The organism is Pseudoxanthomonas mexicana, from assembly GCF_046736355.1.
Taxonomy (GTDB): domain Bacteria; phylum Pseudomonadota; class Gammaproteobacteria; order Xanthomonadales; family Xanthomonadaceae; genus Pseudoxanthomonas_A; species Pseudoxanthomonas_A mexicana_B.
Genome location: NZ_CP157201.1, coordinates 2,731,132 through 2,952,303, shown reverse-complemented (window position 1 = coordinate 2,952,303; position 221,172 = coordinate 2,731,132). Strand labels below are relative to the sequence as shown.

The 221,172-nt window shown below is 69.6% G+C and carries 215 protein-coding genes, 6 tRNA genes, 1 other RNA gene and 2 pseudogenes (2 of these 224 cut by a window edge); 148 read left to right on the top strand and 76 right to left on the bottom strand.

Going from position 1 to position 221,172, the window contains the following annotated elements; all coding sequences use genetic code 11:
* Both murA and AAG688_RS13635 read left to right on the top strand, forming a co-directional pair.
* Positions 1-765, top strand: the 3' portion of a protein-coding gene (gene murA, locus AAG688_RS13640; protein WP_411832773.1) for a UDP-N-acetylglucosamine 1-carboxyvinyltransferase. 507 nt of this gene lie to the left of the window's left edge; the window shows 765 of its 1,272 coding nt (coding positions 508-1,272); the start codon falls outside the window, past its left edge; it ends in the stop codon at positions 763-765.
* A 1-nt stretch (position 766) separates the two neighbouring features.
* On the top strand, positions 767-1,075 hold the full coding sequence (locus AAG688_RS13635) for an EF-hand domain-containing protein (RefSeq protein ID WP_411832772.1): 309 nt from the start codon (positions 767-769) through the stop codon (positions 1,073-1,075).
* 58 nt (positions 1,076-1,133) lie between these two features.
* Here AAG688_RS13635 and AAG688_RS13630 read toward each other — a convergent pair whose 3' ends face one another.
* The 5 genes from AAG688_RS13630 to purM are packed head-to-tail and all read right to left on the bottom strand — an operon-like array spanning position 1,134 to position 4,857.
* Positions 1,134-1,805, bottom strand: coding sequence for a DUF3108 domain-containing protein (locus AAG688_RS13630; RefSeq protein WP_411835020.1), 672 nt, complete (start codon positions 1,803-1,805; stop codon positions 1,134-1,136).
* Between the two features lie 16 nt (positions 1,806-1,821).
* Positions 1,822-2,505 carry a DUF3108 domain-containing protein gene (locus tag AAG688_RS13625; protein ID WP_411835019.1) on the bottom strand — a complete coding sequence of 228 codons (684 nt, stop codon included), beginning with the start codon at positions 2,503-2,505 and terminating at the stop codon, positions 1,822-1,824.
* Positions 2,506-2,552: 47 nt separating this feature from the next.
* A complete protein-coding gene (gene purN / locus AAG688_RS13620; protein ID WP_411832771.1) occupies positions 2,553-3,215 on the bottom strand; it encodes a phosphoribosylglycinamide formyltransferase in 663 nt (220 codons plus the stop codon).
* Positions 3,212-3,829, bottom strand: a complete 618-nt coding sequence (locus tag AAG688_RS13615; RefSeq protein WP_411832770.1) for a DUF2238 domain-containing protein — start codon at positions 3,827-3,829, stop codon at positions 3,212-3,214. The genes purN and AAG688_RS13615 overlap by 4 nt, the downstream gene beginning before the upstream one ends.
* A 5-nt stretch (positions 3,830-3,834) precedes the next feature.
* Complete coding sequence (purM, locus tag AAG688_RS13610; RefSeq protein ID WP_411835018.1) at positions 3,835-4,857, bottom strand: phosphoribosylformylglycinamidine cyclo-ligase; 1,023 nt, start codon at positions 4,855-4,857, stop codon at positions 3,835-3,837.
* 237 nt (positions 4,858-5,094) lie between these two features.
* On the opposite strand from purM, the gene AAG688_RS13605 reads away from it, so the two are divergent.
* The 3 genes from AAG688_RS13605 to hda are packed head-to-tail and all read left to right on the top strand — an operon-like array spanning position 5,095 to position 8,099.
* Positions 5,095-6,183 carry a DUF2066 domain-containing protein gene (locus AAG688_RS13605; RefSeq protein WP_411832769.1) on the top strand — a complete coding sequence of 363 codons (1,089 nt, stop codon included), beginning with the start codon at positions 5,095-5,097 and terminating at the stop codon, positions 6,181-6,183.
* Positions 6,184-6,213: 30 nt separating this feature from the next.
* Positions 6,214-7,383 carry an AI-2E family transporter gene (locus AAG688_RS13600; protein WP_411832768.1) on the top strand — a complete coding sequence of 390 codons (1,170 nt, stop codon included), beginning with the start codon at positions 6,214-6,216 and terminating at the stop codon, positions 7,381-7,383.
* Positions 7,380-8,099, top strand: a complete 720-nt coding sequence (gene hda / locus AAG688_RS13595) for a DnaA regulatory inactivator Hda (protein ID WP_411832767.1) — start codon at positions 7,380-7,382, stop codon at positions 8,097-8,099. Before AAG688_RS13600 ends, hda begins: the two co-directional genes overlap by 4 nt.
* Positions 8,100-8,249: 150 nt before the next feature.
* Here hda and AAG688_RS13590 read toward each other — a convergent pair whose 3' ends face one another.
* Complete coding sequence (locus AAG688_RS13590; protein ID WP_411832766.1) at positions 8,250-8,984, bottom strand: 16S rRNA (uracil(1498)-N(3))-methyltransferase; 735 nt, start codon at positions 8,982-8,984, stop codon at positions 8,250-8,252.
* Positions 8,975-10,375, bottom strand: a complete 1,401-nt coding sequence (gene bioA, locus AAG688_RS13585; RefSeq protein ID WP_411832765.1) for an adenosylmethionine--8-amino-7-oxononanoate transaminase — start codon at positions 10,373-10,375, stop codon at positions 8,975-8,977. The genes AAG688_RS13590 and bioA overlap by 10 nt, the downstream gene beginning before the upstream one ends.
* A 62-nt stretch (positions 10,376-10,437) precedes the next feature.
* Here bioA and nudE point away from each other — a divergent pair, with 62 nt between their 5' ends.
* The 12 genes and pseudogenes from nudE (at position 10,438) to AAG688_RS13525 (ending at position 20,031) form a co-directional block, all read left to right on the top strand.
* Positions 10,438-10,983: an ADP compounds hydrolase NudE gene (nudE, locus tag AAG688_RS13580; protein WP_411832764.1), complete on the top strand. Its 546-nt coding sequence runs from the start codon at positions 10,438-10,440 to the stop codon at positions 10,981-10,983.
* The gene (gene cysQ, locus AAG688_RS13575; protein ID WP_411835017.1) at positions 10,980-11,801 is read left to right on the top strand and encodes a 3'(2'),5'-bisphosphate nucleotidase CysQ; all 822 of its coding nucleotides are present in this window, start codon (positions 10,980-10,982) and stop codon (positions 11,799-11,801) included. Before nudE ends, cysQ begins: the two co-directional genes overlap by 4 nt.
* Entirely contained in the window at positions 11,794-12,636 is an 843-nt protein-coding gene (mazG, locus tag AAG688_RS13570) for a nucleoside triphosphate pyrophosphohydrolase (protein ID WP_411832763.1), read from the top strand. Before cysQ ends, mazG begins: the two co-directional genes overlap by 8 nt.
* Positions 12,637-12,795: 159 nt before the next feature.
* Positions 12,796-13,119, top strand: coding sequence for a YnfA family protein (locus AAG688_RS13565; RefSeq protein ID WP_411832762.1), 324 nt, complete (start codon positions 12,796-12,798; stop codon positions 13,117-13,119).
* A 111-nt stretch (positions 13,120-13,230) separates the two neighbouring features.
* A complete protein-coding gene (locus AAG688_RS13560; protein ID WP_411832761.1) occupies positions 13,231-13,932 on the top strand; it encodes a response regulator transcription factor in 702 nt (233 codons plus the stop codon).
* Positions 13,933-13,974: 42 nt separating this feature from the next.
* Positions 13,975-15,246, top strand: coding sequence for a sensor histidine kinase (locus AAG688_RS13555; protein ID WP_411832760.1), 1,272 nt, complete (start codon positions 13,975-13,977; stop codon positions 15,244-15,246).
* A 91-nt stretch (positions 15,247-15,337) separates the two neighbouring features.
* Positions 15,338-16,876: an efflux RND transporter periplasmic adaptor subunit gene (locus AAG688_RS13550; protein ID WP_411832759.1), complete on the top strand. Its 1,539-nt coding sequence runs from the start codon at positions 15,338-15,340 to the stop codon at positions 16,874-16,876.
* Positions 16,873-17,610 (top strand): ABC transporter ATP-binding protein, encoded by a 738-nt coding sequence (locus tag AAG688_RS13545; protein ID WP_411832758.1) that lies wholly within the window; start codon positions 16,873-16,875, stop codon positions 17,608-17,610. The genes AAG688_RS13550 and AAG688_RS13545 overlap by 4 nt, the downstream gene beginning before the upstream one ends.
* Positions 17,611-17,714: 104 nt before the next feature.
* Entirely contained in the window at positions 17,715-18,950 is a 1,236-nt protein-coding gene (locus AAG688_RS13540; protein WP_411832757.1) for an ABC transporter permease, read from the top strand.
* Between the two features lie 19 nt (positions 18,951-18,969).
* A pseudogene (locus AAG688_RS13535) lies at positions 18,970-19,083 on the top strand (sigma factor); the annotation flags it as partial.
* 109 nt (positions 19,084-19,192) lie between these two features.
* Positions 19,193-19,624: a hypothetical protein gene (locus AAG688_RS13530; RefSeq protein WP_411835049.1), complete on the top strand. Its 432-nt coding sequence runs from the start codon at positions 19,193-19,195 to the stop codon at positions 19,622-19,624.
* Between the two features lie 29 nt (positions 19,625-19,653).
* The gene (locus AAG688_RS13525; RefSeq protein ID WP_411835016.1) at positions 19,654-20,031 is read left to right on the top strand and encodes a VOC family protein; all 378 of its coding nucleotides are present in this window, start codon (positions 19,654-19,656) and stop codon (positions 20,029-20,031) included.
* A gap of 18 nt (positions 20,032-20,049) precedes the next feature.
* Here the strand turns inward: AAG688_RS13525 and AAG688_RS13520 are convergent, their stop codons facing one another.
* On the bottom strand, positions 20,050-20,754 hold the full coding sequence (locus AAG688_RS13520; protein ID WP_411832755.1) for an SGNH/GDSL hydrolase family protein: 705 nt from the start codon (positions 20,752-20,754) through the stop codon (positions 20,050-20,052).
* Positions 20,755-21,033: 279 nt separating this feature from the next.
* Between AAG688_RS13520 and AAG688_RS13515 the strand changes: the two genes are divergently transcribed.
* The 5 genes from AAG688_RS13515 to AAG688_RS13495 all read left to right on the top strand — a co-directional run bounded on the left by AAG688_RS13515 (position 21,034) and on the right by AAG688_RS13495 (position 24,558).
* Entirely contained in the window at positions 21,034-21,414 is a 381-nt protein-coding gene (locus AAG688_RS13515) for a diacylglycerol kinase (protein ID WP_411832753.1), read from the top strand.
* A 21-nt stretch (positions 21,415-21,435) separates the two neighbouring features.
* The gene (locus tag AAG688_RS13510; RefSeq protein ID WP_411832752.1) at positions 21,436-22,170 is read left to right on the top strand and encodes a TerC family protein; all 735 of its coding nucleotides are present in this window, start codon (positions 21,436-21,438) and stop codon (positions 22,168-22,170) included.
* 113 nt (positions 22,171-22,283) lie between these two features.
* Positions 22,284-23,162, top strand: a complete 879-nt coding sequence (gene lgt, locus AAG688_RS13505; protein ID WP_411835015.1) for a prolipoprotein diacylglyceryl transferase — start codon at positions 22,284-22,286, stop codon at positions 23,160-23,162.
* The gene (locus AAG688_RS13500) at positions 23,159-23,953 is read left to right on the top strand and encodes a thymidylate synthase (protein ID WP_411832751.1); all 795 of its coding nucleotides are present in this window, start codon (positions 23,159-23,161) and stop codon (positions 23,951-23,953) included. The genes lgt and AAG688_RS13500 overlap by 4 nt, the downstream gene beginning before the upstream one ends.
* A 116-nt stretch (positions 23,954-24,069) precedes the next feature.
* Positions 24,070-24,558 carry a dihydrofolate reductase gene (locus tag AAG688_RS13495; protein ID WP_411835014.1) on the top strand — a complete coding sequence of 163 codons (489 nt, stop codon included), beginning with the start codon at positions 24,070-24,072 and terminating at the stop codon, positions 24,556-24,558.
* Positions 24,559-24,872: 314 nt separating this feature from the next.
* On the opposite strand, the pseudogene AAG688_RS13490 reads toward AAG688_RS13495, so the two are convergent.
* The 9 genes and pseudogenes from AAG688_RS13490 to AAG688_RS13450 form a co-directional block, all read right to left on the bottom strand.
* A pseudogene (locus tag AAG688_RS13490) lies at positions 24,873-25,721 on the bottom strand (symmetrical bis(5'-nucleosyl)-tetraphosphatase); the annotation flags it as partial.
* Positions 25,721-26,125, bottom strand: coding sequence for a Co2+/Mg2+ efflux protein ApaG (gene apaG / locus AAG688_RS13485; protein ID WP_411832750.1), 405 nt, complete (start codon positions 26,123-26,125; stop codon positions 25,721-25,723). The gene apaG and the pseudogene AAG688_RS13490, both read right to left, overlap by 1 nt.
* A gap of 12 nt (positions 26,126-26,137) precedes the next feature.
* Positions 26,138-26,923: a 16S rRNA (adenine(1518)-N(6)/adenine(1519)-N(6))-dimethyltransferase RsmA gene (rsmA, locus tag AAG688_RS13480; protein ID WP_411832749.1), complete on the bottom strand. Its 786-nt coding sequence runs from the start codon at positions 26,921-26,923 to the stop codon at positions 26,138-26,140.
* Positions 26,920-27,903 (bottom strand): 4-hydroxythreonine-4-phosphate dehydrogenase PdxA, encoded by a 984-nt coding sequence (gene pdxA / locus AAG688_RS13475; RefSeq protein WP_411835013.1) that lies wholly within the window; start codon positions 27,901-27,903, stop codon positions 26,920-26,922. The genes rsmA and pdxA overlap by 4 nt, the downstream gene beginning before the upstream one ends.
* Positions 27,900-29,228, bottom strand: a complete 1,329-nt coding sequence (locus AAG688_RS13470; RefSeq protein ID WP_411832748.1) for a peptidylprolyl isomerase — start codon at positions 29,226-29,228, stop codon at positions 27,900-27,902. Before AAG688_RS13470 ends, pdxA begins: the two co-directional genes overlap by 4 nt.
* A gap of 5 nt (positions 29,229-29,233) precedes the next feature.
* Positions 29,234-31,651 carry an LPS assembly protein LptD gene (gene lptD, locus AAG688_RS13465; RefSeq protein WP_411832747.1) on the bottom strand — a complete coding sequence of 806 codons (2,418 nt, stop codon included), beginning with the start codon at positions 31,649-31,651 and terminating at the stop codon, positions 29,234-29,236.
* Between the two features lie 268 nt (positions 31,652-31,919).
* Positions 31,920-32,828 carry a histone deacetylase family protein gene (locus AAG688_RS13460; RefSeq protein WP_411832746.1) on the bottom strand — a complete coding sequence of 303 codons (909 nt, stop codon included), beginning with the start codon at positions 32,826-32,828 and terminating at the stop codon, positions 31,920-31,922.
* A complete protein-coding gene (locus AAG688_RS13455; protein WP_411832745.1) occupies positions 32,825-33,382 on the bottom strand; it encodes a cob(I)yrinic acid a,c-diamide adenosyltransferase in 558 nt (185 codons plus the stop codon). The genes AAG688_RS13460 and AAG688_RS13455 overlap by 4 nt, the downstream gene beginning before the upstream one ends.
* Positions 33,383-33,392: 10 nt before the next feature.
* Entirely contained in the window at positions 33,393-33,986 is a 594-nt protein-coding gene (locus AAG688_RS13450) for a hypothetical protein (protein WP_411832744.1), read from the bottom strand.
* Between the two features lie 108 nt (positions 33,987-34,094).
* Here AAG688_RS13450 and ubiH point away from each other — a divergent pair, with 108 nt between their 5' ends.
* The gene (gene ubiH / locus AAG688_RS13445) at positions 34,095-35,303 is read left to right on the top strand and encodes a 2-octaprenyl-6-methoxyphenyl hydroxylase (protein ID WP_411832743.1); all 1,209 of its coding nucleotides are present in this window, start codon (positions 34,095-34,097) and stop codon (positions 35,301-35,303) included.
* Positions 35,300-36,478 carry a UbiH/UbiF family hydroxylase gene (locus tag AAG688_RS13440; RefSeq protein WP_411832742.1) on the top strand — a complete coding sequence of 393 codons (1,179 nt, stop codon included), beginning with the start codon at positions 35,300-35,302 and terminating at the stop codon, positions 36,476-36,478. The genes ubiH and AAG688_RS13440 overlap by 4 nt, the downstream gene beginning before the upstream one ends.
* Before the next feature lie 183 nt (positions 36,479-36,661).
* On the opposite strand, the gene AAG688_RS13435 is transcribed toward AAG688_RS13440, so the two are convergent.
* The gene (locus tag AAG688_RS13435) at positions 36,662-37,381 is read right to left on the bottom strand and encodes a hypothetical protein (protein ID WP_411832741.1); all 720 of its coding nucleotides are present in this window, start codon (positions 37,379-37,381) and stop codon (positions 36,662-36,664) included.
* Between the two features lie 135 nt (positions 37,382-37,516).
* Here AAG688_RS13435 and AAG688_RS13430 point away from each other — a divergent pair, with 135 nt between their 5' ends.
* The gene (locus tag AAG688_RS13430) at positions 37,517-38,293 is read left to right on the top strand and encodes an SGNH/GDSL hydrolase family protein (protein ID WP_411832740.1); all 777 of its coding nucleotides are present in this window, start codon (positions 37,517-37,519) and stop codon (positions 38,291-38,293) included.
* 13 nt (positions 38,294-38,306) lie between these two features.
* Here AAG688_RS13430 and AAG688_RS13425 read toward each other — a convergent pair whose 3' ends face one another.
* From AAG688_RS13425 to AAG688_RS13400, 6 genes are all read right to left on the bottom strand, one after another.
* Complete coding sequence (locus AAG688_RS13425) at positions 38,307-39,242, bottom strand: SMP-30/gluconolactonase/LRE family protein (protein WP_411832739.1); 936 nt, start codon at positions 39,240-39,242, stop codon at positions 38,307-38,309.
* Between the two features lie 231 nt (positions 39,243-39,473).
* The gene (locus AAG688_RS13420) at positions 39,474-40,241 is read right to left on the bottom strand and encodes a hypothetical protein (RefSeq protein ID WP_411832737.1); all 768 of its coding nucleotides are present in this window, start codon (positions 40,239-40,241) and stop codon (positions 39,474-39,476) included.
* 110 nt (positions 40,242-40,351) lie between these two features.
* Positions 40,352-41,395, bottom strand: a complete 1,044-nt coding sequence (gene rlmM / locus AAG688_RS13415; protein WP_411835012.1) for a 23S rRNA (cytidine(2498)-2'-O)-methyltransferase RlmM — start codon at positions 41,393-41,395, stop codon at positions 40,352-40,354.
* A gap of 213 nt (positions 41,396-41,608) precedes the next feature.
* Positions 41,609-42,169, bottom strand: a complete 561-nt coding sequence (locus AAG688_RS13410) for a nucleoside deaminase (protein WP_411832736.1) — start codon at positions 42,167-42,169, stop codon at positions 41,609-41,611.
* 80 nt (positions 42,170-42,249) lie between these two features.
* Positions 42,250-42,603 carry a hypothetical protein gene (locus AAG688_RS13405; RefSeq protein ID WP_411832735.1) on the bottom strand — a complete coding sequence of 118 codons (354 nt, stop codon included), beginning with the start codon at positions 42,601-42,603 and terminating at the stop codon, positions 42,250-42,252.
* 82 nt (positions 42,604-42,685) lie between these two features.
* Positions 42,686-44,434 (bottom strand): glutamine--tRNA ligase/YqeY domain fusion protein, encoded by a 1,749-nt coding sequence (locus AAG688_RS13400; RefSeq protein WP_411832733.1) that lies wholly within the window; start codon positions 44,432-44,434, stop codon positions 42,686-42,688.
* A 120-nt stretch (positions 44,435-44,554) separates the two neighbouring features.
* Between AAG688_RS13400 and AAG688_RS13395 the strand changes: the two genes are divergently transcribed.
* On the top strand, positions 44,555-44,824 hold the full coding sequence (locus AAG688_RS13395) for a DUF2007 domain-containing protein (RefSeq protein WP_411832732.1): 270 nt from the start codon (positions 44,555-44,557) through the stop codon (positions 44,822-44,824).
* A gap of 18 nt (positions 44,825-44,842) precedes the next feature.
* The gene (msrA, locus tag AAG688_RS13390) at positions 44,843-45,493 is read left to right on the top strand and encodes a peptide-methionine (S)-S-oxide reductase MsrA (RefSeq protein WP_411832731.1); all 651 of its coding nucleotides are present in this window, start codon (positions 44,843-44,845) and stop codon (positions 45,491-45,493) included.
* 90 nt (positions 45,494-45,583) lie between these two features.
* Here msrA and AAG688_RS13385 read toward each other — a convergent pair whose 3' ends face one another.
* The 5 genes from AAG688_RS13385 to ahpC all read right to left on the bottom strand — a co-directional run bounded on the left by AAG688_RS13385 (position 45,584) and on the right by ahpC (position 50,627).
* Positions 45,584-46,567: a transaldolase gene (locus AAG688_RS13385; protein ID WP_411832730.1), complete on the bottom strand. Its 984-nt coding sequence runs from the start codon at positions 46,565-46,567 to the stop codon at positions 45,584-45,586.
* Between the two features lie 59 nt (positions 46,568-46,626).
* Complete coding sequence (gene rnk, locus AAG688_RS13380) at positions 46,627-47,058, bottom strand: nucleoside diphosphate kinase regulator (RefSeq protein ID WP_411832729.1); 432 nt, start codon at positions 47,056-47,058, stop codon at positions 46,627-46,629.
* A 119-nt stretch (positions 47,059-47,177) separates the two neighbouring features.
* Complete coding sequence (locus AAG688_RS13375) at positions 47,178-48,140, bottom strand: LysR substrate-binding domain-containing protein (RefSeq protein WP_411832728.1); 963 nt, start codon at positions 48,138-48,140, stop codon at positions 47,178-47,180.
* 102 nt (positions 48,141-48,242) lie between these two features.
* A complete protein-coding gene (ahpF, locus tag AAG688_RS13370; RefSeq protein WP_411832727.1) occupies positions 48,243-49,832 on the bottom strand; it encodes an alkyl hydroperoxide reductase subunit F in 1,590 nt (529 codons plus the stop codon).
* Between the two features lie 231 nt (positions 49,833-50,063).
* Complete coding sequence (gene ahpC, locus AAG688_RS13365; RefSeq protein WP_411832726.1) at positions 50,064-50,627, bottom strand: alkyl hydroperoxide reductase subunit C; 564 nt, start codon at positions 50,625-50,627, stop codon at positions 50,064-50,066.
* 404 nt (positions 50,628-51,031) lie between these two features.
* Here ahpC and prmC point away from each other — a divergent pair, with 404 nt between their 5' ends.
* Together prmC and pip are read left to right on the top strand one after the other, a co-directional pair.
* A complete protein-coding gene (gene prmC, locus AAG688_RS13360; RefSeq protein WP_411832724.1) occupies positions 51,032-51,883 on the top strand; it encodes a peptide chain release factor N(5)-glutamine methyltransferase in 852 nt (283 codons plus the stop codon).
* A 65-nt stretch (positions 51,884-51,948) separates the two neighbouring features.
* Positions 51,949-52,890 carry a prolyl aminopeptidase gene (gene pip, locus AAG688_RS13355; RefSeq protein ID WP_411832723.1) on the top strand — a complete coding sequence of 314 codons (942 nt, stop codon included), beginning with the start codon at positions 51,949-51,951 and terminating at the stop codon, positions 52,888-52,890.
* 138 nt (positions 52,891-53,028) lie between these two features.
* On the opposite strand, the gene AAG688_RS13350 is transcribed toward pip, so the two are convergent.
* The 4 genes from AAG688_RS13350 to wrbA are packed head-to-tail and all read right to left on the bottom strand — an operon-like array spanning position 53,029 to position 55,201.
* Positions 53,029-53,514, bottom strand: a complete 486-nt coding sequence (locus tag AAG688_RS13350; RefSeq protein WP_411832722.1) for an asparaginase domain-containing protein — start codon at positions 53,512-53,514, stop codon at positions 53,029-53,031.
* A gap of 21 nt (positions 53,515-53,535) precedes the next feature.
* Positions 53,536-54,264, bottom strand: a complete 729-nt coding sequence (locus AAG688_RS13345) for a hypothetical protein (protein WP_411832721.1) — start codon at positions 54,262-54,264, stop codon at positions 53,536-53,538.
* A gap of 5 nt (positions 54,265-54,269) precedes the next feature.
* Positions 54,270-54,608 (bottom strand): DUF2069 domain-containing protein, encoded by a 339-nt coding sequence (locus tag AAG688_RS13340; RefSeq protein ID WP_411832720.1) that lies wholly within the window; start codon positions 54,606-54,608, stop codon positions 54,270-54,272.
* A complete protein-coding gene (wrbA, locus tag AAG688_RS13335; RefSeq protein ID WP_411832719.1) occupies positions 54,608-55,201 on the bottom strand; it encodes an NAD(P)H:quinone oxidoreductase in 594 nt (197 codons plus the stop codon). Before wrbA ends, AAG688_RS13340 begins: the two co-directional genes overlap by 1 nt.
* A 74-nt stretch (positions 55,202-55,275) precedes the next feature.
* Here wrbA and AAG688_RS13330 point away from each other — a divergent pair, with 74 nt between their 5' ends.
* From AAG688_RS13330 to AAG688_RS13320, 3 genes are read left to right on the top strand one after another with little or no spacing between them, the layout of a single operon-like run.
* Complete coding sequence (locus AAG688_RS13330) at positions 55,276-56,553, top strand: YihY family inner membrane protein (protein ID WP_411832718.1); 1,278 nt, start codon at positions 55,276-55,278, stop codon at positions 56,551-56,553.
* Positions 56,550-57,116, top strand: coding sequence for a TlpA family protein disulfide reductase (locus AAG688_RS13325; RefSeq protein ID WP_411832717.1), 567 nt, complete (start codon positions 56,550-56,552; stop codon positions 57,114-57,116). Before AAG688_RS13330 ends, AAG688_RS13325 begins: the two co-directional genes overlap by 4 nt.
* Positions 57,113-57,385, top strand: coding sequence for an acylphosphatase (locus AAG688_RS13320; RefSeq protein WP_411832716.1), 273 nt, complete (start codon positions 57,113-57,115; stop codon positions 57,383-57,385). The genes AAG688_RS13325 and AAG688_RS13320 overlap by 4 nt, the downstream gene beginning before the upstream one ends.
* A 53-nt stretch (positions 57,386-57,438) precedes the next feature.
* On the opposite strand, the gene moaB is transcribed toward AAG688_RS13320, so the two are convergent.
* From moaB to hemA, 4 genes are all read right to left on the bottom strand, one after another.
* Positions 57,439-57,954 (bottom strand): molybdenum cofactor biosynthesis protein B, encoded by a 516-nt coding sequence (moaB, locus tag AAG688_RS13315; RefSeq protein WP_411832715.1) that lies wholly within the window; start codon positions 57,952-57,954, stop codon positions 57,439-57,441.
* A gap of 164 nt (positions 57,955-58,118) precedes the next feature.
* Complete coding sequence (locus AAG688_RS13310) at positions 58,119-59,840, bottom strand: tetratricopeptide repeat protein (RefSeq protein ID WP_411832714.1); 1,722 nt, start codon at positions 59,838-59,840, stop codon at positions 58,119-58,121.
* Between the two features lie 170 nt (positions 59,841-60,010).
* Entirely contained in the window at positions 60,011-61,093 is a 1,083-nt protein-coding gene (prfA, locus tag AAG688_RS13305; RefSeq protein ID WP_411832713.1) for a peptide chain release factor 1, read from the bottom strand.
* Positions 61,071-62,351 carry a glutamyl-tRNA reductase gene (gene hemA, locus AAG688_RS13300; RefSeq protein ID WP_411832712.1) on the bottom strand — a complete coding sequence of 427 codons (1,281 nt, stop codon included), beginning with the start codon at positions 62,349-62,351 and terminating at the stop codon, positions 61,071-61,073. The genes prfA and hemA overlap by 23 nt, the downstream gene beginning before the upstream one ends.
* A 65-nt stretch (positions 62,352-62,416) precedes the next feature.
* On the opposite strand from hemA, the gene AAG688_RS13295 reads away from it, so the two are divergent.
* The 55 genes from AAG688_RS13295 to AAG688_RS13025 all read left to right on the top strand — a co-directional run bounded on the left by AAG688_RS13295 (position 62,417) and on the right by AAG688_RS13025 (position 105,805).
* Positions 62,417-64,099 (top strand): hypothetical protein, encoded by a 1,683-nt coding sequence (locus AAG688_RS13295; RefSeq protein WP_411832711.1) that lies wholly within the window; start codon positions 62,417-62,419, stop codon positions 64,097-64,099.
* Positions 64,096-64,743, top strand: coding sequence for a lipoprotein insertase outer membrane protein LolB (gene lolB, locus AAG688_RS13290; protein WP_411832710.1), 648 nt, complete (start codon positions 64,096-64,098; stop codon positions 64,741-64,743). The genes AAG688_RS13295 and lolB overlap by 4 nt, the downstream gene beginning before the upstream one ends.
* Entirely contained in the window at positions 64,740-65,642 is a 903-nt protein-coding gene (gene ispE / locus AAG688_RS13285; RefSeq protein ID WP_411832709.1) for a 4-(cytidine 5'-diphospho)-2-C-methyl-D-erythritol kinase, read from the top strand. The genes lolB and ispE overlap by 4 nt, the downstream gene beginning before the upstream one ends.
* Positions 65,621-65,696, top strand: a tRNA-Gln gene (locus AAG688_RS13280). The genes ispE and AAG688_RS13280 overlap by 22 nt, the downstream gene beginning before the upstream one ends.
* Before the next feature lie 65 nt (positions 65,697-65,761).
* The gene (locus tag AAG688_RS13275; protein ID WP_411832708.1) at positions 65,762-66,721 is read left to right on the top strand and encodes a ribose-phosphate diphosphokinase; all 960 of its coding nucleotides are present in this window, start codon (positions 65,762-65,764) and stop codon (positions 66,719-66,721) included.
* A 167-nt stretch (positions 66,722-66,888) separates the two neighbouring features.
* Positions 66,889-67,542, top strand: a complete 654-nt coding sequence (locus tag AAG688_RS13270; protein WP_411832707.1) for a 50S ribosomal protein L25/general stress protein Ctc — start codon at positions 66,889-66,891, stop codon at positions 67,540-67,542.
* A gap of 51 nt (positions 67,543-67,593) precedes the next feature.
* Positions 67,594-68,175 carry an aminoacyl-tRNA hydrolase gene (pth, locus tag AAG688_RS13265; protein WP_411832706.1) on the top strand — a complete coding sequence of 194 codons (582 nt, stop codon included), beginning with the start codon at positions 67,594-67,596 and terminating at the stop codon, positions 68,173-68,175.
* 88 nt (positions 68,176-68,263) lie between these two features.
* Positions 68,264-69,355: a redox-regulated ATPase YchF gene (gene ychF / locus AAG688_RS13260; RefSeq protein ID WP_411832705.1), complete on the top strand. Its 1,092-nt coding sequence runs from the start codon at positions 68,264-68,266 to the stop codon at positions 69,353-69,355.
* Positions 69,356-69,463: 108 nt separating this feature from the next.
* Positions 69,464-69,549, top strand: a tRNA-Tyr gene (locus AAG688_RS13255).
* Between the two features lie 39 nt (positions 69,550-69,588).
* Positions 69,589-69,723, top strand: a non-coding RNA gene (locus AAG688_RS13250) — RtT sRNA.
* Positions 69,724-69,761: 38 nt separating this feature from the next.
* Positions 69,762-69,835 (top strand) — tRNA-Gly (locus tag AAG688_RS13245).
* A 45-nt stretch (positions 69,836-69,880) separates the two neighbouring features.
* A tRNA-Thr gene (locus AAG688_RS13240) sits at positions 69,881-69,956 on the top strand.
* Between the two features lie 52 nt (positions 69,957-70,008).
* A complete protein-coding gene (tuf, locus tag AAG688_RS13235) occupies positions 70,009-71,199 on the top strand; it encodes an elongation factor Tu (RefSeq protein ID WP_411832692.1) in 1,191 nt (396 codons plus the stop codon).
* 161 nt (positions 71,200-71,360) lie between these two features.
* A tRNA-Trp gene (locus tag AAG688_RS13230) sits at positions 71,361-71,436 on the top strand.
* Positions 71,437-71,502: 66 nt separating this feature from the next.
* Positions 71,503-71,895: a preprotein translocase subunit SecE gene (gene secE / locus AAG688_RS13225; RefSeq protein WP_411832704.1), complete on the top strand. Its 393-nt coding sequence runs from the start codon at positions 71,503-71,505 to the stop codon at positions 71,893-71,895.
* Positions 71,896-71,908: 13 nt separating this feature from the next.
* The gene (gene nusG / locus AAG688_RS13220) at positions 71,909-72,466 is read left to right on the top strand and encodes a transcription termination/antitermination protein NusG (RefSeq protein ID WP_411832703.1); all 558 of its coding nucleotides are present in this window, start codon (positions 71,909-71,911) and stop codon (positions 72,464-72,466) included.
* Between the two features lie 200 nt (positions 72,467-72,666).
* On the top strand, positions 72,667-73,095 hold the full coding sequence (gene rplK, locus AAG688_RS13215; RefSeq protein ID WP_411832702.1) for a 50S ribosomal protein L11: 429 nt from the start codon (positions 72,667-72,669) through the stop codon (positions 73,093-73,095).
* Between the two features lie 3 nt (positions 73,096-73,098).
* Entirely contained in the window at positions 73,099-73,797 is a 699-nt protein-coding gene (rplA, locus tag AAG688_RS13210) for a 50S ribosomal protein L1 (RefSeq protein WP_411832701.1), read from the top strand.
* Between the two features lie 571 nt (positions 73,798-74,368).
* On the top strand, positions 74,369-74,899 hold the full coding sequence (rplJ, locus tag AAG688_RS13205; protein WP_411835011.1) for a 50S ribosomal protein L10: 531 nt from the start codon (positions 74,369-74,371) through the stop codon (positions 74,897-74,899).
* A gap of 59 nt (positions 74,900-74,958) precedes the next feature.
* Positions 74,959-75,330, top strand: coding sequence for a 50S ribosomal protein L7/L12 (gene rplL / locus AAG688_RS13200; RefSeq protein WP_411832700.1), 372 nt, complete (start codon positions 74,959-74,961; stop codon positions 75,328-75,330).
* 318 nt (positions 75,331-75,648) lie between these two features.
* Positions 75,649-79,800 (top strand): DNA-directed RNA polymerase subunit beta, encoded by a 4,152-nt coding sequence (gene rpoB, locus AAG688_RS13195; protein WP_411832699.1) that lies wholly within the window; start codon positions 75,649-75,651, stop codon positions 79,798-79,800.
* Between the two features lie 134 nt (positions 79,801-79,934).
* Positions 79,935-84,167 (top strand): DNA-directed RNA polymerase subunit beta', encoded by a 4,233-nt coding sequence (rpoC, locus tag AAG688_RS13190; RefSeq protein ID WP_411832698.1) that lies wholly within the window; start codon positions 79,935-79,937, stop codon positions 84,165-84,167.
* Between the two features lie 231 nt (positions 84,168-84,398).
* Positions 84,399-84,773 carry a 30S ribosomal protein S12 gene (gene rpsL, locus AAG688_RS13185; protein ID WP_411832697.1) on the top strand — a complete coding sequence of 125 codons (375 nt, stop codon included), beginning with the start codon at positions 84,399-84,401 and terminating at the stop codon, positions 84,771-84,773.
* Between the two features lie 11 nt (positions 84,774-84,784).
* The gene (gene rpsG / locus AAG688_RS13180; RefSeq protein ID WP_411832696.1) at positions 84,785-85,252 is read left to right on the top strand and encodes a 30S ribosomal protein S7; all 468 of its coding nucleotides are present in this window, start codon (positions 84,785-84,787) and stop codon (positions 85,250-85,252) included.
* Positions 85,253-85,446: 194 nt separating this feature from the next.
* On the top strand, positions 85,447-87,543 hold the full coding sequence (gene fusA / locus AAG688_RS13175) for an elongation factor G (RefSeq protein WP_411832694.1): 2,097 nt from the start codon (positions 85,447-85,449) through the stop codon (positions 87,541-87,543).
* Positions 87,544-87,639: 96 nt separating this feature from the next.
* Positions 87,640-88,830 carry an elongation factor Tu gene (gene tuf / locus AAG688_RS13170; RefSeq protein ID WP_411832692.1) on the top strand — a complete coding sequence of 397 codons (1,191 nt, stop codon included), beginning with the start codon at positions 87,640-87,642 and terminating at the stop codon, positions 88,828-88,830.
* A 583-nt stretch (positions 88,831-89,413) separates the two neighbouring features.
* A complete protein-coding gene (rpsJ, locus tag AAG688_RS13165) occupies positions 89,414-89,725 on the top strand; it encodes a 30S ribosomal protein S10 (protein WP_162109793.1) in 312 nt (103 codons plus the stop codon).
* Between the two features lie 10 nt (positions 89,726-89,735).
* Positions 89,736-90,389, top strand: a complete 654-nt coding sequence (gene rplC, locus AAG688_RS13160; RefSeq protein ID WP_411832691.1) for a 50S ribosomal protein L3 — start codon at positions 89,736-89,738, stop codon at positions 90,387-90,389.
* An 11-nt stretch (positions 90,390-90,400) separates the two neighbouring features.
* Positions 90,401-91,006 (top strand): 50S ribosomal protein L4, encoded by a 606-nt coding sequence (gene rplD, locus AAG688_RS13155; RefSeq protein ID WP_411832690.1) that lies wholly within the window; start codon positions 90,401-90,403, stop codon positions 91,004-91,006.
* The gene (gene rplW / locus AAG688_RS13150) at positions 91,003-91,299 is read left to right on the top strand and encodes a 50S ribosomal protein L23 (protein ID WP_411832689.1); all 297 of its coding nucleotides are present in this window, start codon (positions 91,003-91,005) and stop codon (positions 91,297-91,299) included. The genes rplD and rplW overlap by 4 nt, the downstream gene beginning before the upstream one ends.
* Positions 91,300-91,310: 11 nt before the next feature.
* Positions 91,311-92,138 (top strand): 50S ribosomal protein L2, encoded by an 828-nt coding sequence (gene rplB / locus AAG688_RS13145; RefSeq protein ID WP_411832688.1) that lies wholly within the window; start codon positions 91,311-91,313, stop codon positions 92,136-92,138.
* A 6-nt stretch (positions 92,139-92,144) separates the two neighbouring features.
* Positions 92,145-92,420: a 30S ribosomal protein S19 gene (gene rpsS / locus AAG688_RS13140; RefSeq protein WP_093296350.1), complete on the top strand. Its 276-nt coding sequence runs from the start codon at positions 92,145-92,147 to the stop codon at positions 92,418-92,420.
* A gap of 12 nt (positions 92,421-92,432) precedes the next feature.
* Positions 92,433-92,768, top strand: coding sequence for a 50S ribosomal protein L22 (gene rplV / locus AAG688_RS13135; protein ID WP_232143824.1), 336 nt, complete (start codon positions 92,433-92,435; stop codon positions 92,766-92,768).
* The gene (gene rpsC / locus AAG688_RS13130; RefSeq protein ID WP_411832687.1) at positions 92,769-93,488 is read left to right on the top strand and encodes a 30S ribosomal protein S3; all 720 of its coding nucleotides are present in this window, start codon (positions 92,769-92,771) and stop codon (positions 93,486-93,488) included. It abuts the gene before it with no gap.
* A 6-nt stretch (positions 93,489-93,494) separates the two neighbouring features.
* Entirely contained in the window at positions 93,495-93,908 is a 414-nt protein-coding gene (gene rplP / locus AAG688_RS13125) for a 50S ribosomal protein L16 (RefSeq protein WP_097121890.1), read from the top strand.
* Complete coding sequence (gene rpmC / locus AAG688_RS13120; RefSeq protein WP_097121889.1) at positions 93,908-94,093, top strand: 50S ribosomal protein L29; 186 nt, start codon at positions 93,908-93,910, stop codon at positions 94,091-94,093. Before rplP ends, rpmC begins: the two co-directional genes overlap by 1 nt.
* A 12-nt stretch (positions 94,094-94,105) precedes the next feature.
* A complete protein-coding gene (rpsQ, locus tag AAG688_RS13115; protein WP_411832686.1) occupies positions 94,106-94,372 on the top strand; it encodes a 30S ribosomal protein S17 in 267 nt (88 codons plus the stop codon).
* A 14-nt stretch (positions 94,373-94,386) separates the two neighbouring features.
* Positions 94,387-94,755: a 50S ribosomal protein L14 gene (gene rplN / locus AAG688_RS13110; RefSeq protein ID WP_042614221.1), complete on the top strand. Its 369-nt coding sequence runs from the start codon at positions 94,387-94,389 to the stop codon at positions 94,753-94,755.
* A gap of 15 nt (positions 94,756-94,770) precedes the next feature.
* Positions 94,771-95,088, top strand: coding sequence for a 50S ribosomal protein L24 (gene rplX / locus AAG688_RS13105; RefSeq protein WP_411832685.1), 318 nt, complete (start codon positions 94,771-94,773; stop codon positions 95,086-95,088).
* An 11-nt stretch (positions 95,089-95,099) separates the two neighbouring features.
* On the top strand, positions 95,100-95,642 hold the full coding sequence (gene rplE / locus AAG688_RS13100) for a 50S ribosomal protein L5 (protein ID WP_411832684.1): 543 nt from the start codon (positions 95,100-95,102) through the stop codon (positions 95,640-95,642).
* Between the two features lie 94 nt (positions 95,643-95,736).
* Complete coding sequence (gene rpsN / locus AAG688_RS13095) at positions 95,737-96,042, top strand: 30S ribosomal protein S14 (protein ID WP_411832683.1); 306 nt, start codon at positions 95,737-95,739, stop codon at positions 96,040-96,042.
* A gap of 198 nt (positions 96,043-96,240) precedes the next feature.
* Positions 96,241-96,639 (top strand): 30S ribosomal protein S8, encoded by a 399-nt coding sequence (gene rpsH / locus AAG688_RS13090; protein WP_411832682.1) that lies wholly within the window; start codon positions 96,241-96,243, stop codon positions 96,637-96,639.
* A gap of 12 nt (positions 96,640-96,651) precedes the next feature.
* On the top strand, positions 96,652-97,179 hold the full coding sequence (gene rplF, locus AAG688_RS13085; protein ID WP_411832681.1) for a 50S ribosomal protein L6: 528 nt from the start codon (positions 96,652-96,654) through the stop codon (positions 97,177-97,179).
* Positions 97,180-97,208: 29 nt separating this feature from the next.
* Complete coding sequence (gene rplR / locus AAG688_RS13080; protein WP_411832680.1) at positions 97,209-97,565, top strand: 50S ribosomal protein L18; 357 nt, start codon at positions 97,209-97,211, stop codon at positions 97,563-97,565.
* A gap of 158 nt (positions 97,566-97,723) precedes the next feature.
* On the top strand, positions 97,724-98,269 hold the full coding sequence (rpsE, locus tag AAG688_RS13075; RefSeq protein WP_411832679.1) for a 30S ribosomal protein S5: 546 nt from the start codon (positions 97,724-97,726) through the stop codon (positions 98,267-98,269).
* A complete protein-coding gene (rpmD, locus tag AAG688_RS13070; RefSeq protein ID WP_055941302.1) occupies positions 98,262-98,453 on the top strand; it encodes a 50S ribosomal protein L30 in 192 nt (63 codons plus the stop codon). Before rpsE ends, rpmD begins: the two co-directional genes overlap by 8 nt.
* Positions 98,453-98,896 (top strand): 50S ribosomal protein L15, encoded by a 444-nt coding sequence (rplO, locus tag AAG688_RS13065; protein WP_411835010.1) that lies wholly within the window; start codon positions 98,453-98,455, stop codon positions 98,894-98,896. The genes rpmD and rplO overlap by 1 nt, the downstream gene beginning before the upstream one ends.
* 7 nt (positions 98,897-98,903) lie before the next feature.
* A complete protein-coding gene (secY, locus tag AAG688_RS13060) occupies positions 98,904-100,259 on the top strand; it encodes a preprotein translocase subunit SecY (protein WP_411832678.1) in 1,356 nt (451 codons plus the stop codon).
* A 352-nt stretch (positions 100,260-100,611) separates the two neighbouring features.
* Positions 100,612-100,968, top strand: a complete 357-nt coding sequence (gene rpsM / locus AAG688_RS13055; RefSeq protein WP_411832677.1) for a 30S ribosomal protein S13 — start codon at positions 100,612-100,614, stop codon at positions 100,966-100,968.
* Between the two features lie 12 nt (positions 100,969-100,980).
* Positions 100,981-101,373: a 30S ribosomal protein S11 gene (rpsK, locus tag AAG688_RS13050; RefSeq protein WP_055941307.1), complete on the top strand. Its 393-nt coding sequence runs from the start codon at positions 100,981-100,983 to the stop codon at positions 101,371-101,373.
* Between the two features lie 15 nt (positions 101,374-101,388).
* Complete coding sequence (gene rpsD, locus AAG688_RS13045) at positions 101,389-102,015, top strand: 30S ribosomal protein S4 (protein ID WP_411832676.1); 627 nt, start codon at positions 101,389-101,391, stop codon at positions 102,013-102,015.
* A gap of 56 nt (positions 102,016-102,071) precedes the next feature.
* Positions 102,072-103,070 carry a DNA-directed RNA polymerase subunit alpha gene (locus AAG688_RS13040; RefSeq protein WP_411832675.1) on the top strand — a complete coding sequence of 333 codons (999 nt, stop codon included), beginning with the start codon at positions 102,072-102,074 and terminating at the stop codon, positions 103,068-103,070.
* A gap of 269 nt (positions 103,071-103,339) precedes the next feature.
* Positions 103,340-103,717: a 50S ribosomal protein L17 gene (gene rplQ, locus AAG688_RS13035; RefSeq protein ID WP_411832674.1), complete on the top strand. Its 378-nt coding sequence runs from the start codon at positions 103,340-103,342 to the stop codon at positions 103,715-103,717.
* Between the two features lie 104 nt (positions 103,718-103,821).
* Positions 103,822-104,337 (top strand): disulfide bond formation protein B, encoded by a 516-nt coding sequence (locus AAG688_RS13030; protein WP_411832673.1) that lies wholly within the window; start codon positions 103,822-103,824, stop codon positions 104,335-104,337.
* Between the two features lie 79 nt (positions 104,338-104,416).
* The gene (locus AAG688_RS13025; RefSeq protein WP_411832672.1) at positions 104,417-105,805 is read left to right on the top strand and encodes a class II 3-deoxy-7-phosphoheptulonate synthase; all 1,389 of its coding nucleotides are present in this window, start codon (positions 104,417-104,419) and stop codon (positions 105,803-105,805) included.
* Positions 105,806-105,939: 134 nt separating this feature from the next.
* On the opposite strand, the gene AAG688_RS13020 is transcribed toward AAG688_RS13025, so the two are convergent.
* From AAG688_RS13020 to typA, 4 genes are all read right to left on the bottom strand, one after another.
* Complete coding sequence (locus tag AAG688_RS13020; protein ID WP_411832671.1) at positions 105,940-109,476, bottom strand: EAL domain-containing protein; 3,537 nt, start codon at positions 109,474-109,476, stop codon at positions 105,940-105,942.
* A gap of 100 nt (positions 109,477-109,576) precedes the next feature.
* Positions 109,577-111,187: an amidase gene (locus AAG688_RS13015; protein ID WP_411832670.1), complete on the bottom strand. Its 1,611-nt coding sequence runs from the start codon at positions 111,185-111,187 to the stop codon at positions 109,577-109,579.
* A 53-nt stretch (positions 111,188-111,240) separates the two neighbouring features.
* Positions 111,241-111,702, bottom strand: a complete 462-nt coding sequence (locus AAG688_RS13010) for a DUF2127 domain-containing protein (protein ID WP_411835008.1) — start codon at positions 111,700-111,702, stop codon at positions 111,241-111,243.
* 19 nt (positions 111,703-111,721) lie between these two features.
* Complete coding sequence (gene typA / locus AAG688_RS13005) at positions 111,722-113,551, bottom strand: translational GTPase TypA (RefSeq protein WP_411832668.1); 1,830 nt, start codon at positions 113,549-113,551, stop codon at positions 111,722-111,724.
* Positions 113,552-113,678: 127 nt separating this feature from the next.
* Between typA and AAG688_RS13000 the strand changes: the two genes are divergently transcribed.
* The 4 genes from AAG688_RS13000 to prpE all read left to right on the top strand — a co-directional run bounded on the left by AAG688_RS13000 (position 113,679) and on the right by prpE (position 117,839).
* Positions 113,679-114,173 carry a peptidylprolyl isomerase gene (locus tag AAG688_RS13000; RefSeq protein WP_411832667.1) on the top strand — a complete coding sequence of 165 codons (495 nt, stop codon included), beginning with the start codon at positions 113,679-113,681 and terminating at the stop codon, positions 114,171-114,173.
* A 126-nt stretch (positions 114,174-114,299) separates the two neighbouring features.
* Complete coding sequence (locus AAG688_RS12995; protein WP_411832666.1) at positions 114,300-114,659, top strand: glutaredoxin family protein; 360 nt, start codon at positions 114,300-114,302, stop codon at positions 114,657-114,659.
* Between the two features lie 30 nt (positions 114,660-114,689).
* Positions 114,690-115,676, top strand: a complete 987-nt coding sequence (locus AAG688_RS12990; RefSeq protein WP_411832665.1) for a malate dehydrogenase — start codon at positions 114,690-114,692, stop codon at positions 115,674-115,676.
* Between the two features lie 270 nt (positions 115,677-115,946).
* Complete coding sequence (gene prpE / locus AAG688_RS12985; RefSeq protein WP_411832663.1) at positions 115,947-117,839, top strand: propionate--CoA ligase; 1,893 nt, start codon at positions 115,947-115,949, stop codon at positions 117,837-117,839.
* Between the two features lie 180 nt (positions 117,840-118,019).
* On the opposite strand, the gene AAG688_RS12980 is transcribed toward prpE, so the two are convergent.
* Positions 118,020-119,246 carry a citrate synthase family protein gene (locus AAG688_RS12980; RefSeq protein ID WP_411832662.1) on the bottom strand — a complete coding sequence of 409 codons (1,227 nt, stop codon included), beginning with the start codon at positions 119,244-119,246 and terminating at the stop codon, positions 118,020-118,022.
* 137 nt (positions 119,247-119,383) lie between these two features.
* On the opposite strand from AAG688_RS12980, the gene prpB reads away from it, so the two are divergent.
* The 3 genes from prpB (at position 119,384) to AAG688_RS12965 (ending at position 122,109) form a co-directional block, all read left to right on the top strand.
* Positions 119,384-120,286 (top strand): methylisocitrate lyase, encoded by a 903-nt coding sequence (prpB, locus tag AAG688_RS12975; protein ID WP_411832661.1) that lies wholly within the window; start codon positions 119,384-119,386, stop codon positions 120,284-120,286.
* Between the two features lie 38 nt (positions 120,287-120,324).
* Positions 120,325-121,482 (top strand): 2-methylcitrate synthase, encoded by a 1,158-nt coding sequence (gene prpC / locus AAG688_RS12970; protein ID WP_411832660.1) that lies wholly within the window; start codon positions 120,325-120,327, stop codon positions 121,480-121,482.
* A gap of 174 nt (positions 121,483-121,656) precedes the next feature.
* On the top strand, positions 121,657-122,109 hold the full coding sequence (locus AAG688_RS12965; RefSeq protein ID WP_411832659.1) for a hypothetical protein: 453 nt from the start codon (positions 121,657-121,659) through the stop codon (positions 122,107-122,109).
* Between the two features lie 73 nt (positions 122,110-122,182).
* On the opposite strand, the gene AAG688_RS12960 is transcribed toward AAG688_RS12965, so the two are convergent.
* The 3 genes from AAG688_RS12960 to AAG688_RS12950 form a co-directional block, all read right to left on the bottom strand.
* A complete protein-coding gene (locus AAG688_RS12960) occupies positions 122,183-122,794 on the bottom strand; it encodes a glutathione S-transferase N-terminal domain-containing protein (RefSeq protein WP_411832658.1) in 612 nt (203 codons plus the stop codon).
* A 93-nt stretch (positions 122,795-122,887) separates the two neighbouring features.
* Complete coding sequence (locus AAG688_RS12955; RefSeq protein ID WP_411832657.1) at positions 122,888-123,343, bottom strand: cell wall hydrolase; 456 nt, start codon at positions 123,341-123,343, stop codon at positions 122,888-122,890.
* 286 nt (positions 123,344-123,629) lie between these two features.
* Positions 123,630-125,699 carry an FAD-dependent oxidoreductase gene (locus AAG688_RS12950; protein WP_411832656.1) on the bottom strand — a complete coding sequence of 690 codons (2,070 nt, stop codon included), beginning with the start codon at positions 125,697-125,699 and terminating at the stop codon, positions 123,630-123,632.
* Between the two features lie 341 nt (positions 125,700-126,040).
* Here AAG688_RS12950 and AAG688_RS12945 point away from each other — a divergent pair, with 341 nt between their 5' ends.
* The 3 genes from AAG688_RS12945 (at position 126,041) to AAG688_RS12935 (ending at position 128,412) form a co-directional block, all read left to right on the top strand.
* A complete protein-coding gene (locus tag AAG688_RS12945) occupies positions 126,041-127,129 on the top strand; it encodes an OmpA family protein (RefSeq protein ID WP_411832655.1) in 1,089 nt (362 codons plus the stop codon).
* 199 nt (positions 127,130-127,328) lie between these two features.
* Complete coding sequence (locus AAG688_RS12940) at positions 127,329-127,823, top strand: hypothetical protein (RefSeq protein WP_411832654.1); 495 nt, start codon at positions 127,329-127,331, stop codon at positions 127,821-127,823.
* Between the two features lie 271 nt (positions 127,824-128,094).
* Positions 128,095-128,412, top strand: coding sequence for a hypothetical protein (locus AAG688_RS12935; protein ID WP_411832653.1), 318 nt, complete (start codon positions 128,095-128,097; stop codon positions 128,410-128,412).
* 31 nt (positions 128,413-128,443) lie between these two features.
* On the opposite strand, the gene kbl is transcribed toward AAG688_RS12935, so the two are convergent.
* Positions 128,444-129,658, bottom strand: coding sequence for a glycine C-acetyltransferase (kbl, locus tag AAG688_RS12930; RefSeq protein ID WP_411832652.1), 1,215 nt, complete (start codon positions 129,656-129,658; stop codon positions 128,444-128,446).
* A gap of 199 nt (positions 129,659-129,857) precedes the next feature.
* Between kbl and AAG688_RS12925 the strand changes: the two genes are divergently transcribed.
* The 8 genes from AAG688_RS12925 (at position 129,858) to AAG688_RS12890 (ending at position 138,043) form a co-directional block, all read left to right on the top strand.
* Positions 129,858-131,324 carry an OprO/OprP family phosphate-selective porin gene (locus AAG688_RS12925; RefSeq protein ID WP_411832651.1) on the top strand — a complete coding sequence of 489 codons (1,467 nt, stop codon included), beginning with the start codon at positions 129,858-129,860 and terminating at the stop codon, positions 131,322-131,324.
* A gap of 14 nt (positions 131,325-131,338) precedes the next feature.
* Positions 131,339-132,361 (top strand): sulfate ABC transporter substrate-binding protein, encoded by a 1,023-nt coding sequence (locus AAG688_RS12920; protein WP_411832650.1) that lies wholly within the window; start codon positions 131,339-131,341, stop codon positions 132,359-132,361.
* 84 nt (positions 132,362-132,445) lie between these two features.
* A complete protein-coding gene (gene cysT / locus AAG688_RS12915; protein ID WP_411832649.1) occupies positions 132,446-133,345 on the top strand; it encodes a sulfate ABC transporter permease subunit CysT in 900 nt (299 codons plus the stop codon).
* On the top strand, positions 133,342-134,295 hold the full coding sequence (gene cysW / locus AAG688_RS12910) for a sulfate ABC transporter permease subunit CysW (RefSeq protein ID WP_411832648.1): 954 nt from the start codon (positions 133,342-133,344) through the stop codon (positions 134,293-134,295). The genes cysT and cysW overlap by 4 nt, the downstream gene beginning before the upstream one ends.
* An 11-nt stretch (positions 134,296-134,306) precedes the next feature.
* The gene (locus tag AAG688_RS12905; RefSeq protein ID WP_411832647.1) at positions 134,307-135,371 is read left to right on the top strand and encodes a sulfate/molybdate ABC transporter ATP-binding protein; all 1,065 of its coding nucleotides are present in this window, start codon (positions 134,307-134,309) and stop codon (positions 135,369-135,371) included.
* Positions 135,372-135,475: 104 nt separating this feature from the next.
* Complete coding sequence (locus AAG688_RS12900; protein ID WP_411832646.1) at positions 135,476-136,186, top strand: TorF family putative porin; 711 nt, start codon at positions 135,476-135,478, stop codon at positions 136,184-136,186.
* 268 nt (positions 136,187-136,454) lie between these two features.
* On the top strand, positions 136,455-136,925 hold the full coding sequence (locus AAG688_RS12895; RefSeq protein ID WP_411835007.1) for a cupin domain-containing protein: 471 nt from the start codon (positions 136,455-136,457) through the stop codon (positions 136,923-136,925).
* Positions 136,926-137,011: 86 nt separating this feature from the next.
* On the top strand, positions 137,012-138,043 hold the full coding sequence (locus AAG688_RS12890) for a TraB/GumN family protein (protein ID WP_411832645.1): 1,032 nt from the start codon (positions 137,012-137,014) through the stop codon (positions 138,041-138,043).
* Positions 138,044-138,091: 48 nt separating this feature from the next.
* Here the strand turns inward: AAG688_RS12890 and dxs are convergent, their stop codons facing one another.
* The 5 genes from dxs to AAG688_RS12865 form a co-directional block, all read right to left on the bottom strand.
* A complete protein-coding gene (gene dxs, locus AAG688_RS12885; protein WP_411835006.1) occupies positions 138,092-139,999 on the bottom strand; it encodes a 1-deoxy-D-xylulose-5-phosphate synthase in 1,908 nt (635 codons plus the stop codon).
* Between the two features lie 129 nt (positions 140,000-140,128).
* On the bottom strand, positions 140,129-140,809 hold the full coding sequence (locus AAG688_RS12880) for an HNH endonuclease (protein WP_411832644.1): 681 nt from the start codon (positions 140,807-140,809) through the stop codon (positions 140,129-140,131).
* A 192-nt stretch (positions 140,810-141,001) separates the two neighbouring features.
* Positions 141,002-142,798: an acyl-CoA dehydrogenase C-terminal domain-containing protein gene (locus tag AAG688_RS12875; RefSeq protein ID WP_411832643.1), complete on the bottom strand. Its 1,797-nt coding sequence runs from the start codon at positions 142,796-142,798 to the stop codon at positions 141,002-141,004.
* A gap of 42 nt (positions 142,799-142,840) precedes the next feature.
* Complete coding sequence (locus AAG688_RS12870; protein WP_411832641.1) at positions 142,841-143,317, bottom strand: LEA type 2 family protein; 477 nt, start codon at positions 143,315-143,317, stop codon at positions 142,841-142,843.
* An 82-nt stretch (positions 143,318-143,399) separates the two neighbouring features.
* The gene (locus tag AAG688_RS12865; RefSeq protein ID WP_411832640.1) at positions 143,400-144,869 is read right to left on the bottom strand and encodes a glycoside hydrolase family 30 protein; all 1,470 of its coding nucleotides are present in this window, start codon (positions 144,867-144,869) and stop codon (positions 143,400-143,402) included.
* A 224-nt stretch (positions 144,870-145,093) separates the two neighbouring features.
* Between AAG688_RS12865 and AAG688_RS12860 the strand changes: the two genes are divergently transcribed.
* The 3 genes from AAG688_RS12860 (at position 145,094) to AAG688_RS12850 (ending at position 152,161) form a co-directional block, all read left to right on the top strand.
* On the top strand, positions 145,094-147,889 hold the full coding sequence (locus AAG688_RS12860) for a TonB-dependent receptor (RefSeq protein WP_411832639.1): 2,796 nt from the start codon (positions 145,094-145,096) through the stop codon (positions 147,887-147,889).
* Positions 147,890-148,029: 140 nt separating this feature from the next.
* Positions 148,030-150,570: a glycoside hydrolase family 3 N-terminal domain-containing protein gene (locus tag AAG688_RS12855; protein ID WP_411832638.1), complete on the top strand. Its 2,541-nt coding sequence runs from the start codon at positions 148,030-148,032 to the stop codon at positions 150,568-150,570.
* 127 nt (positions 150,571-150,697) lie between these two features.
* Positions 150,698-152,161, top strand: a complete 1,464-nt coding sequence (locus AAG688_RS12850) for an MFS transporter (protein WP_411832637.1) — start codon at positions 150,698-150,700, stop codon at positions 152,159-152,161.
* A gap of 226 nt (positions 152,162-152,387) precedes the next feature.
* Here the strand turns inward: AAG688_RS12850 and AAG688_RS12845 are convergent, their stop codons facing one another.
* Both AAG688_RS12845 and AAG688_RS12840 read right to left on the bottom strand, forming a co-directional pair.
* Positions 152,388-153,398 (bottom strand): LacI family DNA-binding transcriptional regulator, encoded by a 1,011-nt coding sequence (locus AAG688_RS12845; protein ID WP_411832636.1) that lies wholly within the window; start codon positions 153,396-153,398, stop codon positions 152,388-152,390.
* Complete coding sequence (locus AAG688_RS12840) at positions 153,383-153,757, bottom strand: hypothetical protein (protein WP_411832635.1); 375 nt, start codon at positions 153,755-153,757, stop codon at positions 153,383-153,385. The genes AAG688_RS12845 and AAG688_RS12840 overlap by 16 nt, the downstream gene beginning before the upstream one ends.
* Here AAG688_RS12840 and AAG688_RS12835 point away from each other — a divergent pair.
* The gene (locus AAG688_RS12835; RefSeq protein WP_411832634.1) at positions 153,756-154,070 is read left to right on the top strand and encodes a hypothetical protein; all 315 of its coding nucleotides are present in this window, start codon (positions 153,756-153,758) and stop codon (positions 154,068-154,070) included. The genes AAG688_RS12840 and AAG688_RS12835 overlap by 2 nt on opposite strands.
* Before the next feature lie 54 nt (positions 154,071-154,124).
* On the opposite strand, the gene AAG688_RS12830 is transcribed toward AAG688_RS12835, so the two are convergent.
* Positions 154,125-154,200 (bottom strand) — tRNA-Phe (locus AAG688_RS12830).
* A gap of 177 nt (positions 154,201-154,377) precedes the next feature.
* Between AAG688_RS12830 and AAG688_RS12825 the strand changes: the two genes are divergently transcribed.
* Positions 154,378-154,833 (top strand): DUF6491 family protein, encoded by a 456-nt coding sequence (locus AAG688_RS12825; protein ID WP_411832633.1) that lies wholly within the window; start codon positions 154,378-154,380, stop codon positions 154,831-154,833.
* A gap of 46 nt (positions 154,834-154,879) precedes the next feature.
* On the opposite strand, the gene AAG688_RS12820 is transcribed toward AAG688_RS12825, so the two are convergent.
* The 3 genes from AAG688_RS12820 to ftsY all read right to left on the bottom strand — a co-directional run bounded on the left by AAG688_RS12820 (position 154,880) and on the right by ftsY (position 157,572).
* On the bottom strand, positions 154,880-155,149 hold the full coding sequence (locus tag AAG688_RS12820) for an oxidative damage protection protein (protein WP_411832632.1): 270 nt from the start codon (positions 155,147-155,149) through the stop codon (positions 154,880-154,882).
* A 33-nt stretch (positions 155,150-155,182) separates the two neighbouring features.
* Positions 155,183-156,241, bottom strand: a complete 1,059-nt coding sequence (gene mutY, locus AAG688_RS12815; RefSeq protein WP_411832631.1) for an A/G-specific adenine glycosylase — start codon at positions 156,239-156,241, stop codon at positions 155,183-155,185.
* Between the two features lie 113 nt (positions 156,242-156,354).
* Positions 156,355-157,572 (bottom strand): signal recognition particle-docking protein FtsY, encoded by a 1,218-nt coding sequence (ftsY, locus tag AAG688_RS12810; RefSeq protein WP_411832630.1) that lies wholly within the window; start codon positions 157,570-157,572, stop codon positions 156,355-156,357.
* Between the two features lie 125 nt (positions 157,573-157,697).
* On the opposite strand from ftsY, the gene AAG688_RS12805 reads away from it, so the two are divergent.
* Positions 157,698-157,997: a hypothetical protein gene (locus AAG688_RS12805; RefSeq protein ID WP_411832628.1), complete on the top strand. Its 300-nt coding sequence runs from the start codon at positions 157,698-157,700 to the stop codon at positions 157,995-157,997.
* 376 nt (positions 157,998-158,373) lie between these two features.
* On the opposite strand, the gene htpG is transcribed toward AAG688_RS12805, so the two are convergent.
* Positions 158,374-160,278 carry a molecular chaperone HtpG gene (gene htpG / locus AAG688_RS12800; protein WP_411832627.1) on the bottom strand — a complete coding sequence of 635 codons (1,905 nt, stop codon included), beginning with the start codon at positions 160,276-160,278 and terminating at the stop codon, positions 158,374-158,376.
* A 181-nt stretch (positions 160,279-160,459) separates the two neighbouring features.
* Here htpG and rsmD point away from each other — a divergent pair, with 181 nt between their 5' ends.
* The 7 genes from rsmD (at position 160,460) to AAG688_RS12765 (ending at position 165,944) form a co-directional block, all read left to right on the top strand.
* Positions 160,460-161,101 (top strand): 16S rRNA (guanine(966)-N(2))-methyltransferase RsmD, encoded by a 642-nt coding sequence (gene rsmD, locus AAG688_RS12795; protein WP_411832626.1) that lies wholly within the window; start codon positions 160,460-160,462, stop codon positions 161,099-161,101.
* A complete protein-coding gene (coaD, locus tag AAG688_RS12790) occupies positions 161,098-161,616 on the top strand; it encodes a pantetheine-phosphate adenylyltransferase (RefSeq protein ID WP_411832625.1) in 519 nt (172 codons plus the stop codon). The genes rsmD and coaD overlap by 4 nt, the downstream gene beginning before the upstream one ends.
* Positions 161,617-161,670: 54 nt before the next feature.
* Positions 161,671-162,156, top strand: a complete 486-nt coding sequence (locus tag AAG688_RS12785) for a hypothetical protein (protein WP_411832624.1) — start codon at positions 161,671-161,673, stop codon at positions 162,154-162,156.
* Positions 162,157-162,266: 110 nt separating this feature from the next.
* The gene (locus AAG688_RS12780) at positions 162,267-162,515 is read left to right on the top strand and encodes a YfhL family 4Fe-4S dicluster ferredoxin (protein WP_411832623.1); all 249 of its coding nucleotides are present in this window, start codon (positions 162,267-162,269) and stop codon (positions 162,513-162,515) included.
* A 91-nt stretch (positions 162,516-162,606) separates the two neighbouring features.
* Entirely contained in the window at positions 162,607-164,286 is a 1,680-nt protein-coding gene (gene ggt, locus AAG688_RS12775; protein ID WP_411835005.1) for a gamma-glutamyltransferase, read from the top strand.
* A gap of 76 nt (positions 164,287-164,362) precedes the next feature.
* Positions 164,363-165,253 (top strand): MBL fold metallo-hydrolase, encoded by an 891-nt coding sequence (locus AAG688_RS12770; protein WP_411832622.1) that lies wholly within the window; start codon positions 164,363-164,365, stop codon positions 165,251-165,253.
* Between the two features lie 226 nt (positions 165,254-165,479).
* A complete protein-coding gene (locus AAG688_RS12765; RefSeq protein WP_411832621.1) occupies positions 165,480-165,944 on the top strand; it encodes an REP-associated tyrosine transposase in 465 nt (154 codons plus the stop codon).
* 492 nt (positions 165,945-166,436) lie between these two features.
* Here AAG688_RS12765 and AAG688_RS12760 read toward each other — a convergent pair whose 3' ends face one another.
* The 3 genes from AAG688_RS12760 to AAG688_RS12750 form a co-directional block, all read right to left on the bottom strand.
* Positions 166,437-167,684, bottom strand: coding sequence for a hypothetical protein (locus tag AAG688_RS12760; protein ID WP_411832620.1), 1,248 nt, complete (start codon positions 167,682-167,684; stop codon positions 166,437-166,439).
* A 54-nt stretch (positions 167,685-167,738) separates the two neighbouring features.
* Complete coding sequence (upp, locus tag AAG688_RS12755; RefSeq protein WP_411832619.1) at positions 167,739-168,371, bottom strand: uracil phosphoribosyltransferase; 633 nt, start codon at positions 168,369-168,371, stop codon at positions 167,739-167,741.
* Positions 168,372-168,523: 152 nt separating this feature from the next.
* Positions 168,524-170,020, bottom strand: a complete 1,497-nt coding sequence (locus AAG688_RS12750) for an aminotransferase class III-fold pyridoxal phosphate-dependent enzyme (protein ID WP_411832618.1) — start codon at positions 170,018-170,020, stop codon at positions 168,524-168,526.
* A gap of 114 nt (positions 170,021-170,134) precedes the next feature.
* Between AAG688_RS12750 and AAG688_RS12745 the strand changes: the two genes are divergently transcribed.
* The 9 genes from AAG688_RS12745 to secF all read left to right on the top strand — a co-directional run bounded on the left by AAG688_RS12745 (position 170,135) and on the right by secF (position 180,821).
* A complete protein-coding gene (locus AAG688_RS12745; RefSeq protein WP_411832617.1) occupies positions 170,135-170,566 on the top strand; it encodes an Lrp/AsnC family transcriptional regulator in 432 nt (143 codons plus the stop codon).
* 37 nt (positions 170,567-170,603) lie between these two features.
* On the top strand, positions 170,604-171,635 hold the full coding sequence (gene queA, locus AAG688_RS12740) for a tRNA preQ1(34) S-adenosylmethionine ribosyltransferase-isomerase QueA (RefSeq protein ID WP_411832616.1): 1,032 nt from the start codon (positions 170,604-170,606) through the stop codon (positions 171,633-171,635).
* 642 nt (positions 171,636-172,277) lie between these two features.
* The gene (locus AAG688_RS12735) at positions 172,278-173,378 is read left to right on the top strand and encodes a Fe(3+) ABC transporter substrate-binding protein (protein WP_411832615.1); all 1,101 of its coding nucleotides are present in this window, start codon (positions 172,278-172,280) and stop codon (positions 173,376-173,378) included.
* Positions 173,379-173,391: 13 nt separating this feature from the next.
* Positions 173,392-175,068: an ABC transporter permease gene (locus AAG688_RS12730; protein WP_411832614.1), complete on the top strand. Its 1,677-nt coding sequence runs from the start codon at positions 173,392-173,394 to the stop codon at positions 175,066-175,068.
* The gene (locus AAG688_RS12725) at positions 175,065-176,063 is read left to right on the top strand and encodes an ABC transporter ATP-binding protein (protein ID WP_411832613.1); all 999 of its coding nucleotides are present in this window, start codon (positions 175,065-175,067) and stop codon (positions 176,061-176,063) included. The genes AAG688_RS12730 and AAG688_RS12725 overlap by 4 nt, the downstream gene beginning before the upstream one ends.
* Positions 176,064-176,260: 197 nt before the next feature.
* A complete protein-coding gene (gene tgt / locus AAG688_RS12720; RefSeq protein WP_411832612.1) occupies positions 176,261-177,400 on the top strand; it encodes a tRNA guanosine(34) transglycosylase Tgt in 1,140 nt (379 codons plus the stop codon).
* Positions 177,401-177,591: 191 nt separating this feature from the next.
* On the top strand, positions 177,592-177,924 hold the full coding sequence (gene yajC, locus AAG688_RS12715) for a preprotein translocase subunit YajC (RefSeq protein WP_411832611.1): 333 nt from the start codon (positions 177,592-177,594) through the stop codon (positions 177,922-177,924).
* Between the two features lie 58 nt (positions 177,925-177,982).
* On the top strand, positions 177,983-179,836 hold the full coding sequence (gene secD / locus AAG688_RS12710; protein ID WP_411832610.1) for a protein translocase subunit SecD: 1,854 nt from the start codon (positions 177,983-177,985) through the stop codon (positions 179,834-179,836).
* A 19-nt stretch (positions 179,837-179,855) separates the two neighbouring features.
* Positions 179,856-180,821, top strand: a complete 966-nt coding sequence (gene secF / locus AAG688_RS12705) for a protein translocase subunit SecF (protein WP_411832609.1) — start codon at positions 179,856-179,858, stop codon at positions 180,819-180,821.
* Positions 180,822-181,041: 220 nt separating this feature from the next.
* Here secF and AAG688_RS12700 read toward each other — a convergent pair whose 3' ends face one another.
* Positions 181,042-181,863 carry an inositol monophosphatase family protein gene (locus AAG688_RS12700; RefSeq protein ID WP_411832608.1) on the bottom strand — a complete coding sequence of 274 codons (822 nt, stop codon included), beginning with the start codon at positions 181,861-181,863 and terminating at the stop codon, positions 181,042-181,044.
* A 95-nt stretch (positions 181,864-181,958) separates the two neighbouring features.
* On the opposite strand from AAG688_RS12700, the gene AAG688_RS12695 reads away from it, so the two are divergent.
* From AAG688_RS12695 to AAG688_RS12685, 3 genes are all read left to right on the top strand, one after another.
* Positions 181,959-182,747 (top strand): RNA methyltransferase, encoded by a 789-nt coding sequence (locus AAG688_RS12695; protein WP_411832607.1) that lies wholly within the window; start codon positions 181,959-181,961, stop codon positions 182,745-182,747.
* Positions 182,748-182,870: 123 nt separating this feature from the next.
* Entirely contained in the window at positions 182,871-183,752 is an 882-nt protein-coding gene (locus tag AAG688_RS12690; protein WP_411835004.1) for a phosphate/phosphite/phosphonate ABC transporter substrate-binding protein, read from the top strand.
* Entirely contained in the window at positions 183,749-185,869 is a 2,121-nt protein-coding gene (locus tag AAG688_RS12685) for a putative bifunctional diguanylate cyclase/phosphodiesterase (RefSeq protein WP_411832606.1), read from the top strand. Before AAG688_RS12690 ends, AAG688_RS12685 begins: the two co-directional genes overlap by 4 nt.
* Before the next feature lie 121 nt (positions 185,870-185,990).
* Here AAG688_RS12685 and AAG688_RS12680 read toward each other — a convergent pair whose 3' ends face one another.
* Together AAG688_RS12680 and AAG688_RS12675 are read right to left on the bottom strand one after the other, a co-directional pair.
* Positions 185,991-186,635 carry an exopolysaccharide biosynthesis protein gene (locus AAG688_RS12680; RefSeq protein ID WP_411832605.1) on the bottom strand — a complete coding sequence of 215 codons (645 nt, stop codon included), beginning with the start codon at positions 186,633-186,635 and terminating at the stop codon, positions 185,991-185,993.
* Positions 186,619-187,926, bottom strand: a complete 1,308-nt coding sequence (locus tag AAG688_RS12675; protein ID WP_411832604.1) for a hemolysin family protein — start codon at positions 187,924-187,926, stop codon at positions 186,619-186,621. The genes AAG688_RS12680 and AAG688_RS12675 overlap by 17 nt, the downstream gene beginning before the upstream one ends.
* Before the next feature lie 258 nt (positions 187,927-188,184).
* Between AAG688_RS12675 and AAG688_RS12670 the strand changes: the two genes are divergently transcribed.
* Both AAG688_RS12670 and AAG688_RS12665 read left to right on the top strand, forming a co-directional pair.
* Positions 188,185-188,811: a DUF47 domain-containing protein gene (locus AAG688_RS12670; RefSeq protein ID WP_411832603.1), complete on the top strand. Its 627-nt coding sequence runs from the start codon at positions 188,185-188,187 to the stop codon at positions 188,809-188,811.
* Positions 188,812-188,821: 10 nt separating this feature from the next.
* On the top strand, positions 188,822-189,940 hold the full coding sequence (locus AAG688_RS12665) for an anion permease (RefSeq protein ID WP_411832602.1): 1,119 nt from the start codon (positions 188,822-188,824) through the stop codon (positions 189,938-189,940).
* A gap of 251 nt (positions 189,941-190,191) precedes the next feature.
* On the opposite strand, the gene AAG688_RS12660 is transcribed toward AAG688_RS12665, so the two are convergent.
* Complete coding sequence (locus tag AAG688_RS12660) at positions 190,192-190,602, bottom strand: hypothetical protein (protein WP_411832601.1); 411 nt, start codon at positions 190,600-190,602, stop codon at positions 190,192-190,194.
* A gap of 44 nt (positions 190,603-190,646) precedes the next feature.
* On the opposite strand from AAG688_RS12660, the gene AAG688_RS12655 reads away from it, so the two are divergent.
* Complete coding sequence (locus tag AAG688_RS12655) at positions 190,647-190,979, top strand: MGMT family protein (protein WP_411832600.1); 333 nt, start codon at positions 190,647-190,649, stop codon at positions 190,977-190,979.
* Positions 190,980-191,178: 199 nt separating this feature from the next.
* A complete protein-coding gene (locus AAG688_RS12650) occupies positions 191,179-191,841 on the top strand; it encodes a rhomboid family intramembrane serine protease (protein WP_411835002.1) in 663 nt (220 codons plus the stop codon).
* Between the two features lie 115 nt (positions 191,842-191,956).
* Here the strand turns inward: AAG688_RS12650 and AAG688_RS12645 are convergent, their stop codons facing one another.
* From AAG688_RS12645 to AAG688_RS12635, 3 genes are all read right to left on the bottom strand, one after another.
* Positions 191,957-193,972 carry a M13 family metallopeptidase gene (locus AAG688_RS12645; protein ID WP_411835001.1) on the bottom strand — a complete coding sequence of 672 codons (2,016 nt, stop codon included), beginning with the start codon at positions 193,970-193,972 and terminating at the stop codon, positions 191,957-191,959.
* A 160-nt stretch (positions 193,973-194,132) separates the two neighbouring features.
* Positions 194,133-196,208: a M13 family metallopeptidase gene (locus tag AAG688_RS12640; protein ID WP_411835000.1), complete on the bottom strand. Its 2,076-nt coding sequence runs from the start codon at positions 196,206-196,208 to the stop codon at positions 194,133-194,135.
* A 142-nt stretch (positions 196,209-196,350) separates the two neighbouring features.
* Positions 196,351-198,012 carry a CHASE2 domain-containing protein gene (locus AAG688_RS12635; protein ID WP_411832599.1) on the bottom strand — a complete coding sequence of 554 codons (1,662 nt, stop codon included), beginning with the start codon at positions 198,010-198,012 and terminating at the stop codon, positions 196,351-196,353.
* A 326-nt stretch (positions 198,013-198,338) separates the two neighbouring features.
* Here AAG688_RS12635 and AAG688_RS12630 point away from each other — a divergent pair, with 326 nt between their 5' ends.
* Positions 198,339-199,937 (top strand): phytoene desaturase family protein, encoded by a 1,599-nt coding sequence (locus tag AAG688_RS12630; protein ID WP_411832598.1) that lies wholly within the window; start codon positions 198,339-198,341, stop codon positions 199,935-199,937.
* A 291-nt stretch (positions 199,938-200,228) separates the two neighbouring features.
* Here the strand turns inward: AAG688_RS12630 and AAG688_RS12625 are convergent, their stop codons facing one another.
* From AAG688_RS12625 to AAG688_RS12615, 3 genes are all read right to left on the bottom strand, one after another.
* Entirely contained in the window at positions 200,229-201,251 is a 1,023-nt protein-coding gene (locus AAG688_RS12625; RefSeq protein WP_411834999.1) for a serine hydrolase domain-containing protein, read from the bottom strand.
* A gap of 171 nt (positions 201,252-201,422) precedes the next feature.
* Complete coding sequence (locus AAG688_RS12620; protein WP_411832597.1) at positions 201,423-203,237, bottom strand: DUF885 domain-containing protein; 1,815 nt, start codon at positions 203,235-203,237, stop codon at positions 201,423-201,425.
* A gap of 159 nt (positions 203,238-203,396) precedes the next feature.
* Positions 203,397-204,068 (bottom strand): DUF502 domain-containing protein, encoded by a 672-nt coding sequence (locus tag AAG688_RS12615; protein WP_411832595.1) that lies wholly within the window; start codon positions 204,066-204,068, stop codon positions 203,397-203,399.
* A gap of 73 nt (positions 204,069-204,141) precedes the next feature.
* On the opposite strand from AAG688_RS12615, the gene AAG688_RS12610 reads away from it, so the two are divergent.
* Positions 204,142-205,488, top strand: coding sequence for a hypothetical protein (locus tag AAG688_RS12610; RefSeq protein ID WP_411832593.1), 1,347 nt, complete (start codon positions 204,142-204,144; stop codon positions 205,486-205,488).
* Positions 205,489-205,604: 116 nt separating this feature from the next.
* Here the strand turns inward: AAG688_RS12610 and AAG688_RS12605 are convergent, their stop codons facing one another.
* On the bottom strand, positions 205,605-206,057 hold the full coding sequence (locus AAG688_RS12605) for a DUF4442 domain-containing protein (protein WP_411832592.1): 453 nt from the start codon (positions 206,055-206,057) through the stop codon (positions 205,605-205,607).
* Positions 206,058-206,130: 73 nt separating this feature from the next.
* Positions 206,131-206,985: a thioredoxin gene (gene trxA / locus AAG688_RS12600; RefSeq protein WP_411832590.1), complete on the bottom strand. Its 855-nt coding sequence runs from the start codon at positions 206,983-206,985 to the stop codon at positions 206,131-206,133.
* Positions 206,986-207,229: 244 nt separating this feature from the next.
* Between trxA and AAG688_RS12595 the strand changes: the two genes are divergently transcribed.
* From AAG688_RS12595 to AAG688_RS12585, 3 genes are read left to right on the top strand one after another with little or no spacing between them, the layout of a single operon-like run.
* Positions 207,230-207,688, top strand: coding sequence for a hypothetical protein (locus AAG688_RS12595; protein ID WP_411832589.1), 459 nt, complete (start codon positions 207,230-207,232; stop codon positions 207,686-207,688).
* Complete coding sequence (locus AAG688_RS12590; RefSeq protein WP_411832588.1) at positions 207,685-207,897, top strand: helix-turn-helix transcriptional regulator; 213 nt, start codon at positions 207,685-207,687, stop codon at positions 207,895-207,897. The genes AAG688_RS12595 and AAG688_RS12590 overlap by 4 nt, the downstream gene beginning before the upstream one ends.
* A 2-nt stretch (positions 207,898-207,899) precedes the next feature.
* Positions 207,900-208,496: a DUF998 domain-containing protein gene (locus AAG688_RS12585; RefSeq protein WP_411832587.1), complete on the top strand. Its 597-nt coding sequence runs from the start codon at positions 207,900-207,902 to the stop codon at positions 208,494-208,496.
* Here the strand turns inward: AAG688_RS12585 and AAG688_RS12580 are convergent.
* The gene (locus AAG688_RS12580) at positions 208,483-209,763 is read right to left on the bottom strand and encodes an amidohydrolase family protein (RefSeq protein WP_411832586.1); all 1,281 of its coding nucleotides are present in this window, start codon (positions 209,761-209,763) and stop codon (positions 208,483-208,485) included. The genes AAG688_RS12585 and AAG688_RS12580 overlap by 14 nt on opposite strands.
* A 131-nt stretch (positions 209,764-209,894) precedes the next feature.
* Between AAG688_RS12580 and leuS the strand changes: the two genes are divergently transcribed.
* From leuS to rlmH, 6 genes are all read left to right on the top strand, one after another.
* Positions 209,895-212,555, top strand: coding sequence for a leucine--tRNA ligase (gene leuS / locus AAG688_RS12575; RefSeq protein ID WP_411832585.1), 2,661 nt, complete (start codon positions 209,895-209,897; stop codon positions 212,553-212,555).
* Positions 212,556-212,681: 126 nt separating this feature from the next.
* Positions 212,682-213,215: an LPS assembly lipoprotein LptE gene (lptE, locus tag AAG688_RS12570; protein WP_411832584.1), complete on the top strand. Its 534-nt coding sequence runs from the start codon at positions 212,682-212,684 to the stop codon at positions 213,213-213,215.
* Complete coding sequence (gene holA, locus AAG688_RS12565) at positions 213,215-214,246, top strand: DNA polymerase III subunit delta (protein ID WP_411832583.1); 1,032 nt, start codon at positions 213,215-213,217, stop codon at positions 214,244-214,246. Before lptE ends, holA begins: the two co-directional genes overlap by 1 nt.
* Positions 214,246-214,959: a nicotinate-nucleotide adenylyltransferase gene (gene nadD, locus AAG688_RS12560; protein ID WP_411832582.1), complete on the top strand. Its 714-nt coding sequence runs from the start codon at positions 214,246-214,248 to the stop codon at positions 214,957-214,959. The genes holA and nadD overlap by 1 nt, the downstream gene beginning before the upstream one ends.
* A 30-nt stretch (positions 214,960-214,989) precedes the next feature.
* Entirely contained in the window at positions 214,990-215,385 is a 396-nt protein-coding gene (gene rsfS, locus AAG688_RS12555; protein WP_411832581.1) for a ribosome silencing factor, read from the top strand.
* Between the two features lie 73 nt (positions 215,386-215,458).
* On the top strand, positions 215,459-215,929 hold the full coding sequence (gene rlmH, locus AAG688_RS12550) for a 23S rRNA (pseudouridine(1915)-N(3))-methyltransferase RlmH (protein ID WP_411832580.1): 471 nt from the start codon (positions 215,459-215,461) through the stop codon (positions 215,927-215,929).
* A 258-nt stretch (positions 215,930-216,187) separates the two neighbouring features.
* On the opposite strand, the gene AAG688_RS12545 is transcribed toward rlmH, so the two are convergent.
* A complete protein-coding gene (locus AAG688_RS12545; protein WP_411832579.1) occupies positions 216,188-216,856 on the bottom strand; it encodes an energy transducer TonB in 669 nt (222 codons plus the stop codon).
* A gap of 244 nt (positions 216,857-217,100) precedes the next feature.
* A complete protein-coding gene (locus AAG688_RS12540) occupies positions 217,101-217,847 on the bottom strand; it encodes an SIMPL domain-containing protein (protein ID WP_411832578.1) in 747 nt (248 codons plus the stop codon).
* A 129-nt stretch (positions 217,848-217,976) separates the two neighbouring features.
* Here AAG688_RS12540 and AAG688_RS12535 point away from each other — a divergent pair, with 129 nt between their 5' ends.
* The 3 genes from AAG688_RS12535 to AAG688_RS12525 all read left to right on the top strand — a co-directional run.
* Positions 217,977-218,546, top strand: coding sequence for a Maf family protein (locus AAG688_RS12535; protein WP_411832577.1), 570 nt, complete (start codon positions 217,977-217,979; stop codon positions 218,544-218,546).
* A gap of 127 nt (positions 218,547-218,673) precedes the next feature.
* Positions 218,674-220,161, top strand: coding sequence for a ribonuclease G (gene rng, locus AAG688_RS12530; RefSeq protein WP_411832576.1), 1,488 nt, complete (start codon positions 218,674-218,676; stop codon positions 220,159-220,161).
* Between the two features lie 99 nt (positions 220,162-220,260).
* On the top strand, positions 220,261-221,172 hold the start of the coding sequence (locus AAG688_RS12525; protein ID WP_411832575.1) for a YhdP family protein. The gene runs 2,964 nt beyond the window's last position; only the first 912 of its 3,876 coding nucleotides appear in the window; the start codon lies at positions 220,261-220,263; the stop codon falls past the right edge of the window.

Here is a 221,172-nt window from a genome sequence, read left to right as displayed (position 1 = left end):
ACCGGCACCGAGAACGTGATGGCCGCCGCCACGCTGGCGCAGGGCACCACCGTGCTGGAGAACGCGGCGATGGAGCCGGAGGTCACCGACCTGGCCGACTGCCTCAACGCGCTCGGCGCGCGCATCGAGGGCGCGGGCACCTCGCGCATCACCATCCACGGCGTCGAGCGGCTGTCCGGCGGGCGCCACGTGGTGCTGCCGGATCGCATCGAGACCGGCACCTTCCTGGTCGCCGCGGCGATGACCGGCGGCCGCGTCACCGCGCGGCGCGCGCGTCCCGGCACGCTGGACGCGGTGCTGGACAAGCTGAAGGAGGCCGGCGCCGAGCTGGACTGCACCGACGACAGCATCACCCTGGACATGCACGGCCGCCGCCCGCGCGCGGTCAGCCTGACCACCGCGCCGTACCCGGCGTTCCCGACCGACATGCAGGCGCAGTTCATGGCGCTCAACTGCATCGCCGAAGGCGTGGCGGTGATCAACGAGACGATCTTCGAGAACCGCTTCATGCACGTCAACGAACTGCTGCGGCTGGGCGCGGACATCCGCGTGGAAGGGCACACCGCGATCGTGCGCGGCGTGGAGCGGCTGTCCGGCGCGCCGGTGATGGCCACCGACCTGCGCGCGTCGGCCTCGCTGATCCTGGCCGGCCTGGTCGCCGGCGGCGAGACCGTCATCGACCGCATCTACCACCTGGATCGCGGCTACGAGAACATCGAGGAGAAGCTCGGTGCGCTCGGCGCGAAGATCCGCCGGGTCGCCTGACATGGCCACCATCACCCGCCGCTTCACCCTGCGCCGCAAGCTGCTGCTGGCCGCCGTGGCGCTGCTGCTGGCGCTGGTGGGCTGGCTGCACGCGACCGGCGCGGCCGGCACCCGCGGCCTGGCCAGCGAGGACATGGACTGGAACGCCGACGGCACCGTGACCGGTGCCGAAATCCTGCAGGCCTTCACCTCGGTGACGGTCAGGCAGAGCCGCGAAGGCGCGCGCGAGTGCAGCGCCTATGCCTGGCGCGGCAACGGCCAGCCGATCCGGGTCGATTGCCGGACCAGCTTCCGCGAGGAAGGCGAGTAAGGGAGCCGCTTGTGCTCGTCATTCCCGCCTGCGCGGGAATGACGATGCTTCCGTGCGTTCAGTGCCAGCCGGTCAGCTTGAGGTCGATGGCGTCGCTGCCGTTCTCGCGCTGCAGGATGCGCGCCGGCACCGGGATGTCGTTGACCACCCAGACGATGGTCTGGCGGTCGCCGTCGGTGCGCTGGACCCTGGTCGCGTCGTGGGTGCGGCCGCCGACGGTGACCTTCTCCCTGCCGGCGACCTGGTAGGTCATCGGCTTGGCGCGGCCGTTCTCGACCATGCGGTAGGTCAGCGGCTTGCCGGCGGCGACGTCGCGCACGATCGCCAGGTTGACCAGCAGCGCGTCCATGTCGCCCTTCTGCAGCGGCACCGGGCCGGCGCGGTCGGGCTTGACGTCGCCGGACCAGGTGGCCTGCGCCTTGCCCCAGTCGTAGGTCGTGTTGACCGCCTTCTTCTTGATCAGGAAACGCGAGTTGTCGCTGCTGGACAGCGGGCGCAACTGGCCTGCGTGCTCGTCGAACACGGTCTGCTGCGACAGATCGACCGCCTGGTTTTTCACCGTCAGGCTGTACTGCCAGCGGTTGCCCTGCGGGGCCAGCACCATCCTGCCTTCGCCCTGCATGCCGAGCGCGTTGGCCTGGTAGGTGGCGGTGAAGGCCTCCACCGCCAGCGCGGGCGCGCAGGCGCCGGCCAGCAGCAGGGCGGCCAGCGGACGGCGGAGCGTGGTCATACGGAGGTTCTTCATGTCATGGCACTCCTTGGTAATCGACCAGGCGCAGGTCTATCGCGTCCTGGCCCTTTTCCCGCTGCAGGATGCGCACGGGAGTGGGTACGCCTGCGGCCACCCAGAAAATCTGCTCGTCGTCGCCACCGTTGGTGCGGACCACGCGCATCGCATCGTAGCTCAGGCCCTCGACCTCGATGATCTCGGTCTGCGCCGCCACCGCGTACTCGTAGCGGCGCACGCGGCCGTTGTCGACCACCCGGTAGTCCAGCCGCCGATCCGGCGCGGCGTCGCGGATCACCGCCAGGTTCATCAGCAGCGCGCTCATGTCGCCGTCTTGCAGCGGCAGCGGCGCGCGCCGCTCCTTTTTGATGTCGCCCTGCCACTGCGCGCTGCCCGCCTGCCAGTCGTACAGGCCGACCATGCGCTTGCCGCCGAACAGCGCGCTTTGCACGGTGGCCTGGGTCGCCGGCCGGTAGCGATCGCCGTCGGCGACGTCGAACACCGTGCTCTGCTCGATGTTCAGCCGCGCCAGCCGGGCGAACCCGCGCGTGCCGCGCACGCCGAGATCGATCTGCCAGCGATCGCCGTCCAGGCGGGCGACCTTCATCGTCGCGCTGCCGGCCAGCTTGCCGTCCCGGTACGCCTGGTAACTGGCCACGAACGGCTCCAGCGCCAGCGCGGGCGCGGCGGCCAGGGCCAGCATGCCGCTCAGCAGGACACGCAGGGGCAGTCGGGGCATCTTTTTCGTCGTCAGTCGTCGGGGCGGGTCAGGTCGCCCGTGGAATCTAAGGACAGCGGGCTAAATAGCGGCTGATCATCCAGATGCGCCTTGCCGTCCCGTTCAGCCAGGCGTCCGGCGGTGGCCAGCCGCAGCGTGGCGACCAGCAGCGCATGCTCGCGCGGCAGCAGGCGGGCGGCCAGCGCCGCGGCGTCGTCGCCGGCCAGCACCGGGATGCGCGCCTGCGCGATCACGGTGCCGGCGTCCAGCTCCGGCACGACGAAGTGCACGCTGGCGCCGTGTTCGGCGTCGCCGGCGTCGAGCGCGCGCTGGTGGGTGTGCAGGCCGCGGTATTTCGGCAGCAGCGAGGGATGGATGTTCAGCAGCCGGCCTTCGAAACGGGCGATGAACGCCTCGCCGAGGATGCGCATGTAGCCGGCGCAGACGATCCAGTCCGGCCGCGCCGCCGCCACCGCGTCGGCCAGCGCGGCGTCGAACGCGGCGCGGTCGGGCCAGGCGCGCGGGCTGGCGCTCCAGCGCAGGGCCTCGGGCACCTTGTCCAGCGCGGCCGCGTCGGCGCGATCGGAGAACACGCCGACGATTTCGGCATCCAGCGCGCCGGCGGCGATCGCCTCCAGGATCGCCTGCAGGTTGCTGCCGCGCCCGGAGGCCAGCACCGCGATGCGCCGGCTCATGGCCGCGCTCCCGCCATCGCGCGCCGGCGCCACGGCCAGGCCGACACGCAGCCCAGCGTGGCCAGCAGCATGTCGGCGTGCGCGTCCCAGATGTCGCCCTGCTGGCCGTTGTAGGACTCGGCCGCCTCCGGCGACATCGCCAGCGCGATGCCCCATTCCATCCATTCGTAGACCAGGCTGCTGGCCATCACCAGCAGCACCGCGATGGCGAACGCCTGCCACGGCGTCGCCCGCGCGTGGCGTTCCAGGTGGAAGCGCACCGGCGGGGCGAAGCACAGCCCGTACAGCAGGTGGACGAAGCGGTCGAAGTGGTTGCGCTGCCAGCCGAACGCCTGCTGCGGCGACCAGCCGGCCAGCGCCTGCGCCCATTCGTCGTAGGGCACGTTGGAATACAGCCAGCGCGCGCCGATGCAGTGGACGACGACGAACAGGCAGACGAAGGCGTAGTGCGGGGTCTTCAGCGGCCAGCGCCGGTCCAGCCAGACCAGCGCGGCCAGCCCGGCCACGGTCAGGCTGCTGTGCAGCGCCTGTTCCAGCGGCCACGGCGGCGCTATCCAGCTCAGCGCGAACACCGCCAGCGTCGCCGCCAGCGCCCAGCGCTTGCCGTGGGCCATGCGGATCAGCCGATGCGCACGCGTTCGCCGCCGGACGCGGCGACCACCTGGCCGATGCGCCAGTGCGCCAGGCCGTGCGCGTCCAGCGCCGCCTCCAGCGCGCCGGCCTGCGCCGGATCGGCGATCAGCACGAAGCCGATGCCGCAGTTGAAGGTGCGCCACATCTCGGCGTCCTCGACCGCGCCCTCGCGCTGCAGCCATTCGAACACCGGCGGCAGCGTCCACGCGCCGGCGTCGATGTCCAGGCCCAGCCCGTCGGGGACGACGCGGATGATGTTCTCGGTCAGGCCGCCGCCGGTGACGTGGGCCATCGCGTGGATGGCCTCGCCGTGCGACTTCAGCAGCGCCAGCACCGGCTTGACGTACAGCGTGGTCGGCGCCATCAGCGCGTCGGCCAGGGCGACGCCGCCGACCTGCGCGTCGGCCGGGCGGCCGGCACGGTCGTAGATCCGGCGGATCAGCGAATAGCCGTTGGAATGCGGGCCGGACGAGGCGATGCCGATCAGCACGTCGCCCTGGCGCACCTTGCCGCCGTCGAGCAGTTGCGATTTTTCGACCGCGCCGACGGTGAAGCCGGCCAGGTCGTATTCGCCGGGAGCGTACATGTCGGGCATCTCGGCGGTCTCGCCGCCGATCAGCGCGCAGCCGGCCAGTTCGCAGCCCCGGGCGATGCCGCCGACCACCGCCACGGTGGTCTCCACGTCGAGCTTGCCGGTGGCGAAGTAGTCGAGGAAGAACAGCGGCTCGGCGCCTTGCACCAGCACGTCGTTGACGCACATGCCGACCAGGTCGATGCCGATCGTGTCGTGGCGCCCCAGTTGCTGGGCCAGCTTGAGCTTGGTGCCGACGCCGTCGGTGCCCGAGACCAGCACCGGCTCGCGGTACTTGCCGGACAGGTCGAACAGCGCGCCGAAGCCGCCCAGCCCGCCCATCACCTCGGGGCGGAAGCTGCGCCTGACCAGCGGCTTGATGCGTTCCACCACCGCGTTGCCGGCGTCGATGTCGACCCCCGCGTCGCGGTAGGTCATCGGGGTGGGGGGCGGGGATGCGGTCACGGCGCGCTCGTCGGCTTCAAGGCAAGGACCGGCAATTTTAGAGCGTGTCATGTGCTTTGGGGTGCTTTGCCGCGTGGGGAAGTGCTCCGGGTGCATGGCGTGCGCTGCCGGAAACCGGCCGCCGCGCGCGCCGGATGAACGGCCCGGATTGGCGCTGGCCGGCCATTCGGGCAACAATTCCCTCCGATTCGTCGAACCCAAGGACGCTCGATGCGCCGGATTTCCGCCTTCGCCCTCACGGCCCTCCTGTCCCTGGCGGCCGCGCCGTGGGTCGCGCCGGCGGCGTGGGCGCAGTCCGAGCCGCGCCTCGAGGGCGAGGCGGTCAGCGCGCGCGGCCTGTACGAAGCCGAGGTGCCGGTCAACAGCCAGGCCGAGGCCGACCGCCGCGGCGGTTTCACCCGTGCGCTGGGCGCGGTGCTGGCCAAGCTGACCGGCGACCGCGGCGTGACCGCCAAGCCCGGCGTGGCGGCCGAGCTGCGCAACGCCGCCGACTACGTCGAGCACTACGACTACCGCCAGGACCAGGGCACCTCGCCGTCCGGCGCGCCGACCTTCCGCACCCTGCTGGTGGTGCGCTTCCGCGAGGCCGACGTCGACGCGATCGCCGGCGTGCTGGGCCTGCCGATCTGGCCGCAGCCGCGGCCTAAGCCGGTGATCTGGCTGGCCATCAACGACGGCAGCGGCCCGCGCCTGGTCGGCCTGCCGCAGACCAACGCGGCGCGGCCTTTGCTCAACCGCGCCGTCGAGCGCGGCTTCAGCCTGGGCCTGCCCGCCGGCAGTACGGCCGAACAGGCATTGGTCGGCGCGATCTGGCGCCAGGACACGGCCGCCATCGCGCGCGCCTCCTCCCGCTACAGCCCGCCGATGCAGTTGATCGGCAAGCTCTACCGCGACGGCGGTAGCGGCTGGAAGGCCGACTGGGTGTTCGTCGATGCCGGCAAGGTGCTGTCGAGCTGGTCCACCCGCGACGCCGACGCGCGCCGGGCGATGGCCGGCGGCGCCGATGGCGCGGCCGAGGCGTTGATGAAGCGCTACGCGCGCCGGGTCGCCATCGGCCAGGCCGGCAGCTACCGGGTGGTGTTCGCCGGGCTGCACGGCAGCGACGATTACGTGCGCCTGATGGGCCGGCTGCAGAAGATGTCGGTGGTCCGCCGCATCACCCCGGTGCGCGCCGGCGGCGATCGCCTGGAACTGGATCTGGAACTGCTGTCGGGTCTGCCCGGGTTCCAGCGCATGCTGGGCGAGGACGCGCTCATTTCCGCGGAAGAAGGCCAGCCGCCGGTCTACCGCATCCCCTGATTCCCAGGCCCACCGGAACGGAACCTCCGCATGTCGCTGACCCAGACTCCCCCCGTCAATCCGATCGCGCGGCGCTGGCAATGGCTGATCATCGCGCTCATCGCCGGCTGGCTGATCTGGCTGCTGGCGCCGGTGCTGACGCCGTTCGTGCTGGCCGCGCTGCTGGGCTGGCTGGGCGATCCGTGGGTGGACCGGCTGCAGCGCCGGGGGCGCTCGCGCACCACCGCGGTGGTGCTGGTGTTCACCCTGATGCTGCTGCTGCTGGCGCTGGCGCTGCTGATCCTGGTGCCGATGATCGAGCGCCAGGTCATCGAGCTGATGCAGTCGCTGCCGACCTACCGCGACTGGTTCCTGCTGACCGCGCTGCCGTGGGTCGAGCAGCGCACCGGCCTGGAACTGACCGCCTGGCTCAACGCCGAGCGCATCACCGAGTGGATCCGCGGCCACTGGCAGCAGGCCGGCGGCGTGGCGGCGACGTTCTTCGGCACGCTGTCGCGCTCGGGCTTCGCGGTCATCGCCTGGGTGGTCAACCTGGTGCTGCTGCCGATCCTGACGTTCTACTTCCTGCGCGACTGGGACAAGCTGGTCGAGCGCATCGCCGCGCTGGTGCCGCGCGATCACGTCGGCACCGTCGGCCGGCTGGCGCGCGAATCCAGCGACGTGCTCGGCGCGTTCCTGCGCGGGCAGTTCCTGGTGATGCTGGCGCTGGGCGCGATCTACGCCATCGGCCTGTCGATCATCGGCCTCAAGCTGGGCCTGCTGATCGGCATCATCGCCGGCTTCATCAGCTTCATCCCCTACCTGGGCGCGGCGGCCGGCGTGGTGATGGCGGTGGTGGCGGCGCTGGTGCAGGCGCAGGGCTTCGATCTCAAGCTGATGGGCGGCATGGCAGTGGTGTTCACCATCGGCCAGCTGCTGGAGAGCTACGTGCTGACCCCGCGCATCGTCGGCGACAAGATCGGCCTGCACCCGGTGGCGGTGATCTTCGCGGTGATGGCCGGCGGGCAGCTGTTCGGCTTCCTCGGCATGCTGCTGGCGCTGCCGGTGGCGGCGATCGCCAACGTGCTGCTGCGCTACGCGCACGAGCAGTACACCAACAGCCCGCTGTACGCCGGCGATCGCCCGGCGATCCTGCTCGATTCCCATCTCGACATGGGCATGCCGGGCGAGGCCGCGCCGCGCGACAGCGACGACCGGTGAACACGGCGGCCGGCCCTTCCGGCGGCACGCCGCAGTTGCCGCTGGCGCTGCGGCCGCCGCCCGACCAGCGTTTCGAGAGCTATGTCGGCGCGCCCGATGGCGCACTGGCGCAGTTGCGCGCGCTGGCCACGCGGCCGGCGGCCGACTGGATCTACCTGGCCGGCGCCGCGCGCACCGGCAAGACCCACCTGGCGCTGGCGCTGTGCGCGGCGGCCGGGCAGGCCGGTCGCCGCGCGGCCTACCTGCCGGCGGCGGCCGGCGCCGGGCGCATGCGCGAGGCGCTGGAGGCGCTGGACGGCCACGACGTGATCGCGGTGGACGGGCTGGAGGCGGTGGCCGACGCGCGCGACGACGAGGTCGCGCTGTTCGACTTCCACAACCGCGCGCGCGCGGCCGGCATCGGCGTGCTCTACACCGCCGCCGCGCTGCCCGACGAACTCGGGCTGGTCCTGCCGGACCTGCGCTCGCGGCTGTCGCAGTGCGCGCGCATCGTCCTGCCGGCGCTGGACGACGAGGGCCGGCGCGAGGTGCTGCGCGATCGCGCGCGCCGGCGCGGGCTGGTGCTGGAGGAGGCCGCGCTGGACTGGCTGCTGACCCGCAGCGGGCGCGACCTGGGCAACCTGATCGCCGTGCTGGAGAAACTGGATCGCGAATCACTGGCCGCGCAGCGGCGCGTCACCGTGCCGTTCCTGCGCCGGGTGCTGGAGGCGCGCTGAGCGACAAGGCCCCGGAGAAGGGGAAGCATTCGAATCAAGAATGCATGGACGGCATCGTTTCTGGCTGATGCAGGAGCCGGGCAAGCTCGGCTCTACAAACCCGCTGCCTGTAGAGCGGAGCTTGCTCCGCTGCCCGCCTGGCGTGGCTTTCTACAGATCGCCGAAGCGCGATTGCAGCACCGCGATCGCCGCCAGCCCCGCGGTCTCGGTGCGCAGGATGCGCGGGCCCAGGCGCAATCCGGCGAAGCCCGCCTGCGCCAGCAGTTCGCGATCGCGCGGCGACCAGCCGCCCTCCGGGCCGATGGCCAGCGTGATGCCGCCGCCATCGCGATGCTCCAGTTCCGACAGCGCGCGTTCGCCGCGCGGATCCAGCGTCAGCCGCATGTCCCCCGGCGCAAGCTGCGTGGCCAGTTGCGCCAGCGCCACCGGCGCGGCCACTTCCGGCACCACCGCGCGACCGCTCTGCTCGCAGGCCGCGACCACGACGCTGCGCCAGTGCACCAGCCGCTTGGCCATCCTGTCGGCGTCCAGCTTGACCTCGGTGCGCTCGGCGTTGACCGGGACGATCGCGGCCACGCCCAACTCGGTGGCCTTCTGCAGGATCAGGTCCATCTTCTCGCCGCGCGCGATGCCTTGCACCAGGGTGATCCGCAGCGGCGACTCGTTGTCCACCGGGGTGGCGGACAGCACCTCCGCCTCGGCGCCGCGCTTGTCCACCGCGGTGAGCCGCGCCGGGTAGTCGTGCCCGTCGCCGTTGAACAGCACGCAGGCGTCGCCCTCGCGCAGCCGCAGCACGCGGGTCAGGTGGCTGGCGGCGTCCCCGGGCAGGCGCAGGCCGCGGCCCGGGACCAGCGGCAGGTCGACGTGGCAGCGGGTCAGGCGCATGCGGTGGCTTCCTCGATGGCGGTGGCGGTGGCGGCCGCCAGCCGTTGCAGCTGTTCCTCGTCGATGCAGTACGGCGGCATCCAGTACAGCACCTCGCCCAGCGGCCGCAGCAGCACGCCGCGATCCAGCGCGGCGCGGTAGGCGCGCAGGCCGATGCGTTCGGAGGCGTCGAACGGCGCGTCGCGCCTTCCGTCGCGCGCCAGTTCGAAGGCCACGATCATGCCGGCCTGCCGCACCTGCGCGACGTGGCGGTGCTGCGCCAGCGGCGCGGCCAGCTCGGCCATCCTCGCCGCGGTGGCGCGGTTGCGCGCGATGACGTCGTCCTGCACGAAGATGTCCAGCGTCGCCAGCGCCGCCGCGCAGGCCAGCGGGTTGCCGGTGTAGCTGTGCGAATGCAGGAAGGCGCGCTCGCGCGAATCGTCGAGGAAGGCGTCGTAGAGGTCCTGGGTGGCCAGCACCGCCGCCAGCGGCAGGAAGCCGCCGGTCAGGCCCTTGGACAGGCACAGCAGGTCGGGCGCGACCCCCGCCTGCTCGCAGGCGAACATCGTGCCGGTGCGGCCGAAGCCGGTGGCGATCTCGTCGGCGATCAGGAAGACGCCGTGCGCGTCGCACAGTTCGCGCGCGCGCCGCAGGTAGTCCGGATGGTGCATGCGCATGCCGCCGGCGCACTGCACGCGCGGTTCCAGGATCAGCGCGCAGATTTCGCCGGGATGGCGCTCGAACAGGTCCGCCAGCGTATCGGCGGCACGATGGGCGGCCTGCGCCTCGCTCTCGCCGTCGCGCGCGGCGTAGGCGTCGGGCGAGGGCGCGAACAGCGCCTCGGCCAGCAGCGGCGCATAGACGCGGCGGTACAGCGGGATGTCGCCGACCGCCAGCGCGCCGAGGGTCTCGCCGTGGTAGCCGTTCTCCAGCGCAACGAAGCGCGTGCGCCGGGTTTCGCCGCGGTTGCGGAAGCAGTGGAAGGCCATCTTCAGCGCCACCTCCACGCCGGCCGAGCCGTTGTCGGCATAGAACACCTTGGCCAGCGGCGCGCGCCCCTGCTGGCGCGGCGCGATCGCCAGCAGGCGCTCGGCCAGCTCGACCGCCGGCGGATGGCTGAAGCCGGCCAGGATGACCTGCTCCAGCCGCCCGGCCTGCGCGGCGATGGCCGCGCCGATGCGCGGTTCGGCGTGGCCGAACAGGTTGGTCCACCAGCTGCTGACCGCGTCGAGGTAGCGGCGCCCGTCCTGGCCGATCAGCCAGGCGCCTTCGCCGCGCGCGATCGGCACCAGCGGCAAGGTGTGCGGATGCTCGCGCATCTGCGTGCACGGATGCCACAGCACCGCCAGGTCGCGGCTACGCCAGCGGTCGGCCTCTGCTAGCATTCGTATTTCATGATCCGTCTCGTGCATCTCCCCATGATATCGGCCGCACCGTGCCGTCGTCCGCAGGCCGGCCGCGGTCCGGGGCGCGCATGAGCCGTCCGCTGCCCGTGATCCACGGCGTCACCGAGCGCATCGGCGGCGAGCGGGTGGAGGAACTGGATCTGGAATTCAGCAACGGCGAGCGCCGCCGTTTCCACCGCATCCGCCCGCAGGGGCATGGCGCGGTGGTGGTGGTGCCGATGCTCGACGCCGATACCGTGCTGCTGGTGCGCGAGTATGCCGCCGGCATGCACCGTTACGAGCTGGGCCTGGTCAAGGGCCGCATCGACGCCGGCGAGACGCCGGAGCAGGCGGCCGACCGCGAGCTGAAGGAAGAAGCCGGCTACGGTTCGCGCCGCATCGACGTGCTGCGCAGCCTGACCCTGGCGCCCATCTACATGGCCCACCAGTCCTGGCTGGTCGTGGCCCGCGATCTCTATCCCGAGCGACTGCCGGGAGACGAACCGGAGGAACTGGAAGTAGTGCCGTGGAAACTCGACGACCTCGACGCGCTGATGCTGCGCGAGGATTTTTCTGAAGGCCGTTCGCTGGCGGCCCTGTTCATCGCCCGCGAATGGCTGCGTGGCGCCCGATGACGCGGATGAGCGCGGATCTGCACGAAGCCGTCCTGGTCATCGCCCGCGAAGCCGGCGATGCGATCCTCGGCATCTACGACAACGCCTTCGACGTGCAGCACAAAAGCGACGACAGCCCGCTGACCGCCGCCGACCTGGCCGCCCACCGGGTCATCAGCGAGGGCCTGCAGCGGCTCACGCCCGGCATCCCGATCCTGTCGGAAGAGGGCGCCCACATCCCCTGGTCCACGCGCAGCGGCTGGAGCACCTACTGGCTGGTGGATCCGCTCGACGGCACCCGCGAGTTCGTCAAGCGCAATGGCGAGTTCACCGTCAACATCGCGCTGGTGACCCAGCACGTGCCGGTGTTCGGCGTCGTGCACGCACCGGTGGGCGGGCACACCTGGCATGCCGAGCAGGGCCGCAACGCCTACCGCCGCAGCGGCCAGGTCGACGTGCTGCTGCGCACCGCCCGCCCGGCCGCGCGGCCGCTGCGGGTGGCCGCCAGCCGCTCGCACCGCGACGCGCGCACCGAGGCGGTGCTGGCCGGCATGGGCGAGATCGAGACGATCGGGCTGGGTTCGTCGCTGAAGTTCTGCCGCATCGCCGAGGGCGGGCTGGACGTCTACCCGCGTTTCGGCCCCACTTCCGAATGGGACACCGCCGCGGCCCAGTGCGTGCTGGAGGCCGCCGGCGGCGCGCTGCTGGCGCCGGACGGCCGCGCGTTCCGCTACAACCGCCGCGAGACGCTGCTCAACGGCGACTTCATCGCCCTGGGCGATCCGGCGCTGCCGTGGCGGGCGTGGCTGGCCGCCGCCGAAGCGCAGCAGCATGGCTGAAGCGCACGGCATCGACGGCCTGCTGGCGATCATGGCGCGCCTGCGCGATCCGCAGGGCGGCTGCCCGTGGGACTTGGAGCAGGACTTCGCCAGCATCGCCCCGTACACGATCGAGGAGGCCTACGAGGTCGCCGACGCCATCGATCGCGGCGACCTGCACGCGCTGAAGGACGAACTGGGCGATCTGCTGCTGCAGGTGGTGTTCCATGCGCGGATGGCGCAGGAGCAGGGCGCGTTCGCCTTCGCCGACGTGGTCGCGGCGATCAGCGACAAGATGCTGCGCCGGCATCCGCACGTGTTCGGTGCTTCGACAGGCGCGGGGCAGGCTGTCTCGTTCGATGACGCGCAGGCGCAGACGCTGAACTGGGAAGCGATCAAGCGCGCCGAGCGCGAGGCCGCCGGCGAGCGCGACGACTCGGCCCTGGCCGGCGTCTCGCGCGGGCTGCCGGAATGGCAGCGCGCGTTGAAGCTGCAGTCGCGCGCGGCGCGGGTGGGCTTCGACTGGCCGGGCCCGGCGCCGGTCATCGACAAGCTGCACGAGGAAATCGCCGAGGTGCAGGCCGAGTTCGCGCGTGGCCCCGTGGACGGCAACCGCGAGCGGCTGGAGGAGGAGATCGGCGATCTGCTGTTCGTCGCCGCCAACCTGGCGCGGCACGCGCAGGTCGACGTCGGCGGCGCGCTGCGCCGCGCCAACCACAAGTTCGAGCGTCGCTTCCGCGCGATGGAGGCGCTCGCGCGCGCCGACGGCACGCCGCTGGCGCAGCTGTCGCTGGCGCAGCAGGAAGCCTGCTGGGAAAGGGTCAAGCAGCAGGAGCGGGGCGATCCGGCTGCCTAGCGGGTTTTCCCTGCGACCGCTCCCGTAGAGCGGAGCTTGCTCCGCTGCTTTCCGCGCTCTTGACCGCCGCATGGCGGCTCAAGCGCGGACCGGCGACTTCAAGCCGTTCCCGCGCGCGTACCGCTACCGCCACGCCGCCCGCCATCCGATACTCCCCCGATGAAGACCTTGCTGCTGTTCATCGTCACCGCGGTGGCCGAGATCGTCGGCTGCTATCTGCCCTGGCTGTGGCTGCGCAAGGGCGGCAGCGCATGGCTGCTGCTGCCGGCGGCCGCCAGCCTGGCCCTGTTCGCCTGGCTGCTGACCCTGCACCCGGCCGCCTCCGGACGGATCTACGCGGCCTATGGCGGCGTCTACGTAGCCACCGCGCTGGTCTGGCTGTGGGCGATGGACGGGATCCGCCCGGATCGCTGGGACCTGCTCGGCGTGGCGCTGTGCCTGGCCGGCATGGCGGTGATCATGTTCGCGCCACGGGCCGCCTGAAGCCCGCCGCTGCCAGGTTCGATTGCGTGCGGAGCCTGTTCATCTGAATCTTCACATGGCCTGCACTCGCGGCTGGGTAGGTTCACAAACCTGAAGATCACAGGAGACGTTATGCGCCACGCTCAGGAAACGGCCGGACTGGTGTTGGTGGTGGAAGACAACCGCAACATCTCGGAGATGATCGGGGAGTACCTGGAAGGCAGGGGCTTCGAGGTGGACTACGCCAGCGACGGCCTGGACGGCTACCGGCTGGCGGCCGAGAACAGCTACGACGTGCTGGTGCTGGACCTGATGCTGCCGCGCCTGGACGGCATGGAAGTGTGCAAGAAGCTGCGCACCGAGGCGCGCAAGTCCACGCCGGTGCTGATGCTGACCGCGCGCGACACGCTCGACGACAAGCTCACCGGCCTGAGCTCGGGTGCCGACGACTACCTGACCAAGCCGTTCGCCATCCAGGAACTGGAGGCAAGGCTGCGCGCACTGATCCGGCGCGAGCGCCGCCAGGTCGGCTCGGAGGTGCTGAAGGTGGCCGACCTGGTGCTGGATCCGGTCAGCATGCGCGCCACCCGCGGTGGCATCGAGCTGATGCTTTCGCCGATCGGCCTGCGCCTGCTGACCATCCTGATGCGCGAGTCGCCGCGCGTGGTCACCCGCCAGGAGATCGAGCGCGAGATCTGGGGCAACGGCCTGCCCGACTCGGACACCCTGCGCAGCCACCTCTACAACCTGCGCAAGATCATCGACAAGCCGTTCGACAAGCCGCTGCTGCACACCGTGCAGAGCGCGGGCTACCGCATCGCCGACATCGGCTGAAGGGGCGGGCCGCGCCGCTTTTCGTACAAGACGGACACGCAGATGCCCCACGGCCTGCCGCGCAAGCTGCGCATCGCCTTCATCCTGCAGGCGGTGATGGTGAGCGTGGCCATCGTGGTCGGCGTGTACCTGATCTCGGCGGTGATCAAGCACAGCCTGATGAACACCGCCCTGAAGGAAGAAGCCGCGCACTTCTGGCAGCTCTACAGCGCCTCCACCGCGCAGCCGCCGCCCAACACCTACAACATCCGCGGCTACCTGGTGCCCAGGGGCCACTCGCCGATGGTGCTGCCGGAGAACCTGCGCGAGCTGCGCCCGGGCTTCCACGAGCTCGAGCAGGACCGGTTGCTGGTGCTGGTGGACGAACAGGCGCCGGGCCGGCTGTACCTGGTGTTCCTGCAGTCGCAGGCCGAACGGATGGCGTTCTACTTCGGCACCCTGCCGATCATCCTGACCCTGATCGCCATCTACGTGGTGTCCTGGCTGACCTACCGCGCCTCCAAGCGGTTGGTCTCGCCGGTGAGCTGGCTGGCGCGGCAGGTGGCGGCCTGGGATCCGCGCCACCCGGAAGTGGCCGTGCTGGCCCCCGACAGGCTGCCGGCCGACGTGCAGGGCGAGACCCGCCAGCTCGCCGCCGCGCTGCACGGCCTGGGCCGGCGGGTCAGCGCGCACGTGGCGCGCGAGCGCGACTTCACCCGCGACGCCAGCCACGAGCTGCGCACCCCGCTGACCGTCATCCGCGTGGCCACCGACATGGCGATGGCCGAAGACTCGCCACCGCGGGTGGCGCGCGCGCTGCAGCGCATCCAGCGCGCCGGCCGCGACATGGAGGCGGTGATCGACGCCTTCCTGATCCTGGCGCGCGAGGCCGAGGTCGAGCCGCAGAGCGAGGAATTCGACGTCGCCGACATCGTGCTGGACGAGGCCGAGAACGCGCGCGCGCTGCTGATCGGCAAGCCGGTGGACCTGGAAGTCACGCTCAACGCGCGCCCGCGCCTGCACGCGCCGCCGCGGGTGTTCCAGGTGGTGATCAGCAACCTGCTGCGCAACGCCTGCATCTACACCGAGCGCGGCCGCATCGACGTGATCCTCGAACAGGACCAGCTGATCGTGCGCGACACCGGCGTGGGCATGACCGCCGAGGCGATCGTGCGCGTGTTCGAACCGTTCTACCGGGTCGACCCCGACCGGCCGCAGGGCATCGGCCTGGGCCTGTCCATCGTCAGCCGGTTGTGCGACCGCTTCGGCTGGAAGGTCGAGCTGGACAGCGTGCCGGGGCAGGGGACCTGCGCGACCGTTCGCTTCCAGGGCTGACAGCCGCCGGTTCAAGTCAGCTTTCGTCACTGTCAACGGCGCGGCCTTCCGTGCGTTAATCCCCCACTTTCCCTCCCCAGCCGACTCACCGATGAGCCAGCCCCGTCGTCCTGCCCCGCGTCCCCGTCCCCTTCTTCCCCGCATCGCGCTCGGCACCCTGGGCCTGGTCCTGATCGCCGGCGGCATCTGGTACTTCACCCAGCGCGGCGAGCGCGACAGCGAGGGCGCGTACCGCACCGCGCAGGTCGAGCGCGGCGACATCCGCGTGGCCATCTCCTCCACCGGCACGCTCAGCGCCACCTCCACCGTCGTGGTCGGCAGCCAGATCTCCGGCCAGGTCACCGACGTGCTGGTGGACTTCAACAGCCGGGTGAAGAAGGGCGACGTGCTGGCGCGCATCGATCCGAGCACCTACGAGGCGCAGATCGCGCAGGGCAACGCGCAGATCGCCAGCGCCCAGGCCTCGCTGCGGCAGGCGCAGGCGACCCTGGCCAACGCCGAGGCCGACTACCGCCGCAAGGCCGACCTGGGCGGGCAGCGGCTGGTCGCGCAGAGCGACGTCGACCTGGCGCGCGCGGCGCTGGACCAGGCGCGTGCGCAGGTCAACTCCGCGCAGGCGCAGATCCGCCAGCAGACCGCCGCCACCCAGACCACCCGGGTCAACCTGGACCGCACGGTGATCCGCTCGCCGGTGGACGGCGTGGTGCTGACCCGCACCATCGAACCGGGCCAGACCGTGGCCGCCAGCCTGCAGGCGCCGGAGCTGTTCAAGCTCGCCGAGGACCTGGCCAAGATGAAGATCGAACTGGCCGTGGACGAGGCCGACATCGGCCAGGTCGAGGTCGGGCAGAACGTCACCTTCACCGTCGATGCCTTCCCCGACCGCCAGTTCCGCGGCAAGGTCGAGCAGGTCCGGCTGGCCGCCACCACCACCAGCAACGTGGTCACCTATCCGGTGGTGGTGTCGGTGGACAACAGCGACCAGACCCTGCTGCCGGGGCTGACCGTCAATGCCGAGATCGAGGTCAGCCGTCGCGACGGCGTGCTCAAGGTCGGCAACGCCGCGCTGCGCTACAAGCCCACCGGCGCGGACGCCAGCGCGCCCGCCGCCGCTGCCGCCGCGCCCGGGCAGGGCCCGCAGCGCGCCGGCGGCGGCATCGGCAACGACCTGGCCGAGGCCGCGGCCGGGCTGGAACTGACCGATGCCCAGCAGGCCGCCTTCGACGCGGCGTTGAACGCGATGCGCGAGCGCCAGGCCGCGCGCATGGCGCAGGCGCAGCAACAGGCCGGCGGCATGTTCGGCGGTGGTCCCGGTGGCGGACCGCGCGTGGTCGTGGCCGGTGCGGGCGACGGCAACATGCAGGGGCAGATGCGCCAGCGCATGATCGAGCGCATGCAGCAGGATTTCGCCGCCTTCCGCGCCACCCTGGACGAGCGCCAGGCCACGCGCTGGGACAGCGCGCTGAAGGCGCTGATCGGCGCGCGCCGCGCGCCGATCTACAAGCTGGTCGACGGCAAGCCGCAGGCGGTGCAGGTGCGCATCGGCGCCAGCGACGGTTCCAGCACGGAGGTCTCCGGCGACATCAAGGAAGGTGATGTCGTGGTGATCGGCGAACGGGCCAGGCAATGAGCCCGGCCGCCTACCCTGACGCCGGCACCGCGACGGCGGTGCCGGTCATCGAGACGCACGGGCTGGGCAAGGTGTATTCGCCCGGCACCGAGGCCGAGGTCGTCGCGCTCAAGGGCGTGGACGTGAGCATCGCGCGCGGCGATTTCGTCGCCATCATGGGGCCGTCCGGCTCGGGCAAGTCCACGCTGATGAACCTGATCGGCTGCCTGGACACGCCCACGCACGGCAGCTACCTGTGCGACGGCATCGACGTGGCGACGCTGGATCCGGAGGAACTGGCGGTCCTGCGCCGCGACAAGATCGGCTTCGTCTTCCAGGGCTTCAACCTGCTGCCGCGGATGAGCGCGCTGGAGAACGTGGCGATGCCGCTGGGCTACGCGCAGGTGCCGGTGGCCGAGCGCGCCGAGCGCGCGCGGCAGGCGCTGGCGGCGGTCGGCCTGGCCGAGCGCGCCGGCCACCGCCCCAGCGAACTGTCCGGCGGCCAGCAGCAGCGCGTGGCGATCGCCCGCGCGCTGATCAACCGCCCGGCCATCCTGCTGGCCGACGAGCCGACCGGCGCGCTGGACAGCAAGACCGGCGAGGAGATCCTGGCGCTGTTCAAGCGCCTGCGCGACGACAACCACACCGTCGTGCTGATCACCCACGACGCCGAGGTCGCCGCGCACGCGGATCGGATCCTGGTGATGCGGGATGGGGAGTTGCACGAAGAGCCGGGAATGGGGAATCGGGAGTAGGGAATGGTGAAAAGTCCTGACTCCTGCATTTCGTTCGCCTGTGCCGGGTGGAACTGCCGCTTCCAGCCATTCCCTATTCCCCACTCCCCATTCCCGTCCAAGCCATGAACTTCACCGACATCCTCCGCACCGCCATCTTCGCCCTGCGCGGCAACTGGATGCGCAGCGCGCTGACCTCGCTGGGCGTCATCATCGGCATCGCCGCGGTGATCGTGATGGTGTCGGTCGGGCAGGGCACGCAGGCCGAGATCGACAAGCTGGTCTCCGGGCTGGGCTCGCAGCGGCTGGACATATCGCCGGGCGCCGGGCGCGGCGGCGGCGGCGTGCGCATGAGCGCCGGCAGCTTCTTCACCCTGCGCGAGGGCGATGCCGAGGCCATCCGCACCGAGATCCCCGAGGTGCAATACGTCGCCGGTTCGCTGCGCGGCAACACCCAGATCGTGTTCGCCGAGAACAACGCCTCGACCAGCTGGCAGGGCGTGCAGCCGGACTTCTTCGCCATCAACAGCTGGACCCTGGCCAACGGCGAGGGCTTCAGCGCGCAGGACTATTCCGGCGCGGCCAAGGTGGTGATCCTGGGCGAGACGGTGCGCCGCACGCTGTTCGGCGAGGACAGCGGCGTCGGCCAGACCGTGCGGCTGGGGCGGGTGCCGTTCACCGTGGTCGGCACGCTGGCGCCGAAGGGCCAGGGCGGCTTCGGCCAGGACCAGGACGACGTGATGATGGTGCCGCTGGAGACCGCGCGGCGCCGGCTGATGGGCGCGATGGGGCTGCCGCCGGGGGCGGTGATGCAGATCGCGCTGACCGTGGCCGACGCCAAGGACCTGTCCTACGTACAGGGCGAGGTCGAGGCGCTGCTGCGCCAGCGCCACCGCATCGCGCCGGGCGCCGAGGACGACTTCAACGTGCGCAACATCTCCGAGATCGTCGCCACCCGCACTGCCACCACCCGGCTGATGTCGCTGCTGCTCGGCGCGGTGGCGACCATTTCGCTCATCGTCGGCGGCATCGGCATCATGAACATCATGCTGGTGTCGGTGACCGAGCGCATCCGCGAGATCGGCCTGCGCATGGCGGTCGGCGCCGGGCCGTCGGACGTGCGCCGGCAGTTCCTCGCCGAGGCGATGCTGATCTCGCTGATCGGCGGCGTGCTGGGCATCGCCATCGGCATCGTCGGCGCGCTGCTGGTCGGCAAGTTCAGCGACCTGCCGGTGGCGCTCAACGGCCAGGTGATCGGGATGGCGGCCGGCTTCTCGGTGGCCACCGGCCTGTTCTTCGGCTACTACCCTGCGCGCAAGGCCTCGCAGCTGGATCCCATCGAGGCGCTGCGCTCGCAATAGCGCCCCTAGACGGCGGACGATGCACAATCGGCCGATGGACATCGCCGCCTACCGCCGACTGCTCGCCCAGGCGCGGCGCCTGACCCGCCGCGCCGACGAGGCCGAGGACCTGGTGCAGGACACGCTGCTGGCCGCGCTCGAAGCCGGCCTGGCACGACCCGGCCTGGCTTTCGGGCGTGCTGCGCAACTTGGCGGCGATGTCCGGGCGGACGGCGGCACGGCGGCGGCGCAGGGAGGCCGCCGTGGCCGACGCGATGCCGGGCGAAGCAGCGCCATCCGATGCCGCGGCGGGCAACGATTGCGAATCCGCCGCCCGGGCCTGGCTGCTGGAAAGGCTGCCGCCGTCGGCGCGCCGCGTCGCGGTGCTGGCGTTGCATGGGCTGTCGGCCGACGAGATCCGCTGGATCCTCGGCATCGAGGCGACCGCCTTCCGCCAGCGCCTGACCCGCATCCGGCGCGCGCTGGCCGAGTTGCCGGCCGACCGCCGCGCCGAAGTCGCCGCGCTGGCGCAACTGCGCGATCCGGCGCGTTCGGCGGACCTGCCGTTCGGCCGCATCCGCCGCGTGCTGAAGACGGCGCTGCGCGATGCCGATGGCATCGGCGCGCACGACGGCGACGGCCACCTGCTGGTCCTGCGCCCGCGCGCTCACGTTCGCAGCGCCGGCGGCAACTGATCCCTACATCCCAACGGAAGAGGAATCCCATGCTCGCCGAATGCAAACTGGATACCGTCGTTTTCTTCGTCGCCAGCCTCGAACGCAGCGTCTCCTTCTACCGCGACACGCTGGGCCTGTCGGTGGAGCGCATGGACGGGCACGACGGCCCCTTTGCCACCGCGCAGGCCGGACCCGTGTCTATGGTGTTCATCGAGCGCCCGGCCAGGGCGGGCGAGAGTCCGGTCGTGGTGTTCAGCATGGATGCCGGCATCGACGACTGCGCCGAGGCGCTGGCCGCGCAGGGCGTGGAGATCGTCGTGCCGGTCAGCGAGGCGCCGGATGGCGGGCTGAGCCTGGACTTCATCGATCCGGACGGCTGCGTGCTCAGCCTCTATCAGCCGCCGGGCGCCGCGCGTCGTCGCTGAGGCGGCGAGCCATCGGGATCAGCGCAGGTACGGCGCGATCAGCTCGCGCCACAGTTCGTAGCCCTGCCGGTTCAAATGCAGCCGGTCCTCGATGAACAAATCCTCGCGCGGCTGCCCGGCCGCGTCCAGCATCGGCGTGAACACGTCGATGAACTCCACGCCGCGCCGCCTTGCGGCCTCGTCGCGGATCAGCGCGTTGGCGCGGCGCTGCGCATCGAGCAAGTGCGCGCGCGAGGGACTGGGCTTGCTGGCGATGTAGGCGATGCGCACGCCGGGCAGATCCTTGCGCACCCGCTCGACGAAGGCGACGAAGTCGCGGTGCAACTGCTCCGGCGCGCGCCCGCTGTTGAGGTCGTTGTCGCCGGCGTAGAGCACGATCAGCCGCGGCCGGTAGGGCACGACGATGCGATCGGCGTACCAGGTGCTGTCGCGGATCTCCGATCCGCCGAAGCCGCGGTTGATGACCTCCGTGGCGGGGAAATCCTCGGCCAGCGTGTCCCATAGGCGGATCGACGAACTGCCGATGAACAGCACCGCGCCCCGTGGCGGCGGCGTGCGCGCGTCCTCGGCGGCGAAGCGCCGCATGTCCTGTTCCCAGTCGGGGCTGGAGACCTGGCGGGGAATCTCCGGCGGCGCGGACGCGGGAGGCGGGGCGATGCCGGCGCAGGCGGCCAGGCCCAGCAGCAGCAACAGCGGCGACAGCCGGCGCGTGAGCAACGTCATGGGGGAATCTCCGGTGAAAGCGGCACCTTATCCGAGATTCCCGGTGGTTGCCCGCCACCGCCAAGGCGTGAGAGCCACCGCACGGGGCGGGAACCGGCACGGGTCGATGCGGCGGGCTTGTGGCAAAATTACCCCCTTTGGTCCCGCCCGCCCCGCATGCCCGCGTCCGCCCTCCGTTTCCCGCCGCCGCCTTCCATCGGTCCTTCCGTAGCGCAGGCTGGCCCGCCGCCGGCGCGTCGTGCGCTGCTGCCGTCGCGCGGACGCGGCTGAGGCCCGCCCGTGGCCGATGAAACCGGGCACCTGCCGCGCGGCCCGGCGCGCATGCTGAAGGCGACCGTCTGGTCGTTGCAGGGGCTGCGCGCAGCCTGGCTGCACGAGTCCTCGTTCCGGCTGGAGGTCTACCTGCTGGCGGTGATGGGACCGCTGGCGCTGTGGCTGGGCCAGGACGGCATCGAGCGCGCGCTGCTGCTGGGCAGCTGCCTGCTGGTGCTGGCCGCCGAGCTGCTCAATTCGGCCATCGAGGCGGTGATCGAGCGTTACGGCGCCGAATTCCATGAACTGGCCGGCCGCGCCAAGGACATGGGGTCGGCCGCCGTGTTCGTGCTGATGCTGAACGTGCTGCTGTGCTGGGGCCTGGTGCTGGGCCCGCGTTTTTTCTGATTTCGTCGAGGATGTAGAAAGATGATGGAGATGCTGACCGATCCGCAGGTGTGGATCACGCTGGTGACGCTGAGCGCGATCGAGATCGTGCTGGGCATCGACAACCTGGTGTTCATCTCCATCGCGGTCAGCAAGCTGCCGCCGCACCAGCGCGAGGTCGCGCGCAAGTTCGGCATCGCGGTGGCGTGCATCAGCCGCATCGCCCTGCTGCTGACCCTGGCCTGGCTGGCCGGCCTGACCGACGACCTGTTCACGCTGTTCGGCATCGGCATCTCGGTGCGCGACCTGGTGCTGATCCTCGGCGGCCTGTTCCTGCTCTACAAGGGCATCAAGGAGATCATCGAACTGGTCAAGGGCGTGCCGGAGGCGGAGGACGTGCACACCCGCCCGGCGGCCTCGTTCGCCGGCGTGATCGCCCAGATCGCGGTGATCGACATCGTGTTCTCGCTGGACTCGGTGATCGCCGCGGTCGGCATGGCCAACCATACCCCGGTGATGGTCGCGGCGATCCTGCTGGCGGTGGCGGTGATGCTGCTGGCCGCGCGCCCGCTGGGCCAGTTCATCGACAACAATCCCACCATCAAGATGCTGGCGCTGGCCTTCATCGTGCTGGTCGGCGCCTACCTGACGGTGGACGGCTTCGGCCTGCACATCCCGAAGGGCTACCTGTACGCGGCGATGGGCTTCTCGGCCGCGGTCGAGTGCCTGAACCTGTGGGCCAAGCGCAGCGCGCGCCTGCGCCAGCTGCCGGACTGAAAGCGCGGCGGGCCCGCACGCGCCGGCGCTTGCCGGCGCGGCGTCGCGCGTTGTGGATTGATCCGGGGCGGAAGGTCAGAATGGCGCTTCCGCTTCCCGAGGGCCGCACCGGCATGACCTATCTCCACCAGATCGATCCCGTCGCCCTGTCGCTCGGCCCGCTGAAGCTGCACTGGTACGGCCTGATGTACCTGCTCGGCTTCGTCGCGGCGTGGTGGCTGGGGCGCCAGCGCGTGCGTGCCGGGCGCCTGCCGGGCGTGGACGCCAACGCGTTCTCCGACCTGCTGTTCTACGGCATGCTCGGCGTGGTGCTGGGCGGGCGCATCGGCTACGTGCTGTTCTACGGGTTTTCCGGGTTCCTTGAAAATCCGCTGTCGATCTTCAAGGTCTGGGAAGGCGGCATGAGCTTCCACGGCGGCCTGCTCGGGGTGATGCTGGCGGCGTGGTGGTGGACGCGCCGGCAGCGCCTGCACTATTTCGACACGATGGACTTCGTCGCCCCGCTGGTGCCGCTGGGGCTGGGCTTCGGCCGCCTCGGCAATTTCATCGGCGCCGAGCTGTGGGGCAAGTACACCCAGGCCGGCTGGGGCGTGATCTTCCCGACCGATCCGGCGCTGTCGGCGCTGTCGGCCGTCGAGCTGAAGGCGCAGCATGCGGCCGGCATGCTGGATCAGTTCGCCCGCCATCCTTCGCAGCTGTACCAGGCGGCGCTGGAGGGACTGGTGATGTTCGCCGTGCTGTGGACGTTCTCGCGCAGGCCGCGCCCGCGCTACGCGGTGTCGGGGATGTTCGCGCTGCTGTACGGCGCGTTCCGCTTCGCCGTGGAGTTCGTGCGCGTGCCGGACGAAGGCCGCTACGTGGCCTGGGACTGGCTGACCAAGGGCCAGATCCTCAGCGTCCCGCTGATCCTGCTGGGGCTGTACCTGCTTTGGCTCTCGCACCGCGCCCCGACCCTGCAGCCGGCATCGCCGGCCGGCGCGAAGAGCGCATGAAGGCCTACCTGGACCTGCTGCGCCACGTGCTGGAGCACGGCGCGGAGAAGTCCGATCGCACCGGCACCGGCACGCGCAGCGTGTTCGGCTGGCAGATGCGCTTCGATCTGGAAGAAGGCTTCCCGCTGGTCACCACCAAGAAGCTGCACCTGCGCTCGATCGTCCACGAACTGCTGTGGTTCCTGAAGGGCGACACCAACATCGGCTACCTGCAGGACAACAAGGTCAGCATCTGGGACGAGTGGGCCGACGAGCATGGCGAGCTCGGCCCGGTCTACGGCCGGCAGTGGCGGCATTGGACCGGCCCGGACGGGCGCGGGATCGACCAGATGCAGTGGCTGGTCGATGAGATCAAGCGCAATCCCGATTCGCGCCGGCTGGTGATCAGCGCCTGGAACGTGGCCGACCTGCCGCGGATGGCGCTGATGCCGTGCCATGCGCTGTTCCAGTTCTACGTGGTCGACGGAAAGCTCAGCTGCCAGCTCTACCAGCGCAGCGGCGACATCTTCCTCGGCGTGCCGTTCAACATCGCCAGCTACGCGCTGCTGACCCACATGGTGGCGCAGGCGACCGGGCTGGGCGTGGGCGATTTCGTGCACACGCTGGGCGACGCGCACCTGTACTGCAACCATTTCGAGCAGGCGCGCGAGCAGTTGTCGCGCGAGCCGCGCCCGTTGCCGAAGCTGCGGCTCAATCCGCGGGTGAAGGATTTGTTCGCCTTCGCCTACGACGACATCACCATCGAAGACTACGACCCGCATCCGGCGATCAAGGCGCCGGTGGCGGTATGAAGAGCCGGGAATCGGGAATGGGGAATGGGGAATCGCCAGCGGCCGCATCCGGCGGCGAGGCCGTCAGCCGGGCGGAGCAACGCTCCCATTCCCCATTCCCCATTCCCCATTCCCGCATCGTCCTGATTGCAGCGCTGGGCCGCGATCGCGCCATCGGCCGTGGCAACGACCTGCCGTGGCGGCTGCCGGACGATCTGAAGCGCTTCAAGGCACTGACGCTGGGCAAGCCGGTGCTGATGGGGCGCAAGACTGCCGAGTCGCTGGGGCGGGCGCTGCCGGGGCGGACCAACCTGGTGCTGACCCGCGGCGGGCGCGTGCCGTTCGAGGGCATGCGGGCGGTCGCGTCGGTGGAGCAGGCGCTGCGCATCGCCTCGGAGCCGGGCGCCCGCGAGCTGTGCGTCATCGGCGGCGCCGAGATCTACGCGCTGACCCTGCCGCTGGCCGCTGCGCTGCACCTGACCCATGTCGATACCGTGGTCGCCGACGGCGATGCGTTCTTTCCCGAATTCGACGCGGCCCGCTGGCGCGTCACCGCCCGCGAGGCGCATCCGGCCGATGCGAAGCATGCCTTCGCCTTCGAGTTCGTCGATTACATGCGCTGCTGACCGTCAGCGCCAGCGCTGACTGCCCTTGTGGGAGCGACGTCAGTCGCGACGAGGCCAGTTTCCGGTCGCGACTGACGTCGCTCCCACGGGAGGCGGTGGCATCCATCGAGTGGGCAGGTGCGAAGCACGCCTTCGCCTTCGAGTTCGTCGATTACATGCGCTGCTGACCGTCAGCGCCAGCGCTGACTGCCCTTGTGGGAGCGACGTCAGTCGCGACGAGGCCAGTTTCCGGTCGCGACTGACGCCGCTCCCACAGGAGGCGACGGGCATCCCGGCCGACAGCGTAGCAACAACACAGGACGAACGGTTCAGTCCTTCGGCAATTGCCCCTTGGGCGGCGGTGCCACGTCGCGCCCGGGCACCTGCACGATGCGCAGTTCGTCGGTGTCCAGCTGCAGCGCGGTCAGCTTGCCGCCCCAGACCGCGCCGGTGTCGATGGCGTGCACGCCGTGGCCGATCATCAGGCCCAGCGTGGACCAGTGGCCGCAGACGATTTTCAGATCGCGCTCGGCGCGGCCGGGAACCTCGTACCAGGGATACAGCCCCTGCGCCTGGGTGCCGGGCGCGCCCTTCTCCTCGACCACCATGCGCCCGCGCGGCGTGCAGTAGCGCATCCGCGTGAGCAGGTTGATGATCGCGCGCGCGCGGTCGAGGCCGGCCAGCCCCGGCGACCACGGCGGGCGGTCGCCGTACATGTTGCGCAGCAGCTTGCGGTAGCCGCCGCCGTGCAGCTGCTGCTCGACCTCGCGCGCGTGCTTCTCGGCCAGTTGCGTGGTCCACTTCGGCGCCAGCCCGGCGTGGATCATCATCCAGCCCAGCTTGCGGTCGGCGTGCAGCAGCTTCTGCATGCGCAGCCAGTCCAGCAGTTCGCGCGCGTCGTCGGCCAGCACCACGCGCTGCAGGTCGATGTTGACCTTGCGCTGCTCGTCGCGGCTGCGCTCGCCGATCGCCAGCAGCGACAGATCGTGGTTGCCCAGCACCACCACGCTGTGCTCGCGCAGCGAATGCACCAGCCGCAGCGTCTCCAGCGACTGCCCGCCGCGGTTGACCAGGTCGCCGCAGAACCACAGCCGGTCGCGCGCCGGATCGAAGGCGATGCGCTCCAGCAGCCGCGCGGTGGCGTCGTAGCAGCCCTGCAGGTCGCCGATTGCCCAGACCGCCATCAGTGCAGCGTCCGCGGGATGGACAGGGTGAACTGCGGGATCGGCGCGTCGAAGCGGGTGCCGTCGTCGGCCAGCATCCGGTAGCTGCCGCGCATCGTGCCCAGCGGCGTCTCCAGCACCGCGCCGGAGGTGTAGCGGAAGTCCTCGCCGGGCCGCAGGTGCGGCTGCTCGCCGACCACGCCCTCGCCGGTCACTTCCTGCACCTTGCCGTTGGCGTCGGTGATGATCCAGTGCCGGCCGAGCAGTTGCGCCGGCACCTGGCCGCGGTTGCGGATGCGGATGGTGTAGGCGAACACGTAGCGGCCGTCCTCGGGCGCGGACTGATCCTCGAGGAAGCGGGTGGCGACGTCGACGTCGATGGCGTGGTCGGGTTTGTGCATGCCCGACAGTTTATGCAAAGCCATGTGAGGGTTCGACTATGCCGCAGGCGGCAGGTTGGCCAGGCGGATGAAGCCGTCCACCTCGACCTGTTCGGCGCGCAGTTCCGGGCGCAGCCCCGCCGCGACGATCTGCGCCTCGTCGCAGACGCCGGACAGCGCGTTGCGCAGCGTCTTGCGGCGCTGGCCGAACGCGGCGCGGACGATGTCGGCGAAGCGGCGCGCGTCGGCCACCCGCACGCGCCCGGCCGGCAGCGGCACCATCCGCACCACCGCCGAGTCCACCTTCGGCGGCGGCCGGAACGCGCCCGGCGGCACTACGAACAGCGGCGTCACCTCGCAGTAGGCCTGCAGCATCACGCTGAGCCGCCCGTAGACCTTGCTCCCCGGGCCGGCGGCCATGCGATCGACGACTTCCTTCTGCAGCATGAACACCATGTCGCCGATCGCCTGCGCATGTTCCAGCGCATGGAACAGGATCGGCGAGGACAGGTTGTAGGGCAGGTTGCCGAGCAGGCGGATTTTCCCTTCGCCGGCGAGCTTGCCGAAGTCCACCTGCAGCACGTCCTTGTGGACGATGGTCAGCCGGCCGACGCCTTCGGACGCCTCCATCAGCGGCGTGATCAGGTCGCGGTCGAACTCGATGGCGGTCAGCTCGCCGTGCTTCCTCAGCAACGGCAGCGTGATCGCGCCCTGGCCCGGGCCGATCTCGACCAGGCGATCGCCCGGCCGCGGATCGACCGCCAGCACGATGCGATCGATGTAGTGGCGATCGGTCAGGAAGTGCTGGCCGAGCGATTTCTTCGGAGGCGCCTTGAACGTCATCGCGCCAGTTTACGTCGCGCGGCGATGGCCGCGCAGGTCGCGGTCGCGGCGAACAGGCTGGAAGGATCGGCGACGCCGCGCCCGGCCAGCTCCAGCGCGGTGCCGTGATCGACCGCCACGCGCGGATAGGGCAGGCCGAGGGTGAGGTTGACCGCCTGCTCGAAGCCGCTGTACTTGAGCACCGGCAGGCCCTGGTCGTGGTACATCGCCAGCACCGCGTCGAAACCGGCCAGCTTCTGCGGCAGGAACGCGGTGTCGGCCGGCAGCGGCCCGATCAGCTGCAGACCCTCGGCGCGCAGCGCGTCCAGTACCGGGATGATGACGGCGATCTCCTCGCCGCCCAGGTGGCCGGATTCGCCCGCATGCGGGTTGAGGCCGAGCACGGCGATGCGCGGCGATGCGATGCCGAAGTCGCGCAGCAAGGCCTGGTGGAGGATGCGCAGCGTGCGCGCCAGCCCCTCGCCGGTGATCGCGTCGGCGACCTCGCGCAGCGGCAGGTGGGTGGTCGCCAGGGCGACGCGGACGATGTCGTTGGCCAGCATCATCACCACCTCGCAGCCGGCGCGTTCGGCCAGCAGTTCGGTGGTGCCGGTGTAGGCGATGCCGCCTTCGTTGATCGCCGCCTTGTGCACCGGGCCGGTCACCAGCCCGTCCAGCGCGCCGGACAGGCAGGCGTCGGCGGCCGTGGCCAGGGCGGCGATGACGGCGGGCGCATTGCGCGGATCGGTGTGGCCGAAGCGGCCGTCGGCCGCCTGCGGGACGGCGTGCAGCGGCAGGTCGCCGGGGCGCTGCCAGTCCTCGCCGGGTTCGCGCAGGCGCAGCGGCAGGGCCAGCGCCTGCGCGGCGGCGCGCAGCGGGCGCGGATCGGAGAAGGCCAGCAGCGTGCAGTCCTCACGCGCCCGCTGGACGAGCCGCACGCAAAGTTCCGGCCCGATGCCGGCCGGCTCGCCGGGCACCAGGGCGAGCCGGGGTTTCATCAGCCGCCGCTGGCGTTCTCGCCGCGATCGCCGCTGCGGAAGTTGACGTAGGCCTCGCCGCGCAGTTCCTGCAGGAAGCGGTTGTACTCGTCCTCCAGCTTGCGGCGGCCGATGGTCTCGCGCATCTGCGCGCGCTGGTTGGCGCTGCCCATGTCGGTCTGGCGGGTGGCCACGCGCTGGACGATGTGCCAGCCGGCATCGGTGCGGAACGGCGCGGTCACGCCGCCGTCCTCGACCGAGGCGAGCTGCTGGCCGAAGCCGGGGCCGAAGGCGTCGGCGGGGAACCAGCCCAGGTCGCCGCCCTCGCCGCGGCTGTTGGCGTCCTCGGACGACTCGCGCGCGACCTCGACGAAGTCGGCGCCGCCGGCGATGCGCGCGCGCAGCGTGTCGATCCTGGCCTTGGCGGCCGCCGCGTCCTGCACCTCGGTCACCCGGACCAGGATGTGGCGGGCGTGGTATTCGGTCATCATCTGGCTGCCGGCCTGCGCGGCGTCGCGGGTCTCGACCAGCTTGAGCAGCTGGAAGCCGCTGGGGCCGCGGATCGGGCCGACCATCTGCCCCGGCTGCATGCCGCGCAGCAGGTTGACGAAGGCGCTCGGGATCTCGTCCAGGCTGCGCCAGCCCAGGTCGCCGCCCTCCAGCGCGTTGGGACTGTCGGAATAGCGCACCGCGGCGGCCGCGAACTCCATCTCGCCGCGCTCGATCAGGCCCTTGACGCCCTCGGCCTTCTGCTGGCCGACGCCGATCTGCTCGGCGCTGGCGCCTTCCGGCAGCGCGACCAGGATGTGCGCCAGGTGGTACTGCACGCTGCCGCCGGCCTGCGCGGCCAGCGCCGCGTCCACCTCGCCCTCGCTGACCTGCACGCGGCTCTGGGCGAAGCTCTGGCGCAGCCGCTGCACGCTCATCTCCTCGCGCAGCGAGGCGCGGAAGTCGTCGAACGACATGCCATCGGCCTGCAGGCGCTGGCGCAGCGCGTCCAGGCTCATGCCGTTCTGCTGGGCGACGGCGGCGACGGCGCTGTTGAGTTCCTGGTCGCTGACGCGGATGCCGCTCTCGGCGGCGCGCGCGACCTGCAGCTTGACCAGCACCAGGCGCTCGAGCACCTGCCGCTCCAGCACCGCGCGCGGCGGCAGCTGGCCGGGCTGGTTGGCGTACTGGCTGACGACGTTCTGCACGGCGCGCTCGAGCTCGCTTTGCAGGATGACGTCCTCGTTGACGACGGCGGCGATGCGGTCGAGGGGCTGTAGCGTCTGGGCGTGGGAGACGCCGATGGCGGCGGCCAGCAGCACGGCCAGCAGGACGCGGTTGAACAGGGCGCGATTGGGCATGGTCTTCATGGGATTGGGTCCGGAGCCTGGGCTTTGCCGGCCGGAGTAGAGACGGTGTTGCCTGGCGGGACCAGATAGAGGTCGTCGCGGTAGTACCCGAGGATAGCACGGCGCAAGGTGCGCTCGGTGTCCTGGCCGGCCGAGCCCAGTCCCTTGAGGACGAACTCGACCTGGAAGGCGGTGTTCATGTCGCCCTCCCGGCTGCGCACGTAGCGACGCACCAGCGCGCGCACCGCCAGGCAGCAGCTGTCCCACTGCACGCCGGCGATGCCTTCGAGCATCTGGTCGTCCTCGAAGGAGTGGTAGTAGCGGCCGACCACGCTCCACGCCGGGGTGACCGGGTAGAGGAAGGAGAAGTCGGCCTGTTCCAGCAGGTCGCGGCGGTGGCGGTAGGTCAGGTTGACCACGCCGTCCTCGCCGAACAGGTAGCGCGCGCGCACGCTGGCCAGGTCCTCGCGGCGGAACTTGGGATCCCACTGGTAGGACGCGCCGATGGTCCAGCGATCGGTCGGCGCGTAGTTGGCGTCGGCGACCCAGGCCGACTTGCCCTGCGACACCGGTATCTCGCCCGGCGCGGTGACCCGGTTGTCGTCGAAATAGCGGATCTGGCCGATGCTGGCCGACAGCCGCTCGAAGCCGTCGGACTGGCGCAGGAAGCGCGTGCTCAGCGCCAGGGTCAGCTGGTTGGCGTCGGTCTGCCGGTCCGGGCCGGTGTAGCGGTTGTCGCGGAACATCTGCCCCCAGCTGAAGGAGAACGGCCGGGTGTCGAAGATCGGCAGGCCGTCCTGCTCGCGGTAGGGCGCGTTGAGGTAGAACAGGCGCGGTTCCAGCGTGTGCAGGAAGCGGCTGCCCTTGATCTCGGTCTCGCGGTCGAAATACAGGCCGGCGTCGAGCGAGGCGATCGGCAGGCTGCGCTGCGGCGCGTCGTCGCGGTAGGGCGCGGCCTGCGCCGGCGTGACCTGATCCGGCGCGATGCCCAGGGCTGCGGCGGCCTGCTGCGCGGCCAGGCGATCGGCCAGGCCGTCCTCCAGCCGGTAGGCGGTATGCCGCCAGGCCAGGGTGGGGATGACGAACCAGGCGGCGCCCTGCAGCGGCATCGACACGAACGGCTTGATGTCCACGCGGCTGCCGCCGGGATGCTGGTCGTGCTGGAAGCGCACCGCCTCGGCATGCATGCCGGCGGTCAGCCAGCGGCCGAACGGCTGCTCCCAGTTGGCGTACAGGCGCGGCAGCCGGTTGTAGGGCAGCGACAGCTCGCTGATGGTGTAGTCCGACAACTGCCAGTGGTCGGCCATCAGGCCGCCGCTCCAGTGGCGGCCCAGGCCGAAGATGCCGGCGCTGCTGACCACGGAGGTCATCGCCTGGCCGTACAGCGAGTTGCTGAAGTCCTCGGTGTAGCGCGAATCGCTGATCCAGGTCAGGTTGGCGCGCGCCTGCCAGATGCGGTTGAGGTTGTGGTTGCCGGCGAAGGCGAACATGCCGCGGGCGTCGTCCGGATCCGGGTTGCGCAACGGGTCGAAGCCGGGCTCGCGCGCGCGGTCGCGCAGCAGCTCGTCGCTGGGCATCCAGCTGCCCTCCAGCACGCCCTGGCCCTTCGGGTACAGGTAGCGGAACTCGGCCCCCAGCAGCGCGCCGCGATCGCTCATGTAGCGCGGGTACAGGGTGGCGTCGTAGTTGGGCGCGAGGTTGAAGTAGACCGGCTGCTCATAGTCGAAGCCGTTGCGGCCGGACATGCTGATCGACGGATACAGCAGGCCGGTATGGCGGCGGTCGTCGATCGGGAACTTCAGGTAGGGCACGTACAGCACGGGAAATTTGCCGAGCCGGATGGTCGCCCCGCGCGCCACGCCCCAGCCGGCGTCGGTGTCCACGTCGATGCGCCGCGAACGCAGCTCCCAGCGGCGATCGGAGGGATCGCAGGTGGAATAGGTCGAGTGGCGCATGATGCCGGTCGAGCCCTTCATCTCGATGCGGTCGGCGCCGCCGTTGCCGCGCCGCGACACCAGCTGGTAGCGGATGTTGTCGATCTGGTGGGTGTCGTCCTCCTGGTTGCCGCGCGCGCGCTCGGCGACCAGGCGGATGCCGGCGTCCTGGTAGCGCACGTGGCCGTCGGCGACGTAGGTGTCGTTTTCCTGGTCGTACTTGAGGTTGTCGGCGCCTAGGAACTGGTCGCCGCGGGTCAGCGCGACGTTGCCCTGGTATTCCAGGTTGGCCTCGGTGCCGCCGAGTTCATCGCCCTCGATCGAGGTCGGCAGTCCGGTGCGATCGCCGCGTGGCTGGCCGGCCGGCGCGCCCGCGAAGCTGGGGATCACGTCCTGCACTGGGCACAGCGCCCAGCTCACGGGCTTGTCGTCGTCGGCCATCGCCGGCAGGCAGAGGGCGATGCTTAGCGGCAGCGGCAGCAGGCGGAAGGCAGGGCGCACGCGGTGCAGGGCTCCATGAGCGGGAGGCGAAAGCGGCCGCTAGCTTGCCGGATAAGGCGCATGCGGGCAATGAAGGCCCCACGGCGGTTTCGGGCGGGGTTCATGCTGTGCCCCGGTCGCGCGGGCAGGGGCAGTGGAGCATGATCGGCCCTGCGCCATCCCGTAGAGCCGAGCCTGCTCGGCTGCTGCGGCTTCGCGCGGGGCAGGGCAGTGGAGCAAGCTCCGCGCTACGCCATCTTGCGGGGCCGGGCTGGTTCGGCTGCCCTGGCTAGCGCAGCTCGTCGCAGTGGGCGACGCTGCATTCGCGCAGCGCCTCCAGGTCGTAGCCGCCCTCCAGCATCGACACCACGCGGCCGCCGGCATGGCGGCGGGCCAGCGCGCGCAACTGCCGGGTCAGCCAGGCGAAGTCGCTGGTCTCCAGCATCAGGTCGGCCAGCGGATCGCGCACATGCGCGTCGAAGCCGGCCGAGATCAGCAACAGCTGCGGCTGCAGGGTTTCCAGCGCCGGCAGCAGCTCGTCCTCCCAGACGTTCTGGAAGCGGAAGCCGCCGCTGCCCGGCGGCAGCAGCACGTTGAACACGTTGCCGACCCCGCGTTCGTACGGCGCGCCGCTGTTGGGATACAGCCCGGACTCGTGGCTGCTGAAGTAGGCCACGCGGGGATCGTTGAAGAAGATGTCCTGGGTGCCGTTGCCGTGGTGGACGTCGAAATCGACGATCGCCACCCGTTCCAGCCCATGCGCGTCGCAGGCGTGGGCGGCGGCGATGGCGATGTTGTTGAACAGGCAGAAGCCCATCGCGGTGCTGCCGGTGGCGTGGTGGCCGGGCGGGCGCACCGCGCAGAAGACGGTGTCGGCGTCGCCGCGCATCACCGCGTCCACCGCCGCCACGCCGGCGCCGGCGGCGTGCAGCGCGGCCTGGCGCGAACCGGGCGACATCGCCGTGTCCGGATCCAGTTGCAGGTAGTCGTCCGGCCCGGTGTCCAGCACCTGCCGGATCAGTTCCTCGGCGTGCACGCGCTGCAGGTCGCCGCGCTTGACCATCGGCGCCTCGCGCCAGTCGGCATCGCCGTGGGCCTGCCGCAGGGCTTCCAGCACCACCTGCAGCCGCGCCGGTCTTTCCGGATGCTCGGGACCGGGATCGTGCTGCAGGCAGGCCGGGTGCGTGTAGATGATCACGCGTGCCGGCGCTGGTGGTTCCAGATCACTTCGCCCTGGCCGTCGTGGCGCGCCAGCACGCGCGCCAGCACGAACAGCAGGTCGGACAGGCGGTTGAGGTAGCCGATGGCCTCCGGCCGCACCGCCTCGTGGCGGGCCAGGGCGACGGTCTCGCGCTCGGCGCGGCGCACGATGGTGCGGGCCAGGTGGCAGCGCGCGGCGGCCTCGCCGCCGGCCGGCAGGATGAAGTCCTTCAATGCCGGCAGCGGTGCGTTGTAGTGGTCCAGCCGCTGCTCCAGCGCGGCGACGTCGGCGGCGGTGATCGCCGCGTGGCCGGGGATGCACAGCTCGCCGCCGAGATCGAACAGCTGGTGCTGGAGGGTGGTGAGCAGTTCGCGCACGTCCTGCGGCAGCGCCGGCACCGCCAGCAGCACGCCGAGCGCCGAGTTGGCCTCGTCGACGGTGCCGTAGGCGTTAACCCGCGCCGAGTCCTTGCCGACGCGGGTGCCGTCGCCCAGACCGGTGCTGCCGTCGTCGCCGGTGCGGGTGTAGATGCGGGAGAGGCGGTTGCCCATCGGCGCGCCGTCAGCCGGCGCGGCGGCCGTGCGGGCGCGCCAGCCGGACCGCCTGGGCGATGCCGACGTGGACGATGACCGCCAGGCCGACGTAGATGGCGGTGGTGCGCAGGTACGGCAGCAGCCAGTCGGTGTAGTTCTTCCACCAGCCGGCCAGGCTCGGCTCGGCGACGCTGTCGCTGAACCAGTAGAAGCCGCCCTGGCTGAACAACTGGCAGGCCACCACCGCGCCGATCAGGCTGGCGACCAGCAGGGCGAGCGCCTTGCCGTCGGCCTTGCGGTACTGGCGGCGCACCAGGCTGCCGCCCATCCACAGCGCGAAGTAGGCCGGCACCAGGAACCAGTAGCCCGGCGACATGCAGTAATGGGCGAAGAAATCCATGCCCTGGCGGGTGATCGCCACGTAGTCCACCAGCACCGCCAGCGCCATCAGCGCGGGGAACGCCCACCTGCCCCAGCCGCGCAGGTAGAAGCCGGCGATGAAGAACACCGCCCACGACGCGTCCGGCACCGGCGCGAAGTGGTACAGCAGGTGGCTGCGGGTGGCGATCATCAGCGCAGCGAGCAGGGCCAGGATCACGGCCTTCTGGGTTTGGGTGTTCATGCGGTGCGGTTCCCGGGACTCAAGCCGCCATTCTAGCCGAGCCGGCGGCCCCGGCCCAACGCGACGATGGGCCAAGGGCGCGCAGGCCGGAGCCGGTATCATGGCGCGATGACGACACGGCACGATGTGGTGATTGTGGGCGGCGGACTGGTCGGCGCGAGCCTGGCCATCGCGCTGGAGCGGACCGGGCTGGACGTGGCGATGGTCGAGGCCACGCCGGCGGCGGCGATGCCGGCGGTGTTCGACCAGCGCAACCTCAGCTTCGCCGCCGCCACCGTCAACGCGCTGACCGCGCTGGGGGTGATGCAGAAGCTGCGTGCGCCGGCCGGCGCCATCCAGCGCATCCACGTCAGCCGGCAGGGCGATTTCGGCCGGGTCCGGCTGGAGGCGGCCGACTACGGCCGCGACAGCTTCGGCCAGGTGGTGGTGGCGCGCGACTTCGGCGAGGCGCTGGAGGCGCGGCTGGCCGAACTGCCGCGGCTGGCGCGCTACCGCCCGGCGCGCTTCGTCGCGCTGGGCGAGGAAACCGAGGGTGTGCGCGAGCTTCGCATCGACACGGAGGCGGGTGGGCAATCGTTGCATGCGCGGCTGGTGATCGCCGCCGACGGCACCGCCAGCGCGGTGCGCGCGGCGCTGGGCATCGATACCGACGAGCACGACTACGCGCAGACCCTGTTCGTGGCCCGCGTGCGCGCCGAGCGCGCGCCCGACGGCACCGCCTACGAGCGCCTGACCGCGCACGGACCGACCGCGCTGCTGCCGCGCGGCGATCGCCATTACGGCGTGGTGCATGGCGTGGGCACGGGCGAGACCGAGGCGGTGGCCGCGCTGGACGAGGCCGGCTGGCTGGCGCGCGTGCAGGCCGCGTTCGGCTGGCGGGTCGGGCGGCTGCTGGCTTCCGGCGAGCGCAGCGCCTATCCGATCCGGCGGGTGGTCGCGCAGCGGCTGCAGGCGCCGCGCGCGCTGCTGCTGGGCAACGCCGCGCAGACCATCCACCCGATCGGCGCGCAGGGCTTCAACCTCGGCCTGCGCGACGCGCTGACCCTGGCCGAACTGCTGCAGGGCGAGGCCGATCCCGGCGCCGCCGCGCTGCTGGACGAATACGCCGCGCGCCGCGCGGAGGATCGCAGCCGCACCCTGGCCTTCTCCGACGGACTGGCGCGGCTGACCTGCAGCGACGCGCCGCTGGCCGGCGCGCTGCGCAGCCTCGGCATGCTGGTCGCCGGCAACACTGCGCCGGTGCAGTCCTGGCTGGTCGGCGGGGCGATGGGCTTCCGCGGGCAGGTGCCGGCGCTGTGCCGGGAGGCCGGGCGATGAGCCGGCGCGGCAGGCTCGATGCAGTGGTGGTCGGCGCCGGCGTGGTCGGCGCGGCGGGCGCGCTGGCGCTGGCGAAGCAGGGGCTGGAGGTGGCGCTGGTCGAGGCGCGCGAGCCGGCGGCCTGGTCGCAGGACGATCCCGACCTGCGCGTGTTCGCCTTCGCCGCCGACAACGCGCGGTTGCTGGACGAACTGGGCGTGTGGGACGGCATCGCCGCCGCGCGCGCGCAGCCGTATCGGCGCATGCGCGTGTGGGACGCGGCCGGCGGCGGCGAGCTGGCGTTCGACGCCGATCGGCTGGGCCAGCCGCAACTGGGCTGGATCGTCGAGAACAGGCTGCTGGTCGAACGGTTGTGGCAGGCGCTGCCGCAGGCCGGCGTGCGCGTGCTGTGCCCGGCGCGCGTGCAGACGCTGGAGCAGGACGCAAGCGGCGTGCGGCTGCGGCTGGAGGATGGTGGCCGGCTGGAGGCACGAGTGGCGATCGCCGCCGACGGCGCCGAGTCGGCCCTGCGCGCGCTGGCCGGGGTGGACGTGGATCGCCACGACTACGGCCAGCGCGGCGTGGTCGCCTATATCCGGACCGATGCGCCGCACGAGGACACCGCGTGGCAGCGCTTCCTGCCGACTGGTCCGCTGGCGGTGCTGCCGTTCGCGCAGGGGCTGGCCTCGATCGTGTGGACGCTGCCGGACGCGGAGGCGCAGCGGGTGCTGGCGCTGCCGTCCGACGACTTCGGCCGCGAGCTGTCGCGCGCCTTCGGCGGGTGGCTGGGCGAAATGCGGCTGGCCTCGGAGCGCGCTGCATTCCCGCTGCGCCGGCAACTGGCGGCGGCCGAGGTCAGCGGGCGGGTGCTGCTGCTCGGCGACGCCGCCCACGTCGTGCATCCGCTGGCCGGGCAGGGCGTCAACCTGGGCCTGCGCGACGTCGCCGCGCTGCGCGCGATGGTGGCCGACGCGCAGGCGCGCCGTACCGACTGGGACAGCGCGCACCGCCTGCGCCGCTGGGCGCGCGGACGCCGCAGCGAGAACGCGGTCGCCGCCCATGCCTTCGACGGCATCAACCGGCTGTTCTCCAACGACGAGATGCACCTGACCCTGCTGCGCGGCCCGTTGCTGGGCCTGGCCGGGCGGGTGCCAGGCATCGCCGCGGCGCTGTGGCGCAGGGCGGCGGGGGCATAGAGCGTTTTGCCCGTCATTCCGAGCGTGGATATTTGAACGACGTGCCGTCGATGCTCTGGATATTGAACGGCGCGTCATCGATGCGTTTGTAGAGCCGAGCTTGCTCGGCTCTGCCGGCTCCGGAGCCTAGAGCAGCGGAGCAAGCTCCGCTCTACATCCATCCGGAAGGGGGGATGACGGGGCCTACGGCAGGAACGGAAACGCCAGCTTCAGCAGCGCCTTCAGCGCGCCCTCGGCGGTGCCGGCCACGGCCCTGGCGCCGAGGCTGTTGAGCGCGTTGCGCACGTCCTGCCAGCGGAGTTTGGACACGTCCTTCCTGAGCAGCTCCGCCACTTCCTCCGATGCCGGCGCCATCTGCTGCAATGCGCGGGTGACCGCTTCCGGGTCCGGACGCAGGTAGCCCCAGCGCTCGGCCATCGCCAGCAGCGCGTCGAAGCGCACCGCCATCACCTCGCGGTTGCGCTCGTAGACCGGCAGCGCGCCCACGTCCAGCAGCGCCTGCTCGAACTGCTGCGCGTCGTCCGGGTGCTCGATGCGGATGGCGAGGAAGCCGTCCTTGCGGCTGCGCTCGCTGACGTGCTTGGCGCCGGCGCGCAGGTTGGCCTCGGTCAGCACGGTGGCGACGATGCGCTGCAGCGCGGCGTCGCGTTCCTCCGGCACCAGCGCGCGCCAGCGCGCGTAGCCGTCGCGGCGCAGCGCCTTGACCTTGGCCGGCGTCACCCGCAGCTTGCCGGCGACGGTGAAGTTGGACTCGCTGCGCTCGATGGCGCCGTCGCGCTCGAGCAGCACGAAGATCAGCAGTTCCAGGTCGCGCTTGGTCAGCGACTGGAAGCCCTGCAGCAGGGTCAGGCGCAGGAACTCGCTGCCGAACGCGGCCGGATCCTTGAGGGGGAGGGTATTCATGATGCTCCTTCGCTGGAGGACCAGTGTGCCCTGGCCGGATTGCACGGCCTGAGACTACCCGATCCCGCCGTCGCGCCACGTGCCCGCGGCCACCGGATCGCGTAGGGTGATCGCACGACTGGAGGAAGAACGCGGATGAAGACTTGGCTGGCGGTGGCGTTGATGGCGGGCGGGTTGGGCATGGCGACGATGGCGCAGGCGGACGGGCAGGCGCTAGCGGTGGAACCGGACTACCTGGCGCCGCCAGCGTCGCTGGCGCCCGGGCGCGTGCAGGCCATGCAGCAGCGCCTGCTGGACTGGCCCGGCCTGGCCCGTTACCGCGAGGACAACGCACGGCTGCCGCCCCGCGAACCGGGGCGCGTGGTTTTCTACGGCGATTCCATCACCGACGGCTGGGGTCGCATACCGGGCACGACGTTCTTCCCCGGCCTGCCTTACGTGAACCGCGGCATCTCCGGCCAGACCACCGCGCAGATGCTGGTGCGCTTCCGCCAGGACGTCATCGCATTGCATCCCGAGGTGGTGGTCATCCTCGCCGGCACCAATGACATCGCCGGCAACACCGGGCCGGCCACGCTCGAGATGATCGGGGACAACCTGCGCTCGATGACGCAGCTGGCGCAGGCCAACGGCATCCGCGTGGTGCTGGCGTCGGTGCTGCCGGCCAGCGCATACCCGTGGCGCCCGGGCCATCAGCCGGCCACGAAGATCCGCGCGCTGAACGCATGGATCGCGCAATACGCGCGCGAATCCGGCGCGGTGTACCTGGACTACCACGGTGCCCTGGCGAACGCCGAGGGCGGACTGGATGAGAAATGGGCGGCGGACGGCGTGCATCCCACGCCGGCGGGTTATGCGGTGATGGCGCCGCTGGCCCGGCAGGCCATCGATCTGGCGCTGGAAGCGGAATAGGAATACCGGCGCGTCAGCGGCCGGCCTCGCGCCCCGGCGTGTCCACCCGGAACGCCTCGATCGCGCCGCGATCCTGCAAGGTGACGTAGACGGTGCGGCCGTCCGCGCCGCCGAAGGCGACATTGGTCGGCTTGCGGCCCTTCAGCGGTATTTCCCGAAGCAGCACGCCATCGGGCGACACGACCGCCACCCCACCGGCATCGTAGCGGGCGATGTAGAGGTTGCCCGCCGCGTCGGTGCGCATGCCGTCCAGGCCGTGATCGTCGAAGCGGATCAGCAGCCGCTTGCCGGCGACGCCGCCATCGGGCGACAGGTCGTATCGCCAGACGTTGCGCTGCACGCTCTCGTTGACGTACAGGGTCCTGCCGTCCGGCGAGACCTCCACGCCGTTGGTCGTGCCCATGCCGGTCTCCAGCAGGTGCGCGCGGCCGTCGCGGTCGATGCGCCACAACTGCCCGTCGCCGTGGCTCCAGCGCGGATCGCTGGCGTACAGCGTGCCGTCCGGGGCGATGGCCAGGTCGTTGGGCTGGTGCATGCGCGGCTCGTGCGCGAACACCGCCACCGCGCGCGTGCGCGGATCGATGCGCAGCACGTTGTGGCCGCGGTAGTCGGCCACGTACATCAGGCCCTGCCGATCGAAGCGGATGCCGTTGCCGGTGCTGCCCTCGGGCAGTTCGACGAACAGCGCGGCATCGCCGCTGCCGTCCGCCTGCGCGACGACGCGGCCGATGGTGCCCTCGCGGGCGAAGTTGGCCGCGTACAGCGCGCCGTCCGGCCCGACCGCCGGCCCCTCGATGCCTTCGGTGAACACGCCGTCGCCGACGTAATCGCGCGCCAGCCAGAGCGGTTCCGTCTCCGCCACGGGAGCGGGCGAGATCGCCGCGTGCCGGCAGGCCGCGAGCGCGCACAGCAGCGCGACGATGGCGACGGGCATCAGGCGACGCTGCATCCGGTCATTCCTGCGGAAACGGACGGCGAGTATAGCCAGCGCTTTCCGCCTTCGATGCGGGAGTTGCGCAGGTTGTACCGGACATGTTCGGGAGAACGCCATGACGGCAGCCGCGGGTCATCCGTGAGTCACGGCGTGTCCCGGCAAGCGCGCATCATGGTCGCGGAATGGCCGCTACTGCGGTCGTCGCGATTGCGACTCAGCTTGCGCGGATCCGGGCGACCATTTGCTTCAGCGCGTCCCCGGCGCGGCCTGCGCCTGGATTTCTCGGATCAAGGCATCGAGCCCGGGACGCGTGTCGATGCCCAGCGGAGGCAGGCCCGCGCGTGCACGGGCCAGTTGCATGTCCCGGATGATCTGGTGCGCCATCAATGTGGCGTACATCCGTTGCTGAGGGGTGAGTTCGATCATCCCCTGCATCGCCCCGGCCGGCCAGTTGCCGCGCAGTTCCGATGCCTTCAAGTAGGCGGCTGCGCGAACCGGGTCGGGCGATCCGCCGCCCTGGTAGCTGCGGGAGAGCGCCTCGAGCGCGTAGATGGAGCCCATCCGGGCGGATTCGGACAGGAATTCCAACGCCTCCTGGCGCCGTTCTGGCTCAAGAAGCGCGAGCTGCTCCGCATCGAGAATGGTGGAGGGATCCAGCGCACGAGATCGATCCAGTCGAACGCCGATTCCGCGCTGCGATGCTGCTTGCTGCGCCGCCTCGTTCGAGGGATAGCCATTGCGACGCAACCATGCCAGCTCGGCGTCCGTCCTTGCCCCTGACAGCGGATCGCCGATGCGCGGCGATGAATCCCGCGGGCTTGAAGCCCGCATTGCGGCGGTTTGTACCGGGTCGATTGCATCGTGTCGTCTTGCCGTGTCTTCCGCATTCATCGCGGTCATTTCCACGGGTGATGACGGCGGGGCCTTGCCTGCTTCGTTTCTGGAAAGGAAAAGCAATGCCGCCGCGGCGGCGAGCAGGACGACAAATCCCAGTACGGGCTTCCCTGGTCTCACGCCATGCTCCTGTTTTCCCCGGATGGGCCGCCGGAAAATTCAAGCCTGCCGGCAGGCGCAAGTCAACGCTCCATGCAGCGAACGGATTGGCGAGGCACCCATGAAGCCAATCATCGCGGCGTCGCGAACACCGTGATCTCCTCGCGGTCGTGGTAGAGCTGGCGCGCGCGCACGGTCAGCGGCTTGCCCGCCTGCGCGGCGAACAGGTCCAGGCACAGCCGGGTCTCGTCCCAGCGCTTCTTCATCGGCAGCTTGAGGTTGAAGATCGCGTGCCGGCACCAGCCTTCGCGGATCCAGGTGGCCATGCGCTCGGCCACGCGGCGCGGCTGTTCGACCATGTCGCAGACCATCCAGTCCAGCGGCTGGGTCGGCTTCCAGTGGAAGCCGTCGGCTCGCAGGTGCTCGACCAGGTCACTGTCGAGCACGTGCTGGCGCAGCGGGCCGTTGTCGATCGCGCTCACGCGCAGGTGGTGGCGGATCAGCACCCAGGTCCAGCCGCCGGGCGCGGCGCCGAGATCGGCGGCGGTCATGCCGGCGCGCAGCAGGCGTGCGCGCTCGTCCTCGTCGAGCAGCGACAGCAGCGCCTCCTCCAGCTTCAGCGCCGACCGCGACGGTGCGTCCGGCAGCAGCTTCAGCCGCGGGATGCCGAGCGGCCACGGCGCGCCGTCGCGCGGGTCGGCGCTGGAGGCGAAGGCGTGATCGCCGCGCACGAAGGTCACGTGCAGGCGCGGCAGGCGCGCGTCGGCGGCGGCGGTCAGCACGCCGGCCTTGCGCAGCGCCGGCCGCAGCGCGTTGCCGAAGCTGCGCGCCAGCCCGGCCAGCGGCTTGCCTTCGTCCGAATCGGGATGCTCGATCCACATCTCGCCGAAGCGGCCGGCGCCTTCGAGCGCGGCCAGCAGCGGGGTGATGCGATCGCGCGGGTCCAGCCCGCGCAGTTCGGCCAGCAGGCGCAGCTTCTGCCGCGCGAAGATCAGATCGCGCCACGGCAGCGCGCGCTGCATCGCCGCGCCGTCCTCGCCCAGCAGCAGCGCGTAGCCGTCGTTGCGGTTGGCGCGCGCATAGGCGGCGATGCCGGCCTGCGCGGCGCGCTCGGTCAGTTCGGCGGCCAGTTCCGGCTCGAAGCCCTGGCGGCAATAGCACAGCAGCCCGTTCATGGCCGTCATCGCGGCGAAGCGGCCCCTTCCCCCGCTTGCGGGGGAAGGCCGGGATGGGGGCGGGACGAAGCCGCGAAAGCGGGTGTCCGATGCGGATTGCGATGGGCGAACCGTGCCGTCGCGCGGGCGTCCAGCGGATGGGCAAGGACGAGGGCGCCGGCCGGCCCCCACCCCAACCCTCCCCCGCAGGCGGGGGAGGAGGCGGTCATGGTCTTAATAGCGATCGCCACCGGATTCCCCATAAGCGCGCAGCACCTCGCGCGCGGCGTCGCGTTGCAGATCGCGCACGACCTCGATGCCGCGCCGGTTCAGCTCGCCGATCCAGTCGGCCGGCAGCGGGCCTTCGTCGAACTCGGTCAGTTCCATCACGTCCTCGGCGCGCGCGCCGATCAGCAGGCGGTCGATGCCGGCCCACACGGTGGCGCCGTAGCACTGGCAGCAGGGCTGCGACGAGCTGGCCAGCGTGATCGGGGCCATCCGCTCGTTCAACCGCGGGGTCTGCAGGCGCTGCTGGGCCAGCATGTAGGCCATGTTCTCCGCGTGCGCCAGCGAGCACGCATGCGGCATCACCCGGTTGACGCCGACGGCGATGACGCGGTGATCCGGGCCGAACACCACCGCGCCGAACGGCCCGCCGCTGGCGGCGTCGACGTTGCGGCGCGACAGATCGATCGCCAGCGCGACCTTGGCCGCGTCGTCGTCGAAGGTCGCGGCGGTGTCGACGGCCTCGTGCACCCAGGCCGGCAGGGTGAGGTGGACCTGCGCGTACAGCATTCGGTTCGTTCCTTGCGATGTTGCCTACGCCCGCATGATGCGGGCGGAAGAAGGGAAGGAGGCGCGCAGGCCGCGCGGCGTCAGTCGACCGCCTCGCAGCGGCTGTTGACGCATTGGCAGGCCTTGATCTCGCGGAAGCCGCAGATGCCGGCCATGCCGCTCCTGGCGCACTGCGCCTGCACCGCCTGCGGATCGGTCGGGCTGTCCTTGTTGACGCAGGCCGGCATCGCGCCGCAGCAGTTGCCGACGTCCTTGACCGCGCAGTCGGCATTGCTGCGGCAGCTGAAGTCGAGCTGCACCGGGGTCGTTGCCGCGCGCGGCGGCGTGGGCGAGGACATCGGCGGCGCGTCGGCGCTCGGCGAGGTCGAGGAAGGCGCCGCGCAGGCCGCCAGGACCAGCGCCGTCGCGACGGCGATGAGGAACGATCGCAGCATGTCCGTGCTCCACGGGTCGAGGGTGGCGGCAGCTTCAGCCGGCCGGCGCGGGCGCGGCGTGAACCGCGCCGGCGACGCGCCCTCAGCCCTTGTCGGCCCAGGTGTCGCGCAGCGTCACGCTGCGGTTGAACACCGGTCGCGCGGGCGCGTGGTCGCGGCGATCGGCGACGAAGTAGCCCAGCCGCTCGAACTGGAACGACTGCTCCGGCGCGGCCTGCGCGGCGGCGGGCTCGACATGGCCAGTCACGGTGCGGCGCGAGTCGGGGTTGAGATGGTCGCGGTAGCTCTTGCCTCCGGACTCGTCGTCCGGGTCGGCGACGGTGAACAGGCGGTCGTACAGGCGGATTTCCGCTTCCACCGCGTGCCGCGCGCTGACCCAGTGGATGGTGCCCTTGACCTTGCGGTTGGCGCCCTCCATGCCGGGGCGCGATTCGGGATCCAGCCAGCCGCGCAGTTCGACGATCTCGCCGGCGTCGTTCTTGACCACCTCGTCCACGCGGGCGATGCCGGCCCCGCGCAGGCGCACTTCGCCGCCGGGCACCAGCCGCTTCCAGCCCTTCGGCGGCACTTCGGCGAAGTCCTCGCGCTCGATCCACAGCTCGCGCGAGAACGGCACCTGGCGCTGGCCGAACGACTCGTCCTTGGGATGGTTGGAGAAGGTCAGCGACTCCTCGTGATCCTCCGGCAGGTTGGCCAGCACCAGCTTCAGCGGATCGATCACCGCCATGCGGCGCGGCGCATGCGCGTCCAGGTCCTCGCGCAGGCAGCCCTCCAGCACCGAGAAGTCGATCACCGAGTTCTGCTTGCTGATGCCGACGCGATCGACCAGCAGCCGCAGCGCGGCCGGCGTGTAGCCGCGGCGGCGCAGGCCCTGCAAGGTGTACATGCGCGGATCGTCCCAGCCGTCGACCAGTCCTTCGCCCACCAGCGTGGTCAGCTTGCGCTTGCTCATCACCGTGTAGTTGATGTTCAGGCGCGAGAACTCGATCTGGCGCGGTTTGCCCGCCTCCTTCGGCAGGCCCCTGGCGAGCAGTGGCTCCAGCAGTTCCGGATGGCCGGCCAGGTCGACGTTGTCCACGCACCAGTCGTACAGCGGGCGGTGATCCTCGAATTCCAGCGTGCACAGCGAGTGGGTGATGCCCTCGACGGCGTCGCCCAGCGCGTGGGCGAAGTCGTACATCGGGTAGATCGGCCAGGCGTCGCCGGTGTTCTGGTGCTCGACGTGCTTGATCCGGTACAGCGCCGGGTCGCGCAGGTTGATGTTGCCGCTGGCCATGTCGATCTTCGCGCGCAGCGTGCGCGCGCCATCGGGGAACTCGCCGGCGCGCATGCGCGCGAACAGGTCCAGGTTCTCCTCGACGCCGCGCTCGCGGTACGGCGAATCGCGGCCCGGCTCGGTCAGGCTGCCGCGGTACTGGCGCACTTCCTCGGCGCTGAGATCGCAGACGAAGGCCTTGCCGTCACGGATCAGCTTCTGCGCGGCCAGGTAGTAGACGTCGAAGTAGTCCGAGGCGTGGCGCAGCTCGGCCCACTGGAAGCCCAGCCAGCGCACGTCGTCCTGGATGGCGGCGACGAACTCCGGATCCTCCTTGGCGGGGTTGGTGTCGTCGAAGCGCAGGTTGCAGCGCCCACCGAACTCGGCGGCGATGCCGAAGTCCAGGCAGATCGCCTTGGCGTGGCCGATGTGCAGGTAGCCGTTGGGCTCGGGCGGGAAGCGCGTGCGGATGGCGGTGTGCTTTCCGCCGGCCAGGTCCTCGCGGACGATCTGGCGGATGAAATCGCGCTTTTCCGGGGTTTCGCCGGCAGCGGTGGAGGCGGGGGAATCGGACATTGCGGGCAGGAGGGCGCGGAAAACCGCAAGTTTAGCCGGTCCGGTCGCCGGCCGGGCCGCGCCGTGGCGGGCATGCGACGTTCACCGCGCCGGCGCGTATGCTGCGCGCAGGAGGCCCGCATGCAGATCGTCTACCGCGCCAATCACCTGTTCGATGCCCACCTGGTCCGGCACGCGCTGGAAGAGGCGGGCTTGCCGGCCTTCGTGCTCGGCGAATCGCTGCTCGGCGGCATGGGCGAGCTGCCGGTGTTCGGCATGCTGCGGGTCTGCGTGCCGGATGCGGCGGCCGGACAGGCGCAGGACATCATCGCCGCGCTCGACCTGGGGGCCGCGCCCGAAGACCCTGCCTGGGACGAGGATGCCGGCGAGCCCGGCATCCTGCCCGCCTGAACCCGCGAGGAAACCGCCATGCCGGGAATCGGAGCCTGGAAGCAACGCCTGCCGCGTGAAGGAGAAGCACTGCCCGGCCGCGACCGGCCGCTGCCGCTGCACAACGTCCACCACGTCAACGGCGCGCCGTTGCGCGACGCCTTTGTCGGCATGCAGCAGGCGCAGTTCGGCATGGGCTGCTTCTGGGGCGCCGAGCGCCGCTTCTGGCAGCAGCCCGGCGTGGTCAGCACCGCGGCCGGCTATGCGGGCGGGCCGACGCCCAACCCCACCTACGAGGAAGTCTGTTCCGGCATGACCGGGCACGCGGAGGTGGTGCTGGTTACCTGGGATCCGGCGCTGATCACGTTCGAGGCGCTGCTGCGCGTGTTCTGGGAAAGCCATGACCCGACCCAGGGCATGCGCCAGGGCAACGATCTCGGCACCCAGTACCGTTCGGTCATCCATTGCACCACGCAGGCGCAATACGATGCCGCGCTGGCCAGCCGCGCGGCGTACCAGCGGCTTCTGCACGCGGCCGGGCATGGCGACATCACCACCGGGATCGTCTTCCCGGCGCCGCCGTTCCATTACGCCGAGGACGCGCACCAGCAGTACCTGTCCAAGCATCCCGGCGGCTATTGCGGGCTGCGCGGCACCGGGGTGGTTTGCGCGGTGGGGCCGGATGCCTGATGCCTTCCGTCCTGCTGCGGCGGAACCTCACGTAGAGTCGAACTTGCCCGGCTCCCGGGCAACCCGGAAAGCAGCGGAGCAAGCTCCGCTCTACGCCGTGGCGGCCTGGCCCAGCCGCTGGCGGATGGTCTGCCGTAGCGCTTCCAGATCGGCGGCGAAGGCGGCGATGCCGTCGCGCAGCTTCTCGCGGGCCATCGCATCGGCGGCCAGGTCGGTGGCGAAGCGCGCCGCATCGACTGCCGTGGTGGCGACTGCGTCGGCGGCGTCGGGGGAGAGCCTGCGCGGCAGTTCGCCGGGGTCGGCGGCCAGCTTCTCCAGCAGATCCGGCGAGATGGTCAGGCGATCGCAGCCGGCCAGCGCCTCGATCTGCGCGGTGGAGCGGAACGAGGCGCCCATCACCACGGTCGGCGAGCCGCGCTTCTTGAATTCGGCGTAGACGCCGCGCACGAACTTCACTCCCGGATCGTCGTCGATGCTGGCCGGTGGCTGGCCGTTGGCGACGTACCAGTCGAGGATGCGGCCGACGAAGGGCGAAATCAGGAACGCCCCGGCCTCGGCGCAGGCGATGGCCTGGGTCGGGTTGAAGATCAGGGTCAGGTTGCAGTCGATGCCCTCGGCCTGCAGCTGGCGCGCGGCCTCCACGCCTTCCCAGGTGGCGGCGATCTTGATCAGCACCTTCTCGCGCGGGATGCCGCGCTCGGCGTACATGGCGACGAACTTGCGCGCCTTGGCCACGGTGGCCGCGGTGTCGTGGGCCTGGTCGGCATCGACCTCGGTGGATACCCGGCCGGGCACCAGCCCGGCCAGCATCGCGCCGACGCCGACGGTCAGGCGATCGGCGATCTCCCCGACCAGCGCATCGTGGTCTTCGCCGCGGCCGCGCGCCCAGGCCAGCTCGCGCTCGATCAGGCCGGCGTAGACCGGCAGGTCCAGCGCCTTCTTCACCAGGGTGGGGTTGGTGGTGCAGTCCACCGGCTTCAGGCGCTTGATCGCGTCGTAATCGCCGGTGTCGGCGACCACGACGGAGAGTTGGCGCAATTGATCGAGCTTGGACGGGGCGGGGGCGGCGGTCATCGGGTGATCCGTGGGGGAAAACAGGCCGGGCAGTATGCCTCGGGGGAGCGTGCGCCGCCTCAGCGGAAGAAGTCGCCGCTGGCCTCGGGTTGGTAGGTGATGGCGGTCACGCGCAGGCGCAGCATCCGCCCGCTGGCGGTCTGCCAGTCGATGCTCTGGCCGGTGGACAGGCCCAGCAGCGCGGTGCCCACCGGCGCCAGCACCGAGACGCGGCCGCGCTCGACTTCGGCCTCGTGCGGATAGACCAGGGTCAGGCGGTGGCTTTCGCCGGTCAGCTCGTCGATGCATTCGACCGTCGAGTGCATCGTCACCACGTTGTCGGGCATGGCCTCGACGGTGCGCACGTCGGCGCGGTTGAGCTCTTCCATCAGCGCCAGCGCGGCCGGCAGGCGGCGCAGGGCGGGCGAGTCGAGCAGTTGTTCGAGCCGGTTGAAGTCGCGCTCGGAGACGATGATCGAGGGCGGCAGGCCGCTGCTGGGTTGGGTTTCCATCGGGGTTTCCTTGATTGGGGGTGGGGCCTTCGGAAAAGCAGATGGGCGCCGCGTCGCCACGGCGCCCATCGAACCTGTTTTTCCGGTTGCCGCTACCGTAGCGGCTGTCCGCGCGGGGTTCAAGCCGCGCTGCGGCGGGGGCGGGGCGCGGCGGCGGGGAGCGGCGGCGGGGCCACCGCGGCGTCGATGCTGAAAAGGTCCGCCGGCAGCTGCTGGAACACCTTGGCCAGCTCGGCCAGGAAGCCGCCCATCGCCGAACTGCGCCGCCACACCATCGCGATGCGACGGCTGGGCGCGCTGTCGCTGAAGGGCAGCAGGCGGATGTTGCGCGGGCGCGCCACTGGCGGCTTGACCGCCAGCGACGGCAGCAGGGTGATGCCGACGTCGGCGGCGACCATCTGCCGCAGGGTCTCCAGGCTGGTGGCGCGGAACTCGGATTCGCTGGCGCCGGCGATGCGGCACACGTCCAGCGCCTGCTCGCGCAGGCAGTGGCCGTCCTCCAGCAGCAGCAACTGCTGGTCGTTCAGTTCCTCCAGCGTGAGCGCCTCGCGCCGCGCCAGCGGATGCGACTCGGGCACCGCCAGCACGAACGGTTCCTCGAACAGGAATTCGGCATGCAACTGGTCGTCGTGCACCGGCAGCGCCAGCAGGCCGGCGTCCAGCTTGCCCTCGCGCAGGCGCGACAGCAGCACGTCGCTCTTTTCCTCGACCAGCAGCAGCTCCAGCTTGGGGAAGCGCTCGCGGATGTGCGGGATGACGTGCGGCAGCAGGTACGGCGCCAGCGTGGGGAAGATGCCCAGCCGCACCGTGCCGGCCTCGGGGTCGCGGCTGCGGCGCGCGGCCTCCTTCATCTGGTCGACCTCGGCGACGATGCGGCGCGCGCGGTCGGCGGCGTCGCGCCCGGCCGGGGTCAGCATGACCTTGCGCGGCGCGCGCTCGACCAGCGACACGCCCAGCTCGTCCTCGAGCTTGCGGATCTGGGTCGACAGGGTCGGCTGGCTGACGAAGCACGCCGCCGCGGCGTGGCCGAAATGCTTGTGGTCGGCCAGGGCCACCAGGTACTTCAGGTCCCGCAGGTTCATCTGTTCTCTCCCCAGGTACTGCCGCGGCTCGCCGCCGCGGCTTCCCGCTACCCCAATGTACGCCGCGGCCCGGCCGGATTGCCGGGCCGGCCACGCCGCCGGTCAGGCCGCGATCGTCTCCGGCGCCGGCGTCGGTGCGCTGGCGCGGATCAGGTGGTCGAACGCGCCCAGCGCGGCCTTGGAACCCTCGCCCATCGCGATGACGATCTGCTTGTACGGCACCGTGGTGCAGTCGCCGGCGGCGAACACGCCGGCCACGTTGGTCTGGCCGCGCTCGTCGACGAGGATCTCGCCGCGCGCGGACAGATCCACCACGCCCTTGAGCCACTCGGTGTTGGGCAGCAGGCCGATCTGCACGAACACGCCTTCCAGCTCGACCCGGTGCGAATCGCCGCCCTCGCGGTCGCGGTAGACCAGGCCGGTGACCTTGCCGCCGTCGCCCAGCACCTCGGTGGTCTGCGCGCCGGTGACGATGCGCACGTTGGGCAGGCTGCGCAGCTTGCGCTGCAGCACCTCGTCGGCGCGCAGCCTGGCGTCGAACTCGATCAGGGTGACGTGGGCGACGATGCCGGCCAGGTCGATGGCCGCCTCCACGCCGGAATTGCCGCCGCCGATCACCGCCACGCGCTTGCCCTTGAACAGCGGGCCGTCGCAGTGCGGGCAGTAGGCCACGCCCTTGTTGCGGTATTCGTTCTCGCCGGGCACGTTCATCTGCCGCCAGCGCGCGCCGGTGGACAGGATCACCGTCTTCGACTTCAGCGAGGCGCCGTTGGCCAGCTTCACTTCGATCAGCCCGTCGGCGCCTGCCGGCAGCAGCGCCTCGGCGCGCTGCAGGTTCATCACGTCGACGTCGTATCCGCGCACGTGCTGCTCCAGCGCCGCGGCCAGCTTCGGGCCTTCGGTATGCGGCACCGAGATGAAGTTCTCGATGGACAGGGTGTCCAGCACCTGGCCGCCGAAGCGCTCGGCCGCCACGCCGGTGCGGATGCCCTTGCGCGCGGCGTAGACGGCCGCCGCCGCGCCGGCCGGGCCGCCGCCGACCACCAGCACGTCGAACGGCGCCTTGGTCTTGATCTTTTCGGCCTCGCGCGCGGCGGCGTTGGTGTCGAGCCTGGCGACGATTTCCTCCACGCCCATGCGGCCGGCGCCGAACACCTCGCCGTTGAGGAAGACCATCGGGACCGACATCACCTCGCGCTTCTCCACCTCGGCCTGGAACAGCGCGCCGTCGATGGCGACGTGGCGGATGCGCGGGTTGAGCACGGCCATCAGGTTCAGCGCCTGCACCACGTCCGGGCAGTTCTGGCACGACAGCGAGAAATAGGTTTCGAAGCGGTAGTCGCCATCGAGCGCCTTGATCTGCTCGATCACGTCCTGCGCCACCTTGGACGGGTGCCCGCCCACCTGCAGCAGCGCCAGCACCAGCGAGGTGAACTCGTGGCCCATCGGCAGGCCGGCGAAGCGCAGGTGGATGTCGTGGCCCGGGCTGGTCAGCGCGAACGAGGGCGTGCGCTCGTCGCCGCCGCGCTGCTCGCTGACGGTGATCCGGTCCGACACCTCGACCAGGTCGCGCAGCAGCGACTGCAGTTCGGTCGAGCCGTCGCTGTCGTCCAGCCAGGCGGTGATGTGGATCGGGCGCACGGCCTTTTCCATGTAGGCCTTCAACTGGGTCTTGAGGTTGGCGTCCAGCATGGGGGATGGCTCCGGGGATGGCGGAAAGGGGGAAGGGCAGGGCACTTGCAGCAGCGGCCCGCGCCGGTACGCATCCGGCGGGAGAGGGAACCAGGCGAGCGGCACAGGCCGCTGCTGCAAGCGTCCGTTTCGGGCCGGCCTCCGGGCGCGTGGCCCGGAGACGGCGGTTTGCGGTACCGCGCCGTGCCCGCGGTCTGGCCGGCGGGGCACGGCGGATGCCGGGGTGGAGCCTTAGATCTTGCCGACCAGGTCCAGCGAGGGGGCGATGGTCTGCGCGCCTTCCTTCCACTTGGCCGGGCAGACCTGGCCCGGGTTGGCGGCGACGAACTGGGCGGCCTTGAGCTTGCGCAGGGTCTCGCTGACGTCGCGAGCGATGGCGTTGTCGTGGACTTCCAGGGTCTTGATCACGCCTTCCGGGTTGATGATGAAGGTGCCGCGCAGGGCCAGGCCCTCTTCGTCGATGTGCACGCCGAAGGCGCGGGTCAGCTGGTGGGTCGGGTCGCCGACCAGCGGGAACTGCGCCTTGCCCACGGCCGGCGAGGTCTCGTGCCACACCTTGTGCGAGAAGTGGGTGTCGGTGGTGACGATGTAGACCTCGGCGCCGGCCTTCTGGAACTCGGCGTAGTTGTTGGCGGCGTCCTCGACCTCGGTCGGGCAATTGAAGGTGAAGGCGGCCGGCATGAAGATGAGGACGGACCACTTGCCCTTCAGGCTGGCGTCGGTGACCTCGATGAACTCGCCGTTCTGGTAGGCGGTGGCCTTGAAGGGTTGGACCTGGGTGTTGATCAGGGACATGGAGCAATCCTCTTGGTGGGGTGAAGGGGTGGAGAAAACAGGGAACATGTTAGGCAGAGCCTATTGATTCCTCAAATTGATTGATGATATCGAATCGATAGTGTTTGACTATCAGTGGCGTTCAATGCCTGTTCATCCTGGGAGCAAGCCGCTCCATGCCCGCCGCAAGGCGGCAGGAAAAAAACCGGGGCGACAACCCGCAACCTTCTGTTTTCCTTTGCATTACCGCCTGGAATGCTCACTGCCAACGGGAGGCCGGTGGCGGCCGGGACGCCTCCGCGCGGATTTCCGCCACGGTCCAGTCCGCGTCCTGCCATGCTTGCCGGCGCGTTCCCACCGATAGGACACGGCGATGGTGCGGTGCATTGCCGGGGCGCGGGCCGGGCGTCGGCTACCATGCGCGGGTGACGACTCCCGCCTTGCCCCGCCCCGACGCCCTGTTGCGCGAGGCGGTCGCCCGCCTGCCGGCGCCCGACGCCCGCCATGACGCCGAGCGCCTGCTGCTGCACGCGCTCGGTCGCGATCGCGCCTGGCTGTTCGCGCACGGCACCGAGCCGGTGCCCGAGGCGGTGCGGGAAACCTTCCTGGCGCTGCTGGCGCGGCGGCTGGCCGGCGAGCCGCTGGCCTACATCCTCGGCCGGCGCGGGTTCTGGACGCTGGACCTGGAGGTCACCCCGCAAACGCTGATCCCGCGCCCGGAAACCGAACTGCTGGTGGAACTGGCGCTGGCCCGGCTGCTTGCGGACAGGCCGGCGCGGGTGGCCGACCTGGGCACCGGCAGCGGCGCCATCGCGCTGGCGATCGCCAGCGAGCGCCCGCTGGCGGCGGTGGTCGCCACCGACGTCGACAAGGCCACGCTGGCGGTGGCGGTGCGCAACGCGCAGGCGCACGCGCTGGACAACGTCTGGTTCCGCCGCGGCGACTGGTGCCAGGCGCTGGGCGGCGAGCGCTTCGACCTGCTCGCCAGCAATCCGCCCTACATCGCCGAGGGCGATCCGCACCTGGCGCAGGGCGATCTGCCGCACGAGCCGGCGCGGGCGCTGTCGTCGGGCGCGGACGGGCTGGATGCGATCCGCGCGATCGCCGCGGCGGCGCCGCGCCACCTGGTGCCCGGCGGCTGGCTGCTGCTGGAGCACGGCCGGGACCAGGGCGCGGCCGTGCGCGCGCTGCTGGCGGCGGCCGGGCTGGTCAAGGTGGAGACGGCGCGCGATCTGGAGCAGCGCGATCGCGTCAGTCTCGGGCGCATGCCGGGGTAGGACGCGGGCGGCCGTCAACGGACGCCTGCGCTAGAATCCTCCGCTTCATCGCAGCGAGTCTGGGCATGCGCACGCTCTATCCCGAGATCGAACCGTTCGACACCGGCACCCTCGCGGTCGACGACCGCCATACGCTGTACTACGAGCAGTGCGGCAATCCCGACGGCAAGCCGGTGGTGCTGCTGCACGGCGGGCCGGGCGGCGGCATCAGCGCCAAGATGCGGCGCTTCCACGACCCGGCCCGGTACCGCATCGTGCTGTTCGACCAGCGCGGCTCCGGCCGTTCGACCCCGCATGCGGATCTGGTCGACAACACCACCTGGCACCTGGTCGCCGACATCGAGAAGCTGCGCCAGAAGCTGTGCATCGAGCGCTGGCAGGTGTTCGGCGGCAGCTGGGGCTCGACGCTGGCGCTGGCCTACGCGCAGGCGCACCCGCAGCGGGTGACCGAGCTGGTGCTGCGCGGCATCTTCATGCTGCGCCGCTGGGAGCTGGAATGGTTCTACCAGGAAGGCGCCAGCCGGCTGTTCCCGGATGCGTGGGAGCACTACGTCGCGGCGATCCCGCCGGTCGAGCGCCATGACCTGATCTCCGCCTTCCACCGCCGGCTGACCAGTGACGACGAGGCGACCCGGCTGGCCGCCGCGCGCGCCTGGAGCGTGTGGGAAGGCGCGACCAGCTTCCTGCACGTGGATACCGACTTCGTCGACAGCCACGAGGATCCGAAGTTCGCGCTGGCGTTCGCGCGCATCGAGAACCACTACTTCGTCAACGGCGGCTTCTTCGAGGTCGAGGACCAGCTGCTGCGCGACGTCCACCGCATCGCCGACATCCCCGGGGTGATCGTGCACGGCCGCTACGACGTGGTCTGCCCGCTGGGCAACGCCTGGGACCTGCACAAGGCCTGGCCGAAGGCGAAGCTGGAAATCACCCCGGCCTCGGGCCATTCCGCCTTCGAGGCCGAGAACACCGATGCGCTGGTGCGCGCGACCGACGGCTTCGCCTGACCGCAGCGCGGACGGGGCCGACGACATCCCGGTGGCCTGAGCCGCGCAGCCTGTAGGACCGAGCTTGCTCGGCTGCTTCGGTTTCCAAACCCCGTGCAGCCGAGCAAGCTCGGCCCTACAGGGTTCACGCGGTGTGCATCAGATCGCCTCGAAGCGGTTGGCCGCCACGTTCTTGCGCACCCGCGCCGGATCCCAGATGCGGCCGTTCATCGCGATGTAGACGCCGGGCGGCAGCGACTGCACCGCGCCGACCGCGCAGCCGATGTTGAACTCGGCGTCCGAGCCGCGGAAGCGCGCCGGGTTCAGCGCGCCGGTCAGCACGATGGTCTTGCCTTCGATCGACGCCAGCACGCGCGCGGTCTCGACCATGCTGTCGGTGCCGTGGGTGATCAGCACGTGCCGGGCCGACTGCGCGGCGACGGTGGCGCGGACCAGTTCGCGATCGGCGTCGCTGATGTGCAGCGAATCCTTGCGGATGATCGGGATCACGCTGAAGCGGAACGCCACACCCAGCTCCTGCAGGATGCGGCCGATCTGCGGCTCGCCGACCTGGAAGTCGGACTTGTCGTCGAAATAGATCTTGTCGATCGTGCCACCGGTGGTGACGATCAGCAGTTCTTCCATCTTCATCACTCCTGCCGGCACTCAGGGATCGTCCGGCGCAGTATCTGGGGGTGTCAGCGTGTACGGCTCGCCATAGTGCTCGCAGATGCCTTCCAGTGCCTGGGAGGGCGGGGCCACGACGCGCCAATTATCGCCGCTTGGCCGCAGGAAGGTGCAATCCGCGGCTTCGACGCCACCGTCGCCGTCGCCGTGCGCTCCGACCCGCACCATCAAATCCATGTTGTCGTACCGAAGCGGGAGTTCATGCGGACGCGACAAGTCCCAGGCATGGAACTCCCAGGCGCAGCAACTGGCGCGGCCGGCCTCGACCAGCCAGCCTTCGCGCACGGACAGCTCGGCATAACCGCCGCTGAAGAAATGCAGCAGCTTGCGGCGGTGCGGATCGATCCGGTAGACGTCGCCCTCGCAGTTGGGGCCGGCGCCGCACATGCCGCGGACCTCGGCCTCGTGCATGCCATCGCCTTCCAGGTCCAGCAACGCCACATGGCCGGTCGATGCTTGCTCGCTGGGCTGGTCGACATGCAGGCGATCGCAGCGCTGGCCGTCGGCGCAGTACAGCGTCAAGCGGTGGCGCCGGGTGCCCGGGAGCGGACAGGTGGTGGCCACGCCGAGGTGACTGCCGTCGCGGTTGCGCACGCGCTGTTCTGGCTGCGGCTGGCAGTACTCGCCGGCAAGCGGGTTGGCCATCGCGTCCGCCGCTGCAGCCAGCATCGGCAGCGCGGCCAGCGTCGCCAGCAGGGCCGGTGCCATGAACCTCATCTGCGGCGACCGAAGCGCGCGCGCAGGCCGGGCCAGCTGGAGGTTGCAATCACGCCCAGGGCAAGCAGGATTTCGGCCCAGGCGAACAGGCGCTGCCGGGGATCCGTCCATGCGGCCATCACCCCGTGGCTGAACCAGAACAGCGCCAGCACCCCGGCCCAGAAGGCGGCGCGCCGGCCGCCCCGCCAGGCCGGAAGCGCCAGCAGCAGCGGTGGCAGGACGAACACCAGCAGCGCGGCGATGAAGTTGCGGCCGTCGTGGAACCAGGCCAGGTACAGCGCGGCCAGCGCAAGCAGGGCGGCACCGAGCAGGCGCCGGGACGCGAGCGCCGCCATCAGCGTTGCAGCCTGCGCGCGACCTCGGCCACGCGGCGGCCCAGCGCGCGCGCCAGCGCGGCTTCCTCCTCGCTGGGCTGCGGATCGTCGTCGCCGCCGGCGACGTGGCTGGCGCCATACGGCGTGCCGCCGCTGCGGGTGGTGCTCAGCAGCGGCTCGGTGAAGGGGATGCCGACGATCACGCAGCCGTGGTGCAGCAGCGGGATCTGCATCGACAGCAGCGTCGCCTCCTGGCCGCCGTGCATCGTCGCGGTCGAGGTGAACACCGCCGCCGGCTTGTCCACCAGCGTGCCGCTGGCCCACTCGGCGCCGAGCCCGTCGATGAAGTGCTTCAGCGGCGCGGCCATCGCGCCGAAGCGGGTCGGGCTGCCCAGCACCAGCCCGGCGCATTCGGCCAGGTCGCGCGGCTGCACGTAGGGCGCGCCGTCCTCCGGCACCGGCGGCAGCGCGGCCTGGGTGGCGGCGACCACCGGCGGCACGGTGCGCAGGCGCGCGTTCATGCCGTCGATCTCGCCGACGCCGCGGGCGATGTGCCGGGCCAGGCGCGCGACCGAGCCGCCGCGGCTGTAGTAGAGCACCAGGATGTCGGGCATCGCGCACCGCTCGCAGGAAGGGCCGCACAGTATCGGCGATGTCGGCCGCGCGGCGCATCGGTTAACCTGCGCCGATGGAGCCGCTGGACTCGATCAACCGCTGGAGCGAACGCCTGCGCGACCGTGCCCGCGCCGGCGCCTTCGCGCGGTTCCTGGCCCGGCGCTTCCTCGACGACCGGCTGTTCCAGGCCTCGGCGTCGCTGGCCTACACGACCCTGTTCGCGCTGGTGCCGCTGGCGATGGTGGTGTTCGGCGTGCTGTCGGCGTTCCCCCAGTTCGGCGACTGGAGCGACCAGCTCAGCCACTACGTGTTCTCCAACTTCGTGCCCAACGCGGCGCGCTCGGCCGAGGCCTACCTCAAGCGCTTCCTCGACAGCGCCGGCCAGCTCACCGCGGTCGGCGTGATCGTGCTGGTGATCTCGCTGCTGATCACGCTCAACAGCATCGAATCCACCTTCAACCACATCTGGCGGGTGTCCTCGGCGCGGCCGCGGCTGAGCCGCTTCCTGGTGTACTGGACGGTGCTGACGCTGGGCGCGCTGGTGGCGGCGGCCTCGCTGGCGATGTCGGCGCGCTTCTTCGCGCTGCCGCTGTTCGCCACCTCGCAGGGCCGGGTGGTGCAGACGCTGGCGCTGACGCTGACGCCGGTGCTGATCGAGTTCGCCGCCATCGCCGCCATCTACCGGGTGGTGCCGCACCGCACGGTGCAGCTGCGCCACGCCTTGGCCGGCGCGCTGCTGGCCACGGTGCTGCTGGAGCTGATGAAGTGGGCGCTGGGCTTCTACTTCGCCACCTTCAACACCTACCAGAAGCTGTACGGCGCGGTCGCCTCGGTGCCGATCCTGCTGATGTGGATCTACCTGTGCTGGGTGTCGATCCTGCTCGGCGCGTCGCTGGCCTCGGGCATGGCGGCGTTCCGCTACCAGCCGGCGGCGATGCGCCTGCCGCTGGGCTACGAGATCTACGGGCTGCTGCGCATGCTCGGCCGCTTCCAGCAGGCGCGCGCGGAAGGGCGCGGCCTGCACAGTGAGCAGATCCTGGCGCTGGAGCCGATCCTGACCGACTCGCTGATCCAGCAGATGCTCGGCCAGCTCGCCGGCATCAACCTGCTGCGCCGCGCCGAGGACGGCGAATGGCTGCTGTCGCGCGACCTGGACGGGATGACCCTGGCCGAACTGTACGAAGCCTGCCACCTGCGCATCCCCATCGCCGAGGCGCACCTGCCGCTGCACGACGACGCACTGGGCTGCGACGTGCGCATGGCGCTGGACGACCTGCGCGTGCCGCTGCGCGACCTGCTCAAGCGCAGGGTCAGCGATCTCTACCGTCCCCCTTCAGGAACCCCCGCATGACCCGATACGCATTGCCGCTGCTGGTGGCCCTGGCGCTTGGCGCCTGCCAAGGCGGCGCCAGCGATCCGCAACCGGCGCAGGCCCCCGCCGCGCAGGCGACGCCGCCCGCCGCCGACAAGGAACGCGACGCCGACGGCACCGCCACGGTGCCCGAACTGGTCGTGCAGACCGTGGACGGCCAGCGCTACGACCTGGCCGAGCGGCGCGGCCGCTGGGTTGTGGTGAACTTCTGGGCGACCTGGTGCGCACCGTGCCTGAAGGAGATGCCGGAACTGTCCGCGCTCGACGCGATGCGCGAGCACGTCGAGGTGATCGGCCTGGCCTACGAGGAAATCGAGCCGGAGACGATGCAGGCGTTCCTGCGCGAGCGTCCGGTCGTCTATCCGGTGGCCATCGTCGACGTCTACGACCCGCCGGCCGACTTCGCCACCCCGCGCGGCCTGCCGATGACCTACCTGATCGCACCCGACGGCCGCGTGGTCAAGCGCTACGCCGGGCCGGTGACCGCCGAGGATCTGGAGAAGGCGATCGCCGCGGCCGGCGGGCCGGCGCACGGCGCATGAGCGCAGCGGCCGCGCGCTTCGTCGTGTCCGGGCGCGTGCAGGGCGTGTTCTACCGCGCCGCCACCCGCGAACGGGCGCAGGCATTGGGCCTGCGCGGCAGCGCGATCAACCTGCCGGACGGCCGCGTCGAGGTGATCGTCGCCGGCGACGCCGGCGCCATCGAGCAACTGGCGCGCTGGCTCTGGCAGGGCCCGCCGCAGGCCAAGGTGGACGGTGTCGAAAGAGGCGAACACGCCGCGCCGGTGGGCGAGGGCTTCGTCACCGGCTGAAGGCGCGGTCCGCGGCGAGAGACGGATGGATTGCAAAGGAAGCGGGCAACGCGCTATTCGCGCAGCCGCGGCCGCAGCGCGGCCAGGTTGCACGGGCGCGTGCGCAGGTCCAATTGCGCGCGGATCAGCTTCTCCCAGGCGGTGCGGCAGGCCGAAGTGGAGCCGGGCAGGCAGAACACGAAGGTGCCGTTGGCCAACCCGGCGAAGGCGCGCGACTGCATCGACGAGCCGCCGATCTCCTCGAAGCTGATCGCGCGGAACAGCTCGCCGAAGCCGGGCATCTGCTTGTCCAGCAGCGGCGCCAGCGCCTCGGGCGTGCTGTCGCGCCCGGTGAAGCCGGTGCCGCCGGTGACCAGGATGCCGTCCACCTGCGCCTCGGCGATCCAGCGCGAGACGATCGCGCGCATCTGGTAGACGTCGTCGCGGACCAGGGCGCGCTCGGCGAGGCGGTGGCCGGCTTGCTGCGCGGCCTGCGCCAGGTAGTCGCCGGAGGCGTCGTCGTCGAGCGTGCGTGTGTCCGACACGGTCAGCACGCACAGATCAAGCGGTATGAAGCGGTCGTATCCCATGCCCGTAGCCTAGATCATTTCCGTCGCCGAGCGGTGACGGAGGGTGCATGCCCTGCATCGGACGTACCCGCCTCCTCATCCTGTGGGAGCGACGCGAGTCGCGATGGGCCGTATCGACAATCCGTCGCGACTCACGTCGCTCCCACGGATCCGATGCAATGGAATCAGGCGAACGCCGCCGGCGCCAGGCCGGCACGGTGGCGCTGCGCCATCGCCCGCGCGACGGCGGCGAAATCGCCGGCGAAGCCCGCCATGTCGAACAACCCGGCCTGTGCGCGGCGTTCGGCCAGCCGCGCCTTCAGCGCCGCCAGCGCGTCCGCGTCGTTGCCCAGCGCGACGGCGCGGGCGACGAAGGCCGCATCGTCGGCGACGTTCATCGCTTCCATGCCGAGGTGGTGGTTGAGGCTGCCGGCCACGCGCGCGGCGAAGGTCTCGCCGGGGCAGGTCAGCAGCGGGCAGCCAGCCCACAGCGCGTCGGAGGCGGTGGTGTGCGCGTTGTACGGATGGGTGTCGAGGAACAGGTCGGCGTGGCGGTAGCGCGCCAGGTACTGCGCATGCGGCAGCTTGCGCATGAACACCAGCCGCGCCGGATCGACGCCGCCGCGCCGGGCCTGCTCGCGCAGCCGCGCGTCGGCCTGGCCCGGTCCAGACAGCAGCCACAGCACGCTGCCGGGCACCCGCGCCAGTATCGCCAGCATCCGCGAGAAGCTGCGCGGATTGATCTTGTAGCTGTTGTTGAAGCAGGCGAACACCACGCCCTGCGCGGGCAGTCCGCATTCCTCGCGCGGGGGCGGGGCCTCGACGGTGCGCGCGGTGTCGGAAGGCTGGAAGCAGCGCGGCAGCCACGCCACCGCCTCGGAGTGGTGCGCGCGGCGCGCCTCCGGCAGCACGAAGCGATCGGCCAGCACGTAGTCGATCCACGGCGCGCCCGAGGTGCCGGGATAGGCCAGCCAGTTGACCTGCACCAGCGCCGGCCGCATCGCCAGCACCTCCGGCGCGCCGCCGCCGCCCCAGCCGCGCAGGTCGAACAGCACCTCGACGGCGGCCTGGCGGATCGCGCCGGCGATGTGTGCGTGCGACTGCCCGGCCACCTCGTGCAGGCCATGCGCGGCGGCGTGCAGGCGCTGGCGGATCGGGCTGCCGTCGTCGCCGTTGAGCGCGAACAGGTGGATCTCGACCTCGTCGCGCCGACGCAGTTCCTCGAACAGCCGCACGGTCAACAGCCCGGTCGGATGGTTGCCGAAGCCGTTGGACAGGAAACCCAGCCGCACCGGTCCGCCGGCCAGGGGCGCGGCCGGCGGCAGCGGCCGCACCTGCGCGGCGATCTCCCTGGCGCGCAGCCTTGCGCAGGCCAGCTGCTCGGCGGGCGCGGCGTCCTCGCTGAGGAAGGCGAACGGCTCGATCGCACCCTGTCCCTGCGCCACCGCGCGCCGTACCTGCGCCGACAGCGCGTCGAGGTCGCGCCAGTCGCACAGCCGGCGTCGCCAGTTGAGCAAGTGCGCGGCGATCATCGGCTGCTGCGGCAGCAGCCGGTAGGCCTGTTCATAGGCGCGCGCGGCGTCCTCGGCGCGGCCGGCGTCCTCCAGCGCATGGCCCAGCCACAGTGCGATGCCCGGGTGCTGCGGCGCCTGCGCCGCCGCGCGCTCCAGGCACTGCACGGCTTCCGCATGGCGCTTGCGCATCCAGTACGCGCGTCCCAGCCGGGCGAGCGCCTCCGGATGCTCCGGACGCAGCGCCAGCGCGCGCTGCGCGGCGGCGATGCCGGCGGCGCTGTCGCCGTGATCCAGCTCGGCCTCGGCCAGCATCACCCAGGCGATGAAGTCCTGCGGCTGGCGCGCGACTTCGGCGCGCAGGCGCGACAGTGCGGTCGGGATGGCGCCGGTCATTGCAGGGAAGAGCGCAGCGCGCCGGCGCGGTGGTGGGCGATGCTCATGCGCTCCCGTCCTCCCATGCCCGGACGACGCTTCGGAGGAATGCGCCCTCTCCCCGGCAAGACCGGGGGAGCGGGCGGGGGCGAGGGGGACTGTTCCTTCCAGAAGCGCGCATCGGCCAGGCCTCACCCTTCCGACAACCGCGCCAGCTCCTCGGCCTGGTGCTCGCGCGCGAGCCGATCCAGCAGCTCGTCCATCGCCCCCTCGATCACGTTGGGCAGGTCGTACAGCGTCAGCCCCTCGACCCGGTGATCGGTGATGCGCCCCTGCGGGAAGTTGTAGGTGCGGATGCGCTGGCTGCGATCGCCGCTGCCGACCTGCAGCTTGCGCGACTGCGCCTGCGCGGCCTGCTGGCGGCTGCGCTCGGCGTCGAGCAGCTGCGCCTTCAGCCGCTTCATCGCCTTGTCGCGGTTGGCGTGCTGGCTGCGTTCGGTCTGCGACTCGACCACCACGCCGGTCGGCAGGTGGGTGATGCGGATGGCCGAGTCGGTCTTGTTGACGTGCTGGCCGCCGGCGCCGGAGGAGCGGAACGTGTCCACCTTCAGGTCGGCCGGGTTGATCACGACGTCGTCGATCGCCTCGTCCTCGGGGATGATCGCCACCGTCGCCGCCGAGGTGTGGATGCGGCCCTGCGACTCGGTCGCCGGCACCCGCTGCACGCGGTGGGTGCCCGACTCGAACTTCAGCCGCGAGAACGCGCCGCGGCCGCTGACGCGGGCGACGATCTCCTTGTAGCCGCCGTGCTCGCCCGGGCTGTCCGACTCGACCTCGACCTTCCAGCCCTGCCGCTCGGCGTAGCGCGCGTACATGCGGAACAGGTCGCCGGCGAAGATCGCCGCCTCGTCGCCGCCGGTGCCGGCGCGCACTTCCAGGAACAGGTTGGCGTCGTCGCGCGGGTCCTTGGGGATCAGCAGCAGCGACAACTCGTCCTCCAACTGCGCCAGCCGCGCCTGTGCGGCGGCGATCTCCTCCTCGGCCAGTTCGCGCAGTTCGGGGTCCTCGCGCATCGCCTGGGCGGCGGCCAGGTCCTGCCGGGCGCGGGTCTCGGCGGCCAGCGTGGCCACCAGCGGCTCCAACTGGGCGAACTCGCGTGAATGGCTGCGGAAGCGTTCGTTGTCGGCCAGCACCGCCGGGTCGGCGAGCAGGCGTTCAAGTTCCTCGCGGCGCTCGGCCAGCGCTTCCAGCTTACGGCGCAGGGTCGGCGTCATCAGGCTTCTTGGAGTGGGAGTAGGGCGCCTGCGCCGGGAACAGCCGCTCGGCCGCGCGGGTCAGCTCGCCGTCGCCGCGCAGGGCGGCGTCGCGCAGGGCGGCGGTCGGCGGGTGCAGCAGGCGGTTGGTCAGGGTGTGGGCGAGGAAGTCCAGCACCTCCTCGGCCGGCTTGCCGTTGGCTAGTTGCTGGCGGGCGCGCGCCAGCACGTCCTCGCGGGCGGATTCGCCCAGCGCGCGCAGGCGCTTGAGCGGTTCCTGGCGGGTGCTGGCCTGCAGGGTCTCGACGTAGCGGGTGACCTGCAGGTCGATGATCGCCTCGGCCGCCTCGGCGGCCTCGCGGCGGCTGCGGCGGTTGTCCTCGACCGCGCGCTCCAGATCGTCGACGGTGTACAGGTAGGCGTCGGCCAGTTCGGCCACGTCGGCGGCGATGTCGCGCGGCACCGCCAGGTCGAACAGCAGCATCGGCTTGTGCCGGCGCGTCGCCAGCGCCTGCCGCACCTGGGCGTGGGTGATGACCGGATCCCGGCTGGCGGTGGCCGAGAACACGATGTCGGCCTCGGCCAGGTGGCGGTCCAGCTCGCTCAGCGGCAGCGCGTAGCCGCCGTGGCGCAGCGCCAGTTCCTGCGCGTGGGCCAGGGTGCGGTTGGCGATCAGCAGCCGGCGCACGCGGCCCTCGCTCAGGTGCTTGGCGGCCAGCGCGATGGTCTCGCCGGCGCCGATCAGCAGCACGCTCGAATCGCTGAGCCGGGCGAACGAGTTCTCCGCCAGCCGCACCGCCGCCGAGGCCACCGACACCGGGTTGGCGCCGACGCGGGTGTCGGTGCGCGCGCGCTTGGCCACCGAGAAGGTCTGCTGGAACAGCCGGTCCAGCCGGTTGCCCAGCGCGCCGTGCTCGCGCGCGTTGACCCAGGCGTCCTTCACCTGGCCCAGGATCTGCGGCTCGCCCAGCACCATCGAGTCCAGCCCGGTGGCCACCCGGAACAGGTGGCGCACGGCCTCGGCGTCGCGGTGGCGGTACAGGTAGGCGTCCAGGCCCTCGGCATGGGTGGCCAGCCAGCTCGCCAGCACGTCGCCGTCCTCGGCCACGGCATACAGCTCGGTGCGGTTGCAGGTCGACAGCAGCGCGGCTTCCTCCACCCGCGGCAGCGCGCGCAGCGACGCCAGCGCCTGCGGCAGCGAGCCGCCGTCGAAGGCGACGCGCTCGCGCAGTTCGACCGGCGCGGTCTGGTGGTTGAGGCCGAGAACCCACAACGTCATGGTTCAGGTGCTTGCGATAAGCTGCTGGCTGACAAGGCCGCTATTTTACGGTCCCGCCGCCGCTTATGCCCGCAATGATTCGCATCACCCTCGCCGCCGCCCTGCTGGCGCTGCCGATGTCGCTCCCCGCCGCTCCGCCCGCCGCCCCCGCCGAGGACCCGCTGGTCGCGGTGATGGCCGGCGAGTACGCACTGCAGGCCGGCCAGTTGCCGGAGGCGTCGCGCTGGTACCTGCTGGCCGCCCGCCGCGAGGACGACGCCGGCCTGGCCGAGCGCGCCACCCGCATCGCGCTGCTGGCCAACGAGGATCGCCACGCCGCCGAGGCGCTGAAGCTGTGGCGCCGCCACGCGCCCGAGTCGCTGGCCATGCGCGGCGCCGAGGCCACCCTGGCGCTGCGCCAGGGCAAGGTGCGGCAGGCGCGGCGCGAACTGGGCGCGCTGATGCGCGAGGACGATCCGCTCGGCTGGCGCCATGCACTGGTCGCGCTCGGCAGCGGCGGCAAGGATCCCACCCTGTCGGCACGGCTGCTGGGCGAACTGGTCGACGACGGCGCCGTGCCGGCCCGGCTGGAGGCGTGGCTGGCCTTCGCCGGCCTGGCCCAGCAGCTCGAACAGCCGGCGCTGTCCGGGCGCATCGTTGCCGAGGTGGTGCGGCGCTTCCCCGAGGAGCCGCGGGTGGCGCTGCTGCATGCGCGCCAGCTGATCGGCGGCGACCGTAAGGAGGAGGCGCGCAAGTTGCTGGACGGGCTGATGCCGGCCGCCGCCACCGACCAGGCCATACGCCTGGGCCTGGCCGAGGAATACGACCGCCTCGGCGACCCGGTCGCGGCCTCGGCCGCGCTCGCGCAGGGACCGCAGGACACCCTGACCTACGGCCTGCGCGCCTCGCTGCTGGCCAAGGGCGAGGACGATGCCGCGCTGGCCGCGCTTTACGACGAACTGCGCGGCCAGGCCGAGGGGAACGATGACCCGACCGTCCAGTCCGGCCCGGAACGCCTGCTCCTGCTCGGCCAGATCGCCGAGTTCCTGAAGCGCCCGCAGGAGGCGCTGGACTGGTACCGCAGCGTGCCCGGCGGCGAGCAGCGCGCCGAGGCCCAACTGCGCGCGGTCAACACGCTGCACCAGCTCGACCGCAAGGCCGAGGCCTACGCCGAGGTGCGCCGCCTGCAGGCCGATGCCGAAGGCGACGACGACGCCCGCCGCAACGCCTACCTGCTGGAGGCCGAACTGCGCCAGAAGGACGGCGAGGACGCCGCCGAGCTGGACGTGTTCGCGCGCGCGCTGGCCGCCTATCCGGACGATCTGGCGCTGCTGTACTCGCGCGGGCTGGCCTGGGAGCGCCGCGACGACATCGAGCGCGCCGAGGCCGATTTCCGCCGCATCCTGGTGGTCGATCCGGAGAACGTGGCCGCCCTCAACGCGCTCGGCTACACCCTGGCCGACCGCACCACCCGCTACCAGGAGGCGCTGGAGCTGATCGACCGCGCCCGCGTCGCCGCGCCCGAGGACGCGGCCATCATCGACAGCTACGGCTGGGTGCTGTACCGGCTGGGCCGCCACGCCGAGGCGCTGGTCGAGCTGCGCCGCGCCTTCACCCTGCGCAAGGACGCCGAGATCGCCGCCCACGTCGCCGAGGTGCTGTGGGTGATGGGGCAGAAGGAGCAGGCCCGCCACTACTTCGAGGAGGCGCGCCGGCTGGATCCGGAAAACCGCGCCCTGCAGCGCGCGCTGGAGAAGACCGGCGCATGAACCTCGCCAGGAACCTGCTGCTGGCCGTGCTCGCGGCCGGTCTGGCCGCCTGCGCCAGCCACCCCGTGCGCACCGACGGCCCCGCGCTGCTGCGCGATCCCGAGGCGCTGGCCGCCGCGCAGGCGCGCCAGGCCAACCGCGAGGCCTGGCTGCGCAGCCGGCCCGGCTGGTCGTTCTCCGGGCGGGTCGCGGTCAGCCAGGCCGGCAAGGGCGGCAGCGGCCGGCTCGACTGGCGGCAGGACGGCGAGGGCTACGTCATCTCGCTGGCCGCGCCGGTGACCCGGCAGAGCTGGCGGCTCAGCGGCGATGCCGCCGGCGCGCGGCTGGAGGGCCTGGAGGGCGGCACCCGCGAAGGCGCCGACGCCGACGAACTGCTGCGCCAGGCCACCGGCTGGGACGTCCCCATCCGCCACCTGGCCGACTGGGCGCGCGCGCTGGCGGCGCCCGGCGACGGGCCGGCCGAACCCGCTTTCGACCTGGACGGCCGGATCGTCCTGCTGGCGCAGTCCGGCTGGCGCATTGCCTATTCCGACTGGCAGCCACCCGAGGGCGACGCCCCGGCCATGCCGCGGCGGCTGGAGGCCGAGCGCGGCGTGGCGCGGGTGCGGCTGGTCGTCGACCAATGGCAGTTCGACCCGCCATGAGCGCGGTTGCCGACAGCGGTTGGTCGTCCTGGCCGGCGCTGGCCAAGCTCAACCTGTTCCTGCGCATCACCGGCCGCCGCGCCGACGGCTACCATGAGCTGCAGACCGTGTTCCGGCTGCTCGACTGGGGCGACACGGTCGAACTGCGGCCACGCGCCGACGGCCGCGTCCACCGCCTCGGCGATTCGGCGGCCGGGGTCGCCGAGCAGGACGATCTGATGGTGCGCGCGGCCAATTTGCTGAAATCTTCGGCCAATGTCGTCCAAGGCGTTGACATTCGTGTCGAAAAGCGCATTCCCAGCGGCGGTGGTTTCGGCGGTGGCTCGTCCGATGCGGCCACCGTGCTGGTCGCCCTGGACCGGCTCTGGGGGACCGGCCTGTCCACCGCGACGCTTGCCGGCCTCGGCCTGCGGCTGGGCGCGGACGTGCCGGTCTTCGTCCACGGCCACAACGCCTGGGCCGAGGGCGTGGGCGAGCGGCTGACCCCGCTGGCGCTGCCGCCGGCGACCTACCTGCTGGTCGACGCCGGCGTCCACGCGCCGACCGCCGCGCTTTTCCAGGCCCCCGATTTGACGCGCGATGCGCCAGCCGCGAAAATATCCGACTTCGTTTCGGGAAGCCTGCTCGACAATGCGTTCGAGCTGGTGCTGCGCCGGCGCGAACCCGTCATCGACCGCGTGCTGACCGCGCTTTCCCGCGTGGGTCGCGCGCGTCTGACCGGTTCGGGCGGGGGCTGCTTCGTCGAGTTCGGCGACCGCGCCTCGGCCGAGGCCGCGCTGGCCAGGCTGGACGGGCTGCCGCCCGGCGCGCGCGCCTGGCTGGCTGCGGGCGCTGCGCGCTCGCCGCTGCTGGAAGCATCCGGAACGGAAAACAATCCAGGGGCGTCGCCAAGTGGTTAAGGCACCGGGTTTTGATCCCGGCATGCGTAGGTTCGAATCCTTCCGCCCCTGCCAGACCCAAAGCCCATGATCCGCCGTCCGCGGCGGATCCACCGCCACGCCTTCGCCGGGACGACGCCATGCAAGACGACCGCAACCTGCTTGTGTTCTCCGGCAACGCCAACAAGCCGCTGGCGCAGAGCATTTGCAAGGAACTGGGCGTGCGCCCGGGCAAGGCGCTGGTGTCCACCTTCTCCGACGGCGAAGTGCAGGTGGAGATCGAGGAGAACGTCCGCCGCCAGGAAGTCTTCGTCGTCCAGCCGACCTGCGCGCCGGCCGCCGAGCACCTGATGGAGCTGCTGGTGCTGATCGACGCGCTCAAGCGCGCCAGCGCCGCCTCCGTCACCGCGGTGGTGCCGTACTTCGGCTACTCGCGCCAGGATCGCCGCCTGCGCTCCTCGCGCGTGCCGATCACCGCCAAGGTGGCGGCCAAGATGTTCACCGCGGTCGGCACCGACCGGGTGCTGACGGTGGACCTGCACGCCGACCAGATCCAGGGCTTCTTCGACATCCCGGTCGACAACGTGTACGCCTCGCCGCTGCTGCTGGCCGACATCTGGCGCGCCTACGGCACCGACAACCTGATCGTGGTCTCGCCGGACGTCGGCGGCGTGGTGCGCGCCCGCGCGGTCGCCAAGCGCCTGGACGACGCCGACCTGGCCATCATCGACAAGCGCCGCCCGCGCGCCAACGTGTCCACGGTGATGAACATCATCGGCGACGTCGAGGGCAAGGACTGCGTGCTGGTCGACGACATCGTCGACACCGCCGGCACCCTGTGCGCGGCCGCCGCGGCGCTGAAGGCGCGCGGCGCCAACAAGGTGGCCGCGTACTGCACCCACCCGGTGCTGTCCGGCCCGGCGGTGGACAACCTCAACAACTCGGTGCTCGACGAGCTGGTGGTGACCGATACCATCCCGCTCTCGCCCGAGGCCCGGGCCTGCGGACGCATCCGCCAGCTCAGCGTCGCCGAACTGCTGGCCGAGACGGTGCGCCGCATCGCCTTCGGCGAGTCGGTCAGTTCGTTGTACGTGGATTGAGGACGGGAGTGGGGAGTCGGGAATAGGGAATGGCAAGAGCGGCGCCCCGCTTCTTCCATTCTCCATTCCCGATTCCCCATTCCCAGCTTTACAACGGCTCTTCTGGTCGCGGAAGAGTCACCCCAGGCCGCCGCGAGGCGGTTCATTCAACCGAAGGTAGTAAGCAAATGGCAACGACACACGAAATCAAGGTGCAGCGCCGCGAGGACGAGGGTAAGGGTGCGAGCCGCCGCCTGCGTCACGCCGGCCAGGTGCCCGCCATCGTCTACGGTGGCGATCTCAGCCCGGTCAGCATCCAGCTGAACCACAACGAGGTCTGGCTGGCCAGCCAGAACGACTGGTTCTACTCGTCCATCCTGGACCTGAGCCTCAACGGCGACGTGCAGAAGGTGCTGCTGCGCGACATCCAGCGCCACCCGTACAAGCAGCAGATCATGCACCTGGACTTCCAGCGCATCACCGGCAACGAAGTGCTGCGTGCGACCGTCCCGTTGCACTTCGTCAACGAGGACAAGTCGCCGGCCGGCAAGTCCGCCGACGTCGTGGTGACCCACGAACTGAAGGAAGTCCACGTCGCCTGCCTGCCGAAGGACCTGCCGGAGTCGATCGAAGTCGACCTGTCGGATCTGAAGGTCGGCGACATCGTGTACCTGTCGGATCTGAAGCTGCCCGGCGGCGTCGAACTGCCGCAGCTGAAGCTGGGCAAGGAACACGACGACGCGGTGGTCACCGCCAAGCATGGCAAGGAAGAGGCCGCGGCCGATGCGGACGCCGACAGCGCCGAAGTGCCGGCCACCAAGGCCAAGAAGGACGACAAGTAATCCCGCCCGGGAGCCGGCCCCGCGGCCGGTTCCCGTCGCGGCATCGTTGCGATGACAGGCTTGCGTCTCATCGTCGGACTGGGCAATCCCGGGGCCGAACACGCGAAAACCCGCCACAACGCGGGTTTTCGTTTTGTCGATACCCTCGCCGCGCGCGAGGGCGTCCGCTTCGGGCTGGAGTCCAGGTTGTTCGGCGAGACCGCCAAGGTGGTCATCGCCGGCCAGCCGATCTGGCTGCTGCGGCCGTCCACCTACATGAACCTGTCCGGCAAGTCGGTCGCCGCCGCGCTGCGCTACTGGAAGATCGAACCGGAGCAGGCGCTGCTGGCGCACGACGAGCTGGACCTGGCGCCGGGCACGGCGCGGCTCAAGTTCGACGGCGGCCACGGCGGCCAGAACGGCCTGCGCGACACCATCGCGCACCTGGGCCACGGCCGGTTCCACCGCCTGCGCATCGGCATCGGCCATCCCGGGCACAAGGACCGCGTGACCGGCTGGGTGCTCGGCAAGCCCGGCAAGGACGACGAGATCCTCATCGGCCGCGCCATCGACGACGCGCTGGACGTGCTGCCGCTGGCGGTGCAGGGTGATTTCATGGAGGCGATGAAGCGGTTGCACACGGCGAGGGAATAGGGAATGGGGAATGGGGAATCGTGAGAGCAGCAATCCGCCTGCTTTTCACCATTCCCCATTCCCGATTCTCCATTCCCGGATTCAAATCATGGGCATCAAATGCGGCATCGTCGGCCTGCCCAACGTCGGCAAGTCGACCCTCTTCAACGCGCTGACCAAGGCGGGCATCGCCGCGGCCAACTTCCCGTTCTGCACCATCGAGCCGAACGTCGGCGTGGTGCCGGTGCCGGATCCGCGCCTGAACCAGCTGGCCGAGATCATCAAGCCGCAGAAGGTCGTCCCGACCGCGGTCGAGTTCGTCGACATCGCCGGCCTGGTCGCCGGCGCGGCCAGCGGCGAGGGGCTGGGCAACAAGTTCCTGGCGCACATCCGCGAGGTGGACGCGATCACCCACGTGGTGCGCTGCTTCGAGCACGGCGACATCATCCACGTCGCCGGCAAGGTCGATCCGCTCTCGGACATCGACACCATCGACACCGAGCTGGCGCTGGCCGACCTGGACAGCGTCGAGAAGGCGCTGAACCGCGCCGAGCGCTCGGCCAAGGCCGGCGAGAAGGACGCCATCGCCCGCAAGCCGGTGCTGCAGAAGCTGCAGGCCGGCCTCAACGACGGCAAGCCCGGCCGCGCGCTGGGCCTGGACGCCGAGGAACTGGCGCTGGTGCGCGATCTGTTCCTGCTGACCCTCAAGCCGGTCATGTACGTGGCCAACGTGCTCGAGGACGGCTTCGAGAACAACCCGCACCTGGACGCCGTGCGCGCCCGCGCCGCCGAGGAGGGGGCCGAGGTGGTGCCGGTGTCGGCGGCCATCGAGGAAGAGCTTTCGCAGCTGGACGACGCCGACCGCGACGCCTTCCTGGCCGACCTTGGCCTGGACGAGCCGGGCCTGAACCGGGTCATCCGCGCCGCCTACAGGTTGCTGGGCCTGCAGACCTACTTCACCGCCGGGGTCAAGGAAGTGCGCGCCTGGACGGTCAAGGCCGGCTCGACCGCGCCGCAGGCCGCGGCGGTCATCCATACCGACTTCGAGAAGGGCTTCATCCGCGCCGAGACCATCGCCTTCGACGACTTCATCAAGTACAGGGGCGAGGCCGGCGCCCGCGACGCCGGCCGGCTGCGGCTGGAGGGCAAGGAATACCGGGTCCAGGAAGGCGACGTGCTGCACTTCCGCTTCAACGTCTGAAAAATGCGCCACGGCACGTTGACAGACCCGAAGGTTCAGGCCAAAATCTCGTGCTCTTTCACCCAGGCATGATTTTGACCGCGAAGGTCGGCTCATTCCGGTGAATCCGGAGGGATACCCAAGCGGCCAACGGGGGCAGACTGTAAATCTGCTGGCTTACGCCTTCGGTGGTTCGAATCCACCTCCCTCCACCAGTTATCCGGAGCAGGCGCCAACAGGGGCTTGCGCCGAAGCAGCAAGGACCGTGGAGGTGGGTGAGAACCGCCGCCGTGGTTCGACAGAAGCGCCGGAGGGCGCTTCTGAACGTGCCGAAGGCACGGCCCGGAGGGCGAGGCGCGCAGCGCCGAGTCATCCACCTCCCTCCACCGGTTTCACCTGTTGTCTGGTTGTTGTGCGGTCTCCCGGCGCGGGAGTAGTTCAATGGTAGAACTGTAGCCTTCCAAGCTACTAGTGCGGGTTCGATTCCCGTCTCCCGCTCCATTCGGACGTCCAGCACCAACCAGGCGGCAAGCAAAAAGGTTTCACGCTCACGTAGCTCAGTCGGTAGAGCACCTCCTTGGTAAGGAGGAGGTCGATGGTTCGATTCCATTCGTGAGCACCATCCACGCGGTATCCAAGCAGCATCCATTCAACTGATCTGAGAACAGGCAGCCATGGCAAAGGGTAAATTCGAACGCACCAAGCCGCACGTGAACGTGGGCACGATTGGTCACGTTGACCACGGCAAGACGACGCTGACGGCGGCGCTGACGAAGGTGGGCGCGGAGCGCTTTGGCGGCGAGTTCAAGGCCTATGACGCGATTGACGCGGCGCCGGAAGAGAAGGCGCGCGGCATCACGATTTCGACGGCGCACGTGGAATACGAGAGCCCGACGCGCCACTACGCGCACGTGGACTGCCCGGGCCACGCCGACTACGTGAAGAACATGATTACCGGCGCTGCGCAGATGGACGGCGCGATTCTGGTGTGCTCGGCGGCGGACGGCCCGATGCCGCAGACGCGCGAGCACATCCTGCTGTCGCGCCAGGTGGGCGTGCCGTACATCGTGGTGTTCCTGAACAAGGCGGACATGGTGGACGACGCCGAGCTGCTGGAACTGGTGGAGATGGAGGTTCGCGAACTTCTGTCGAAGTACGAGTTCCCGGGCGACGACACCCCCATCATCGCCGGTTCGGCGCGCCTGGCGCTGGAAGGCGACCAGTCGGAGATTGGCGTGCCGGCCATCCTGAAGCTGGTGGACGCGCTGGACAGCTGGATTCCGGAGCCGCAGCGTGACGTGGACAAGCCGTTCCTGATGCCGGTGGAAGACGTGTTCTCCATCTCCGGCCGCGGCACGGTGGTCACGGGCCGCATCGAGCGCGGCATCATCAAGGTGGGCGACGAAATCGAAATCGTCGGCATCCGCCCGACCCAGAAGACCACGGTCACCGGCGTTGAGATGTTCCGCAAGCTGCTGGACCAGGGCCAGGCGGGCGACAACGCGGGCCTGCTGCTGCGCGGCACCAAGCGCGACGACGTGGAGCGCGGCCAGGTGCTGTGCAAGCCGGGCAGCATCACCCCGCACACCGAGTTCGAGGCGGAGGTGTACGTGCTGTCGAAGGACGAGGGCGGCCGTCATACGCCGTTCTTCAAGGGCTACCGTCCGCAGTTCTACTTCCGCACCACCGACATCACCGGCGCGGTGACGCTGCCGGAGGGCGTGGAGATGGTGATGCCGGGCGACAACATCAAGATGGTGGTGAGCCTCATCAACCCGGTGGCGATGGACGAGGGCCTGCGCTTCGCCATCCGCGAGGGCGGCCGCACCGTCGGCGCCGGCGTGGTGGCCAAGATCATCAAGTAACGATTTGACCCCTGCGCGCGCAAGTGCGCAGGGCTTCGTCGAATCGTCGTCCCCGCGCAGGCGGGGATCCAGCGACTTGATGAAGCTCAGCAGGGCGGGCCGGGAACCTCGGTCCGCCTTCGCCGTCTAAGGGAAGCCTTCGGGCAACCGGTTGAAAACGTACGCCAGTAGCTCAATTGGCAGAGCAGCGGTCTCCAAAACCGCAGGTTGGGGGTTCGAGTCCCTCCTGGCGTGCCACTTCCGCGGGTGCTCCCACCAGATCCCGGCCTTCATCGACCGGACTTAACGAAGAGCGACAGCGACTTGAACAGCAAGGTCGAACATTCCAAGACCGCCGCGACGCCCGCGGCCGACATCGCCCGGTACGTCCTGGCCGGGGCCCTGGTCCTGGCGGGCCTGGTGGCGTGGTGGTGGTTCAACGGCCAATGGGCCACGCCGCTGCGTTCGCTGGCGGTGGTCGCCGGCCTGGTGCTGGGCGGCCTGGTGTTCCTGACCACGGGCAAGGGCCGCGACACCCGCGAGTTCCTGTCCGAATCCCGCTTCGAAATGCGCAAGGTCGTCTGGCCGACGCGTCAGGAAGCCACGCGCACCACCTGGGTGGTGATCGTGGTGGTGATCATCCTGAGCCTGATCCTGGCGGGCTTCGATTTCGCCATCAAGGCGCTGATCGAGCTGTTCCTGAACTTTGGCCGCTGAGGAGAGTGCCGCAGTGAAGCGTTGGTATGTCGTTCACGCCTATTCGGGCTTCGAGAAGTCGGTGGCGCAGGCGCTGCGCGACCGCATCGTCCGCGACGGCATGCAGGACCGCTTCGGCGAGGTGCTGGTCCCGACCGAGGAAGTGGTCGAGATGCGCTCCGGCCAGAAGCGCCGTTCCGAGCGCAAGTTCTTCCCGGGCTACGTGCTGGTGCAGATCGAGACGCACGACGAGGCCGGCATCCCGCGCATGGACAACGAGAGCTGGCACCTGGTGAAGGACACCTCCAAGGTGCTCGGCTTCATCGGCGGCACCGCCGACCGTCCGCTGCCGATCCGCGACGAGGAGGCCGACGTCATCCTCCAGCGCGTGCAGGACGGCGTCGAGAAGCCGCGCCCCAAGGTGCTGTTCGAGCCGGGCGAGATGGTCCGCGTCACCGACGGCCCGTTCAACGACTTCAACGGCGTGGTCGAGGAAGTCAACTACGAGAAGAGCCGCCTGCGCGTGGCGGTGCTGATCTTCGGCCGCTCCACCCCGGTGGAACTGGAATTCGGCCAGGTCGAGAAGGCCTGAGCCAGGTCCGGCGCCGGTTACCCTGGCCGGGCGGAAACCTGCTATAGTACGCGGCTCCCTGTCCGGTCCCCGGGCAGCGGAACCAGCCACGGCCGCCTCGCGCGGCCGTCGGCGCGACTTCGATACGCGATGCCGGGACGCGTGATTTTCCCGGTCCGATGGGGAGCCTTCACAGGCGCTAGCACCCGGAGAGCACTCAAATGGCAAAGAAGGTTGTCGGTTACATCAAGCTGCAGGTGAAGGCCGGTCAGGCCAACCCCTCGCCGCCGGTCGGCCCCGCGCTGGGCCAGCGCGGCCTCAACATCATGGAATTCTGCAAGGCGTTCAACGCCGCCACGCAGAAGCTGGAACCGGGCCTGCCGGTGCCGGTGATCATCACGGCCTATTCGGACCGTACCTTCACCTTCATCACCAAGAGCACCCCGGCCACCGTGCTGCTCAAGAAGGCCGCCGGCGTGACCTCGGGCTCCAAGCGCCCGAACACCGAGAAGGTGGGCAAGGTCACCCGCAAGCAGCTGGAAGAGATCGCCAAGGCGAAGGAACCGGACCTGACCGCGGCCGACCTGGACGCGGCGGTACGCACGATTGCGGGTTCGGCCCGCTCCATGGGCCTGACGGTGGAGGGTTAAGAGATGGCACAGACCAAGCGACAGAAGGCCATCCTGGCCGCAGTGACCCCCGGCAAGGCCTACGCCATCGACGAGGCGCTGAAGATCGTCAAGGGCGCGACCAAGGCCAAGTTCGTCGAGTCCGTCGACGTGGCCGTGCGCCTCGGCGTGGACGCCAAGAAGTCCGACCAGCAGGTGCGCGGCTCGACCGTACTGCCGGCCGGTACCGGCAAGTCGGTGCGCGTGGCGGTGTTCGCCCCGGCCGGCGCCAAGGCTGACGAGGCCGCCGCCGCCGGCGCCGAAGCCGTCGGCATGGACGACCTGGCCGAGAAGATGCTGGCCGGCGACCTCAACTACGACGTGGTCATCGCCACGCCGGACGCGATGCGCGTGGTCGGCAAGCTGGGTACCGTGCTGGGCCCGCGCGGCCTGATGCCGAACCCGAAGGTCGGCACCGTGTCGGCGAACCCGGCCGAGGCGGTCAAGAACGCCAAGTCGGGCCAGGTGCGCTACCGCACCGACAAGGCCGGCATCATCCACTGCACGATCGGCAAGGCCAGCTTCGACGACGAAGCGCTGAAGAACAACCTGCAGGCCCTGCTGGCCGACCTGGTCAAGGCCAAGCCGGCCACCGCCAAGGGCCAGTACCTGCAGAAGATCTCGGTCAGCTCGACGATGGGCCCCGGCGTCACCGTCGACCAGTCCTCGCTGAGCTTGAAGTGACGAACTGACCCGCGCGCGCAGCGCGCGGCTTTGTCAGTTCGTCATCCCCGCGAAGGCGGGGATCCAGCGCCTTGAAGCCTTCGCTCCAAGGCGCCGGAAAGCAACAAAGTCGCTGGGTTCCCGCCTTCGCGGGAATGACAGTGAGAATTTTGAGGGCAGTCGCCCAGGGCCATCCACCAGCCGCAAGCGACAGCCGTCAAAGACCGCAGGTGCGGTCAGCGCGTATCGGCGACGGGCAGGGAGGCTCGCACTGGCAGGGAATCGCCGCCGATGCAAGCGGGATCGCTTAATCCGTCCCCGCGAGGGGGCGCGCCTGCGCAGATGGTGCCGCCTTCTGGAAGTTTTCTGGTCGTCCTTGCGGATCCGCCAGATCGGAAAGGCCACCACGGGATGCACGGCATCCCCGGCGCTCAGGGAAGGGTGCCGCCCTGGACCGCAAGCGGCAGGAGCCGCGAGCGGAATTGAAAGGCTGGGACCGGGCAGGGACCGGGAATTCGTCAGGCCGCGCAACGCCGCTTTCACGAATCCCCAATCCTCAATCCCGAATCCCCGCTTGAAACGTGAGGAGTGTATGGCTCTCAATCTGACCCAGAAGCAAGAAGTCGTCGCCGAACTGGCCGACGTCGCCGCCAAGGCACACTCCCTGATCGCCGCCGAGTACGCTGGCACCACGGTCTCCCAGATGACCGCGATGCGCAAGAAGGCTCGTGAGAACGGCGTGTACTTGAAAGTCGTCAAGAACACGCTGGCCGCACGCGCCGTCGAAGGTACCGAATACGAGTGCGCCAAGGATGCGCTCGTCGGTCCGCTGCTGTACGCGTTCTCGACCGGGGAGCCCGGCGCCGCCGGTCGCCTGATCAAGGAATTCGCCAAGGGCAACGACAAGCTGCAGCCCAAGCTCGTCGCCGTCGGCGGCCAGCTGTACCCGGCCAGCCATGTCGAAGTGCTGGCGTCGCTGCCGACCCGCGACCAGGCCCTGGCCATGCTGGCCCGCGTCCTGGCCGAGCCGGTCACCATGTTCGCCCGCGCGGTCAAGGCCGTCGGCGAGCAGCAGGGTGGCGGCGCGGAAGCGGCTGTCGAAGCCGCCGCCGAGACGGCCTGAGTTCTCAACGACGGTTCACCACTGAACCCAAACCCAGACAACTTTCAAAGGTAAACACAATGTCCCTTTCCAACGAGCAGATCGTCGAAGCCATCGCCGGCAAGACCCTGATGGAAGTGATGGAGCTGGTCAAGGCCATCGAAGAGAAGTTCGGCGTCTCCGCCGCCGCCCCGGTCGTCGCCGCTGCCGGTCCGGCCGCCGCCGCCGCCCCGGTCGAGGAGCAGACCGAGTTCACCGTCACCCTGAAGTCGGCCGGCGAGAAGAAGGTCGACGTCATCAAGGCCGTGCGCGCCATCACCGGCCTGGGTCTGAAGGAAGCCAAGGACCTCACCGAGGCCGGCGGCGTCCTGAAGGAAGCCGTGTCGAAGGAAGACGCCGAGAAGTTCAAGAAGGACCTCGAGGCCGCTGGCGCGACCGTCGAAGTGAAGTAAGCGATATCCGTCGCCACGCTGCACCGGCGACACACCGAGGCCGGGGGCGCAAGCCCCTGGCCTTCGGTCGTTCCAGCGGGAGTGGGGAATAGGGAATAGGGAATCGTAAAGCGCAGGCCGCATGCAGAGCCTGGACACGATTCCCCATTCCCTATTCCCGATTCCCGCGAAAGCAATGAGTTTGTAGTTGGAAGTAGCGGCAGAGGGCGTGCTGGTGCCGGCAATACCAGCGACTTCCAACTGAAAATTCCCACCATTCGAAAGAATGTCCCCCGGGTCCGCTGACGAGCGGCTCCCCAGATGCGAAGGCACAGCCACATGACGACATATTCGTTCACCGAGAAGAAGCGCATCCGCAAGGATTTCGGCAAGCAGCGCTCGATCCTGGAAGTCCCGTTCCTGCTCGCCATCCAGGTCGATTCCTACCGTGAATTCCTCCAGGAGCATGTCGATCCCGCCAGGCGCGAGGACAAGGGCCTGCACGCCGCGCTGAAATCGGTGTTCCCGATTTCCAGCTACAGCGGCAATGCGGCGCTGGAGTATGTCGGCTACAAGCTGGGCGAGCCGGGCTTCGACGAGCGCGAGTGCCGCAACCGCGGCCTGAGCTACGGCGCCCCGCTGCGGGTGACCGTGCGCCTGGTGATCTACGACCGCGAGTCGTCGACCAAGGCCATCAAGTACGTGAAGGAGCAGGAGGTCTACCTCGGCGAAATCCCGCTGATGACCGACAACGGCACCTTCATCGTCAACGGCACCGAGCGCGTCATCGTCTCGCAGCTGCACCGCAGCCCTGGCGTGTTCTTCGACCACGACCGCGGCAAGACCCACAGCTCGGGCAAGCTGCTGTACAGCGCCCGCATCATTCCCTACCGCGGCTCCTGGCTGGACTTCGAGTTCGACCCGAAGGACGCGCTGTTCACCCGCATCGACCGCCGCCGCAAGCTGCCGGTCTCGATCCTGCTGCGCGCGTTGGGCTACTCCAACGAGGAGATGCTCAACGAGTTCTTCGACGTCAACACCTTCCACATCCTGCCGGAAGGCGTGCAGCTGGAGCTGGTCGCCGAGCGCCTGCGCGGCGAGACGCTGAACTTCGACCTGGCCGACGGCGACAAGGTCATCGTCGAAGCCGGCAAGCGCATCACCGCGCGCCACGTCAAGCAGCTGGAGCAGTCGGGCATCGCCGCGCTGGCCGTGCCGGACGAGTACCTGGTCGGCCGCATCCTGTCGCACGACGTCATCGACGCGTCGACCGGCGAGCTGCTGGCCGTGGCCAACGACGAAATCACCGAGGACCAGCTGGCCAAGTTCCGCAAGGCCGGCGTGGACGCGGTCGGCACGCTGTGGGTCAACGACCTGGATCGCGGCCCGTACCTGTCCAACACCCTGCGCATCGATCCGACCAAGACGCAGCTGGAAGCGCTGGTCGAGATCTACCGCATGATGCGCCCCGGCGAGCCGCCGACCAAGGACGCCGCGCAGAACCTGTTCCACAACCTGTTCTTCACCTTCGAGCGCTACGACCTGTCCAGCGTCGGCCGGATGAAGTTCAACCGCCGCGTCGGCCGCAAGGAAGTCACCGGCGAGGCCGTGCTTTACGACAAGAAGTACTTCGGCGCGCGCAACGACGAGGAGTCCAGGCGCCTGGTCGCCTCGCTGGGCGAGAGCTCGGACATCCTCGACGTCATCAAGGTGCTGACCGAGATCCGCAACGGACGCGGCACCGTCGACGACATCGATCACCTCGGCAACCGTCGCGTGCGTTCGGTCGGCGAGATGGCCGAGAACGTGTTCCGCGTCGGCCTGGTCCGCGTCGAGCGCGCGGTCAAGGAGCGCCTGTCGATGGCCGAGTCGGAAGGCCTGACCCCGCAGGAGCTGATCAACGCCAAGCCGGTGGCCGCCGCGATCAAGGAGTTCTTCGGCTCCTCGCAGCTGTCGCAGTTCATGGACCAGAACAACCCGCTGTCGGAAGTGACCCACAAGCGTCGCGTCTCGGCGCTGGGCCCGGGCGGCCTGACCCGCGAGCGCGCCGGCTTCGAAGTGCGCGACGTGCACCCGACCCACTACGGCCGCGTCTGCACCATCGAGACCCCGGAAGGCCCGAACATCGGCCTGATCAACTCGCTGGCCGTGTACGCGCGCACCAATGGCTACGGCTTCCTCGAGACCCCGTACCGCAAGGTCGTCGATGGCGTCGTCAGCGACGAGATCGAATACCTGTCGGCGATCGAGGAGAACGAGTACGTCATCGCCCAGGCCAACGCGCTGCACGACGCCAAGGGCAAGCTGACCGAGCAGTTCGTGCCGTGCCGCCAGCAGGGCGAATCGCTGCTGAAGCCGCCGGGCGAGGTCGACTTCATGGACGTCTCGCCGATGCAGACGGTGTCCATCGCCGCCGCGCTGGTGCCGTTCCTGGAGCACGACGACGCCAACCGCGCGCTGATGGGCGCCAACATGCAGCGCCAGGCCGTGCCGACGCTGCGCGCGCAGAAGCCGCTGGTCGGCACCGGCATCGAGCGCGCGGTGGCGCGCGACTCGGGCGTGACCGTCAACGCGCTGCGCGGCGGCGTGGTCGAGCAGGTCGATGCCGGCCGCATCGTGGTCAAGGCCAACGAGAGCGAGATCTCCGGCGAGCACGATGCCGGCGTCGACATCTACACGCTGATCAAGTACACCCGCTCCAACCAGAACACCTGCATCAACCAGCGCCCGCTGGTCAATGTCGGTGACGTGGTGGCGCGCGGCGACGTGCTGGCCGACGGCCCGTCGACCGACATCGGCGAACTGGCGCTGGGCCAGAACATGCTGATCGCGTTCATGCCGTGGAACGGCTACAACTTCGAGGACTCCATCCTGCTCTCCGAGCGCGTGGTGGAAGAGGATCGCTACACCACGATCCACATCGAGGAGCTGACCTGCGTCGCCCGTGACACCAAGCTGGGCCCGGAGGAAATCTCGGCCGACATCCCCAACGTCTCCGAGCAGGCGCTGAACCGCCTCGACGAGAGCGGCGTGGTCTACATCGGTGCCGAGGTGCGCGCCGGCGACATCCTGGTCGGCAAGGTCACGCCCAAGGGCGAGAGCCAGCTGACCCCGGAAGAGAAGCTGCTGCGCGCGATCTTCGGCGAGAAGGCCTCCGACGTTAAGGACAGCTCGCTGCGCGTGCCGCCGGGCATGGACGGCACCGTCATCGACGTGCAGGTCTTCACCCGCGACGGCATCGAGAAGGACAAGCGCGCGCGCCAGATCGAGGAATACGAGATCAAGCGCGTCAAGAAGGACTTCGACGACCAGTTCCGCATCCTGGAAAGCGCCATCTACGCGCGCCTGCGCTCGCAGCTGCTCGGCAAAGTGGTCAACGGCGGCGCCGGCCTGAAGAAGGGCGACAGCCTGACCGACGCGGTCCTGGACGGCCTGAAGAAGGCCGACTGGTTCACCCTGCGCATGAAGGACGACGATGCCGCCGAGGCGATCGAGCGCGCACAGAAGCAGATCCAGGCGCACGAGAAGGAGTTCGAGCGTCGCTTCGCCGACAAGCGCGGCAAGATCACCGCCGGCGACGATCTGGCCCCGGGCGTGCTGAAGATGGTCAAGGTCTACCTGGCCGTGAAGCGCCGCATCCAGCCGGGCGACAAGATGGCCGGCCGCCACGGCAACAAGGGCGTGGTGTCGACCATCGTGCCGGTCGAGGACATGCCGTACATGGCCAACGGCGAGACCGTGGACATCGTGCTGAACCCGCTGGGCGTGCCGTCGCGCATGAACATCGGCCAGGTGCTGGAAGTCCACCTGGGCTGGGCCGCCAAGGGCCTGGGTCGCAAGATCCAGAACATGCTCGAGGCGCAGGCCAAGGTCGCCGATCTGCGCAAGTTCCTCGACCAGATCTACAACCACGACACCTCGCTGGGCGAGCAGCGCGTCGACCTGGGCCAGTTCAGCGACCAGGAACTGATCGCGCTGGCGCAGAACCTGACCGACGGCGTGCCGATGGCCACCCCGGTGTTCGACGGCGCGGCCGAGTCCGAGATCAAGCACATGCTCGAACTGGCCGACCTGCCGATCAGCGGCCAGACCCAGCTGTACGACGGCCGCACCGGCGAGGCGTTCGATCGCCACACCACGGTCGGCTACATGCACATGCTGAAGCTGAACCACCTGGTCGACGACAAGATGCACGCGCGCTCCACCGGCCCGTACTCGCTGGTCACCCAGCAGCCGCTGGGCGGCAAGGCGCAGTTCGGCGGCCAGCGCTTCGGCGAGATGGAAGTCTGGGCGCTGGAAGCCTACGGCGCGGCGCACACCCTGCAGGAAATGCTGACGGTCAAGTCGGACGACGTGCAGGGCCGCAACCAGATGTACAAGAACATCGTCGACGGCGAGCACGAGATGGTCGCGGGCATGCCGGAATCCTTCAACGTCCTGGTGAAGGAAATCCGCTCGCTGGCCATCAACATGGAGCTGGAAGACAACTGAGGAGCCGGGAATGGGGAATCGGGAGTAGGGAATCGTTGAAGCCGATGCGAAAGCACCGCCGACGATTCCCCAGCCATCCGATTCCCCGCTTCTGACGATTCCCGATTCTCAATTCCCGATTCCCGGAGAAGAACATGAAAGACCTGCTCAACCTCTTCAACCAGCAGCGCCAGACGCTCGACTTCGACGCGATCAAGATCGCGCTGGCCTCGCCGGACCTGATCCGCTCGTGGTCCTTCGGCGAAGTGAAGAAGCCGGAAACCATCAACTACCGCACCTTCAAGCCCGAGCGCGACGGCCTGTTCTGCGCGGCCATCTTCGGCCCGATCAAGGACTACGAGTGCCTGTGCGGCAAGTACAAGCGCATGAAGCACCGCGGCGTGGTCTGCGAGAAGTGCGGCACCGAGGTGACACTGGCCAAGGTGCGCCGCGAGCGCATGGGCCACATCGACCTGGCCTCGCCGGTCGCGCACATCTGGTTCCTGAAGTCGCTGCCGTCGCGCATCGGCCTGATGCTGGACATGACCCTGCGCGACATCGAGCGCGTGCTGTACTTCGAAGCCTACGTGGTCACCGAGCCCGGCCTGACCACGCTGGAACGCCGCCAGCTGCTGACCGAAGAGCAGTACATGCAGGCGCGCCAGGAGCACGGCGACGACTTCGACGCCGCGATGGGCGCCGAGGCGGTCTACGACCTGCTGCGCACCATCGACCTGCAGTCGGAAATGGTGACCCTGCGCGAGGAAATCGCCAGCACCGGCTCGGAGACCAAGCTCAAGCGCCTGACCAAGCGCATCAAGCTGGTCGAGGCGTTCCTGGAGTCCGGCAACCGTCCCGAGTGGATGGTGATGACCGTGCTGCCGGTGCTGCCGCCGGACCTGCGCCCGCTGGTGCCGCTGGACGGCGGCCGCTTCGCGACCTCCGATCTCAATGATCTGTACCGCCGCGTCATCAACCGCAACAACCGCCTGCGCCGCCTGCTCGAGCTCAACGCGCCCGACATCATCGTGCGCAACGAGAAGCGCATGCTGCAGGAATCGGTCGACGCCCTGATGGACAACGGCCGCCGCGGCCGCGCCATCACCGGCACCAACAAGCGCCCGCTGAAGTCGCTGGCCGACATGATCAAGGGCAAGCAGGGCCGCTTCCGCCAGAACCTGCTCGGCAAGCGCGTCGACTACTCCGGCCGTTCGGTCATCGTGGTCGGCCCGACCCTGCGCCTGCACGAGTGCGGCCTGCCGAAGAAGATGGCGCTGGAGCTGTTCAAGCCGTTCGTGTTCGCCAAGCTGCAGCGTCGCGGCCTGGCCACCACCATCAAGGCCGCCAAGAAGCTGGTCGAGCGTGAAGAGGCCGAGGTCTGGGACATCCTGGAAGAGGTCATCCGCGAACACCCGGTGCTGCTGAACCGTGCGCCGACCCTGCACCGCCTGGGCATCCAGGCGTTCGAGCCGGTGCTGATCGAAGGCAAGGCGATCCAGCTGCACCCGCTGGTCTGCACCGCGTTCAACGCCGACTTCGACGGCGACCAGATGGCCGTGCACGTGCCGCTGTCGCTGGAAGCGCAGCTGGAAGCGCGCGCGCTGATGATGTCGTCCAACAACATCCTGTCGCCGGCCAACGGCGAGCCGATCATCGTGCCGTCGCAGGACGTCGTGCTCGGCCTGTACTACATGACCCGCGCGCTGGAGAACAAGAAGGGCGAGGGCATGGCGTTCGCCAACATCGCCGAGGTCAAGCGCGCCTACGACAACCGCGCGGTCGAGCTGCACGCCAAGGTCAAGGTCCGCATCAGCGAGACCGTGGCCGACGAGAACGGCGGCAAGCAGAAGAAGAGCTCGATCGTCGAGACCACGGTCGGCCGCGCGCTGCTGGCCGAGATCCTGCCGGAGGGCCTGCCGTTCGCGCTGGCCAACACCGAGTTGAACAAGAAGGCCATCAGCCGCCTGATCAACTCCAGCTACCGCATGCTGGGCCTGAAGGACACGGTCGTGTTCGCCGACAAGCTGATGTACACCGGCTTCGCCTACGCCACCCGTGCCGGCGTCTCCATCGGCATCGACGACATGCTGATCCCCAACGAGAAGAAGGGCATCCTGGGCGAGGCCGAGCAGGAAGTGCTGGAAATCCAGGAACAGTACCAGTCCGGCCTGGTCACCGCCGGCGAGCGCTACAACAAGGTCGTGGACATCTGGTCGCGCACCAACGAGCGCATCGCCAAGGCGATGATGGACACCATCGGCACCGACAAGGTGGTCAACGCCAAGGGCGAGACCATCGACCAGAAGTCGATGAACTCGCTGTACATCATGGCCGACTCCGGCGCGCGCGGCAGCCAGGCGCAGATCCGCCAGCTGGCCGGCATGCGCGGCCTGATGGCCCGCCCGGACGGCTCGATCATCGAGACGCCCATCAAGGCCAACTTCCGCGAAGGCCTGAACGTGCAGGAGTACTTCAACTCCACCCACGGCGCGCGCAAGGGCCTGGCCGACACCGCGCTGAAGACCGCCAACTCCGGTTACCTGACCCGCCGCCTGGTCGACGTGGCGCAGGACGTGGTGATCACCGAGGTCGACTGCGGCACCGTCGAAGGCCTGACCATGACCCCGATCGTGGAAGGCGGCGACGTGGTCGAGCCGCTGCGCGAGCGCGTGCTCGGCCGCATCGTGGCCGAGGACGTGTTCCTGCCGGGCAACGACGAGGATCCGATCGTCACCCGCAACACGCTGCTGGACGAGGGCTGGGTGCAGAAGCTGGAGGACGCCGGCGTGCAGGCGCTGAAGGTGCGCTCCACCATCACCTGCGAGTCCGACTTCGGCGTGTGCGCGCACTGCTACGGCCGCGACCTGGCCCGCGGCCACATCGTCAACATCGGCGAAGCGGTCGGCGTCATCGCCGCGCAGTCGATCGGCGAGCCCGGCACCCAGCTGACGATGCGTACCTTCCACATCGGTGGCGCGGCCTCGCGTGCGGCGGCGGTGGACAACATCACCGTCAAGACCACCGGCTCGATCAAGTTCAACAACCTCAAGTTCGTCGAGCACGCCAACGGCAGCCTGGTCGCGGTGTCGCGCTCGGGCGAGCTGTCGGTGCTGGACGGCCACGGCCGCGAGCGCGAGCGCTACAAGCTGCCGTACGGCGCCACCATCAACGCCAAGGACGGTGACGCGGTCACCGCCGGCCAGATCGTGGCGAACTGGGATCCGCACAACCACCCGATCGTGTCGGAAGTGGCCGGTTTCGTGCGCTTCGTCGACTTCGTCGACGGCGTGACCGTGATCGAGAAGACCGACGACCTGACCGGCCTGGCCTCGCGCGAGATCACCGATCCCAAGCGCCGCGGCTCGCAGGGCAAGGACCTGCGCCCGATCATCCGCATCGTCGACAAGGACGGCAAGGACCTCAACATCCCGGGCACCGACCTGCCGGCGCAGTACCTGCTGCCGCCGCGCTCGATCGTCAACCTGCAGGACGGCGCGCCGATCGGCGTGGGCGAGGTGGTCACCAAGGTGCCGCAGGAAGCCTCCAAGACCCGCGACATCACCGGCGGCCTGCCGCGCGTGGCCGACCTGTTCGAGGCGCGCAAGCCGAAGGATCCGGCGATCCTGGCCGAGCGCTCGGGCGTCATCAGCTTCGGCAAGGACACCAAGGGCAAGCAGCGCCTGATCATCAAGGACACCGACGGGTCCGAGCACGAGGAGCTGATTCCCAAGTTCCGCCAGATCATCGTGTTCGAAGGCGAGCACGTGGCCAAGGGCGAGACCATCGTCGACGGCGAGCCGAGCCCGCAGGACATCCTGCGCCTGCTCGGCGTCGAGCCGCTGGCCGCCTACCTGGTCAAGGAAATCCAGGACGTCTACCGCCTGCAGGGCGTGAAGATCAACGACAAGCACATCGAGGTCATCACCCGCCAGATGCTGCGCAAGGTCGAGATCACCGACGCCGGCAACACCCGCTTCCTGGCCGGCGAGCAGGCCGAGAAGCAGCGTGTGATCGAGGAGAACGCCAAGGCGCTGGCTCGCAGCGAACTGCCGGCCAAGTACGACCCGGTCCTGCTGGGCATCACCAAGGCCTCGCTGGCGACCGAGTCGTTCATCTCGGCAGCCTCGTTCCAGGAGACCACCCGCGTGCTGACCGAGGCGGCCGTCCGCGGCACCAAGGACAACCTGCGCGGTCTGAAGGAAAACGTCATCGTCGGCCGCCTGATCCCGGCCGGCACCGGCCTGGCCTATCACAACCAGCGCCGCCGCAACGCTTCCGGCCTGACCGAGGCCGAGGTCGAGGCCCTGGGCGCCGTCGGCGTGGCCGAGGCCGCCCCGGCCGCGGCCGAACCGAACGCCGCGGCGGGCGAGGAGTCCAGCGCCAGCTAAAGCAGCAGCATCGGCGGCCCAGCGGCCGCCCCAGACCACGAAATGAGGCGCAGGGAGCGCCTCGTTTTCGGCCCAGGAAGGGCGGGATCGCAGTCAGTACCCCGGGACCGGCCGCCGCGTTTGACGCTGCAGCCGGATTCCGGCTATACTCTTCCGTCTTGGCGGGCCGGTTTCGGCCTGCCTTCGTTTTCACGCAACTAGGCCGCAGCGCCTCCATCGAAGAAACCATACATGGCAACCATCAACCAGCTGGTCCGCAAGCCGCGCCAGGCCGCGACCTACAAGAGCGCCTCGCCGGCGCTGGAAAAGTGCCCGCAGCGCCGCGGCGTCTGCACGCGCGTCTACACCACCACCCCGAAGAAGCCGAACTCGGCGCTGCGCAAGGTGGCCAAGGTGCGCCTGACCAACCAGGAAGAAGTCATCAGCTACATCGGTGGCGAAGGCCACAACCTGCAGGAGCACTCGGTGGTGCTGGTGCGCGGCGGCCGCGTCAAGGATCTCCCCGGCGTGCGCTACCACACCGTGCGCGGTGCGCTGGACGCCTCGGGCGTGGCCAAGCGTCGCCAGGGTCGTTCGAAGTACGGCGCCAAGCGCCCGAAGGCATAAGGGAATAGAACATGTCTCGTAAAGGCTCAACCCCCCAGCGCGAAGTCCTGCCGGATCCCAAGCACGGCAGCCAGACCATCGCCCGCTTCATCAACATGGTCATGCTCAGCGGCAAGAAGTCGGTCGCCGAGAAGATCGTCTACGGCGCAATGGACGTCATCGGCGAGAAGAACCCCAACGCCCTGGAACTGGTCGAGAAGGCGCTGGACAACGTCGCCCCGACCGTCGAGGTCAAGTCCCGCCGCGTCGGCGGCGCGACCTACCAGGTGCCGGTGGAAGTGCGCTCGACCCGCCGCCTGGCCCTGGCCATGCGCTGGCTGATCGAATCGGCGCGCAAGCGCGGCGAGAACTCGATGCCGCGCAAGCTGGCGGCCGAGCTGCTGGACGCCTCGGAGAACCGCGGCGGCGCCATCAAGAAGCGTGAAGAAACCCACCGCATGGCGGAAGCGAACAAGGCGTTCGCGCACTACCGCTGGTAACAGCGTTGCAACGGCCTGCCCCCGGCTTTTCCGGGGGCTTCGGCGTCCTCCCGGGGACGCCCTTGCGGCCCAATCGCCGCATGTCCACGTCGAAGGCCGCCCGAGGGCGGCGTTCGACCATGTGAAAACCGCGAATTCCTTCGCAACAGCCGTGCCCGTACCGGCTGCCCAAACCGAATCAAAGAGAGACTGTCGTGGCTCGCACCACTCCCATCGAGCGTTACCGCAACTTCGGCATCATGGCCCACATCGACGCCGGCAAGACCACCACGTCCGAGCGCATCCTGTTCTACACCGGCAAGAGCCACAAGATTGGTGAAGTGCACGACGGCGCCGCGACCATGGACTGGATGGAGCAGGAGCAGGAGCGTGGCATCACGATCCAGTCCGCCGCCACGACCGCGTTCTGGAAGGGCATGGACAAGTCGCTGCCGGAACACCGCTTCAACATCATCGACACCCCCGGGCACGTCGACTTCACCATCGAGGTCGAGCGTTCGCTGCGCGTGCTCGACGGTGCGGTGTTCGTGCTGTGCGCCGTGGGCGGCGTGCAGCCGCAGTCGGAGACGGTGTGGCGCCAGGCCAACAAGTACCAGGTGCCGCGCATCGCGTTCGTCAACAAGATGGATCGCACCGGCGCCAACTTCGCCAAGGTCCGTGACCAGCTGAAGGCGCGCCTGGGCGCCGCGCCGGTGCCGATGCAGGTGCCGATCGGCGCCGAGGACGGCTTCGAGGGCGTGGTCGACCTGCTGAAGATGAAGGCGATCCACTGGGATACCGCCTCGCAGGGCCTGAGCTTCGAATACCGCGACATCCCCGCCGATCTGGTCGAGCAGGCCAACGAGGCGCGCGCGTTCATGGTCGAGTCCGCCGCCGAGGCCAGCGAAGAGCTGATGGACAAGTACCTGAACGAGGGCGAGCTGAGCGAGGCCGAGATCATCGGCGGCCTGCGCGCGCGCACCCTGAAGACCGAGATCGTGCCGATGTTCTGCGGCACCGCGTTCAAGAACAAGGGCGTGCAGGCCATGCTCGACGGCGTGGTCAACCTGCTGCCGTCGCCGGTCGACGTGCCGGCGGTGCGCGGCGTGGACGTCGACGACGAGAGCAAGGAGCTGACCCGCGAGTCCAGCGACAAGGCGCCGTTCTCGGCGCTGGCGTTCAAGATCATGACCGACCCGTTCGTCGGCTCGCTGACCTTCTTCCGCGTCTACTCGGGCACCCTGAACGCCGGCGATGCCGTGCTGAACTCGGTCAAGGGCAAGAAGGAGCGCATCGGCCGCCTGCTGCAGATGCACTCCAACAACCGCGACGAGATCAAGGAAGTGCTGGCCGGCGACATCGCCGCCGCGGTGGGCCTGAAGGACGTCACCACCGGCGACACGCTGTGCGCGCAGGACGCGCCGATCGTGCTGGAGCGCATGAGCTTCCCCGAGCCGGTGATCTCGATGGCGGTCGAGCCGAAGACCAAGTCGGACCAGGAAAAGATGGGCCTGGCGCTGGGCCGCCTGGCGCAGGAAGACCCCTCGTTCCGCGTCAAGACCGACGAGGAGTCCGGCCAGACCATCATCTCCGGCATGGGCGAGCTGCACCTGGACATCATCGTCGACCGCATGAAGCGCGAGTTCAACGTCGAGGCCAACGTCGGCAAGCCGCAGGTCGCCTACCGCGAGACCATCCGCAAGGCGGTCAAGCAGGAAGGCAAGTTCGTGCGCCAGTCGGGCGGTCGCGGCCAGTACGGCCACATCGTCATCGAGATGGCGCCGGCCGAGCGCGGCGCGGGCTTCAGCTACGAGAGCGCGATCGTCGGCGGCGTGGTGCCGAAGGAATACGTCACCGCGGCGGGCAAGGGCATCGAGGAAGCGATGAAGAACGGCGTCATCGCCGGCTTCCCGGTGGTCGACGTGGCCATCAAGGCCGTGGACGGCTCGTTCCATGACGTCGACTCCAACGAAATGGCGTTCAAGGTCGCCGGCTCGATGGCGTTCAAGGAGGCCTTCAGCAAGGCCAGCCCGGTCCTGCTGGAGCCGATCATGAAGGTCGAGATCGTCACCCCCGAGGAATACCTCGGCGACGTGATGGGCGACGTCAGCCGCCGCCGCGGCATCCTGCAGGGCCAGGACGACAGCCCGTCCGGCAAGATCATCAACGCGATGGTGCCGCTGGGCGAGATGTTCGGCTACGCCACCACGCTGCGTTCGATGTCGCAGGGTCGCGCCACCTTCACGATGGAGTTCGACCACTACGCTGAAGCGCCGGCCAACATCGCCGAAGCGGTCGTCAAGAAGAATTAAGAGCAGTGATTCGGGACAGGGGATTCGGGATTCGCAAGAGCGAATCCCGCTTCTCCCAATCCCCAATCCCTAATCCCCAATCTCGGAGTTAGAAAAATGGCAAAGGGTAAATTCGAACGCACCAAGCCGCACGTGAACGTGGGCACGATTGGTCACGTTGACCACGGCAAGACGACGCTGACGGCGGCGCTGACGAAGGTGGGCGCGGAGCGCTTTGGCGGCGAGTTCAAGGCCTATGACGCGATTGACGCGGCGCCGGAAGAGAAGGCGCGCGGCATCACGATTTCGACGGCGCACGTGGAATACGAGAGCCCGACGCGCCACTACGCGCACGTGGACTGCCCGGGCCACGCCGACTACGTGAAGAACATGATTACCGGCGCTGCGCAGATGGACGGCGCGATTCTGGTGTGCTCGGCGGCGGACGGCCCGATGCCGCAGACGCGCGAGCACATCCTGCTGTCGCGCCAGGTGGGCGTGCCGTACATCGTGGTGTTCCTGAACAAGGCGGACATGGTGGACGACGCCGAGCTGCTGGAACTGGTGGAGATGGAGGTTCGCGAACTTCTGTCGAAGTACGAGTTCCCGGGCGACGACACCCCCATCATCGCCGGTTCGGCGCGCCTGGCGCTGGAAGGCGACCAGTCGGAGATTGGCGTGCCGGCCATCCTGAAGCTGGTGGACGCGCTGGACAGCTGGATTCCGGAGCCGCAGCGTGACGTGGACAAGCCGTTCCTGATGCCGGTGGAAGACGTGTTCTCCATCTCCGGCCGCGGCACGGTGGTCACGGGCCGCATCGAGCGCGGCATCATCAAGGTGGGCGACGAAATCGAAATCGTCGGCATCCGCCCGACCCAGAAGACCACGGTCACCGGCGTTGAGATGTTCCGCAAGCTGCTGGACCAGGGCCAGGCGGGCGACAACGCGGGCCTGCTGCTGCGCGGCACCAAGCGCGACGACGTGGAGCGCGGCCAGGTGCTGTGCAAGCCGGGCAGCATCACCCCGCACACCGAGTTCGAGGCGGAGGTGTACGTGCTGTCGAAGGACGAGGGCGGCCGTCACACGCCGTTCTTCAAGGGCTACCGTCCGCAGTTCTACTTCCGCACCACCGACATCACCGGCGCGGTGACGCTGCCGGAGGGCGTGGAGATGGTGATGCCGGGCGACAACATCAAGATGGTGGTGAGCCTCATCAACCCGGTGGCGATGGACGAGGGCCTGCGCTTCGCCATCCGCGAGGGCGGCCGTACCGTCGGCGCCGGCGTGGTGGCGAAAATCATCAAGTAACGATTTGACCCCTGCGCGCGCAAGTGCGCAGGGCTTCGTCGAATCGTCGTCCCCGCGCAGGCGGGAAGTGCTTCACAACGACCGAATGGCCGGTCATCCAGCGACTTTGCAAGGCAAGGCAGCTTAAAAAGCAGCCTTGGCGTGCATCCCGCCCGCAACGCTGCTAGAATGCCGGCCCCGCTCGCCGGGACAGCTTCACCCGGCCCGCAAGGGCCAGAAGACCGCAGTACCCCGCCGACGCTTCCTGGGAAGCGCCGGCCTACCGCGAAAAGAGGTGCAGGATGCACCTCGTGTTCGCCAGACAAGGGATGTCGCGTGCCCGTGCCGGCGTCTCCCGCAAGGGAATCGCCGGATTTCCGTCTTGTTGTTGACGGAACCCGGCATGCGTCCTATACTTTTCTGTCTGGGCGGGCCGGTTTCCACCGGCCTGCCCAGTTTTTCAGGATGAACCCCAGGCCGTTCAGGCTCATCCGGCGTCCGCCACCTCGCGGGACCGAATACGGGGCTTAAACGACTGGACCCAACCGGGGCAAGGCATCCCAGAGGCCGCGCCCGTCGCTCTTTAACGAAGGAAACTTCCGTCATGGCGGACCAAAAGATCCGAATCCGGCTCAAAGCGTACGATCATCGCCTGATCGACCGCTCGGCCAGCGAGATCGTCGAGACGGCCAAGCGGACCGGCGCGCAGGTGCGCGGCCCGATCCCGCTGCCGACCAAGATCGAGCGCTTCACCATCCTCGTCTCCCCGCACGTCGACAAGGACGCGCGCGACCAGTACGAGACCCGCACGCACAAGCGCGTGCTCGACATCGTCGACCCCAACGACAAGACCGTGGACGCGCTGATGAAGCTCGAACTGGCTGCCGGCGTCGACGTCCAGATCAAGCTGACCTGAGGCACCGACCATGACCGCGAAGAAATATTCGTTGGGTCTCGTTGGCCGCAAGGCCGGCATGACCCGGGTGTTCACCGAAGACGGCAAGTCCATCCCGGTGACGCTGATTGAAGCCACCCCGAACCGCATCACCCAGATCAAGACCCCGGAAACCGACGGCTACAGCGCCGTGCAGGTCGCCGTGGGCACCCGCCGCGCCGCGCTGATCAACAAGCCGATCGCCGGCCACCTGGCCAAGGCCAAGGTCGAGGCCGGCCGTGGCCTGTGGGAGCTGCGCGTGGAAGCCGACAAGCTCGGCGACTTCAGCGTCGGCGGCGAGATCAAGGCCGACATCTTCGAAGTCGGCCAGAAGGTCGACGTCCAGGGCGTGACCAAGGGCAAGGGCTTCCAGGGCACCATCAAGCGCTGGAACTTCCGCATGGGCGACGCCACCCACGGCAACTCGCTGTCGCATCGCGCGCCGGGTTCGCTGGGCCAGCGCCAGACCCCGGGTCGCGTGTTCCCGGGCAAGAAGATGTCCGGTCACATGGGCGCGGTGCAGCAGAGCACGCAGAACCTGGAAGTGGTTCGCGTCGATGCCGAGCGCGGCCTGATCGCCGTTCGCGGCGCCGTCCCGGGTGCCCCGGGTGGCGACGTGATCGTGCGTCCGGCAAGCAAGGCTTAAGGAGAACGACGATGGAACTCGCCATCACAGGTAGCGCCAACAAGCTGTCGGTCTCCGACGCCGTGTTCGGTCGCGAATTCAGCCAGGACCTGGTCCACCAGGTCGTCGTTGCCTACCGCAACGCCGGTCGCGCCGGTACCAAGGCGCAGAAGACCCGTTCGGAAGTCAACGGCACCACCAAGAAGTCGAAGAAGCAGAAGGGCGGCGGCGCGCGTCATGGCGCATTGACGGCCCCGATCTTCGTCGGCGGCGGCGTGACCTTCGCGGCCAAGCCGCGCAGCTTCGAGCAGAAGGTCAACCGCAAGATGTACCGCGCCGCCATCTGCGCGATCCTGTCCGAGCTCAACCGCCAGGATCGCCTGAAGGTCGTCGAGTCCTTCGACGTCGAGGCGAGCAAGACCAAGACGCTGCTCGAGAAGCTCAAGGCCCTGGACGTCGGCCAGCGCCCGCTGATCGTCACCGAGGAAGCCTCCGAGCACCTGTACCTGTCGGCCCGCAACCTTCCCTACGTGGAAGTGCGCGACGTGCAGGGCCTGGACCCGGCTTCGCTGGTCGGCGCCGACACCGTCGTCGTCACCGCCGATGCGGTCAAGAAGATCGAGGAGTGGCTGGCATGAGCAACGAGAAGATTTTTGCCGTGCTGCGTGCGCCGCGCGTGTCCGAGAAGACCGCGCGCCTGCAGGAAGTTTCCAATCAATACGTCTTTGAAGTCTCGAACGACGCCACCAAGGCCGATGTGAAGGCCGCCGTGGAAAAGCTGTTCGACGTCAAGGTCGAGGCGGTCAACGTGGTCAACGTGAAGGGCAAGAACAAGTCCTTCCGCAACCGCAACGGCCGTCGCGGCGACTGGCGCAAGGCGTACGTGCGTCTGGCCGATGGCCAGGCGATCGACGTGTCGGCCAAGGCCTGAGGTAGACCCACATGCCACTGATGAAATTCAAACCCACTTCGCCCGGCCGCCGCTCCGCGGTCCGCGTGGTGACGCCCGATCTGCACAAGGGTGCCCCGCACGCCGCGCTGGTGGAAAAGCAGAGCAAGACCGGCGGCCGCAACCACCACGGCCGCATCACCACCCGCCACATCGGCGGTGGCCACAAGCAGCACTACCGCATCGTCGACTTCAAGCGCGACAAGGAAGGCATCGCCGCCCGCGTCGAGCGGATCGAATACGATCCCAACCGCACCGCGCACATCGCGCTGCTGTGCTACGTCGATGGCGAGCGCCGCTACATCATCGCCCCGAAGGGCCTGAAGGCCGGTGACCAGGTGATCGCCGGTTCCGACGCCCCGATCAAGGCCGGCAACACGCTGCCGCTGCGCAACATCCCGGTCGGCACGACCGTGCACGGCATCGAGCTGAAGCCGGGCAAGGGCGCCCAGATCGCCCGCGCCGCCGGCGCCTCGGTGCAGCTGGTCGCGCGCGAGCAGGGCTTCGCCACGCTGCGCCTGCGCTCCGGCGAAATGCGCAAGGTGCCGGTCGAGTGCCGCGCCACCATCGGCGAGGTCGGCAACGACGAGCACAGCCTGACCAAGCTCGGCAAGGCCGGCGCCAAGCGCTGGCGCGGCATCAAGCCGACCGTCCGCGGTGCGGCCATGAACCCGGTCGACCACCCGCACGGTGGTGGCGAGGCCAAGGCCGGCCAGGGCAACCCGCACCCGGTCACCCCGTGGGGCGTGCCGACCAAGGGCTACAAGACGCGCAAGAACAAGCGCACCCAGCAATTCATCGTCCGCGATCGTAGGGGCTAATCGACCATGGCACGTTCACTCAAGAAGGGCCCGTTCGTCGATCACCACCTCGTCAAGAAGGTGGAGGCCGCCGGCGGCAGCAAGAAGCCGATCAAGACCTGGTCGCGTCGCTCGATGATCCTGCCGGAGATGGTGGGCTTCACCATCGCCGTCCACAACGGCAAGAACCACGTTCCGGTGCTGGTCAACGAGAACATGGTCGGCCACAAGCTCGGCGAGTTTGCCGTCACCCGGACCTTCAAGGGTCACGGTGGCGACAAGAAAGCCGGCGGCAAGAAGTAAGGAGAGATGATCATGGAAGCGAAAGCCATCCTGCGCACCGCGCGCATCTCCCCGCAGAAGGCCCGCCTGGTCGCCGACCAGGTGCGCGGCCTGCCGGCCGAGCGCGCCGTCAACCTGCTGAAGTTCTCGGACAAGAAGGCCGCCCACCTGATCAAGAAGGTCGTGGAGTCCGCCATCGCCAACGCCGAGAACAACCAGGGCGCCGACGTCGACGAGTTGAAGGTCAAGACCATCATGGTCGACGAAGGTCCGACGCTGAAGCGTTTCATGGCCCGCGCCAAGGGCCGCGGCACGCGCATTCTCAAGCGCACCAGCCACATCACCGTGGTCGTGGGCGAGGGCAAATAAATGGGTCACAAAGTACATCCGACCGGAATCCGCCTGGGCATCGCCAAGGACTGGAACTCCAAGTGGTTCGCCAACAAGCGTGATTACGCCGATTACCTGGCGGCCGACCTGAAGGTGCGCGAAATGCTGCGCAAGAAGCTGGCGCAGGCCGGCATCTCCAAGATCCTGATCGAGCGTCCGGCCAAGACCGCCCGCGTGACCATCCACACCGCCCGCCCGGGCGTGGTGATCGGCAAGCGCGGCGAGGACATCGAGAAGCTGCGCAAGGAAGTGTCCGAGCTGATGGGCGTCCCGGCGCACATCAACGTCACCGAAGTGCGCAAGCCCGAGCTCGACGCGCAGCTGGTGGCCGAGTCGATCGCCCAGCAGCTGGAGCGCCGCATCATGTTCCGCCGCGCGATGAAGCGCGCCGTCGGCAACGCTATTCGCCTCGGCGCCCTGGGCATCAAGGTCAACGTGGCCGGTCGCCTGAACGGCGCCGAGATCGCCCGCTCCGAGTGGTACCGCGAAGGCCGCGTGCCGCTGCACACGCTGCGTGCCGACATCGACTACGGCTTCGCCGAAGCCAAGACGACCTACGGCATCATCGGCATCAAGGTGTGGGTCTACAAGGGCGAAATCTTCGATTTCAGCCAGGTGGGTCAGGAGAAGCAGGACGACGCGCGCCCCGAGCGCAGCGAACGTCCGTCGCGCCCGTCCCGTGACCGCGACGCGAGGTAATCAGTCATGTTGCAACCCAAGCGAACCAAATACCGCAAGATGCACAAGGGCCGCAACGAGGGCCTGAGCTGGAGCGGCAACCTCGTCAGCTTCGGCGAGTACGGCCTGAAGGCCACCGCGCACGGCCAGCTGACCGCGCGCCAGATCGAGGCCGCGCGCCGTTCCATCAGCCGCTACGTCAAGCGCGGCGGCAAGATGTGGATCCGCGTGTTCCCCGACAAGCCGATCACCAAGAAGCCAATCGAAGTCCGCATGGGCTCCGGCAAGGGCAACGTGGAGTACTGGGTCGCCCAGATCCAGCCCGGCCGGATGATCTATGAAATCGAAGGCGTCAGCGAGGAAATCGCGCGCGAGGCGTTCCGCCTGGCCGCGGCCAAGCTGTCCGTCACCACCACTTTCGTGACCCGGACGGTGCGCTAATGGAACTCAAGCAACTCCGCGAGAAGTCGGCCGACGAACTGAAGGCCCACCTGACCGACCTGCGCAAGGAGCAGTTCTCGCTGCGCATGCAGCAGGTCACCGGCCAGCTGCCGAAGACCCACGAAACCCGCCGGGTGCGCCGCGAGATCGCTCGCGTCAAGACCCTGCTCGGCAGCCAGAAGTAAGGAGCACCCGAGATGAGCGATAACAAAGACAAAGCGCAACGCACCATCGAGGGCCGCGTCGTCAGCAACAAGATGGACAAGACCGTCACCGTCCTGGTCGAGCGCCAGGTCAAGCACGCGCTGTACGGCAAGTACATCCGCCGCTCGACCAAGCTGCACGCCCACGACGCCGACAACAGCTGCAAGGAAGGCGACGTCGTCCGCGTGGTCGAGATCGCCCCCCTGTCCAAGACCAAGAACTGGCGCGTGGTGGAAATCGTCACCCGCGCGGCTGAATAAGAGGAGTCTGAATCATGATCCAGATGCAGAGCTACCTTGACGCGGCCGACAACTCCGGCGCCAAGGAACTGATGTGCATCAAGGTGCTGGGCGGTTCCAAGCGCCGCTACGCCCACATCGGCGACATCATCAAGGTGACCGTCAAGGACGCCATTCCGCGCGGCAAGGTCAAGAAGGGCGAAGTCTACGACGCCGTGGTCGTGCGCACCCGCAAGGGCGTTCGCCGCCCGGACGGCTCGCTGATCCGCTTCGACGGCAACGCCGCCGTGCTGCTCAACAACAAGCAGGAGCCGATCGGCACCCGCATCTTCGGGCCCGTGACCCGCGAGCTGCGTTCCGAGAAGTTCATGAAGATCGTTTCGCTCGCGCCCGAAGTGCTCTGAGCGGAGGACATAGAAATGGCAAACCGTATCAAGAAGGGTGACCAGGTAATCGTCACCACCGGCAAGGACAAGGGCAAGACGGGCGACGTCGTGCGCGTGGACGGCGACCGCGTGGTCGTCTCCAACGTCAACATCGTCAAGCGCCATACCAAGCCGAACCCGCAGGCGGGCATCGCCGGCGGCGTGGTCGAGCGCGAAGCCTCGATCCATATCTCCAACGTGGCGATCCTGAACCCGGCGACGGGCAAGGGCGAGCGCGTTGGCTTCAAGGTGCTGGAGGATGGACGCAAACTGCGTGTGTTCCGCTCCAGCGGTGAGGCGCTCGACGCCTGAGGAATGAGGTCATGACCACCCGTCTCGAAAAAATCTACAAGGAAGAAGTGGCGCCGGCTCTGATGAAGAAGTTCGGCTACACCAATCCGATGGAAGTGCCGAAGATCACCAAGATCACCATCAACATGGGTGTCGGTGAAGCGGCCACCAACAAGAAAATCCTGGAAAACGCCGTGGCCGACCTGGCCAAGATCAGCGGCCAGAAGCCGATCACGACCAAGTCCCGCGTGTCGGTGGCTTCGTTCAAGATCCGCGACGGCTGGCCGATCGGCTGCAAGGTCACGCTGCGCCGGGCCAAGATGTACGAGTTCCTGGATCGCCTGATCAGCGTCTCGCTGCCGCGCGTGCGCGACTTCCGCGGCGTGTCCGGCCGTTCCTTCGACGGCCGCGGCAACTACAACATGGGCGTGAAGGAGCAGATCATCTTCCCGGAAATCGACTTCGACGCCGTCGACGCGATCCGCGGCATGGACATCGCCATCACCACCACCGCCAAGACCGACGCCGAAGCCAAGGCGCTGCTCGAGGCGTTCAAGTTCCCGTTCCGCAATTAAGCGCCGGGATTGGTGGTTCGGGATTCGGGCTTCGCAAGGGCCCGCTTCCACGAATCCCGAATCCCAAATGCCGAATCCCAAGGATTTAGAGTTTATGGCAAAGACCTCGATGGTGAACCGCGACATCAAGCGGGCCAAGCTGGCGAAGAAGTACGCCGCCAAGCGCGAAGCGCTGAAGAAGACCATCTCCAGCACCACCGCCTCGTACGACGAGAAGATGGAAGCGGTCACCAAGCTGCAGAAGCTGCCGCGCGACTCCTCGCCGAGCCGCGAGCGCAACCGCTGCGAGCTGTCCGGCCGTTCGCGCGGCGTGTACCGCAAGTTCGGCCTGGGCCGCAACATGCTGCGCAAGGCGACGATGAACGGCGACGTGCCGGGCCTGCGCAAGGCCAGCTGGTAACCCGGCGGCGGTAACGCCGGTCCGGCCCCGCGCCGGGCCGCCAGGACGAGTCCGGCACAAGCCGGACTCGTTGTTGTACAATGCCCGGCTCCCCGCGCGGATTTCCGCCGGTGGCCGGCAACAGACCCCCGGGCATCCCCCGGTCAACCCCGGATTTTCGCGAAAGCGGATATCGGTGCTACTCATAAGGCAAACATCATGAGCATGACTGATCCCATCGCCGACATGCTGGTCCGCATCAGGAATGCGGCCGCGGTCGGCAAGCCGACGGTGAAGATGCCGTCCTCCAAGATCAAGGCGTCCATCGCCGACGTCCTGAAGGCCGAGGGCTACATCGCCGACGCGCGCGTCACCAAGATCGAGAACAACAAGGCCGAGCTGGAAATCGTCCTGAAGTACTTCGAAGGCAAGCCGGTCATCGAGAAGCTGAGCCGCGTGTCCCGCTCGGGCCTGCGCCAGTACCGCGGCAAGGCCGAGCTGCCCAAGGTCCTCGGTGGCCTGGGCGTCGCCATCATTTCCACCTCCAAGGGCATCATGACCGATGCGCAGGCGCGCCAGCAGGGCGTCGGCGGCGAAGTCCTGTGCTTTGTGGCCTAACGGAGTAAACCCATGTCCCGTGTAGCCAAGAAGCCGATCAGCCTGCCCAAGGGCACCGAACTGAACATCCAGGCCGACAGCCTGACCGTCAAGGGCGCCAAGGGCACCCTGTCGATCGCCCGTCCGGCCGGCGTGGAAGTCAACAACGACAACGGCACCATCACCCTGTCGCCGAGCGCTCCCGAGCACGACGCCATCACCGGCACCATCCGCGCGATCCTGGCCAACATGGTCAAGGGCGTGTCGGAAGGCTTCGAGCGCAAGCTCGAGCTGGTCGGCGTGGGTTACCGCGCCTCGATGCAGGGCCAGGACCTGAACCTGTCGCTGGGTTTCTCCCACCCGGTGCTGTTCAAGGCCCCGGAAGGCATCACCATCGCCACCCCGACCCAGACCGAAATCCTGGTGCAGGGCGCCGACAAGCAGCGCGTGGGTGAAGTGGCCGCCAAGATCCGCGGTTTCCGTCCGCCGGAGCCCTACAAGGGCAAGGGCGTGAAGTACTCCGACGAAACCATCATCCGCAAGGAAGCGAAGAAGGCGTAAGCACGCCTTCGGCTTCGAGGAATTCCATCATGAGCATCAAGAACACCGCCCGCCTGCGCCGCGCCAAGTCCACCCGCGCGCACATCCGCGTCCTCGGCGTGCCGCGCCTGTCGGTGCTGCGCACCGGCCAGCACATCTACGCCCAGCTGTTCACCGCCGACGGCGCCAAGGTCATCGCGTCGGCCAACACCCTGCAGGCCGACGTCAAGGAAGGCCTGAAGAACGGCAAGAACAGCGACGCCGCGGCCCGGGTCGGCAAGATCATCGCCGAGCGCGCCAAGGCCGCGGGCATCGAGAAGATCGCCTTCGATCGCTCGGGCTACCGCTACCACGGCCGCATCAAGGCGCTGGCCGACGCCGCGCGCGAAGGCGGCCTGCAGTTCTGATCATTGAAGGGCATGGGGCTCGTCCCCATGCCCGTACCCGTCGGCGCGGGATGGCGCCGGACGCCGCGTCTCTTCTGCAGGCGCGCGCGGTCCACCGCGGCACACCACAACCATAAGCGGCCCAGCCGTACATACCCAATCAACCAAGGAATCCAGAAATGGCAGAAGAACAACGTGGACCGCGGGGTCGCGATCGCGACCGCAACCGCGAGGAGAAGGTCGACGACGGCATGATCGAGAAGCTGGTCGCGGTCAACCGCGTCAGCAAGACGGTCAAGGGCGGTCGCCAGTTCACCTTCACCGCGCTGACGGTGGTCGGCGACGGCAACGGCAAGATCGGCTTCGGCTACGGCAAGGCCCGCGAAGTCCCGGTCGCCATCCAGAAGTCGATGGAGTACGCCCGCAAGGGCATGCTGAACATCGACCTGAACAACGGCACCCTGTGGCACCCGGTCAAGGCCGGCCACGGCGCGGCGCGCGTGTTCATGCAGCCGGCCTCCGAAGGTACCGGCGTGATCGCCGGCGGCGCCATGCGCGCCGTGCTGGAAGCGGTCGGCGTGAAGAACGTGCTGGCCAAGGCGGTCGGCTCGCGCAACCCGATCAACCTGGTGCGCGCCACGCTGAAGGGCCTGAGCGACATGCAGTCGCCCTCCCGCATCGCGGCCAAGCGCGGCAAGAAGGTGGAGGAACTCCTCAATGGCTAACGAGTCCAACAAGACCGTCAAGGTCCGCCTGGTGCGTGGCCTGCGTGGTTCCCAGTCGCGTCACCGCCTGTCGGTGAAGGCGCTGGGCCTGAACAAGCTCAACGACGTGCGTGAACTGAAGGACAGCCCGCAGGTGCGCGGCCTGATCGCCAAGGTCCACTACCTCGTCAAGGTCGAGGAGTAATCATCATGCGTCTCAACACTCTCACCCACGCCGACGGCGCCCGCACCGAGCGCAAGCGCGTCGGCCGCGGCATCGGTTCGGGCCTGGGCAAGACCGCGGGCCGCGGCCACAAGGGTTCGTTCGCGCGCTCGGGCAAGGGCAAGATCAAGGCCAAGTTCGAGGGCGGCCAGATGCCGCTGATCAAGCGCCTGCCCAAGGTCGGCTTCCGCTCCAAGCTCAAGCTGGACTGCGCCGAAGTGCTGTCCTACCAGCTCGACAGGCTGGAAGCCGGCGAGATCGACTTCGCCGCGCTGCGCGCCGCCAAGCTGGTGCCCAGCACCGCCAAGCGCGCCAAGATCGTCAAGAAGGGCGAACTGAGCAAGGCGTTCGTGCTGAAGGGCGTGCTGGCCACCGCCGGCGCCAAGGCCGCCATTGAGGCTGCCGGCGGCAGCGTGCAGGAGTAACCGACGCATGGCGCAGGGCAATGCCGCCAGTGCACTGGCAGGCGCGGGCAAGTTCACCGAACTTCGCCAGCGCCTGCTGTTCGTCCTCGGGGCGCTGGTCGTCTATCGCATCGGCTGCTTCGTGCCGGTGCCGGGCGTCAATCCCGACGCCATGCTGGCGATGATGCAGGCCCAGGGCGGCGGCATCGTCGACATGTTCAACATGTTCTCCGGCGGCGCCCTGCACCGTTTCAGCATCTTCGCGCTGAACGTGATGCCGTACATCTCCGCGTCGATCGTGATGCAGCTGGCCGTGCACATCTTCCCGTCGCTGAAGGCGATGCAGAAGGAAGGCGAGTCCGGCCGCCGCAAGATCACCCAGTACTCGCGCATCGGCGCGGTGCTGCTGGCGGTGGTGCAGGGCGGCAGCATCGCCACCGCGCTGCAGAACCAGGTCGCGCCGGGCGGCATGCCGGTGGTGTACGCGCCGGGCATGGGCTTCGTGCTGACCGCGGTGGTCGCGCTGACCGCCGGCACCATCTTCCTGATGTGGCTGGGCGAGCAGGTGACCGAGCGCGGCATCGGCAACGGCGTGTCGCTGATCATCTTCGCCGGCATCGTCGCCGGGCTGCCGGGCGCGGTCATCCAGACCGTCGGCGCCTTCCGCGACGGCTCGATGAGCTTCATCTCGCTGCTGCTGATCGTCCTGCTGGTGCTGGCCTTCACGTTCTTCGTCGTGTTCGTCGAGCGCGGGCAGCGTCGCATCACGGTCAACTACGCGCGCCGCCAGGGTGGCCGCAACGCATACATGAACCAGACCTCGTTCCTGCCGCTCAAGCTCAACATGGCAGGCGTGATCCCGCCGATCTTCGCGTCCAGCATCCTGGCCTTCCCGGCCACGCTGGCGCAGTGGTCCGGCCAGGCGACCTCGGCCACCTGGCTGCAGCGCATTTCCAACGCGCTGGCGCCGGGCGAGCCGCTGCACATGATCGTGTTCGCGGCGATGATCATCGGCTTCGCGTTCTTCTACACGGCGCTGGTGTTCAACTCGCAGGAAACCGCCGAGAACCTGAAGAAGTCGGGCGCGCTGATCCCGGGCATCCGCCCCGGCAAGGCCACCGCCGATTACATCGACGGCGTGCTGACCCGGCTGACCGCGATCGGCTCGATGTACCTGGTCATCGTCTGCCTGCTGCCGGAAGTGATGCGCACGCAGCTGAACACCTCGTTCTACTTCGGCGGCACCTCGCTGCTGATCGTGGTGGTGGTGGTGATGGACTTCATCGCGCAGATCCAAGCGCACCTGATGTCGCACCAGTACGAGAGCCTGCTGAAGAAGGCCAACCTGAAGGGCGGCTCGCGCGGCGGTCTGGCGCGCGGCTGACGGCATACACCCCGCGGGGAGCGTCCTCCCCGCATCGCCCGGCCTGCGGCCGGACGACTTAGATGGGCGGCCCGCGCGGCGATCCTGCGCGCGGGTGAGAACCGGCCAGTCCCTGCGCCAGAGTAGCGCGGGCGGAGCGGGCAGGGGGCAACCCCGGCTCGCGCCAGGCGGGTTCCGGCGCCGGAGCATGGGCACACTCCCCATGCCGGGCTTGGGTCGACTCTCGGGTCGGCCCGGGCTTCCATGTAACCCGGGATCAGGCTAGAATTTCCAGTTCACTCTGCCAGCTTGCGGCTTTCCCGAAGGGGACGGGCCGCATTCGGGCCATCAAACAACAGTTGGAGATCGCGTCATGGCGCGTATTGCAGGTGTCAACCTGCCTGCCCAGAAGCATGTCTGGGTGGGGCTGCAAAGCATCTACGGCATCGGCCGTACCCGTTCGAAGAAGGTCTGCGAAGCCGCAGGCGTGGCTTCGACCACCAAGATCCGTGACCTGTCCGAGCCGGAAGTCGAGCGCCTGCGCGCCGAAGTCGGCAAGTACATCGTCGAAGGCGACCTGCGTCGCGAAGTGGGTATCGCGATCAAGCGCCTGATGGACCTGGGTTGCTACCGCGGCCTGCGCCACCGCCGCGGCCTGCCGCTGCGCGGCCAGCGCACCCGCACCAATGCCCGTACCCGCAAGGGTCCGCGCAAAGCCATCAAGAAGTAAGGGGCGCCCATCATGGCCAAGCCAGCTGCTGCCAAAGTCAAGAAGAAGATCAAGCGCGTCATCACCGACGGCGTCGCCCACGTCCACGCTTCTTTCAACAACACCATCGTGACCATCACCGACCGCCAGGGCAACGCGCTGTCGTGGGCGACCTCGGGCGGCGCGGGTTTCCGCGGTTCGCGCAAGTCGACCCCGTTCGCCGCGCAGGTCGCCGCCGAGAAGGCCGGCCGCGCCGCGCTGGACTACGGCGTGAAGTCGCTGGAAGTCCGCATCAAGGGTCCGGGTCCGGGCCGCGAGTCGGCCGTACGTTCGCTCAACAACGTCGGCTACAAGATCACCAACATCATCGACGTGACGCCGATCCCGCACAACGGGTGCCGTCCGCCGAAAAAGCGCCGCGTCTAAAGGGGGCGACAAGAAATGGCTCGTTATATTGGTCCCACCTGTAAGCTCGCGCGCCGCGAAGGCGCCGATCTGTCCCTCAAGAGCCCGGCCCGCGCGCTGGACTCCAAGTGCAAGCTGGAGCAGAAGCCCGGCCAGCACGGCGCCGCCCGCAAGGGCAAGCTGTCCGACTACGCCACCCAGCTGCGCGAGAAGCAGAAGGTCAAGCGCATCTACGGCCTGCTGGAGCGCCAGTTCCGCAACTACTACAAGAAGGCCTCGACCAAGAAGGGCAACACCGGCGAGAACCTGCTGCAGTTGCTGGAAACCCGCCTGGACAACGTCATCTACCGCATGGGCTTCGCGGTGACCCGGCCGGCCGCGCGCCAGCTGGTCTCGCACCGCGGCGTGCTGGTCAACGGCAAGTCGGTCAACCTGCCTTCCTACCAGGTCAAGGCCGGCGACGCGATCGCGCTGTCCGAGCGCGCGCAGAAGCAGCTGCGCGTGCAGGAATCGCTGACCGTGGCCGAGCAGCTCGACCTGAGCCCGTCGTGGGTCGAGGTCGACTCGAAGAAGTTCAGCGGCGTGTTCAAGTCGGTGCCGGAGCGTTCCGACCTGCCGGCCGACATCAACGAAGCGCTGATCGTCGAGTTGTACTCGAAGTAATTCATTCACGCACCCCCGATGCCCCCACATCGGGGGTTTGCAGGAGACAAAGCAACATGACGGGTATCACTCAGCAAGTGCTGCGCCCCCGCGGCCCGCAGATCGAGCGCCTGACCGACAACCGCGCCAAGGTGGTCATCGAACCGCTGGAGCGCGGCTACGGCCACACGCTCGGCAATGCGCTGCGCCGCGTGCTGCTGTCGTCCATTCCGGGCTTCGCCATCACCGAAGTCGAAATCGACGGCGTGCTGCACGAATACAGCACCATCGAAGGCCTGCAGGAAGACGTGCTCGAAGTCCTGCTGAACCTGAAGGACGTGGCGATCCGCATCCACACCGGCGACAGCTCCACCCTGAGCCTGTCCAGGCAGGGCCCGGGCGTGGTGACCGCCGCCGACATCAAGACCGATCACAACGTCGAGATCCTCAATCCGGACCTGGTCATCTGCACGCTGACCAAGGACACGGCGATCAACATGCGCCTGAAGATCGAGCGCGGCTTCGGCTACCAGCCGGCCGCCGCGCGCCGCCGCCCGGACGAGGAGACCCGCACCATCGGTCGCCTGGTGCTGGACGCCTCGTTCTCGCCGGTGCGCCGCGTCGCCTACGCGGTGGAAGCCGCGCGCGTGGAGCAGCGCACCGACCTGGACAAGCTGGTGCTGGACATCGAGACCAACGGCACCATCGACGCCGAGGAAGCCGTGCGCACCGCCGCCGACATCCTCAGCGACCAGCTGTCGGTGTTCGGCGACTTCACCCATCGCGATCGCGGCGCGCCGAAGCAGGCCGCCAGCGGCGTGGACCCGGTGCTGCTGCGCCCGATCGACGACCTGGAGCTGACCGTGCGTTCGGCCAACTGCCTGAAGGCCGAGAGCATCTACTACATCGGCGACCTGATCCAGAAGACCGAGGTCGAGCTGCTCAAGACCCCGAACCTGGGCAAGAAGTCGCTCACCGAGATCAAGGAAGTCCTGGCCCAGCGCGGCCTGTCCCTGGGCATGAAGCTGGAGAACTGGCCGCCGGCCGGCGTCGCCCAGCACGGCATGCTTGGGTGAGGTAGCGCGTTTGCGAGCCATTGGCTCGCGCGCTGCCGAACGCCCGGCCACGGATGGCCGGGCAGGGCGTTCCGAAGCCCGCGCAGTTTCGCCATGGACGGCAAGCATGATTTTTTTCAGTAAATAGGCAAGCCCCCACGCCGACGGACCCGAAGGTCCGCGGCATTCCGGTCAGGGACGGCCGGTTCGGACCATCCGCAGTCCATGCTTCAACGCCACGATGGCGACAGCGAACTCCAACGTTTCGACATTCAACAGGAACCCGACCCATGCGCCACCAGAAATCCGGCCGCAAGTTTAGCCGCACCAGCGCCCACCGCGAGGCGATGTTCAGTAACATGGCCGCGTCGCTGATCAAGCACGGCCTCATCCGTACCACCCTGCCCAAGGCCAAGGAACTGCGCCGCGTCGCCGAGCCGCTGATCACCCTGGCCAAGGTCGATGGCGTGGCCAACCGCCGCCTGGCCTTCTCGCGCCTGCGCGACAAGGAAGCCGTCGGCACGCTGTTCACCACCCTCGGCCCGCGCTACCAGTCGCGTCCCGGCGGCTACCTGCGCATCCTCAAGTGCGGCTTCCGCGCCGGCGACAACGCGCCGATGGCCTACGTCGAGCTGGTGGATCGTCCGGAAGCGCCGAGCGCCGAGTAAGCGCCCCGCCGCCACGATTGCCATGACGAACCCCGGCCCGCGCCGGGGTTCGTTTTTTGCGCCGGGCATGTCCATAATGCGGGCTGGATTTTCGCGGCCCCGACATGAATCCGTTCACCTGGTCCTTTCGCGCGCAGTTCCTGCTGGGTTTCGTCGCCTGCGCGGCATTGCTCTCCTATGCCCTGTACACGCAGCACTACGGCGGCCTGCTGCCGTGCCCGCTGTGCACGTTCCAGCGCGGCGCGTTCGTGCTGCTGGGCGGGGTGTTCCTGATCGGCGCGCTGCACGCGCCCCGCGGCAAGGCCGGCCGGGCGGCGTATGCGCTGCTGGCGCTGCTGGCGGCCGCGATCGGCACGGCCATCGCCGGCCGCCACGTCTGGCTGCAGGGCCTGCCGCCGGACCAGGTGCCGGCTTGCGGCCCGGACCTGTCCTACATGATGGAAGCCTTCCCGCTGCTGGACGTGCTGCGCAAGGTATTCACCGGCTCGGGCGAGTGCGCCGAGGTCGACTGGACCTTCCTGGGCCTGGCGATGCCGGCCTGGAGCCTGATCTGGTTCGTGGCGCTGGGCCTGTGGGCGCTGTATGCAGGCTACCGCAGCCGGAAATCTATTTTCCGCTGATGTGGCCCCGGCGCTGCGCGGGCGGGGTTTGACGCGGCGCATCAATCTGGCAGGATGACGATTCCCCCGAGGAATCGCCATGAATTCGTCCGAACGCAATCTGCGCGCCGTCAACCTGCCTGCCGACTGGGCGCCGGACAGTTGGCGCGCCCGGCCGGCCCTGCAGATGCCGACCTATCCGGACCCGGCCGGGCTGGAGCAGGCGCTGGCCGAACTGCGCCGGTTGCCGCCGCTGGTGACTTCCTGGGAAATCTTCTCGCTGAAGAAACAACTGGCCGAGGCGCAGGAAGGCAAGCGCTTCCTGCTGCAGGGCGGCGACTGCGCGGAGAGCTTCAGCGACTGCGAGTCGGGCCTGATCTCCAACCGGCTCAAGGTGCTGCTGCAGATGAGCCTGGTGCTGGTGCACGGCATGCACCTGCCGGTGGTGCGCGTGGGCCGCTTCGCCGGCCAGTACGCCAAGCCGCGCTCGGCCGACAGCGAGACCCGCGACGGCATCACCCTGCCGAGCTATCGCGGCGACCTGGTCAACCAGCCCGAGTTCACCGAAGCCGCGCGCGTGCCGGATCCGCGCCGGATGATCAAGGCGCACGCGCGCTCGGCGATGACGATGAACTTCGTGCGCGCGCTGATCGACGGCGGTTTCGCCGACTTGCACCATCCCGAGTACTGGAACCTGAGCTGGGTCGGCTATTCGCCGCTGGCCAACGAGTACCAGCAGATGGTGTCCTCGCTGGGCGACGCGGTGCGCTTCATGGAGACGCTGGCCGGCTCGGAGGTGCACAACCGCATCGACTTCTACACCTCGCACGAGGCGCTGCTGCTGCCGTACGAGGAGGCGCTGACGCGCGAGGTGCCGCGCCACTGGGGCTGGTTCAACCTGAGCACGCACTACCCGTGGATCGGCATGCGCACGGCCGCGGTCGATGGCGCGCACGTGGAATACCTGCGCGGCGTGCGCAACCCGATCGCGATCAAGGTCGGCCCGTCGGTCCACCCGGACCAGCTGCTGCGCCTGATCGACGTGCTGAACCCGGACGACGAGCCGGGCCGGCTGACCTTCATCCACCGCATGGGTGCGGCGCAGATCGCCGACAGGCTGCCGCCGCTGCTGGAGGCGGTGCGCCGCGACGGCCGCCGGGTGCTGTGGGTCTGCGACCCGATGCACGGCAATACCGAGAGCACAAGCAACGGCTACAAGACGCGCCGCTTCGACAACGTGCGCAGCGAGGTCGAGCAGTCCTTCGATCTGCATGCCTCGGTCGGCACGCGCCTGGGCGGCGTGCACCTGGAGCTGACCGGCGAGGACGTCACCGAATGCACCGGCGGCGCGCGCGAGCTGACCGACGTGGACCTGGAGCGCGCCTACCGTTCGACCGTCGATCCGCGGCTGAACTACGAGCAGTCGCTGGAAATCGCCATGTGCATCGTGCGCAAGCAGAACCAGCTGGCGGTGCCGACGCTGCGCTGAGCGGCGTCGTCGGCACCGGGTTGACCGGCCTGGCGGCTGTTGAAGAGCGCCTGCGCCTGCGCGGAAATGATGGGTAAAGGGGGACTTGCTCGATTCCCCCCGCGGAGCGGTCTTGCGCGACGCCGCGGGCCGGCTCAGGACCAGTGCGCGACCGCGCTGCTGGCCGGGCGCGGGATGTCCCAGGTGATGTTGCGCGCCAGCAGCCTGGCCAGTTCGCCGGCCGGCAGGGCTGGACTGAACAGGTGGCCCTGCATCTCGTCGCAGCCGTGGCGTGCCAGCCATTCGGCCTGTTCCGGCGTTTCCACGCCTTCGGCGATGGTGCGGCAATGCAGCTGGTTGGCCAGGCCGATGATCGCGCGGGTGATCGCGCCCTGGCTGGGCTCGGTCACGTCGCGCACGAACGACTGGTCGATCTTGAGGATGTTGAAGCCGTAGTTGCCGAGGTAGCTCAGGCTGGAGAAGCCGGTGCCGAAATCGTCGATGGCGATGCGCACGCCCATCGCCTTGAGCGCGCGCAGGGTGCGGCCGGTGCGCTGCACGTCGCGCATCAGCGTGGTCTCGGTGACTTCCAGTTCGAGGAATTCCGGCGCCAGGCCGCTGTCGCCCAGCGCCGCGGCGACGGTGTCGAGCAGGCGGTCGGTATCGAAGTTGGCGGCGGCCACGTTGACCGAGATGCGCACCGGCGGCAGGCCGGCCTGCTGCCAGATGCGGTTCTGCCGGCACGCGGCGTGGATGGCCCATTGGTCGATGTCGACGATGAGGTTGGTTTCCTCGGCGATCGGCAGGAACTCGCCCGGCAGCGCCAGGCGATCCCCGCGCTGCCAGCGCGCCAGTCCCTCGATGCCGACGATGCGTCCGGTATGGCGATCGATCTGCGGCTGGTAGTGCAGGACGAGGTCGCCGTTGCGCAGGCCGCGGCGCAGGCTGTTTTCCAGCTCGATGCGCGCATCGACGCTGGCGGCCAGCTCGCGGGTGTAGAAGCGGGTGGCGTTGCGGCCGCTGCGCTTGGCCAGGTACATCGCCGCGTCGGCGCGCATCATCAGCGTGGCCGCGTCGTAGCCGTCCTCGGGGAACAGGCTGATGCCGATGCTGAAGGCCTGGTGCAGCTCGTGCGAGGCGACGGTGTAGGGCGTGCCGCCGATGGCCAGCAGGCGGTCGGCGAGCTGCAGCACGTCCTCGCGGGTGATGACGTTGTCCATCAGCACGACGAACTCGTCGCCGCCGGTGCGATAGACGCCGCCGAGATTGCCGACGTTGTGCTGGATGCGCCGGGAGACCTGTTGCAGCAACTGGTCGCCGACGTGGTGGCCGAGCGCGTCGTTGACGTGCTTGAACAGGTCCAGGTCGAGGAAAAGCACCGCCACGCCATTGCCGCGGTTGGTGGCGGCGCTGATCAGGTGGCCCAGCGTCTCGTTGAGCTGCAGCCGGTTGGGCAGCCCGGTCAGCGAGTCGTGGTGGGCCAGGTAGGCCATGCGCGCGCCCAGCGCGCGCGACTCGGTGATGTCGCGCAGCACCAGCACCGAGCCGATGCGCGCGTCGTCGCGCCCGTGCAGCGGGGTCAGCGTGCGCTCGACCAGCATGCGGCGGCCGTCGCGGCGCAGTAGTTCGGTGTCGCCGGGCATCGCCGCCGGCAGATGTTGATCGCCGCCGTCCGCATCGCCGACCTGGGCCAGCGCAAGCACCTGCCCGATGGGCTGCTGCAGCGCCTCCTGCAAGGTCCAGCCGCTGAGGCTCTCGGCGGCGGGATTCATGTAGGTGATGCGCTGGTCCACGTCGGTGGTGACCACCGCCTCGCTGATCGCGCTCAGGGTGACCTGGGCGCGTTCGTTGGCGTTGTAGAGCGCGGTTTCCAGCCGCGCCTTGTCGGTGATGTCGATCAGCATCGCGAAGAAGCCCTGCACCCGGCCGTTGGCGCCGGCGTCGGGGGTGAAATAGCAGCGCATCCGCCGCAGGTTGCCGTCGCTGCCGGGGAAACTGGCCTCGAAATCGACGTCGCGTCCCGACAGCACCGCGTCGACATGGGGCTTGCGGCGGGCGTAGTGACCGCTGCCCAGCAGTTCCTGCAGCGATACCCGCGGCCGGTACGGAGCGGCCCAGGCGATCGTTTCCAGCGCCGCGCGGTTGCAGAACAGCAGGCATTCGTCGCGGTCGTACTGCGAGATCAACGCGGGCAGCTTGTCGGTGATGCGTTGCAGGTGATCGCGCGCCAGCGCGGTTTCGCGGTGGGCGCGCCGCTGCTCGCTGATGTCGTTGACCATCAGGTACCAGCCGGCGATGTGCCGGTCCTTCTCGACATCGGGCACCAGCGAAACCTGCACCGCGCGCGTCGGCTCGCCTATCTCGGTCTCCCAGGACGCGCCGCCTTCGGTGGCGCCGCCGGCCATCGTCTGGCGGATGGCGCGGCAGAATGGCGAGGCCGGTCCGTGCACGTCCTCGATCGTGCGCCCGCTCCAGCCGGTCGGATCGCCGCCGAACCAGTCGCGCGTGGCGCGGTTGGCGAAGCCGTACTGGCCGTTGCGATCGATGTAGGCGATCAGGGCCGGCAGGTGGTCGGCCATCGCGTCGAGCAGCGCGCGGCTGCGGCGCTCGGCGCGCGCCAGGTTGCGCAGCAATGCGAACAACAGCAGGCCGAGCAACACGCCGCCACCGCTCAGCAGCAGGATGGGCAGCAGTTTCGGGACGGCCTCCCACAGCGGCGGCGACTCGGCGCGCAGCCGCCAGTCCTGGCCGAAGATCCGCGCGCTGGCGTCATGGCGGAAGGCCGGCGCCCCGTCCGCACCGTGGCGCTGGCGCAGCGGATGGCGCCGGTAGACCGCCTCGGCGTCGCTTCCCGGCAGGAACAGCGCCAGATCCATGCCGTCGGCGCCGGTTTCCTGCAACGACTCGTCGATGATCTGCTGCCAGCCGAAGCCCGCCGTGACCAGGCCGCGCAATTGATCGCGCCGCTGGCCGGCATCGGCGTCCGCGGCCAGCGCGGTGGCGTAGACCGGGGCATACAGCAGGAACCCCGGTACCTTGGCGCGGTCGCGCGTACCGTCACCGAACTGGATGTGGATGGCCTGGCTCAGCTCGCCGGAGACGATGGCCTTGTCGATGGCGGCGCGCCGCGCCGGGTCGGACATCAGGTCGCGGCCCAGCAGGACCTGCGTGCCGGCGACGTCGGGGTAGAGCAGCTCCAGCACGATGTATTCGTCGCGCCGCCCGGCGGGGCGGATGTCGAAGCCGGGACCGTGGACGGCGCGTTGCCGTTCGAGGTAGGCCATGCGCTCGTCGTCGCGCAGGTGGCGGGCGAAACCCAGGCCATGCACGCCCTGCTGGCGCTGCGGGATCCGCAGCTTCTGCACCAGGGCGGTGAAGCTGGCGCGATCGATCCGTTCACGCGCCTCCAGCACGCCGGCCGCGGCGCGCACGGTGTCCTCGTAAGTGAGCATCCGGGTGGTGATGGCGGTGGCGGCGGCATCGGCGCGGGCGGCGAAGCTGGTGCGCGCGCTGTGCCTGGCCTGCTGCCAGGCGGCATGGCCCAGCCACAGCGACAGCAGCGTGGTCACGGCGAGGACGATCCAGGCCAGCGCGTACAGGCGCCTGCGGCGCCGTGCGGACTGCTGGCGCGAGGTACCCAGCAGCCTCGGTTCCGAAGCACGATCCGGCCTGGTGTCCGTGCGGCTGGTCATCTTCCCCCTGCGCCCGTCGTGATCGAATCCCTCGCCGGCATCCTACCCCGCGGTCCGGCCGGCACAAGCGGCCGGGCCGGGCGGCGGCAGGGATGCCCGCTCACTGCCTTAGCGGCGGCGTTTGCGGTATCTGCAGGGTCGGCAGGTATACGGGCGGCTTGCGCGCGCGGGTCATCTGCTCGTAGGCGTAGCCGAGCGCCAGCAGTCGGCCCTCGCTCCAGGCCGGCCCCATGAAGGTCAGGCCCAGCGGCAGGCCGTGGCTGTGCCCCATCGGCACGGTCAGGCTGGGATAGCCGGCCACCGCGGCGGCGCCGTAGCCGGCGCCGGGGAACCGATCCCCCTGCGCGTAGTCGGTGGGCCAGGCCGGCCCGGTGGTCGGCGCGATCAGGGCATCGAGCCGCTGCGCCTTCAGCGCCGCGTCGATGCCCTCGGGGCCGGCGAGCTGGCGCGCCAGGCTGCGCGCGGCGATGTAGGTCGGATCCGCCAGGCTGCCCCGGGTGTTGGCCATCTCGAACAGTTCCTGGCCGAAGTGCGGCATCTCCTCGCTGCGGAACTGCTGGTTGAAGCCGATCAACTGGGTCAGCGAGGTCAGCGGCGCGTCGTGCCCGCGCAGGTAGCGCTCGACGCCGGCCTTGAACTCGAACAGCAGCACTTCCAGTTCGGCCTCGCTCCATTGCCCTTCGGTGGGGATCTCGGCATCGACCAGGACGGCGCCGGCCTCGCGCATCACCTCGAGCGCGGCCTCCAGCGCCGCCGCCGCGTCGGGGTGGATGGCGGACTTGCTGCGCAGCACGCCGATGCGCGCGCCCTTGAGCGCGTCGGGCCGCAGCCGTTCCCGGTAGTCCGGGGTCATGTTCCAGGCCGCCTGCTGGGTGGCCACGTCGGCGCTGTCGCGGCCGGCCATCACGCCCAGCAGCACGGCGGCGTCGGCGACGCTGCGGGTCATCGGGCCTGCGGTGTCCTGGCTGTGCGCGATCGGCAGGATGCCGCCGCGGCTGATCAGGCCGACCGTCGGCTTGAGCCCGACCAGTCCGTTGACCGCGGCCGGGCAGAGGATGCTGCCGTCGGTCTCGGTGCCGACGGCGACGGCGGCGAGGTTGGCCGATACCGCCACCGCGCTGCCGGAACTGGAGCCGCACGGGTTGCGATCCAGCACGTAGGGATTGCGGGTCTGCCCGCCGCGCGCGCTCCAGCCGGAGGTGGAGCGGGTGGAGCGGAAGTTGGCCCATTCGCTCAGGTTGGTCTTGCCGAGGACGACCGCGCCGGCCTCGCGCAGGCGGCGCACCAGGAAGGCGTCGCCGGCCGGGCGCAGGTCCTTCAGCGCCAGCGAGCCGGCCGAGGTCGCCATCGGCACCGCGTCGATGTTGTCCTTCAGCAGCACCGGGATGCCATGCAGCGGCCCGCGCACCGACTGGCTCTTGCGCTCGACGTCGCGCAGCGCGGCTTCCTTCATCGCGTCGGGATTGATCTCGATGACCGCGCCCAGCCGCGGGCCGGCCTGGTCGATGGCGGCGATGCGGTCGAGATAGGCGCGGGTCAGGGTGCGGCTGTCCAGTTCGCCGCTGCGCATCAGCGCCTGCAACTGCGCGATGTCCATTTCCGCGTACAGGAAATCGCTGGGCGCCTGCGCGCCGGCGGCGGGCGGCGGAGCCGGCTGCCGGCAGCCGGCCGACAACGCCAGGAACAGCACCAGCAATGCGATGCGTCGCATGTTTCTTCCTCGGATCCCCAGCGTCGCAGGCTACGCAGCGGCGGCCGGGCGCGTCAATTCCTGCGGCGGCGGATGTCGCGCGCCAGCACGGCGACGATGACCACGTTGACGATCAGCAGCGCCCAGGTGTGCCAGCCGGGATGGCGGAGCAGCGCGTAGACGTCCAGCGGCAGGTACAGCGCCGAGCCGATGCAGCCCAGCCACGAGGCCCAGGCGCGGGTGCGCCACAGTCCCCAGGCCTCGACGAAGCGCATCGCCGCGTACAGCGCCAGGATGGCCGCCGCCCAGTGCACCGAGCGGTCGCTGATGGCGTCCAGCAGGCCCTGCGAGGCGCCTTGCTGGACGTCGATGCGCAGGCGCGCGGCGAGCTCGCGCGCCATCTGCCGCAGCGGCTGCGGGCCCAGCAGTTCCAGGCCGGCCGCCGCCGCGACCGCCAGCGCGCCCTTGGCGCCCTCGAACAGCGCGATGGCGTGCAGGCCCGCGGTCGGCGTGGCGGGTTCCGGCGGGACGGTCACCTGGACCACGCCGGATGCCTCACGCGGCGCGGGAAGCGCGCTTGCGGTCGCTCTCGGTCAGCAGCTTCTTGCGCAGGCGGATTTCCTTCGGGGTGACCTCGACCAGCTCGTCGTCCTCGATGAAGTCCAGCGCCTGCTCCAGCGTGTACTTCAGCGCCGGGGTCAGCTTGATCGCGTCGTCCTTGCCGGCCGCGCGGATGTTGGTCAGCGGCTTGGCCTTGATCACGTTGACGGTCAGGTCGTTGTCCTTGGAGTGGATGCCGACCAGCTGGCCCTCGTAGACGTTGTCGCCCTCGGCGGCGAACAGGCGGCCGCGCTCTTCCAGCGGGCCCAGCGAGTAGGCCGGGGTCACGCCGGGCGCGTTGGCGATCATCACGCCGTTCGAGCGCTTGGCGATCGGGCCGGTCTCCTTCGGGCCGTAGTGATCGAACACGTGGAACAGCAGGCCCGAGCCCTGGGTCAGGGTCTTGAACTCGTTCTGGAAGCCGATCAGGCCGCGCGCCGGGATCATGTAGTCCAGGCGCACGCGGCCCTTGCCGTCGGACTCCATGTTCTTCAGCTGCGCCTTGCGGGTGCCCAGCTTCTCCATCACGCCGCCCTGGTGCTGCTCCTCGATGTCCACCACCAGCTGCTCGATGGGTTCCATCAGCTGGCCGTCGATTTCCTTGATGATGACTTCCGGGCGCGAGACGGCCAGTTCGAAGCCTTCGCGGCGCATCGTCTCGATCAGCACCGACAGGTGCAGCTCGCCGCGGCCGGAGACCAGGAACTTGTCGGCGTCGCCGGTCTCCTCGACCTTCAGCGCGACGTTGTGCAGGGTCTCGCGCTCCAGGCGCTCGCGCAGCTGGCGGCTGGTGATGAACTTGCCGCCGGAGAACTCCTTGTGGCCGGCGAACGGCGAGTTGTTGACCTGGAAGGTCATGCTGATGGTCGGCTCGTCCACGGTCAGCGCCGGCAGCGCCTCGGGGGTGTCCAGCGCGCACACGGTGTCGGAGATGCTCAGGTCCTGGATGCCGGCGATGGCGACGATGTCGCCGGCCTCGGCCTCCTCGACCTCGATGCGCTCCAGGCCCATGAAGCCGAGCACCTGCGCGATCTTGCCCTGGCGCTTCCTGCCCTCGCGGTCGATCACGCTGACCGGCTGGTTCTTGCGGACCTTGCCGCGCTGGATGCGGCCGATGCCGATCAGGCCGACGAAGTTGTTGTAGTCGAGCTGGCTGATGCGCATCTGGAACGCGCCCTCCGGATTCACCGACGGGGCGGGGACGTGCTGCATGATCGCCTCGTACAGCGGGGTCATGTCGCCTTCGCGGGCGGCGTCGTCCAGGCTGGCGTAGCCGTGCAGCGCCGAGGCGTAGACGATCGGGAAGTCGAGCTGCTCGTTGGTCGCGCCGAGCTTGTCGAACAGGTCGAACACCTGGTCGATGACCCAGTCCGGGCGCGCACCGGGGCGGTCGATCTTGTTGACCACCACGATCGGCTTGAAGCCCATCGCGAACGCCTTCTGGGTGACGAAGCGGGTCTGCGGCATCGGGCCGTCCATCGCGTCGACCAGGATCAGCACCGAATCGACCATCGACAGCACGCGCTCGACCTCGCCGCCGAAGTCGGCGTGGCCGGGGGTGTCGACGATGTTGATGCGGTTGCCCTGCCAGGTGATGGCGGTGTTCTTGGCCAGGATGGTGATGCCGCGTTCCTTTTCCTGGTCGTTGCTGTCCATCACCCGCTCGGCGAGCACCGTGCGTTCGGACAGGGTGCCGGACTGCTTGAGCAGGCAGTCGACGAGGGTGGTCTTGCCGTGGTCGACGTGGGCGACGATGGCGATGTTGCGCAGTTTTTCGATGGACATTGGATTCTGGGATCGGGAAAGCGCACCCGGATACCCCTTCGTAGGGGGAGGGCGCGAGGGACGGGGCGGAAACGAGGCGCGCTATTATACCCGGTCAACCGGCCCATCCGGGCACCTGGAGCTGAATATGACCCTGACCGCCACCTTCGACACCTCCCGCGGCCCGATTACCGTCGAGCTCTACCCCGACAAGGCCCCGCTGACGGTGGCCAATTTCGTCAACCTGGCCAGGCGCGGCTTCTACGACGGGCTGAACTTCCACCGCGTCATCGCCGACTTCATGATCCAGGGCGGCTGCCCCGAAGGCTCCGGCCGCGGCGGCCCGGGCTACCGCTTCGAGGACGAGACCAACAATGGCGTGCGCCACGAGCGCGGCGTGCTGTCGATGGCCAACGCCGGCCCCAACACCAACGGCAGCCAGTTCTTCATCACCCATGTGGCGACCCCGTGGCTGGAGGGCAAGCACACCGTGTTCGGCAAGGTGATCGAAGGCCTGGACGTGGTCGATGCCGTCGCCCAGGGCGATGCCATCAACAAGGTCACCATCGAGGGCGACGCCGACGCCGTGCTGGCCGCCAAGGCCGACCGCGTGGCGGAGTGGAACCGCGCGCTGAGCGCCTGAACGGCTGAATCGTGCCGGGACAGGGGGAGGCCGGGCGCTTCCCCCCTGCCTTGGTCGTAGCGACACCGGCCGGTGGCAGCGGGGCCACGTGGTAAAATCGGCGTCCCGCCTCCCATTGCCTCCCGCATGCGCCTGCTCGCCGTCCTGCTGCTCCTGTTGGCCGCTGCCGGCGGCCTGCACCACTGGGCGGGCAATCGCGCCCCGGAACTGCTGCCGGACGATCCGCGCCATCTTACCGGCGACAAGGGCATCGTCATGCTGGCGGCCGAATGGTGCGGCTACTGCCGCAAGCAGCAGGGCGACTTCGAGCGCGCCAGCGTGCGCTACCGCGTGCTCGACATCGACACCCCGGACGGCGAGCGCGCCATGCGCGCGCTGGGCGCGCGCGGCGTGCCCGTCACCGTCATCGGCCAGGACGTGGTCCGCGGCTACGACACCGCATCGCTCGACGCCCGGCTGGCCCCGCTGGGCTACCGCGTCTACTGAACTTTCAGTCCCATCGCAGAGGAACCCCCCATGAAGAACCCCGTTCGTGTCGCCGTCACCGGCGCTGCCGGCCAGATCGGCTACGCCCTGTTGTTCCGCATCGCTTCCGGCGAAATGCTCGGCAAGGACCAGCCGGTCGTCCTGCAACTGCTGGAACTGCCGATCGACAAGGCCCAGGCCGCGCTGAAGGGCGTGATCATGGAACTGGAGGACTGCGCGTTCCCGCTGCTGGCCGGCGTGATCGGCACCGACGATCCGGAAGTGGCGTTCAAGGACGCCGACGTGGCCCTGCTGGTCGGCGCGCGCCCGCGCGGCCCGGGCATGGAGCGCAAGGATCTGCTGCTGGAGAACGCCAAGATCTTCACCGCCCAGGGCGCGGCGCTGAACAAGGTCGCCAGCCGCGACGTCAAGGTGCTGGTGGTCGGCAACCCGGCCAACACCAACGCCTACATCGCGATGAAGTCGGCGCCGGACCTGCCGGCGAAGAACTTCACCGCGATGCTGCGCCTGGACCACAACCGCGCGCTGTCGCAGCTGGCCGCCAAGGCCGGCGTGGCCGTGGGCGACATCGAGAACCTGGTCGTGTGGGGCAACCACAGCCCGACCATGTACCCGGACTACCGCTTCGCCACCGCCGGCGGCGTCAACCTGAAGGACAAGATCAACGACGCCGACTGGAACGCCAACGCGTTCATCCCACAAGTCGGCAAGCGCGGCGCGGCGATCATCGAGGCGCGTGGCCTGTCCTCGGCCGCCTCGGCCGCCAACGCCGCCATCGACCACATCCGCGACTGGGTGCTGGGCAGCAACGGCAAGTGGGTGACGATGGGCGTGCCGTCGGACGGCAGCTACGGCATCCCGGAAGGCGTGATCTACGGCGTGCCGGTGACCACGCAGAACGGCGAGTACACCCGCGTGCAGGGCCTGGAGATCGACGCGTTCAGCCGTGCCGCGATGGACAAGACGCTGGCCGAGCTGGAAGAGGAACGCGCCGGCGTGGCGCACCTGCTGGGCTGAACACCGCTGCATCGCCGAACCAAGACGCCGGGCAATGCCCGGCGTTTTTTTGCGCATCCTGCCTGTAGAGCCGAGCTTGCTCGGCTGCTTCGACTCCGGAACCCGGACAGGGCGGCGGAGCAAGCTCCGCTCTACAGGACAGGGAAGACCGTCGCGACTGACGTCGCTCGCACGGGGCATCGCCTGGCCGGATCATGCGACCAAGGTCGGAAGGTGCGCCGGCGGGCAGGAGACTATGCTGAAACCATCACGGGTCCAGGGAGAACCGTCATGGATTACGAGGAACTCCACCGCCGCTCGATCGAGCAGCCGGAAGCCTTCTGGGCCGAGGAAGCCAAGGCGATCCACTGGCACAAGCCGCCGCAGGCCATCCTCGACTATTCCAATCCGCCGTTCCGCCGCTGGTTCGTCGGCGGGCAGACCAACCTCTGCTACAACGCGGTCGATCGCCATCTCGAAGAACGCGGCGAGCAACTGGCGCTGGTAGCTGTCTCGACCGAGACCAACGCCACCCGCGAAATCACCTACCGCGAACTGCACCGCGAGGTGAACGCCTTCGCCGCCGTGCTGCGCCGGCTGGACGTCGGCCGCGGCGATCGCGTCGTCGTCTACATGCCCAACATGGCCGAGGCGGTGTTCGCGATGCTGGCGTGCGCGCGCATCGGCGCGATCCACTCGGTGGTGTTCGGCGGGTTCGCCGCGCACAACCTGGCGCTGCGCATCGACGACGCGCGGCCCAAGCTGCTGATCTGCGCCGACGCCGGCATGCGCGGCGGCAAGGTGATCCCGTACAAGCCGCTGGTGGACGCGGCCTGCGCCGAGGCCGCCACGCCGCCGCCGAAGGTGCTGGTCGTCTCGCGCGGGCTGGACCCGGCCGAACCGAAGTTGGCCGGGCGCGACGAGGACTACGCCGCGCTGCGCGCGCAGGTCGGCGATGCGCAGGTGGCGGTCGAATGGCTGGAATCCAACGAGCCCAGCTACCTGCTCTACACCTCGGGCACCACCGGCAAGCCCAAGGGCGTGCAGCGCGACGTCGGCGGCTACGCGGTGGCGATGGCGCTGTCGATGCGCACGGTGTTCGACGTCGGCCCGGGGCAGGCGATGTTCTCCACTTCCGACGTCGGCTGGGCGGTCGGGCATTCGTACAACGTCTACGGGCCGCTGATCGCCGGCGCGACCTCGCTGCTGTACGAGGGCCTGCCGGTCCATCCCGACGCCGGCATCTGGTGGGCGCTGTGCGAGCAGTACGGCGTGCGCACGATGTTCTCCTCGCCTACGGCGATCCGCGTGCTGAAGAAGCACGACGTCGATTTCATCCGCCGCCACGATTTGTCCACGCTGAAGTATTTGTTCCTGGCCGGCGAGCCGCTGGACGAGCCGACCGCGCAGTGGATCACCGACGCGCTCGGCAAGCCGGTCATCGACAACTACTGGCAGACCGAGACCGGCTGGCCGGCGCTGACGCTGCTGCCCGGGCTGGACATGAAGCCGGTGAAGTTCGGTTCGCCGGGTTTCCCCAACCTCGGCTACCGGATGAAGGTGATCGACGAGAACAGCGGGCAGGAAGTCGGCCCGGGCGAGAAGGGGGTGCTGGTGATCCAGCCGCCGCTGCCGCCAGGTTGCATGAGCACCATCTGGAACGACGACAAGCGATTCCTCGACAGCTACTTCGGCCACTTCAAGGAACTGCTGTACAGCTCGCTGGACTGGGCGATCCGCGACGAGGATGGCTACACCTTCATCCTCGGCCGCACCGACGACGTCATCAACGTCGCCGGCCACCGCCTGGGCACGCGTGAGATCGAGGAGGCGGTGTCCTCCTGCGCGGCGGTGGCCGAGGCCGCGGTGGTGGGCGTGGCCGACGAACTGAAGGGGCAGGTGCCGATCGTGTTCGCCACGCTGCGCGCCGGCGGCGCCGACGAAGGCGCGCGCCAGGCCGCGGCCACCGACATGTGCCGGGCGGTGGACAGTTCGCTGGGCGCGGTCGCGCGGCCGGCGCGGGTCTACATCGTCAACGCGTTGCCGAAGACGCGCTCGGGCAAGCTGCTGCGACGCTCGTTGCAGGCGCTGGCGCAGGGAGGGGACCCCGGCGACTTGTCCACGCTCGACGATCCCAACGCGCTGGAGGAAGTGAAGCGCGCGCTGGAGGCGAGCAAGCGTTAATCAAAGCCCCTCTCCCGCTTGCGGGAGAGGGGTTGGGGGTGAGGGCCGGAGGATGCGGTGATCGCATGTTTCACCATGCCGCATGCCCTCATCCGGCCCTTCGGGCCACCTTCTCCCGCCTGCGGGAGAAGGGAAGTACATCGTGCTTTTGAAGACGGCGTTGCAAACGCATGTGAGCGCTCAACCGGATGCAGGTTCCTCCGGTGGCGCCCCGGCGTAGCGCGCACGCGGACGAATCAGGCTCCCCTGCGCCTGCTGTTCCAGCGCGTGCGCCAGCCAGCCGGCCAGCCGGCCCGCGGCGAACATCACCAGTGCCGGCGTGGCCGGCAGCGCGCTGGCGAAGCAGATCGCGGCGAGGGTGAAGTCGATGTTGGGGCGCTGCCCGCTGGCTTCCTCGGAGGCGGCGACGATCGCTTCCAGCGTGCGCATCGCCGGCGAGTCGCCGTGCAGTACGCGCAGCCGCGCGAGAAGTTCGGCCGCGCGCGGATCGCCCTGCGGGTAGAGCGCGTGGTGGAAGCCCGGCAGATCGTCGCCGCGGCGCCAGCGCATGGCGATGAAGTCATGGGCCGAGTCCGCGCCGGCGGCGTCGGCGATCAGCGCGTAGGCGCGCGCGGTGGCGCCGCCGTGGCGCGGACCGGACAGCGCGGCCAGGCCGCTGCACACGGTGGCGTGCAGGTGCGCGCCGGTGGAGGCGACCACGCGCGCGGCGAAGGCCGAGACGTTAAGTTCGTGATCGGCGCACAGCACCAGCGCCGCGCGCACCAGATCGGCGAAGCCGTCGTCGTCCGGCCGCCAGCACTGCGCCAGCAGCCGGTGCACCGGACCGGCCGACGGCGGCCGCGCGACCAGCAGCGCGGCGTTGTGGCGCAGCAGGGTGGCAGCCGTCTCGTGGCGCACGCGCGGGGCGGCGTTGAACGAGGGCGCATCCAGCGCGAGCAGCGGCAGGGCCGCCATCGCGCGTTCCAGCGGCGGCAGGGCTGCATCGCTGGCGATGCCGGCGACGGTGGCGGGCCAGCGCTCGGCGATCGGGGCGGCGAACGGATCGTGATCGCCGCAATCCCACAGCAGCCGCGCGGCGTCTTCCAGGGTGGCGCCGGCATCGACCGCAGCGATCGCCGAGCGGCCGCGGTAGTACGGCCCGTCCGCCCGGATCAGCGATACCCGCGTCTCCAGCACCGGCAGGCCGCGGTCCAGGCTCTGCGCCGCGCCGCGCGCCGCGCCGCGGCCGGCGCGCTTGCGCTGGGCCAGGCGCTCGACGTCGCGGCGCAGGTAGCCGCGGTTGCGATGGTCGGCGCCCGGGCGCGAGGCGACCAGGCCGCGGCTGACGTAGGCGTAGAGCGTGGCCCGGCTGATGCCGAGCAGCGCGCAGGCCTGCGCGGCGGTGAGGAGATCGGCGTCGGCATCCATGCGAACAGATTGATTGATTCAATCAAGATTGATCAACCCTTGCCGGGGTGCCAGATTGTGCGCCCCGGAGGTGGCGTACCCTTCGCCTGTCTCCATCGCCCGCCCGCCGGGCCGTCATCGCACAGGAGTCGTACCGCATGAGCCACCCGTCCGCCGGCGCACCCGCTTCCCCGGGAGCCAGGTTCCGCGCCGCCCTCGTCGAGGAATCGCCGCTGCAGGTCATCGGCGCCATCAACGCCAACCACGCCCTGCTGGCGCAGCGCGCGGGCTTCCGCGCCCTGTACCTGTCCGGCGGCGGCGTGGCGGCCGGCTCGCTGGGCCTGCCCGACCTGGGCATCAACACGCTGGAGGACGTGCTGATCGACGCCCGCCGCATCACCGACGTGTGCGACCTGCCGCTGCTGGTGGACATCGACACCGGCTTCGGGCCCAGTGCGTTCAACATCGAGCGCACCGTCAAGTCGCTGATCAAGGCCGGCGCCGCCGCCTGCCACATCGAGGACCAGGTCGGCGCCAAGCGCTGCGGCCACCGCCCCGGCAAGGAGATCGTCAGCCAGGGCGAGATGGTGGACCGGGTCAAGGCGGCCGCGGACGCCAGGACCGACCCGGGCTTCTTCCTCATCGCCCGCACCGACGCCATCCAGGTCGACGGCGTGGACGCGGCGATCGAGCGCGCGGTCGCCTGCGTGGAGGCCGGCGCCGACGGCATCTTCGCCGAGGCCGCCTACGACCTGCCCACCTACAAGCGCTTCGTCGACGCGGTGAAGGCGCCGGTGCTGGCCAACATCACCGAGTTCGGCAAGACGCCGCTGTTCACCCGCGAGCAGCTGGCATCGGTGGGCGTGGCGATCCAGCTGTTCCCGCTGTCGGCCTTCCGCGCCGCCAACAAGGCGGCCGAGCGCGTGTACGACGCCGTGCGCCGCGACGGCACCCAGCAGGGCGTGATCGAAACGATGCAGACGCGCGAGGAACTGTACGAGCGCATCGGCTACCACGCCTACGAGCAGAAGCTCGACGCATTGTTCGCGGCGAAGAAATAGACAACGTTGAAATCAGCAGGATCCCGGAGGATCACACGATGAGCGATAGCACCCCAGCCCCGGCCTTCAAGCCGAAGAAATCCGTCGCCCTGTCCGGCACCGCCGCCGGCAACACCGCGCTGTGCAGCGTCGGCCGCAGCGGCAACGACCTGCACTACCGTGGCTACGACATCCTCGACCTGGCCACCACCAGCGAGTTCGAGGAAGTCGCCTACCTGCTGGTGCACGGCAAGCTGCCGACCCGCGCCCAACTGGTTTCCTACAAGGCCAAGCTGAAGTCGCTGCGCGGCATCCCGGCGGCGGTCAAGGCCGCGCTGGAGGAACTGCCGCCGTCGGCGCACCCGATGGACGTGATGCGCACCGGCGTGTCGGTGCTGGGCTGCGTGTCGCCGGAGAAGGACGACCACAACCACCCCGGCGCGCGCGACATCGCCGACAAGCTGATGGCCTGCCTGGGCTCGATGCTGCTGTACTGGTACCATTGGAGCCACAACGGCCGCGCCATCGACGTGGAAACCGACGACGACTCCATCGGCGGCCATTTCCTGCACCTGCTGCACGGCGAGAAGCCGCAGGAATCGTGGGTGCGCGCGATGCACACTTCGCTGATCCTGTACGCCGAGCACGAGTTCAACGCCTCCACCTTCACCTGCCGGGTCATCGCCGGCACCGGCAGCGACATGTACTCGTGCATCGCCGGCGGCATCGGCGCGCTGCGCGGCCCCAAGCACGGCGGCGCCAACGAAGTGGCGTTCGAGGTGCAGAAGCGCTACGACAACCCCGACGAGGCCGAGGCGGACATCAAGGCGCGCGTCGAGCGCAGGGAAGTGGTGATCGGCTTCGGCCATCCGGTCTACACGGTCAGCGATCCGCGCAACGAGGTGATCAAGAAGGTCGCCCGCGATCTGTCCGAAGAGCAGCAGAACACCAGGATGTACGCCATCGCCGAGCGGCTGGAATCGGTGATGTGGGACATCAAGAAGATGTTCCCGAACCTGGACTGGTTCAGCGCGGTCAGCTACCACATGATGGGCGTGCCCACCGCGATGTTCACTCCGCTGTTCGTCATCGCCCGCACCGCCGGCTGGAGCGCGCACATCATCGAGCAGCGCATCGACGGCAAGATCATCCGCCCCAGCGCCAACTACACCGGGCCGGAGGATCTGGCGTTCGTGCCGATCGAACAGCGGAGCTGATCCCCGGCGCGCCCGGCGGCCGGCGCGCCGGGGCGCCGCATTCGACGATGGTCGAAGGCGGCATGCGGCAGAGTGTGAACCCGTCCGCAGTCTCAGGCCCGGCATGCCGCCACCCTTGGAACGGACGGCATTGCCTGCGGGGAGCAGGCAACCGCCCGCACAGGGGAGGGGACGATGGCATTGTCGAAGACCGAGGCGGGGCGGGACGAGATCCGCGACCGCAGCCGCAAGCTGGCGGCCGGGATGCGCTCGATCCTGCTGATGGTCGATGGCCGGCGCAGCGAGGAGGAACTGTCCTCGCTGGCCGCGTCGCTGCACGCGCCGGCCGATGCGCTGGATCAGTTGCGCGCGCTGGGCCTGATCGCCGACAGCGCACCGGCATCGGCGGGCGCGCACGACGAGCAGGCCGACGCCCAGCGCTACAACGCGCTCTATACGCTGTTGACCGAGAGCATCCGCGCGCACCTGGGGCTGAAGGGCTATTTCATGCAGCTCAAGGTCGAGCGCTGCACGCGCACCGAGGAATTGTGGGCGCTGCTGCCGGAAGTGGCCACGGCGATGTCGAGGGCGAAGGACCACGACTTCGCCACCCGCTGGCTCGACGGCATCCGCGGCGCGATGGCGTGACATGCCCGTCATCCCCGCCTGCGCGGGGATGACGGAAGGATGCGCATGCGCTGCCTTTCCGCAGCGCCTTCGATCAATCCAGTCCTTCCGCCTTCAGCGCCGCCTGCACGCCGGCATCGGCTTCCATGCGTCGCCGGAACGCGGCCAGGTTCTCCAGCCCCGACAGGTCCACGCCGGTGCCCTCGGCCCAGCGCAGGGTGATGTAGAAATAGGGATCGGCGAAGCTGCGGAAGCCGGCCAGCCACTGCCTGCCGGCGAGCTGGCGGTCGGCGCTCTCGAACAGGCCGCGCAGGCGCACGCGCGCGGCGTGCTTCAGCGCCTCGTGCTGGCCTTCGTCGGCCATGAAGAGGGCCGGTGCGAAGATCGGTTTGAAGGCCGGGTGCAGGTCGGAGTTGCAGAACGCCAGCCAGCGGGCCGCCTCGGCGCGCTGGCGCAGCGAACCGTCGCCGGCCAGCTCGGCCTGCGGATGGCGGTCGGCGAGGTAGCCGAGGATGGCGGCGTTCTGCACCAGCACGAAGTCGCCGTCCTGCAGCGCGGGCACCGCGCCGCTGGGGTTGATCGCCCGGTATTCGGCCGATTTCATCCGCTCGGGCGTCATCAGCTCCACCTCGAACGGCTGGCCGATCCACTGCAGCGCGATGTGGTCGGCGGTCGAACAGGCGCCGGGCTTGCTGTACAACTTCATGGAATCCTCCTGGGAAAGAAGCCGGGACTATCCCAGCTTGCCGCAGGAGGGTAAATGCCGGCGCAGCAACGGACCGTCGTCGCGCCGCCCAGGTCAGGAACGCGGCTTGAGCTTCTGCACGCGCAGGAAGGTGTGATCGCCGATGGTGGCCACGTGGTAGGCGTTGCGCCAGCTCGGGTTGGCGATCTGGTGGGCCATGAAGTGGCTGGCGCCGGGGACGATTTCCTTGCGCTGGCCGGGCGGCAGCGACCAGTTGCGCTCGGCGCCCAGGGCGACGTTGACCGCCCTGGCCCAGGCGTCGGGGTTCTTGAGGCGGGTATTGGGCGCCACGATGGTCGGGGCGAACTGCTTGCGGGCGGTGACCACCTCGCACACCGAATCGCCCCACAGGCCGCTGTCGCGGCGGCGCAGGGCGACCTCGGCCACGGCCTGCTGGCCGCGCAGGGTCTGGTCGCGGGCTTCCAGGTAAACGGTGGTGCTCAGGCACAGCGAATCGGCGGCCGGCTGCGGCAACATCTGCGACAGCCAGAGAATCCAGGCCAGTTTCATGGGAACTCCTTGCTCCGTCTTTCCCGCGCCCCTGTCTGCCTCCCGAAACGCAGGGAAGGATGATGGGGGGACGCGGCAGGGCGTTATGGGGAGGCAGCTTTCACACGGGCTGCCCGGGGTCCGGCTGAATCGAAGGTCGCCGGGATGGCCTGCCTGAACTGGGGGGCGGGCCGGAAAGTGCGCGCAAGGTACGGGCCGGAAACGGAATATCCCCTGAACGGCGGCACTTGACAGCCAGCCTAAGTGATTGATTGGAATATCGTTTGTTTCTGCCGCCGGGTGCTGCTCAGAGCGCCGCCGCCAGCCGGCTGCCCTGTTCGATGGCGCGCTTGGCGTCGAGTTCGGCGGCCACGTCGGCGCCGCCGATCAGGTGCGGCGTGCGCCCGGCGGCCACCAGCGTGGCGTGCAGATCGCGGTTCGGCTCCTGGCCGGCGCAGACCACCACGTGATCGACCGGCAACACCTGCTCGGCACCGTCCAGGCGGATGCGCAGGCCGGCATCGTCCACGCCCAGGTACTCGACCCCGCCCAGCATCTTCACGTCCTTGGCCTTCAGGGTGGCGCGGTGGACCCAACCGCTGGTCTTGCCCAGCCGCGCGCCGGGCCTGCCGGGCGAGCGCTGCAGCAGCCAGACCTCGCGCGCCGGCGGTTCCGGCCGCGGCGGGACCAGGCTGCCGGGCGCGGCGAACTGCGGATCCACGCCCCATTCGGCCATCCAGCGCGCGGTGTCCAGGGTGGGCGAGGGATGCGCGGGGTCGCCGTGGACCAGGTACTCGGCCACGTCGAAGCCGATGCCGCCGGCGCCGATCAGCGCGGCGCGCGCGCCGACCCGCACGCGGCCCGACAGCACCTCGACGTAGCCGACCACCTTGGCATGGTCGCAACCGGGGAAATCCACCTTGCGCGGCACGATGCCGGTCGCCAGCACCACCTCGTCGAAGCCGGCCAGCGCTTCGACCGTGGCGCGGGTGGACAGCCGCAGCTCGACGCCGGCTTCGTCCATCTGGTGGCGGAAATAGCGCAGCGTCTCGTGGAATTCCTCCTTGCCCGGGATGCGCTTGGCGTAGTTGAACTGGCCGCCGATCTCGCCGGCGGCGTCGAACAGGGTCACCCGGTGGCCGCGCTGCGCCGCCACCGTCGCGCAGGCCAGCCCGGCCGGGCCGGCGCCGACCACGGCGATGCTTTTGGGCGAGCCGGTCGCGGGGTAGTTCAGCTCGGTCTCGTGGCAGGCGCGCGGATTGACCAGGCAACTGGCCAGCTTGTTCTCGAACACGTGATCCAGGCAGGCCTGGTTGCAGGCGATGCAGGTGTTGATGGCGTGGCCGCGCCCGGCGTGCGCCTTGGCCGGCCACTGCGGGTCGGCCAGCAGCGGCCGCGCCAGCGACACCAGGTCGGCCTGGCAGGCGGCGAGGATGCCCTCGGCCACGTCCGGCATGTTGATGCGGTTGCTGGCCACCACCGGCACCGACACGTGCGGCTTCAGCTTGGCGGTGACCCCGGCGAAGGCCGCGCGCGGCACCGAGGTGACGATGGTGGGGATGCGCGCCTCGTGCCAGCCGATGCCGGAATTGATGATCGTCGCGCCGGCGGCCTCCACCGCGCGCGCCTGGGCGACGATGTCGTCCCAGCCGTTGCCGCCCTCGACCAGATCCACCAGCGACAACCTATAGATGATGATGAAGTCCGGCCCGCAGGCCTCGCGCACCCGGCGCACGATCTCCACCGCGAAGCGCATGCGTTTCTCCGCGCTGCCGCCCCAGGCGTCGTCGCGCCGGTTGGTGCGCGCGGCGGTGAACTCGTTGATGAGGTAGCCCTCCGAGCCCATGATCTCCACGCCGTCGTAGCCGGCCTCGCGGGCCAGCCGCGCGGCGCGGGCGTAGGCGGCGATCTGGCGCTCGACGCCGCGCGCCGAGAGCGCGCGCGGGGTGAACGGGTTGATCGGCGCCTTCAGCTTCGACGGCGCCACCGTCAGCGGGTGGTAGCCGTAGCGGCCGGCGTGCAGCAGCTGCGCGCAGATCTTGGCGCCGTGCTCGTGCGCCGCGCGGGTGACCAGGCGGTGCGGCCGCGCCTCCCACGGCCACGACAGCTTGCCGCCGAACGGCTTGAGCCAGCCGACCAGGTTGGGCGAGAAGCCGCCGGTGACGATCAGGCCGACCCCGCCGGCCGCGCGCTCGGCGAAGTAGGCGGCCAGCTTCGGGAAGTCGCGCGCGCGGTCCTCCAGCCCGGTGTGCATCGAGCCCATCAGCACGCGGTTGCGCAGCGTGGTGAAGCCCAGGTCCAGCGGCGCGAACAGGTGCGGGTAGGCGGCATCGGAGGCCGACAGGGACGGGGTGGAGGCGGGTACGGACGGCGGCATGCTGGCAGATACGCTTGCGTATGGATGGGTTACGATGCCGCGAAACCGGGGCCGGTGCAATTGGCCGCCCGGTGAAAACCGGCATGGTCGGTCCCCGGCCTGATTCGCCGGAGCGCAACGCGTTTGGAACAGCGCCGTTCGGCCAGGCTCACGTGATGACGGCCGGTGGCGAAACCGTTACCATCGTCCCGACTTGTTACGTGACCGTTAACGCAGTCTTCACGGCTCGACGCATAATCTGTTCAGGATGGCATTGGCTATGGCCGTCCCCCATAAGAAAGCTGGATTCGCATCAAAGTCACTTCGGTTTTTCTTACAACTGGTTTCCAAAGGAGCTGCAAATGAACAAGAAAATTCTCTGTGCCGCGCTGCTGTGCGGTCTGGGCGTGGCGCAGGCCGCTTCCGCTCAGGAGTTCGATGACCGTTGGTACCTGACCGGTTCGACCGGTTTCAACATGCAGGACGACGACCGCGGGACCAACGACGCTCCGTTCGTTGCCCTTGGCCTGGGCAAGTTCATCAGCCCGAACTGGTCGCTGGACGGCGAGCTGAACTACCAGAACCCCAACTTCGACGCCAACCAGGATCTGCTGTGGAGCCAGTACGGCATCTCGCTGGACCTGCGCCGCCACTTCGTGACCGAGGGTCGTGGCTGGAACCCGTACCTGCTGTTCGGCCTCGGCTATCAGCGTTCCGAGGAAGAGTACGCCAGCCTCACGCCGCCCTCGCCGCGCCAGAACGAGGACGGCAATCTGGCCGCCAAGGTCGGTGTCGGTCTGCAGACCACGCTTGACAATCGGGTTGGCGTGCGCGCCGAACTCGCCTACCGCGCCGATTTCAACGACACCAGCTATGCAGCGCCTGACGAAAGCTGGTTCGGCGACCTGCTGGCCTCGGTCGGCGTCGTGATCCCGCTGGGCGCCAAGGCCGTCGCGGCTCCGCCGCCGCCGCCGCCGCCACCGGCCGCTCCCAGCTGCGCCGATCTGGACGACGACGGTGACGGCGTCAACAACTGCGACGACAAGTGCCCCGGCTCGCAGGCGGGCCAGACCATTGGTCCGGACGGCTGCCCGGTGCCGGTTTCGATCGACCTCAAGGGCGTGAACTTCGACTTCGACAAGTCGAACCTGCGTCCGGACGCGGTGTCGATCCTGAGCGAGGCCGTGCAGATCCTGCAGCGCTACCCCGACCTGCGCGTCGAAGTCGCCGGCCACACCGACCTGTGCGGCAGCGACGCCTACAACCAGTCCTTGTCGCAGCGTCGTTCGCAGGCCGTGTACGACTACCTGACCAGCAACGGCATCGCCGCTTCGCGTCTGGTGGGCCCGACCGGCTACGGCGAGAGCCGTCCGCTGGAGCCGACCGCGCAGACCCTGCCGGCGTGCAAGAACGAGCGCAACCGCCGTACCGAGCTGAACGTCCAGAACTGATCGTTCGCTCGTCCCGCAGTACCCCGAAGCCCGGCTCATCGCCGGGCTTCGTCTTTTCGCAGGGCGCGTGCGCGGCGCGGTCGTGTGAGCGCAATCGCAAACACGGCAATCCGTCGCCCGCGCCCCGGCCGGCCGCCTTGCCATCCCCCCGCCCGCTGCTACACTGCCGGCGCCTTCACCCCATACGCGAGGTATCGCCATGCGCCGCCCTGTTTTCGCCTGCCTGTTGAGCGTCTGCGCGATTCCCGCCGTCCACGCCATGCCGGACTGCTCGCCGGCTTCGCTGACCCAGCCGCTGCCGGCGCGTCCGACCATCATCGCGCCGGTGGCGTCGGAGTTCACCGCGACCGCCAGCCAGCTGGGTGCGCCCAGCGGCGTGCTGGCGCATGGCTTCGACCAGGCCCAGTCGCTGGATCGCGTGCTGCTGCGCCTGCGCGTGGAAGGCTGCCAGAACGTGGCCAAGGCGCTGCCGGCGCCCGCCGCCGCCGCCGCGGTGGCCGGCGATGCCGCCGCCTACAAGCCCAAGACCGAGTTCGACAACACGCCCTGGCGCTTTGACATGAACCAGAACGGCAAGCGCATGACCGCCGAGGAGTTCGACGCCTGGATGAAGTCGCGCGGCGTGCGCGTGGCCCGGGGCGCGCCGGCCGCCACGACCCCGGCCGCGCCGGCGGATTCCGGCAGCAAGGAATGAAGCAGCGCCTGCGCTGGCCGCAAGTGTGACAGGAGAGGGGCGATGCGGTGACGCGTCGCCCTTCGTCGTTCGTGGCCCGTGCGGATCCGACGACACGCCATCGCCGCCTTGCGGATGACGTGGCAGATGGCGGCTTGCGGGCGCCATGCGAGTGTGCCGCCAAGGCGCCGGCGCAGGCATTGCCGCCGCGCCTGCCCGAAAACGCGAAGCAGGCAACGGATTCAGGCAAGCGTCCTGCCTAGACTGGCCGCTTCGTCCGGGGAGAAGACAGATGAAGGCATTCGGGAATCCGCAGCGGCTGCTGCCGGTGGCGCTGGTGGCCGTGCTGGCCGGCTGTGCCTCCACGCCACCGGTGGCGCAGAAACCATCGGCGGCGCAGCCGGCCGAGGCACCGGCCAGCCTGGTGCACGAGCGCGACGGGCGCGGCGCCCACCGCTTCCACATGCACCAGGACGGTCGGCAGATGAGCGCCGACGAGTTCGACGCCTGGATGCGCGCCCGCGGCATCCGCGTCGCCAAGGGCGCGCCGGCCGCGCCCCCGGCGGCGGCCGGCAGGAAGAAACCCGTGGCGGCGCGCGCGCCGAAGTAGGCGCGTCGGCCGCGCCTGCGGCGTAGCGGAATCAGCCCCCGATCACGCCCAGTTCGCGGCCGATGCGGGTGAACGCATCGATCGCGCGATCCAGGTGCTCGCGGGTGTGCGCGGCGCTCATTTGCGTGCGGATGCGCGCCTGGCCCTGCGGCACCACCGGGAAGAAGAAGCCGATCGCGTAGATGCCTTCCTCCAGCAGCCGCTCGGCGAACTTCTGCGCCAGCGGCGCGTCGTACAGCATCACCGGGCAGATCGGGTGCGTGCCGGGCTTGAGGTCGAAGCCGGCGGCGGCCATGTACTCGCGGAAGTATGCGGTGTTCTGCGCCAGCCGCTCGCGCAGGTCTCCGGCCGAGGACAGCATCTCGAACGCCTTGATGCCGGCGGCGACCACGTGCGGCGGCAGTGAGTTGGAGAACAGGTAGGGGCGCGAGCGCTGCCGCAGCAGTTCGACCACCTCGGCGCGCGCGGTGGTGAAGCCGCCCAGCGCGCCGCCCATCGCCTTGCCCAGGGTGCCGGTGAAGATGTCGATCCTGTCCATCACGCCCTTGACCTCGGCCGAGCCGCGCCCGGTGGCGCCGAGGAAGCCGGTGGCGTGGCATTCGTCGATGTGCACCAGCGCGCCGTATTTCCTCGCCAGCGCGGTGATTTCGTCGAGCGGGGCGATGAAGCCGTCCATTGAGAACACGCCGTCGGTGGTGATCAGCTTGGTCCGGCAGCCGGCGGCGTCGGCCGCCTGCAACTGCGCTTCCAGGTCGGCCATGTTGCAGTTGGCGTAGCGGAAGCGCCTGGCCTTGCACAGCCGCACGCCGTCGATGATCGAGGCGTGGTTGAGCGCGTCGGAGATGATCGCGTCGTTCTCGTCCAGCAGCGGCTCGAACAGGCCGCCGTTGGCGTCGAAGCAGGCGGCGTAGAGGATGGTGTCCTCGGTGCCGAAGAAGTCGGCGATGGTCTTCTCCAGCCGCTTGTGCAGGTCCTGGGTGCCGCAGATGAAGCGCACCGAGGCCATGCCGAAGCCGTGGCTGTCCAGCGCGTCCTTGGCCGCGGCGATGATGTCCGGATGGTCGGCCAGGCCCAGGTAGTTGTTGGCGCAGAAGTTCAGCACCGTGCGGCCGTCGGCCAGGGTGATCTCGGCCGACTGCGGGCTGGCGATCACGCGCTCGGACTTGAACAGGCCCTGTGCGCGCAGGGATTCGAGCGTCTCGGCGTAGTGGCGGGTCAGCGGGGAGGTCGACGGGGAGGCGGACATGACGGTACCGGCGGTGGGCGAGCCATGCATTTTACGGCACCGGCGATGCGCCTTCCCTTGAACAGTATCGTGGTGCTACCGCCGCACAGCTTTATTCGGATCGGCAATAAGCCCCCGCGGTTTCGTCATTTCACGCCGGATTTATGCAGTTGCAGCATCGCGTTCCCGGCCGCAAGGCCATTCATGAGCCAGGACCGTCATGCGGACACGAAGCGGCATCGCCAGCGCAACCCACCCCGGCCTCTGGTTGGCGGGCGCGCTGGCCTGTGCGCTGGGCGTGCCGGCAATGGCGCAGGGCCAGCCGACGGTCGAGGAACTGCTGCGCAGGCTGGAGGCGCTGGAGCGCCGCGCCGGCGAGGCGCCAGCAGCCGCGGCCGCGGCCAGCGAAGGCGCCGCGTCGCTGGGCGACCTGGACCAGCGCCTGCGCGTGCTGGAGCGCAGGCTGGAGCTCAAGCAGGAGGAGCAGGCCGCCAAGGCCAAGGAAACGCCGTCGGTGGCGGTCAACGACAAGGGCGTGGCGCTGAAGTCGGCCAGCGGCGACTACGAGTTCAAGCTGCGCGCCCTGGTGCAGGGCGATGCGCGCTTCTTCCTCGACGACGACAGCGCGCCGCAGAACGACGGCTTCCTGTTCCGCCGCATCCGCCCGACGCTGGAAGGGTCGCTGGGCAAGCGGGTCGGCTTCCGGTTGACGCCGGAGTTCGCCGGCGACAGCGCCAGCATCGTCGACGCCTACGTCGACGTGAAACTCAACCCGGCCTTCACCCTGCGCGCGGGCAAGGTCAAGGGCCCGATCGGATTGGAGCGCCTGCAGTCCGGCGGCGGCATCGCGCTGATCGAGCGCAGCTTCGCCACCGAACTGGCGCCCAACCGCGAGCTCGGCGTGCAGGCGCAGGGCGAACTGGCGCAGGGACGCTTCAGCTACGTGGCCGGCGTCTACAACGGCGCGCCGGACGGGCGCGACGGCGCCAGCGCCAATCCGGACAACGAGTTCGAATACGCCGGCCGGGTGTTCTTCGAGCCGTTCAAGAACACGCCGAGCACCTGGTCGGGGCTGGGCTTCGGCGTCGCCGGCAGCGTCGGCGACAAGTACGGTGCGGGCAACAATTTCCTGCCGCGCTACCGCACGCAGGGACAGGCGCAGTTCTTCAACTACCGCTCCACGGTGGCGGCCGACGGCGAGCACCGCCGCCTCTCGCCGCAGGGCTACCTGTACCGCGGGCGGTTCGGGCTGCTGGCCGAGTACATCGTCTCGCAACAGGAATTGCGCATCCTCGGTGGGACCGGCGCCGGCACGCGCGCCAATCTGGAGAACACCGCATGGCAGGCCACCGCCAGCTACGTGCTGACCGGCGAGGACGCCAGCTACCGCGGCGTGGCCAAGCCGTCCAGCCCGTTCAGCCCCGGCAAGGGCGGGTGGGGTGCATGGGAGCTGGTGGGGCGCTATGGTGAGCTGGAAGTGGACGACGCGGCCTTCCCGCTGTTCGCCGATACCGCCGTCGCGGCCCGTCGCGCCAAGGCCTGGACGCTCGGCGTGAACTGGTACCTGACCAGCAACCTGAAGCTGGTCGTCAACTATCTCGACACCCGCTTCGAAGGCGGCGCCGCGGGCGGCGCCGACCGCGAGGACGAAAAAGCGGTGTTCTCGCGACTGCAGGTCGCCTTCTGATTACGGAGATCAACATGTCCAAGCTTTCGTTTCGCCGCCACGCACGCACCCTGCTGATCGCCTTCGGCCTGACCCTGGCGGCCGGCGCCGCCGCCAAGGACGTCAAGCTGCTCAACGTGTCCTACGACCCGACCCGCGAGCTGTACCGCGAGTTCAACGCCGCCTTCGCCAAGGAATGGCAGCAGAAGACCGGCCACAAGGTCGAGATCGAGACCTCGCACGGCGGCTCCGGCAAGCAGGCGCGCTCGGTCATCGACGGGTTGGAGGCCGACGTGGTGACGCTGGCGCTGGCCTACGACATCGACTCGATCGCCCAGCGCTCCAGGCTGTTCCCGGAGAACTGGCAGTCGCGCCTGCCCGACAACAGCTCGCCGTACACCTCGACCATCGTGTTCCTGGTGCGCAAGGGCAACCCCAAGGGCATCAAGGACTGGCCGGACCTGCTGCGCTCGGGCGTGGGCGTGATTACCCCCAACCCGAAGACCTCTGGCGGCGCGCGCTGGAACTACCTGGCCGCATGGGCCTACTTCAAGCGCATCTTCAAGGGCGACGAGGGCAAGGCGCGCGAGATGGTGACCGCGCTGTTCCGCAACGTGCCCGTGCTGGACACCGGCGCGCGCGGCTCCACCACCACCTTCGTCCAGCGCGGCATCGGCGACGTGCTGCTGGCGTGGGAGAACGAGGCGTTCCTGTCGATCGAGGAACTGGGGCCGGACAAGTTCGACATCGTGGTGCCGTCGCTGTCCATCCTGGCCGAGCCGCCGGTGACGCTGGTGGATCGCAACGTCGACAAGCACGGCACCCGCGAAGTCGCGCAGGCCTACCTGCAATACCTGTACTCGCCGGCCGGGCAGAGGCTGGCGGCCAAGCACTACTACCGCCCGCGCCATCCGCAGCACGCTGATCCGGAGGACATCAAGCGCTTCCCGAAGGTGGAGCTGGTGACCATCGACCAGGAGTTCGGATCCTGGGCCAAGGCGCAGCAGGTGCATTTCTCCGACGGCGGCGTGTTCGACCAGATCCAGGCGCGGAAGTGATTCCATGCGGATGAACCGGAACGGGCCTGCCACGCGGATGCGGCGCTTCGCCGGCGGCGGCCTCGATCAGGCATACGGCGCGCGATGACGAACGATTCCACCCTCCTCGCGGCCGCGCCGACGCCGCCCCTCGATGGGCGGCGTCGGCGCGCCAACCGCCGGGTGATTCCCGGCTTCGGCCTCAGCCTCGGCTACACGCTGACCTGGCTGAGCCTGATCGTGCTGATCCCGCTGGTCGGCGTGTTCGTGCTGGCCGGCGGCCTGGGCCTGGACGGGCTGTGGAAGATCTGGAGCGAGCCGCGCGTGCTGGCGGCGCTGCGGATCAGTTTCGGCACCGCGCTGGCGGCCGCCGCGTTCAACGCCGTGGCCGGCACGGGGGTGGCGTGGGTGTTCGTGCGCTACCCGTTCCCCGGCCGGCGCATCTTCGACGCGCTGATCGACCTGCCGTTCGCGCTGCCGACCGCGGTGGCCGGCATCGCGCTGACCGCGCTGTACGGACCCAACGGCTGGATCGGCCGCTGGCTGGAGGCGGCCGGGATCAAGGTCGCCTACACGCCGCTGGGCATCACCCTGGCGCTGGTCTTCATCGGCCTGCCGTTCGTCGTGCGGGTGGTGCAGCCGGTGCTGGCGGAAGTGGAGCGCGAGCTGGAGGAAGCGGCGGCCACGCTCGGCGCCGGGCGCTGGACCACGGTGCGCAAGGTGATCCTGCCGGCGCTGTGGCCGGCGGTGCTGGCCGGGTTCGCGCTGGCGTTCGCGCGCGGCGTCGGCGAGTACGGTTCGGTGATCTTCATCGCCGGCAACATTCCCGGCGTGTCGGAGATCGCGCCGCTGCTGATCACCATCAAGCTGGAGGAGTTCGACTACGCCGGCGCCACCGCGATCGCGGCGGCGATGCTGCTGCTCTCGTTCGCGCTGCTGCTGGTCATCAACACCTTGCAGTCGCGCCTGGCCCGGGTCGGCAGGCAGAATGGGAAGGCGCCATGAGCGAGGCGATCTCCGCCGCCATCCCGGCGCTGCCGCAAGGAGTCGAAGTGAGCCGTCCCGCACCGCGCGCGCGCAGCTGCGTCACCGAGCCCGTCTGGGTGCAGGCGCTGCTGGTGCTGGGCGCGCTCGGCTTCCTGCTGGCGTTCCTGCTGCTGCCGCTGCTGCTGGTGCTGTTCGAGGCGCTGCGCGGCGGCGTGGGGGCCTTCCTGAAGGCGATCTCCGATCCCGACGCGCTGTCGGCGATCCGGCTCACCCTGCTGGTCGCGGCGATCGCGGTGCCGCTGAACCTGGTCTTCGGCGTGGCCGCGGCATGGGCGGTGAGCAAGCACGACTTCCCGGGCAAGCGCTGGCTGGTCACGCTGATCGACCTGCCGTTCGCGGTGTCGCCGGTGGTGGCGGGCCTGATCTTCGTGCTGATCTTCGGCGCGCAGGGTTGGGCCTGGCCGTTGATCGAGGACGGCTGGCGTTTCCCGCTGCCGCTGCTGGGCGAGGTGACGCTGCAACTGCCGCGGGTCATCTTCGCGTTGCCGGGCATCGTGCTGGCAACCATCTTCGTGACCTTCCCGTTCATCGCCCGCGAGCTGATGCCGCTGATGGAGCAGCAGGGCACGGACGAGGAACTGGCCGCGCTGAGCCTGGGCGCCGGTGGCTGGCAGACGTTCTGGCGGGTGACCCTGCCCAACATCCGCTGGGCGCTGCTGTACGGCGTGCTGCTGTGCAGCGCGCGCGCGCTGGGCGAGTTCGGCGCGGTGTCGGTGGTGTCGGGCCACATCCGCGGACGCACCAACACGCTGCCGCTGCACGTGGAGATCCTCTACAACGAATACGCTTACAGCGCTGCCTTCGCGGTGGCCTCGCTGCTGGCGCTGTCGGCGCTGGTCACGCTGGTGCTGAAGGCCTACCTGGAATGGCGCCACGGCGAATCGCTGGCCGCCAGCCACCGTCACTGAAGGAAGAACGCATGGGTATCCGCATCCAGCACGTCAGCAAGCACTTCGGCCGCTTCGCCGCGCTCGACGACGTCAACCTGGACGTGCACCAGGGCGAATTGCTGGCGCTGCTCGGGCCGTCGGGCTCGGGCAAGACCACGCTGCTGCGCGTGATCGCCGGCCTGGAGCACGCCGACGCCGGCGCGCTGTGGCTGGGCAGCGAGGACGCCTCGACGCTGAGCGTGCAGGCGCGCCGGGTCGGCTTCGTGTTCCAGCACTACGCGCTGTTCCGCCACCTGACCGTGGCCGACAACATCGCCTTCGGCCAGCGCGTGCGCCCGCGCCGCGAACGCTGGCCCGAGCCGCGCATCCAGGCGCGCGTGCGCGAGCTGCTGTCGCTGGTGCAGCTGGAAGGGCTGGAGAAGCGCTATCCGGCGCAGCTGTCCGGCGGCCAGCGCCAGCGCGTTGCGCTGGCGCGCGCGCTGGCGATCGAGCCGCGCGTGCTGCTGCTGGACGAGCCGTTCGGCGCGCTCGACGCGCAGGTCCGCCGCGACCTGCGCCGCTGGCTGCGCGAACTGCACGACCGCACCGGCCTGACCACGGTGTTCGTCACCCACGACCAGGAGGAGGCGCTGGAACTGGCCGACCGGGTGGCCATCCTCAACCGCGGCCGCATCGAGCAGGTCGCCACGCCGGCCGACGCCTACGACCGGCCGGCCAGCCCGTTCGTCTATTCCTTCGTCGGCGCGGTGAACCGGGTGCCGGCGCAGGCACGCGACGGGCAGGTGCAGGCGGCCGGGCTGGCGCTGCCCGCGCCGGACGGGCGGGCGTCGGGGCCGATCGAACTGTTCGTGCGGCCGGAGGACCTGGAGCTGGCCGCGCCTTCCACCGGCTGGTCGGCGACGGTGACCGCGCTGCAGCGCAGCGGCGCGCGCCTGCGCCTGCGCGCCCGCCTGCAGGGCGAGGACAGCGAGGTCGAGGTCGAGTTGCCGGCCAGCCAGGCCGACGCGCTGCCGGAGGTCGGCCGGCCGGTCTGGCTGCATCCGCGCCGCTACGGGGTGTTCCCGGTGGCGCAATGGCCGGGTGGGGGTACTTGACGGCGCGCTTTTGTGCGGCGCAGTATCGCGACGGTTAAGAAACCGTGAAACAGTGGCGGTTCCCATGCTGCCCACGCCAGTAGCCCCAACCCAGGAGAAGACGGATGAAGCCAGTCAAATGCCACATCGCTGTTGCCGCTGCCGCCGCGCTGGCGCTGTCGCCGTTCGCGGCGCTGGCCCAGGATGCCGGGGATGATGCCTCGCCGATCAGCTGGGAGCTCACCGCCGTTTCCGACTACATGTTCCGCGGCGCCTCCCAGAGCGACGAGAATCCCACCGGCCAGGCCGGCATCACCTACACCGCGCCGTTCGGCCTGTACGCGGGCGCCTGGGCCTCGGGCGTGGACTTCGGCGAGAACAAGCCGGATTTCGAGGTCGACCTGTTCGTCGGCTACAACGTCGATTTCAGCGACAGCGTCAACTTCGACATCGCGTTCAACCGCTACGGCTACGTCGATGCCGGCAAGCAGAACTACAACGAACTGATCACCACCACCACCTTCGCCGACACCTATTCGCTGACGGTGGCCTACACCGACGACGTCTGGGCCAGCGGCACCGACTGCTGGTACTACGGCCTGGGTGCGGAGTGGGGATTCGGCAACGACTACACCTTCGGCGTCAACGTCGGCCGCAGCACCTTCGACGACGACAGCCTGGCCGAGGACTACACCGACTGGGGGGTGTCGTTCGGCAAGTCGTGGGGACTGGTCAGCGCCAAACTGGGCTACGTAGGCACCGATGGCAAGGGCAAGGACAATTTCGGCGAACTGGCCGACAGCCGCGTCGTGCTGACGCTCAGCGTCGGCCAGTAAGCAAATCCGCCATCGGACATGAAGGAAAGGCGCCGCAAGGGCGCCTTTCCTTTCCCGGCGGAAGGATTCTTCCCTTGGTGGAGAACAGCCTTCCTGCACGTTGCGTGCTGCGCGGCCGGGCAGCAAAGGCAGCCGGGCAAGCTCGGCTCCGCATGCGGATTCGATGGACTTCTGGCGCCTGTGGTGCGCCGATGCCGGCACTGGCGCCGGCCGCCGCATCCCGGCGGGACTGGACGCCGGCGCGTGCTTGTGGTCTAAGATGCAGGCCATGCATCCACGCGCCGCCGAGCTCATCCGCACGCTCGCTCTGGGTCCGCATCCGGAAGGCGGCTACTTTCGCCGCATCTACGAGTCCGGCAAGCGCACCGAGGTCAACGGCATCGAGCGCCCCACGCTGACCGCGATCAAGTTCCTGCTGCCCGGCGACGTCGTCACCCGCTGGCACCGGGTCGACGCCACCGAGATCTGGGACTGGCACGAGGGCGCGCCGATGGAGCTGTCGATGTTCGACCCCGACACCCGCAGCCTCAGCCGCGCGCAGCTGGACACCGCCCTGCGCGGCGGCCAGCAGTCGCAGGTGGTGCCGGCCGGCGTCTGGCAGAGCGCGCGCAGCCTGGGCGACTACACGCTGATGGACTGCTCGGTATCGCCGGGTTTCGTCTGGAAGGGATTCCAGTTGCTGCGCGCCGACAGCGAGGTCGCCCACCAGATCCGCGCCGCCGGCGCGCGGGTTGGCTGAAGGCGGGATGAAACCGCATCGGCTCACGATGCGGCGCCGCGGCGGCGGCATGTTCAAATCCGGCGCACCCTTTCGGAGAAGAATCGATGCGTCGGATCGCGTTGTCGGGATTGCTCGGCCTCTGGATGATCGCCTGCGCCGCGCATGCGCAGGAACCGGCGACGGCACCACCGCAGGCGGAAGCACAAGACCCGGCGCAGGACGTCATCGAGATGGATACGGTGACCGTCAGCGGCGTGCAGCCGGGGCCGGGCCTGTGGAAGGTATCCAGGGGCGACCACGTCCTCTGGGTGCTGGGTACCGTCGCCCCGCTGCCCAGTGGCATGGAGTGGAAGTCGGAAGAAGTCCGCGGCGTGCTGGAGCAGGCCGACCAGGTGCTCGGCCCGCCCGGTGTGGCAGTCGGCGCCGACATCGGTTTCTTCCGCGGCATGATGCTGGTGCCGTCCGCGCTGAAGGCTATGAAGAACCCCGACGGCAAGACGCTGCAGGACATGCTGCCGGCGGAGACCTACGCGCGCTGGGCGGCGCTGAAGCAGCAGTACATCGGCCGCGATGGTGGCGTGGAGAAGAAGCGCCCGTTCCTCGCCGCGCAGGAGTTGTACCAGCATGCGATCAAGCGCTCGGGACTGGGCGGCGGCGTGGTTTCGCCGGTGATCTACGAGGTCCTCAAGCGGCGCAAGATGAAACTCACCTCGACCGTGCTGGGGATCAGCGTCGACGATCCCAAGGCCGCGCTGGCCGATTTCCGCAAGGAACAGGCCACGGCGCAGGAAGTGGCCTGCATGAACGAGATGCTGGACACCCTCGAACACGACCTGCCGCGGATGGTGACGCGCGCCAATGCCTGGGCCACCGGCGATCTGGACGCATTGCGCGCATTGCCGCTGACCGAGCGCAGGTCGTGCTGGTCGGTCTGGGCCGATACCGAGACCGTGCGCAAGCGCGGCATGACCGACATCCAGGCGCGCATCGGTGCGAAATGGCTGGAAGCGGCCGAGGCGGCGCTGGCGAAGAACCGGACCACCTTCGCGACCTTGCCGGTGTCGGATCTGTTCGCGCCGGAGGGCTATTTCGCGCAGTTGCAGGCGAAGGGCTACACGGTGGAAGCGCCGCTCTAGGCCGGATGCTTTGCCGGGTTGCGGGGCAGGAACGCCGCGCCCGGCGCCTCAGCCGGCCAGCGCGCGCGCGTCGGCGCCGGAGGCCAGCTGCGGCCAGCGGCGCAGCACCGCGGCGCGGATGCCGGCCGCGTCGATGCCGGCCTCGGCCAGCAGATCCTCGCGGCTGGCGTGGTGCTGGAACTCGTCCGGCAGGCCCAGGTGCAGCACCGGCAGGGCGACGTCCTCGGCGTTGAGCAGTTCGGCCACGCCGGAGCCGGCGCCGCCCATCACCACGTTGTCCTCGACGGTGACGAAGCCCTCGTGGGTTTGCGCCAGTTCCAGCAACAGCGCGCGGTCCAGTGGCTTGACGAAGCGCATGTTGACCACGCTCAGGCCCAGCTCGCGGCCGACCTGCTCGGCCGCGGCGACGGTGGAACCGAACGCCAGCAGCGCCACCCGCGCACCCTGCGCGCGCAGCTCGGCCTTGCCGATCGGCAAGGTGTCCAGATCCGGCTGCAGCGCCACGCCGGGGCCGGTGCCGCGTGGATAGCGCACCGCCGCCGGACCCGCATGGCGGAAACCGGTGCTGAGCATCCGCCGGCATTCGTTCTCGTCGGCCGGCGCCATCACCACCATGTGCGGCACGCAGCGCAGGTAGCTCAGGTCGAGGTTGCCGGCATGCGTGGCGCCGTCGGGGCCGACCACGCCGCCGCGATCGATGGCGAACAGCACGTCGAGCTGCTGGATCGCCACGTCGTGCACCAGCTGGTCGTAGCCGCGTTGCAGGAAGGTCGAATAGATCGCCACCACCGGCTTGCCGCCCTCGCAGGCCATGCCGGCGGCCAGCGTCACCGCGTGCTGCTCGGCGATGGCGACGTCGAAATAGCGATCCGGGTATTCCTTGCTGAAGCGCACCAGCCCGGAACCCTCGCGCATCGCCGGGGTGATGCCGAGCAGCTTCGGTTCGGCGGCGGCCATGTCGCACAGCCAGTCGCCGAACACGTCGGTGTAGGTGGGCTTCCTGGCGCCGCCCTTGCTGACCAGGCCCTTGGAAGGATCGAACGGCCCGACCGCGTGGTAGCCGATCTGGTCGCCCTCGGCCAGTTCGTAGCCCTTGCCCTTGACCGTCATGACGTGGAGCAGCTGCGGGCCCTTGAGCGTCTTCAGCGTCTTCAGCGCGCCGACCAGCGCGGCCACGTCGTGGCCGTCGATCGGGCCGGTGTAGTGGAAGCCCATCTGCTCGAACAGCGTGGACGGCACGAACATGCCCTTCCAGTGTTCCTCCCAGCGGCGCATGAAGCGCGCCGGCGGCTTCTTCTTGTCGCCGAGCAGCTTCTTGCCGCCCTCGCGCAGTGCGTTGAGCGTGCGGCTGCTGCTGAGCCGGCCGAGCATCTTGGTCAGGCCGCCGACGTTCTCGGAGATCGACATCTGGTTGTCGTTAAGGATCACCAGCAGGTTCGGCTCCGGCTCCATGCCGCCGGCGTGGTTGAGCGCCTCGAAGGCCATGCCGGCGGTCATCGCGCCGTCGCCGATGACGGCGACCACCTTGCGGTCGTCGCCCTTCTGCGCCAACGCGATCGCCATGCCCAGCGCGGCCGAGATGGAAGTGGACGAGTGGCCGACGCCGAAGGTGTCGTACTCGCTCTCCTCGCGCTTGGGGAACGGCGCCACGCCGTCCTTCTGCTTGACCGTGTGGATGGTGTCGCGGCGGCCGGTGAGGATCTTGTGCGGGTAGCACTGGTGGCCGACGTCCCAGACCAGGCGGTCGCGCGGGGTGTCGTAGAGGTAGTGCAGGGCGACGGTCAGCTCGATCACGCCGAGGCCGGCGCCGAAGTGGCCGCCGCTGCGGCCGACCGATTCGATCAGGTAGGCGCGCAACTCCTCGGCGATGGCAGGCAGTTCCGACTCGTCGAACTGGCGCAGGTCGGCGGGCGTCTGGATGCGGGACAGGCGGGGATGGCGGGCGGCGTCGATCATCGGGCTGGCTGCGGTCTGGCCCGCCATTTTCCCCCTCTTGTGTGAAGCGGGGCAAGCAAGCCGGTGAAGCCGGCGGGGAATCGGCGGCGTCGGTTCAGCAATACGGCGCGGGCGTGATGGCCGCGACCGTCACGCCGACAGCTTGGATCGCCTTGGCAGGTGCGCCTTCAGGAAGGCCATCTGGTCGGCCAGGATGTTGCGGTTGGACAGGATCAGGTGCTCGATCCAGCTCGGCCGGTAGGGCACGGCCAGCAGCGGCATGTTGGCCTGCTGCGGCGTGCGGTTGGACTTGCGCGAGTTGCACTGGAAGCAGGCGGTGACCACGTTTTCCCAGATGTCGCGGCCGCCCCTGGACAGCGGCAGCACGTGGTCGCGGGTCAGGTGCGGGCGGGTGAACTCGTGGCCGCAGTACAGGCACAGCTGCGCGTCGCGGGCGAACAGCGCGGTGTTGGTCAGCGTCGGCGTCGGCGACAGCGCGGTGGCGCGCGCGCGGCCGCGCGAGGCGACGATGGGATGCAGGTCGATCACGCTCTGCCGGCCGCTGCTGCGGCAGATGCCGCCATGCACGCGCAGGCAGGGATCGCCCAGCGTCCATGCCACCGCGTCGCGCGCGTACAGGCAGGTTGCGTCCTGCCAGTTGATCCAGTCCAGCACGTGGCCGTGCGCATCCAGCGACAGCAGCCGCACCGGCGCGCCGCGGGGAACCGTGGACGAAACGAGGGGAGAGGAAACGGGGGACGATGCGGGAAGCGCGGGATTCTGCCGAGTCCCGTCGAAGATCGGGTGGAGCTGAGCTGTGTCTGCTTCCATCGAGGAAACAGGTTATACCCAAAACATGGCAGTTTGGATAGCGCGTCGGTGCCGCGCGGCGCGCCAGCGTCTGCTTCCGCCACCGGTGATGACAGTCGCATGCCCGCGCGCCACGCCGCCCGGTCGGGACGGCGCAGCGGGCGTGCGTGACGGGCTTCGGGACGCCGGCGCTTGCGCGCCGGTGCGCCACCTTCATTCCGCGCCGAAATGCTCCGGCGGCATCGCCATCAGCGGGGCCGCGCCCGAGGCGATCGCCGCGGCATGGGCCAGCGTGCGCGGCAGGATGCGGGCGAAGTAGAAGCGCGCGGTCTCGCGCTTGGCCTGGCGGAACGCCTCGCCGTGCGCCGAGGCGTCGGCGGCGGCGACGCTGCGCGCCCACCAGTAGGCCAGCACGACGTAGCCGCTGTAGAACAGGTAGTCGTGGCTGGCCGCGCCAATCTCCTCCGGATCCTGCGCCGCGCGGGCCAGGATGGTGCGGGTCAGCTCGGCCCATTCGGCGGCCTTCTCGCGCAGCGGGCCGATGAACTCGGCCAGGGCCGGGTCGCCCTGGTGCTCGGCGGCGAAGGCCTCGATCTGCGCGAGGAACAGCTTCAGGCCCGCGGCCTGGGTGGCGGCGGTCTTGCGGCCCATCAGGTCCAGCGCCTGGATGCCGGTGGTGCCTTCGTACAGCGTGGTGATGCGCGCGTCGCGCGCCAGCTGCTCCATGCCGTGCTCGGCGATGTAGCCGTGGCCGCCGAAGCATTGCAGCGCGTGGTAGGTGTTCTCGATGCCCCACTCGGTCTGGCAGGCCTTGGAGATCGGGGTGAGGAAGCTCACCAGCGTATCGGCCCGTTCGCGCTCGGCCGGATCCGGCGAGTGGTGGGCGATGTCGATCAAGGTGCCGGCGTGCAGCGCGAGCAGGCGGCTGCCCTCGATCAGCGACTTGACGGTCAGCAGCATCCGCCGCACGTCGGGATGGACGATGATCGGATCGGCCGGCTTGTCGGGGAACTTCGCGCCGGACAGCGAGCGCGTCTGCAGGCGCTCGCGCGCGTAGCGCAGCGCGTTCTGGTAGGCGCGCTCGGACAGGCCGATGCCTTGCAGGCCGACGCCCAGGCGCGCGGTGTTCATCATGGTGAACATCGCCTGCAGTCCCTTGTGCGGCTGCCCGACCAGCCAGCCCTGCGCGCCGTCGAAGTTCATCACGCAGGTCACCGAGCCCTTGATGCCCATCTTGTGCTCGATGGAGCCGCAGCGCAGCGCGTTGCGCTCGCCGAGCGCGCCGTCGCGGCCGACCTTGAACTTCGGCACCACGAACAGCGAGATGCCCTTCGCGCCCGCCGGTGCGTCCGGCAGGCGCGCCAGCACCAGGTGGACGATGTTCTCGGTGAAGTCGTGCTCGCCGGCGGTGATGAAGATCTTGGTGCCGGTGATCGCGTGGCCGCCGTCGCCGTCGGGTTCGGCGCGGGTCTTGAGCAGGCCCAGGTCGGTGCCGCAATGCGGTTCGGTCAGGCACATGGTGCCGGTCCAGCGGCCTTCGACCAGCGGCTTGAGGAAGGCTTCCTGCTGCCACGCCTCGCCGTGCTGCTTCAGCGCCTCGACCGCGCCGTGCGAGAGCAGCGGGAAGTTGCCCCAGGCCAGGTTGGCGGCGTTGATCAGTTCGTTGAGCGGCACGCCGATGACGTGCGGCAGGCCCTGTCCGCCGAACTCGGGCGCGGCGGTCAGGCCGGTCCAGCCGCCCTCGATGAACTGCCGGTAGGCGGCGCGGAACCCCGGCGGCGTGGCCACCTCGCCGGTCGCGGCGTCGAGCCTGCAGCCGGTTTCGTCGCCGACCCGGTTGAGCGGGGCCAGCACGGTCTCGGCGAAGCGCGCGGCCTCGTCCAGCACCGCGTCGACGATGTCGCGGCTGGTCTCGCCGTAACCCAGGCGCTGGAACAGCGCTTCGGCGCCGAGCACGTCGTACAGGGCGAAACGGATGTCGGTCAGGGGGGCTTTGTAGGACGCGCTCATGCGGAAGTCTCGAAAGGTTGCTTGCAGGGGATGCGCGCGCCGTCAGCGCAGCACGCCGTCCAGGCCGGGGACGGGGTTGAGGGTGTTGCGCGTGTCCACCTCGAAATTGCGCGCCTTGGCGTCCTGCGGCGTGGCGTCGACGCTGCCTTTCAGCGTGTAGGGCAGCGGCCGCAGGCCGGCCAGCGCGTCGGCCACGACGATGCGGCCCGCGCTGGTGGGAGCGAAGGCCACGGTGAACACGTCCGCCGACTCCGGGCCGACCGACAGTCCGGGCGCGGCCTGCAGCGTGCCGGCGGCCTGGTCGCCGACCTGCACGTCCATCCTGATCGCGTCGAAGCGCATCGGGATGCTGCTGTAGTTCTGCAGGCGCAAGTCCACCGACCACTGGCCGTCGGCCTTGACGGTGAGCTGCTGCACGCTGATCGCCGGCTCGGAGACGCGGCGGACGATGCCGTCGCCGCAGCCGGCCAGCAGGGCCGTCGCCAGCACAAGGATCAGCAGGGAGATACGCCGCGTCATGCCACCGCTCCGCAAGATGATGGGGAGGGCAGGATACTACGGCGTATGGCGTTGCGGATGGCAGCCGCAGCGCCGGCGGCCCTCAATCGTCCCGCGCGGCCCCTGGATTCCAGACGAACGTCGCCAGGCTGCGAGGCGGCAGCGTGTAGGCGAAGCGCCGGCCGTCGTGGCCGACGGTGAAGCGGCGCGGTTGCCTCGCGGCGTTGGTCACCAGCAGCACCAGCGAACCGTCGTCCGCATTGCGGAAAGCGACGTTGTCCAGATCGCCGCCGGTTTCTCCGGAAGCGATGCGGTGCGCGCCGGGCCGCACGAACCGGCTGGCATGGGCCAGCGCGTAATACTCGTCGGTGCGGCTGACCGCGCCGGTGCGCGAATCGATCGTCACCACGCCGCGGCAGGTATGGCAGCCGCCGGCGTTGGGGCCGTTGTTCTCGTCCAGCGCCAGGTTCCAGAACAGCGCGCCGCGCGCCCAATGGCGCGCGCTGCGGATGATGATGCTCCTCGCCTGCAGCGGCAGGCCGCCGCTGCGCACCGGCTCCCAGTCGCCGCCCGAGCATTCGGTCATGTACGCGTCCTTGTCGGGGAAGGCCTCGTGCACCGGCGTCTGCGCCGACACGTCGCCGCCGTAGCAATGCCAAGCGACCGCATCGACGTACCGGTTTGCCGCTGGATCGGACAGGACGCCCAGCGGCTCCCCGGGCTTGTCCCAGTTGTGGTCCCAGTCGAATAGCTGCGGACCGGTGCCGCGCGCGGCGATCATCGGGCCAAGGTGATCGCCGATCAGGCGGGCGCGCGCCGCTGCGTTCAGGCGCATGCCGGGGTAGTCCTTCGGCTCGTAGTCCGGCTCGTTCTGCACGGTCAGGGCGAAGATCGGGATGCCTTCGGCCGCGTAGGCGTCGACATAGCGCAGCAGGTAGCGCGAGAAGGCGTCGTAGTAGCGCGGCAGCAGGCGGCCCTGGATCAGGCTGTTGCTGTCCTTCATCCACGCCGGCGCGCTCCACGGCGAGGCCATGATCTTCAGCTGCGGGTTGAGCGCCAGCATCGCGCGCGCCACCGGGATGACGTCGCCGCGGTTCGGCTCGATGCTGAAGTGCTCCAGCTCGGGATCCGGCTTGCCGTCCGGGGTGTCGGCCAGGCTGTAGTGGTGGCGCGAGAAGTCCGACGCGCCGATGGTCAGGCGGGAGAAGCTCAGCCCCAGGCCGCCGGGCTGGCGCCCGAACAGTTCCTTCAGCAGTGCATCACGCTGGCCCGGGTCCAGCTTGTGCTGGATCAGCCATGCCGACGAATCGGTCAGCGATGCGCCGAAGCCGACCATCTCCTGATAGCGCTGTCTATCGTTGATGGCGATATGCAGCCTGTCGTTCTCCGCGGCATCGCCGAAGCGGCCGGGCGTCGAGGGCGCCAGCGCCAGTGCGTGGTCGGCGGTGGTGATCCACACCTCCACCCGGGTGCCGTCCGCCGGCCGGGCATGGCCGAGCGGGGCGGCCGCGGGCAGCATCAGGGCGAGGCTGGCGCAGAACAGGCGCGAGGACTTGCACAGGTGTCGGAACATGCTGGGATTCTCCCGTGTCGCGAGCGTCGGTTTGCAGGTGCGGAACCCTGGCGGAATCCGCGCAAAGAGGTTGTTGCGGTGCAGCGAAATTTCCGTCCCGGTCCCGGGCGGCCGAGCAAATTCAATCCCATGCGTGGACTGGCGCCGCGCTCGTCGTGAATTTGTTGACAGTCCATTTGAGCTTGTATATGACAGCGCTGTCAACAACGGTCGGAGAGGACCAGATGCATCACCAACATCACCTGGCGGGGATGAACCCGCCCGCGCATCGTCGTGCATTGCGCAAGCAGAACCTGGCCGTGGCGTGCTGTCTGGCGCTGGCCTTCCCCTTGGCCGCGCAGGCCCAGCAGGCCGCGCAGCCGGCCGAGCAGAGCGTCGAGACGCTCGATGCGGTCCGCGTCACCGGCATCCGCGCGGCCATCGCCACCGCGGTGGAGACCAAGAACGAGTCGACCTCGATCGTCGAGGCCATATCCGCCGAGGACATCGGCAAGCTGCCCGACATCAGCATCGCCGACTCCATCTCGCGCCTGCCGGGCCTGACCATGCAGCGGGTGGACGGACGCGCGCAGGTCATCCACATCCGCGGCATGTCCGAGCAGTTCGGCGGCACGCTGCTCAACGGCCGCGAACAGGTCAGCACCGGCGGCAGCCGCGGCGTGGAACTGGATCAGTACCCGGCCGAGTTGATCAACGCCGTCACCGTGTACAAGACCCCGGACGCCTCGCTGGTGGGCCAGGGGCTTTCCGGCACGATCGACATGCAGTCGATCCGCCCGCTGGACATCGGCCAGCGCCGCATCACCTTCAGCGGGCAGGGCGAGTACAACTCGCTGGGCGAACTGATCGACGGAAGCAGCGACACCGGCTACCGCGCCAGCGCCTCGTACGTGGACCAGTTCGCGAACGACACCTTTGGCCTGGCCGTCGGCGTGGCGCGGATGGACTCGCCGTTCCAGGAACAGCAGGAAAAGGCGTGGTGGTGGGGCAATCCCGACGCCTGGAGCGCGCCGCAGCCGGGCAAGCCGGCCGATGCGGTGGCCCGCCAGGCCGGCGAGGCATCGCTGAAGTCGCGCGAGATCACCCGCGACGGCGTGATGGCGGTGCTGGAATTCAAGCCCAATGATCGGTTCCACAGCATCCTCGACGTGTACTACTCCACGTTCGACCAGGACGAAACCGAAAACAGCATCATGTGGAACAACGACCCCTGGTGGAGCCACCCGACCCAGGGCCAGGTGCGCTACACCAACGTCGGCACCACCCTGGTGGGCGGCGTGCCGGTGGTCACCCGCGGCACGCTCAACGGCGTGGGCGCACTGAACATGCTCAACGAGACCAACTGGCGCGAGGACAAGCTGTTCTCGGCGGGCTGGGCCAACACGTTCGGCTGGGGCGACATCTACACCCTCAAGAGCGACCTGAGCTATTCCCGCGCCGAGAGCACGCGCTCGATGCTGGAGCTGCAGTCCGCGTTCGCCACGCCCCGGGACATCGATTTCCAGCTGGCCACGGGCAAGGGCTTCAACCGCTTCTCCATCCCGGGCCTGACCGATCCCACCCAGATCTACCTGGGCATGGACGCGATGGGCTGGGGCCGCGACGGCCGCACCGACATCGCTTCGACCGAGGACACCCTCAAGTCGGGACGGCTCGAACTGAACCGGCTGGTGGAATCCTCGGACTTCCTCCGCAGCTACGACGTGGGCGTGAACGTCACCCGCCGCAGCAAGGACCGGGAATACGTGGCCCATTACGTCGACCTGAAGAACGGCCGCGCGCCGGTGCGCCTGGACACCGTGCCGCACGGCCGCGCCTCGATGGATTTCATCGGCCTGGGCGACGTGCCCAACTTCAATGCCGGTGAGCTGCTGGCGCGCTACTACGACCTGCGCTACGAAGCCAGCGAGAACGACCTGATGAAGAACTACGGTGTCGACGAGGACATCAGGACGTTCTACGCCAAGGCCAACCTGGACATGGACGTGACCGACAGGGTCCGCCTGCGCGGCAACGTCGGCGTGCAGTACGTGCGGTCCGAGCAAAGCTCCACCGGCCCCACCGTCAAGCGCGATCCGGTCAGCAACGACTGGGTGATCGCCGGCGGCCAGACCATCGGCACTTCGTATGGCGACATCCTGCCCAGCATGAACCTGTCGGCGGATTTCGGCGACGGCCTGATGCTGCGCTTCGCGGCCGCCAAGACGCTGATGCGCGGCCCGATCGAGCAGATGGGCGCGTACACCACCGCCGGCGTCGACGTGACCACGCGCGAATGGAGCGGCGGCGGCGGCAACCCGAAGCTGGAGCCGTACCGGGCCACCGCCTACGACCTGTCGCTGGAGAAGTACTTCGGCCCGACCACCTATGCGGCCCTGGCGGTGTTCTACAAGGATCTGGAAACCTACATCTACACGCAGAACGTGCGCTGGGACTTCACCGGCTACGACGACCTGGGCATCACGCCGATCTCCAACTGGGGCAACTTCAGCACCCCGGTCAACGGCAGCGGCGGCTACATGCGCGGCGCCGAGCTCAGCGGCGCGGTCGGCGGCGACATGATCCACCCGGTGCTGGACGGCTTCGGCCTGCTGCTCAATGCGTCCTACACCGAGTCGTCCATCGATCCGGACGGCCCGGGCGGCTCCAGCACGGACACGCTGCCCGGCCTGTCCAAGGTGGTGGCCAACGCCACGGTGTACTACGAGAAGCATGGCTTCTCCGCGCGCATCAGCCAGCGTTACCGCGGCGAGTACCGCGGCGAGTACGCCTCGCTGTTCGGCGACCGCATCTACCAGAACACCATGCCCGAGAGCACCGTGGATCTGCAGGTCGGCTACGACTTCCCCGATGGCGGCCGGCTGTCCGGGCTTTCGGTGCTGCTGCAGGTCAACAACGTGACCAACGAACCGTATCGCACGGAAACCACGGCCGGCGGCATTTCCGAAACGGTGTTCCTGCCGTCGGACTACAAGGAATACGGCCGCCAGTACCTGCTGGGCTTCCGCTACAAGCTGTGATGCATCCAGGCCTTTGCCAGGCAAGCCGGCATGCAGGACGCGGCGGGGCATGAGTCCCGCCGCGTCCGCGCGGCCCTGTCCAATCAACGATGCGGGTGCTCCAACGTTGCCACCGCGTCGTCGCACCGTGGGAGAAATCAGTGAATCCGATCCGTATGACCTTGCTGGGCGCCGGCCTGCTGGCCTGCCTGTCCTGCGGCAAGCAGGAACCTGCCGGGAAGCCGGCCACCGCAGCCGCCAATGATTCCGCGCAGTTGCAGGACTGGCCGGCGCTGAAGAGCAGCTTTGCCCAGGACCCGGCCATCGAGGCGCGCGTGGCCGAGATCCTGGCCAGCATGACGCTGGAGCAGAAGATCGGGCAGATGGTGCAGCCCGAGATCAAGTCGATCACGCCCGACGAGGTGCGCCGCTACTACATCGGTTCGGTGCTCAACGGCGGCGGTTCCTGGCCGGGCAAGAACAAGCATGCCACGGTGCAGGAATGGCTGGCGCTGGCCGATGCGTACCACGACGCATCGATGACGACCGACGCGAAGATCCCGGTGCCGGTGATCTGGGGCACGGACGCCGTGCACGGGCACAGCAACGTGTTCGGCGCCACCATCTTCCCGCACAACATCGGCCTGGGCGCCGCGCACGACGCCGAGCTGATCGAGCGCATCGCCGAGGCCACCGGCCAGTCCACCCGCGCCACCGGCGTGGACTGGACGTTCGCGCCGACGGTAGCGGTCGCGCAGGACGCGCGCTGGGGCCGCACCTACGAAAGCTATTCCTCGCAGCCGGCGCTGATCCGCGAGTACGCCGCCGCCTACGTCAAGGGCATGCAGGGCGGGCTCGACGGCGACGGCAACGTGGTCGCCACCGCCAAGCACTTCATCGGCGACGGCGCCACCGACGGCGGCAAGGACCAGGGCAACGCGCTGGTCACGCAGGCGCAGATGATCAACGTCCACGGCCAGGGCTACTACGGCGCCATCGAGGCCGGCGTGCAGACGGTGATGGCCTCGTTCAACAGCTGGAACGACGTCGCCGCCGGCAAGGACTACGGCAAGATGCACGGCTCGCGCGACCTGCTGACGGTGGCGCTGAAGGAGAAGATGGGCTTCGACGGCTTCGTCGTCTCCGACTGGAACGGCATCGGCCAGGTGCCCGGTTGCAGCGACGACAGCTGCGCGCAGGCGATCAACGCCGGCATCGACATGGTGATGGTGCCCGATGCGTGGAAACCGTTCATCGCCAACACCGTGGCGCAGGTAAAGTCCGGCGAGATCCCGATGGAGCGCATCGACGACGCGGTCACCCGCATCCTGCGCGTCAAGCTGCGCGCGGGCCTGTTCGAGCGCAAGCCGTCCGCCAGCAGCCACGCGGGCAAGCCCGAGTCGCTGGTGCATCGCGACCTGGCCCGCCGCGCGGTGCGCCAATCGCTGGTGCTGCTGAAGAACGACGGCGGCGCGCTGCCGCTGAAGCGCGGACAGCGCGTGCTGCTGGTCGGCAAGAGCGCCGACAGCATCTCCAACCAGGCCGGCGGCTGGTCGCTGACCTGGCAGGGCACCGACAACACCAATGCCGACTTCCCCCATGCCGACAGCCTGGCCGCGGGCCTGCGCGAACGGCTGGGCGAGGCCAACGTCCTGCTGCGCGACAGCGCCGAGGGCGTGGACCCCGCGAGCTACGACGTGATCGTCGCGGCCATCGGCGAAACGCCGTACGCCGAGACCAACGGCGACATCGTGCCGTCGGATACGCTGGCGCACAGCCGTCGCCATCCCGAGGATCTGGCGGTGCTGAAGGCCGCCGCGGCCACCGGCAAGCCGGTCGTCACGGTGTTCCTGTCCGGCCGCCCGCTGTACGCCAACGACCTGATCAACCTGTCCGGCGCCTTCGTCGCCGCCTGGCTGCCCGGCACCGAGGGCAAGGGCGTCAGCGACGTGCTGGTGGCCGGCGCCGATGGCAAGCCGGAGCATGATTTCCGCGGCAGGCTGACCTTCCCGTGGCCGGCGGTCGCCTGCCCGAAGGCGGACGACAAGCCGCAGTTCGCGCTGGGCGGGGGGCTGGGCTACGGCGATGGCGGCAGCGTCGGCAAGCTGGCCGAGGACAGCGCCACGAGTTGTGGCGAGGCCACGGCGCTGCCGATCTTCAACCGTTCCGACATCGCACCTTTCAGCCTGCGCATGATGGCCGGCGACGCGGAGCAGGCCGTGGGCGCGGATCTGAACCGCACGGTGCGCTGGCCGGATGCAAAACCCGCCTTGCAGGTGGCCACCGTCCAGATCAACACCCAGCAGGACGCCAAGGAAGTGACCTGGCTGGCGCCGGCGCGTTTCGTCGCCCGCAACCCGTCGAAGAACAACCTGGCCGCGATGGCGCGCGCGCACGGCGCCGTGCAGTTCGACGTGATCGTCAGGCAGGCGCCGATCAAGCCGGTGCAGTTCACCTTCGGCTGCGGCGCCGGCTGCGGCGCCAGCCTGGATCTCACCGCGGCCTTCTCCGGCGATGCGGTCGGCAGGAAGCAGACGGTCAAGCTGCCGCTGGCCTGCTTCGGCAAGCTGGGCGCGGACCTGAGCGGCGTGGACATGCCCTTCGGCATCGCCGCCGACGCGCCCTTCGCCGCGGCCTTCACCAACATCCAGGTGGTGGCCGGTGCGGCCGAGGACGCCGATGCGGTGAAGTGCGCCCGGTAACAGCGGTCCATACGGCACCCCGCGGCATCGCCGCGGGGTGCCGACGCAATGCTAGTGCAATCGCGCGGCGGCCCCGTAGGCTGGCCGTTCCACCCGATTCCGAACCCCTACCAGCAGGCACCCATCCATGACCCAGCAAACCACCCGATGGTCGCAGTTCAGTGTGCTGATCACCGTGTTTTTCTTCTGGGGTTTTGTTGCGGCCAGCAACGGCATCCTGATTCCCGTTTTCAAGAAGGCCTTCGACCTGACCCAGGCCCAGAGCATGTACGTGGCGCTGGCGTTCTACGTGGCCTACACCGTGGGATCGCTGATCTACGTCGCCATTTCCAAGGCCATCGGCCTGGACGTGATCAACAGGATTGGCTACAAGAACGGCATCTGCCTGGGCCTGGTGATCTCCGCGCTGGGGGCGCTGCTGTTCTATCCGGCGGCCAATACCGGTTCGTTCAACCTGATGCTGTCGGGCCTTTTCATCGTCGGCCTGGGCTTCTCGCTGCAACAGATCGCGGCCAACCCGCTTGCCATCGTCATGGGCAATCCCAAGACCGGCGCGCAGCGGCTGACGATGGCCGGCGGCGTCAACAACTTCGGCACCACCATTGGCCCGCTGCTGGTCAGCGTGGCGATCTTCGGCTCCGTCAACGCGGGCAACACCGAAGCCAGCATCGAAAGCGTCAAGACGCCCTACCTGGTGCTGGGCGCGGCCTTCATCCTGGTGGCCATCTTCCTGAAGTTCTCCTCGGTGCCCAACCACATCGATCTGGAGAAGCTGTCCGAGAGCGAAGCGCAGGACAGCGGCAAGCTGATCCACAAGAAGTCGGCGCTTTCCTATCCGCAGCTGGTGATGGGCATGATCGCCATCTTCCTGTACGTGGGCGTCGAGGTGTCGACCATCGACAACCTGCCGGCCTACTTGGAATTGCCGGTGGAGCAGGGCGGGCTGGGCATCGAGACCGCGATGATCGCGCCCTTCGTTTCGCTGTACTGGGCCAGCCTGATGATCGGCCGCTGGAGCGGCGCGGCCGGCGCGTTCGATGTCGGCGCGGGCGCGAAGAGGATGCTGATGCTGATCCTGCCGTACCTGGCGTTCGGCGTATTCCTGGCGGTGAACGCCATCACCGGCCACGATCCCTCGCAGTTCTTCGGCTATGCCGCGGTGATCGTGCTGATGATCCTGGCCACGCTGGCCAGCAAGGGCAATCCGGCGCGCATGCTGCTGTACTTCGCCATCTGCGGTACCGCCGCCCAGCTGATTGGCATGTTCACCACCGGCATGACCAGCGTGGTCGCCTTCATCAGCGTGGGCCTGTTCTGCAGCACGATGTGGCCGTGCATCTTCACCCTGGCCATCACCGGCCTGGGCAACAAGACCAACCAGGGCAGCAGCCTGCTGATCATGATGATCATGGGCGGCGGCATCGTCAGCTGGGTGCAGGGCGCGCTGGCCGACAAGGTCGGCATCCACTACAGCTTCATCATCGGCGTGCTGTGTTTCGCCTACCTGGCGTTCTACGCCATCGCCGCCACCCGCACGCTGCGCAGTCAGGGCATCGACCTGGACAAGCTCAGCGCCGACAACAGCCATTGAACGCGGCGCCCCTGGCGGGCGCCGGGGGCTGCGCTGCGGGCCACCGGGCCACTCTCTCCGGCCCGGTGGCTTTTTTGCGGCCCGACGAGGGGCGCATGTAGAGCCGAGCTTGCTCGGCTATTCCGTCATGGCTGCCGAAGCAGCGGAGCAAGCTTCGCTCTACAAGCTTGCGGGCTTGCTCGGTCGCGTTCGCTGCCCCGGCTTTCTCGCCCAGGACAAGAAACTTTCAGTGGCGCGGCACCGGCCCGGTGGACTGCCGCAGTTGCAGCGCGTAGGGCATGCGGAGCATCTGCCCTGAAGCAGGATCCTTGATCGCCTTGAGCAGTTCGACCGTCGCCAGCCGGCCCATTTCCTGGGTGGGCTGGTGCACGGTGGTCAGCGCGGGGAATATCTGCCGCGACATCGGCGTGTTGTCGAAGCCGCACACCGAGACGTCGCCGGGAATCGACAGCCCGCGCGAATGCGCCACGCTCATCACCCCGGCGGCCATGTCGTCGTTGGCGGCGAAGATGGCGGTCGGCGGCTGCTCCAGGTCGAACAACTGCTCGGCCGCGCGCGCGCCCGAGTCGAAGGAGAACTCGCCGTCGATGACCAGCGTCGGGTCGTAGCGCAGCCCGGCGCGGCGCAGCCCGCTGCGGTAGCCGGCCAGGCGCCATTCGCTGGCGCCGTGCGAGGGATGGCCCTTGATGTGGGCGATGCGGGTATGCCCCAGCGAGACCAGGTATTCGATCATGTCGGCGGCCGCGTCGTGTTCCTCCAGGGTGACGCCGATGGTGCCTTCGCGGTTCCTCGGCGAGACGCAGGAGTAGGGCATGCACAGCTGGTCCAGCCGATCCAGCAGCTCCACGCTGTCGGTGATCGGCGGGGTCAGGATCAGGCCGTCGAGCTTGGAGAACTGCACCAGCGACTCGACGCTGCGCAGGAAATCCGGGCTCTCGTAGTTCAGCGGCTGCACGACCATGCCGTAGTGGTGCGCCTGGCAGGCGTCGACCACGCCCATCAGGATTTCCATCAGGTAGTTGGCCGAGGGATTGTCGTACAGCAGCGCCACCAAGTACGACCTGCGCCCGGCCAGGCTGCGCGCGGAAGGATCCGGGCGGTAGTTCATCGACTGGGCGACCGCCTGCACGCGCGCGCGCGTCTCCTCCCTGACCGTGGGCTCGTTGTTGAGCACCCGCGAGACGGTCTTCATCGAGACGCCGGCGGCTTTTGCGACATCCTCTATGCGTACACGCATGCCTTCTCCAATCCCAGCGCGGCACCCATCGGACAGGTGGGCATTGACAGCGCTGTCAGCAAGTGAAATCTAGCAGGTGCGGGCGCGATGGCAAGCCGCGGCGCGGTAATCGGCTGGCCGGACTCGTTGACGGCGCACGCCTTGCGGGCGGGTGTTCCGGACAGCCTGTCAAGAGATTGAAGTATCGGCGCCACGCGGTTTTTACGCGACCTGCGGTCCAATACGCGGCATCGAAGCACCGGGATGATCGTGATGGGCCGCAGGACGAGGATTTTGCCACAGGGATTCAGTTGGCGCGAAAGCACCGGGACATCCAATGGCAAGGCGAAGGGACCTGCGGCGCTGGCGCTGGACTTCATGGACGAATGCATCGCCTTGCTGTCTCCCTGCGGCAGCACATGGCAGGTGCGCATCCTGGCCGACGTCGGTCCCTGCACCATCCGCACCCAGACCGTGAGCCGCCGCGCCACCGGCATGGCGCTGCTGCGCGAGTGGGCGCATGCATTGTGCGAAGCCGGCGATGGCGGTGGCGATGCGGGGCGCGCCGACGCGGCCATGCCGCCACCGGCGCTGTCCATCCAGCCGCTGCATCCGACCACGACGTTCGCCGGACCTTGCGGTCAGGGCGTGGAAGACGGCTGGCCGTGTCAGGACCGGCGTCCCGCAGCCTGATTCCGGAACAAAAAAAGAGCCTTGCGGCTCTTCGTTCGGCAATCGGTGAATCGATGGTGGCCGGGGAGGGAATCGAACCCCCGACACAGGGATTTTCAATCCCTTGCTCTACCAACTGAGCTACCCGGCCAAGGTCTTCGCGGTACGGCTAAGGCCGGTGCGAGGGCGCGAATGATACGGGAAGTCGTGGCGGGCTGACAAGCCGCCTGTGCGCTGAACGGGCCGGTCGTGGGCCTGACGCGGGTGCGGCGGGCGGGTGCATGATGGCGGGGGAAGAGAAACCTCCACCCGATTGGGAAGCCGCATCATGAAACGTGTATTCCTGCTCTGTTCGCTGGCCGCTCTCTCCGCCTGTTCCAGCCTGCCCGGGCAGTCCGACGCCGAGCGGCTGGCGATGTTCCGCAAGAACGCGGGCGCGCCGGTGAGGGACTTCAGGCTGTTCGGCAGCCTCAACGGCTGGCAGCCGCTGGGCAATTCGGCGCTCGCGGTATGGACTCGGCCCAACGAGGCCTACCTGCTCGACCTGACCGGGCCGTGCCCGGATCTGGACTACGCGCCGGCCATCTCCATCAGCAGCATGATGAACCAGGTATCGACCTTCGACCGGGTGATGCCGGTGGGCGGCGGGGCGGCGGGCATGCGCATCCCGTGCCACATCAGGACCATCCGCCCGCTGGACGTGAAGGCGCTCAAGGCCGCGCAGGCCGAGTTGCGCAAGGCCGAGGTGGTCGCGCGCGAAGCAGAGGCGAAGGATCGTCCGTAAGCGGGCGATCGCCGGGTCGCGGGAAGAGCGGGGCGAATCTCCCCTCTCAGGCCTCCGGCACGTAGCCGGCCGGCTTGTCGGCGCCGCCGCCGAACAGGAACTTCTCCAGCTCCGTCTCCAGGAACGCGCGATGCTTGGGATCGCGCGGCGACAGCCGGTTCTCGTTGATCAGCATGGTCTGGTGCGCCAGCCATGCGCCCCAGGCGTTCTTGCCGACGTGCGCGAAGACGCGCTTGCCCAGTTCACCCGGGTAGGGGATGAAGTCCAGGCCTTCGGTTTCGCGTTGTTCGTACTGGCAGAAGACGGTGCGGGTCATGGGCGTTCCGTGGGAAGTCGCTTGGATTCCCGCCTAGGCGGGGATGACGGCAGAAAGCAGCTTGCGTATCGGGGCGGGCAGGCCCAGCGAGGGAAGGTCGGCGGGCGCGATCCAGCGCAGCGCGTCATTGTCGCCCACCGCGTCGCGCAGGGCGACCTTGCGAAGGCGCAGCGGTTGCAGGTGCAGGCGGTAGTGGGTGAAGGTGTGGACGATGACCGGCAGCGCCTCGGCGGCGTCGTAGTCGCCGTGCAGGTGGCGTGCGGACCATTCGCGCAGCGCCGCGTCGGTGTCGGCCTGCGGCAGCGTCCACAGCGAGGCCCAGATGCCGGTCGTCGGCCTGCGTTGCAGCAGCACCTCGCCGCGCGCGTTCTCCAGCAGCAGCGCGGTCGCCTCGCGCTCGGGCAGCGGCTTGCCCGGCCTGGGCGTGGGCAGGGCATCGGTCAGTCCCTCGCGGCGGGCGACGCAGTCCGCTTGCAGCGGGCACAGCACGCAGGCCGGGTTGGTGCGCGTGCACAGGGTGGCGCCGAAATCCATCTGCGCCTGGGTGTAGTCGGCCATGCGCGCGTGGGGCAGGTGGCCTTCGGCCAGGGCCCACAGCTGCTTCTCGATCGCGGGCAGGCCGGGCCAGCCGGCGATGCCGTGGTAGCGCGCCAGCACCCGCTTGACGTTGCCGTCGAGGATCGGGAAGCGCAGGTCCCAGGCCTGCGCCAGGATCGCGCCAGCGGTGCTGCGGCCGATGCCGGGCAGCGCGTGCAGCGCGTCGAAGTTGCGCGGCAGGTCGCCGCCGTGCAGTTCGACGCAGTGCTTGGCGGCGGCGTGCAGGTTGCGCGCGCGGGCGTAGTAGCCCAGGCCCGCCCACTGCGCCATCACCGCGTCGGTCGAAGCCGCCGCCAGATCCGGCAGGGTCGGGAAGGCCAGCAGGAAACGCTGGAAATACGGGACGACGGTGGCGACCTGGGTCTGCTGCAGCATGATCTCCGACAGCCACACCCGGTACGGCGTGCGCGGATGCTGCCAGGGCAGGCCGTGGCGGCCGTGGCGATCGAACCACTGCAGCAAGCGGTCGGCGTAGGTGTCTGGAGGCTGGCGCATGCTGGCGGTGGCGGATGCTTCAGGTGCGGCTTCTTGTGGGAGCGACGTCAGTCGCGACGCGCTTGGCCAGGAAGTCCGGTCGCGACTGACGTCGCTCCCACAAAGCGGCGCACTCAGGCACCGCCCAGTGCTTCCGGCAGCAGCGCGTCGACGAAGGCCTCGGCGTCGAACACGCGCAGGTCCTCCGGCCGCTCGCCGATGCCGGCGTAGCGGATCGGGATGCCGAACTCGCGCGCCAGCGCGAACACCACGCCGCCCTTGGCGGTGCCGTCGAGCTTGGTCACCACCAGTCCGGTCACGCCGACCGCGGCATGGAACTGGCGCAGTTGCGACAGCGCGTTCTGGCCGGTGGTGCCGTCGATCACCATCAGCACCTCGTGCGGCGCGGCGGCGTCGATCTTGCCGAGCACGCGGCGGATCTTGCCCAGTTCGTTCATCAGCCCGGTCTGGGTGTGCAGGCGGCCGGCGGTGTCGGCGATCAGCACCTCGGTGCCGCGCGCCTTGGCGGCCTGCAGGGCGTCGAAGGCGACCGAGGCCGGGTCGGCGTCCTGCCCCTGCGCGATCACGGTCACGCCGTTGCGTTCGCCCCAGGCCTGCAACTGCGCCACCGCCGCGGCGCGGAAGGTGTCGCCGGCGGCCAGCATCAGGCCGTGGCCTTCGTCCTTGAAGCGCCTGGCGAGCTTGCCGATGGTGGTGGTCTTGCCGACACCGTTGACGCCGACGGTCAGCACGACGAAGGGCCTGGCGTTTCGATCGATGACCAGCGGCCGGGCTACCGGCGCCAGCAGCGCGATCAGGTCGGCGCGCAGCGCGGCCAGCAGCGCGTTGGCGTCGGCGAACTCGCGCGCCTTCATGCGCTTGCGCAGGTCGTCGAGCAGCGCGGTGGTGGCGGGCACGCCGACGTCGGCGGTCAGCAGCGCGGTCTCGATCTCGTCGAGCAGATCGTCGTCCAGCCTGGGATTGCGCGAGAACAGGCCGCCGAAGCTGCGCGCGAACGCGCTGCCGCGCAGGCGCTCGCGCCAGCCGGACTTGCCGGCGGGAGCGGGGGAGGCGGAGGACGCCGGATCGACGGATTCCGGCGGTGGCATGGCCGCCGGCGGCGAAGCGGGCACGAGGGCGACGGGCGGGACCGGGAGGGTTTCGGGCGCGGCAGCGGGCGGCGCTTCGAGGTCGGCCGTGCGGTCCGGCGCAGGTTCGGCGGCCTCGGTGCGCGGCGGCATGGCCTCGGCCGGCGCCTGCGGGAAGGCGGCCGCCAGTTCGTCGGCGGTGAAGCCGCGTTTCGTGGCCTCGGAGGTCCCCTGGGGCTTCTTGCGGCGGAAAAAACTGACCATTGCGCACAGTGTCGAAAACGGAGCGACATGCTACCACCGGGGCGTTCGGCTCCCGTGCAGGCGCGGCCTCAAGCGCGGGGAAAACAGGCCGATAACGTCATCGGGAACCTCCGCCGGACCAGCCAGTGAACGCCATCGCCAACATCGCCGTCTCCGGCATGCGCGCCGCCGCCATCGGCTTGCAGGCGGCCGCGCACAACGTCGCCAACCTGGGCAACCTGGCGGCGACGCGCCAGTCGGCACATCTGGAGGCGGTGCCGGAAGGCGGCGTGCGGGCCAGCGTGGGGCCGGCGCCTGCGGATCCTTTCGCGCCGCTGGGCGATGTGGTCGATGCGATGGCCTACCGGTTGCAGTTCGAGGCCGGGGCGTTCGTGTTGAAAATCGGCGACGAGGTGTTGGGCAGCCTGCTGGACGCGAGGGCCTAGAGTGTTTCTGCCGTCATCCCGGCGAAGGCGGGGGTGACGAAGATGTCACGCATGAAACGAAATGGTTCTTCAACAACTCCGGGAAAGCGACCCGGATCCTGTAGAGCGGAGCTTGCTCCGCTGCTCCCGGCTCCGGAGCCGACGTAGCCGAGCAAGCTCGGCTCTACATAAGCTAAGCCCCCCTCACCCCAACCCTCTCCCCCATCGCGATGCGATGGGGGAGAGGGAGCTTTATTCCGCAGACGTTCCGTGCGCAACCTCCCGCTCCCTCTCCCCCGCTTGCGGGGGAGAGGGTTGGGGTGAGGGGGCTTGTGCCGTGGATTCGTCAAATCCAGCGGCCGCTCCCATGCTCTTTTTCTCGCTCGGAATGCCCGGCTCAGGCCGACAGCTCCAGCAGCAGCTTGTTCAGCCGGCGCACGTAGGCGGCCGGATCCTTCAGGCCGTCGCCCGCGGCCAGTGCGGCCTGGTCGAACAGCACGCGCGCCAGATCGGCGAAGCGGCCTTCGTCGCTCTCCGCGTCGAGCTTGCCGATCAGCGGGTGCCCGGGGTTGAACTCGAACACCGGCCTGGTCTCGGGCAGCTTCTGGCCGCTGGCTTCCAGGATCTGGCGCATCTGCGGGCCGAGATCGCCCTGGCCGATGGCCAGGATCGCCGGCGAGTCGGTCAGGCGGTGGGAGACGCGCACCTCGGCCACGTCCTCGCCCAGCGCCGCCTTGATGCGCGCGGTCAGCCCCTCCTTCGACTTGGCGGCCTCTTCCTGCGCCTTCTTCTCTTCCTCCGAATCCAGCTTGCCCAGATCCAGATCGCCGCGGGCGACGTCGACGAAGGACTTGCCGTCGAACTCGGTCAGGTAGCCCATCAGCCATTCGTCGATGCGGTCGGTCAGCAGCAGCACCTCGATGCCCTTCTTGCGGAACACCTCCAGGTGCGGGCTGTCCTTGATCTGCGCATGGCTCTCGCCGGTCAGGTAGTACAGCTTGTCCTGGCCTTCCTTCATCCGCGCCACGTAGTCGGCCAGGGCCACGCCCTGCGCGCCGCTGGCGTCGAAGGTGGAGGCGAAGCGCAGCAGCCCGGCGATCCTCTCGCGGTTGGCGTAGTCCTCGGCCGGGCCTTCCTTCAGCACCTGGCCGAACTGGTTCCAGAACGTGGCGTAGTCCTCGGGCCTGTCATTGGCCAGCTTCTCCAGCATGTCCAGCGAGCGCTTGGTCAGCGCCGCGCGCATCGAGTCGATGACCGGGCCGGACTGCAGGATCTCGCGTGAGACGTTGAGCGGCAGGTCGGACGAATCGGCCACGCCCTTGACGAAGCGCAGGTACAGCGGCAGGAACTGCTCGGCCTGATCCATGATGAAGACGCGCTGCACGTACAGCTTCAGGCCCTTGGCGCCGTCGCGGTGGAACAGGTCGTAGGGCGCGCGCGCCGGCACGAACAGCAGCGAGGCGTATTCCAGCTTGCCCTCGACCTTGTTGTGGCTCCACGTCAGCGGGTCGGTGAAGTCGTGGGCGATGTGCTTGTAGAACTCCCTGTACTCCTCGTCCTCGATCTCGTTGCGCGGGCGCGTCCACAGCGCGCTGGCGCGGTTGACGGTCTCCCATTCCGGTTCGGCAGGCGCGTCCTTGTCCTCGCCGGCGGATTCCCTGCGCATCTCGATGGGCAGGGCGATGTGGTCGGAGTACTTCTTGACGATGCCGCGCAGCTTCCAGCCGTCGGCGAACCCTTCCTCGCCGTCCTTCAGGTGCAGCACGATGCGGGTGCCGCGCTCGGGCCGGTCGACGGTGGCGACCTCGAACTGGCCCTCGCCGGCGCTGGACCAGTGCACGCCCTCGGCGGCCGGCAGCCCGGCGCGGCGGCTGTACACGTCGACGCGGTCGGCGACGATGAAGGCGCTGTAGAAGCCGACGCCGAACTGGCCGATCAGGCCGGCGTCCTTCTTCTGGTCGCCGCTCAGCCGGGAGAGGAAGTCGGCGGTGCCGGACTTGGCGATGGTGCCCAGGTGCGCGACGGCCTCCTCGCGGCTCATGCCGATGCCGTTGTCCTCGATGGTCAGCGTGCGCGCACTCGCGTCGTAGTCGATGCGGATGCGCAGGTCGCCGCCGCCTTCCAGCAGCTCGGGCCGGGTCAGCGCCTCGAAGCGCAGCTTGTCGGCGGCGTCGGCGGCGTTGGACACCAGCTCGCGCAGGAAGATCTCCTTGTTCGAGTACAGCGAATGGATCATCAGGTGCAGTAGCTGCTTCACCTCGGTCTGGAAGCCCAGGGTTTCCTTGCGGGTCTCTACGGTCATCGTGGGTCTGCTCCATCGGTGGCGGGTGCCGCGGACGCGGCGAACGCCCCTGCGGTGTGGGCGCGGCGGCCGGATTTCAAGCGCCACGGGCTATCATCGGCGGCCTGCGACAGACATCTCCGGCACCGCGCATGTCACCCATCCGCTCCATACGAACGCCGCATCCGCCGCGGCCGCGCGCATGAACGCCCGGCGCGGCGGCCGCGCCGCGGCGGGCGGGCAGGTGCGCATCATCGGCGGGCGCTGGCGCGGCACCCGGCTGGACGTGCCCGACAGCCCTGGCCTGCGCCCCAGCGGCGACCGCGTGCGCGAGACGCTGTTCAACTGGCTGATGCACGCGCTGCCGGGCGCGCGCGTGCTGGACCTGTTCGCCGGCACCGGCGCGCTGGGTTGGGAGGCGCTGTCGCGCGGGGCGGCGACGGCGGTGCTGGTCGAGCGCGACCCGGCGCTGGCGCGGCGGCTGCGCGAGGTGGCCGCGCGCCTGTCCGCGCAGGACCGCGCCGAAATCGTCAACGACGACGCGCTGGCCTGGCTGACCCGCGGCGTCGGCGGGCCATTCGACATCGCCTTCGTCGATCCGCCGTTCGCGCAGGGGCTGTGGGAGCGCGCGCTGCCGGCGCTGGCGCCGCGGCTGGCGCCACGGGCCTGGATCTACGTCGAATCGCCGGCCGGGCAGGCGCCGCCGGTGCCGGCCGAATGGACGCTGCACCGCGAGGGCGGCACCCGCGAGGTGCGCTTCGCGCTGTACCGCAGCGCCGACGGGCGGGGCGCTGATACACTTCCGTCTCCTGCGACAGTGGCCGAGGCGACGGTTTCCCAATGAACGTGGCACGCAACCGCATCGCGGTCTATCCGGGCACCTTCGATCCGGTCACCAACGGGCACATCGACCTGATCGATCGTGCCGCGCCGCTGTTCGAGCGCCTGATCATCGGCGTGGCCGAGAGCCCGGCCAAGGGACCGGCGCTGCCGCTGGCGCAGCGCGTCGAGCTGGCCCGCGACGCCACCGCCCACCACCGGCACGTGGAGGTGCGCGGCTTCGACTGCCTGCTGGCGCATTTCGTCAAGGAGGTCGGCGGCGGCGTGCTGCTGCGCGGCCTGCGCGCGGTCTCGGACTTCGAATACGAGTTCCAGCTGGCGAGCATGAACCGCCACCTGATTCCCGAGGTGGAAACCCTGTTCCTGACCCCGTCCGAGCAATACGGGTTCATCTCGTCCTCGCTGGTGCGCGAGGTCGCGCGGCTGGGCGGGGACGTGTCCGGATTCGTGACGCCGGCGGTGGCCGCCGCGCTGCAGACCCAATGGAAGCGCAAGCCGGGCCAGACGCCCGAACCCTGAAAGCCACGCAAGACCAGTAACGCAACGCCTGACCTTATCGAAGGGGAGATGAAGATGAAGATCGCTACACGCCTGATGCTGGCCGCCTGCCTCGTGCTGCCGTTCGCCGCCTGCAAGAAGCAGGAAGCCCCGGTGGTCGAAGCCGCTCCGCTGACCGCGCCGACCGGCACTGATGACGCCGCCTGGAAGACCTACCTGCAGGAAGTGGTCATCAACAACATGGGGCCGATCACCAATACCCCGTACATGTACTACCTGCCGGCCGAGAACGACCCGGAATTCGAGGCCAAGTACGGCCGCCAGCTCGAGCAGGCCAAGGGCGCGATGGCGCGCGGCATCACCGCCGGCAACCTGATCGCGTTCGGCTCGCCGGCCAGCGCGCGGGTCGCGGACCTGGCGGTGGCCTCGTTCGAGGGCGTCGAGGCCGACACGCTGAAGGGCGTGCGCGTGCTGTTCATCGGCGATGCCGCCGACAACGCCCGGGTCAAGGTGGCGGTCGAACCGTCGGGCGCCGAGTACGTGTTCGTCGAGGCCAAGTGATCCTTGCGCGCGCGGCCGCCATCGGCGGCCGCGCGCAGGCACGGGCCCGGCGTCGCGCCGGCCCGTGGCCGTGAAACGCTTCCCGCATGGGCGGGGATGACGAAAGAAGAATGTCCCTCAAGATCAACGAACTCTGCGTCAACTGCGATGTCTGCGAACCGGCCTGCCCCAACCAGGCCATCTCGGCGGGGCCGGAGATCTACGTGATCGACCCCGCGCGCTGCACCGAATGCGTGGGCCACTTCGACGAACCGCAGTGCGTGGTGGTCTGCCCGGTCGAATGCATCGACCCCGACCCGGCGCATCCGGAAACCCACGATCAACTGCTGGCCAAGCTGCGCCTGTTGCAGGGCGGCTGACCGCGTCCGACCCCATGCAGGAGCCTTCGTGATACTGCGCAAACTCGCCGCCCTCGTCCTCGCCTTCGGGTTCCTCGCCGCCGCGCCGGCGCTGCACGCGGCCGACGGCCGCCCGGCGGCGCAAAAGCCGCCGGGCGCGGCCATCGCCAGTGCGCACCACCTGGCCACCGACGCCGGCTTCGCCATCCTGCAGGCCGGCGGCAACGCCTTCGACGCGGCGGTGGCGGTGTCGGCGACGCTGTCGGTGGTCGAGCCGATCAGCTCGGGCATCGGCGGCGGCGGTTTCTTCCTGCTGCACGACGCGGCGACCGGGCAGGACCTGTTCCTCGACGCGCGCGAGATCGCGCCGGCCGCGGCCACGCCGGAGAGCTTCCTCGACAAGGACGGCGAGCTCGATCGCGATCGCTCGATCAACGGCGCGTGGTCGGCCGGCATCCCCGGCCTGCCCGCCGCGCTGGTCGAACTGGCGCAGCGCCACGGCCGCCTGCCGCTATCGGCGTCGCTGGCGCCGGCGATCCGGGTGGCGCGCGAGGGTTTCCCGGTCTACGGCCGGATGGCGCGCGGCTACCAGGCGCGCCGCGCGGTGATGGAGCGCTATCCCGGCACGCGCGAGGTGTACCTGCGGCAGGGCCGGCCGATCGCCGAGGGCGATCTGTTCAGGCAGCCGGAACTGGCGGCGACGCTGCAGCGGCTGGCCGACAAGGGCTTCGACGGCTTCTACCGCGGCGAGACCGCGCGCCGGCTGATCCGCGGCGTCAACCAGGCCGGCGGCCGCTGGAACGCCGACGAACTGGCCGGCTACCGGGTCAAGTGGCGCACGCCGATCAGCTTCGACTACCGCGGCTGGAAGGTCACCACCGCGCCGCCGCCGTCCTCCGGCGGCATCGCCCTGGCCGGCATGCTGCAGATCCTGGAAGGCTGGGATCTCGCGCAGCTGGACCAGGCGCAGCGCGCCCACCTGGTGGTCGAGTCGATGCGCCGCGCCTACCGCGATCGCACGTTCTTCCTCGGCGATCCGGATTTCGTCCACATCCCGCAGCGCGTGCTGACCAGCAAGGACTACGCGCTGGGCCTGCGCGCGACCATCCATCCGGAGCGCGCCACGCCCAGCGACCTGCTGTCCGGGCGGCCGACGCCGCTGGAGGACGAGGAAACCACCCACTTCTCCATCATCGACGCCGACGGCAACCGCGTGGCCGGCACGCAGACGGTGAACCTGCTGTACGGATCGGGCCTGATCCCCAAGGGCACCGGCGTGCTGCTCAACAACGAGATGGACGACTTCGCGCTGAAGGCGGGCACGCCCAACGCGTTCGGCGTGATGGGCTTCGAGGCCAACGCGCCGGCGCCGGGCAAGCGCATGCTCAGCTCGATGACGCCGACCTTCATCGAGTCGGCCGACAGGGTGGCCGTGCTCGGCACCCCGGGCGGCAGCCGCATCATCACGATGGTGCTGCTGGGCATCCTCGGCTACGACGCGGGACTGGACGCGCAGCAGGTCGCCGCGCTGCCGCGCTACCACCACCAGTGGCTGCCGGACGCGATCGAGGCCGAGCGCGGCGCGTTCGACGCCGAGGCCGTGCGCGCGCTGCAGGCGATGGGGCACAAGCTGGACCTGCCCGGCGACGAGGCCGCGGGCGGGCGCGGCTCCAGCCACGTCTGGGGCAATTTCCAGACCGTGGAATGGGATCGCCGGAACGATGCGCTGCGCAGCGGCAGCGATCCGCGCAATCCGGTCGGCAAGGGCGCGGTGGAGGCGGCCACGCGCTGAACCGCGCCGCGCGGGCGGCGTGCCGGGACGCCGGCGCTACAATAACGCCCGGACCGTGCACAGCAGGAATACCGCCATGAAACTCTGGTCGATCATCGGCAACTCGCAGAAGCTCGACGGCGGCGCGATGTTCGGCAACGCGCCGCGCGCGCTGTGGGAGAAGTGGTCGCCGCCGGACGAGCACAACCGCATCGCCCTGGCCTGCCGCGCGCTGCTGGCCGCGCCGCTGAACGGCAAGACCGTGCTGTTCGAGACCGGCATCGGCGCGTTCTTCGATCCGAAGATGCGCGAGCGCTACGGCGTGCAGGAAGAGCGCCACGTGCTGCTCGATTCGCTGCGCGAGGCCGGCTTCTCGCACGAGGACATCGACGTGGTGGTGCTGAGCCACCTGCACTTCGATCACGCCGGCGGCCTGCTGGCGCCGTGGGCGGAAGGGCGCGCGCCGGAACTGCTGTTCCCCAACGCGACCTACCTGATCGGCGCCGAGCACTGGCAGCGCGCGCTGAAGCCGCATCCGCGCGATCGCGCCAGCTTCATCCCCGAACTGCCCGGGCTGCTGCAGGCCAGCGGCCGGCTGGAGATCGTCGAGGGCGAGCATTCGCGCGCGCTGGGCGAGTCGGTGCGCTTCGGCTTCAGCGACGGCCACACGCCGGGGCTGATGCTGGCCGAGATCGCCGGTCCGGACATGCGCGACGGCCAGCCGCACGGCGGCGTGGTCTTCTGCGCCGACCTAATCCCCGGCCGCCCGTGGGTGCACGTACCGATCACGATGGGCTACGACCGCAACGCCGAGCTGCTGATCGACGAGAAGCGCGCCTTCCTCGAGGACAAGCTGGCGCGCGGCGTGCGCCTGTTCTTCACCCACGACCCCGGCTGCGCGCTGGCGCAGGTGGTGCGCGACGACAAGGGCCGTTTCGCCACCACGCACGAAGTCGCCGAGTTGTCGGCGCGGCCGCTGGCGGCTTGACGGCTGAGCCGGGCAAGCTCGGCTCTACAGCATTCATCCTCCTGTAGAGCGGAGCTTGCTCCGCTGCTTGTCCGGCTGGAGCCGAGCAAGCTCGGCTCTACAGGCGCTCATCGTCTTGTAGAGCGGAGCTTGCTCCGCTCTGCCGCCCCACGATTCCGGATTATTCCGATAATGCCCCGGGACGCTTCCCGATGGAGCCGGCGGCCGCAATCGCCATGCTTTCCGCATGACGACTCCACGTTTGACCATCGGTCGCATCTCCGAACGCGAGGCCATCTACGCGGTGACCACGGTCATCGCGTCCAGGAAGCCGTTGCTCCTGGAAACCGGGCTTGCCGGGCATGTCGCCGCAGAGATCGACCGTTGCGAGGAGGAAGGCCGGATTCGGTCGTTGGCGTGGGTGGTGATGCCGGATCATCTGCACTGGGTGCTGGTGCTGCGCGAGGGAACGCTGAGCCGTTGCCTCCAGGCGTTCAAATCGAGGTCCGCATGCGCCATCAATAATGCATCCGGCCGTGTCGGACGGATCTGGCAGGCCGGCTTTTACGATCACCGGTTGCGTGGCCATGAGGATCTCCGGGCGCAGATCCGCTACCTGGTTGCCAACCCGGTGCGCAGCGGTCTGGTCGAGCAAATCGAGGATTACCCGCACTGGTGGTGCGAATGGATCCGGGACAGCGCGGATCTGTAACGTGGGGCCTGCTCTGCTTGTCGGTCGGAGCCGAGCAAGCTCGGCTCTACAGGCATCCATTCTTTTGTAGAGCGGAGCTTGCTCCGCTACTTGAGCGGATTGGAGCCGAGCAAGCTCGGCTCTACAGGCATCCGTCCTCTTGTAGAGCGGAGCTTGCTCCGCTGCCTGTCCGGATTGGAGCCGAGCAAGCTCGGTTCTACAGCATTCATCCTCCTGTAGAGCGGAGCTTGCTCCGCTGTTTGAGCGGATTGGAGCCGAGCAAGCTCGGCTCTACAGGCATCCGTCCTCTTGTAGAGCGGAGCTTGCTCCGCTGTTTGAGCGGATTGGAGCCGAGCAAGCTCGGCTCTACAGCATTCATCCTCCTGTAGAGCGGAGCTTGCTCCGCTGTTTGACCGGATTGGAGCCGAGCAAGCTCGGCTCTACAGGCATCCGTCCTCTTAGAGCGGAGCTTGCTCCGCTGTTTGAGCGGATTGGAGCCGAGCAAGCTCGGCTCTACAAATGCTCACCTTCTCCTGTAGAGCGGAGCTTGCTCCGCTGCTCGTCTTCCAAACGCATCAGCGCTTCTTCCAGCGCCGCCACGTTGCCGCCCTCGGGCCAGCCTTCCACGATCTCGACAACCTTGCCTTCGCGCATGAAGTGGAACACCGGCGTGTGCTTGTCGGCGAGCATCGCCCACTGGCTGTCGCGCCAGGCGAGGTGCGGGACCAGGCCGGGATGGCGCGCCTGCCATTGCCGCAGCGCGCCGGCGTCCAGCGGCGTGGTCTGCGGAAACAGCACCAGTCCGCGCGAGGCCAGCGCCGGGCCGAGTTGCGGGTGAGCGTGCAGGACGCGGAAGGCTTCCTGCGAGAAGCGGCATCCCAGTCCGGCCACCGCGACGATGCGCAGCGCGGAGGTGTCCACGTCCACCTTGCGCCAGCGGTTGCCGGCATCGCCTTCCACCCGCAATGCATTGGCGCGCGGTGCATCGATGATCTCCGGCGGCGCATCGTCGATATCGGGATGCACGGCCAGCAGGCGATTGGCGGCGGGTAGATCCCGCGTGGCGATCAGCAGCCGGTAATGGGCGCGCCGGTCGCCCGGACGCAGCCGGCCGCGCTGTTCCAGCGCTGCGACGATGCGGCCCAGGTCCGCCATGCTGGCGGCGGAATGGGTGTCGAACGCGGTCGCCTGCGCGGCGTCGAAGTAGGCGCGAAGTTCGTCGTCGGCCAGCGCGGCGGCATCCTCCGTGCGCAGCGGGCCGAACAGGCGCTCGTAATGGATTTCGCGCGGGCCCTCCGCGCCGAGCGTGCGCAACAGGGTTTCGAGCCGCTCGACCCTGCCCATCGCTTCGGCGTCGAGGCGGGGCCAGTGCCCGGCGGGCGCGGGCCTCGGTCCATCACCGGCATTGCTGCGGATGATTCCGGCGTAGCCGGGCAGCTCCAGCAGGAGCAGGATCGCGCGGATCTCGTCGTCGGCCAGTTCGCCGGACAGTTCGGCGGTGGGCAGCGAGACGACGCCCTTCTCGTTGAACCTCAATTGCGACAGGAAGCGGCGCAGCGCACGATCCGGCAGTCGCCCCAATGGCGAGCGCGAACGCGGGATGGTCTCCAGGTGCCGGCGCAGGTCGGCCTGGCTGCGGATCGGCGCCAAGGCGGGAACGTCCTCGCCGTTGGCTGCCGCCGGCTTGTCGCGGGCGGTCGAATGGCCCGCTGCCAGGGCCAGCGTCGCCAGCGTGAGCGCGAAGGGGATGGCATGGCGCATGGCGGCGTTCCTCATGGCGGCGCTGTCCGATGGGCTGCCGGACCTCGCGGGCAATCAACCCATCCGCGTGCCGAAGATGCGATCGCCCGCATCGCCCAGGCCGGGCAGGATGTAGCCCTTGTCGTTGAGGCGCTGGTCGATGGCGGCGGTGTAGACCTCGGTGTCCGGATGCGCGGCTTCCAGCGCGCGCAGCCCTTCCGGCGCGGCGACCAGGAAGATGCCCTTGATGCGGCGTGCGCCGGCGCGCTTGAGCATGTCGATGGTGGCGATCAGGGTGCCGCCGGTGGCCAGCATCGGATCCAGGATCAGCGCGTCGCGCTCGTCGAGCCGGCCGGTGAGCTTCTCGAAATAGGACACCGGTTGCAGCGTCTGCTCGTCGCGCTGCAGGCCGACCACGCTGACCTTGGCGGCCGGGATCAGCGCCAGCACGCCCGGCAGCATGCCCAGCCCGGCACGCAGGATCGGCACCAGCGTGATCTTGGCGCCGGCGATGCGGCGCACCTCGACCGGACCGGCCCAGCCGGGCTGGACGTGGGCTTCGGTCTCCAGATCGGCGGTGGCCTCGTAGGCCAGCAGCGTGCCCAGTTCGGTGACCAGTTCGCGGAAGCACTTGGTGCTGAGCGCGGCGTCGCGCAGCAGGCCGATCTTGTGCTGGACCAGCGGATGGCGGACTTCGACGGTTTTCATGCGCATGCCGGGCAAGGGTGTGCGCCTAGCTTAAGCCAAGCCATCGCCGGCGAAGCGGGAAGGGATCGTGCTGCCTTTCCCCACTCGCGGGAGAAGGGAGGAAGCTGCCGGATGCCTGCAAGCACCCTCCCTTTCCGGATGATCGCCGTGGGTCAGGCCGCCGCAGCCTGGGCGATGCGCGGGCCTTCGCGCAGCGCGCGGCCGATCATCGACACCAGCAGATCCAGCTCTTCGGCGCTCATCATGAAGTGCGGGGTGAAGCGCAGCGAATTGGCGCCGCCGTGGATCACGTTCATGCCGTGCCGGCGCAGCCATTCCTCGGTGGAGCCGGCACCGTAGCACTTGAACTGCGGCGACAGCTCGCACGAGAACAGCAGGCCGGTGCCCTGCACGTTGGTGATCAGGCCGCCCAGTTCGTCCTTGAGCTTCTCCAGCTTCTCCACCGCCTCGCGGCCGCGCGCGCGGATGTTGTCACGCACCTGCGGGGTCAACTGCTCCAGCACCGCGCAGGCCACGTCGAGCGCGCGCGGGTTGCTGGTCATGGTGTTGCCGTAGATGCCCTTGCGGTACAGGCCGGCGGCGTGTTCGTTGACCGCCAGCACCGACAGCGGGTACTGGGCGGCGTTGAGCGCCTTGGAATAGGTCTCCATGTCCGGCGCGTCCAGGCCCTCGAAGCCGGGATAGTCGACGATCGACAGCACGCCGTGCGCGCGCAGGCCGGCCTGGATCGAGTCGACCAGCAGCAGGCTGCCGTGGGCGCGGGTCAGTTCGCGCGCGGCGGCGTAGAAGGCCGGCGGCAGCGAGCGCCCCGGGTCGCCTTCGCCCATCACCGGCTCGACGAACACCGCCTCGACGAACCAGCCTTCGCGCTCGGCGTCGGCGAACGCGCGGCGCAGCGCCTCGACGTCGTAGGGCTCGATGGCGATCAGCGTGTCCTCGTCGCGGTAGCTGGCCAGGTGCTGCTGGTAGGTCTTGCGGGTGGAATCCGAGTACAGCGCCGGGCGCTCGGTGCGGCCGTGGAAGCTGCCCTTGACCACGATGCGCCTGATCGCGCGGCCGGCGTGGCGCCCGCCCGGGTCGGTCTGCAGCTTGGTGTTGACGTCGGCGATGCGCGCGGCCAGGCCGACCGACTCGGAGCCGGAGTTCAGGCACAGGAAGCGCGCGTACGGACAGCCGCCGCGGGTATGGCCGATCTCGCGGCGCAGCGCGCGGTCGAAGCGCAGCTGCGACAGGCTCGGGGTCATGATGTTGGCCATCACCTGCGGCCGCGCCATCGCCGCCAGCACGCTTTCCGGCGTGTGGCCGAAGCCGAGCATGCCGTAGCCGCCGGCGTCGTACAGCACCGCGCCGTTGATGCTGACCACCCACGGGCCGCGCGCGGCCAGCGCCACGTACGGGTTGACCGCGTCGTCGGCGTAGAAGTTGACGAAGCCGGCCTGCACGGCGCGCACCTGCGCGTCCTCGTCCAGGTCGAACAGTTCGGCGAACTCGTCCTTCAACTCCGCGTGCGCCCGCGCCGCCGCCTCGACGGCTGCCGGCAGCGCCGGATGCGAGGCCGCAAGCTGCTCCAGCACGGCATCGTCCAGGCCGGTGGTCAGGCGCTTGCCCTTGTGGGCGCGCAGGGGGGCGAGCTGCTGGATGAAGGTCATGGGACTCTCCTGGACGGACAAGGATTCTATTATCTGGATAAATTCGTCGTTTGACAGTTATGATTCGTGCGGTTTCGACGCCTGTTTCGTCGAATCGACGAAACGGCCAGACAAATGAAGCTCACCGCCTCCGACGAACTGCTGCTGTCCCTGCTGCGCGAGAACGCGCGCGCCTCCACCGCGCAGATCGCGCGCCGGCTCGGCCTGTCGCGCACCACCGTGCAGAGCCGCATCGATCGGCTGGAGCACGAGGGCGTGATCGGCGGCTACACGGTGCGGGTCAGCGACGAGTTCGAGCGCGGCTACCTGCGCGCGCACATCATGATCACCGTGTATCCCAAGCAGATGACCTCGGTGGTGGCGGCGCTGCGCGCGATGCCGGAACTGCGCACACTGCACTCGGTCAGCGGCGCCTACGACCTGATCGCGGTCGGCGTGGTGCCCACCGTCAACGACATGGACGTGCTGACCGATCGCATCGGCGGCCTCGAGGGCGTCGAGCGGACCACCTCGTCGATCGTGCTGTCGACCAAGTTCGAACGCTAGCCTCACGTACAATGCGCGGCCTTGCAGGGCCTATCCCGTGAAGAAGTCCGATTTCCATTTCGACCTGCCCGAGGCGCTGATCGCGCAGGCGCCGCTGGCCGAGCGCTCGGCCAGCCGGCTGCTGGTGGTGCCGCCGGGCGATGCGCCGCCGGCAGACCGCCACGTGCGCGATCTGCCGGACTGGCTGCATGCCGGCGACCTGCTGGTGTTCAACGACACCCGGGTGATCCCGGCGCGGCTGTTCGGGCAGAAGGACAGCGGCGGCCGCGTCGAGATCCTGATCGAGCGGCTGCTGCCGGACAACCATGCGCGCGCGCAGATCGGCGCCAGCAAGTCGCCCAGGCCGGGCGGGCGCATCCGCCTGGATGCCGGCGGCGAGGCCGAGGTGCTCGGCCGCGAGGGCGAGTTCTACCGGCTGTGCTTCGACGTGCAGGGTTCGCTGGAAAGCTGGCTGCTGAAGGCCGGCCGGCTGCCGCTGCCGCCCTACATCCGCCGCGATCCCGGGCAGGACGACGACGAGCGCTACCAGACCGTGTTCGCGCGCGAGCTGGGCGCGGTGGCCGCGCCGACCGCCGGCCTGCATTTCGACGACGCGCTGCTGGCGCGGCTGCGCGAGCGCGGCGTCGAGTTCGGCCACGTCACCCTGCACGTCGGCGCCGGCACCTTCCAGCCGGTGCGCGTGGACGACGTGCACCAGCACCAGATGCACAGCGAGTGGCTCAACGTCGGCGCGCACCTGGTCGAGCAGGCACGCGCGGCGCGCGCGCGCGGCGGTCGCGTGATCGCGGTCGGCACCACGGTCGTGCGCGCGCTGGAATCGGCGATGCGTGATGGCGAGTTGCAGCCGTTCGCCGGCGAGACCCGCATCTTCATCTTCCCCGGCTACCGCATCCGCAGCGTCGACGCGATGGTCACCAACTTCCACCTGCCGGAAAGCACGCTGCTGATGCTGGTGTCGGCCTTCGCCGGCCGCGAGCGCGTGCTGGCCGCGTACCGGCACGCGGTGGAGCGGGGCTACCGGTTCTTCTCCTACGGCGACGCGATGCTGCTGTTCCCGCAGCACGCTTGAGGCTGTAGAGCCGAGCTTGCTCGGCTGCAGCGGCTCCGGAGCCCAAGGCGGCGGAGCAAGCTCCGCTCTACAGGTTGAGGACGAGTCGGACCTGGCGAGCTGATGCTGGTGTCGGCCTTCACCGACGGTGAGCGCGTGCTTGGGCTGTAGAGCCGAGCTTGCTCGGCTGCATCGGTTCCGGAGAGCCAGGGCAGCGGAGCAAGCTCCGCTCTACAGGTTGGACGAGTCGGACCTGGCGAGCTGATGCTGGTGTCGGCCGTCACCGGCCGTGAGCGTGTGCTTGGGCTGTAGAGCCGAGCTTGCTCGGCTGCATCGGCTCCGGAGTCCAGAGCAGCGGAGCAAGCTCCGCTCTACAGGTTGAGGACGAGTCGGACCTGGCGAGCTGATGCTGGTGTCGGCCTTCACCGGCCGTGAGCGCGTGCTTGGGCTGTAGAGCCGAGCTTGCTCGGCTGCATCGGCTCCGGAGCCCAGGGCAGCGGAGCAAGCTCAGCTCTACAGGATGAATCGGATCCAGCGAACACAGCTGCGTGTGTTGCCGCGGTTGGCGGCGAACGGGCGAGCCACTAATATCGGCATTTCGCAGCTCCAGCCATGCGTTCACGGCGACGCCAGAGCCGGTCCCTCTACGCAGGAGATTTTCCGATGCTTCCCGACGTCGTTTCCCATGTTCGTCCCGCTGGCCGCCGGTTCGCCGCTGTCGCGATGGTATTGCTGCTGAGTGCATGCAACCGTGCTTCCGACGCCCCCGCCGGCGAGGCGGCGGCGCCGTCGCCCGCCCAGGGCGGCGAGGTCAACCTCTACACCACCCGCGAGCCCGGACTGGTGCAGCCGCTGCTCGATGCGTTCACCGCGCAGACCGGCGTCAAGGTCAACACCGTGTTCGTGCGCGACGGCCTGCCGGAGCGGCTGCGCGCCGAGGGCGAGCGCTCGCCGGCCGACGTGCTGATGACGGTGGACAGCGGCAACCTGCTGGATCTGGTCGAGGCCGGACACACCCAGCCGGTGCAGTCCGACATGCTGGCCGCGGCGATCCCGGCGCATCTGCGCGGCGCGGACGGCGAGTGGTTCGCGCTGTCGCTGCGCGATCGCGTGCTGTACGCGCGCAAGGACCTGGCGCTGGACGGTTTCGCCTACGAGGATCTGGCCAGGCCGGAATGGAAGGGCAAGGTCTGCATCCGCTCGGGCCAGCATCCGTACAACACCAGCCTGATCGCGGCGATGATCGCGCACGCCGGCGCCGAGGCGACCGAGCGGTGGCTGCGCGGGGTCAAGGCCAACCTGGCGCGCGCGGCGGCCGGCGGCGATCGCGAGGTGGCGCGCGACATCCTCGGCGGCATCTGCGACATCGGCATCGCCAACGCCTACTACGTCGGCCGGATGAAGAACAGCGAGGAAGGTTCCGAGCAGCGCCAGTGGGGCGATGCGATCAAGGTGATCCGGCCGGTGTTCGCCTCGGCCGGCGAGGCCGGCGGCACCCACGTCAACATCAGCGGCGCGGCGGTGGCCCGGCACGCGCCGAATCGCGATGGCGCGGTGCGGCTGCTGGAGTTCCTGGTGTCCGACCAGGCGCAGGGCCTGTACGCGAAGGCCAACTATGAATATCCAGTCAAGGCCGGCGTGGAACTGGACCCGGTGGTGGCCGGCTTCGGCGAGATGAAGATCGATCCGTTGCCGCTGACCGAAGTGGCCAGGCACCGCAAGCAGGCCAGCGAACTGGTGGACAAGGTCGGCTTCGACAACTGATCGCGCCAATCGCATGCCGGTGAAGGTGCTGGACGGCGGCGGCGAACGCCTGTGGCGGGCGTCGTCGCCGCTGATCGCGCTGCTGGTCGCGCTGCCGCTGATGGCGCTGGCCTGGCAGGCGGCGCAGGGCAGCGTGGGCCTGTGGTCGCACATCGCCGTGCACGTGCTGCCGCGCGCCAGCCTGAACACGCTGCTGCTGCTGGGCGGAGTCGGCGCGCTGTCGCTGCTGATCGGCACCGGCGCGGCGTGGCTGGTCACCGCCTACGATTTCCCCGGGCGCGGGGCGATGAGCTGGGCGCTGCTGCTGCCGCTGGCGGTGCCGACCTACATCGTCGCCTACACCTACCTGGATCTGCTGCATCCGCTGGGGCCGGTGCAGTCCGCGCTGCGCGCGCTGCTGGGCATCGCCGACCCGCGCGGTTTTCGCCTGCCCGACGTGCGCTCGCTCGGCGGCTGCATCGTGCTGATGGCGCTGGTGCTGTATCCGTACGTCTACCTGAGCACGCGGGCGATGTTCCTGACCCAGGCGGCCGGGTTGCTGGAGGCGGCGCGCACGCTGGGCGTCGGCCGCCGCGGCGTGTTCGTCCGGGTCGCGCTGCCGCTGGCACGCCCGGCCATCGCCATCGGCACCGTGCTGGTGCTGCTGGAAACCCTCAACGACATCGGCGCTTCCGAATTCCTCGGCGTGCAGACGCTGACCGTGCAGGTCTACACCACCTGGATCACCCGCAGCGACCTGCCGGGTGCGGCGCAGATCGCGCTGGCGATGCTGCTGATCGTGGTGCTGCTGGTCGGCGTCGAGCGCTACGGCCGCCGGCGTCAGCGCTACTTCGTGCAGCAGCGTCCGCGGCCGATGCGGCCGCATCGCTTGCGCGGGGCGGCGGCGATGCTCGCGCTATTCGCCGTCGCCGTGCCGGTCGTGCTCGGCTTCGTGCTGCCGGCCTTGCACCTGGCGTGGGAAACGGCGATCCGGCTGCGCCAGGGCAGTGGCCTGTCGCCGCAACTGCTGTCCGCGCTGGCCAACACGCTGCAGGTCGCGGCGCTGGCGACCGCGGTCACGCTGGCCGCCGGGCTGGCGGTGGCGTGGGCGCTGCGGCTGGCGCAGGCGCGGCGGCGCGCACGCTTGCAGGCGATCAGCCTGCGCGTGGCCGGGCTGGGCTATGCGATTCCCGGCACCGTGCTGGCGATCGGCCTGCTGTCGGCGCTGTCGTGGGGCGACGGCGCGATCGACGCGGTGATGCGCGGCTTCGGCCATCCGCCGCGGCTGTGGCTGATGGGCACGGCCGCGGCGCTGGTGCTGGCCTACGTGCTGCGCTTCCTGGTCATCGCCATCGGCAGCGCCGAGGCCGGGCTGGCGCGCATTTCGCCGTCGCTGGACCAGGCTGCGCGCGGGCTCGGCCGCGGCGCGACCGGCATGCTCGCCGGCGTGCACCTACCGCTGCTGAAACCGGCGCTGGCCGCGGCGGCGCTGCTGGTGTTCGTCGATGCGATGAAGGAACTGCCGGCCACGCTGATGCTGCGACCGCTGGGCTTCGAGACGCTGGCGACCTGGCTGTACGCCGACGCGGCGCGCGGCGCCTACGAGGAAGGCGCGATCGCCGCGCTGCTGATCGTGCTGGCCGGGCTGCTGCCGGTGGTGCTGCTGGCGCGCACCGGCACGCGCCTGGCCCATGAAGGGGGAGCGGCATGAGCGCGCTGGAACTCGATCGCATCGACGTGGCCTACCCGTCGCCGGGCGGCCCGAAGCGCGTGGTCGAGGGATTGTCGCTGCGGCTGGAGGAGGGGCAGCTCGGCTGCCTGCTCGGCGCCTCGGGCTGCGGCAAGACCACGGTGCTGCGCGCCATCGCCGGGTTCGAGCCGGTGCAGGGCGGGCTTATCCGCTTGCAGGGCAGGGACGTGGCCGTCGCCGGGCTGCACGTGCCGCCGGAGCGGCGCCGGGTCGGCATGATGTTCCAGGACTACGCGCTGTTCCCGCACCTGGACGTGGCCGGCAACGTCGGCTTCGGCCTGCGCGCACTGCCGCGGCGCGAGCGCGCGGCGCGGGTCGGCGCGATGTTGGCGCTGGTCGGGCTGCAGGCCAGCGCCAGCGCGTACCCGCACGAGCTTTCCGGTGGCCAGCAGCAGCGGGTGGCGCTGGCGCGTGCGCTGGCGCCGCGGCCGGCGCTGCTGTTGCTGGACGAGCCGTTCTCCAACCTCGACATCCATACCCGCGAGCGGCTGGCGCGCGAACTGCGCGACCTGCTGCGCCAGGCCGGCGCGACCGCGCTGATGGTCACCCACGACCAGGCCGAGGCCTTCGCGATGGCCGACCGCATCGGCGTGATGGACGCCGGCCGTCTGCTGCAATGGGATACGGCCCGTGCGCTGTACCAGCGTCCGGCTGCGCCGCAGGTGGCCGGGTTCATCGGCCGCGGATTGCTGGTGGACGCCGCGGCGCTCGGCGAGGCCGGGGAACACCGGGTGCTGCTGCGCCCGGAGCACCTGCGCTGCGATCCCGACGGCGGTGTGGCCGGGCAGGTGCTGTCGTACACCTTCCGCGGCCCGGGCTGGCTGGCGCAGGTGCGGCTGGACAGCGGCGACGTCGTCGAACTGGACCTGGACGACGAGGCGGCCGCGCAGCCCGGCCAGATCATTCGGCTGCGCTGGCGGGATCCGGCGCCGGTGCGTTTTCCGCCGGGTGGTTGAATCTCCGAATCCCATCCTCGCCGTAGAGCGGAGCTTGCTCCGCTGTTCTGCCCATCGTCATCCCAGCGCAGGCGGAGGCGTGCCTTTGCTATGAGGGGATGACGGAATCGCGAGACGCCGGTGACGGATGCGCGCCGCGGATCGCCGCCGCCGCCGTTATCCGCGACAATGACCGGCCCCGTATCCCGCTCCTGCCAATGTCCCGACTCCAGTTCCAACTGCTCGGCCGCGACGGTGCGGCCCGCCGCGGCCGCCTGAGCTTCCCGCGCGGCACCATCGAGACCCCGGCCTTCATGCCGGTGGGCACCTACGGGTCGGTCAAGGGCATCCTGCCCGAGCACATCAAGGAGTTGGGCGCCGAGATCATCCTCGGCAACACCTTCCACTTGTACCTGCGCCCCGGCCTCCAGGTCATCGAGGAGCACGGCGGCCTGCACGGCTTCGCCCGCTGGGACAAGCCGATCCTGACCGACTCCGGCGGCTTCCAGGTGTTCTCGCTGGCGCACCGGCGCAAGATCACCGAGGCCGGGGTGACCTTCGCCTCGCCGACCGACGGCGCCCGGGTGTTCCTCGGTCCCGAGGAGAGCATGCGAATCCAGAAGGTGCTGGACAGCGACATCGTGATGATCTTCGACGAGTGCCCGCCGGTGAACGTCGACGGCAAGCCGGTGGACCGGCGCGTGGTCGAGCGCTCGATGGAACTGTCGCTGCGCTGGGCCGAACGCTCCCGGCGCGCCCACGAGGGCAACGACGCGGCGCTGTTCGGCATCGTGCAGGGCGGCGTGCACCACGAGCTGCGCACGCGCTCGGCCGAAGGGCTGAAGGCGATCGGCTTCGACGGCTACGCGATCGGCGGCCTGGCGGTCGGCGAGACCGAGGCCGAGCGCAATGCGATGCTCGAACACACCTGCCCGCAGCTACCGGCCGATCGGCCGCGCTACCTGATGGGCGTCGGCCGGCCGGAGGACCTGGTCGAGGCGGTCGCGCGCGGCGTGGACATGTTCGACTGCGTGATGCCGACCCGCAACGCCCGCAACGGCCACTACTTCACCTCCACCGGCACCGTGCGCATCCGCAATTCGAAATACGAGCACGACCTGCAGCCGATCGAGCCGGGCTGCGGCTGCCATGCCTGCCGCAACGGCTTCACCCGCGCCTACCTGCGCCACCTGGACCGCTGCAACGAGATGCTCGCGCCGATGCTCGGCACCCTGCACAACCTCTGGTACTACCAGCAGGTGATGGCGGGCATGCGTGCCGCAATCACCGAGGGGCGCTTCGCCGATTTCCGCGCGGGCTTCTACGCCGCCCGGGGGATGCCGGCGCCGGTGGCCTGAGCGGCAGGCGGGCCGTGCGGTCGGCGGGCCGGGCAGGGACGTGCGCGCACCGCCAGGGAACCATGCGCCCCGTTTGCCGGTCATTGACCCGCCAGCCCCGCCGCCGCCGGCGTCCGGCACGCCCTTCGGACGGGAACCGGGCCGGCGTGGCATAATTCCCGGCTGTTTTTTCCCAGAGACGGAACAAGTCCATGAATCTGCTCGATTTCCTGAACGTCCCGGTATTCGCGCAGGCGGCTCCCGCCGGTGGCGGCCTGAGCATGCTGGTGATGCCGATCGCCCTGATCGCCATCATGTATTTCCTGATGATCCGCCCGCAGATGAAGCGCGCCAAGGAACACAAGGCGATGCTGGACAAGCTCTCGCGCGGCGACGAGGTCATCACCTCCGGCGGCATCGCCGGCACCGTCACCGACATCGGCGACAACTTCATCACCCTCGAGGTGGCCGACGGCGTGCGCGTGCGCGTGCAGAAGGGCGCCATCGGCAACGTGCTGCCGAAAGGCACGCTGAAGTCGGCCTGACATCCCCTTTCCACACTGCTGAGCGCGGGTCCGCCAAGGGCCTGCGCGGGTTGCCGCAATGCTCGAATTCCCGCGCTGGAAATACTTCCTCATCCTGATCATCCTGGCGGTCAGCGCGCTGTACGCGCTGCCCAACGTCTACCAGAAGGATCCCTCGGTCCAGATCACCGCCAACCGCGGCGCCGCGCTGGACGATGCGCTGCGATCGCGCGTGGCGGCCGACCTGGCGCAGCAGGGCGTGCAGGTCAAGGGCGTCGCGCTGGAAGGCGGCAGCCTGATGGTGCGCCTGCACGACCTGGACGCGCAGACCCGCGCCGCCGACGTGCTGCGCGGCGACCTGGGCGAGAACTACACGGTCGCGCTGAACCTGGCCTCGACCGTGCCGGACTGGCTGGACAACCTGGGCGCACAGCCGATGGTGCTGGGCCTGGACCTGCAGGGCGGCGTGCACTTCGTTCTGCAGGTGGACCAGCCGGCCGCGCTGGAAAAGCGCATGGATGCCTATGTCGAGGAAGTGCGGGTCACCCTGCGCGACAACCGCATCGGCTACCAGTCGGTCGAGCGCCGCCGCGACCACAGCATCGTCGCCACGCTGAGCCCGTCCAACGACGCCGAGGCCATCGCCAAGGCGCGCAAGCTGCTGACCACCGCGCAGCCGACCCTGACCCAGACCCTGTCCGGCCACCAGCTCACCCTGCAGGTGCCGGAGAGCGAACTGGCGCAGATCGCCACCGGCGCCATCGAGCAGAACATCACCACCCTGCGCAACCGCGTCAACGAGCTGGGCGTGTCCGAGCCGATCATCCAGCGCCAGGGCAACGATCGCGTGGTCGTGCAGCTGCCGGGCGTGCAGGACACCGCGGCGGCCAAGCGCATGATCGGCGCCACTGCCACGCTGGAATACCGCGCCGTGGTCGAGGGCAACGCCGCCGACGCGCTGGCCACCGGCCGCATCCCGCCGGAGGCCAAGGTCTACTACCGCCGCGACAGCGGCGAGCCGATCCTGCTCAACAAGCGCGTGATCGTCACCGGCGACCAGATGGTCGGCGCGCAGTCCACGATGGACCAGAACGGCCAGCCGGCGGTGTCGGTCACGCTCAACAGCGTCGGCGGCCAGCGCATGTTCGACTTCACCAGCGTCAGCGTGAACAAGCCGATGGCGGTGGTCTACGTCGAGTACCTGCCGGAGGTGAAGATCGTCGACGGCAAGGAAGTGCATTCGACCCGGGTCAAGGAGGAAGTCATCTCCGTGGCCAACATCAACGGCGTGTTCGGCAAGCAGTTCCAGACCACCGGCCTGGCCAAGCCCGAGGCCGACGAACTGGCCAGGCAGCTCAAGTCCGGCTCGCTGGCCGCGCCGATGACCTTCATCGAGGAGCGCATCGTCGGCCCCAGCCTGGGCAAGGAGAACGTCGAGCGCGGCGTCACCGCGGTGCTGTACGCGTTCCTGTTCACCCTGATCTTCTTCACCGTCTACTACCGCATGTTCGGCGTGCTGACCTCGATGGCGCTGCTGTTCAACCTGCTGATCGTGGTGGCGGTGATGTCGCTGTTCGAGGCGACGATGACGCTGCCCGGCTTCGCCGGCCTGGCACTGTCGATCGGCCTGTCGGTGGACGCCAACGTGCTGATCAACGAGCGCATCCGCGAGGAACTGCGCGCCGGCGTGCCGCCCAAGGCGGCCATCGTGGCCGGCTACGAGAAGGCCGGCGGCACCATCCTCGACGCCAACCTGACCGCGATCATCGCCGGCGTGGCGCTGTACGCGTTCGGCACCGGGCCGCTGAAGGGCTTCGCGGTGACGCTGATCGTCGGCGTGCTGGCGTCGATGTTCACCGCCATCACCGTGTCGCGCGCGCTGGCCGTGCTGGTCTACAGCCGCCGCAAGAAACTCAAGTCCCTGGCGATCTGACGGGAGCCCTGCGAAAACCATGAAACTGTTCCCGCTGCATCTCATCCCCAACGACACCCGCATCGACTTCATGCGGATCCGTTGGGTGTCCATCACCGTGGCGGCGCTGCTGTTCGTCGCCTCGGTCGGCCTGATCGCCTTCAAGGGCTTCAACTACGCGCTGGACTTCACCGGCGGCACCGTCATCGAGACCCGCTTCGCCAAGCCGGCCAACGTCGACGAGGTGCGCGACCGCCTGGAGCAGGCCGGCTACGGCAGCGCGCAGGTGCAGAGCTTCGGCAGCGGCACCGACCTGCTGATCCGGCTGCAGCCGCGCGACGGCCAGAACACCACCGACGCCAACAACCGCACCGCGCAGGAAGTGCTGGCGGCGGTGTCCACGGCGGACAACGCGGCCACGGTGATGCGCACCGAGTTCGTCGGCCCGCAGGTCGGCAAGGAACTGGCGCTCAACGGCATCTACGCGGCGATCTTCGTGGTCGTCGGCTTCCTGATCTACATCGGCTTCCGCTTCGAGCTGAAGTTCGCGATCGTCGCCACGCTGACCACGATGTTCGACGTGCTGGTGGTGGCGGCGTTCTTCGCCGCGACCGGGCGCGAGTTCGACCTGACCGTGCTGGCCGGCCTGCTGTCGGTGATGGGCTTCTCGATCAACGACACCATCGTGGTGTTCGACCGCGTGCGCGAGAACTTCCGCAGCCTGCGCGTCGAGCCGCTGGAGGTGATGAACCGCTCGATCAACCAGACCCTGTCGCGCACCATCATCACCTCGGTGGTGTTCTTCCTGTCGGTGCTGGCGCTGTACCTGTACGGCGGCGGTTCGCTGGAAGGCCTGGCGTTGTCGCAGATGATCGGCGCGGTGATCGGCACGCTGTCCTCGATCTTCATCGCCTGCCCGCTGCTGACCGTCGGCTTCCTCAAGGTCACCAAGCAGGACCTGCTGCCCAGGGCCAAGGACGATCCGGCGCTGGCGCGCAGGCCCTGAAAGCCGGGAATGGGGAATCGGGAATCGGGAATCGGGAATGGGAAAAGCGGATCCCTGCCTGATGATCCTGTAGCCCGTTCCCTTCCTTCGTCGTAATGGAAAAGGCCGCGCATCGCGCGGCCTTTTTTCTTGGCTCCGTATTCAATGTGGGTAAGGAGAGGGGGATGTTTTTCTATTCCCTATTCCCCGTTCTCTATTCCCGCCGCCCTCCGGGCGGCCTTCAGAACGCCGCCGTGTATCCCGAAGAGACGATGGTCTTCTGCACCGCCTCGCAGACGCGGATGTTGCCGGCGACGATCTGCCGGCTGACCGCGGCCTTGTCGTCCATGCGCGGCAGGCTGGCGCCGCGGAAGTCGCAGACGCGGCCGCCGGCCTCGCGCACCAGCAGGGCGCCGGCGGCGATGTCCCAGGGCTTCACCCCGGCCTCGAAGTAGGCGTCGAGGCGGCCGCAGGCCACGTAGGCCAGGTCGAGCGCGGCCGAGCCGGTGCGGCGCACGTCCTCGGCGTGGACCAGCAGTTCGCGCACGGCCTCCAGTTGCGCGCCGGCACGGGCGCGCTCGCGCGGGGCGAAGCCGGTGGCGACGATCGCGCCAGCCAGTTCCTTGCGCTCGGTCACGCGGATCTTGCGCTCGTTGAGCTGCGCGCCGGCGCCGCGGCTGGCGGTGAACAGCTCGTTGCGCAGCGGGTCGAAGATCACCGCGTCGGTCGGCTCGCCGTTGTCGACCAGCGCCAGCGACACGCAGTAGTGCGGGAAGCCGCGCAGGTAGTTGCTGGTGCCGTCGAGCGGGTCGATGACCCAGTTGTAGCGGCCGCTGCGGCCGGCCTGGGTGCCGCCTTCCTCGCCGATCACGCCATAGTCCGGGTAGGCGCGGCGCAGTTCCTTGACGACCGCCTTCTCGGCGTCGGCGTCGACCTCGCTGGCGTAGTCCAGCCGGTCCTTCTGCACCACGTTCAGCGCATCGAGCCTGTTGATGTTGCGCAACAGGACGTTGCCCCCGAGCCGCGCGGCCTTGACCATGACGGTGACGACGGGATTGAGCATGGGCGACGGACCTCGGACGGGCGAAGGGAGCGGATTGGCGGCGGAAAAGAGCGGCACGGCGCGGTGGCCGGCGCGCGCAGTTTACCATTCCGTCCATGAAGACTCCCGATTCCGTGGCCGAAGCCCTGGCCGGCCGCTTCCGCATCGTGCTGGTCGGCACCCAGCATCCCGGCAACATCGGCGCGGCCGCGCGCGCGCTCAAGACGATGGGCCTGTCGCGGCTGGTGCTGGTGGCGCCGGAGGACTACCCGGCCGAGGAGGCGTTCCGCCGCGCCGCCGGCGCCGACGACCTGCTGGCGCAGGCGCAGGTCCACGCCACCCTGGCCGAGGCGGTGGCCGATTGCCGCTACGTGCTGGGCTGCACCGCGCGCAGCCGCCGGGTCGCGCTGGACGAGCTGCCGCCCCGGCAGGCCGCCGCGCGCGCGCTGGAGCGCGGCGCCGAGGGCGAGGTGGCGCTGGTGTTCGGCCGCGAACGCACCGGCCTGAGCAACGAGGAACTGCAGCTGTGCCACGCGGCCGTGCACATCCCGGCCAATCCGGAATACAGCTCGCTCAACCTGGCCGCCGCCGTGCAGGTGCTGGCCTACGAGCTGCGGCTGGCGCTGCTGGAATCGGCCGCCGCGCCGGCCGGCGCCGCCGCCGGACCCGGCACCGGCCACGAAGGCCCGGCCAGCCATGCGCAGATGGAGGGGTTCTTCGGACAGCTCGGGCAGACCCTGGACGACATCGACTTCCACAAGGGGCGCACCCCGGATTCGGCCATGCGCAAGCTGCGTCGGCTGTTCCTGCGCGCCGCGCTCAACGAGCAGGAGGTCCGGCTGCTGCGCGGCATCCTGGCCGACGCCCAGCGCATGGCCAGGCTGGCGCGCGGCGGCGCGGACTGAGCGCCTGCCCGGATCGTCTCACTGTCCGAAGCTCGCCGTTTCGGCTAGTCTTCACGCAGTCACTTCGGGGTTGCCTGTTTGCGTACTGCATGGTTCGGTCTGGCGCTGCTGCTCGGCGCTGCCATCGCCCCCGCGAACATCCCGCCGGCCCACGCCAGCAGCGATGACCAGGTGCTGGTGCTGGGCAGGATCAGCGACGACCCGCGCACGCACCACGAGCAGCTCAAGCCACTGCTGGACTACGTGGTCCCGCGCATGCGCGATGTCGGCATCACCGAGGGTCACATCCTGATGGCCCGCGACGTCCAGCAGATGACCAGCTACCTGCGCCGTGGCCGGGTGGACTGGGTCACCGAGACCGCCGGTGCGGCGATGCGGCTGCAGGAGCGCGCCGGCGCGCGCCCGCTGCTGCTGACCGAGCGCAGCGGCGCCGATCACTACCGCGGCGTGTTCTTCGTCCGCCGCGACAGCGGCATCGAGTCGCTGGCCGACCTCAAGGGGCGCACGGTCGCCTTCCAGAACACCGCCTCGACCAGCGCCTACTTCGCCCCGGCGGTGGAACTGCTCGACGCCGGCGTGCCGATGGAGATCCTGCTCTCGCCGATGGACCGGCCCGGGCCGGACTCGGTCGGCTACCTGTTCGCGCGCACCGAGCTGAACATCGCCACCTGGGTGCACAAGCGGCTGATCGACGTCGGCGTCATCAGCAACCTGGACTGGGAGGACGCGCGGCGCATCCCGCCGGCGTTCCGCAACGATTTCCGCATCATCCACCAGACGCCGGACTACCCGCGCGCGCTGGAGGTGGTGCGCGGCGATCTCGACCCGAAGGTGCAGGCGCGCCTGCGCGAGGTGCTGCTGGAAGCCGCGGGCGACCCGGCCGCGCGGCAGGCGCTGCAGCTGTTCTTCGGCACCACCGGGTTCCAGCCCATCGACGCCGAATCCCGGCGCGCGCTGGATCACCTGCGCCGCGGCGTGCTGCGCGTGCGCGAGCAAATCGAATGAAGCCGCTGCGGTTCGGCCTGCAGGCGCGCTTCCTGCTGGCGATGGCGGCGATGCTGCTGGTCGTGCTGGCGCTGATCGCGCTGCTGCTGCACCGGCAGCAGGTGATGCAGCGCGAGGTCGGCAAGCTGGGGCGCGAGTCGCTGGGCGAGATGGTCGAGCAGAACCTGCGTCGGCATGGCGAGTCCACGGTGTCGCGGCTGGCCGACGCGCTGACCAACCCGGTGTACTACTTCGACCTGGACACCATCGGCAGCATCGTGCGCAGCGCGCAGCGCGACGTCGACGTCGACTACGTGCTGGTCTACGACAGCCAGGGCCGGATCATCCATGACGGCACCGACGAGATCGCCGTGTACGGCCAGCTGATGGACGACCCGCTGGCCTACGAGGCGATCACCGCGCAGGGCCAGCATGCGCAGTGGTCGGCGCAGATCCTCGACATCTCCCAGCCCATCCTGGTCGGCAACGAGCGCATCGGCGGGGTGCGGGTGGGCTATTCGATCGCCTCGGTCCGCGCCTACGAGCAGAAGGTGGTGGAAGCCGCGCGCGGGCGCCTGATCGCGCTGGGCCAGCGCAACCTGCTATGGGTGGCGCTGCTGCTGCTGGCGCTGGTGGCGGTCAGCGTGACCGTGGTGGTCTACGTCCAGCGCACGCTGGTGCGGCCGATCCGCCAACTGGCGCGGGCCGCGCACGCCATCGAGGTCGGCGACTACAACGGCGAACGGCTGACCAGCGAGCGGCAGGACGAGGTCGGCGAGCTGGTGCGCGCCTTCGGCAGCATGAGCGACAGCATCGCCCGCCACGATCGCGACGTGCGGCAGATGGCCTACACCGATTCGCTGACCGGGCTGACCAACCGGCTGGCGTTCCGCGAGAGCCTGGACCACCGGCTGATGATGCTGCGCGGGGCGGGCCGGCAGCTGGCGCTGCTGTTCGCCGACATCGACGACTTCAAGCGGGTCAACGACACCCTCGGCCACGAGGCCGGCGACGAGGTGCTGCAGCAGTTCGCCAACCGCATCCGCGACGCGGTCGAGCAGCTCGGCGGCGACGACGCGCTGCTGTCGCGCTTCGGCGGCGACGAGTTCGTGATCCTGATCCAGGATGGCGACGTGCGCGCCAGCGCCACCCGCCTGGCCGAGCGGCTGGTCGCCGACCTCGGCCGGCCGATCGCCATCCACGACCGGCAGGTGTTCCTCGGCACTTCGATCGGCATCACCCTGTTCCCGGAGGACGCCTCCGGCGCGACCGCGCTGATGAAGAACGGCGACATCGCCATGTACCAGGCCAAGGTCGCCGGCAAGAACTGCTACCGCTTCTACAGCCGCGCGATGGACCAGGCGGTCGAGCGCCGGGTGCGGCTGGAGCACGAGCTGCGCGGCGCCTGGGAGCGCGGCGAGCTGAGCCTGGTCTACCAGCCGGTGTTCCGCCTGGTGGACAACAGGATCGTCGGCGCCGAGGCGCTGCTGCGCTGGCAGCACCCGGAGATGGGCATGATCGCGCCGTCGGTGTTCATCGACGTGGCCGAGCAGAGCGGGCTCATCGAGAGCATCGGCCCGCGCGTGCTGCGCGCGGCCTGCGCGGCGGCCGCGCGCTGGGGGCAGAACAGGGATCCGATGGAGCTGCCGTTCGTGTCGGTCAACGTCTCGCCGCGCCAGCTGCGCAGCGGCGATCTGCCGGAACTGGTGGCCGAGTGCCTGCGCGAGAGCGGGCTGGCGTCCTCGCGCCTGCACCTGGAACTGACCGAGACCGCGGTCATCGCCGACGAGGCGCACGCCAGCGCGCTGCTGGCCACGCTGCACCGCACCGGGGTCAAGGTGTGGCTGGACGATTTCGGCACCGGCTTCTCGGGCCTGAGCCACCTGCGCCGGGTGCCGGTGGACGGGGTCAAGATCGACCGCAGCTTCATCGCCGACATGCTGCGCGACCCGGACGACCTGGCGCTGACCACCGCGATCATCGCGATGGCCCATTCGCTGGGCATCACCGTGGTCGCCGAGGGCGTGGAGAAGGAGGGCCAGTTCGAGCTGCTGCGCGATCGCGGCTGCAACCTCGCCCAGGGCTACTGGCTGGGCTATCCGGTCACCGCCGCCGAGTTCGCGCAACTGGTCGCATGACCGCTGGCGAAACCCTGTAGAGCCGGGCTTGCTCGGCTGTGCCGGCCACGGGAATCAGGAGCAGCGGAGCAAGCTCTACAGGGACAAAGGTCGCGGTGTGCGCGATGGCATGGCGCGCCGATCAGAACCAGCCGGCCACCACCCGTTGCAGCATGTGCAGCAGGTTGCCCGAGACCACGCCGAACACGACGATGGCGATGCTGCCGGACAGCCATGCCGCCAGCATCAGCGCGCCGTCGCGTTCCAGCAGGGCCAGCGCGTAGACCAGCAGCAGCACGCCGAACAGGTAGTTGGTGAACGGTATCGGCAGCGCCAGCAGCAATCCCAGCAGCAGCAGCTGCAGGCCGGTGAAGCAGCGCGCCACCCGGTGGTCCAGCACGACAGGCAGGCGCGGGCGCACGACCCTTTCCAGCCGCTGCAGCCAGGGCGAGAGCAGGGTGCGGAAGGTCATCAGCGCGCGGCGGTGCGGGCCGCGCCGGGCGACGAAGCCGGGCAGCCACATCCGCCCCAGGCCCAGCAGCAGCTGCACGCCGACCAGCACCACCAGCGGCCCGCCGATGGCGCCGCCGACGCCCGGGATGGGAATGAATGCCGGCAGCACGCCGAGGAACAGCAGCATGCCGAAGCCGCTCGGCCCCAGGCCGGAAAGCACGTCGCCCAGCTTCAGCATGTCGTCCGGGTGGCCGAGGGCGAAATCGTCGAGCAACTGGCGGGTGGTGGCGCCATGGGCGGGGCCGTCCTCGCCGGCGTCAGCCGGAGGTGTCATCTTCGGCTTCTTCCTCGACCCGCTGCAGCAGGATCTTGTCGATGCGCGCGCCGTCCAGGTCGACCACCTCGAAGCGCCAGCCGGCCCATTCGAAATGCTCGCCGACGTGCGGGATGCGGCCGAAGCGCTCGATCACCAGCCCGGCCACGGTGTTGTATTCCTCGTCGTCGGGCAGCGCCGCGCCGCCGATCAGCTCGCGCAGGTCGTCGTTGGGCAGCGAGCCGTCCACCAGCAGCGAGCCGTCCTCGCGCTGCACCACCAGCGGCGCCTCCTCGCGGTTCTCGGCGGCCTGCAGGCGGCCGACCACCGCGCCCATCAGGTCGCTGAGGGTGACCAGGCCCTGGATCTCGCCGTACTCGTCCACCACCAGCGCCAGCGACTGCTGCTCCTCGCGGAAGATCTCCAGCAGCTTCATCGCGTGGGTGGAGTCGGAGACGAACAGCGGCGGGCGCAGGTGGCGGAAGATTTCCGGGTGCGGATCGGTGAAGCGGTCCAGCAGCGACTTCACCTCCAGCACGCCGACCACGTCGTGGTCGCCGCCGCGGTAGACCGGGAAGCGCGAGAACTGCGACTGCCGCATGGTCGCGATGTTCTTCTCGTAGTCGGCGGCCTCGTCCAGCCAGACCACGCGCTTGCGCGGGGTCATCAGGCTGTCGGCGGTGCGGTCGCCCAGGCGCAGCACGCGGTTCATCATGTTGCGCTCGTCGACGTCGATCACGCCCTGCTCGTGGCCCTCGGCCACCAGCATGCGGATCTCCTCCTCGGTGATCGCGCCGGCCTCGTCCTTGCCCAGGCCGAGCAGGCGCAGCACCAGCCGGGTGCTCCTGGCCAGCAGCGCGACCGCCGGGGCGGCGATCCAAGCCAGCCAGCCCATCGGCAGGGCGACGAAGCCGGCGATCGGCTCGGAACGGGTGATCGCAAGGCGCTTGGGCACCAGTTCGCCGAAGATCAGCGTCAGGAAGGTGATCAGGGCCACCGCGATGCTGACCCCGAGGGTCTCGGCATAGGCGTTGGCGGCCGGGATCACGCGCTCGATCCAGGCGGCGATGGCCAGGCCGATGGACTTGCCGCCGAACAGGCCGGTCAGCACGCCGATCAGGGTGATGCCGATCTGCACGGTGGACAGGAAGTTCTCGGGCTTCTCGGCCAGATCCAGCGCCCGCTGCGCGCGGCGGCTGGTCAGCGCCATCTGCCGCAGCCGCGTCTTGCGCGAGGTCATCACCGACATCTCCGACATGGCGAAGAAGCCGTTGAGCAGGATCAGGACCAGGACCAGCAGCAGTTCAAGCACGCGCGGCCTCCCCGCGGGGCGGGACGGTCAGGGGCGTGCGGACGTGCCGGCGGCGACAGTGCGCGGGAGGGGGAGGGTCGTCTTCCATAGGCGTGCGCCCGGGGGCGCGGCGGGGAGTCTAGCAGACCGGGCGGTGAAGGCGGCCGTGACGGCCCGCCGCCGGCATTTTTGCCGATACCCCGTGCCACGGCCAGCCGCAACCCGTCATAATTCGCCCCTTGAAGAAGCCGTCCCTCCCGTGACGGTGGGATGTACGCGATGTTCTCGTTGCAGACGATTTTCGGTTCGGGCCAGCAGTTCTACACCCTGCTCGACGAGGCCGCGCAGGCCGCCTACGACAGCACCCAGGCCCTGCACGCGATGATGAGGACCACCGAGCGCCAGCCGGCGCTGGACGCCTTCAAGCTGGCGCGCCTGCGCGAGCGCACCGCCTCGGAGAAGATCGGCCAGGCGCTGGTGGACAGCTTCATCACCCCGATCGAGCGCGAGGACATCGAGGCGCTGGGCTCGGCGCTGTACAAGATCCCCAAGCAGGTCGAGAAGTTCGCCGACCGCTACTCGCTGGCGCTGCAGCACCTGGAGGGCATCGACTTCGCCCCGCGCGCGGCGATGCTGGAGCAGGCCGCGGCGGTGGTGGTGGACATGGTCCACGAACTGAAGAAGATGAACCTGGATCGCATGACCGCGCTCAACGAGAAGCTGCGCGCGATCGAGAACGAGGCCGACCGGCTGATGCTGGAGCTGTACCGCGACATCTATTCCGGCCGCCTGGACAACCTGCAGATGTTCCTGCTCAAGGAGTTCTTCGAGATCCTGGAAAAGGCCATCGACCGCTGCCGCGAGGCCGGCGTGGTGGCCTACCAGATCGTGCTGAAGAACAGCTGAGACGCGGACGATGCTGACCCTGGTCCTCGTCGTCATCCTGGCCGCGCTCGTCTTCGAGTTCATCAACGGCTTCCACGACACCGCCAACTCCATCGCCACCGTGGTGGCGACCAAGGTGCTCTCGCCCGGGCAGGCGGTGATGCTGGCGGCGGTGATGAACCTCATCGGCGCGCTGACCGGCACCGCGGTGGCCAAGACCATCGCCTCGGGCCTGGTCGACACCAGCGTGGTCGAGGTCACCTCGCAGGTGATCCTGTGCGCGCTGCTGGGCGGCATCATCTGGAACCTGATCACCTGGTGGAAGGGCCTGCCGTCGTCGTCCTCGCACGCGCTGATCGGCGGCCTGTGCGGCGCCGCGCTGGCCGCCGCGCACAACGACTGGGGCGCGCTGATCTGGTCGGAGACGGTCGGCAACTGGACGCAGAACAAGGGCATCCTGTGGAAGGTGGTGCTGCCGATGATCAGCTCGCCGATCGCCGGCTTCCTGCTCGGCATCGTGGTGATGCTGCTGCTGTGGGCGCTGATCAGCGCGATGAGCCGGATCGGCGGGGTGCTGGGACGGTTGGCGCGGCCGCGCTGGGTCAACACCATCTTCGGCAAGGCGCAGATCCTGTCGGCCGCCTACATGGGCTACGCGCACGGCCACAACGACGCGCAGAAGACCATGGGCATCATCGCGCTGACCCTGTTCGGCGCCGAGGCGACCGGCGCGCTGGACGACCTGCCGGGCTGGCTGGCGTTCCTGCACCCGGGCAGCGGCGAGCAGGACATCGCGATGTGGATCGTCATCACCTGCGCCATCGTGATGGCGCTGGGCACCGCCTCGGGCGGCTGGAAGATCATCAAGACGCTGGGCCACAAGATGGTCAAGCTGCACCCGATCAACGGCTTCGCCGCCGAGACCAGCTCGGCCACCATCCTGACCGTGGCCGCGCACTTCGGCATGCCGGTATCGACCACCCACAGCATCTCCACCGCGATCATGGGCGTGGGCTTCGCCAAGAACCCGCGCGCGCTGAAGTTCAGCGTGATCGAGCGCATCCTGTGGGCATGGATCCTGACCATCCCCGCCGCCGGCGGCATCGCCTACGGACTGCTGCGCGGGCTGGAGGCGATGGGGTGGGCTTGAGGGAAGGGAACAGAGGCTAGGGGCTAGGGGCGAGAACAGCGCGCCGCTTTTGGGTTCATCGTCCCAGCGCAAAACTAGAGTGTTAACAACAGTACGTCATCCCTGTTGCTGGTGCCTTGAGAAAGCAAAGACAGAAACAAAATGGATCCCAGCTTGCGCTGGGATGAGGAGCTAAAGGCGATACGCTTTTTCCCGGTCCCCGGTCCCCGGTCCCCGGTCCCCGGTCCCCGGTCCCCGGTCCCCGGTCCCCGCTAAAGCAAATCGCCTCCCGCCGACAGCGCCCGCTCCATGCTGTCGCCGAGGCCGCCGATCTCCAGGATCAGGCGGTCCACCTCGGCCGGGCTCAGGCCGTCGTAGGGGCGGTTCTCGCACAGTTGCAGGTAGGGCACGCCGTCGAGTTCGCCGATGGCCAGGTAGCCGACGCTGCTCTGCCAGTTGAACGACAGCGCGCGGCGGGCGTCGATGCCGGTGATGGGGGCGATCACCGTGCTCACGCGCAGGTAGTCGCGCTGGTCGTCGTTGCCCAGTTCGGACAGGAAGATCTGCTGGTGGCGGCTGCCGTTGCCCAGCGACAGTTCCACGCAGGCCACGTAGGGGTCGTGCATGGTGACCTTGTAGCCGGCGGTATGCAGGTGTCCGCGGATCTGCTCGAAGTTCTGCATGGCGTTGGCTCCGTGGCGGTGGGGAACGTTTATGCTAATCCGCAATGGACGCCAAGTCTGCCGAACAGTGCATCCTCGCCGCGATCCGCGCGATTCCGCACGGGCAGGTCGCCGGCTACGGGCAGGTCGCCCGGCGCGCCGGATTGCCCGGGCGCGCGCGGCTGGTGGCGCGCATCCTGTCCACCCACGAGATCCCGGATCTGCCCTGGCACCGGGTGCTGCGCTCGGACGGGCGCATCGCGTTCCCGGAAGGCTCGCGCGGTTTCCGCGAGCAGTCGCAGCGCCTGCGCGCCGAGGGCGTGCGGGTGGAAAGGGGACGGGTGAGGATGCCGGCGGCGGAACGGACGCTGGACGAGGCGATCTGGGGGCCGGGCTGAATCGCGGCGGGTGGGTTCTCCCCTGGTTGCGCGACGTGCTGTAGAGCCGGGCTTGCTCGGCTGCGGAGGCACGGAAGCGAAAGGCAGCCGGGCAAGCTCGGCTCTACAGCGAGGAAAAGATGGATGGCCGGCGAGGCGGGCATCTCGCATGCACGACGCTGCGGGTATCCTGTGCCGGACCGACGATATCGAGAGCGCCATGTTCCCCCGATTGCTTCCCGTCACCCGCGCGCTGCTGATCGCCAACACGGCGGTATTCCTGCTGCAGATGTTCCTGACCCGGCAGATCACCGGCGCGTTCGAGTTGTGGCCGCTGAACTTCAGCGGCTACGACCTGCCCGGATTCCCGTTCATGCCCTGGCAACTGCTGACCAGCGGCTTCATGCATGGCGATTTCGGCCACCTGCTGTTCAACATGCTGGCGCTGTGGGTGTTCGGTTCGCCGCTGGAGGCGACCTGGGGCGAGCGCCGCTTCCTCACCTACTATCTGGTCTGCCTGGTCGGCGCCAACCTGTGCCAGCTGGCGGTGACTTCATTCATCGTCGCGCAGGGCGGGCCGGCATATCCGTCGCTGGGCGCGTCCGGCGGCGTGTTCGGCCTGCTGCTCGGCTACGGCATGCTGTTCCCGAACAACCGCATGATCATCTTCCCGATCCCGTTCGAGATCCGCGCGCGCACGCTGGTCATCATCTACGGCGCGATCGCGCTGCTGTTCGGCGTGACCGGCTGGCAGCCGGGCGTGGGTCACTTCGCGCACCTGGGCGGGATGGTGTTCGGCTGGCTGATGATCCGCTACTGGCGCGGGCAGCCGCCGTTCGACAGGCGCAAGCCGCCGCGGCCGCCGCTGCGCAGCGTGCGCTGAGTGCACAAGTGCCTTGAGTGCCCTCATCCGGCTCTTCGAGCCACCTTCTCCCGCTTGCGGGAGAAGGAAGGGTCTTGGTTGCAAACTCCTCGGACGAGCCGAGGGCTGATCCTGCTCAGCGCCAGATGCGCAACTGCTCGCCCTCGGCCAGTTGCATCGGCTGGCCGGCCTTGCAGGAGAAGGTTTCGGCGAACGCCGGCAGGTTGACCAGCGGGCCGTTGACGCGCCACTGGCCGGGCGCGTGCATGTCGGTGCCGGCGCGCTGGGTGGCGTCGGGCCTGGACAGGTTTTGCGCCCACAGCCGCGCCCAGGCCTTGAAGAAGTCCTGGCGCGCGGCCGGCGTGGCCTGCGGCTCGGCGGCCAGGTAGGCGTCCCAGGCCAGTTCCAGGCCGGCCAGGTCGGCCAGGTTCTCGTCCTGGGTCAGGCGGCCGTTGACCTTCACTCCCCCCAGGCCGGGATAGGCGTAGCGGTCGTACTGGCCGGCGATGCGCGCACCGAGGCCGCTCCAGGCGGCGGTGTCGGCCGGCGTCCACCAGTCGCGCAGTTCGCCCTTGGCGTCGATCATGCGGCCCTTGCCGTCGAAGCCGCGGCTCAGCTCGTGGCCGACCATCGCGCCGAACGAGCCGTACTGGCTGGCGCTGGGCTGGTCGCTGTCGAACACCGCGTTCTGCAACACCGCCGCGGTGATGATCAGGCGGTTCTGCGCCAGGTCGTAGGCCAGCGCCGGCTGCTGCGGCAGCACGTCCCAGCGGCGGTCGGCGTTGCCCTTGCCGATCCGCTTCATCTCCTCGCGGTGGCGCCAGGTCGAGGCGATCAGCATGTTGCCGCCGAAGCTGCCGCGGCCCATCGGCTGCACGGTGTAGTCCAGGTCGCGTCGCGGCGTGCCGACCTCGATCTTCAGCCGGGCCAGCTTGTCGGCGGCCTCGGCCTTGGCGGCGGGGCTCATCCAGGCGTTGCGTTCCAGGCCGCGGGCCAGCGCCTGCCGGACCTGGTCGGTGATCTGCTCGGCGCGCTTGCGGTGCTCGGCGCTGACGTAGCGCGCGGCGTACTCGCGGCCCAGCATCGGGCCGGCGGCCAGGTTGATGGCGTCGAGCACCTGCTGCCAGCGCGGCGCCGGCGCGGTCTGCCCGCGCAGCACGCGGCCGCGGAATTCGAACTCGGCGTCGCGCCAGGCCTTGGCCAGGTACGGCGCCATCGAATCGCCGACGCGCCAGCGCAGGTAGGCCTTCCACTGCTCGGGCTTGAGGCCGGCGACCAGCGCGTCGATCTGCTTGAACAGCGCCGGGTCGGCCAGCGACACCACGTCGTCGTTGACGCCCTGCGCCTTCAGGAACGCGTCCAGCTGCAGGTTGCGGTACTGCTTGCCGAGATCCTTGGTCGGCACCGGCGCGTAGTTGGCCAGCGGGTTGGCCAGGTCCTTGATCGAGCGCGAATGCTGGGCCAGCCGGGTCTCCAGGTCGATGACCAGCTGCGCCTCGGCGTCCAGCCTGGCCTGCGGCGTGCCGGTCAGCGCCAGCACCTGCTTGACGTAGGCGCGGTAGCGGCCGAGCAGTTCGCGCGCGGCCGGATCGGCGCTGGTGTAGTAGGCCGGATCGGGCAGGCCCAGGCCGTCCTGCATGAAGTAGCCGATGTGGCGGTCCAGCGCGTCCAGGTCCACGTCCGGGCTGAAGCTGAAGGCGACCGGGATGCCGACCTGGTGCAGCGCGGCGATCGCCGCCGGCACGTCCCTGGCGCGCTTGATCGCGTTGATGCGGTCCAGCAGCGGGGCGATCGGCGCGGCGCCGTCGCGCTCGACCGCGGCCTCGTCCAGGCCGCTGGCCCAGAAGTCGCCGAGCAGCTTCTGCACGTTGCCCTGCGGCGAGCGCATCGCCGCGTCGAGCAGGTCGCGCTGCTGCTGCACGATGTCGGCGCGCAGCTGGCCCAGCAGGGTGACCGAGGCGATGCCGTCGGCCGGGGCCGGGTTGGCCTTGAGCCAGTCGGCGTTGGCGGTGGCGTAGAAGTCGGTGCAGGCCGGGGCGACGGCGGGGGCGCGGGCGGCGGCACGCTTCCTCTGCGCCTGGGCGTCGGGGACGGCCAGCGTGGCGACCAGGGCGAGGGCAAGCAGGGCGGGTTTGCCGAACACGGCACGCATCGCGGGCATCGGGTGGATCCGTACGGGAAAAGACGGCGGATTCTAGCAAGCGCCGCACGCGTGGCCGGTGAACGGCCGGCACAGTTCCGGCGCGGTGGCGCGGGCAAAAGGAAGGCCCGGCGATGCCGGGCCTTCGAGGGGTGCCGCCGTGCGGATGGATTTACCAGATCACGACCTGGGCGTCGCCGCTGCGCACCATCGGGTCGCCGGCCTTGCAGCCGAACGCGGCGGCGAAGGCGGGCAGGTTGGATGGCGCGCCGATCGCGCGGAACTGCGCCGGGGCGTGCTCGTCGGTGGCGATGCGGTGCTTGAGCTCTTCCGGGGTGAAGTTGCGGCGCCACACCGTGGCCCAGTTGAGGAAGAAGCGCTGGTCGCGCGACAGGCCGTCGGTCATCGGATCCGGGGTGTCGCCGGCGGCGGCCTTCATCGCGTCGTAGGCCGTGGCCAGGCCGCCGAGATCGGCGATGTTCTCGCCCAGCGTGTGGTTGCCCTTGATGGCCTGGCCGTCGGCGGTGCGGTAGGCGTCGAACTGCGCCACCAGCTTGCCGGTCAGCGCCTTGAAGCCGCTGGCGTCGGCCTCGCTCCACCAGTTCTCGAACTTGCCGGTCGGCCCGAAGCGGCTGCCCTGGTCGTCGTAGCCGTGGGTCATCTCGTGGCCGATCACCGCGCCGATGCCGCCGTAGTTCATCTCGTCGGTGGCTTCGGGGTCGAAGAACGGCGGCTGCAGGATCGCGGCCGGGAACACGATCTCGTTCTGCAGCGGGTTGTAGTAGGCATTGACCATCTGCGGCGGCATCGCCCATTCGGTGCGATCCACCGGCTTGCCGATCTTGGACAGGTTCCACTTGTAGTTGAATTCCTGCGCCGCCAGCACGTTGCCGATGTAGCTGTCGCGGCCGGTGGACAGGCCGGCCCAGTCGCGCCACTTGTCCGGGTAGCCGATCTTGGTGGTGAAGGCGGCCTGCTTCTCCATCGCCTTGGCCTTGGTCTCCTCGCTCATCCACGCCAGGTTCTGGATGCGCGCCTTCAGCGCGGTGCCGAGGTTGGCCACCAGCGTCTCCATCTTGGCCTTGGCTTCCGGCGAGAAGGCGACCTTGACGTACATCTGCCCCAGCGCCTCGCCGGCCTGGCCCTCGACGGTCTCCAGCACGCGCTTCCAGCGCGGCTTGATCTCTTGCTGGCCGCGCAGGGTCCTGGCGTAGAAGTTGAAGTTCTCGTTGGCGAAGTCGTCGCTCAGGTAGGGCGAGGCGCCGTCGACGGTGTGGAAGCGCAGGTAGGCGCGCCACGCCGCCGCGTCGGTGTCGCCCAGCATCGCGCTGACTTCCTGGTGGAAGGCCGGGATGGCCAGCGAGAACTTCTCCTGCGGCGCCACGCCCTGCGATTCGAAGAACTTCGTCCACGGGAAGTTCGGCGTCAGCTTGTCGGCCTCGGCCAGGGTCATCGGGTTGTAGTACAGCGAGACGTCGCGCGACATCTCCTCGCGCGACCTGGACGCCTTGGCCAGGCGGGTCTCGAAGGCCATGACGTCGGCGGCCTGCTTGCCGGCGTCGGCGGCGGCCACGCCGGACAGCTCCAGCACCTTGGCGATGTGCTTCACGTACTCGTCGCGGATGTTCTTCTTGTCGGCGTCGAAGTAGAAGTTCTTGTCCGGCAGGCCCAGGCCGCCCTGGAAGGCGTAGGCCATGTTGGTGTCGGGCTTGTTGAAGTCGGCCTCGGCGCCGAAGCCGAACAGGAAGGCCTGGCCCTTGGCCGCGCTGTCGCGCAGGTAGGCGGCGATGGCGTCCTTGTCCTGCAGGCCGTCGATGGCGGCCAGCACCGGCTTGATCGGCTCGATGCCCTGCGCGTTGATCTTCGCCTCGTCCATGCCGGTGGCCCACAGGTCGCCGACGATCTTCTCCACGCCGCCGGCTTCGGCGTGCTGCGCCGCCTGCTCGGCCAGCTGGCGCTGGATGGCGGTGGAGCGCTCGGCCAGCATCTCGAACGCGCCCCAGCTGGTGCGGTCGGACGGGATGGCGTTGGCGGCCAGCCACTTGCCGTTGGCGTAGCCGGCGAAATCGGTGCAGGCGTTCTTGCCGGCATCCAGATCGTCCAGCGCGAAGCGGTTGACGCCCGGCAGGGCGCTCTCGTCGAGCGTCAGTTGCAGCGCGGCGGGCGCGGCGTCGGTCGCCGCCGGTGCCGGGGCCTCGGACCTGGAACAGGCGGCGAGCGCCGCCGTCACGGCCAGCGACAGCAGCAGGAACTGGGGTTTGCGCGGATTCATTGCATCTCCGGCCCGCGGGGGGCATGGGTAGGGAAAGCCCCGGCGGGGCGTGCGCGCGACTCTACGCCCGTCGTGCGGGTGTCGCGGGTGTCGAAGGTCATGGCGGCCGGGCCGTGGCTCAGGCCGCGCCCGCCGACACCGGCGCATGGCCGGCGCCGCGCAGCCGGCTGGCCTGCTTGGCGCGGTACAGCGCCGCCTCGGCCATGCCGAACATCTCGCCGGCCGTCAGCGCCACGTCGTCGGCGGTCCAGGTGTGGATGCCGATGCTGGTGCTGAACGGCGGCGCCTGGCCGGGCGCGGCGGCGAGATTGGCCAGGTCCACGTGCACGGTGGTGGCGATGGTGGCGGCGGCCTGGCTGGAGGTTTCCGGCAGCAGCACCGCGAACCGGTCGCCGCCGAGGCGGGCGACCAGATCGCGCGGCAGGCGCGCGCGGCAGCCCAGCACCCGCGCCAGCGTCCGCAGCACCGCCTCGCCGTGGCCCTCGCGGGCGCCTTCGAACTGGCGGAACCTGTCCACGTCCAGCACCAGCAGCGACAGCGGCTGGCCGTTGCGCTGGGCGTGGACCAGCTCGTGCGCCAGCACCGCGTCGAACCGGCTGCGGTTGGCCAGGCCGGTCAGCGGGTCGAGCTGGGCGCGCCGCCGCACGCGCCGCATCAGCCCGTAGCCGCCGAACAGGCCGGTCAGCGCCACCACCAGCAACGGCGCTGCGGGCGGATACCACATCCGCGCGGCGTGCAGCAGCAGCAACGGCAGCAGCACCGCCAGCGCCAGCGCCGCCAGCACCGCCCTCCATCCCGGCTGCAGCGGCGGCAGCGCGTGCAGCAGCAGCGGCAGCGCCGCCAGCAGCATCGTCAGCAGGATCTGCGCGGCCGGCGGCATCGGCACGATCGCGCGCTTGCCGAGCAGCATGTCGAAGGCGTTGGCCTGGTATTCGAGGCGGGTCATGCCGGAGCCGGCATCGCGTCCGGGCACGGCCAGCCCGCTTTCGAAGCCGCCGGCGGTCAGGCCGATCAACACCCAGCGGCCGGCCAGTTCCGCGTCCGGCACGCGGCCGGCCAGCACGTCGGCGTAGGACAGCACGGCATGGGCGTCGCCGGCGGCGGCGAACGGGACCAGCACCTGGCGGTCGCGGACCCGCTCGCGCGGGCCGGCCGTCTCCACCGCCGGGTCATGCCGGCCCAGCGGATCGGCCAGGGTGCGTTCGGGATCGAGCTGGTGCAGCGCCAGCGCCAGCGAGGGCCATTGCGGCGAGCCCAGGCCGGCGTACAGGAAATGGCCGCGCACCACGCCGTCGCCATCCTGTGGCACGTCGACGTGGCCCAGCGCGGCGGAGGCCGCGGCGAACTCGGGGATCGGCAGCAGCTCGACGCTGCCGTCCCGCGCCGTCTCCGCGTGCACCGGCAGCACCACCCGGCCGCTGCGCGCCAGCGCCCGCGCCAGCAGCGCATCGCCCTCGGGATCGTGCAGGGCGGGCTGGGACAGCAGCACGTCCATCGCCACCCCGCGCGCGTTGGCCTGGCGCAGGCGATCGATCATCTGTGCGTGGACGCGCCGCGACCACGGCCAGCGGCCCAGCTCGACCATGCTGCGGTCATCGATGGCGATGGTCAGCACGCGCGGGTCCGGCGATTGCGCGACGCTGGGCGCCATCAGGTCGTACAGGGCGGTGTCCAGGCGGCGGGTCAGGCCCGATTGCATCAGCAGCAGGGCCAGCGCGGCCGCGCCGATGGCCAGCAGCAGCCGCTGCCGATGGGAGGACAGGAGCGGGGTGGTGATCATCGGGTGCGCTGTTCCGCCGCGCCTGCCGGGGGATGGATGCGAGCCGGATGCGCGGCGCTGCGCGAAGTCCATGCGCCGCCGGCCCGATGCCTTCCCAGCGTGGCTTGCCGGTTGTCCGTGTCCAAGTCGTTCCCCATCGTGGCGATGTGCAACCGCCGGATTATAGGCATTCCGTGGCGGGGCCGGCCGCCTCTCCCCCTGCCGCGACCGCGCTTGGCGCTTTCCTCATGCCGCATGCGCAGCGGCATGGGGGCGGATGCAACGGCCGTTTTGCCGCCGCATCGATCAGCGGGCATGCTTGCCGCTTCCTTCGCCGAGCGCTCCCGATGACCCACAAGCCCGACTGCGACGTGCTGCTGATTGGCGGCGGCCACAACGGCTTGACCTGCGCCGCCTACCTGGCGCGCGCGGGCCTGGCGGTGAGCGTGCTGGAGCGACGCGAGGTGGTCGGCGGCGCGGCGGTGACCGAGGAATTCCATCCTGGCTTCCGCAACTCGGTGGCGTCCTACACGGTGTCGCTGCTGCAGCCCAAGGTCATCGCCGACCTGGACCTGCACGCGCACGGCCTGCGCATCGTGCAGCGCCGCCGCAACAACTTCCTGCCATTGCCGGACGGCCGCTACCTGCTAACCGGGGCGGGAAGGACGCAGGACGAGGTGGCGAAATTCTCGGCCCGCGACGCGCGGCGGCTGCCGGAGTACGAGGCCCGGCTGGAAGCCATCGCCGACGTGCTGCGCGCGCTGGTGCTGCAGGCGCCGCCCAACGTCACCGACGGCGGCTGGTGGAAGGCGCTGCCGGAACTGCTGCGCGCCGGCCGGCTCGGCCGCCGCCTGCACGCGCTGGACGAATCGCTGCGGCAGGAACTGCTGGACCTGTTCGTGCTGTCGGCGGCCGAATACCTGGAGCGCTGGTTCGAGAGCGAACCGATCAAGGCGCTGTTCGGTTTCGACGGCATCGTCGGCAACTACGCCAGCCCGTACACGCCGGGTTCGGCCTACGTGCTGCTGCACCACGTGTTCGGCGAAGTGGACGGGGTCAAGGGTGCCTGGGGCCACGCCATCGGCGGCATGGGCGCGATCACCCAGGCGATGGCCGCCGCCGCGCGCGCAGCCGGCGCGACCCTCCTCACCGGCTGCGGCGTCGATCGCGTGCTGGTGGAACGCGGCCGCGCGGTCGGCGTGGCGCTGGCCGACGGCCGCACGCTGCGCGCGCGCGCCGTGGTCGCCAACGTCAATCCCAAGCTGCTGTACGAGCGGATGCTGCGCGCCGACGACGTGCCGGCCGCCACCCGCGAGCGGATGGCGCACTGGCGCTGCGGCTCGGGCACCTTCCGCATGAACGTGGCGCTGTCGCGCCTGCCGGACTTCAGCGCGCTGCCGGGGCCGGGCGATCACCTCACCGCCGGCATCATCCTGGCGCCGAGCCTGGACTACATGGACCGCGCGTATCGCGATGCGCGCGAACATGGCTGGTCGCGCCAACCCGTCGTCGAGATGCTGATTCCCTCGACGCTGGACGACTCGCTGGCGCCGCCCGGCCGCCATGTCGCCAGCCTGTTCTGCCAGCACGTCGCGCCGGTGTTGCCGGACGGCCGCAACTGGGACGATCACCGCGACGAGGTCGCCGACCTGATGGTCGCCACCGTCGATCGCCATGCGCCGGGCTTCGCCGATTCGGTGCTGGGAAGGCAGGCGCTGAGTCCGCTGGATCTGGAGCGCACCTTCGGCCTGGTCGGCGGCGACATCTTCCACGGCGCGCTCACCCTCAACCAGTTGTTCAGCGCACGCCCGATGCTGGGGCAGGCCGGTTATCGCGGCGCACTGCCGGGCCTGTACCTGTGCGGCTCCGGCACCCATCCGGGCGGCGGCGTGACCGGCGCGCCGGGGCACAACGCGGCGCAGGTCATCCTGGGCGACTTGCGGTGAATCGTTGATGCGATTTCCCCTCTTCCCGCTTGTGGGGGAGCAGGAGCATCAAGCCGCGCATCCATGCTCCCTCTCCTCCGCTTGCGGGGGAGAGGGCTGGGGTGAGGGGGGCGGACGAAGCGGGGATGTCGAGTCGTGGAGTTGCCCCTGAACCTTTGAACGCAGGCTGATGTATCAGCAAGTGCTGCTGAAGCACCGCGGGGTTTCCCCCTCATCCGCCCTGCGGGCACCTTCTCCCCCGCGAGCGGGGGAGAAGGATCTTTCCTCGGCATGGGAGCCGCATCAGCGTCTTCACCTTGAGGGTTCCGCCTGCCGGTAGTGGTCGGCGATGGCCAGCGCCAGCCGGTACGGCTCGGGATCGTTGCGGTTGCTCAGCACGATCACGGTCAGCCTCTCCTTCGGCCAGCGGATGATGACGTTGCGGAAGCCGATGCTCTCGCCGCTGTGCCACAGCGCATCGCCGTTGATGCGCCAGCCGAAGCCGTAATGCGGCACGTCCGGTTCCGGCGTGGCGGTGGCAGGCGAGAACGCCAGCGCCCGCGACGCCGCGCTCAGCAGGCGATCGTCGTACAGCGCCGCGTCCCACTTCGCCAGATCGTCGATCGAGGAGTAGATGCCGCCGTCGCCCAGCACCGCGCTGGTCGGGCTCTGGTCGGTGCGCCGCCAGCGGCCGTCGATCCCGCTGTAGCCGTAGGCGCGGTGCGGCACGGTGTCCACGCCTTGCTGGTGCGCGTAGGTGTCGCGCATGCCCAGCGGCAGGAAGATGCGTTCGCGCAGGAAGGTCGCGAAGTCCATGCCCGAGGCCGCGCCGACGATCAGCGCCAGCAGCGCGTAGCCGCTGTTGCTGTAGCGGTAGTCGCTGCCCGGCGCGAAATGGGTGCGGTCCTGGCCTTCGAGCAGGCGCAGCACGTCGGCGTCGCGCAGTTGCCCGCGCACGTCGTCGGGCATCACGTCCTCGTAGTCGACCAGGCCGCTGGTGTGGCCGAGCAGGTGGCGCAGGGTGATCGCGTCGGCCGCCGGCGGCAGGCCCGGCAGCCAGCGCCGCACCGGGTCGTCGATCGACAGCGCGCCATCCTGCGCCAGCAGCAGGATCGCCGCGGCGGTGAACTGCTTGCTGACCGAGGCCAGACGGTAGTTGGTGCGCGGCGTGGCGGCGATGCCGGCCTCCAGGTCGGCCAGGCCGTAGCCGCGCCGCAGCAGCGACTGGCCGTCGTGGATCACCAGCACCGACGCGCCGGGGACGTCGCCGTCATAGGCGCGCATCAGCGCATCGATCGCGGCCGCGCCATCGGCCGCCATGACATTCCCGCCCATCGACACCCCCAGCACCAGCAACAGGTTCCGCAGTCCGGCCATCGGCTTCATCGCGCGCTCCGCCATCGCACCGCCGCCACGTTACCGCAACGGGAAAGCGGCCGAGCAAGCTCGGCTCTACCGTGCCGCGCGACGCGTAGAGCGAAGCTTGCTCCGCTGCCTTTCATCCCGTCACTGTCGCGCTGCGATCCAGCGGTCGATCTTGCGCTCCAGCACGTCCAGCGGCACCGAGCCGTCCTTCAGCACCTCGGCATGGAAGGCGCGCACGTCGAAGCGATCGCCCAGCGCGGCCTCGGCCTTGCGCCGCACCTGCTGGATCTTCAGCTCGCCCATCTTGTAGGCCAGCGCCTGGCCGGGGATGGCCATGTAGCGCTCGGCCTCGGCGGTGGCCTGGGTGCGGCTCTCGGCCGAGTTGGCCAGCATGTAGTCGATGACCTGTTCGCGCGTCCAGCCCTGGCTGTGCAGGCCGGTGTCGACCACCAGCCGGATCGCGCGCCACAGTTCGTTCTGCAGGTAGCCGAAGTAGCTGTACGGATCCTCGTACAGGCCCAGGTCCCTGCCCAGCGATTCGGCGTACAGGCCCCAGCCTTCGGAGAAGGCGATCTCGCTGCCGAAGCGGCGGAACATCGGCAGGTCGGTCAGTTCCTGCTGCAGCGCCAGCTGGAAGTGGTGGCCGGGAATGGCCTCGTGCAGGTACAGGTCCTCGGCGTCCCAGGTCTTGCGCGTGGGCAGGTCGTAGGTGTTGACGTAGAAGATGCCCGGCCGCGTGCCGTCCTCGCTGGGCCGCATGTACGAACCGCCGGCGGCCGACTGCGCGCGGAACGCCTCGACCGCGCGGATCTCGAACGCCGCCTTCGGGATCAGCGAGAACTGCTCGCGCACGCGCGCGTCGACCTTGGCTTCCAGGCCGCGGTAGTGCGCCAGCAGTTCCTCCTCCGTCCTGAAGGTGAAGCGCGGGTCGTCCTGCACGAAACGGAAGAATTCCTGCAGCGTGCCCTTGAAGCCGGTGTCCTTCAGCACGCCGTGCATCAGGCCGTGGATGCGCGCGACCTCGTCCAGGCCGATCCGGTGGATCTGCGCCGGCGTCAGGTCTGTGGTCGTGCTCTGTCGCGCGTTGTAGGCGTACCACGCCTCGCCGTCGGGCAGGCCCTGCATGCCGGCGCTGGCGCGGGTGGCAGGCAGGTATTCCTCGGCGATGAACGCGCGCAGTCGGCGATAGGCGGGCATCAGCTCGCCTTCGATCAATGCGCGGTATTCGCCGGCGATCCGTTGCTTGTCGCCGGCGGCGAAAGCGGCCGGCATCTTTTGCACGGGCCCCCAGAACAGCGTGTCCTCGGCCTTCGGCTTGATCAGCGCATCGAGCTGCGGGATCACCTTCTCCATCAACGCGCGCGGCTGCACCACGCCGGCCTTCATGCCTTCGCGCATGTTGGCGATGGCCTGGTCGAACAGCACCGGCACCTGCGAGGCGCGCTTGTTCCAGTCGTCGTAATCCTTCACCGACTTGAACGGCTGCGCGCCGGTGCCCGAGCCCAGCTGCACCACCGTGCTGGCGAGGTTGTAGAACTGGTTGATCGGCTGCATCCAACCGGGGAAGCGCATGCCTTCCAGTTCGTTGCGCGCCTTGGCGACGAAGATCTGGTAGCTCAGCAGCGCCTGCCCGTCCAGCCCGTCGGCGCCGACGGCCTCGACCTTGCGCAGCCATTGCTCGGTGAAGCGGCGCGAGCGCTCGCGGTACTCGGCCGACAGCGTATTGGGCAGGCGGTCGTTGTAGCGCGGGTCGCCCTGGAAGGTGGCGCGCAGCGGATTGAGCGCCAGCGACTCTTCCCAGTATTGCGCGTACAGCGCGTCGAGCTGCGCGGCCTTGTCCGTCGCCGGACGCACCGATGGCGCGGGGGCCTGCGATGCCTGCGCCGCGGTGGCCGCGCAGACGGGCAGGGCAAGCGCGAGCGCAAGGACGAGCAGGCGCGGCGTGGAAGGGATCATGGCGGCTCCGGATGCGAAGGGAAACGGCGAGCGTCACGCATCGGGCGCGCGGGAGCCAGCGACCAAAGTCACGGTTCCGTGACGGCCCGGCCGGTCATTCCCGCGCTGGCGGCCGGCCGGTCGGGCGAACCGCCCCGCGGCCCGGCGCGGCCATCGCGCTCAGCGTTCCCCCGCGCGGGTGAACGGCACCGTCTCCGGCGACACCGCGCCGCCGGAGATGATGAAGCTCATCGCCTGGTCCACCGTCCAGTCGGTCGGCGTCAGCAGTTCCACCGGCACGATTTCCAGGTAGCCGGAAGTCGGGTTGGGCGTGGTCGGCACGTACACCGCGGCCAGTTCGCGGCCGCTGCCGTGCTCGCGGATGACCCGCGTGACCAGCCCGACCGACTTCATGTCGCGGTGCGGGAAGTCGATCAGCACCACCCGCTGGGTGCTGCCCGGCTGCGTCTGCAGGATGTCCAGCAGCTTGCGCGCGCTGGTGTAGATGATGTTGGCCAGCGGGATGCGCGCGATCACCTTCTCGAACCAGCGCAGCAGGCGCTGCCCGACCACGCGCCGGCTCAGCGCGCCGACCAGCAGGATCGCCGCCAGCGTGGCGATCATGGCGATGGTGTTCTGCACCCACAGCGCCTTGACCCAGTACAGGTAGCCGGGGAACGAGGCGGCGATGCGCTCGGACAGCGGCACCACCCACGGGCTGCTGATGCCCGACAGCAGCACGAACACGAACTTCACCACCACCCAGGTCAGCCAGATCGGCAGCAGCGTCAGCAGGCCGGTCAGGAACAGCTTCTGCACGGAAGGGCGATGGGCGGAGGCGTCGGGGGACATGGCGTCATTGTAGACGCCGCGCCGGCGCAGGTTATCCTCCGGCCGGTGGAACGGAGCGTCCAGGGGGAGCGGCATGTGGAAGGGATTGAAGATCGTGGCGGGCGTGGTGGCCGCGCTGCTGGTGATCGTGCTGGCGATCTATGCCGTCTCGCGGTGGCTGCCGCCGGAACGGGCGCAGCGCGATGCGCTGGCGCGGGTGGACACGCCGCCGCAGCGGCAGGGCCGCAATGGTTTCGCCCTGCTGTGGGCGGTGCAGCGCGACGTCCCCGAAGGCCAGGTGGCGGAATTGCTGGCGCGCGACGTGGCGCGTTTCGAAGCCACGCCCCAGCCTGCCGCCGAGGGCGGCGGCACTCCTTACCAGAGCCTGCTCGAACAGCATCCGGAGCTGCGGGTGGACAGGCCCGGCGCCCCGGACGGGTGCCGCTGGCACGAGGACGGTTGCCTGCAGCGCGTGCGCGCCGACGTCGCCGGCTACGGCGCATGGGTGGCGGACAATCGGATTCTGCTGCAGCGCGTGGCCGCGCTGTCGGACTACGACCATTTCGCCAACGCCTTCCCGGCGCGGCTGGACATGCCGATCCCGTCCTACCAGGCGCTCGGCCTGCCGCTGGCGGAGCATGCGCTGGCGTTCGTGCAGGGGCAGACCGACGCGGCGCTGTCGGGCGTCTGCCGCGACGGCATGCTCGGGCGCAAGCTCGTCCGCTCGGGGGACAACCTGATCGGCGCAATGGTGGGCAGCGCCATGCTGTCCGGCAACGCGGCGCTGCTGGCCGACATGCTGGCCGAGCTGCCCGCCGATCACCCGCTGCCGGCCACGTGCGCGGCGGCGTTCGCGCCGCTGGACACGCTGGCCGACGATGCCTGCGCGGTGATGCTGGCGGAGGGGCGGTTCGCCATCAACGGCATGCGCCAGCATGCGCGGGAGGAACTGCGGCAAAAGCGGAGCGTGGGATTGCTCTTCGACCCGGAGAAGACGGCGGCGCGCATGGCGCCGCGCTTCGCCTGGTATTGCGGCGAGGCGGCGAAGCGGCTCGTGGCGCAGGATCTTCCGCTGGCCGAACCGCTGGTGGAGACGACACGCTGGAGCCTGGCCTGCGTGTCCAACCCCATCGGCTGCATCCTGGGCGACATCGCCGCTCCCGCCTATCGGGACTACGGATTGCGGCTGCAGGATATGGCGGCGCGTCTGCGCGTGGTCAATGCGCTGCTGTGGCTGCGCCAGCAGGCGCAGCCGGCCGGCACGTCGGCCCTTGCCTCGCTGCCGGCGGCATTGCAGTCGTCGGCGCGTCCGGTGCGGTTGAGCGCCGATGGGGCCTGGATCGAGGTGGACCTGTACGAGCGCCGGCAAGGCGAGGAGATCCTGCGCCTGCCGTTGCCGGCAAGCCGGCTGCCGCGGGAAGCGGCAGGCAACCTGCCGTGATCACGCATGCGGCCGCAGTTCGCCCTGGCGTCGCGGGATCCGATGTCCTTGCCCTTGCTTGGATCCCCGCCTGACCAGACCTCCGTCTGTTGAAAACCGCGGGGATGACGGAATGCCTAGCGCCTGTCCGGCTTCAGCCGCACGTAGATCTGCTTGCGCACGCGCGCGATCACTTCGTTGCGCGCGTTGAACACGTCGGCGGGCATCCAGCGCAGGTGCTTGTCGCCGCCGGCGGCGGATTCGCGGATGTCGGCCAGGGTGAGGTCGTCGAGGCGGAACTCGGCGTGCACCGTGCCCTTGCCCGGCTTGACGAACTCGATCTCGCCGGCCCGATCCCACACGTAGTAGTCGCGGCCCAGCCGCTCCTTGGCCAGGATCATCCAGAACGGATCGGTCATCGCGAACAGGTTGCCGCCGAAGTGGGTGCCGACGTAGTTGCGGTTCCACGGCCGCATGCGCATCTCCACGCGCGCGTAGGACCAGTCGTCGGCCAGTTCGGTGACGTGGATGCCGCTGAACAGGAACGGCGGCCAGAAGTTGAAGCCGTGGCGCAGCAGGGAAGGGCGCATGGGAGCCGGAGGTAAGGCGCATCCGCGGCGGAGCCGTCGCCGGCCGCCGCGATCGTCGGGTGAGGAGGCGGGTTCAGAACAGCAGCGCGGACATCCTGCGGCGGTACTGGCCGACCAGCGCCTCGTCCTCGATCACGCGGAAGGCGTCGATCAGGGTCTTCTTCGGCAGACCGTCCTCGTAGCCGCGATCCCGGCGCAGCATCTCCATGAATTGCTCCAGCGCAGCCTCCGAGCGCCCGGCCACCAGCCGGTGCACGCCGAGCAGGTGGCGCGCGCGCAGATCGTCGGGATTGGCGGCCACCGCCGCCTCGAGGACTTCCGGCGTCGGTGCGTCCTTCAGCGCGGCGGCGAAACCCAGTCGCGCGCGGGCGCGCACCGCGCGCTCGTCGGTGGCCAGGTTGGCCGGCAGCGCGTCGAGCAGCGTTTCGGCCTCGGCGCTGGCGCCGGTGGCGAGCAGGGCCAGCGCCAGGTCCAGCTTCAACTCGGCCTTGTCGGGCTCGGCCTCGGCGGCCTTGCGCAGGCGCAGCACTTCCGCATGCGGGTCCAGCGGCGTGGCGGGCGCGGCTTCCTCCTGCGCGGCGGCCGGCTCGATGCCGTGCTGCTTCAGGAACTCGCGCAACTGGCCTTCCGGCAGCGCGCCGGGGAAACCGTCGACCAGCTGCCCGTCCTTGACCAGGAACACCGTCGGCACCGAGCGGATCTGGAAGGCCGCGGCGATCTGCTGCTCCTTGTCCACGTCCACCTTGGCCAGCCGGAACGCGCCGTTGTACTCGCCGGCGAGCTTTTCCAGGATCGGCCCCAAGGTCTTGCACGGTCCGCACCAGGTTGCCCAGAAATCGACCAGTACCGGCGTTTCCAGCGATTTTTGCAGGACTTCGGCCTCGAAGGTCTCGGTGGTGGCGTCGAAGACGTGGGGCAGCTCGCTCATCGGGGACGGCTCTTGATCGGGTGGGTGAAGTGGCACTTCAGATGGTGTCGCGGCGGTCAGGATACAAGGTAATGTAAAAAGGTTTTGACATTGCCGGAAACGAATGTAATGTACGAGTTACATTGTGTCCGGTCAGGGTGACGTCGATGAAGCTGCAACGAGGGAGAGGGCTGGCACCGCTGATCGTGGCGCCTGTCGGGAGCGTAGCCGCCGCCAGGCACCTGCGGGACCGGAGGGGGGCGGGATGAGCGTCACGGCCATGATCGCGGAGATGAACAAGCAGGAACGGATCGCGTGGCTGGGCGCGGCGTTGTTCGTGCCGGTCGCGCTCTACTTGGGCTGGCGGCTGTTCCTCGACCCGGCCGGCATCGACGGCCTGGCTTCCACGGCGGCGCAGCGTGCCGGGGCGCGCGTCTTCATGCTGTTTCTGCTCGGCTACGGGTGGATCAGGTGGAAGGGAGCGGGGCGCTTCATCGACGAGCGCGACCTCCGGATCGCGGCCCGGGCGGCCGTGGTCGGCTACCTGTGGCTGGCATTGACCTTGATCGCGGCGGCGCACGTGCTGGGGCTGGAGTCCTTCCAGGACTACGTGCGATCGCGATCCCTGGCCTGGCTGGAGGCCTTCCTGATGTTCGGCCTGGTGTCTTCGGGGGCCGCCATCTCCTGCACCCGCGCGGTGCTTTACTGGCGCGATCGCCGGTGACCGGCACGCCGATCGCCAACGACATCCGCCGCCTGCGCTTCGAGCGCGGCGAGATGACCCAGCAGGCGCTGGCCGACGCCTGCGGGGTGACCCGGCAGACCATCATCGCGCTGGAGGCGGGCCGCTACGCGCCGTCGCTGGAACTGGCGTTCCGCATTGCGCGGGCCTTCGGGGTGGGCGTGGAGGAGGTGTTCCGATGGGAAGGATGACGATGTGGGCGTGGCCTTGGCTGGGCGTACTGGCCGCGGCGCTGCACGCGGGCGCGGTGATCGGCTTCGGCGCGGCGCTGGAGGGCTATTCGCAGGTACTGCACCCGGCCGCGCTGCTCGGCGCGCGCGGCTTTCCGCATGCGGGGGCGTTCAACCTGCTGGCGTTCGTGCTGCCGGGGCTGCTGATGGCGGCGGTGGCGCTGCGGCTGCGCGCGCGCCTGCCGGCCACGACCGGCTGGAGCGGGCGGATAGGCGGCCAGCTCGTGCTGCTGGCGGCGCTGGGTTTCGCCCTGCAGGGGCTGTTGCCGCTGGATCCGGACGATCTGGACAACGCCGCCAGTGGCCTGCACGCGGTGGCGTGGATGCTGTGGTGGGTGGCGTTCGTGCCGGGCGCGCTGGCGCTGGCGTCGGCATGGAAGCGCGCGGGCGCCAGGGGCTTGGCGCGCTTCACCACCGTGCTGGCGCTGCTGCTGCTGGCGCTGGTGCTGGTCGGGGTGGAACTGCTGCCGCCGGGCGCCGCGCAGCGGCTGGCGTCCGGCCTGTGGCTGCTGTGGGGGACGCTCGCGGCCTGGCGCAGCGGCCGGGTCAGGGCTGCTTGAACACCTGCCCGTCCTTCATCACGAACTCGACCCGCAGCACCGCCTCGATGTCCTGCACCGGGTCGCCGGCCAGCGCGATCACGTCGGCGCGCTTGCCGGCGGCGATCACGCCCTGGTCGTCCACGCCCAGCACCTCGGCCGCGCGGATGGTCGCCGACTGCAGCGCGACGGCGGCGGGGATGCCGGCCTCGACCATGTAGAGGAACTCGCGCGCGTTGTCGCCGTGCGGGCCGACGCCCATGTCGGTGCCGAAGGCGATCTTCACGCCGTTGCGGTAGGCGTTGGCGGCGGTCTCCTGGATCAGCGCGCCGATGCGCGCGGCCTTGGGCCGCACCACTTCGGGGAAGTAGCCGTCGATCTTCGCCTTGTCGGCGACGAAGCGCCCGGCGTAGATGGTCGGCACGTACCAGGTGCCGTGCTGCTTCATCAGCCGCATCACCTCCTCGCTCATGTAGGTGCCGTGCTCGATGCTGGTGACGCCGGCGAGGATCGCGCGCTTCATGCCCTCGGTGCCGTGCGCGTGCGCGGCGACGGTGTAGCCGTAGTCCTTCGCGGTGTCGACGATCACCTTGATCTCGTCGACGGTGAACTGCGGCGCGTCGCCGGACTTCGCGTAGCTGAGCACGCCGCCGGTGGCGGTGATCTTGATGACGTCGCTGCCGTCCTTGTAGCGCTGGCGCACCGCCTGGCGGGCCTGGTCGGGCGAGTTGATCACGCCCTCGGTCGGGCCGGGCGGGCCGGCCAGGTGCGAGAGCAGGTGGTTCCAGCCGTTGGTCGGATCGGCATGGCCGCCGGTGGTGGCGATCGACTTGCCGGCGGCGAAGACGCGCGGCCCCTTCACCAGTCCCTGGTTGATCGCGTCGCGCAGGTGCGGGGCGACCTCGCCGCCGAGATCGCGCACGCTGGTGAAGCCGGCCAGCAGGGTCTTCTCCGCGTAGCCGACCGAGCGGAACGCGTAGTCCACCGGATCCAGGCGGAAGCCTTCCGAATAGCTCTGCGGACCGGACTGGCTGCCCAGGTGGACGTGCAGGTCGGTCCAGCCGGGCAGGCAGGTGTGCGCGGTCAGGTCGATGCGGCGGAAGCCGGCCACGTCGGCGTGGCCTTCGATCAGGTGCTCGACGCGGCCCTCGCGCACCACCACCGTATGCGGCCCCAGCACCTTGCCGGCGCGCGCGTCGAACAGCCGCCCGCATTGCAGCGCCAGCGGTTCGGCCGCCTGGGCGGTGGTGGCGGCGGTGGAGAGCAGCAGGGCGGCAAGGCGGGACATGGCGGGCTCCGGGCGGAAAGCCGCCATCTTGGGGCATGGACGCGGCGGGCGGCCAGTCCCGTGCCGATGGCAGGGCATGGTGCGCTGCGGTACCCTTGCAGGCTTTGCCGCCGCCCGTCCCGCCTTCCGCCATGTCCGTTCCCGCCGAACCCGTCTCCTACGATCCCCAGGCCGTCGAGTCGGCCGCCCAGAAGTTCTGGGAGGACAGCCGCGCCTTCGAGGTGGACGAGGCTTCGGCCAAGCCCAAGTTCTACTGCCTGTCGATGCTGCCGTACCCGTCCGGCGCGCTGCACATGGGCCACGTGCGCAACTACACCATCGGCGACGTCATCAGCCGCTACAAGCGCATGACCGGCCACAACGTGCTGCAGCCGATGGGCTGGGACGCGTTCGGCCTGCCGGCCGAGAACGCCGCGATCAAGAACAGGACCGCGCCGGCCAAGTGGACCTACGCCAACATCGAGCACATGCGCGGCCAGCTGAAGTCGCTGGGCTACGCGATCGACTGGTCGCGCGAGTTCGCCACCTGCCGGCCGGACTATTACGTGCACGAGCAGCGCATGTTCACCCGGCTGCTGCGCAAGGGCCTGGCCTACCGCAAGAACTCGGTGGTCAACTGGGATCCGGTCGACCAGACCGTGCTGGCCAACGAGCAGGTCATCGACGGCCGCGGCTGGCGCTCCGGCGCGGTCGTCGAGAAGCGCGAGATCCCGCAGTGGTTCCTGCGCATCACCGACTATGCGCAGGAACTGCTGGACGGCCTGGACGACCTGCCGGGCTGGCCGGAGGCGGTCAAGACCATGCAGCGCAATTGGATCGGCCGCTCGGAAGGGCTGGAAATCCAGTTCGACGTCGCCGCCGACGCGCACGGCGCGCACGAGCCGCTGCGGGTGTTCACCACCCGCCCCGACACGCTGATGGGCGTGACCTTCGTGTCGATCGCCGGCGAGCACCCGCTGGCGCTGAAGGCGGCCGCGCACAATCCGGCGCTGGCTGCGTTCCTGGAGGATCTGAAGCACGGCGGCGTCTCCGAGGTCGAGCTGGAGACGCAGGAAAAGCGCGGCATGGACACCGGCCTGCGCGCGGTGCACCCGATCAGCGGCGAGCAGGTGCCGGTGTGGGTGGCCAACTTCGTGCTGATGGGCTACGGCACCGGCGCGGTGATGGCGGTGCCCGGCCATGATCAGCGCGACTTCGAGTTCGCGCGCAAGTACGGCCTGCCGATCCGGCAGGTGATCGCGCTGAAGGATCCGCGCAACGACGCCGAGAAGACCTACGACCCCGCCACCTGGCACGACTGGTACGGCGACAAGACCCGCGACCTGGAACTGGTCAACTCGGCCGAGTTCGACGGGCTGGACTACTGGGGCGCGTTCGAGGCGCTGGCCGAGCGCTTCGAGCGGCAGGGCCGCGGCCAGCGCAGGGTCAACTACCGCCTGCGCGACTGGGGCGTGTCCCGCCAGCGCTACTGGGGCTGCCCGATCCCGGTCATCTACTGCGGCGACTGCGGCGCGGTGCCGGTGCCCGATGCCGACCTGCCGGTGGTGCTGCCGGAGAACGTGACCCTGGACGGCGTCAAGTCGCCGATCAAGGCCGACCCGGAATGGCGCAGGACCACCTGCCCGCAGTGCGGCAAGCCGGCCGAGCGCGAGACAGACACCTTCGACACCTTCATGGAGTCGAGCTGGTACTACGCGCGCTACACCTCGCCGGGCGCGCGCGAGATGGTCGACAAGCGCGGCAACCACTGGCTGCCGGTGGACCAGTACATCGGCGGCATCGAGCACGCGATCCTGCACCTGATGTACTTCCGCTTCTTCCACAAGCTGCTGCGCGACGCGCGGCTGGTGGACAGCGACGAGCCGGCGACCAACCTGCTGACCCAGGGCATGGTGATCGCCGAGACGTTCTACCGCGACAACGCCGACGGCTCCAAGGACTGGATCAACCCGGCCGACGTGCAGGTGCAGCGCGACGAGCGCGGCCGCATCACCGGCGCGACCCTGGTCGCCGACGGCCAGCCGGTGAGGATCGGCGGCATCGAGAAGATGTCCAAGTCCAAGAACAACGGCGTCGACCCGCAGGCGATGGTGGACAAGTACGGCGCCGACACGGTGCGCCTGTTCTCGATGTTCGCCGCCCCGCCCGAGCAGTCGCTGGAATGGAACGAGGCCGGCGTGGAGGGCATGGCGCGCTTCATGCGCCGGCTGTGGGCGCAGGTGCAGCGGCATGCCGATGAAAGCCGTGCCGCCGGAGGCCCCGCGCCGGTGGTCGACTTCGCCGGGCTGAATGCCGGGCAGAAGGCGCTGCGCCGCAAGACCCACGAGACCATCGACAAGGTCGGCCACGACTACGGCGCCCGCCACGGTTTCAACACCGCCATCGCCGCGGTGATGGAGCTGTCCAACGCGCTGGGCAGGTTCGACGACGCCAGCCCGGCCGGCCGCGCCATCCGCCAGGAAGCGCTGGAGGCGGCGGTGCTGCTGCTCAACCCGATCACCCCGCACGCCTGCCATGCGCTGTGGCAGGCGCTGGGCCATCCGGAGACGCTGCTGGAGGACGTGCCGTTCCCGCGGGCGGATCCGGCGGCGATGGTGCGCGATTCGGTGACGCTGGCGGTGCAGGTCAACGGCAAGCTGCGCGGCACCATCGAGGTCGCCGCCGACGCGCCGAAGGACCAGATCGAGGCGCTGGCCCGGGCCGAGCCCAACACCGCCAAGTTCCTGGAAGGGCAGGCCATCCGCAAGGTCATCATCGTGCCGGGCAAGATCGTCAACATCGTGGCCGGCTGAGTCCCTGCGGTTGCGGGCGTGGCCGGCCACGCCCGCGGCGCGCGGCCCGACGCGGCATGCGCGGTTCACGCGGTTTGCGGTAACGTGTCGGCCGTTCCCGGCCCCGTCCCGATCCTGCGATTGCCCATGATGCGAATCCGCCTGTCCGCCGTCCTCGCCGTCGCCGTGCTGCTGTCCGGCTGTGGCTTCCACCTGCGCGGCAGGATTGCCTTGCCCGAGGATCTGGGGCCGGTGCGGGTCGAGACCTCCACCGCCTATAGCGAACTGACCACGCTGCTGGAGCGCGGCCTGCAGGCGGCCGGCGCCACCCCGGCGACGGAGGACGCGCCCGGCGAGGTCGCCACGCTGCACATCCTGTCCGAGCGCTGGGGCGATCTGCCGATCGCCATCGACCAGTTCGGCCGCGCGCAGGAGTTCAGCCTGCGCTACGCGGTGGTGTTCGCGTTCCGCCGCGCCGACGGCAGCGCGCTGGTGCCGCAGCAGGTGGTGGAGATGTCGCGCGACTACGTCTCGCCGCCCGAGGACGCGACCGGCACCACCACCGAGCGCGAGATCCTGGCCGACGAACTGCGCCGCGAGATGGCCACCTCGATCCTGCGCCGCATCGACGGCGTGGTGCGCGCCGGCACGGTGCCGCCGGTGGCACCGCCGCAGCCCTGATGGAGCTCAAGCCCGAACAACTGGCCGCGCGCGGCGAAGAACCGCTGTTGCCGGTCTACCTGATCGCCGGGCCGGAACTGCTGCGCGTGCTGGAGGCGGCCGACGCGGTGCGCGCGCAGGCGCGCGCGCAGGGCATCGGCGAGCGCGAGGTGTTCGACGCCGACGGCCGCGACTTCGACTGGGACCGGCTGGAGGCCAGCTTCAACGCGCCCAGCCTGTTCAGTTCGCGCCGGCTGATCGAGCTGCGCCTGCCCGGCGGCAAGCCGGGCAAGGAAGGCGCCGAAGTCATCGGCGCCTTCTGCGCGCAGCCGCCGCCCGACGTGGTGCTGCTGATCACCGCCGGCGATTGGAGCAAGGCGCACCACGGCAAGTGGGTCGACGCGGTCGTGCGCGCCGGCGCGCTGGCGGTGGCCTGGGCGATCAAGCCGCACGAACTGCCGGGCTGGATCGAAAGCCGGCTGCGCGCCAGGGGCGTGCGCGCCGATCGCGACGCCGTGCAGCGGCTGGCCGAGCGGGTCGAAGGCAACCTGCTGGCGGCCGCGCAGGAGATCGACAAGCTGGCGCTGCTGGGCGGCGAGGGATCGCTCGACGGCGAGGCGATGGAATCGCTGGTCGCCGACGCCGCGCGCTACGACGTGTTCCGCCTGAGCGACGCGATGCTGGCCGGGCAGGCGCCGCAGGTGGCGCGGATACTGGCCGGATTGCGCGCCGAGGGCGAGGCGGTGGCCGCGCTGATGCCGATCGTGGTCAAGGAACTGCTGCGCACCGCCGCGCTGGCCAAGGCGCAGGCCGGCGGCGGCAACCTCGCGGCCGAGATGAAGGCGCAGGGCATCTGGGAGAGCAAGCAGGCGCCGTTCAAGCGCGCCCTGCAGCGCCACGCCAATCCGCGGCGCTGGGAGGGCTTCGCCGCCGAGGCCTCGCGCATCGACCGCATCGCCAAGGGCCGCGCCGACGGCGACGCCTGGGTGGCGCTGGAACGCCTGCTGCTGGCGGTGGCCGAGGCCCGGGCGATGCGGTTGCTGGTGGCGTGATGAGGCGGGAATCGCGGGACCCGGAGCCCGGGATCCAGCTCCACCTCTGGTACGGCGGCACCTTCGATCCGATCCACAACGGCCACCTTGCCGTCGCCCGCGCCGCGCGCGATGCGCTGCACGTGCCCGTCCACCTGATGCCCGCCGCGGATCCGCCGCACCGGACCGCGCCCGGCGCCAGCGCGGCGCAGCGCGCGTGCATGCTGGAACTGGCGATCGAAGGCGAGCGCGACCTGCGCGTGGATCTGCGCGAACTGCGCCGCGCCGAGCGCGAACCCGGCCAGCCGTCCTACACCCTCGACACCGTGCGCGAAATGCGCGCCGAGGCCGGCCCGGAAGTCCCGCTGGCCCTGCTGATCGGCGCCGACAGCCTGCTCGGCCTGCCGACTTGGCGGCAGTGGCGGGCCTTGCCGGACTACGTGCATTTCGTGGTCGCCGGGCGGCCGGGCAGCCGGTTCGATCCGGCCGACGCGCCGGAGCTCGCCGGTTGGCTGCGGGATCGCTGGACCGATTCGCCGCAGGCGCTGGCGCAGGCGCCGGCCGGCCGCTTCTACCGGCTCGAACATCCCCTGCGGCCCGAGTCCGCCAGCCAGGTGCGCGCGCTGATCGCCGCCGGCCGGCCCTGGCGGCACCTGCTGCCGGCGGCGGTGGCCGCCTACATCGAGGCGCAGGGCCTGTACTTCACGCCGGCGGCCGCGGCCGGTCCGGTATAATTCCGCCGCGTTTTCTCCCGAGCCTCGCCTTTGTCCAGCCAAGCCCAAGTCATCAAGACCCGCCTGCCCAGCCCGCCGCCGGCCCTGCCGGAACTGCTCGCCACCGTGCACGCCGCGGTGCAGGAACTGAAGGCCAAGGATGTCGTCGAGATCGACGTGCGCGGCAAATCCAGCGTCGCCGACTACATGGTGATCGCCTCGGGCACCTCCACCCGCCACGTCAAGTCGATCGCCGACGAGGTGGTCAAGTTCGCCAAGAAGCTCGACGTGATGCCGCTGGGCGTGGAAGGCGAGCGCGAGGCCGAATGGGTGCTGGTGGACCTGGGCGACGTCATCGTCCACGTCATGTTGCCGCGCGTGCGCGAGTTCTACGCGCTGGAGCGCCTGTGGACGGTCGGCGACCAGCCGCCGGAAGAGCAGGAGTGAGCGGAGAGGAGTGAGGAGTGAGGAGTAGCGTCGTTTTTACTCACTCCTCACTCCTCTTCGCTCACTTCTCAATGTGAAAGCTCGCCTCATCGCCACCGGCGAACGCGCGCCCGCCTGGGTGGCGGAGGGTTTCGCCGAATACCGCAAGCGCCTGTCGCACTGGCTGCCACTGGATCTGGTCGAGATCGAGCCGGGCCTGCGCGGCAAGGGCCGCGATCCGCAGCGCGCCATCGACGACGAGGGGCGCCGCGTGCTGGCCGCGCTGCCTCGCAATGCGCACGTGGTCGCGCTGGAGGTGACCGGCAAGGCCCATTCCTCCGAACAGCTCGCGCAGCGGCTGGAGCACTGGCGCGGCCAGGGCCGCGACCTGGCCTTCCTGATCGGCGGGCCGGAAGGCCATGCCGCCGACGTGCTCGCCGCCGCGCACGAGACCTGGTCGCTGGGACCGCTGACGCTGCCGCACATGCTGGCGCGGCTGGTGGTGGCCGAGCAGCTGTACCGCGCCGCGGCGATGCTGGCCAACCATCCCTACCACCGCGCATAGGACACCGTTGTAGGGCCGAGCTTGCTCCGCTGCTCCGGGTCGCACCCGCCGCTACAGGCTCGGGCGAATGGCCGGAAGAAGGATGGTCCGCCTCGCAGCGGCCGTTCCATGCCGGACCCGCTGTAGAGCGGAGCTTGCTCCGCTCCTCCGGAACGCTCCCGCCGAGCAAGCTCGGCGCTACAGGCTGGATAAATAGCCAAAAAAAGAACGACCCACCTCGCGGCGGGCCGTCCCATTGAAGTGGATGCCGATGCGCGTTTATTGCAGGGAGAACGCGATCGGCACCAGTCCGTGGGCCTGCACCGGCCGGCCGTCGCGCATCGCCGGCTGGAAGCGCCAGTGCCTGAGCACGTGCTGGCTGGCGGCGCGATCCAGCGAGCGGTTGCCGCTGGAGGTCTCGATGCTTACTTCCAGCGGCTTGCCGTCAGTGTCGACCAGGATCTTCAGCGTCACCGTGCCTTCGATGCGGCCGATCAGCGCGTCGCGCGGATAGGGCGGGGCGGGCGCCTTCGCATAGCGAAGCTGGGCGCCCATCATCATCGGCGAGACGTCGACGGTGGTGCTGTCGCCGGTCGGACCTTCGCTGGGGGCGACCGCGATGTCGACGGTGCGCTCGGCGCCCGGCTCCACGACGACCGGCGGCTGCGGCGTGGGTTCGCGCTGGATGCGCTGGGTGAGAGTCGGTTGTGGCGGTTGCGGCTTCTGCAACTCCACGGGCTGCGGCGGAACGGGGGGCGTGATGGGTTCCACCGGAATCACCCACGGCGGAATCTCGCGCGGGGCCACGATCTTTTCCGCCTGCGGGCCGGCCAGCGGCATCAGCAGCAACAGCATCGCCAGCAGGTGGACCGCGATGGCGGCGGCGAGGGCCAGCACGCGCGCGGCGTCGGGACGGGACTGCGGACGGAAAGGCAGGGTGCGAACCATGATCCACCTCCAGTAGGGCTGTGAGAGGGACAACGCACGGACGCCGGGCGTGGGGTTGCAGCGCGGAGTGCCGCGACCCGAATCTGCGCCCGCCGCAGCGGATTTGGCAATAGGGGCGCGTCCGACTTTGGTCCAACCGCCACGGCGACCGGGGAAACCGCGACGGAGGCCGCAACGAAAAACGGCGGGTCCGAAGGACCCGCCGCATGTCCGCGCGTTCCTGGCATCGACCAGGCCCGGGGATTCACCTGCCCAGCTCGAACACCACGTCCAGGCTGACCGACAGCGTGGTCTCGCCCGGCGACACCGGGGTGCTCTCGTAGCGATCGGCCTTGGCCATCGCCATCATCGGCATCGGCCGGAAGTCGTTGCCGCCGCCCTCGGAGATGCTGACGATGCGGTGCACGCGCAGGCCCAGCGCCTTGGCGTAGGTCTCGGCGCGCGCCTGCGCCTTCTGCAGCGCGGCCAGGCGGGCCTCGTCGTAGACCGGTTCGGGCTGGTCGATCTTGAAGCTCGGGCCGTTGATCTGGTTGGCGCCGACTGCGGCCAGCGCGTCGAGCACCTTGCCCAGCCGGGTGACGTCGCGCACCTTCAGGCTGACCGTGTTGGTGGCCTGGTAGCCGGTGATGCGCGGCGGCTCGTTCTCGGCATAGCGGTACTGCGGATGCAGGTTGATGCCGCTGGTCTGCACGTCCTTGTCGGCGATGCCGGCGGCCTTGATGGCGGCGGTCACCTTGGCCATCTGCTCGGCGTTCTGGCGCATCGCCGCGTTGCCGTCGGCGGCCTGGGTGACCACGCCGGCCGAGAGGGTGGCCACGTCGGGCACGCGCGAGGCCTCGGCCTGGGCGGAGACGTTCAGCAGGGTGCCGTCGGCGGTGACGGCGTAGCCGGGGACGGACTGGGCATGGCTGGTCATGGCGAGGCTTCCTGCGGCGAGGGAAAGGGCAAGCAACAGCGGACGCAGCGGGCGGGCGAGGACAGGGTTTCGCATCGTGGATCTCCTTGAAGGCGGACAGGGTGTTCAGGCGAGGATGAACGCGCTGTGACCCCGGCCGGGGTCGGGTGCCGCAGGCCCGGATTGGCGGCCGTTCAGTCAGGCGGCGCGGGTTATCCTGTCACGATGCTTTACCTGGCCTCCCAATCGCCGCGCCGCGCCGAACTGCTGACCCGCCTCGGCTGCCGTTTCGGCACGCTCGAACTCGACCTCCCCGAACATCGCCAGCCCGGCGAGCCGGCCGCCGACTACGTCAGCCGGGTCGCCCGCGAGAAGGCCGGCGCCGGCCTGCTGCGGGTGGTCGCCACGCCCGGCGCGGTGGTGCTGGGCGCCGATACCGAGGTGGTGCTGGACGACGAGGTGTTCGGCAAGCCGGCCGATGCGGACGACGCGGCGGCGATGCTGCTGCGGCTGTCCGGGCGCACCCACGAGGTGATCTCGGTGGTGTGGCTGGTCAGCGCCGAACGCGAACTGCATGCGCTGTCGCGCTCGCGGGTCACCTTCATGCCGCTGGACGAGGATGACATCGCCGGCTACCTGGCCACCGGCGAGGCGATGGGCAAGGCCGGCGCCTACGGCATCCAGGGTCATGCCGAGCAGTTCGTCAGCCGGCTCGACGGCAGCTACTCCGGGGTGATGGGGCTGCCGCTGCACGAGACGGCGCGGTTGCTGAAGGCGTTCGGGGTGACGAAATGAATCGCGACTCCGGTATGCATGACCGGCGTTTCCTCCCATCCCCTCCTTCCCCCGCACGCGGGGGAAGGGGAGTCGGTGCCATGCGGGAGCCGCGGCTTCCCACGATGCCGGCGCGTCGAGTCACGCCATGAGCGAAGAGATCCTGGTAAACGTCACCCCGCGCGAGACCCGCGTGGCCGTGGTCGAGAACGGCATGCTGCAGGAGCTGCACATCGAGCGCGGCTGGCGGCGCGGCGTGGTCGGCAACATCTACAAGGGCAAGGTGCAGCGGGTGATGCCGGGCATGCAGGCCGCGTTCGTCGAGGTCGGGCTGGAGCGCGCGGCGTTCCTGCACGCCAACGACATCGTGCGCACGGTGCCGGGCGCGACCGGCGAGGCCGACGAGGCGCCGCTGCCGCCGCCGCCGTCGGTGCCGATCATGGACCTGCTGCGCGACGGCCAGGACATCGTGGTGCAGGTGGTCAAGGATCCGATCGGCAGCAAGGGCGCGCGGCTGACCACCCAGATCAGCATCCCGTCGCGCTACCTGGTGCTGCTGCCGCAGTCGAAGGTGGTCGGCGTGTCGGCGCGCATCGAGGACGAGGCCGAGCGCGCGCGGCTGAAGTCGGTGGTCACCGACCTGGCCGCCCAGCACGGCGGCCACGGCTACATCATCCGCACCAATGCCGAAGGGCAGCCGGCCGAGGCGCTGGCCGAGGACCTGGCCTACCTGTCGCGGGTATGGAACATCGTCGAGAAGCGCGGCCGCGAGTCGCCGACCTGCAGCATCCTCTACGAGGACCTGAGCCTGCCGCTGCGCGCGGTGCGCGACCTGATCCGCAAGGACGTGGAGAAGGTCAAGGTCGATTCGCGCGAGACCTACGAGCGCCTGCAGGCCTTCGTCGCCAAGTACATGCCGGTGCTGGCCGAGCGCATCGAGCTGTACACCGGCGATCGCCCGATCTTCGACCTGTACGGCGTCGAGGACGAGATCGGCCGCGCGCTGGACAAGCAGGTGCCGCTGAAGTCCGGCGGCTACCTGGTCATCGACCAGACCGAGGCGATGACCACCATCGACGTCAACACTGGCTCCTTCCTCGGCCAGCGCAACCTGGAGGAGACCGTCTACCGCACCAACCTGGAGGCGGCGCAGGCGGTGGCGCGGCAGCTGCGGCTGCGCAACCTCGGCGGCATCATCATCATCGACTTCATCGACATGGACGACGCCGAGCACCGCCGCCAGGTGCTGCGCACGCTGGAGAAGGCGCTGGCGCGCGACCACGCCAAGACCACGGTGTACGAGTTCTCGCCGCTGGGGCTGGTGGAGATGACCCGCAAGCGCACCGTCGAGAGCCTGGAGCGGCAGTTGTCGGAGACCTGCCCGCAGTGCGGCGGCCGCGGCAGCATCAAGACCGCCGAGACGGTGACCTACGAGATCTTCCGCGAGATCACCCGCGCAGTGCGCCAGTTCGAGGCCGCGCGGCTGCTGGTGATCGCCTCGTCCAAGGTGGTCGCGCGCATCACCGAGGACGAATCGCAGGCGGTGGCCGAACTGGAGGAATTCCTCGGCAAGACCATCCGCTTCCAGGCCGACGATCAGTATTTGCAGGAGCAGTTCGATGTGGTGCTGCTCTAGGGCCGGGAATCGGGAATGGGGAATCGGGAATCGTAGAAGCGATACCGGACGGCGTTTCTCTCCCATTCCCCATTTCCGATTCCCCATTCCCGCCTTCTGATGTCCACGCCTGTGCGCCGCCGCCTGCGCCTGCTCCGCCGTGGCCTGGCCTACGGCCTGGCCATCGTGCTGGTGTGCATGGCGCTGGTGCTGGGCGTGGCCAGCCAGGTGCTGCCGCTGGCCGAGCGCCATCCGGATCGCATCGCCGCCTGGCTCAGCGAGCAGGCCGGGCAGCCGGTGGCCTTCGACCAGGTCAGGACGCGCTGGACGCGGCGCGGGCCGCTGCTGCAACTGGAAGGGATGCGCATCGGCCGTGGCGAGGCCGGCGTGCGCGTCGGCCAGGCCGAGGTGCTGGTATCGATGTACGCTGGGCTGCTGCCGGGTCGCTCGTTCACCGAGCTGCGCCTGCGCGGGCTGTCGCTGACGCTGCAGCGCGACGATGCCGGGCAGTGGTCGGTGCGCGGCCTGCCGGGCCAGCAGGCCGGCGGGGATCCGCTGGCCACGCTGGAAGGGCTGGGCGAACTGCAGATCATCGGCGGCCGCCTGCGCGTGGTCGCGCCGTCGCTGGACTGGGACATCACCCTGCCGCGCATCGACCTGCGCCTGCGCGTGGACGGCCAGCGCGTGCGCGCCGGCACCCGCGCGTGGATCCGCGACGGCGCCGCGCCGCTGCGGATCACCGCCGAACTGGCGCGCGACAGCGGCGGCGGCCGCATCTACCTGGACAGCGCGCCGGAGGACCTCGGCGTGTGGTCGCCGCTGCTGCGCCACGCCGGCATCGCCGTGGATGGCGGCCAGGGCCGCTTGCAGGGCTGGGTGGACGTGCGCGATCACCGCGTGGTGCAGGTGACCTCGCAGGTCGAGTTGCGCAGCCTGCGACTGCGCGGCGCGCCGCTGGCGCCGGCGGCCGAGGCGCCAACGCTGGATTTCGAGCAGGTGCAGGCGCGGCTGCGCTGGCGACAGGCGGCCGAT

What these genes read in the sequence shown, in the direction of transcription:
- rplV (WP_232143824.1), top strand. Translation starts at nt 92,433, where the DNA reads ATGGAAGCGAAAGCCATCCTGCGCACCGCGCGCATCTCCCCGCAGAAG.
- AAG688_RS13400 (WP_411832733.1), bottom strand. Translation starts at nt 44,434, where the DNA reads ATGTCCGATTCCCCCGCCTCCACCGCTGCCGGCGAAACCCCGGAAAAG.
- AAG688_RS13395 (WP_411832732.1), top strand. Translation starts at nt 44,555, where the DNA reads ATGCAGATCGTCTACCGCGCCAATCACCTGTTCGATGCCCACCTGGTC.
- apaG (WP_411832750.1), bottom strand. Translation starts at nt 26,125, where the DNA reads ATGGCTTTGCATAAACTGTCGGGCATGCACAAACCCGACCACGCCATC.
- rsmA (WP_411832749.1), bottom strand. Translation starts at nt 26,923, where the DNA reads ATGACGTTCAAGGCGCCTCCGAAGAAATCGCTCGGCCAGCACTTCCTG.
- AAG688_RS13635 (WP_411832772.1), top strand. Translation starts at nt 767, where the DNA reads ATGGCCACCATCACCCGCCGCTTCACCCTGCGCCGCAAGCTGCTGCTG.
- AAG688_RS12905 (WP_411832647.1), top strand. Translation starts at nt 134,307, where the DNA reads ATGGGTATCCGCATCCAGCACGTCAGCAAGCACTTCGGCCGCTTCGCC.
- AAG688_RS12625 (WP_411834999.1), bottom strand. Translation starts at nt 201,251, where the DNA reads ATGGGCGGGAATGTCATGGCGGCCGATGGCGCGGCCGCGATCGATGCG.
- AAG688_RS13615 (WP_411832770.1), bottom strand. Translation starts at nt 3,829, where the DNA reads ATGGCCCACGGCAAGCGCTGGGCGCTGGCGGCGACGCTGGCGGTGTTC.
- pth (WP_411832706.1), top strand. Translation starts at nt 67,594, where the DNA reads ATGACAGGCTTGCGTCTCATCGTCGGACTGGGCAATCCCGGGGCCGAA.
- AAG688_RS13470 (WP_411832748.1), bottom strand. Translation starts at nt 29,228, where the DNA reads ATGCCCAATCGCGCCCTGTTCAACCGCGTCCTGCTGGCCGTGCTGCTG.
- AAG688_RS13330 (WP_411832718.1), top strand. Translation starts at nt 55,276, where the DNA reads ATGGAGCCGCTGGACTCGATCAACCGCTGGAGCGAACGCCTGCGCGAC.
- rng (WP_411832576.1), top strand. Translation starts at nt 218,674, where the DNA reads ATGAGCGAAGAGATCCTGGTAAACGTCACCCCGCGCGAGACCCGCGTG.
- cysW (WP_411832648.1), top strand. Translation starts at nt 133,342, where the DNA reads ATGAGCGAGGCGATCTCCGCCGCCATCCCGGCGCTGCCGCAAGGAGTC.
- pip (WP_411832723.1), top strand. Translation starts at nt 51,949, where the DNA reads ATGCGCACGCTCTATCCCGAGATCGAACCGTTCGACACCGGCACCCTC.
- rpsH (WP_411832682.1), top strand. Translation starts at nt 96,241, where the DNA reads ATGAGCATGACTGATCCCATCGCCGACATGCTGGTCCGCATCAGGAAT.
- AAG688_RS13275 (WP_411832708.1), top strand. Translation starts at nt 65,762, where the DNA reads ATGCAAGACGACCGCAACCTGCTTGTGTTCTCCGGCAACGCCAACAAG.
- rnk (WP_411832729.1), bottom strand. Translation starts at nt 47,058, where the DNA reads ATGGAAACCCAACCCAGCAGCGGCCTGCCGCCCTCGATCATCGTCTCC.
- rplQ (WP_411832674.1), top strand. Translation starts at nt 103,340, where the DNA reads ATGCGCCACCAGAAATCCGGCCGCAAGTTTAGCCGCACCAGCGCCCAC.
- AAG688_RS12680 (WP_411832605.1), bottom strand. Translation starts at nt 186,635, where the DNA reads ATGACACCTCCGGCTGACGCCGGCGAGGACGGCCCCGCCCATGGCGCC.
- upp (WP_411832619.1), bottom strand. Translation starts at nt 168,371, where the DNA reads ATGAAAACCGTCGAAGTCCGCCATCCGCTGGTCCAGCACAAGATCGGC.
- rsmD (WP_411832626.1), top strand. Translation starts at nt 160,460, where the DNA reads ATGAACGCCCGGCGCGGCGGCCGCGCCGCGGCGGGCGGGCAGGTGCGC.
- purM (WP_411835018.1), bottom strand. Translation starts at nt 4,857, where the DNA reads ATGACCTACCGCGACGCGGGGGTCGACATCGACGCCGGCAACGCGGTG.
- nudE (WP_411832764.1), top strand. Translation starts at nt 10,438, where the DNA reads ATGAGCCGTCCGCTGCCCGTGATCCACGGCGTCACCGAGCGCATCGGC.
- AAG688_RS13030 (WP_411832673.1), top strand. Translation starts at nt 103,822, where the DNA reads ATGAATCCGTTCACCTGGTCCTTTCGCGCGCAGTTCCTGCTGGGTTTC.
- AAG688_RS12605 (WP_411832592.1), bottom strand. Translation starts at nt 206,057, where the DNA reads ATGCGCCCTTCCCTGCTGCGCCACGGCTTCAACTTCTGGCCGCCGTTC.
- rplK (WP_411832702.1), top strand. Translation starts at nt 72,667, where the DNA reads ATGGCAAAGAAGGTTGTCGGTTACATCAAGCTGCAGGTGAAGGCCGGT.
- AAG688_RS13295 (WP_411832711.1), top strand. Translation starts at nt 62,417, where the DNA reads ATGCCCGCAATGATTCGCATCACCCTCGCCGCCGCCCTGCTGGCGCTG.
- AAG688_RS12580 (WP_411832586.1), bottom strand. Translation starts at nt 209,763, where the DNA reads ATGTCCCGCCTTGCCGCCCTGCTGCTCTCCACCGCCGCCACCACCGCC.
- ispE (WP_411832709.1), top strand. Translation starts at nt 64,740, where the DNA reads ATGAGCGCGGTTGCCGACAGCGGTTGGTCGTCCTGGCCGGCGCTGGCC.
- AAG688_RS12620 (WP_411832597.1), bottom strand. Translation starts at nt 203,237, where the DNA reads ATGATCCCTTCCACGCCGCGCCTGCTCGTCCTTGCGCTCGCGCTTGCC.
- AAG688_RS12950 (WP_411832656.1), bottom strand. Translation starts at nt 125,699, where the DNA reads ATGCCGCCGTCCGTACCCGCCTCCACCCCGTCCCTGTCGGCCTCCGAT.
- AAG688_RS13600 (WP_411832768.1), top strand. Translation starts at nt 6,214, where the DNA reads ATGTCGCTGACCCAGACTCCCCCCGTCAATCCGATCGCGCGGCGCTGG.
- moaB (WP_411832715.1), bottom strand. Translation starts at nt 57,954, where the DNA reads ATGGGATACGACCGCTTCATACCGCTTGATCTGTGCGTGCTGACCGTG.
- rplX (WP_411832685.1), top strand. Translation starts at nt 94,771, where the DNA reads ATGGCAAACCGTATCAAGAAGGGTGACCAGGTAATCGTCACCACCGGC.
- rplC (WP_411832691.1), top strand. Translation starts at nt 89,736, where the DNA reads ATGACCGCGAAGAAATATTCGTTGGGTCTCGTTGGCCGCAAGGCCGGC.
- AAG688_RS12635 (WP_411832599.1), bottom strand. Translation starts at nt 198,012, where the DNA reads ATGATCACCACCCCGCTCCTGTCCTCCCATCGGCAGCGGCTGCTGCTG.
- AAG688_RS13565 (WP_411832762.1), top strand. Translation starts at nt 12,796, where the DNA reads ATGAAGACCTTGCTGCTGTTCATCGTCACCGCGGTGGCCGAGATCGTC.
- AAG688_RS13270 (WP_411832707.1), top strand. Translation starts at nt 66,889, where the DNA reads ATGGCAACGACACACGAAATCAAGGTGCAGCGCCGCGAGGACGAGGGT.
- AAG688_RS12745 (WP_411832617.1), top strand. Translation starts at nt 170,135, where the DNA reads ATGAAGCTCACCGCCTCCGACGAACTGCTGCTGTCCCTGCTGCGCGAG.
- hemA (WP_411832712.1), bottom strand. Translation starts at nt 62,351, where the DNA reads ATGACGTTGTGGGTTCTCGGCCTCAACCACCAGACCGCGCCGGTCGAA.
- AAG688_RS12900 (WP_411832646.1), top strand. Translation starts at nt 135,476, where the DNA reads ATGAAGCCAGTCAAATGCCACATCGCTGTTGCCGCTGCCGCCGCGCTG.
- ahpF (WP_411832727.1), bottom strand. Translation starts at nt 49,832, where the DNA reads ATGCTGGACGCCAACCTCAAGACCCAGTTGAAGGCCTACATGGAAAAG.
- AAG688_RS13520 (WP_411832755.1), bottom strand. Translation starts at nt 20,754, where the DNA reads ATGACGTTGCTCACGCGCCGGCTGTCGCCGCTGTTGCTGCTGCTGGGC.
- AAG688_RS13500 (WP_411832751.1), top strand. Translation starts at nt 23,159, where the DNA reads ATGAAGGCCTACCTGGACCTGCTGCGCCACGTGCTGGAGCACGGCGCG.
- tuf (WP_411832692.1), top strand. Translation starts at nt 87,640, where the DNA reads ATGGCAAAGGGTAAATTCGAACGCACCAAGCCGCACGTGAACGTGGGC.
- ubiH (WP_411832743.1), top strand. Translation starts at nt 34,095, where the DNA reads ATGACGACACGGCACGATGTGGTGATTGTGGGCGGCGGACTGGTCGGC.
- rplB (WP_411832688.1), top strand. Translation starts at nt 91,311, where the DNA reads ATGCCACTGATGAAATTCAAACCCACTTCGCCCGGCCGCCGCTCCGCG.
- AAG688_RS13625 (WP_411835019.1), bottom strand. Translation starts at nt 2,505, where the DNA reads ATGCTGGCCCTGGCCGCCGCGCCCGCGCTGGCGCTGGAGCCGTTCGTG.
- AAG688_RS13025 (WP_411832672.1), top strand. Translation starts at nt 104,417, where the DNA reads ATGAATTCGTCCGAACGCAATCTGCGCGCCGTCAACCTGCCTGCCGAC.
- coaD (WP_411832625.1), top strand. Translation starts at nt 161,098, where the DNA reads ATGAACGTGGCACGCAACCGCATCGCGGTCTATCCGGGCACCTTCGAT.
- AAG688_RS12785 (WP_411832624.1), top strand. Translation starts at nt 161,671, where the DNA reads ATGAAGATCGCTACACGCCTGATGCTGGCCGCCTGCCTCGTGCTGCCG.
- AAG688_RS12980 (WP_411832662.1), bottom strand. Translation starts at nt 119,246, where the DNA reads ATGGATGCCGACGCCGATCTCCTCACCGCCGCGCAGGCCTGCGCGCTG.
- AAG688_RS12630 (WP_411832598.1), top strand. Translation starts at nt 198,339, where the DNA reads ATGACCCACAAGCCCGACTGCGACGTGCTGCTGATTGGCGGCGGCCAC.
- AAG688_RS13545 (WP_411832758.1), top strand. Translation starts at nt 16,873, where the DNA reads ATGAGCCCGGCCGCCTACCCTGACGCCGGCACCGCGACGGCGGTGCCG.
- AAG688_RS12700 (WP_411832608.1), bottom strand. Translation starts at nt 181,863, where the DNA reads ATGCTCAATCCCGTCGTCACCGTCATGGTCAAGGCCGCGCGGCTCGGG.
- AAG688_RS13550 (WP_411832759.1), top strand. Translation starts at nt 15,338, where the DNA reads ATGAGCCAGCCCCGTCGTCCTGCCCCGCGTCCCCGTCCCCTTCTTCCC.
- prpE (WP_411832663.1), top strand. Translation starts at nt 115,947, where the DNA reads ATGGATTACGAGGAACTCCACCGCCGCTCGATCGAGCAGCCGGAAGCC.
- AAG688_RS12935 (WP_411832653.1), top strand. Translation starts at nt 128,095, where the DNA reads ATGAAGGCATTCGGGAATCCGCAGCGGCTGCTGCCGGTGGCGCTGGTG.
- AAG688_RS13040 (WP_411832675.1), top strand. Translation starts at nt 102,072, where the DNA reads ATGACGGGTATCACTCAGCAAGTGCTGCGCCCCCGCGGCCCGCAGATC.
- AAG688_RS13345 (WP_411832721.1), bottom strand. Translation starts at nt 54,264, where the DNA reads ATGGCACCGGCCCTGCTGGCGACGCTGGCCGCGCTGCCGATGCTGGCT.
- AAG688_RS13340 (WP_411832720.1), bottom strand. Translation starts at nt 54,608, where the DNA reads ATGGCGGCGCTCGCGTCCCGGCGCCTGCTCGGTGCCGCCCTGCTTGCG.
- AAG688_RS12960 (WP_411832658.1), bottom strand. Translation starts at nt 122,794, where the DNA reads ATGAAGTTGTACAGCAAGCCCGGCGCCTGTTCGACCGCCGACCACATC.
- AAG688_RS13350 (WP_411832722.1), bottom strand. Translation starts at nt 53,514, where the DNA reads ATGGAAGAACTGCTGATCGTCACCACCGGTGGCACGATCGACAAGATC.
- AAG688_RS12535 (WP_411832577.1), top strand. Translation starts at nt 217,977, where the DNA reads ATGCTTTACCTGGCCTCCCAATCGCCGCGCCGCGCCGAACTGCTGACC.
- AAG688_RS12890 (WP_411832645.1), top strand. Translation starts at nt 137,012, where the DNA reads ATGCGTCGGATCGCGTTGTCGGGATTGCTCGGCCTCTGGATGATCGCC.
- AAG688_RS13590 (WP_411832766.1), bottom strand. Translation starts at nt 8,984, where the DNA reads ATGCGCCTGACCCGCTGCCACGTCGACCTGCCGCTGGTCCCGGGCCGC.
- secY (WP_411832678.1), top strand. Translation starts at nt 98,904, where the DNA reads ATGGCGCAGGGCAATGCCGCCAGTGCACTGGCAGGCGCGGGCAAGTTC.
- AAG688_RS13430 (WP_411832740.1), top strand. Translation starts at nt 37,517, where the DNA reads ATGAAGACTTGGCTGGCGGTGGCGTTGATGGCGGGCGGGTTGGGCATG.
- purN (WP_411832771.1), bottom strand. Translation starts at nt 3,215, where the DNA reads ATGAGCCGGCGCATCGCGGTGCTGGCCTCCGGGCGCGGCAGCAACCTG.
- yajC (WP_411832611.1), top strand. Translation starts at nt 177,592, where the DNA reads ATGAATCTGCTCGATTTCCTGAACGTCCCGGTATTCGCGCAGGCGGCT.
- AAG688_RS12655 (WP_411832600.1), top strand. Translation starts at nt 190,647, where the DNA reads ATGGACGCCAAGTCTGCCGAACAGTGCATCCTCGCCGCGATCCGCGCG.
- AAG688_RS12670 (WP_411832603.1), top strand. Translation starts at nt 188,185, where the DNA reads ATGTTCTCGTTGCAGACGATTTTCGGTTCGGGCCAGCAGTTCTACACC.
- AAG688_RS12780 (WP_411832623.1), top strand. Translation starts at nt 162,267, where the DNA reads ATGTCCCTCAAGATCAACGAACTCTGCGTCAACTGCGATGTCTGCGAA.
- rplE (WP_411832684.1), top strand. Translation starts at nt 95,100, where the DNA reads ATGACCACCCGTCTCGAAAAAATCTACAAGGAAGAAGTGGCGCCGGCT.
- nadD (WP_411832582.1), top strand. Translation starts at nt 214,246, where the DNA reads ATGAGGCGGGAATCGCGGGACCCGGAGCCCGGGATCCAGCTCCACCTC.
- trxA (WP_411832590.1), bottom strand. Translation starts at nt 206,985, where the DNA reads ATGAGCGAGCTGCCCCACGTCTTCGACGCCACCACCGAGACCTTCGAG.
- lgt (WP_411835015.1), top strand. Translation starts at nt 22,284, where the DNA reads ATGACCTATCTCCACCAGATCGATCCCGTCGCCCTGTCGCTCGGCCCG.
- AAG688_RS12870 (WP_411832641.1), bottom strand. Translation starts at nt 143,317, where the DNA reads ATGACGCGGCGTATCTCCCTGCTGATCCTTGTGCTGGCGACGGCCCTG.
- bioA (WP_411832765.1), bottom strand. Translation starts at nt 10,375, where the DNA reads ATGCACGAGACGGATCATGAAATACGAATGCTAGCAGAGGCCGACCGC.
- AAG688_RS12645 (WP_411835001.1), bottom strand. Translation starts at nt 193,972, where the DNA reads ATGCGTGCCGTGTTCGGCAAACCCGCCCTGCTTGCCCTCGCCCTGGTC.
- rpsG (WP_411832696.1), top strand. Translation starts at nt 84,785, where the DNA reads ATGTCTCGTAAAGGCTCAACCCCCCAGCGCGAAGTCCTGCCGGATCCC.
- msrA (WP_411832731.1), top strand. Translation starts at nt 44,843, where the DNA reads ATGCCGGGAATCGGAGCCTGGAAGCAACGCCTGCCGCGTGAAGGAGAA.
- AAG688_RS13440 (WP_411832742.1), top strand. Translation starts at nt 35,300, where the DNA reads ATGAGCCGGCGCGGCAGGCTCGATGCAGTGGTGGTCGGCGCCGGCGTG.
- rlmM (WP_411835012.1), bottom strand. Translation starts at nt 41,395, where the DNA reads ATGAACGGGCTGCTGTGCTATTGCCGCCAGGGCTTCGAGCCGGAACTG.
- rpsM (WP_411832677.1), top strand. Translation starts at nt 100,612, where the DNA reads ATGGCGCGTATTGCAGGTGTCAACCTGCCTGCCCAGAAGCATGTCTGG.
- rpmC (WP_097121889.1), top strand. Translation starts at nt 93,908, where the DNA reads ATGGAACTCAAGCAACTCCGCGAGAAGTCGGCCGACGAACTGAAGGCC.
- AAG688_RS12595 (WP_411832589.1), top strand. Translation starts at nt 207,230, where the DNA reads ATGAGCGTCACGGCCATGATCGCGGAGATGAACAAGCAGGAACGGATC.
- AAG688_RS12875 (WP_411832643.1), bottom strand. Translation starts at nt 142,798, where the DNA reads ATGAGCGCGTCCTACAAAGCCCCCCTGACCGACATCCGTTTCGCCCTG.
- AAG688_RS12695 (WP_411832607.1), top strand. Translation starts at nt 181,959, where the DNA reads ATGAAGACTCCCGATTCCGTGGCCGAAGCCCTGGCCGGCCGCTTCCGC.
- rplL (WP_411832700.1), top strand. Translation starts at nt 74,959, where the DNA reads ATGTCCCTTTCCAACGAGCAGATCGTCGAAGCCATCGCCGGCAAGACC.
- AAG688_RS12735 (WP_411832615.1), top strand. Translation starts at nt 172,278, where the DNA reads ATGCTTCCCGACGTCGTTTCCCATGTTCGTCCCGCTGGCCGCCGGTTC.
- rpsJ (WP_162109793.1), top strand. Translation starts at nt 89,414, where the DNA reads ATGGCGGACCAAAAGATCCGAATCCGGCTCAAAGCGTACGATCATCGC.
- AAG688_RS13560 (WP_411832761.1), top strand. Translation starts at nt 13,231, where the DNA reads ATGCGCCACGCTCAGGAAACGGCCGGACTGGTGTTGGTGGTGGAAGAC.
- wrbA (WP_411832719.1), bottom strand. Translation starts at nt 55,201, where the DNA reads ATGCCCGACATCCTGGTGCTCTACTACAGCCGCGGCGGCTCGGTCGCG.
- AAG688_RS13325 (WP_411832717.1), top strand. Translation starts at nt 56,550, where the DNA reads ATGACCCGATACGCATTGCCGCTGCTGGTGGCCCTGGCGCTTGGCGCC.
- htpG (WP_411832627.1), bottom strand. Translation starts at nt 160,278, where the DNA reads ATGACCGTAGAGACCCGCAAGGAAACCCTGGGCTTCCAGACCGAGGTG.
- AAG688_RS12825 (WP_411832633.1), top strand. Translation starts at nt 154,378, where the DNA reads ATGAAACGTGTATTCCTGCTCTGTTCGCTGGCCGCTCTCTCCGCCTGT.
- AAG688_RS13450 (WP_411832744.1), bottom strand. Translation starts at nt 33,986, where the DNA reads ATGAACACCCAAACCCAGAAGGCCGTGATCCTGGCCCTGCTCGCTGCG.
- AAG688_RS12990 (WP_411832665.1), top strand. Translation starts at nt 114,690, where the DNA reads ATGAAGAACCCCGTTCGTGTCGCCGTCACCGGCGCTGCCGGCCAGATC.
- lolB (WP_411832710.1), top strand. Translation starts at nt 64,096, where the DNA reads ATGAACCTCGCCAGGAACCTGCTGCTGGCCGTGCTCGCGGCCGGTCTG.
- mazG (WP_411832763.1), top strand. Translation starts at nt 11,794, where the DNA reads ATGGCTGAAGCGCACGGCATCGACGGCCTGCTGGCGATCATGGCGCGC.
- AAG688_RS13435 (WP_411832741.1), bottom strand. Translation starts at nt 37,381, where the DNA reads ATGAATACCCTCCCCCTCAAGGATCCGGCCGCGTTCGGCAGCGAGTTC.
- AAG688_RS12860 (WP_411832639.1), top strand. Translation starts at nt 145,094, where the DNA reads ATGCATCACCAACATCACCTGGCGGGGATGAACCCGCCCGCGCATCGT.
- rplR (WP_411832680.1), top strand. Translation starts at nt 97,209, where the DNA reads ATGAGCATCAAGAACACCGCCCGCCTGCGCCGCGCCAAGTCCACCCGC.
- AAG688_RS12835 (WP_411832634.1), top strand. Translation starts at nt 153,756, where the DNA reads ATGGACGAATGCATCGCCTTGCTGTCTCCCTGCGGCAGCACATGGCAG.
- secF (WP_411832609.1), top strand. Translation starts at nt 179,856, where the DNA reads ATGAAACTGTTCCCGCTGCATCTCATCCCCAACGACACCCGCATCGAC.
- AAG688_RS12840 (WP_411832635.1), bottom strand. Translation starts at nt 153,757, where the DNA reads ATGAAGTCCAGCGCCAGCGCCGCAGGTCCCTTCGCCTTGCCATTGGAT.
- AAG688_RS12615 (WP_411832595.1), bottom strand. Translation starts at nt 204,068, where the DNA reads ATGTCCCCCGACGCCTCCGCCCATCGCCCTTCCGTGCAGAAGCTGTTC.
- rplF (WP_411832681.1), top strand. Translation starts at nt 96,652, where the DNA reads ATGTCCCGTGTAGCCAAGAAGCCGATCAGCCTGCCCAAGGGCACCGAA.
- AAG688_RS12660 (WP_411832601.1), bottom strand. Translation starts at nt 190,602, where the DNA reads ATGCAGAACTTCGAGCAGATCCGCGGACACCTGCATACCGCCGGCTAC.
- AAG688_RS13000 (WP_411832667.1), top strand. Translation starts at nt 113,679, where the DNA reads ATGACCCTGACCGCCACCTTCGACACCTCCCGCGGCCCGATTACCGTC.
- rpsL (WP_411832697.1), top strand. Translation starts at nt 84,399, where the DNA reads ATGGCAACCATCAACCAGCTGGTCCGCAAGCCGCGCCAGGCCGCGACC.
- cysT (WP_411832649.1), top strand. Translation starts at nt 132,446, where the DNA reads ATGACGAACGATTCCACCCTCCTCGCGGCCGCGCCGACGCCGCCCCTC.
- AAG688_RS12925 (WP_411832651.1), top strand. Translation starts at nt 129,858, where the DNA reads ATGCGGACACGAAGCGGCATCGCCAGCGCAACCCACCCCGGCCTCTGG.
- rpsD (WP_411832676.1), top strand. Translation starts at nt 101,389, where the DNA reads ATGGCTCGTTATATTGGTCCCACCTGTAAGCTCGCGCGCCGCGAAGGC.
- AAG688_RS13020 (WP_411832671.1), bottom strand. Translation starts at nt 109,476, where the DNA reads ATGACCAGCCGCACGGACACCAGGCCGGATCGTGCTTCGGAACCGAGG.
- prfA (WP_411832713.1), bottom strand. Translation starts at nt 61,093, where the DNA reads ATGACGCCGACCCTGCGCCGTAAGCTGGAAGCGCTGGCCGAGCGCCGC.
- AAG688_RS12610 (WP_411832593.1), top strand. Translation starts at nt 204,142, where the DNA reads ATGTGGAAGGGATTGAAGATCGTGGCGGGCGTGGTGGCCGCGCTGCTG.
- AAG688_RS12545 (WP_411832579.1), bottom strand. Translation starts at nt 216,856, where the DNA reads ATGGTTCGCACCCTGCCTTTCCGTCCGCAGTCCCGTCCCGACGCCGCG.
- AAG688_RS12880 (WP_411832644.1), bottom strand. Translation starts at nt 140,809, where the DNA reads ATGGAAGCAGACACAGCTCAGCTCCACCCGATCTTCGACGGGACTCGG.
- AAG688_RS12995 (WP_411832666.1), top strand. Translation starts at nt 114,300, where the DNA reads ATGCGCCTGCTCGCCGTCCTGCTGCTCCTGTTGGCCGCTGCCGGCGGC.
- AAG688_RS13375 (WP_411832728.1), bottom strand. Translation starts at nt 48,140, where the DNA reads ATGAACCTGCGGGACCTGAAGTACCTGGTGGCCCTGGCCGACCACAAG.
- AAG688_RS12725 (WP_411832613.1), top strand. Translation starts at nt 175,065, where the DNA reads ATGAGCGCGCTGGAACTCGATCGCATCGACGTGGCCTACCCGTCGCCG.
- AAG688_RS13425 (WP_411832739.1), bottom strand. Translation starts at nt 39,242, where the DNA reads ATGCAGCGTCGCCTGATGCCCGTCGCCATCGTCGCGCTGCTGTGCGCG.
- kbl (WP_411832652.1), bottom strand. Translation starts at nt 129,658, where the DNA reads ATGTCCGCCTCCCCGTCGACCTCCCCGCTGACCCGCCACTACGCCGAG.
- rpsK (WP_055941307.1), top strand. Translation starts at nt 100,981, where the DNA reads ATGGCCAAGCCAGCTGCTGCCAAAGTCAAGAAGAAGATCAAGCGCGTC.
- AAG688_RS12765 (WP_411832621.1), top strand. Translation starts at nt 165,480, where the DNA reads ATGACGACTCCACGTTTGACCATCGGTCGCATCTCCGAACGCGAGGCC.
- AAG688_RS12955 (WP_411832657.1), bottom strand. Translation starts at nt 123,343, where the DNA reads ATGAAACTGGCCTGGATTCTCTGGCTGTCGCAGATGTTGCCGCAGCCG.
- AAG688_RS12865 (WP_411832640.1), bottom strand. Translation starts at nt 144,869, where the DNA reads ATGTTCCGACACCTGTGCAAGTCCTCGCGCCTGTTCTGCGCCAGCCTC.
- rpsS (WP_093296350.1), top strand. Translation starts at nt 92,145, where the DNA reads ATGGCACGTTCACTCAAGAAGGGCCCGTTCGTCGATCACCACCTCGTC.
- AAG688_RS12940 (WP_411832654.1), top strand. Translation starts at nt 127,329, where the DNA reads ATGCGCCGCCCTGTTTTCGCCTGCCTGTTGAGCGTCTGCGCGATTCCC.
- AAG688_RS12820 (WP_411832632.1), bottom strand. Translation starts at nt 155,149, where the DNA reads ATGACCCGCACCGTCTTCTGCCAGTACGAACAACGCGAAACCGAAGGC.
- AAG688_RS12665 (WP_411832602.1), top strand. Translation starts at nt 188,822, where the DNA reads ATGCTGACCCTGGTCCTCGTCGTCATCCTGGCCGCGCTCGTCTTCGAG.
- ahpC (WP_411832726.1), bottom strand. Translation starts at nt 50,627, where the DNA reads ATGTCCCTGATCAACACCCAGGTCCAACCCTTCAAGGCCACCGCCTAC.
- mutY (WP_411832631.1), bottom strand. Translation starts at nt 156,241, where the DNA reads ATGCGCCAGCCTCCAGACACCTACGCCGACCGCTTGCTGCAGTGGTTC.
- AAG688_RS12895 (WP_411835007.1), top strand. Translation starts at nt 136,455, where the DNA reads ATGCATCCACGCGCCGCCGAGCTCATCCGCACGCTCGCTCTGGGTCCG.
- AAG688_RS12650 (WP_411835002.1), top strand. Translation starts at nt 191,179, where the DNA reads ATGTTCCCCCGATTGCTTCCCGTCACCCGCGCGCTGCTGATCGCCAAC.
- AAG688_RS13630 (WP_411835020.1), bottom strand. Translation starts at nt 1,805, where the DNA reads ATGACCACGCTCCGCCGTCCGCTGGCCGCCCTGCTGCTGGCCGGCGCC.
- dxs (WP_411835006.1), bottom strand. Translation starts at nt 139,999, where the DNA reads ATGATCGACGCCGCCCGCCATCCCCGCCTGTCCCGCATCCAGACGCCC.
- AAG688_RS12850 (WP_411832637.1), top strand. Translation starts at nt 150,698, where the DNA reads ATGACCCAGCAAACCACCCGATGGTCGCAGTTCAGTGTGCTGATCACC.
- AAG688_RS12945 (WP_411832655.1), top strand. Translation starts at nt 126,041, where the DNA reads ATGAACAAGAAAATTCTCTGTGCCGCGCTGCTGTGCGGTCTGGGCGTG.
- rplJ (WP_411835011.1), top strand. Translation starts at nt 74,369, where the DNA reads ATGGCTCTCAATCTGACCCAGAAGCAAGAAGTCGTCGCCGAACTGGCC.
- AAG688_RS12585 (WP_411832587.1), top strand. Translation starts at nt 207,900, where the DNA reads ATGTGGGCGTGGCCTTGGCTGGGCGTACTGGCCGCGGCGCTGCACGCG.
- AAG688_RS13410 (WP_411832736.1), bottom strand. Translation starts at nt 42,169, where the DNA reads ATGCTGTACGCGCAGGTCCACCTCACCCTGCCGGCCTGGGTGCACGAG.
- rplW (WP_411832689.1), top strand. Translation starts at nt 91,003, where the DNA reads ATGAGCAACGAGAAGATTTTTGCCGTGCTGCGTGCGCCGCGCGTGTCC.
- AAG688_RS13540 (WP_411832757.1), top strand. Translation starts at nt 17,715, where the DNA reads ATGAACTTCACCGACATCCTCCGCACCGCCATCTTCGCCCTGCGCGGC.
- rplD (WP_411832690.1), top strand. Translation starts at nt 90,401, where the DNA reads ATGGAACTCGCCATCACAGGTAGCGCCAACAAGCTGTCGGTCTCCGAC.
- rpsE (WP_411832679.1), top strand. Translation starts at nt 97,724, where the DNA reads ATGGCAGAAGAACAACGTGGACCGCGGGGTCGCGATCGCGACCGCAAC.
- rpmD (WP_055941302.1), top strand. Translation starts at nt 98,262, where the DNA reads ATGGCTAACGAGTCCAACAAGACCGTCAAGGTCCGCCTGGTGCGTGGC.
- typA (WP_411832668.1), bottom strand. Translation starts at nt 113,551, where the DNA reads ATGTCCATCGAAAAACTGCGCAACATCGCCATCGTCGCCCACGTCGAC.
- AAG688_RS12540 (WP_411832578.1), bottom strand. Translation starts at nt 217,847, where the DNA reads ATGCGAAACCCTGTCCTCGCCCGCCCGCTGCGTCCGCTGTTGCTTGCC.
- rpoC (WP_411832698.1), top strand. Translation starts at nt 79,935, where the DNA reads ATGAAAGACCTGCTCAACCTCTTCAACCAGCAGCGCCAGACGCTCGAC.
- AAG688_RS12750 (WP_411832618.1), bottom strand. Translation starts at nt 170,020, where the DNA reads ATGACCTTCATCCAGCAGCTCGCCCCCCTGCGCGCCCACAAGGGCAAG.
- AAG688_RS12920 (WP_411832650.1), top strand. Translation starts at nt 131,339, where the DNA reads ATGTCCAAGCTTTCGTTTCGCCGCCACGCACGCACCCTGCTGATCGCC.
- AAG688_RS13525 (WP_411835016.1), top strand. Translation starts at nt 19,654, where the DNA reads ATGCTCGCCGAATGCAAACTGGATACCGTCGTTTTCTTCGTCGCCAGC.
- AAG688_RS12845 (WP_411832636.1), bottom strand. Translation starts at nt 153,398, where the DNA reads ATGCGTGTACGCATAGAGGATGTCGCAAAAGCCGCCGGCGTCTCGATG.
- AAG688_RS12965 (WP_411832659.1), top strand. Translation starts at nt 121,657, where the DNA reads ATGGCATTGTCGAAGACCGAGGCGGGGCGGGACGAGATCCGCGACCGC.
- rplN (WP_042614221.1), top strand. Translation starts at nt 94,387, where the DNA reads ATGATCCAGATGCAGAGCTACCTTGACGCGGCCGACAACTCCGGCGCC.
- ychF (WP_411832705.1), top strand. Translation starts at nt 68,264, where the DNA reads ATGGGCATCAAATGCGGCATCGTCGGCCTGCCCAACGTCGGCAAGTCG.
- tuf (WP_411832692.1), top strand. Translation starts at nt 70,009, where the DNA reads ATGGCAAAGGGTAAATTCGAACGCACCAAGCCGCACGTGAACGTGGGC.
- AAG688_RS13320 (WP_411832716.1), top strand. Translation starts at nt 57,113, where the DNA reads ATGAGCGCAGCGGCCGCGCGCTTCGTCGTGTCCGGGCGCGTGCAGGGC.
- rplP (WP_097121890.1), top strand. Translation starts at nt 93,495, where the DNA reads ATGTTGCAACCCAAGCGAACCAAATACCGCAAGATGCACAAGGGCCGC.
- leuS (WP_411832585.1), top strand. Translation starts at nt 209,895, where the DNA reads ATGTCCGTTCCCGCCGAACCCGTCTCCTACGATCCCCAGGCCGTCGAG.
- tgt (WP_411832612.1), top strand. Translation starts at nt 176,261, where the DNA reads ATGTCCCGACTCCAGTTCCAACTGCTCGGCCGCGACGGTGCGGCCCGC.
- AAG688_RS13555 (WP_411832760.1), top strand. Translation starts at nt 13,975, where the DNA reads ATGCCCCACGGCCTGCCGCGCAAGCTGCGCATCGCCTTCATCCTGCAG.
- AAG688_RS13385 (WP_411832730.1), bottom strand. Translation starts at nt 46,567, where the DNA reads ATGACCGCCGCCCCCGCCCCGTCCAAGCTCGATCAATTGCGCCAACTC.
- holA (WP_411832583.1), top strand. Translation starts at nt 213,215, where the DNA reads ATGGAGCTCAAGCCCGAACAACTGGCCGCGCGCGGCGAAGAACCGCTG.
- rpsN (WP_411832683.1), top strand. Translation starts at nt 95,737, where the DNA reads ATGGCAAAGACCTCGATGGTGAACCGCGACATCAAGCGGGCCAAGCTG.
- AAG688_RS12760 (WP_411832620.1), bottom strand. Translation starts at nt 167,684, where the DNA reads ATGCGCCATGCCATCCCCTTCGCGCTCACGCTGGCGACGCTGGCCCTG.
- AAG688_RS13310 (WP_411832714.1), bottom strand. Translation starts at nt 59,840, where the DNA reads ATGACCGGCGCCATCCCGACCGCACTGTCGCGCCTGCGCGCCGAAGTC.
- AAG688_RS13405 (WP_411832735.1), bottom strand. Translation starts at nt 42,603, where the DNA reads ATGCTGCGATCGTTCCTCATCGCCGTCGCGACGGCGCTGGTCCTGGCG.
- rpoB (WP_411832699.1), top strand. Translation starts at nt 75,649, where the DNA reads ATGACGACATATTCGTTCACCGAGAAGAAGCGCATCCGCAAGGATTTC.
- prpB (WP_411832661.1), top strand. Translation starts at nt 119,384, where the DNA reads ATGAGCCACCCGTCCGCCGGCGCACCCGCTTCCCCGGGAGCCAGGTTC.
- lptE (WP_411832584.1), top strand. Translation starts at nt 212,682, where the DNA reads ATGATGCGAATCCGCCTGTCCGCCGTCCTCGCCGTCGCCGTGCTGCTG.
- prpC (WP_411832660.1), top strand. Translation starts at nt 120,325, where the DNA reads ATGAGCGATAGCACCCCAGCCCCGGCCTTCAAGCCGAAGAAATCCGTC.
- rpsQ (WP_411832686.1), top strand. Translation starts at nt 94,106, where the DNA reads ATGAGCGATAACAAAGACAAAGCGCAACGCACCATCGAGGGCCGCGTC.
- rpsC (WP_411832687.1), top strand. Translation starts at nt 92,769, where the DNA reads ATGGGTCACAAAGTACATCCGACCGGAATCCGCCTGGGCATCGCCAAG.
- rplA (WP_411832701.1), top strand. Translation starts at nt 73,099, where the DNA reads ATGGCACAGACCAAGCGACAGAAGGCCATCCTGGCCGCAGTGACCCCC.
- AAG688_RS13455 (WP_411832745.1), bottom strand. Translation starts at nt 33,382, where the DNA reads ATGGGCAACCGCCTCTCCCGCATCTACACCCGCACCGGCGACGACGGC.
- AAG688_RS13605 (WP_411832769.1), top strand. Translation starts at nt 5,095, where the DNA reads ATGCGCCGGATTTCCGCCTTCGCCCTCACGGCCCTCCTGTCCCTGGCG.
- AAG688_RS12730 (WP_411832614.1), top strand. Translation starts at nt 173,392, where the DNA reads ATGCCGGTGAAGGTGCTGGACGGCGGCGGCGAACGCCTGTGGCGGGCG.
- cysQ (WP_411835017.1), top strand. Translation starts at nt 10,980, where the DNA reads ATGACGCGGATGAGCGCGGATCTGCACGAAGCCGTCCTGGTCATCGCC.
- AAG688_RS13510 (WP_411832752.1), top strand. Translation starts at nt 21,436, where the DNA reads ATGATGGAGATGCTGACCGATCCGCAGGTGTGGATCACGCTGGTGACG.
- AAG688_RS12685 (WP_411832606.1), top strand. Translation starts at nt 183,749, where the DNA reads ATGAAGCCGCTGCGGTTCGGCCTGCAGGCGCGCTTCCTGCTGGCGATG.
- AAG688_RS12770 (WP_411832622.1), top strand. Translation starts at nt 164,363, where the DNA reads ATGAAACTCTGGTCGATCATCGGCAACTCGCAGAAGCTCGACGGCGGC.
- secD (WP_411832610.1), top strand. Translation starts at nt 177,983, where the DNA reads ATGCTCGAATTCCCGCGCTGGAAATACTTCCTCATCCTGATCATCCTG.
- ftsY (WP_411832630.1), bottom strand. Translation starts at nt 157,572, where the DNA reads ATGGTCAGTTTTTTCCGCCGCAAGAAGCCCCAGGGGACCTCCGAGGCC.
- AAG688_RS13015 (WP_411832670.1), bottom strand. Translation starts at nt 111,187, where the DNA reads ATGCGACGCATCGCATTGCTGGTGCTGTTCCTGGCGTTGTCGGCCGGC.